Source organism: Mesorhizobium sp. f-mel, from assembly GCF_053850215.1.
Window position 1 is genome coordinate 572,195 of the sequence record NZ_JBSPTO010000001.1, and the last position, 229,307, is coordinate 801,501.

Here is a 229,307-nt window from a genome sequence, read left to right on the forward strand (position 1 = left end):
GTTCCGACTTTTTCCACGCGGAAATCATGCGGCAGCCAGCGCTGGTCGATGATGTCCACCGAACGGCCGTCGTCGCTCAGCCAGATGGTCCGGTAGTGACGGTCGCCGACGTTCAAATTCTGTTCTCCTGTTCGATCAGCGCGGCCAATGTGTTGACCTCGTCGATGCTGTGAATCTGGCGCCGGTTGACGGCGATGTGACGGCCGAATTTCAGTGCCTTCGCCTCACATGTGGCGCGCAGATCCTCGTCGGCAATGGTCTCGAAATCGGCGTTGTGCGCCAGGCCCAGAATACGCCGGTGCACCTCGACGCCGGCAAAGCCCAGCATGTCGGTCCAAATCGAATGCAGCATGTGGTCGAGCGCCTGTTCGGCGCCAAGCCTGTCGCCCTGATCCTCGAACAGGCTCTTCTGGTAGAGCATGCCGGTGCGCTCGGTTCGCCACAGATGCGAAAACTCGGTGCGGAATACCGACCATGTCTCGACCGTCACATCGAGCAAATAGCCGCGCATGGCGTCGCGCTTTTCCTTCTGTTCGTGACCGCGCTGCGAAAAGAACGCCATCCAGAAATTGGCGAGCAGCATGCCGACATCGAAGGCCATCGGCCCGTAGAAGGCGAATTCGGGGTCGATCATCCGCGTTTCTGAGTCGGTGACCATGATCGAGCCGGAATGCAGGTCGCCGTGCAGCAGCGTTTCTGCATTGGCCGCAAAAAGATGCTTCAGCCGCTGCGCCTCGACCTTGAGATCGCGGTCCGCGCGCAATTCTGCGACGATGCCGTCGAGCTGCGGGCTCGTATGCCGGTTCATCTTGGCGTCGAAATAGGGATCGGAGAACACCAGATTCTCGGTGATATCGCAGAGCTCGACATTGTCGGCGAACAGCGCCAGATCCGCCTTGCGATCTTTGGTCACCATGCTGAGGTCGGAGCCGCGAAACAACGTGCGGGCCATGAACAAGCCGATATCCCTGGCGATGTTCGGCAACTGGCGGCCCTCGATCAGCGCCCGCCGCAAGATGATGTGCGGCGACAGATATTCCATGATGATCAGCGCCTGGACTTCGTCGAAATGATAGATCGCCGGCACCGAGCCGGGCGCTCTCGCTTCCTGCCGCGTCAGCGCGTGATACTCGAAGAAGGAGCGCTTCAATGGCAGCGGCCAGCTGTCGCCGACCAGGCGAACATAGGGCAGGGCCTGCTTGACGACGGCAGCACCCGTGGCGCCCTCGACGATGAAGACCAGGTTCAGATTGCCGTCGCCGACCTCGCGGACCTTCCAGCGGGCCGTGTCCTTGCCGATATGCGAACACAGCGCCTCGTTGGCGCCAAGGCGTGCCGCCAATGTCTCGACCGACAGTGCTTCGAACGGCAATTTCCCAGTCATCCTCACCCTCCCGCTGATGTGCTCCCATCATAGTGGAGCCAAGGCGGTTGGTCCAAGCTAGGAAGCTCTCTGGCAATTGTCAATCGTGTTGACAATTGCCGGAGCAGCCCCTAGCGTCATGGTCAGGGAGAAACGAATGGGCAATGATGCCGTGTTCCGCGTGCACGGCCTGAGGAAGTCCTTTGGCCATATCGAGGTGCTTGGCGGCGTCTCGCTCGATTTGCATGCTGGTGAAGTGACCGTGCTGATGGGCGCCAACGGCGCCGGCAAATCCACCCTCGTCAAAATTATCAGCGGCGTCTACGAGCGCGGCGGCGGCACGATGAGCCTTGCCGGCCACGACTTCGCGCCGGAGGATTTCGCGCCAAAAACGCCGGCGGAGGCGATCCGCGCCGGCGTCGTCACCGTTCATCAAAACATCAATGACGGTGTCGTCGCCGATCTCGACGTCGCCACCAATTTGACGCTCGACAGGCTGAGCGGCAGCGGCGCGCCGACCCTGTTCAATCCGGGCCGGGTGCGTCGCGAGGCAAAAGCGGTTGCCGACCGCATGGGGCTGGCCATCGACCTGAAGGCCCGGATCAGCGATCTCTCGCTGGCCGACCGCCAGATGGTGGCGATTGCCCGCGCCATGGCGCATCAGCCGAAGGTCCTGTTCCTCGATGAGCCGACCTCCTCTTTGTCCAGCGCCGAAGCCGACCGGCTGTTCGCGCTGGTCGACAGGCTACGCGAGCAGGGCGTCGCGATCCTCTACATCTCGCACCGCATGTCCGACATCAGGCGGCTTGCTGACCGGATCGTCTCGATGCGAGACGGCGTCATCTCAGGTGTTTTCGACCGCAAGCCGCTCGATTATGAAGGCGCCGTCAACGCCATGCTTGGCCGCAAGATCCACCTCGACCGGATCGTCGCCAGGAATTCGCCCAAGCCTATCCTGACGATCGACGGGTTGCGCATTGCAGAAGGCTCCATGCCGATCTCGCTGACGCTCGGCGACGGCGAAGTCGTTGCCATCACCGGCCTCGTCGGCGTCGGCAAGACCGCGCTCGCCGAGACGCTGTTTGGCGTCCGCAAGCCGCTCACCGGGACCATGACGTTGAACGGAAAACCCTATGCTCCGGGTTCGACAGGCGAGGCGATCGCCGCCGGCGTGTTTCTCGTCGCCAAGGACCGGAGCGAAAACGGGATCGTCGGCGACTTCAACATCCAGGAAAATATCAGCCTGCCGTTCCACAGGCGGATGTCGCGTATGGGCGTTCTCAAGCGCCGCATCGAGCGCGCCACCGCCCGCCAGCAGATTCGGGAACTGGGCATCGTCTGCCGCTCGGAGAAGGACGAAATGTCAGCCCTTTCCGGCGGCAACCAGCAGAAGGTGATGGTCGCCCGCTGGATCTCGCAGGCGGCAAAGCTGTTCATTCTCGACGAGCCGTTTCAGGGCGTCGACATTTCGGCCAGGCGCGACATCGCGGCCAAGCTGCGGGCGAGCGCGAACGGCCGTGCGACGCTGCTGTTCGTCACTGAACTCGACGAGGCGCTGGAGACCGCCGACCGCATCCTGGTGATGTCGGAGCAGACAATCGTTGGCGAACACCGCAACGCCGACATCGATCTCGAGCGCTTGTTGGCCGAAGTGGCGGGCAGGTCGTTGCACAGCGCAGCGTGAGGGCGGGCAGATAATGGGACGTGGAATGGAGAGGGCATGAGTTCGGGTTTGGTAAGGATGGCAGCGGCGCGCGACCATGCCATCCGCTATGGCTTCATCGTTCTGCTGTTCGGGTTGATTGCCTATTTCGCCATCGCCGCCGATGGCTTCGTCTCGCCGCAGAGCGCCGTCTTCATCTTCCAGTCGGTCGCCATCACCGGCGTGCTGGCGCTCGGCGTCACCGCCACCCTGGTCGTCGGCGGCTTCGACCTGTCGATCGGCTCCGTCGCCACCAGCGCCATGATGGCAGCCGCCTATGTCATGGTGGTGCTGGAGCAGAACGCCGTCGTCGCGGTTGTCGCCTGTCTCTTGATCGGTGCCGTTGTCGGCCTCATCAATGGCTGGCTGATCGTCTATATGCGCGTACCGGACCTTCTGGCGACGCTCGGCATGATGTTCCTGCTCGTCGGCCTGCAGCGCATTCCGACCGAGGGCCGCTCGATCGCCACCGGCATGACGATGCCCGATGGCGCGGTCGCCAACGGCACGTTCGGCGCTGGCTTCCTGGCGCTTGGCCGCCACCGCTTCGATTTCTTCATCCCCAACCTCATCCCGGTTTCGGTAGTCGTCTTGCTCGTGCTTGCGGTGCTGATCTGGTTTTTTCTCGAATACACCCGTTTCGGACGCATGATGTATGCGGTCGGCAGCAACGAACGGGCTGCCGAACTCGCCGGCGCGCCTGTCAAGGCATACAAAATCTGGGCCTACGTTATTTCAGGGGTTTTTGCCTCGATCGGCGGCATTTTGCTCGCTGCCCGGCTTGGACGCGGCGACATCGCCTCGGGTAATAATCTCCTGCTCGACGCTGTCGCCGCGGCGCTCATCGGCTATGCGGTCCTCGGGGCCGCCAAGCCGAACGCCTTCGGTACGGCCGTCGGTGCGGTGTTTGTCGGCGTGCTGCTGCAGGGCCTGACGATGATGAACGCGCCCTACTACACGCAGGATTTCATCAAGGGCGTGGTTCTTGTGGTTGCCCTTGTCTTCACCTTCGCCCTTTCCGGCAGGGGCAAGAGGTAGGGTTTCGACAGATAGGATTTCGACCGGCTGAAATTTGAGTTCAACAAGTGGAGGAGACAACATGAAGATCACGAGAAGACTTTTGGGGAAGGCAGCACTCGGGCTTGCCGGCGCCGCGCTGCTGATGCAGGTCCCGGCGATGGCGCAGGACAGGCCGGCGCCGTTCGACAAGCCCGGCGCCGTCAAGATCGCGCTGGTCCGCTATCTCTCGACCGGTGACTTCTTCCAGGCCTATCTGTCCGGTGTCGAAGCACAGGCCAAAGCGCTCGGCGTCGATCTGCGCGTCCTTGACAGCCGTCAGGACGCCGCCCTCCAGGCAGACATGGTCGACCAGGCCATTGCGCTTGGCGTGCAGGGTATCATCATCCAGCACGGCTTGACGGAATCGATGAAGGAAGCCGCCCAGCGCGCGGTCGACGCCGGCATCAAGGTCGTAGCGTTCGACGTCAACGTCGAAAACCCCAAGATCCCGCAGATCGAACAGTCCGACCGCGACCTCGCACGCCTCGCGCTCGAACAGGCGATCAAGGACAATGGCGAGAGCTGGAAGGCCGGCTATGTCTATGTCGCCGGCATCGCGCCGCTCGACCGCCGCAACGAGACCTGGGTTGACTTCAAGAAGAAATATGCGGGGATCAACGAGGCGGCGATGTTCGGCACGCTCGACAATCCGATCGCCAATTCCGTCGCCAACCAGGCCCGCTCGGTGTTGTCGGCCAACCCCGACATCAAGGTGATGTTCGCGCCCTATGATGAATTCGCCAAGGGCGTGAAGATCGCAGTCGACGAGGCGGGGTTCAACAAGGACATCAAGATCTATTCGGCCGATATCTCGACCTCCGACATCGCCGCGATGCGCGAGCCCGACAGCGCCTGGGCGGCAACCGCCGCCACCAATCCGGCCGTCGTCGGCCAGGTTTCGGTGCGCGCGCTGGCGCAGCTTTTGGCCGGCGAAGACCCCGGCCACAACGTCATCGTGCCGCCGACGCTGATCACCCAGAAGGATCTGATCGACAAGGACATCAAGAACATGGAAGACCTTTCGGCCAAGCTGCCGCAGTTCGCCCATGCCGATGTCGCGATGCCGGCCTGGATGCCGAACCCGAACGCCAAGTAGCTTTTAATCGCAGGCAAAAGGAAAGAGCGGCTTGCGGGCCGCTCTTTTGCGTCTGGACTGTTCTTGAGCCTACCGCAGCGCCGCAGCGATGTTGCCGCCGTCGACCGTCGTCACACTGGCGGTGGTCCGCTCGGCCAGCGCCTGATGCAGGAAAGCCTGGGCCACGTCTTCGGCCGTCACTTCCTGACCAAGCAGATTGCCAGCCATATATTCCTTTTCCGAGACGCCGCGCGCCCCCGAACGGCTGGCGATCATGGTGTCGGTAAGCAATCCGGAACGGATGCGATCGGCGTTGACGGCATTCGAGCGGATGCCATGGGCGCCATAGTCGAGGGCATACTGCCTGGACAGGAACAGCGTCGCCGCCTTCGGGATGCCATAGGCGCCGAACTTCGGACCGGGATTGATTGCCTGCTTGGAGGTGTTGAAAAGGAGCACGCCGCCGGTGCCCTGTTCGAGCATGATCCGCACCGCGTTCTGCGCCGCTGACTGGTGGGCGAAGAAATTTAGCTCGAAGCTCTTGCGCAAAGTGGCGTCGTCGAGTTCGCCGATGCGGCCTTCCCAGGCAGCTCCCGCATTCGAGACGAGAATGTCGAGGCCGCCGAAGACGGCCACCGCCTTGTCGAATGCCGCGCGCATGTGCGCCGGATCGGTGATGTCGGCGCCGATGCCGATCGAACTGTTGCCGGCTTTCTTCGCCGCTTCCGCCGCCCTTGACGCATCGAGATCGACGACGACGGCATGGGCGCCGTTGTCGGCGAACAGCTTTGCCGTGGCGGCGCCGATTGCGCCGGCGCCGCCGGTGACCAGCACAACCTGCCCGGTCAGCGGCTTCGGCTTGTTGGAGGCGAGCTTGGCCTGTTCCAGCGACCAGTATTCGAGCGGGAACAGGTCGGCTTTGGACAGCGGGCGGAAATCGCCGACCGCTTCGGCCCCGCGCACCGCCTCGATCCACATTTCACCGACGTCGGAGGCAATCTTCGCATCCTTAAGCGTGCGGCCATGGCCGAACATGCCGAGGCCCGGCACCAGCGTCAGCCGCGGCATCTGGTCGAGCATCGTGCGCTTCACATCATCGAGCGCGTCGTTGGTTTCGAAGTAGGCGCGATAGTCCCCGGCGAATTTCTCGACATGTTGGCGGATGACGGATTTGTAGTCGCCGATCTTGTCTGCGTCGGGCGCCGGCAGCGCCATCGGCCCGGTCTTGATGCGGATCGACAGGTCGGGCGTCGATACGCCGCGCCCGGCATAATCGGCAATCTTTGCCGAATTGATGAAATCGACGATCGCGTCCGAGGTGCGGAAATCGCTGATCATGCGGTCGAAGCGGCCTTCGCCGCGCGCTACCGCCACTGAGCCGCGCAGCATCGGCGCAATGTCCGCAGGCTTGGCCAGCCTGGCCGGCAAGGCGGCTTTTTCGGCAAGCGGCTTGCCGTGGCTGGCGATGAACTCCTCGGCGGCGTTCACATAGTGGATCATCCGGTCGTAGGCCTGTTTGGCATCGTCGCCGAACGTGAAAATGCCATGCTTGTCGAGGATCAGGCCCTCGACCGTCGGGTCGGCGTCAAAGACATCGGCCGCCGCCTTCGCCAGGTCGAAGCCCGGCATGATGTAAGGCACGAACCCCATCTTGTTGCCGAAGACTTTCTTGCTCAGTGCCTCGCTATCATCCTGGTCGACGATGGCCAGAACGGCGGTCGAGTGCGTATGGTCGACGAATTTATGCGGCAGGAAGGCGTGTAGCAGCGTCTCGACCGAGGGGTTTGGCGAAGACGGGTCGATGAGGTTCACCCGCTGCAGGGCGACCATATCCTCGTCGGAGAGTTTCTTGAGCGACCGCGCCTTGAGCAGGGCGCCGAGCTTGACCGCCGGCAGGCCCTGCGGCTCGATGACGCCCATGTCCCAGCCGCTGCCCTTGACGCAGAGCACGTCCCATTCGTCGCCGACGAGGTCGGTGGCCTTTGTCTTGCAGGATGTGTTGCCGCCGCCATGCAGGACAAGCCGCGGTTCGCCGCCCAAAAGCCTGGTCGTATAGACGCGCAGCGCCAGGTCGCGGGCAACGCCCATTGTTGCATAGTCGGCAACCAGCTTCTCCGCGTCGCCGTCATTCCACAGGTTCTTCATGTTCGCTTCGTCCGATTTCTCTTTGTTTGTGAACAGGAACGCCGCGACGCTTTGATGACAATGCGCCCGCGGCGGCGTTTTGCGTATCTAGGCGACCTTTTCCGCCGCCGGTCCGGCATGGTCGAGCAGCCGTCGCGCCATCCGGGCGCCGACCACCAGATGCGTGCACAGCCCACCTGCGATCGCCGCCACCAGCGGCTCGAATTTGCTGTCTTCCTGCACCACCACCAGGCGCTTTTCAATCTTGCGCAGCGATGACAGCTCCGCCGAAATGATCCGCCGGTTGTAGCTGCAGTCGAGCGCTCTTCCTTGCGCGTCGATGATCTGCCCGGCGATGACGCCGGCAGCCCCGGCACGGCGCAGCACCTCCATTTCGCTCGCAGTCAGCGCGCCGCATTTGACGACATGGCTCCCGGCGTCGACGGTGCCGACCGAGTAAAGCGCCAGGTTGCACGCACTGATGCCCGACAACTGCTCGCGGATCACTGGCTCGGCGCGTAGGCCGCGTGCCAGTTCCTCTGTCGTCAGCACCAGCGGTGCGTAGAAATTGAGCCCCTTGGCGTTGAGCCGGCGTGCGATTTCCATGGTGCATTGATCGGGCCGGTAGGAATAGGGGGCTCCCAGATTGCCGCAGAGCTGCACCACCGTGACATCCTGCAGATCGGCATAGGACATGATGTCGGCGATCGTATAGATGGTCCTTCCCCACGCGACGCCGATGCGGTCGCCCTTCTTGATCAGTTCGAGAAAGACGCTGGCCGCCAGCACCGCGATGTCGGTCGACGGATCGGCGACATGGCCGTTTTCCGGCGCGATCCAGACGGCATCGAGCTTCAATGCGTCTTCGAGCTTGCGCGCCATGACATCGTCGGTGAAAAGCTGGGTTGAGGTCGAGATGTTGACGATGCCGGTCTCGCGCGCCTTGCGCAGATACATGGCGACCGAGGCTCGGGAAATCTTGAGCTGGCTGGCCACCTGATCCTGACGCAGGCCATGGGCATAGTAGAGCCAGGCGGCCTTGTGGATAAGCTGTTCTGCCGGTCGGATCGCCATGCCATCTCCTCGCTGACATTATTCATGGCTCTCGACAAAAGTCAAATCGAGCGGGGGTAAACGATACCCTTTCGCGCGCGGAATCTAGATCATCATTGTGCCAAATGCGCTCTATCGTGGCATCGTTGATGGTGACGGGTCGGAGGCCTGTGGTTAGAAAGTTCGAGAAACGATATTGGGGAGGACGGGATGGCCAATCCCTACGAACAGGATCTCGACAGGAATCCAGCCAACCACCAGCCGCTGACGCCGCTCAGCTATCTGGAGCGGGCGGCAAAGACCTTTCCCGACCATGTCGCGATCATCCATGGCAGTCAGCGCACGACCTATCGTGATTTCTGGCGGCGGTCGCTGAAGCTTGCCTCGGCGCTGCAGAGGCGCGGCGTCGGCAAGGGCGACACCGTCACCGTGATGTTGTCCAACACGCCGCCGATGTTGGAAGCGCATTTCGGCGTGCCGATGACCAAGGCAGTACTGCATTCGCTCAACACCCGCCTTGACGCCGCGGTCATCGCCTTCCAGCTCGACCATGCCGAAACCAAGGTGCTTGTCGTCGATCGCGAATTCGCAAATGCCGTCAGCGAGGCGCTGGCGCTGGCTAAGGTAAAACCGCTGGTCATCGACTACGACGATCCCGAATACGCGGCCGACGCCCCATATCCCAAGGGGCAGCGGATCGGCACGTTCGACTACGAGAACTTCGTCGCGGGCGGCGACGAGGATTTCGCCTGGTCGATGCCCGACGACGAATGGGACGCGATCTCGCTCAACTACACGTCCGGTACCACAGGCAATCCGAAGGGCGTCGTCTATCACCATCGCGGTGCGGCACTGATGGCCTACGCCAACACCATCCATGCCGGCATGGGCAAGCATGCGGTGTATCTGTGGACGCTGCCGATGTTCCACTGCAATGGCTGGTGCTTTCCGTGGACGCTGGCCGTGCAGGCCGGCACCCATGTCTGCCTGCGCTGGGTGCGGCCGAAGCCGATTTACGACGCCATCGCCGATTACGGCGTCACTCATCTGTGCGGCGCGCCGGTCGTCATGTCGGTGCTGATCAATGCCAGGGACGAGGACAAGCGGCAATTTCCGCAGACGGTCACCTTCAGCACGGCCGCAGCACCGCCGCCGGAAGCGGTGCTGTCGGGCATGGCCGATGCGGGCTTTGCGGTCATCCACCTCTATGGCCTGACCGAGACCTATGGCCCGGCCGTCGTCAACGAATGGCATGGCGAATGGGATGGGCTGGAGAAGGGTCTCAGGGCGGCGAGGAAGGCCAGGCAAGGCGTGCGCTATGCCGCGCTCGAGGATCTGACGGTGATGGACCCCGAGATAATGGAGGAGACGCCGGCTGACGGCGAGACGATCGGCGAGGTCATGTTCCGCGGCAACATCGTCATGAAGGGCTATCTGAAGAACCGCAAGGCGAGCGACGAGGCCTTCGCCGGCGGCTGGTTCCACTCGGGCGACCTCGGCGTCAGGCATCCCGACGGCTACATCCAGCTCAAGGACCGCTCCAAGGACATCATCATTTCCGGCGGCGAGAACATCTCATCGATCGAGGTCGAGGAGGCGCTTTACAAGCATCCCGCCGTCGCCTCCTGCGGCGTCGTCGCCAGGCCCGATGACAAATGGGGCGAGGTACCGGTCGCCTATGTCGAGCTGAAGCCGGGCAGGACGGCGACCGAAGCCGAGATCATCGATCACTGCCGCGCGCTGCTCGCCCGCTTCAAGGTGCCGAAAGCGGTGATCTTCGCCGAAATCCCGAAGACCTCGACCGGCAAAATCCAGAAGTTCAGGCTGAGGGAGATGGCGAAGGAGGCCTAGCCACGCGGAAACCTCGCGCGAGAAGGTGCCGTCCCTTGCGTTTGGACTTGTCGAACAGTGGAATATGCGGCTCGATTGCGCGCTCTCAAAACATGTCTCGCAGCAGTCGGATCGGCTGAACGAAGCAAAAAGATCACTCAGTGTCGGATCGAGCACCTCCCGATCGTCCTCGATACAGAACCAGTTCGACGGAGAATATCCAGCAGGAGGAGAATTCTAATGGAGAACACGGAGCGTGACGCCGAGGCACATATCCAGGCGCTAATCGAGCGTTGGGCGAACGCCGTGCAGCAGCAGGACCTGGCGACAATCATTGCGGATCACGCGACGGACCTTCTGATGTTCGATGTCCCACCGCCGAACGAACTCAGTGGAATTGAGGCCTACCGGGATAGCTGGGGTCCGTTCTTCGAGCACTTCAAGAGGGCGGCGTTTTCGCGATCGAGCGGCTAGATGTCACGGCGGGCGACCGGGTTGCTTTTGCAACCGCATTGCTGCGGTGCGGCACCAGCGAAGAGCTTGAAAAGGACCCGGCAACCCGCCTCCGGCTTACCGTCGGACTACAGAAGGAAGGTGATCGTTGGATTATCGCTCACGAGCATCACTCGTACCCTTACAAGCCGGACTGAGCAGCGCATCGGGGTGATCGAGCGACCGTGACAGCGGCGGCGATTGGCCAGCCGTCAGGGGCAAGGGATAAAATAATGACCCCAAGCGACAAGATCGAATTTACGATGCGGGTGGTGCAATTGGCGGTTGGAGGAGAAAACTCATGCCGGTTCTCAGAACATCAGAGCCTGAAGGTCAAGACGAGACCCTTCCTCGGTCGTGGGCGCGAAACGCCGCCGCGGTCAGCAAAGCGGGGCGGATCCTCGCCCTGGTCGGGGTCATACTGCCGCTTCTCATGATCGGCGGGATGAAGTTCACGGCTGTTGAGATCGAGGCGTTGAGGCCGCTGATCGGCGGCACGCCTTGGCTCGCCTGGATGTATCCGGTATTCGGTGAAGCTGGTGCCTCTTATGTGCTTGGCGTCGTCGAGATCGCGACCGCGCTTCTGCTGATTGCCTCTCCCTGGTCGACACGCGCCGGTGTGGCCGGTGGGGCATTAGCCGCGCTGATTTTCCTGGTCACCTGTTCGATCATGGTTGCCCTGCCGATCTGGGAGCCTGCGCTCGGCTTTCCCGCGCTCGGTCCCGCCGGTCAGTTCCTGATCAAGGACATTGCGCTGCTCGGCATCGCGCTTGTCATACTGGGCGAAAGCCTGAACAGACTGAACAGATCGGCTACCTAAGCGGATCCAAGTCGAAGGCGAGTGGCAGAATGACGTCATCGGCATAGCCGCGCCAAATGGCGGGCTACTGCAAACTTGTGGGACGGGCACAGGTTCGCCGCGGCCACCGGACTACACATTCGACTAGATCGAAAAAGCCCCGCTCGCCACCACGATGCCGCGTCCGGAAACGCTCACTGAGCCGGCATCTACATCTACCTCAATGATGCTGGTACGTCCGAGAGTAGTGCCTTGCTCGACCTTGATTACGCCGGGCTGTGCAACACTGTGTGCAACGAGATGTGCGGCGAGCGGGCCAGCCGCCGTACCGGTTGCCGGATCCTCGGAAATGCCGACAGTCGGGTTGAAAAAGCGTGCATACGCTGTGGTTCCGGGCTGTAGCGGATCGAGTGAGAAGACGTAGCAGCCTTCCCCGCCGACCTCCTTGAGCAGGTCGAAAAGCTGTTTGGCATCAGGCGAAATCCGGTCGACGGCTTCGCGATCGCGGATCGGCACCAGGAGATGGGCAGCACCAGTCGAGACCACCTGGCAAGGCACAACGTCCGCTATTTCTTCAGCATTAAGTCCGAGTGCCGTGGCAAGAGCGCCAAGGTTTGAGAGCGCCCTGCCGGCCACTGGGGCTTCTTGCCGCATAATGATCTTTTCGAGTTTCCCTTGGCTTTGCCAGATGGCCAATGGGTACACCAAGTCGCCGATCTGTTGGTGAAACCATGTTGGGCCATCGCCCAGCTCGAGCCGCCCCGCCGCAGCGAGCCACCACCAAGCCCCTAGCGTGTTGTGTCCGCCTGCACCGAAAACCTCTACGCCTTTCGGCGTGAAAGAGCGCAATTTCCAATCGGCGTCCGCCCGGGTCGCCGGCAGGACAAAGGTGGTCTCGGACTGGTTGAACTCACGTGCAATGTTCTGCATGAGCTCGAGCGCCAACTCGCCACCGCCGTCCACAACCGCAAGTGAATTGCCCGTCAGCGGCGCCACCGCGAAGACATCGACGAAATGAAATGGAATTGTTCTGCTCATGGTTTCCTCCGGTGACCGCCGCCCGTTTCCGTTATTCGGCTAATGTTTGGAAGGTCGTCAATGTCCCGAATTGCAGAACAATCCTAATGCATGTCGCGCAAAAGTGTGCAGCGGTTTTGCGATAACGACGTGCACAAAACAACGACCTAAAGCGCGTCGCGTGAGGTCGGTCAAATGCGACGCGCTTTAGCGAAGATGCGAGAGCACGTTGAGCAACTTGCCAGTCGGGTCGGCAATGAAGAAACGTCTTACGCCCCACGGTTCGTCGGTCAGATCATAGACCACTCTGCAACCGATCTCGTTTGCGCGAAGATATACCTCGTCGACATTGTCGACCTCGATCGACAGATCGGGTACGGGGGTGCCTGAGCCACCCTCGCTGGCGATGCTGATCTGGGGAATGGTTGTTTCCCGGGACGCCAGCGTGACGAGCCACCCGTGATCCATGACAACATCGAGCCCGAACAGGTCGGTATAGAACTTCCGAACATCCGGAATGCTGTCTGTTGCGATATTCGAGACTATGCGCAGCACGGTCATCCCAACTCTCCTTTCCGCGGCTTGGATGATAACGCATTGCTGCGCGCTACGGAGCACGTCTTGAATGAAATAAGGCGCCCGATCACCTGAGCCTGGCGGGTGGCCCGTGCACGGCCCGCAGCAGGCTTCATTAACGCTGTTCACGCCCAAGTTGTGTCAACAGATGTCACCGGTCGCCCAACGAAGGTAACATCGCTGTTGACATCCGGTCGATTTCGAATTACGAGTGACGAAATTCAAAATTCGTCATTCGTAAGAGTTAACAAAACAAGATGCATGATACCCTCGATACGGCCGACCTGGTCCGGCAGGAGAATGTCGCGCGCATCCTCGATTGCGCAGAGCGACTGTTCCGCCACTACGGCTACGGCAAAACCAATGTCGCCGACATAGCGCGTGAACTCGGCATGTCGACGGCGAACATCTACCGTTTCTTCGCCTCCAAGGTTGAGATCCACCAAGCCGTTTGCGGCCGTATGCTCGCTACCTGCTACCAACTGACCTACGACGCCTGCCATAGTCCCGGAACGGCCAGCGAAAGGCTTCGCCGCTACGTGCAAACGCATTATCAGTGGACCCGCGACACCATGCTCGACCAGGAGAAGGTGCACGAAATGGTGGTCGTTGCCATCGAACGCGATTGGCACGTCATCGAGAAGCATATCGACAGGATCCGCGGCTTGGTGGAGGAGGTGATCCGCGAGGGAATCGCAGCAGGCGAGTTTGCCGACCAGGACCCGGAAGTCGCTTCGCGGTGTTTCGGCGCCGCTATCATCACCCTCTGTCACCCGCAAATGGTCGCCCAGTGCCTTGCCAAGAAGAATCGGGCGATGCCGGACGAGCTTATCGAGTTTGCCATCAGGGCTTTGACGAAATGACCGGCGGCGTCCGCAGGGCGTCCACAATCCATCTCCAGTTCGGGAGTACGCAAGTGCCTTTGTCCAAATCCATCATGAACAGGCTGCCGGCTATTGGACCGGCACTGGTCGTCGTCGCGGCGCTTGGGCTCGCCGGTTGCTCGCAAGAAAAGGTGGAAGTCAAGGACATCGTCCGGCCGGTCAAGGTCGTCGAGATCGCCAAGGCAAACGATACCCGTGAGCTCTCCTACTCCGGATCGGTGCGCGCACGCACCGAGATGAACCTCGGGTTCCGTATCAACGGCAAGATCACCGAGCGCCTGGTCGACATCGGTCAGCGCGTGAAGCCGGGCGACGTTCTGGCCCGCATCGATCCGGCCGACTACGCCCTTTCGGTCAAGAGTGCCGAAGCCAGCCTCGAGGCCGCCGAGCGGCAGGTCGAGACAACGGGCCTTGCCCGCCGTCGTGCCGAACAGCTGTTTGCCAAGACCTTCGCGTCGAAATCGCAGCTCGAACAGGCGACGCTCAGCTATGATCAGGCGGTCGCCACCCGGAATTCCGCGCGCTCATCGCTTGACCAGGCGAAGAACCAGGTCCTCTACACCGACCTCAAGGCGGACAGGAACGGCATCGTCACATCAGTCACCGCCGATGTCGGTCAAGTGGTCGGCTCCGGCACGCCGGTTGTGACCGTTGCCGTCGATGGCGAAAAGGAAGTGCTGATCGCCGTTCCGGAAATGGATATCGCCCAGTTCAAGCCGGGCAAGAACGTAAAGGCAAGCTTCTGGTCCGACGATGCGCTGACGCTCGACGGCAAGGTCCGTGAAGTCGCCGGCAGCGCCGATCAGCAGTCGCGTACCTTTGCCGTTCGCGTCAGCCTGCCCAACGATCCGCGCGTGCTTCTCGGCATGACCGCCAACATCGAGGCTTCGGCGGCCAACAACAGCCCGCAGAGCGTATCGATCCCGTTGAGCGCGCTGGCGCAAAAGGAAGGCCAGCAGATCGTCTGGACCGTGGACCGCAACGGCGAGACCGTCCATGCGCGTCCGATCAAGGTAGCCGAATTCACCGCCGACGGCGTGCATGTTGCCGAAGGATTGAACCCTGGCGACGTCGTCGTTGCGGCGGGCACGCAATTCATGACCGAGAATCTGAAGGTCAAGCTGACCGGCGATGCGGTGCAGCAGTCCGCATCGGCGGGCGACGATAGCGACGCCGCCAAGCGCGTGCGCTGACGGCCAAGAATAAAACGGCTTTTCCTCGCATCGGCGCAAGCCGCGAGGTCATGCGGTTCATGGTTTCCGGGCGGCAGGTGCCCGATTGTCGAGACGTCAGGTCGATGTAGCCCCCCACATCGATCCCCGCGTCCCACCGCGATGAGTGTCTCTCCGCTCGGAAAGCCTCGCCGCCCGGAAGCCAGCATTAGAAGCTCAGTGGGCATGCCATGTGCGTGCGCTGACGATCAGACAAATGGACTGGCGCTATGACCACCGACACCAATGAGAAGCGGCCCTTCAATCTTTCGCGCTGGGCAATCGGGCACCCGAGCATGGCGCGGTTCCTGTTCGGCCTGATCATCGTTGCCGGTGCGCTCGGCCTGATGCGCATGGGCCAGAAGGAAGACCCGGACTTCACCTTCCGCGTCATGGTGGTCCAGGCTGTCTGGCCGGGGGCCTCGATCCAGGAGATGGAGGACCAGGTCGTCAACAAGATCGAGCGCAAGCTGCAGGAAACGCCGCATCTCGATTTCGTCCGTTCCTACACGCGCGCCGGCAGCGCCATCATCACCTTGCAGGTGGAAGGCGACACCAATCCCACGCAGGTCGCGGATGCCTTTTACCAAGTACGCAAGAAGGTCGGCGATATCGCCAATGAGCTGCCTCAAGGGCTGCTTGGGCCCTACTTCAACGATGAGTTCGGCGACACTTTCATCACCCTGCATTCGATCAGCGGCGACGGCTACAGCTATCCCGAGCTGAAGAAACTAGCCATCCAGGCGCGTGACATGCTGCTGACGACGCCCGGCGTCGAGAAGGCCGTGATCATCGGCGACCAGCCGGAAAAACTCTATATCGACGTTTCGTCCAAGGTGCTTGCCGAGCGTGGCCTGACGCTCACCGATCTGCAGAACGCGATCAAGGGCCAGAACAATGTCGATCCGGCAGGCTCGGTCGATACCGGCCAGCGTTCGGTGCGCATCTCGGTCGAAGGCAACGTGACAGAGGCGGCCGACATCCGCGAACTTCGCCTGCGCGCCGGCAACCAGGTGACGCGCCTGGGTGACATCGCAACCGTGACCACAGGCCTCGAAGACCCCTATCAGCGCAAATACCGCTTCAATGGCCACGACAGTGTCCAGGTCGGTGTCGTCATGGCCAAGGGATTCAACGTCACCGATGTCGGCAAGGAGGTCGAGGCGACCTATCACCGCTTCGAAGAGGCGTTGCCTTACGGCGTTTCGGTCGATCAGATCGCCGACCAGCCGGAAGTCGTGCGGGAAGCGGTGAGCGAGTTCATGAAGGCGCTTGGCGAGGCGCTGCTGATCGTGCTTGTCGTCTCGTTCTTGACGATCGGCTGGCGTTCGGGCCTGGTGATCGCGATCACCATTCCGCTCGTTTTGGCCGCCACCTTCGCCATCATGTACGAGATCGGCATCGATCTGCAGCGCATTTCGCTCGGCGCGCTTATCATCGCGCTCGGTCTGCTCGTCGACGACGCGATGATCGTCGTCGAAATGATGGAGCGTAAGCTCGAGGAAGGACTGGTCAAAATCGAGGCGGCGAGCTTCGCCTATACCTCGACGGCCTTCCCGATGCTGAGCGGCACGCTGATCACCACCGCCGGCTTCATCCCGGTCGGCTTCGCGGCCTCGACGGCCGGTGAATACGTACGCACGCTGTTCTACGTCGTCGGCATCGCGCTGGTCGTGTCCTGGTTCGTGGCGGTTTACTTCACGCCGTGGCTCGGTCACATGATCCTCAAGCAGCGAAAACACGCCGGCAACCATCACGATGTCTTCGACACGAGCTTCTACCGCCGGCTTCGCGCCACCGTCGGCTGGTCCGTGCGCCACCGCATCATCGTGCTGGTCATGACGCTGGTGACCTTCGCCACCAGCCTGTGGGCGTTCCAGTTCATCCCGCAGAATTTCTTCCCGCAGTCGTCGCGTCCGGAAATCCTCGTCGACCTCTGGCTGCCGGAAGGCACCAGCATCAAGGAAGTCGAGACGCAGGCCAAGGCGCTCGAAACCAGGATGATGGACGACAAGGACAAGCGCTTCATCGCCACCTATATCGGCGAGGGCGCGCCGCGCTTCTTCCTGCCGCTCGACCAGCAGCTTCGCAATCCGAACTTCGCCCAGCTTCTGGTGATGGCCAATGACGAACCGGCCCGCGAGCGGCTGATCGTCAAGCTGCGCACCATTCTGGCCGAGGATTTCCCGTCGGTCCGCGCCAAGGTTGACCGCCTGTTCCTCGGGCCGCCCACGGGCTGGCCGGTGCAGATGCGCGTCATGGGTCCGGATCGCCAGGAGGTGCGCCGCATCGCCGACGAGGTGAAGGCGAAGTTCCAGGCAAATCCGCTGCTCGGCGCCGTCCACGACGACTGGCTGGAGCCGGTGCCGGAGATGAAGCTGGTGATCGATCAGGATCGCGCCCGTGCTCTCGGCGTCACCTCGCAGCGCATCCGCCAGATGCTGCAGGCGACCATGTCGGGCGCGCCGCTCGATGATTTCCGCGACGGCGAGGAGACCGTTTCGATCGTCGCCCGCGAACCGGAAGCAAGCCGTCACCTGCTGTCGGCGGTCGACTCCGTCTCTGTCCCGACGGACTTCGGTGGCTTCGTGCCCCTGTCGCAGGTTGCCAAGGTCGTACCGGTGCTGGAGCAAGGCGTCGAGTGGCGGCGCGACCGCCTCCCGACCATCAGCGTGCGTGCCACGTTGCCGGATGGCGTGCAGTCGAACGATGTCGTGATGAAGATGTACAGCGAGATGCAAGGCCTGCGCGACGGTCTGGCGCCCGCCTACAACATCGAGATCCAGGGCGGCGCCGAGGATTCGGCCGAAAGCCAGGCCTCCATTGCTGCGAAAGCTCCAATCATGCTGGCCGTCATCGTCGTGCTGCTGATGATCCAATTGCAGCATTTCGGCAAGGCGATGCTGGTGCTGGCGACCGGTCCGCTCGGCATCATCGGTGCTGCGGCGGCACTTTTGATCAGTGGCGCGCCGTTCGGCTTCGTCGCCATCCTCGGCGTGATCGCGCTACTCGGCATCATCATGCGCAACTCGATCATCCTGGTCGACCAGATCGACCAGGATATCGCGGCCGGCATGGAGCGCTCGGAGGCCATCATCGGCTCGGCGGTCCGCCGTTTCCGGCCGATCATGCTGACTGCGCTGACGGCGGTCCTGGCGCTGATCCCGATCTCGCGCGGCGTCTTCTGGGGTCCGCTCGCCTATGCCATGATGGGCGGCATCCTCGTTGCCACGGTGCTCACTATCCTCGTCCTCCCGGCAGGCTATGCCTTGTTCTTCGGCAGGGAGCGCAAGAAGGCCGAGGATGCGGAGCAGGCGGCCGAGCCGGAGCTGGCAGAAAACGACGACAGGCCGCGACTGGCTCTGGCCGCCGAATAGAGCTGTTGGCAGATGTGATGTCCAGGGGTTAAATCCGCCCACCGGCAGAGCTCTGGAGGAGGACGTCATGACCGTAGCTCAGACACCGGTGGCGCTGCGCCAGCCGATCGACGGACGCCACCGTCAGATGTTCGTCGATGGCGCCCGGGTCGACGCCCGCTCGGGCCGCACCATGGAGACCCGCAATCCAGCCACCGGCGCGGTCATTGCCACGGTGCCGCGCGGCGACCGCGATGATATCGAGCTGGCGGTGGCCGCGGCGCGCCGGGCCTTCGACGGGCCGTGGAGCCGGTATAAGCCTTACGAGCGACAGGTGCTGCTCCTCAGGATCGCCGACCTCTTCGAAAAGCACTGGGAGGAGATCAGTCGCTCGGACACGACCGACATGGGCATGCCGATCGTGCGTACCCGTGCCAACCGCAACCGCGTCATCGGTATGCTGCGCTACTACGCCGGCATGGCGACGTCCCTGCATGGCGAGACGATTGAGAACTCGCTGCCGGGCGAAATCGTCTCCTTCACGCGCAAGGAGCCGGTCGGCGTCGTCGGCGCCATTATCCCCTGGAACGCACCGACGGCCGCTTCGATCTGGAAGATCGGGCCAGCGCTTGCCGCGGGCTGCACCGTGGTGCTGAAACCTTCGGAAGAGGCGCCGCTGACGCCGCTTCTGATCGCCGACATCATGAACGAGGCCGGCGTTCCGCCAGGCGTCGTCAACATCGTAACCGGCACCGGTGCGGAGGCAGGTGCCGCTCTTTCCGAGCATATGGGCGTCGACAAGATCGTCTTCACCGGCTCGACGGCAACGGGCCAATCGATCGTCCGCGCCTCGGCCGGCAACCTCAAACGCGTCTCGCTGGAGCTTGGCGGCAAGTCGCCGGTCATCGTCTGCGCCGACGCCGATCTCGACAGGGCGGTGCCGGTCGCGGCGATGTCGGTGTTCGCCAATTCCGGCCAGATCTGCATCGCCGGCTCGCGCCTGTTCGTCGAACGCTCCATCCATGACGAGTTCGTCGAGCGCCTGGCGGTCTATGCCAAGGGCCTCAGGATCGGCGACGGCATCGACCCGGCGACCGAGATCGGCCCGCTCGTCTCCGAAAAGCAGCTGCAACGGGTCGCCTCGTATCTCGAGGCCGGCACGGCGGAGGGCGCGACCGTCGTCACCGGCGGTGAACGCCTTATGGAGGGTGCGCTGGCCGCCGGCAATTTCGTCGCGCCGACGGTTTTTGCCGGTGTCTCGGACGACATGAGGATCGCGCGCGAGGAAATCTTCGGGCCGATCATCTCGGCATTGCCGTTCGATACGCTCGACGAGGCGGTCGAGCGGGCCAACAACACGCCCTACGGTCTTGCCGCAGGGGTGTTCACCCAAAATCTCGCCACCGCCCACCAGCTTTCCAGGAAAATCCGCGCCGGCTCGGTCTGGGTGAACACCTATCACGCCATCGATCCGGCCATGCCTTTCGGCGGCTACAAGATGAGCGGCTACGGCCGCGAGGGCGGTGCCGAGCACCTCGACGAGTATCTCAACACCAAGGGCGTGTTCATCAAGATCGATTGATCTCACGCGGGATATGGCATGAAACGAAAAAACCCGCCTCGGCGGCGGGTTATCGGTGCCAATCGGCATTACAGCTAAAGGGGATCGAACGCGCATCGCGCGCTCAATCTTTGAGGCGGAGGTCAGATGACGAACAGCCAGTTGGCGAGCAGCATCACCACGACGCCGGCGATCAACGTCAGGTAGGGCAGGATGCCCGCCTTTCTGACGGCGAGATCGGATGAGGTCATGCCGAGATCAGTCAGCATGTGGTCGGGGAATTTGCCCTTGTCCTGAATGTAATGCCGGAAGCAGAACACCGGGATGATGAGGCCAGCCGTGATCAGCCCTGCCCACAGTGCCATCGGGTTCCAGATCTTTGCACCGGCGCCCATGAAGATCATGTTGACATAGGCAAAGATGGCACCGAGGCCGAGCAGCCAGCTCGGCGCGCGCCATGGCCGCGCGATGTGGCCGTTGTCGATGCGGTGGATCCAGCCGGCGTTGAGGTTGAGGAAGTTGAAGATGATGTAGCCGCAATTCGACACGGCGAGGATGAAGAAGAAGCTGGTCGCGTCGGCCGAAGCGATGGCCAGCACGGCCAGGTTGAAGATCAGGTCGGTCCACATGGCGCGGGTCGGGGCGCCGTGTTCGTTGACATGGCTGAGATAGCGCGGCAGCCAGCCGTCGACTGAGCCCTGATAGAGCGTACGCGAGGACCCCGCCATCGCCGTCATGATGCACAGCACCAGGGCCAGGATCATCAGCATCACCAGAAGGCTATGGATCAGCTGTCCGCCGCCGACCATGCCGGCCAGTGCGTCGGCAACGCCGGAGCCGTCGACGATCGGGGTCGCCAGCATGCCATTCAAGCCGAGCACGCCCTGGAAGGTGAACGGCACCAGGATGAACAGCAGCATGCATAGCAGGCCGGAATAGAAGATCGCCTTGAAGGTGTCGGTGCCGGGATTCTTGAACTCGGACGTGTAGCAGACGGCAGTCTCGAAACCGTAGGTCGACCAGGCGGCAATGAACATGCCGCCGAGAACGAGCGTCCAGCCGGCAATGTTCCACGCCCCGGGCTCCGGCGCGTAGGCGGCCGCCAGCGGCACCAGCGGCGAAAAATTCGCCCAGTCGATCTGGCCGGTGACGATCGGCACGACGCCGACGATCAGCATCGGAATGATGACGAACACGCCGATATATTTCTGCACGTTTGCCGTGCCCAGGATGCCGCGATGCTGGATGGAGAAGATGATCAGCATCAGCACGGCGCCGATGAAGAAGGTGGCGTTGAAGGTGAAGGAGACCGGACCCAGCGTGTGCCCGTAGAGCGTCCAGTTGCGGATCGCCGGTGTGGCGGCCGCGGTCACCGCCGTGATGGCATCGGCGGCACTCGTTCCGGCGTTAGCCGCGATATAGGCGGCGACTTCCGGCGAGGCGTCGGTAAACAGCGGCACCGGCGCCAGCGCGTTGAGGATATAGGCGGCGGCGATCGAGCAGCCGAGCGACAGCACCGGCGACCAGGCGAACCAGTTGCACCACACCGACAGCGGCGCGATGAACTTGGAATAACGCAGCCAGGCGGTGGCGCCATAGATCGAGGCGCCGCCGGACTTGTTCGGAAACAGGCCGGCGATCTCGGCATAGGTGAAGGATTGCAGGAAGCCCAGGATCATGGACACCGTCCAGATCAGGAAGGCCAGCTTGCCGGTCGTGCCGGCAATGCCGCCGATCGAAAACAGGACAAGGGCGGGAACGCCGCTCGCCACCCAGAAGGCGCCGCGCCAATCGATATTGCGGTGCAGCTGCCCTTCGGCAGGCGGCACCAGGGCAGAGACTATTGTGCTCATATACGTGGATTCCCCATTTTTGATGTTCCCCATCGGCGAAGCCGACACCTCGCGATGCGTCACCGACGCACGCGTTGAAACGAGCTCAGGCGGTTTCCGCTCAGTAGTATTTTTTTCTTGGCAGTGAAGATTGATCCGTCACGCTTTCACGTCAAGCGTTTTGTGAAGCTGTGCACATCGCAGATGCGGAACACGCTCTTACCTTCTCCCCTTGTGGCGAGAAGGTGGCCTCGCGAAGCAAGGTCGGATGAGGGGTGATCCAGCTTGGCACCGACAGCACTCCGTCCAGCACCCCTCTTCCGTCTCGGCGCTGCGCGCCGATCCACCTTCTCCCACCGGGGGGAGAAGGCAAGGGATGCCACCGTCAGGAGCGCGGTCTGCTCTTTTGCGGATCGTAATGGGCGAAGGGCACGACGCGCGCCGGCAGCCGCTTGCTGTGGCCGTCGAGCTTGCCGATCTCGACCTCGGTGCCGATCGCGGCATGGGTGACGTCGAGCCTGGCCAGCGCGATGGTCTTGTTCAGCACCGGCGAACGCATGCTCGAAGTGATTTCGCCGATCTGGGCGCGGCCGACATGGACGCAATCGCCATGTCCAACCGCGACATTGGCGTCGATATCGAGGCCGACCAGCTTTCTCTGCGGGTTTTCCTTGCGCCGGATCAGCGCCTCGCGCCCGATGAAATCGTCGGTCTTGGTCTTCAGCGGCACCGTGAAGCCGATGCCGGCCTCGAACGGATCGGTCTGGTCGGAAAATTCATAGCCGGCAAAGATCAGCCCGGCCTCGATGCGCACCATGTCTAGTGCCTGCAATCCCATCGGCTTCAAGCCACGCGGCTGGCCGGCTTCCCAAATGGCGTCGAACGCCTTTTCGGCGTCGCGCGGGTGGCACCAGATCTCGTAACCGAGTTCGCCGGTGTAGCCGGTGCGCGAGACGACGACCGGAATGCCGTTGCCGCCGCCGATCCGCGCGACGGCGAAACGGAACCATTCGAGCTCCTCGATCGACGGCTGCAGCGGCGAGGTCCAGATGATCTCTTTCAGGATGTCGCGGCTCTTCGGTCCTTGCACGGCGACATTGTGCATCTGGTCGGTGGACGAGCGCACCAGCACGTTGAGGCCGAGTTTTGTCGCGGTGTCGCGCAGCCATTCGCCGGAAAGATCGTCGCCGCCGACCCAGCGGAAATTATCCTTGCCGAGCCTCAGCAGCGTGCCGTCGTCGATCATGCCGCCATGCTCGTAGCACATGGCGGAATAGACCACCTGGCCGACGCCGAGTTTTTTCACGTCGCGGGTCAGCGTGTATTGCAGCAGCGCTTCCGAATCCGGGCCGGTGACCTCGAATTTGCGCAGCGGCGAAAGGTCCATGATCACCGCGTCCTGCCGGCAGGCCCAGTATTCGGCGATCGGCCCCTCCTTGGCGAAGGCGTTGGCCAGCCAATACCCCCTGTACTCGACGAAGTTGCGGGTGTGCCTGGCAAAGCTCGAATGAAATGATGTCTCGCGGGTCATTTTCGGTTCCGAATCGGGCGTCATGCGTCTGGCGATCGCTCGCGAGAATTTGTGCTGGCCGGAATAGGTCCTCACATGGATGTCGGTCAGGTTCCAGCCATTGGCCGGCGTCGTGTCGTCGGGGCAGGCGGATGAGACGCAGACGATGTCGGTCAAGGCGCGCAGCAGCACATAGTCGCCCGGCCGCGACCACGGCTCGTCGGAAACCATGACGCCATGCGCGTCGATCGCCGTGTTGAAGAAGAAGTTGATCGCCATCCAGCCGGCGCGAGGATTTACACCCTTGTCCGACAGCGCACGGTTGAAATTCTCCGAGCAGTTGGGGTGACCGGGATAGCCGATGTCGTCGTAATATTTGGCAGCGCAAGCGAGCGCGAACGCATCGTGCCGACCGCAAGTGTCCTGCACGACCTCGACCAGCGGCTCCATGTCCTGGTCGTAATATTTCGAGTGCAGGCCGGGCATCGGGTAGCTCGAACCCATCAGCGTGCGGGTCGTCGTCACGTCGAGCGGATGGTCGCGTCCCTTGTCGAGCTTGCGCGCCGAAAAGCACTGGAAGTCCGTGCATTGGCGCCCGTCGACATCGATGATCTGCAAATAGTCGCCAGCTTTGACGAAGTAGGATTCGGCGGTCGCCGAATGGACGCGCAAATCGAGCACTGGATCGGCCAGCGGGTCGCCAAGCTGCGACTTCGCCGCCGGGCGAATGGTGGCGCGCCGCACAATGATGCTGAGCGGCGTCGCCGTGTCATGGCCGTCGACCAGCATAGGACCACCCGGGGCGGCGATGAGCATCGAGCCGTCGCGGGCTACGGTAAAACTCTGTTCGGTGCCGGCAGGGGTGGCGCCACCGAAAACGCGAACCGTCTTTGCCTGATCCAGCTGCACCTGGCGTCGCTCCAGCCCCCGGCGCAAGGAAGCGAGGCTGTCGTCGCCATCGGCCAGCAGCGCCTTGATGCCGGCGGCATTGCTGTTCGATTTCTCGCCGAAAATGCCGGCATCGGTCGCGCCGGTCTTGTCCCATGCCAGCAACTCGCAGGCCTGCCCGCCTTCGACATTGCGCACGCTGATCGTGTCGCCGGCCTCGACGTCGATAAGCACCGCGCCATTGCCTTGAACAAAATAGCGCTCCATGCCAGCCGGCAGCGCCATCTGGCCGGGCCGCAGGATCAGGCTCGGCCGGGGCGGTCCGGCGGCGACGGCGGGGTAGGGCGACTGGCTCATCTCAACCCCAGTTTCGAGAAACAAGTTTGCCTGTACGTGAAATTATTTTAGCGGCAAGAATAGGCGGCAAGCCCGGATTTGGCAAGGTGAGGCTTCGTGCCGGCCGCAGACACGCGGATGAAACTTTACGCGAATTCCTCGGAATGCCTGATGTCGACGCCGTATTCGGCGGCCGCGTCGAGCATTGTGTGCCACAAGCTTTCGGCGAAGGTTGCAAACACCAGAAGATTGAACACCGCCTGCCCATCAGGCCCGTCATCGCCACGCCAGAGATTGACGCTGGTATGGTCGATCGACGTCGCGGCAGCGGCGCCGATCGGAAACGCCGTCGGGTGCAGATCGATCGACGACAATTTCGCCAGCATGGTGCGCGCCTTGGCTCCCGAGACGCTGATCCAGGCGCGCGCATGCGACTGGTCCGACAGCGAGGCGGATTGCGAAAACGCCTGGCTCAATGTGTTTATCGTGTACTTACCGCCCTTCGATAAGACGAGGAACTGATCCGGTCCCGACCAGATGAGCATCACGTCCGAAGCGCTGACCGCCTTCGGCACATCCGGAGCCGCCAAGCCGAAACGGGCTGTGGTGGCGCTCGCCAGTTCCGCCCCTTTGCCGCGCCGCGCCATCACCTGGGTCAACTCGAAATTGCGAACTTCAGTGAGGAAAATGCCCGGCGCGACCTCGCGCTCGCCATAAGCGCCCGCAACAAGCGCGCGTTCCAGCGGACTGCGGGGAAGCCACGAAAATTCAGCCACGCTGGCGCCCTCCATCCGGATCGTAAAAGACGGGATTGCACAGCTCGACATCGTAATCCTCGCCGCGGAGCGGGTCATGCGCATGGACGATCTCGCCGATCCGCTCGCGGCCGCGCTCGACAAGCGCCAGCCCAATCCACTGGTCGAGCGTCGGCGAGAAGCAGACCGACGTGACATAGCCCTGGTCGCTGGCGGAACCCGGTATCTCGCCCTTCGGAATGACATGTGCGCCGGAGCGCAGGCGGCGCTTCTTGTCGGTCGGCTTGATGCCAACCACGACCTGCCGATCCGCTGCCGCCAGCGCCTCGCGCCCGGCCATGACGCGGCCGATAAAATCCTTCTTGGTCGACATCATCTTGCCAAGCCCGAGGTCGGCAGCGGTCGTCGTGCCGTTCAGCTCCGGTCCGGCGACATGGCCCTTTTCGATGCGCATGACTCCAAGCGCCTCGGTGCCATAAGGCGTCACGCCGAATTGTTTGCCGACCAGCATCAGATTGCGCACCAGCGCGTCGCCGTAGCGGGCCGGAACGGAAATCTCGAACGCCATCTCGCCGGAGAACGAGATGCGGAACAGCCGTGCCTTGATGCCGCCGCGAAGCGCTACTTCCCGCGCCCCCATGAACGGAAAGCCCTCATTCGACAAATCCTCGGCTGGATCGATCATTTCGCGAACTAGGTCCCGGGTCTTCGGCCCGGCGATCGAGAATTGCGCCCACTGGTCGGAGACGGATGTCAGCTGCACGTCGAGTTGAGGAAACAGCACCTGCCGGCAGAATTCGAGATGCTGCATCACCGGCCCGGCTTTGGCGGTGGTGGTGGTCAGAAAATAATGGTCCTCGGCCAGGCGCGACGTGGTGCCGTCGTCATAGACCATGCCGTCCTCCCGCAGCATCAGCCCGTAGCGCGCTTTTCCCACCGCAAGATTGGAGAAGGTGTTGATGTAGACGCGGTCGAGGAAGGCGCCGGCATCCGGTCCGTGCACGTCGATCTTGCCAAGCGTCGAGACATCGCAGAAGCCGACGCCAGAGCGCACCGCCTTGACCTCGCGGGTGACCGATTCCAGCCAGTCCTTCTCGCCGGCGCGCGGATACCATTGCGCGCGCTTCCACAGGCCGGTGTCGACGAACACCGCGCCCTGTTCTGCTGCCCAGTGATGCGATGGCGTCAGCCTTGTCGCATGGAAGTTCTCATCGCGATGATGGCCGGCAAAGGCGCCGATGGCGACCGGCACATAGGGCGGACGGTAGATCGTCGTGCCGGTCTCGGGAATGGACTTGCCTGATACCGCCGCCAGGATGGCGAGGCCGGCGACGTTCGAGGTCTTGCCCTGGTCGGTGGCCATGCCGAGCGTCGTATAGCGCTTGAGATGCTCGACCGATTCAAAGCCTTCGCGCTGCGCCAGTTCGATGTCCGAAGCGGTGACATCATGCTGGTAGTCGACAAAGGCCTTCCCTTTGCCGGCGACATGCCAGAGCGGAGTCAGCGAAAAAGCCTCGTCGTCGGCGACTGGCGGCGTGCCGGCATTGCCGTCGTGTCCGGCACTGTGTGCCGCTGCCGCACCGGCGGCAAACCCTTGGCTCAGGCATGCGCCGAGGCCGAAGGCGCCGTTGGCAGCACCGGCGGCCACCATGCCCGGAGGGGCGCCGTCCGGCACGAAGGCTGATATGTCGTCCTGCCATTTCGGCCGGCCGCGATGGTATGAGGTCAGCCCGACCGCCGGGTTCCAGCCGCCGGAAACGGCAAGTCCGTCGGCTTCGACTTCCGCGCGTGCGCCGCCGGTCAGCGATATCGAGATTTTCCTGACACCGTCCTTGCCGCCTTCGACACTGGCGACCGAACCGTTCAGCACGGGAAAGCCGGCTTTGGCGGCAAGCGCGCGATGCGCGGCGGACACGTCTGGGCGAGCATCGACGACGGCCGCGATCTGCAATCCGGCACTGAGCGCGGTCTCGACTGTGCGCCAGCCATCCTCATTGTTGGTGAACAGGGCGATCCTCTTCGCAGGGGCCGCCGCGTAGCGCGCGACATAGGTCCGCATCGCCGAAGCCATCATCACGCCGGGCGTGTCATTGCCGGCAAAGACGATCGGCCGTTCGATGGCGCCGGCGGCAACGACACAGCGCTTGGCCACGATCCGCCACAGCCGCTGGCGCACCTGGTGTTCGGGCGGCGAGGGCAGATGATCGTTGACCCGTTCGATCGCGCCATAGGTGCCGCCATCATAGACGCCAAACAGCGTCGTGCGGTTCATGATGCGAACATCGGGCAGCGTGGCGAGTTCGGCCAGGGTGCGGGAAGTCCATTCGGCCGCCGGCATGCCGTCGATCGTGGCGCCGTCGGCAAGCAGGCGGCCGCCAAGCGCAAAATCTTCCTCGCACAGGATGACGCGGGCACCGCTGCGACCGGCGGCAAGTGCTGCCGCCAGCCCGGCCGGGCCGGAGCCGGCGATCAGCACGTCGCAATGCGCCCACGCCTTGTCGTAATGGTCGGGATCGGCGACACCCGCCGCGCGTCCAAGCCCCGCGGCGCGGCGGATCGCCGGCTCGTAGATCGCTTCCCAGAACTTTGCCGGCCACATGAAGGTCTTGTAGTAGAAGCCGGCGACGAAGATCGGCGAGAACAGCTGGTTCACCGCCATCAGGTCGTGGCGCAGCGACGGCCAGCAGTTCTGGCTGGCCGCTTCCAGACCGTCATAAAGTTCTGCCGTGGTCGCCTTGGTGTTCGGCTCGCGCCGCGCGCCCGTGCGCAGCTCGACCAGCGCGTTGGGTTCTTCCGAGCCTGATGTCAGGATGCCGCGCGGCCGGTGGTATTTAAACGAGCGGCCGACCAGCTTGACGCCATTGGCGATCAGCGCCGAGGCAAGCGTGTCGCCCTGGAAGCCGGCAAGGGTTTTGCCGTCGAAGCGAAAGTTCAGCGGCGCCGAGCGGTCGATGAGACCTCCCGATGCGAGACGATGGGATTGGCTGGAGATCACGATTGCCAGCCTTCCGTCGCTTTGACGTTATGCACGAGCGTCGCGCTGAGCTGGCGAAGAATATTCATTTGGCAACCTGCCTTGCGCCTGCGCCCGCCGCCGGCTCGACCGAGGAAATCTCATGTGTCAGCGTGTTGCGGGTGATCTTCAGCCAGGCCCGGCAGCCGCCAGCATGGTACCAATGTTCGCTCATCGCACCGGCAATGTTGTCGCGCAGATAGACATAGTCGAAGACGTCGTCCTCCGGGGCGCCGGCTGCCGGACGCACCGGCTCGGCGTCGCCGAGATAGCTGAACTCGCCGAGTTCGCGTTCGCCGCAGAAGGGACAGACAATACGCATGCTTTTTGGACCGTCCTCAGTGCAGGTTCGGTTGGGCGCCGACGCCCTTTTCATCGATCACAGCACCCCGCCGGAACCGGTCGAGGCGGAACCGCGCCGCTTCTGTGTGCAGTTCGTCGCGGGCCAGAAGATGGGCAAAGACGAGGCCGGAGCCGGGCGTCGCCTTGAAGCCGCCATAGCACCAGCCGGCATTGAGATAGAGCCCGTCCACCGGCGTCTTGTCGATGATCGGCGAGCCGTCCATCGACATGTCCATGATGCCGCCCCATTGGCGCAAGAGGCGCACGCGGCCGATCATCGGCATCAGCGCCATGCCGCCCTCGCAGACGTCTTCCATGACCGGCATGTTGCCGCGGTGGGCATAGGAATTGTAGCCGTCTATGTCGCCGCCGAAGACCAGCCCGCCCTTGTCGGACTGGCTGACATAGAAATGGCCGGCGCCGAAGGTCATGACGTTGGGGATCAGCGGCTTGATCGCCTCGGAGACGAAGGCCTGCAGCACATGGCTTTCGATCGGCAGGCGCAGGCCCGCCATCGCCGCGACACGCGACGAACTGCCGGCGACGGCCATGCCGACCTTGCCGGCGCCGATTGTGCCGCGCGAAGTCTCGACGCCGGTCACTTTGCCGTTGGCGTCGCGCGAAAAACCTGTCACCTCGCAATTCTGGATGATGTCGACGCCGAGCGCGCTCGCCGCATGGGCGTAGCCCCAGACCACCGCGTCGTGGCGCGCCGTGCCGCCGCGCCGCTGCAGCAGGCCGCCTTGCACGGGAAAGCGTGCATTGTCGAAGTTCAGGAACGGCATCATCTTCTTGACCGCCGCCAGGTCGAGCAGCTCGGCATCGATGCCGTTGATGCGCATCGTGTTGCCGCGCCGCGCATAGGCGTCACGCTGCGCATCGGAATGGTAGAGGTTGATGACGCCGCGCTGGCTGACCATCGTATTGTAGTTGAGATCCTGCTCCATGCGCTCCCACAGCTTCATCGACAGTTCGTAGAAGCCGGTGTTGCCGGGCAGCCCGTAATTGGAGCGGATGATGGTGGTGTTGCGGCCGGCATTGCCGGAGCCGATCCAGCCTTTTTCCAGCACGGCGACATTCCTGATGCCGTACTCGCTGGCCAGGAACCACGCCGTCGCCAGGCCGTGGCCGCCACCGCCGATGATCACCACGTCGTAGTGATCCTTCGGGCTGGCGTCGCGCCAGGTGCGCTGCCAGGTCTTGTGGCCGGAAAACGCGGCGCGGGCGAGGGAGAAGATCGAGTATTTCATAAATCTATCCGAGATCGCTCGCGCCACGCAGGACCTTTCTTGGCGCATCGGAATCATCCGAAAACCGCTTCACACTTTTCGGTCCGATGCTCTAGATATCCAGCGTGTGGTCACGCTCCCACTGGGTGAAGTGGGAAGCATAGGAATTCCATTCCTGGTGCTTGAGCTTTAGATAAGCCGACGAGAATTCCTCACCCAGCGCCGCCTTGAGCGATTTGTCATTGTCGAACTCGCGCAAAGCATCGAGCAGGTTGAGCGGCAGCTTCGGCGCGCCCTCCACCGTATGGCCGAACTGGTACATGTCGATGTCGTAGCGCTTGCCCGGATCGGCCTTCGAGCGGATGCCGTCGAGGCCGGCGGCGATGATGACGGCCTGCAGCAGATAAGGGTTTGCCGCGCCGTCGGGCAGGCGCAGCTCGAAACGGCCGGGGCCGGGCACGCGCACCATGTGGGTGCGGTTGTTGCCGGTCCAGGTCACCGAGTTCGGCGCCCAGGTGGCGCCCGAAATGGTGCGCGGCGCGTTGATGCGCTTGTAGGAATTGACCGTCGGGTTGGTGATCGCAGCAAGTGCGGAGGCATGTTTCATGATGCCGCCGAGAAAATTCTTGCCCTTCGCCGACAGGCCGAGCTCCATGGCGTTGTCGGCAAAGACATTGGTCTTGCCGTCCTTGTCCCACACCGAGATATGGGCATGGCAGCCATTGCCGGTCAGGCCGGGGAACGGCTTCGGCATGAAGGTGGCGCGCAGGCCGTGCTTTTCGGCAACGGACTTGACCATGAACTTGAAGAAGGAATGCTTGTCGGCGGTCGCCAGCGCGTCGTCGAAGGCCCAGTTCATCTCGAACTGGCCGTTGGCGTCCTCATGGTCGTTCTGGTAGGGGCCCCAGCCGAGTGCCAGCATGTGGTCGCAGATCTCGGCGATGACATCGTAGCGGCGCATCACCGCCTGCTGGTCGTAGCAGGGCTTTGACGCCGTGTCGTATTCGTCGGAAATCGTCTTGCCGTCCGGCGAGATCAGGAAGAACTCGGCCTCGACGCCGGTCTTGACATGCATACCGTCGCCGGCCGCCTCGTCAATCAGCCGCCTCAGTGTGTTGCGCGGCGCTTGCTCGATCGATTTTTCGTCCATAATGCAATTGGCAGCAATCCAGGCGACTTCCGGCTTCCACGGCAACTGGATGACCGAATCCGGATCCGGCACCGCCAGCATGTCTGGATGCGCCGGCGTCAGGTCGAGCCAGGTGGCAAAGCCGGCAAAGCCGGCACCGTCCTTCTGCATGTCGGCGATGGCTTGCGCCGGCACCAGCTTGGCGCGCTGCCCACCGAACAGGTCGGTGTAGGAAATCATGAAATATTTGACGCCGTTCTCTTTGGCAAAGGCGGCGAGATCGTTCCCCATTGTAGTTCCTCGCTTATGGCATTCTTGGTGGTTTGATATATCTTAGAAGCCGTTCTTCCCCGGTATCCAGTTGGTGCCGGCCAGCGGCACGCCGGCCATGGCGGCGGCTTCGATCGTCAGCGCGACGAGATCCTCGGGCTCCAGATTGTGCAGGCTGTTCTTGCCGCAGGCACGCGCGATCGTCTGCGCCTCCAGCGTCATCACCTTAAGATAATTCGCCAGCCGTCGGCCGGCCGCTATCGGATCGACCCGTTTCATTAGTTCGGGGTCTTGCGTGGTGATGCCGGCCGGGTCGCGCCCCTCATGCCAGTCGTCATAGGCGCCGGCGGTAGTGCCGAGCTCGTTATAGTTCGCCTCCCAGCGCGGATCGTTGTCGCCGAGCGCGACAAGTGCGGCCGTGCCGATCGACACCGCGTCGACGCCGAGCGCCAGCGCCTTGGCGACGTCGGCGCCATTGCGGATGCCGCCGGAGACGATCAGCTGCACCTTGCGGTGCATGCCGAGATCCTGCAGTGCCTGCACCGCCGGCCTGATGCAGGCAAGCGTCGGCTGGCCGACATTCTCGATGAACACTTCCTGGGTGGCGGCGGTGCCGCCCTGCATGCCGTCGATCACGACGACGTCGGCGCCTGACTTAACCGCAAGGGCTGTGTCGTAATAGGGCCGCGCGCCGCCGACCTTGACGTAGATCGGCTTTTCCCAGTCGGTGATTTCGCGCAGTTCCAGGATCTTGATTTCCAGATCGTCAGGCCCGGTCCAGTCGGGATGGCGCGAAGCCGAGCGCTGGTCGATACCCTTCGGCAGCGTGCGCATTTCGGCGACGCGGTCGGAGATCTTTTGGCCAAGCAGCATGCCGCCGCCGCCGGGCTTGGCGCCCTGGCCGACGACGATCTCGATAGCATCCGCCCGCCGCAAATCGCGCGGGTTCATGCCGTAACGCGATGGCAGATACTGGTAGACCAGCGTCTTGGAATGGCCGCGCTCTTCCTCGGTCATGCCGCCGTCGCCGGTGGTCGTCGAGGTGCCCGACAGCGTCGCGCCGCGGCCGAGCGCTTCCTTCGCCGGGCCGGACAGCGACCCGAAACTCATGCCGGCGATGGTAATCGGGATTTTCAGCTCGATCGGCTTTTTCGCATGGCGCGAACCCAGCACCACGCTGGTGTCGCAGCGCTCGCGATAGCCTTCGAGCGGATAGCGCGAGATCGAGGCGCCGAGCACCAGTAGGTCGTCGAAATGCGGAAGCTTGCGCTTGGCGCCGGCGCCGCGGATGTCATAGATGCCGGTCGCCGCCGCGCGGCGGATCTCGGAGAGCGTGTAGTCGTCGAAAGTCGCGGATTTGCGCGGCGTCGTCGGCGGGTTGCGATAGGTCATTGAGCCTCAATACGCGTCGGCGTTGTCGATGTTGAAATTGTAGAGCGTGCGCGCCGAGCCGTAACGCTTGAACTCCGCCGCCTTGACGCCGGTCGCGCCGGCACGGTCGAGAAGGCCCTGCAGGAGTTCCAGATGCTCTGGCCGCATCTCCTTGGCGATGCAGTCGGCGCCGAGGCTTTCGACCTTGCCGCGCACGAACAGCCGCGCCTCGTAGATGGAATCGCCGAGCGCGTCGCCGGCATCGCCCAGCACCACCAGATTGCCGGATTGCGCCATGAAGGCCGACATGTGGCCGATATTGCCGTGGACGACGATGTCGATGCCCTTCATCGAGATGCCGCAGCGCGACGACGCATTGCCTTCGATGACCAGCAGCCCGCCCCTGCCGGTGGCGCCGGCATACTGGCTGGCATCGCCTTTGACCGTTATCGAACCCGACATCATGTTTTCGCCGACGCCGGGTCCCGCCGAGCCATGCACGGTAATGGCGCTGCCGTCGTTCATGCCGCCGCAATAATAGCCGACGCTGCCGCGGACATCGATCGTGATCGGCTGGTCGACGCCGACGGCGACCGAATGGCTGCCTTTCGGGTTCAGCACTTCCCAGGCGGTCTCGTTCGAACCAGGGGTCAGATTGTGTAGCGCCTGGTTGAGCTCGCGCAGCGGCATTTCGGCCAGGTCGAAGACCGTCGACGCCCGACTCTGCTCATGGTCTTGCTCGCGGGTCGCCTTGGAGATGTTGATTGCCGGCATGAGCTCAATGCTCCCAGAAATAGACGGTTGCGGGCTCGGGCTCCCAGACCCTCGCATTGTCGATGCCGGGCAGCTTGGCGAGCGCGCGATATTCCGAGCCGAAGGCGACATACTGGTCGGTCTCGGCCATGACGGCAGGCTTGCAGGCGATCGGATCGCGCACCACGCCGAAGCCGTTCTTGGTGCCGACGACAAAGGTGAAGAAGCCGTCGAGGTCGCTCAGCGTGCCTTCCAGCGCCTCGCCGAGATTCTTGCCATGCGCCATCTGCGAGGAGAGATAGGCGGCCGCGACTTCGGTGTCGTTCTCGGTCTCGAATTTCATGCCTTCGCGGATCAGCTCGCGACGGACATTGTTGTGATTGGACAGCGAGCCGTTGTGCACCAGACACTGGTCGGCGCCGGTCGAGAACGGATGCGCGCCCATCGTCGTCACCGCCGATTCCGTCGCCATACGGGTGTGGCCGATGCCGTGCGTACCGGTCATGCTGCGCACGTCGAAGCGATCGACGACCGCTTCGGGCAAGCCGACCTCCTTGTAGATTTCGACGACATCGCCGGCGCCCATGATGCGGATATCGGGACGCAGCGCCTGGATGGCCTCGCGCACTTCATCGATCTTGTCGGGCGTGGTCCTGACGACCGCATGCGTTGATTTCACTGCGATGTTCACCGGCGTTCCGATCGCCCTGGCGAGTTCGGCGTCAAGGTTGCGGAAATCGTGCTCCGGCTTGCCCGACTGGATGGTGATCTTGGCCTCGTTGCCGGATGGCGCTCCATAGATGGCGATGCCGGCGCTGTCGGGACCGCGATCGCTGAGCGAGATCAGCATCTCCGAAAGCATCGAGCCGAGCCGGGGCTCGAGCGACTTGTCCTTCAAAAACAGTCCGACGATTCCGCACATTTCAGGCTCCCGAGATGAGGTATGATTTAGCTGCTACCAGCTTCATGAGTCGAATTCAACTCGTATGAAAGTTTTTTTCATCTTGGACAAGTCGTCTGGCGCAAATGACGCGCCAGACGACCGCCGGCGACTTAATGGCGGTCGATCGCCTTTCTCGTCTCATCTCCAGTTCGATCCGCAGCCATATCGGCCTCGATTTCAGCACTCTCGTGGCGCGTCTGGAGGACGTGCCATCCGATCCAGAAGACGAGGCCGATGATCACCATCACGACTTCGGAACCCTGAAACGGGTAGATCGCGCCGACGTCCTTGAGGTCCACGGCCCAGCTTTCCATTCCATTGGTAGACATTTGCGGTTCTCCTTGCCCGTTGACTATTTGATCATGGCTTTTTCGGCGGTTCCCACTTCGCGGACCGACGCCTCGAAAGCATGATTGAGGGCGAAGTCGACGCCCTCGAGTTCCACCTTCGCCGGTACGCGCAGGAGGTTCATGCTGTTGAGGATCTTGCAGACCACGAAGGTGGGGACGAAACCGAGCACGAACATCAGCACCGCACCAGCGAAATTGCCGAGCGGGTTGATGTGCGCGAAGCCCTCATAGGGCGAGGACGGCTGTCCCCACAGCATGAAGCCCGCCACCACGACCCCGAGGAATCCGCCATAACCGTGCACGGCGACGGCGCCGACCGCATCGTCGATCTTGAAGCGGCGTTCGACGAAATAGTGCAGGTTGTAGCAGATGGTCGGGACGATCGCGCCGATCAGCAGTGCCTGGATCGGGTGATAGAGGTCATTGCCGGCTGAGGCCGAGATAATGCCGCAAAGCCCCATCGAGAATGTCCAGAAGGGGTCGCCTTTAGAGACGATGTAGCCGGCCAGCATACCGCCCGACAGCGACATCAGGAAGTTGAAGGTGATCGCCGAGAGCGTGGTCGGCGCGAGATAGATGTTGGTCGCCGTCCAGGTCTCGCCGGTGATCTGGCCGGCAATCGTGGCCGGGCTGATCAGCGGAATGTTGCACGCGGCGTAGAAGCCCCAGAAGCCGGTGAAGATCAGGAACAGGCCGATCGTGACCAGCCACACATTGTGAGGTGGGATGTCGCGCGCCGTACCATCGGGCCTGAACTTGCCGATGCGCGGACCCAACACGATGAGAAAGGCGAGCGCCGCTCCGCCCGCGATCGCGTGCACGACGCCCGATGCATAGGCATCATGATAGCCCCAGAGCTTCACCATCCAGCCTTGCGGATGCCAGCCCCACGACGCGTCGAGGATCCACAGGACCGAGCCGACCAGCACCGCGACGATCCAGAACGCACCCGAGCGCGCGCGTTCTATGATCGAACCCGAGACGATCGACGCCGTCGTGATGGAGAACAGCAGGAAGGCGCCCCAGAACACGCCATTGAGGCGATGCCACAGCGCGGCATCGGTAGGGGTGACCCCCGTCTCGCCTGGATTGACACCGGAGAGGTGGGTGCCCATCAGGGGATTCCATGGTTCGGCAAATGGTGCGGTGACAAGTCCGCCGGCGATGCCCGGCCCATTGGGGAAACCGAAATAGATCCACCAGCCGAAGAAATAGAACGTGATCGTGACGAGCGGGATCGCCATCGCGTTCTTCATAAGCGTTTTCAGATGATTTCGCCGGCGCGACACGCCGACCTCGTACATGCAGAACCCGACATGGATCAGGAACATCATGACGATGGTCACCCAGTAATAGAATTCCGTGAAAATGGTCGTTAGAGCGTTGAGATTCCCTTCCATTTCATGTCCCCTCCGTTCAGTGGCGTTCCTTGCCTCTGAGTAAAACTTTTTGCATCTTAGTATTGCGCGCTTTTGGAGTTTTGAGTCAATATGGCGCAGACCGTCGCCGGGCCCTCAGTGCCCTTGAGCGGCGAAACACCGGCAATCGTGTGAGGAGAAGCAAGTCCATGACCGCATCCTGGAGATTTTCGACCTTGGCGGATCGCCATCGTGCGCTCGGTTCGAAGCTCGAAGACTGGAGCGGGATGGGCACCGCCTGGACCTACGACAAGAACGCCGACGAGGAGTATATCGCCATCCGCACCAAGGCCGGGCTGATGGACGTGTCGGGCCTGAAGAAGGTCCACATCACCGGGCCGCATGCCTCGCACCTGATCGACCTCGCCACGACGCGCGACGTGGAGAAGATCTATCCCGGCAAGTCGGCCTATGCCTGCATGCTGAACGAGGCCGGCAAGTTCACCGACGACTGCATTCTCTACCGCACCGGCCCGAATGCCTGGATGGTCGTGCACGGTTCGGGCACCGGCCATGAGGAGTTGCAGCGCGCCGCCATGGGCCGCGATGTATCGCTGCGTTTCGACGACAATCTGCACGACCTTTCGCTGCAGGGGCCGATAGCCGTCGATTATCTGGCAAAGCATGTGCCGGGCATTCGCGACCTCAACTATTTCCACCACATGCAGACCCGGCTGTTCGGTTTTCCGGTGATGATCTCGCGCACCGGCTACACCGGCGAACGCGGCTACGAGATCTTCTGCCGTGGCCAGGATGCCGGCACGATCTGGGACACCATCCTCGACGAGGGCAAGAGCGCCGGCATCATCGCGTGCCGGTTCACCACGCTCGACATGCTGCGCGTCGAGAGCTATCTCTTGTTCTATCCCTACGACAATTCGCAGAAGTATCCGTTCGAGAACGAAGGCCCCGGCGACACACTGTGGGAGCTCGGCCTCGACTTCACAGTCAGCCCCGGCAAGACAGGCTTTCGCGGTGCCGAGGAGCACTACCGCCTCAAGGGCAAGGAGCGGTTCAAGATCTTCGGCGTGCTGCTCGAAGGCAAGGAGCCGGCCGACGAGGGCGCGCCGGTCTATCGCGACGGCAAAAAGGTCGGTGTGGTAACCTGCGCCATGTATTCGCCGCTGGTCAAGAAATCGATGGGCATTGCCCGGCTCGATGTCGACTGCGCCGTCCAGGGCACCAGGCTCGAGATCCGCAACCAGAGCGGCGCCATCAGCGCGACGGCTGAGCCGCTTCCCTTCGATGATCCGAAGAAGACCAAGCGTACGGCGAAAGGCTGAGGCATACTGAGAGAATGGCAGCGAAAAGCATCATCAGCCGGCCGGTCTACGGAACCCTGTCCCCGCAGCCCGGCAAGCACCATCTTTTCGTGGCGGATGCAGAAGGAGCGCTGGCCATAACAGACCTGGCCGCCAAGGCGCCCGATGGTTTCTTTGCCGATGCCCATATCATCTTCATCCCCGGCAATGACAGCAAGCATGTCGCCGCGCTCGAAGCGCTGAAGCCGGCGCAGTTCTACCAGGGGCCTTCCTTCGCCAGCGCCCTCCCGCGGCTGAAGCAGACGCTGGCCAACGCCCATATGGGCCTGCGTCTCTATCTCGCCGGCACCGAGGGGCTGATTGGCCAGGCCATGCAAGCGGCGCTCGAAGCCGGCATCGACCACACCTCCATCCAGACCGAGCACCGCGGCTCGCTGGCGCGCCGCATCCAATGCGTCCATTGCAAGGGCATCACCGAAAACGTGACGACGCAGCCTGCAACGTGTTCGCACTGTGGCCTGCTTCTTCTGGTACGCGATCACTATTCCAGGCGCCTCGCGGCATTCCAGGGCGTCTGCATCAATGCGGAAGACCGCAGCGAAATTCCTCCGATGGAGGAGATCTTTCGATGAGCACCGGCACCACCAAGCTTGACGTCGTGGTGAGCGATGTCGTCCCGGTCAACGAATTGGTCACGCGCTTCCATTTCCGCCGGCGCGACGGGCAGCTTTTGCCGACATTTTCCGGCGGCGCCCATGTTGTGGTGGAGATGCGCGACGGCGAGCGGACGAGGCTCAACCCCTATTCGTTGATGGGCTCGCCGCTCGACACACGCGAATACACGATCTCGGTGCGCCGCGACGACGTCGGCCGCGGCGGCTCGCTGTTCATGCACAGGCATGTCAGGCCCGGCATGGAGATGGTGATCAGCTACCCGGTCAATCTTTTTTCGCTCGATCTGCGCGCCAGGAAGCATCTGATGCTGGCGGGAGGCATCGGCATCACGCCGTTCATGGCGCAGACCGCGCAGCTGGCAGCGGAAGGCGGCAATTTCGAGCTGCATTACACCTGCCGCACCGCCTCGCTCGGCACCTATGCCGATGTGCTCAGAGAGCGCTATGACCGCCGCGTCAGGCTCTATCACGACGACCGCGACGAGCGCATCGAGCTCGACCGGCTGCTGTCGTCACAGCCGCTCGGCACACATCTCTACGTCTGCGGCCCGTCCGGCATGATCGGCTGGGTGCGCGACCGCGCCGCTGCGCTGGGCTGGCCCACGGAAACCGTGCATTTCGAGCATTTTGCCGCCCCGCAGCCCGGCGCCCCCTTCGACGTGACGCTGGCGGTCAGCGGCAAGACGATCCGCGTCGGCGAGCAGCAGAGCCTGCTCGAGGCGATCGAGGCCGCCGGCGTCGATCCGCCCTATCTCTGCCGCGGCGGCGTCTGCGGGCAGTGCGAAACCAACGTCATCGCGCATGACGGCAAATTCATCCACAACGACCATTGGCTGAGCGAGGAAGAGCACCGTTGCGGCAAGAAGATCATGCCCTGCGTCTCGCGCTTCGAGGGCAGGTCGCTGGTGCTGGAAAGATAGGAGGCGAGCTTGGGAATCACCTTTCGCAAGGAAACGTTCCGCGACGACTTCACGTTCAAAAACAGCCCGGAGCACATCAGGCGGTTTCCGTTCCCGTTCCACGAAGACAGCTACATGTATGCGGTCAATATCGAGCCGCATGTTCTGGGGCCGAAAGGCAGCGTGCTCGAAAACCTGATCGACGTCGACGAGCACTATGTCGCCGAGATGCAGGACCGCGCGCTGGTGCTGGCGGAAGACCCGCTGCGCTGCCAGTCGCTGCCGCACATGACGCTGGCTGGCTGGGACCTGCTCGAACTCCTGATGGAACAGCAGGCGCTCGGTTATCCCGAGCATTTCACGCTGACGCGCGACGGCGACCGCTGGCGCTGGATCAATCGCCCGCTCGGCATCGACGACAGCTTCACCTTCGGCGACGTGTCGACTCTGCCTTACGGGCCGATGGAATACATCACGCGGCAATCACAAGGCGATTTCTGCATCCTCGACCAGCGCGACGGCAATCTATGGATGGACGCCGGCATGGTCACCACCCAGGCCGACTGGTCGCTCGATTTCGACATCGGCATGAACTTCTTCGAGTGGCACGCGCCGGTGCCGCTGGCGCATGAGAAGGGCATATTCACCCGGGCGCTGAAATTCCTCACCAACATTCAGCAAGGCAAGCCGGCGCGGCGGCTGAACTGGACGATGACGATCAATCCGCGCCTCGACACCAGTCCGGAAAATTATCACAAATGGGGCCCGGACCGGGCGACGGTGACGCCCGAAAACGTTGGCGACAAGGTCCATCTGCGTGTCGAATTGCAGAGCTTCTGGCGGCTGCCGCGCTCGAACGGCATCGTCTTCCCGATCCGCTGCTACCTGATCAAGATGGATGAACTGGTGACGCAGCCGAAATGGGCGCGGCGCCTGCACCGCGTCATCCGCGACCTTCCCGAGGAACTCGCCAATTACAAAGGCCTGACGCGCTACCGCGCGACGCTGGTCGAATGGCTGTCGAAGCTCGACGACGGCAGCCCGACGAGCCCGGGGTTTGGGCCGGATTAAGTTTCTGCCTGCTATGTTTGTGCCGCCCCTCAAGCCCTGGGTTCCTCGCCCCCGCTAGCGGGGGAGAGGTGGCCGCGAAGCGGCCGGAGAGGGGGCTTCGTAGGGCGCAGTCCCCCTCTCCGTCTCGGCTTCGCCGAGCCACCTCTCCCCCACTTCGTGGGGGCGAGGAACCCACGCTGGAATGGGACCCAGTCCTTCGCAGACGAACTCTATCTAACCGGCACTACTCTGCGGATAGCAGATGATCGAGAGATAGCGCATCGGCAGTTGCGTCAGCTGTTCCGGGCCGTGCGGCGCGTCGGCGTCGAAGAACAGGCTGTCGCCGGGCTTCATCGGATAGAGATTGCTGCCATGCCGGTAGGTAACCTCGCCTTCGAGCATGTAGAGGAACTCCATGCCTTCGTGCTGGAAGGTCGGAAACACATCGGAATCTTCGGTCAGCGTGATCAGATAGGGTTCGACGACGACGCCGCTGGTGTTCGAGCCGACATGGCCGAGAAGATTGTACTGGTGGCCGGCGCGCGTGCCGCGCCGCTCGACATCGAGCCCTTCGCCGGCCTTGACGAAGACGGCGCTGCGCTCTTCCTCGAAACGGCGGAAGAAAGCGGTGACCGGAACACCGAGCGCCCGCGACAGTGCCTGCAAAGTGGTCAGCGACGGCGAAGTGATGCCGTTTTCGATCTTAGACAGCATGCCAAGCGAAATGTCTGTTGCAGCCGCAAGATCGGCGACGGTGATGCCGAGTTTTTTGCGAAACGCCCGCACCTCGCGGCCGATCGCGACCTCCAGGACCTTTTCGCGGGTGTCGCGAACGGCGTGCGGGTCCTGGGTCAGTGGCGTCCGGATCGTTACCACCCCCTTCGGCGCTGGCTTGGCCTTGGCGGCTGCCCCATTCCTGAAATTGGAAGCTTTCTTCGCCATGTCGCCACTCCGGGGGTTCTGTGGATTTATTTCACTCACGGTGAACATATTCGGTGCGGATACAGAGCGCAACTTTGACTGCAACCCACTTTATGTCGAACGGCGTGCTCTCCGGATTTCGGCCGTCGGCGGTTTTGCCGAAAATCCGGTCTGGGGAAACGTGGTTTCAGCACAAGGCCTGTTGACAGCATCGAAGGGGCAATTACTGTCCTGTCAGTGAAATTTGTTTCGTTAGGGAAATGAGACCGGGAGGCTTTGCAATGAAAAGTCGTGTTGCCGTCATTGGAGCCGGACCTTCCGGCATGGCCCAGCTTCGAGCCTTCAAGTCGGCTGCCGACAAGGGCGCGGATATTCCGGAAATCGTCTGCTTCGAAAAGCAGTCCGACTGGGGCGGCCTGTGGAATTACACCTGGCGGACCGGCCTCGACGAGCATGGCGACCCGGTGCATGGCTCGATGTACCGTTACCTCTGGTCGAACGGACCGAAGGAATGCCTCGAATTCGCCGACTATACGTTCGAGGAGCACTTTGGCCGTCCGATCGGCTCCTACCCGCCGCGCGCCGTGCTGTGGGACTACATCAAGGGCCGCGTCGAAAAATCCGGCGTGCGCCAATGGGTGCGATTCAACAGCCCGGTGCGCATGGTGACCTTCTCCGACACGACGAAAAAGTTCACCGTCACCGCGCATGACCGCACCAACGACGTCACCTATTCGGAAGAGTTCGACAACGTCGTCGTCGCCTCGGGGCATTTTTCCGTGCCCAACGTCCCCTATTTCGAGGGTTTCTCGACCTTCAACGGCCGCATCCTGCACAGCCACGATTTCCGCGACGCCATGGAATTCAAGGACAAGGATATCCTGATCATCGGCCGCTCCTATTCGGCGGAGGATATCGGCTCGCAATGCTACAAATACGGCGCCAAATCGATCACCTCCAGCTACCGCTCGAAGCCGATGGGCTTCAAATGGCCGGACAACTGGAAGGAAGTGCCGCTGCTGCAGAAGGTCGTCGGCAAGACCGCGCATTTCAAGGACGGCAGCACCAGGGATGTCGACGCCATAATCCTGTGCACCGGCTACCTCCACTCCTTCCCGTTCCTCACGGAGGATCTGAAGCTCAAGACCGCCAACCGCATGTGGCCGGACGGGCTCTACGAGGGCGTCGTCTGGGAGAAGAACCCGCGGCTGTTCTATATCGGCATGCAGGACCAGTTCTACACCTTCAACATGTTCGACGCGCAGGCCTGGTTCGCCCGCGACGTCATCATGGGCCGCATCATGCTGCCTTCGGCAGAAGTGATGGCGGAACACGGCAGGAAATGGCGGGCGCGTGAGGAAACGCTGGAGGACGCCGAGCAGATGATCTGGTTCCAGGGCGACTACACCAAGGAATTGATGGATCAGACCGACTATCCCGGCTTCGACGTCGAGGCTGTCAATCAGACCTTCATGGAGTGGGAACACCACAAGATGGAAAACATCATGGGCTTCCGCGACAATGCCTATCGCTCGCTGATGACCGGCACGATGGCGCCGCTGCACCATACGCCGTGGCTGCAGGCGATGGACGATTCGATGGAATCTTATCTGGAAGTGAAAGGGGTGGCGGCGGAGTAGCAGCTTCCTCACCGCACCGGCCGCAATCAAATGGCCTCCTTGGGTTATGGAGGTTCCGGAAGATCGGAAAATGAATCAGTTACTTGACGGACAGCTGCCAGCCCAACCCCACTTCACCGAAAAGCAGGGCCAGTATCTCGCCTTATCTGGACCTACGCCATGCTTAACGGTCGCTCGCCGGCCGAACGCGACATGCAGCGCCGTAGGCAACCTGGCCTCGCGCGCAGCATTGAACTGCTCATTGAACCCGACAGCCTGCCCAGGTTGCAACCCATCGAACCCGTCAAATCCGCTGTGCAGAGGCACTAGTTGCTGCGAGCCTCGCGCACGTCTTTCGTCGCCTCAATGATCCGCTCGAGCAGGGCATGGAGATCGTCGCGGTGGCCGCCGCGGCCGGCGGGGCCGTTTTCATCGGATGTCATGACTACGGTCAACGCGCGCCCGGGCACAACATAGACCATCTGCCCGCCATACCCCCACCCGTAGAAGACCGCTTCGCCCGCGATCTGACGGATGAACCAACCATAGCCATAACCGTCACCGGTGAAACGGGAGGCGGTGCGTGGCTGCCAGGAGAGCTTGATCCAATCGGCCGGCACGAGCTGCCGTCCGCCGCGGCTCACCCCGCCGTTGCGGTAGAGCTCGCCAAACGCGAGCAGCGAGCGCGGGCTCATGGCCATCTGGTTGCCGCCGAGATAGATGCCCTGTGGGTCGCGGTCCCAGGCGGCGATGGAAAAGCCCTCCTGCGGCCCCAGCCATTCGCGTGCCAGTTCCAGGGTTGAGCGGCCGGTCCGCCGCGTCAGGATCGCCGAAAGGAGATGGGTCGAGCCGGTGGAATAGAGCATGGTACCGCCCGGATCGTCGTCGAAGGGCATGGCGAGCGCTGCCCGCACCCAGTTATCGCTTGCCACCCAGCGCCCGTAGTTTGGGCCGGAGGTCCGACCCAGCCCTGCCTGCATGGAAAGCAGATGACCGATCGTAACCTGCTGGAGCCGCGGATCCACGTCGGCGGGCAGGTCGGCCTGAAGAAGCGGAGCGATCTTCTGGTCAGTGCCTTGGAGCACGCCCTTGTCGATGGCGATGCCGACGAGCGCGGAGATGATCGACTTGGAGGCCGATTTTATGTTGGCAGCACGTGCCGGAGAGTGGCCGCGATAGCCACGCTCCGCCACCAACGCGCCCTCATGCGCGATCGCAACCGTGCGCAGCGGCGTCAAGCGCTCGGCCTCATCAAAGAGCTTTTCAAGCCGCTCCCCCAAGCCGTCCGCACCGTGAGCAGCGACGGAAAAGATGAGGAGAAAGGCTAAACTCACGGTGGGGCGCTTCAGCATGAAACCAGCCTGGGACGCATTTCTGGCAATACAAAGGTGACGCGGGCTGGCAAAGACGTCTGCCTCGCACAAGATAGTCGGATAGGGCAGGCGTCCGGGGCAAGGCAGCGGCTATTCGAGCATCAGCAGCTCCACGAACCGGAGTTTCTGACCCGTTCCAGTCGTTCTCGCCACATCTGATGAACGACTGCTATGCGCCTAATCTCCGTCATAGAGTCCGCCCAAGCGGCGTCTCGAAAGCGGACAATGCAGAGCACTGGCGAGGTAGCATGTTTGCGTCAATTGCGGTCATCGCAAGCGGGTCGGCACGCTGGACGAAGAAGTCATGGAAAACCGCGGAACGGGTGCAGCTTCCCGAAACGGATATTCATCCAACGTGCCGATCGGCATTAGGATTGGTAGGCCGGGCTATTGGACGGTGTAGCCACCATCGACAGGCAAAGCGTGTCCGACGATGAAGCTCGCCGCGTCGCTGCAAAGCCAGAGGACGGCGTCGGCGATCTCTTCCGCTTTGCCAAGCCTGCCGATGGGAACGACCTGCATCAACGCATCCATTGCTTCCGGTTGGGTCTCGAGCATCCCGGTCACCATCGGCGTTTCGACGATGCCTGGGCAGACCGCGTTGATCCGTATTCCTTTAGCGGCGTATTCGAGCCCGGCGCTCTTGGTCAAACCGACCACACCATGTTTCGAAGCATGATAGATGCCGCGTTCAGCGATGCCGACCAGGCCGCCGAGCGAGGAGTTGTTCACGATTGCTCCGGAACCCTGCTCTCGCATCTGGAGCAGCTCGTACTTCATGCAGTTCCAAACGCCCCGCAAATTTACGCCCATGACGAAGTCGTAGTCCTTCGGGTCCGCGTCGGCGGTCTCGGCGACGGGACTTTGGACACCGGCGTTGTTGAAAGCGGCGTCGAGCCGACCGAATTCGTCAACTGTCTTTTTGACCATGGCAGCAACCTGCTCCAAGTCGGCGACATCACACTGAATCGCGATCGCGCGGTGCCCGGCGGAAGCAAGGGTTTCCGCCGCAGCGCGCACAGCAGCCTCGTTGACGTCGGCTAGTGCGACGGCCGCGCCCGCCTGGGCGAAGGCCGTTGCAGTAGCCAGGCCCATGCCGGAGGCGGCACCAGTGATCAGCGCGACTTTGTCTTCGAAAGAGAAGTTCATGGGTTTCACTCGTTGTTGTGTTGGAGAGCTTGAAGTGTCGTCCACTAGAGCTTGGGCGACAGCTTGATGAGATGATCGTCCGATGGACCTTCACCTCGCGGCGATCGGTTCGTCGTAATCGCGTAGACGACGTCGCCGCTGGAGAGCACGTCCCTAAACCGATCGCCGGACGCATAGATCAGCTTGAGATCGTTCGCTTGCTCGTCGAGAACGTAGATGCCCCGTCCGACCAGCGTGGCCACGAGGAGTTCGTCGCCTCTGAATGTGATGCCCGATGGTGCCCAGGTCTCGCTCCCGGAATGGAGGAGTGCGGTTTCCATTCCCTGCCGTCGTTCGTCGCCCTCGATCAGCGGCCAGCCGAAGTTCAGGCCGGGCATGATGTGATTGATCTCGTCATGGGCGGATTGACCGTGTTCAGCGACGAACATCTCGCCATCCGGGCTCCATGCCAGGCCTTGAGGATTGCGGTGGCCCAAAGAATACACATAGGACCCCTGAAAGGGATTGTTGGCAGGCACCTCGCCTTCCAAGGTCATCCGCAAAACCTTTCCCGCCAGGCTGTCATGGTCTTGTGGCAGGGCACTGTCCTCAATCCATCCGGTAGTGACGTAGAGGTGGCCGTCGGGTCCGATCGCCAGCCGGCCCCCATTATAGAGCCTGTGTCCAGGAAGGCGGTCGAGCAGAGTACGTGTCTCCCGCCACGAGCCCCCGTCGAACACAGCTTCGATGACCTTGTTGTACAGTCCGGCGTCTGTCCGATACGTGTGGTAGAAGTAAGCCTCGCCCGAGGTCTCGAAGTCCGTGGCCAGCGCCATGCCGAGAAGGCCGCCACCGCCCTCGCGAGTTACGCCGAGTGAGGTCTGCAAGGCATATCTACGCACCCGGCCGTTCTGGACGACGACGATGTTGCCTGCGGCCTCGGTCACGAAGACCCTCTCACCGCTAGCTTCGATGTCCCACGGGTAGTCGAGCTCGCCGACGACGGTTTCGACGGACCAATCGTTGGTGGACATGGCGACGACGGAGCGCGGAGGCGAGCGGTCCGTCGCCCAGGCGTAGGAGATGACGGTCCCGTTGAGGACGCAAGCCAATGCGATTGTCGATGACGGAGGTCTCATCATGATAGTCACCGATGTGAAGGGTTGACTGGCCGTTCACGCATTCTGACCGCGCGCCGGATGGAGGTGAAGAAGACGGAGGGCGGGTTCCTGATCTTCAGCAGATCGAAAAGCCGCCGTCTCATAGTCAGCGACTATCTCGTTGCAACACTCGCTACTAGGCAGAGAGGTGTTGGTCGAAGAAGGACTCAAGCTTGTCCCAAGGGATTAGGTCCACCTTGTCATACAGATCAACGTGGCCAGCACCCGCCACGATGAACAGCTTCTTCGGCTCAGCCGCCTTCTCGATCGCCTGCTCACTGAAGAACCGAGAATGCGCGGTTTCGCCTGCGATAAGCAACACGGGCCGCGGCGAGATCATGTCGACACGGTCGAACGGCCGGAAATGCAGGTAGGACGGGTCACCGGAAACATTCATCGCAGTTGTCGCGCGCGGATGAGCGCCACGGGGCGTCCGGTAGTAGTCGAAGAATTCCCGCGTGATCCCATCCGTCTCGGGCGTCAAGGTTTCAGGCAATGCGCCGTATTGCTTCTGTGCGCCCGCGGCCTCGGCCCAGCGTTGTTCGCCGATTTTGGTCAGCATGTCGATCCGGGCATCGGCCTTCATCTCTTCGCCCTTCCACGCCCATTTCGCGCCGCCCATGTCGTACATGCTCACCGTTGCTACCGCCTTCATGCGCGAATCGATCTGTGCAGCGGCAAGTGCGAACCCGCCGCTCGCGCAGACGCCGATGATGCCGATGCGATTCCGATCGACACGCGGGTCAAGACCGAGGAAGTCGACGCCTGCGCTAAAGTCTTCGACAACGGCTTCTGGTGACGAGATGAAGTGAGGCTGGCCACCGCTTTCGCCGTTGTACGAGGCGTCGTGTGCGATGGTGATGAAGCCGCGCTCCGCCATCGTCTGGGCGTAGAGTCCGGCTGTCTGCTCTTTGACACCGCCGTAGGGATGACCGACGATCAGCGCTGGGTAGCGTCGCGAGGCATCGATGTTCTTCGGGACATACATGTCCGCGACGAGATTGATGCCGAGGCGGTTAATGTACGAAACCTTGCGGTGCTGCACACGCTCGCTTTGCGCGAAAGTCTTGTCCCATGTTCCGGCATATTGAGCGAACGCAGGGCTGGCATCGAGCGACATTACGCCTGCCGCGGCAGCACCTGCTCCGGTCAGCTTCAGAAGCTCGCGCCGACAGATGCCGATCGTTTCCTGTCGACCGTTCGATCCAATGGGTCCGTTATCCATAGCCATTCTCCATTGCCCTCTGATTGGTTGCAGGAGGAATATAGGCGGCCAGGACCTGAGTGATTATCGGCTGCGATCTGCTAGCGCTTATGTGCCGTATGCATATATCGGCGACACGGGAAAGCCATCATCCATGTCTTCGAAAGCCGCAAAGGTGGAGCAAGTAGGCTACTTCGTCTGGATAATGCCATCCCATCGCGATCTCGTTTCGCATCAACTCTGATGACTTATTCTTGGTGAGCAATAATCGGTGATGACGTTTCGCAATCGAAGCCGTAGGTCTTGTCGATCCCATCTATAGGAGCGAACGGATGCTGCGCGCGAACGTAAATGACCTGTTGGCTTTCATTGTCGTGGCGCGGGAACGGAGCTTCACGAAAGCCGCCGCGCAGTTGGGCATGTCGCAATCTGGACTCAGCCATACGATACGGGCACTTGAATCTCGTCTGGGGCTTCGACTCCTGACTCGCACCACGCGCAGCGTGTCGCCCACGGCCGAAGGTGAGCGACTGTTGAACGCGATCGCTCCCCGGTTCGAGGAGATCGAAGGCGAGCTCTTTGCAATCACCGAACTGGGAGAGAAGCCCGCCGGTACGATCCGCATCACCGCCGAGGACTACGCGATCGACACGGTTCTCTGGCCCAAACTCGAGAAGGTTCTGCGGCAATATCCCGATATCAAGGTCGAGTTTATCGTCGATTACGGACTGACGGACATCGTCGCCGAACGGTTCGACGCGGGCGTTCGGCTTGGGGAGATCGTGTCACAAGGCATGATCTCGGTGTGTATCAGCCCCTATCAACGGATGATCGTCATTGCCAGCCCAACGTACGTCGACGAGCGAGGAATCCCGACAAAGCCTCAAGAGCTGACGTCGCATCAATGCATCAACCTCCGACTCCCCACACACGGCGGAACCTACGCCTGGGAATTCGAAAAAGACGGGGAGGAATTGAGGGTCCGAGTGGACGGCCAAGTCATCTGCAACGGGATCAGGCAGATTTTGAACGCTGCGATAAGTGGCTACGGTTTCGGCTTCGTGCCTGACGGCTTGGCGAAACCTGATATCGAAGCCGGAAGACTGGTTCAGGTGCTCTCCGATTGGTGTCCGTCGTATCCAGGGTATCACCTCTATTATCCGAGCCGCCGACAGCCGTCCGCGGCCTTCAAGGTGGTCCTCGATGCGCTCAGGCAGAAGTCATAGTGCATCGTAATTGTGACACCGCCGCTGGCGTTCAATCACTGGCAGTCGGCGCTGAGATGGTGACGCGCTGCGGCCACGGTGAAGCCTGGAGTTCAAACGTCCTGAGCGCTCACTCCGAGCGAGACAATTCGGCTTCACGCAGTTTCCCGTCGAGCCGCGCGTGATTGCCAAAGCAAGGAACATCGCTCTCCAGGCGAAGCCAGCCGATATGCAGGGCGTATCGGGGGCGATCATATTCGCCGGCGACTCGGCCACCATCATCTACTCGACCGAATACAACAACGAGGGGTTCGAGAATTTTTCCATCGCCCATGAACTCGGGCATTGGTTCCTTCCGGGACATCCCGAGGAGATCATCAAGAGCGGCGGCGCGCATATGTCGCGCGCCAACTTTACGCAAATACGTCGATTGAACTGGAAGCCGATCATTTCGCGAGCGGCCTTCTTCTGCCGTCAGGCTTCACTCGCAAGCTTCTCTCGAACAACCAGATCGGCCTTGACGGTATTCTCAGGCTGGCCGAAACAGCCCGCTGCTCTGTCACGGCCGCCGCGATCCGCGCCGCTGAATGCAGCGCCTACCCCGTGGCAATTATTGTCAGCAAGGGCGACGAGATCGCCTATGCCTTTACATCGGAGTCCTTCAAGAATCTCGGCAAGCTTGCCTTCTTGCGAAAAGGCGCGCCCCTGCCTCAAAGCGCGACGCGCCGGTTCAATGCGGACGCAACGAAAGTAGTGCGCGCCGAACGCGCCGTTGATGAACCGATCTGGCCACCTGGTTCGACGGGCCCGGCAGGATCGTGCTCGACGAAGAAATCATTGGCCTTGGCAAGTACGGCTACACCTTGACGGTCTTGACCGGCGAACAGCTTCCCGAGGATCCACTCGACGAAGAGGACGAGGATGCCGAGATGGAGAAAAGCTGGACGCCGCGTTTCGCGTACGGCCGCTGAATTGCGCTTTCTCGCCGAGGCGGCGGGAGCGCGACGGAGCAACCGTCTGAGCGCAAGATGTCGCTCGTGGCTTGCCGGACCTCCTCAATTGACGTCCTTGGCGCGTCGGGCCGTGTGGCGTCCGATATCGTGAGCTTCGGCAGTGCCATGAGGGAGGTGGAGTCAGCTATCTGGCTCGTATTTCTGAAACCAGACGGCCCACTCTCGGCGGCCGGACGGGCGCGGCGCTTCAATTCGCGTCCGAAGGCGAGAGCTTGGTGTCAGGCCCATTAAGGTAGTCAGGTCAGCGGTCGTGCAGCCGCCTGATTGGCGTCATGGGAAGGCTTCACGAAGCCGCGTATTCAGCAACGCGCCTCATATCGGCGGTCGATGGTGCCTTTGCCGCTCCTGATAAGCCGACATCCAAGCGACCACGAGGGTGACGGGCGATCAGGCTGGCCGACATGAGGCCTGCTGCCGGTTTCGTGGCCACGCACTTAAGCTAGCATAGCTCGTTCCTCGCCTGGTGCGGCGCAGCGGCAAGGTCGTGAGGAATCCGCCGGGCCATAGGCGGAAGGGCACGTGTCAGTGGAACGCGCCTTGCCCACCTATCTCTCGACCGAACCCCTGGTTGAGCCGACGCGCCTTGGCGAAGGTCCGGAGAGACGCCCACGGCAGCTCCCACCAGCAGACCACCGAGAGGTCTTTGAAGCGAATAACAATGGCGGGAGTGCGGTCTCGCCTGACTCCCGATGCTGGTCACGCCAAAGTCTGGAACAGCACCACGCGTCACTCGGGAACGATGCTCAGTCCTCCTGTCAGGTAAGCGAGGGTAATCGTCCGGCTGGTACTTGAACCGGAGCCGCTGGTCATGGAGCCTGAGATTTCGGCAGTAACGATGGCGTTGCCGCCGACCTTGCTGGCCAACTCTTCCTGAAACTCCTTGGAGCTTCCGAAGGTGATGATCACAGGCACCACATGCGGAGTCACCTTCAAACGCACGATGTCCCCCTGGGCAGGGGCGGCGTAGGACACCGAATTGTGGCACGTGAGTGTCCCCTGCTCATAGTTCACGATGTGCAAGGCATCGGAAGCGAGCTGGACCCCAGAGATGAGATTCTCCTTATTCACGATGGGTATCTTGTAGACAGCGGTGATCGAAATCTGCCCCCCGCCTGTCGTGTGAGCCGAACGCAGGACCAGGCCGCCGTCGGTGAATGGCTGCTCCGTCCAAGTCTCGGGCAGCGCCTTTGCCTGCTCGGCTGTCGGAGCTCCAGTCGTTACCCCAGGGATGTATCCTCCTGAGCCAGGCAGCACTCCGCCCCCTGGGCCGGATGCTCGGACGGTGACGTTCGCGGTCCCTACGGCGGTCGTGGAGACCTGGGCTCGTTGGAAATTCAGATGGAAACCAAGACCGCGTGACGGCGGGGTGGGCGTGGGAAGCTTGGGCTTGGACGGATTGCTCGGCTTGGGCTTCGGGGGCTCCACAGTCGGCACTGTACTTCCTCCTGTACCGGCCGTTGTCTCGGGCGCCACTTGAGATGGCCCCCCGCCGGAAGCGCTGGACGAGCCGCTCGTAGTTCCCGATCCGCCGCTGGGCTGCCCGCCGCTATTGCTTCCGTTGGCCGCCGGTGCCTTCGGCTGGACACCGATCTCCTTCTTGAACAGGTCCTCGATGAGACCCGCCTTCTTGGCCGCACTCAGTTCGTCGGCAGCACGGATTTCGCGAAGGAGATCCTGACGTTTCCCGCTCTTCAGGCCTTCCGAGGCAAGCGAGGTGGCGTTGTCCGACAGCTTTTCCAGCAGGCTGCCGAGTTCTTCGGCCGCCGACATGTCGCGAAAGATGCCCGGCGTGCCAAGGACTTTCATCGCACTTGCGAGGCCGGTTGGATCTGGAAGCGCGCCAGGATTGACGATGTTGACAAGGCTGTTGGGGAACTCCGTGGGAGTGAGTCCGGGGACGGTTGCCGCCCTCGAACCAGTGTCGACCGGCAGGATATCGGGTGCCTGGTGCGGGATGGGCGACTTCTGCCAATCCCAGAACCGGTCGTTATCGATCAACTCCGACGCGTTGCAGTTCCCGAGCTTGGCCTCTGCAAATACACCGCGCGACGGCAGCGTCAGCAACTGCTCGACGAACGTATCGGTGGGGTCTGGAACTGGCTCGTCGCGGAACTCCATCGCCCGATGAACCTGGCCTTCTGCCGCAACAGCGATTGGGAACGCGACCCAGTCCCCGCTGATCTCGACTGCCCGGTTTTCAATGATGTCCAGCACAGGCACGCCATTGAGAGCCAGTGCCTCAAAGCGAGCCGCGCGGGCGTTGGGGTCTTCCAACAGCCAGAGCACCCTCTGGTAGTAGTGGCGATGGGCCTCAAGATGACGCGTCAGAAGATCCACTGTTTGTAGATCTGCGGCATTCACGAATGCCTCGATAACGGGCGCCGGTGGTCCCGGCGGCGGTTTGGCGGTCAAGAACTCGGTTGTTTTCGTGTCGTCCGGGAGGTCTTTCCCATAACCGGCGTCGTAGAGCTGGATACGGTCGCCGACCAGCGTGAAGCCCTCCAGCTTTACGTGATTGATTCGCCAGTCTCCGCCGCCATCAAGACCGATCACGAATCCCCGGAGCTTGTTCCACTGAATGGGCTGCAACGGCTTGAGCCCATATGAATCAACGTCCCCATCCTCGAAATCATCGTATCCGGGATGGCCGAGATGGCGCGGGTTGCTGCTATCGTTAGGTTCAATCTGATGACTCCAGATGCCCGTGCCATCAGTCAGGTAGAAGTCCACGTAGGGGTCGCCGTCGGTTCCTCCTCCGCCGTCCCCTCCAGTGGAGATGGTAATCGTGAAGCGATCGAACCAGACATCTCCCGGCGCGGATGGCTTCGGTGCCTTCTTGGCAGCCTCGAAGGCCGCCCGTCCAGCCATGACTCGCCCCAAAGCGTCGAAACAGCCGATGAGTCGGCTGTCGAGCAGAATCGCCTCCAGCTCTCGCCTGAACGCCAGCAGTTGGCCCTCATCCTTAAAGTTGAAACGGTAGGGCGTATAGTCGATCAAAAGCGCAGGTTGGTTCCGTGCTAGCCTGGTCACCACCCGGTAGTGGCGGAGGACTTCGTAGTACAGGATGGTGAGGGCGTGGCTGTGGTTGTAGTTCGCCACCGTTCGCGTCTGCGCCGAGCTGGACTCGGCCTGCTCCGTCTGGACAACAACTGTCGAGCGAAGCTCGCGAAGTGCGGATGTCGCTTGGTGGAAAGAGTCCGAGATGCGTTGAGCCGTCTCTGCAGTAAGGTCCCGTGAGCCAGAAGACGTCGTGTAGGCACCGCCGAGAGACGCCGCTCCACCGATACCCATGTTGCCCGCTCCGAAGGCTCCGCTTCCAGCAGCGCCTCCCATAACCGAGCCCCCGCGCTGCCATTCTTCGAGCACCGCATGAACGGATTCGGTGAGAGAACGGTCGCGCAGTTGGTCGTGCTGAAGTGTCTCCGACAGAGAAGTCTGCTCGTCCCGCGTCCCCGCGTCGCTCCTCGACCAGTCGAGGACAGCGACCTTGACGATCTCGCCGGGCGCTAGAGGAAGGCTGTAGACGAGCGGTCCCAGCGAGTGTCCGATCTGGAACCACTCCGTGGTGTACTCGAAAATCCGCCCGAGCCGGTAGCGCTCGGTCCAGATCGAGACAGTGATGCTGCGGCCCTCTCGATCCTCACTCTCTTCTCGCGTTTCGTGCGTCATAGACCATTGCGCCCGTGGCACTCGCGCGACCTGCGAGAAACGGAATCGCTGGGTCGAAAGATTGCTCGGAAGAAGCGATTCGCAGCCATCGGCGCCGACGAGCAACGCCCCTGAAAGCGTGAACGAGCCGGGCGACAACCTCCAGTCGAGTATATTGGGGTTCTGCATGGAGGCCATCGGGTGGTTTAGTTCCCGATCGGCAAGCCGGGCGTTGTCGAGCTCGATTCGAAGAGCGATGACGTTAGGCCCAATGTCGCCGTCGCGTAGCGCGTCCACGATCAGAACGGGGTCGGCGAACGGGAACACCCAGAGGTTCCGGAGCCCGATCCGGGTCTCCACGCCAGGCTTCAGGATTTTTGCCGCGCGAAGCGCGCCAATGGTGTCCTGCGTCCTCAGCACATCCAGGTCGAACGAGGCATACCCGACGTGATCCGTGCCGAGTAAGCCCAGTGGTCGGTGGACGACGGGAACCGGAATGGAGTCGGGATCCGGATTCTCCTCAGTCGGCGGCACCGGAGTGGGCACCGCGTCCAGATCACCCAACGAGGCGATCGCGTAGACCGGCATCGACGCGAGTGCCTCACTATTCTCATACCGCCGCGCAAAGACGCTGAGTTGTCGGTATGGCAACTCGAAAGTGTAGTCGTCGCCCTCTAGATCGAGCGGTGACAGGAGTGGGGGCAGTTTGAGCCGCTCAGGTATCCGAACAAGTTGGGCGAAATTCGACAGCCTGGGGTTCAGGAGATCCGACATCGATGCCTCTCGCTTCGGTGAGAGAACGGTAACAACTTACAAGGCGACGCACCTGCCAAGCTGAGTGCGGTCGCCCAAGCAAGATGACTGCTACCTGAGACATTGCTGCCCTTGCAAAGCCGGCTGCTGCCATCCCCGACGGACTCTGAGCAGACGGTCGCTACCTTGGCGAGCTCAAAACCCGATGCTGGTAAAGCATTAATTGAGATTCTGCATAGCTCTTTAAGTATATTCTCGCCCTGCTTCGCGACGCGGCCGCCATCGAGCAAATAGGCTACGACGGTGCCGCGACGATCGATGGCAAATTGATCCAAGCTTACGACCGAGCTGAGCTGCGTGTCAGACACACGGCTCCTTATTACTTGTCGCGCTGACGGGTTCCCTATCAACAACATGCGCTTTTGACGAAGCGTTCGTAGCGCATCTGAATGTGGCGTTGGTCGGGGATGCAGAAGGTGCGGTCGAGCGGATCCACGCGCTTATCCAGAAGCTTCGTTGAGAGATGTTCCTATCGCCGAAGCTTGCAGCGCTTACATCGCCCGATCTGTCCATGGGGAATGAACGTCCGCTTCTTCCCAGGTTTTGCCGAAACCAGACGATCCGCAAGCGGCCCTGATGCAGACATTTTTGCGATCAGCTTGGCAACGACAGCTTCTGTGCAAGCTGCCGTTTCGCGGGGCGCGCGACCCTCTATTTTCCGGCTATCCCAGCCTTGCCCGTGCCTTCGCCGTCCAGGCGTTGAACAGCCGGTCGGCGATGATGCCGATGAAGGCGATGGCCAGGCCGGCGACGATGCCGCGGCCGGAATCGGCCTTGGACAGCGCAATGAACACTTCCTGGCCGAGATCGCGCGTGCCAACCATGGCGCAGATGATGATCATCGCCAGCGCCATCAGGATCGTCTGGTTGACGCCAAGCATGATCTCGGGCAACGCCAGCGGCAGCTGCACGCGCAGGAACGTCTGGCGCTTGGTGCAGCCCGACACCTTTGCCGCCTCGATCAGTGCCGGCGGCACCTGCCGGAGGCCGTAATTGGTGTAGCGAATGGCAGGCACCACGGCGAAGGCGACCGTGGCGATCATCGCCGTCACGTCGCCGACGCGAAACAGCATCACCACTGGAATGATGAAGCAGAACGACGGCAGCACCTGCAGCGTGTCGATGACCGGCGTGACGACCTTCTCGACGCGGTCGCTGCGCGAAGCCATCAGCCCGATCGGGATGCCGATCAGGCAAGCGATGAAGGCCGAGATGCCGCACAGATAGACCGTCGCCATGGTCTTTTCCCACAGGCCGGTCACCGCGCAGAAGATGGTCAGCGCGGCGACCAGGACGGCGAGGCGCAGGCCGCCGAGTTGGTAACCGGCAAGGCCAAGCAGGAACACCGCGCCTAGCCACGGGAAGCCCTCGCAGAAGGCGCGCACCGGGTTCAGCACATTGAGGATCAGCGCCACGCGAAACGCTTCGATCGTGTCGAAGAAGTTGATCGTGATCCAGCTCACCGCTGTCTTCCACATCGGGGCGGTGGTGAAAGTGATCGCTTTCGGCACCGCCGCGAAGGCCGGCACAGACAGGCCAAGCAGCGTCGTGACGGCAAGGACGGCGATGGCCAGCGTCAGATTGGGGCAGCGGCGCCAGAAGCTCGGGCTCACCTCCTGATAAACATGGCCTTGCGCGTGATTGCGCGCGATCGCCTGGCTCAGCCGGTCGAGCGCGATTGCCAGCGCGACGATGGCAAGGCCGGCTTCCATTGCCTCGCCGACCTTCAGCGCGCGCAGCGCCAAAAGCACGTCGTAGCCGAGGCCGCCGGCGCCGATCATCGAAGCGATAATCACCATATTGAGCGCCAGCATGATGACCTGGTTGACGCCGACCATCAGCGCTGGACGCGCCGACGGCAAAAGCACGCGCCACAGTTTCTGGCGCGCCGTGCAGCCGGCCATCTCGCTGAAATCGTCGATCTCGGACGGCACCCGCGACAGTCCCAGCATCGTCGCGCGCACCATTGGCGGCGTCGCGAAAATGGCCGTCGCGATCATCGCCGAAACCGGACTGTTGCCGAACAAAAGAAGCATCGGGATCAGATAGGCGAAGGTTGGGATGGTCTGCATCAGATCGAGGGCAGGAGAGATCAACAGCCTCTCAGCCCATGGCTTGCGCCACGCCCAGATGCCGACGAACAATCCGGTGACGATGCAGAACGGCACGGCGATGGAGATCAGCCCGAGCGTAAGCATTGCGCTGGTCCATTGGCCGAACAGCGCGATGTAGAGGAAACAGCCGCCGACCAGCGCGCCGAGCTTCCAGCCGCCGGCGGCGCGGCCGGCCAGGAATGCAGCAATGCAGACGCCGACCCATGACAGGCGCGGCAGGACGACCATATCCGCGCCACGGCCGATCTTGAAATTCTTGGCAAGCAGATTGAGCGCGAAATCGAGCGGCACGCCGAGCGCCGCGGTGATCGACCGCGTCAGCCAGGAGAAGTTCGACTTTATCAGGTTCATCAGCGCGCTGACCCAGTCGGCGACGGGAACGATAGCGCCGGTCGGATAGTTGACTGCCCAGGGCAGCCTATATTGTAGCAGGAACACGGCAAGCACGGCGGCAAAGGCGCAGGCCCAGACCACCAGCCAGATCTGAATCGGCCGCGATCTCGCCTCGCTGGTGCTTGCCGTCACCGTCATGCGCTAGCCCCGCGACGCTCGATCCCGGCCAGAAGATCGATCACGGCTTGCGGCGTGACCTCGCCAATCGGCTTGCCGGTGCCGTTGACCACCGCGAACGGCTTGCCGGCCGAGACTATGCTTGCCGAAAAACTTGATATCTTGGCATCCGGCGCGACCACGCCGCCATGCTCGGTGCCGTCGCAGGCGCGCATCAGGCGTCGCGCCGAGATCACCTTGGCGCGGTCGACGTCGCGGGTGAATTCGGCGACATAGTCGGTCGCCGGATTGACCACCAGCTCTTCCGGCGTGCCGATCTGGATGACCTCGCCGTCCTTCATGATGGCGATGCGGTCGGCCAGCCGGATGGCCTCGTCGAAATCATGGGTGATGAAGACGATGGTCTTGTGCAGCATGGTCTGCAGCCGCATCAGCTCGTCCTGCATCTCACGGCGGATCAGCGGATCGAGTGCTGAGAACGGCTCGTCGAGAAACCAGATTTCCGGCTTGGTGGCGAGGCTGCGGGCGATGCCGACACGCTGCTGCTGGCCGCCGGAAAGCTCGCGCGGATAGAAATGCTCGCGACCGCGCAAGCCGACAAGCTCGATGACCTCGCGTGCACGTGCTTCGCGCGTCGGCCGGTCCTGTCCTTGGATGCCCAGGGGAAAGGCGATGTTCTCCAGCACGTTCAGATGCGGCAGCAGGGCAAAATTCTGAAACACCATCCCCATGCGGTGACGCCGCAGCTCGATCAGCGCGGCATCGGAAATCTTGAGAAGGTTCTTGCCCTCGAATTCGACCTTGCCATGCGTCGGCTCGACCAGCCGCGACATGCAGCGCACCAGCGTCGATTTGCCGGAGCCGGACAGGCCCATGATGATGAAGATCTCGCCCTGGCGGATCTCGAGGTCGACGGCGCGCACCGCGCCGACCAGCCCGGCCGCGGCGACTTCCGCCATGCTGGCCTTGCCGTCACGCTGGCGGATAAAATTGGCCGCGTTCGCCCCGAACAGCTTCCAGACATTGTAGCAGGCAAGTTTTATCGGGCGGGCATCCTTTGGCGTGCCTGCTGCTTGTAGCAACTGTTCAGTCCTATCGGCCATGCAGTCGTCCTTCTGGAATATGGAATAGAGACCCGGCCATGAATGATCGGGTCTCGCGGTTTCCAGTTGGAACGATCACTCGGCCCAGGCCTTCCAGTCGGCTTCGTGGGCGGCGATCCAGGCAGCGGCGACTTCTTCTGGCGTCTTGCCTTCGAGATCGATCTCGCCGCTCATCTTGTTGAGCTCGTCCGTGTCGACCGTGTAGTTTTTCGCGACCTTGTAGGCGACCGGCCATTTGTCCTTCATGCCGGCCCAGGAATATTTCCAGATCTCGCCATGCGGCTTGCCGCAGTCATATTTCGCTTCAGGGTTTACGCCCCACTTCGGGTCGTTGTAGCACTCCGGCGTATAGTCGGGGAATTCGACCCATTCGCCCTTGTATTTGGCCGGCGCCCAATGTGGCGAATAGACCCACAGCATGATCGGCGCCTTGCGCTGGTAGGCCGAATCCAGCTCGGCGAACATCGCGGCGTCGGTGCCGGCATGGATGACGGTGAAGGGCAGCTTCAGCGCCGCGGCACGCTCGTCGTCAAAACCCTCCCATGTCACCGGGCCACCGAGGTAGCGGCCGTTCGGCGCCGTTTCCGCCGTCGAGAAGGCTTCGGCGCATTTCGGGTCCTTCAGCGCCTCCCAGTTCGGCAGGCCCGGGCATTTCTCCTTCATGTATTCGGGATACCACCATTCTTCCTTGGCCTTGGGCCCGAGCTTACCGAGCCGTTCGGTCTGCCCGGTCGCATCCGAGGCCTTCATGGCTTCGCCGGCAGTCGTGTCCCAGAATTCCAGAGCGACAGCGAGATCGCCATTGGTGAGGCCGGTGGTCAGGCTGGAGAGATAGTCGGCGGTCGGGTACTCGACCGTGTATCCGAGCTTTTCAAGAATGCCGCCGAGGATCTTGGCGTTCAGATTGACGCTGGTCCAGTCGAACAGCGCGATCTTGATCGGATCATTGGATTCTGGCGCCGCAGCCTGGGCCGAAGGCGCGAGTGCACTTGCCGCGGCAAGTGTTAAGGCTCCCATTGATAGTCTCGAAATCATACTCCGCAGTGACATGCCTGTTCTCCTGTCAAGCTCTGGTGGAAGTTATCGTTCGTTCCCTTCTTGCGTCTTTTTTGATTGTGTTGGAAAAGCCGGTCATTGCGCAAGTCCATTGGCACCAAATTGCTGTCGGCGCTAAGTAGGCGCAGACGAATGATGCCCAATTCGATGAAGATGTCGTGCGGGACGGGACCGCGTCATGGCTGCCGTGCTGCCGAAGCAGTGATCCGCGGATCGATCGCCGGTTGTGCGGCGCCCTCAAGCTTGCGAGCCATCAAGGTCCCAGGATGTCGACTGTCGGCAGTAACCGAAGCCATTTTCATGGGATGAAATTATATATACCAACGTTCATGTCGCGCAACGACTAATGCGGCCAGAGCATCGGGCCGAAAAGTGTGAAGCGGTTTTCGGATAATCCGATGCTCAAGCAATTGTGAAATTCGAACGGGCGCACTGTCGTCCGAGTATCCTCACGACATGATCAGGCCGCCATCGACATTGATGGTCTGGCCGGTGATGTAGGCGGCGTCGTTGCTGGCCAGAAAGCTGACCAGCCCGGAAACATCCTCGCCGCTGCCGGCGCGGCCCATCGGGATATTCCTGACCCATTCGGCCATCAGTTCGCCCGGCTTGTAGTCGCCCATCAGTCTGCCCCATGCCGCATCGTTGTAGGCCCACATGTCGGTGTCGATGATGCCGGGGCAGATCGCGTTGACGGTGATCTTCTCCTTCGCCACTTCCTTGGCGAGGCTCTGGGTGATGCCGACGACGCCGAATTTCGAGGCGGCGTAGTGCGGCGTGTAGATGAAGCCCTGGCGAGCCTGGCCGGATGCGGTGTTGATCAGCCTGCCACCGTCGCCATGCTTGCGGATGCGCGCGATCGCCTCCTGGCAGCACAGGAACACGCCCTTGGTGTTGACCGCCATCACCCTGTCCCATTCGTCCTCGGTCATCGCCTCGATCCTGGCGATGGTGATGACGCCGGCATTCTGCACGGAGATGTCGACACGGCCGAACTGCTGCTCGGCCAGATCGTAGAGGGCGGCGACCTCGTCCTTCTTCGTCACGTCCATGCGCAGCGATGCGACCCTGGCGCCTTCCGCCTTCATTCCGGCGGCGACTTCGTCGACGCGCGGGTCGATGGCGCTGACGACGACCGCAGCACCTTCCGCCGCAAAGCGCCTGGCCATCGCCGCACCGATGCCGCCGCTGGCGCCCGTGATGACCGCCGTCTTACCCTGGAATCGCCTCTGCATTTTTTCTCCTACCAGCAGACGAAGCCGCCATCGACGATCAGATCGATGCCGGTGACGAAACTCGAAGCCCGGCTGGCCAGGAACACGGTCGGGCCGACCATCTCCTCCGGCGCCGCCATGCGCCCCATCGGCGTGTCGCGCTCGAAGATCCTGACCTGGTCGGCGACCTCCGGCCGCTTGTTCATCGGCGTCAGCGTGTAGCCGGGGCTGACGACGTTAACGCGCAGGCCGCGATCGGCCCATTCCATGGCGAGGCTCTTAGACATATGGATGACGGCGGCCTTCGACGAATTGTAATGCGCCTGGGTCAGGCCGCGATTGACGATCGAGCCCGACATCGACGCGATGTTGACGATCGAGCCCTTGCGCCGCGTCAGCATTGCCCGCGCTTCGGCCTGGCACGACAAGAACACGCCGCTGACATTGACGTCATAGAGCTTCTGCCATTTCTCCAGCGAAAGCGTCTCGGCCGGCTCGGCCGCGGCGACGCCGGCATTGTTGACGGCGATGGTCAGCGCGCCCAGTTCCGTTTCAGTGCGTTCGATCGCCGTCGCGAGATCTGCCTCTGAAGTCACCGTGCCGGTCAGCACCAGTGCCTTGCGGCCAAGCTCCGAGATCCTGTGCGCCGTCTCGTCCAGCCCGCCTTTCGAGGCATGGCCGAAACAGGCGATATTGGCGCCGGCCTCGGCCAGGCCGATGGCGATTGCTTGCCCGATGCCGCTGCCAGCGCCGGTGACGATGGCAACGTCCCCATGAAGATCGAATAGTTTCATCGAAATGTTTCCTGTTGAGCCGCCGGTGCTGCCTAGGAATGAAGGGGCGCCAGCCTCGGCTGGCGCCCCGCGCGGTCCGGTGCTTGGGAGAATACCACCTGCTGCGCTTTGTTCCGATTCCCCGATCGCCGGTTACGTCCTAGCTTGTGGCGAGCTCCATGACGGCGACGTTGCTTGCTTCGCTGCGATCGAGAATGCCGCGCTGGCGGCCACGGCTCAGCACCAGCACGCGATGCGACAGGCCGAGCACTTCCTCGAGGTCGGAGCTCACCACCACCACCGCCATTCCGGAGCGGGCGAGGTCGGCGATGACATCGTAGATCGCGGCGCGGGCGCCGACATCGATGCCGCGTGTCGGCTCGTCCAGGATGAACACCTTGGGCGGCCGAGAAATCCATTTGGCGATAATTACCTTCTGCTGGTTGCCGCCGGAGAGCTTGCTGATCGCCTGGTTAGGCCGGCCCTTGACGCCGAGCCGGCTTATGCCGGCCTCGGCGAATTTCTGCACCGCCTTCGGAAACACCCAGCCATTCGGCGCGACATGGTCGAAATTGCCGATTGCCAGATTCTCGCCGATGGTCTGGTCGAGCACCACGCCTTGCGCCTTGCGGTCTTCCGGCACCAGCACGACGCCGGCCTTGATCGCCGCCGCCGGGCCATTGAGGTGCACCGGTTTGCCGGCGACGCGCACCGACCCCGACGAAATCGGATCGGCGCCGGCGATCGCCCGCACCAGTTCCGTGCGGCCGGCGCCGATCAGCCCGGCGATGCCAAGGATTTCGCCGGTCCGCACCGAGAAGCTGACATTCTGAAAACTGCGTTCCGGCGAGGACAGGTTCTCGACTTCGAGCAACGTCTCGCTGCCCGGTTCCGAGAGCGGCGGGAACATCCGCTCGACGCTGCGGCCGACCATCTGCTCGACCACGGTGCGCACCGGAATGTCGGCGCGCTCGTGCCGGGCGACGATGCGCCCGTCGCGCATCACCACCACGCGGTCGGCAATCTCAGCGATCTCGTCCAGCCGGTGGCTGATATAGATGAAGGACATGCCTTCCGCCTTGAGCTTGCGGATCTGCTGGAACAACAGTTCCGTTTCTTCGCTGCCAAGCGCTGCTGTCGGTTCGTCGAAGATCAGAAGCTCGGCATTGAGCGTCAGTGCCTTGGCGATCTCGACCTGTTGCTGGGCGGCGATGCGCAGCGTGCGCACCTTGCGATCCGGCGAAACATCGAGGCCGAGGCGCTTCAGTTGGGCCGATGCCCGCGCATTCATAGCCGCGCGGTCGATGCGGCCGCCGCGCATCGGCAGGCGTCCGACATAGACGTTCTCGGCGACCGAAAGATCCGGCAGCAGCTTCAGTTCCTGGTGGATCATGCCGACACCGGCGTCGATGGCCGCGGCGGGAGAGGCGGGGGAATAGGGTTTCCCCCGCCATGTGATGCTGCCGGCATCGGGTTTGGTCGACCCGGCGATGATGTTCGAAACGGTGGACTTGCCCGCGCCATTTTCTCCAAGCAGCGCCACGACTTCTCCCGGCCGCACTTCGAAGCTCGCATCGGCCAGGACCTGGACCGGTCCATAGCTCTTGCAGAGGCCGCTGACGAAGAGCCCCAGATGCGGGGTCTGCGTATGGCTGAGATCCAAGGCCATCGTTCCGTTACCGATTGTCAGGGATGCTTGGCGATGAACTGGTCGACATTGTCCTTGGTGGTCAGCGTCGCGTCCTGCAGCTGTTCTGCGGGAACGGTTTCGCCGGCCACCAGTTTGATCGCCGCGTCGACGGCAAGCCGGCCCATGCCTTGTGTCTGCTGCGTCGCGGTTACGTCGAAGACGCCGCCCTTCAGTGCCTTGAGCGCCGCCACGTCGCCGTCGAAGCCGGCAACCCAGACCTTGTGGCCGGGATTGGCGACCTTGACCGCCTGCGCGGCACCGAGCGCCAGCGCATCGGCCTGGCCGATGACGATCGACACGTCGGGATGCGACTGCAGCAGGTCCTGCGTCAGCTTGAAGCCTTCGTCCTGATGCCAGCCTTCGCTCCACAGCTCGCCGACCACCTTGATGTCGGGATAGCCGCTCAGCGCTTCGCCGCAGCCCTTCGACCGGTCGACCTCGGGCGTCGTGCCTTTCTGGCCATGGATGATGATCAGCTCGCCTTTGCCGCCGGCCTGCTTGGCGATGTAGTCGCAGACCGCCTTGGCCGATGCCACGCTGTTGGTGGCGATGAAGGTGTCGCCGGGTGCGCCCTCGGCATTGCGGTCGACATTGATGACCGGGATACCGGCAGCCTTGGCCGTCTTGGTCGGCACGGTGGCGGCGGTGGCGCCGGCCGGGATGTAGATCAGCGCATCGATGTTCTGCGTGATCAGGTCCTGCACCTGGCTGACCTGGGTCGCCGAATCGCCCTTGGCGTCGACGGTGATGATTTCGATGCCCTTTTCCTTGCCGTAGGCTTCGACGGACTGCTTGATCTGGTTGAAGAAATCGGCCTGCAGATTGGCGACGGCAAGGCCAAGCTTCTTGGCCTCCTTGGCCGACGCCATCTCGGACAGTCCGAGCAGCGGAATGACGGCCGCGGCAGCAAGCAGCAATGAACGTTTGGTCAGCATGTGTTTCCTCCGTTGATGTTCAATCTGTTCTGCCGGCGCATCACGGCGCCCTTGGCCGAACAACTCCCAGTTCGGATCACCGATCCGTTTTCGCCCGGACACCCTGGCGAATTCTTCATTGCGTTCTGCGCCGCCACGTATCCGTGGCCACCGCCAGCGCGATCACCACGCCGATCACCACCTGCTGGATGAAGGGCGACACGCCGAGCAGGTTCAGACCGTTGCGCAGCACGCCGATGATGAGCACGCCGATGGCGGTGCCGCCGATCGAGCCGACGCCGCCCGACAGGCTGGCGCCGCCGATCACCACCGCCGCGATCGTGTCCAGTTCGTAGCCGAAGCCGGAGCTCGGCTGGACGGAATCGAGCCGTGCCGCAAGCACGATGCCGGCAAGCCCGGCCAGCACGCCGCAGATCGCATAGACCCAGTTGGTCAGCGATTTGACCGGTATGCCGGACAGCCTGGCGACTTCGGCGCTGCCGCCGATCGCGTAGAGGCTGCGACCGGTCGCGCGATAGTTGAGGAAGATTGCGAAGATGATCGCCAGAACGATCATCAAGCCGACGGTGACCGACAGGAAGCCAAAATGGCGGATGATCGACAGGCTAGTGAACCAGTCGGGGAAGCCGATGATCTGCGAGCCGTCGGTGATCATGTTGGCGAGACCGCGGGCCACCGACATCATGGCCAGCGTGGCGATGAAGGGCGGCAGCTTGGTGACGGTCACGAGCAGGCCTGAAACCAGCCCGCAAAGTCCAGCAACGACAAGCGCTGTGACGATGCCGGCGGGCATGCCGAGATTGAGATGGTCGGGATGGGCGACGAACCCCATCACCATGGCGGCGAGCGCCAGCACGGAGCCGACGGACAGGTCGATGCCGCCGATCAGGATGACCAGCGTCATGCCGATCGCCATGATGCCGAGCACGGTGACCTGGTCGAGCACGTTGAGGATGTTGCGGACGGTCAGGAACGTGTCGGTGGTCAGCGACAGCGCAAGGCACAGCAGCACCAGCCCGATCAGCGGTCCCATGGTCCCGGCGAACAGCGCCGAAAGCTTCGCGCCCGCCGCGGCCTGCGCACCTGGGCCGGCCTTTAACTCGCTTGCACCGTTGCTCAGAGCCATTTTGTCTCCTCCATCAGCGATCCGGCGATGCGTCGTCGGCTCACTCTTGCTCACCAGGCACCTCCCTGTGAACAATTTATCTTTGATATACAATTTTGTTCAGCTAAACTGTTCGTCGGAAAATTGTCAAGGCCCGCCGCATCATTCCGCGCCGGTTTGCGCCGCCAGCCGGTTTGCCTTACGAAAGGGCATGAAATGCCGCGTTTCAGGTCCGCTCTCATCCTGCGACTTCGTTTCGGCTGCTTGAGCAGGCCGCGACGGCCAAGACAAAGTAAATGTTCACCATTTTGGCTTTCATCTCGCGTTGTAGACGACATCCTGTCGATGTCATAAATCTTGAATCCTGGGCACGAGAACGATTTCGTGGCGCTTGGTGGGATACGCCACTTGAATGGCATTTAAGGATTCGGACGACCGCGGGAGGGCAAAAAGATGGCGATGACGGAGAATGACAAGGCCTCGCGCTTCCCGGATGCCGAGCTTAAGGCACGTGCCGCTTGGCACTATTATGTCGAGGGGCTGACGCAAGAGAGGATTTCGGAGATCCTCGGGATCGGTCGCATCAAGGTGCATCGCATCCTGTCCGCCGCGCGTGAGGAGGGCGTCGTCCAGTTCCGAATCCGCGACAGCGTGGTCGAATGCTTGGTGCTGGAAGAGGCTCTGAAGCAGCGTTTCGGACTGAGCCAGGCGGTTGTGGTGCCGTCGGCCGCCGACCGAACCAACACGCCGCTGATGATCGGCCACGCCGCGGGCGCCTATCTGGCCGACAATGTGAATGCCGGCGATGTCATCGCACTTGGCTGGGGGAGGACGCTGAAATTCGCCATCAACGAATTGCCGCGGCGGCCGATCGCCAGGACGACGGTGGTTTCCATGCTGGGCGGCCTCACCCATGCCCAGCCGCTCAACCCGACCGAGAGCGCCTGGGAATTCGCCGAAAAGATCGGTGCGGAGTGCTTTCTGCTGCCGGTACCGGTCTATGCCGACAGGCCGGAGCAGCGCGAAGCCTTCATGAGCCAGCGCAGCGTTCAGGACGTTGTCTTCCGCGCGCGCCGGGCAAACATCGCCGTGCTCAGCGTCGGATCATTTTCCAACGACAGCCCGATCGCCAATTACGGCTTCATCAAGCCCAGCGAACTCGAGGAATTGCAGGAGGCCGGCGCAGTTGGTGATATTTTATGCCATTTCATCGACGCCGAGGGCCGGCTCGTCGACCATGAGGTCAACCGCCGGGTCTGCGCCTATCCGCTGCAGGACCTGTCGGACATCCCGGCCATCATCCTGGTCTCGGGAGGGCAGGAAAAAATTGCCATCATGCGGGCGGCGCTCGCCAACACCAAAATATCGGTTTTGATCACCGACGAGGATGCGGCCAAGGGCCTGCTCAACCGATAACCCGCAATTCTCACACTCGATGTGGCCTGCGCCGGTTGAAGAAGCCGGCAGGGTAGGAGCCGCGCGCAGAGCGATGCGGTCCCATCGGGCAAGCGCGGCGACACAGCCTGCCGGCTTCTTCAACCGGCCCTTCGGGTTGCCTTTCGGCGGGCACCTACGGTGTCGGGCGGCTCAACCGTATGTCTCTATACGCTTTCCGCCGCCCGACACCGTATCTGCCGCGCCGAAAGAGCAACGCAGGCTACATGGAGTGTGAGAATTGCGGGTTAACCTCGCTTAGCGCGTCGAGGCGGGCATGGATGTCGCGCGTCGCCCGATAAAGGTCGCGGTAGATCGCCTTGCGCGCGCGATAACCGGAGATCAGCCCGTCGACCGGCTCGACATGCCTGGTTGGCGGCGCGGCCATCGCCTCAGCCGCGGTCTCCGGCGAGGGAAACCATCCGATGGCGGAGGCCGCCAGCATGGCGGCGCCGAGCGCTGCGGCTTCGTTGACCGGCGAGACGGAGAGCGGCCGCTCGAGCACGCTTGCCATGATCCGCATCAGCAGGGCGCAGTTGGTGCCGCCGCCGGCAGCTATCACAGCCGCCGGTTTGCCGCCGGCTTGAGTTTCCATTGCTTCGCTGGCGATGGCCTGCTCGAAGGCGATGCCTTCCAGAACCGCTCGAAAAAGGTGCTTCGGCTCATGGTCCAGCGACAGACCGACAATGGCGCCTCTCGCCGCGCCGTCCCAGTAGGGGCTCATGACACCGGCCCAATAGGGCATGACAAGCAGGCCCTCGCTGCCGGCGGAAACGTCGACCGCCGCCTTCTCCAGCGCTGCGGCCGACGGCGAGCCGGTCGTGCGAACGATCCAGTCGACCAGTTGCATGCCCGAGCGCAGCACGGTCTCCAACATGAAGCCCGAACCGGTCGGCGAGACCAGCGTTCGAAACGCGTTCGACGTCGTGATCTTACCGGAATAACAGCCGCTGACGATGCCCGAGCCAAGCGAGAGATAGCTTTTGCCTTCGGCGTGAACGCCCATGCCGAGGCCCATCGCCTGGCCGTCGCCGGCGCCGGCGACAACAGGCGTGCCGGCCTTCAGGCCGGTCAGCCGTGCCGCACTTTCGACAAGTCCGCCGCAGATTGCGCCCGGCGCGACCAGTTCCGGCAACTGGTCCGGCCGGAGTCCTGCGGCGGTAACGAGCTCAGGGTGCCAAGTGCCATTCCTGACGTCGAGCAGCCCGAGCGGATCCGCACTTGCCGTGCTGGTGACCAGATGTGCGGTCAGCCGGTGGACGAAGAAGCCATGCACGTCGACGAGTGCGGCTGCGTCGTCGAGCGTTTGCGGCTGGTGTTCGGCCAGCCAGGCGATCGCATAGAGCGCGGGCGTCGGGTCTGGCGGCTTGCCGCTCCAGTCGCGGATCGTCTCGCGGCCGAGCTCAGCCGAAAGCCTGATAACTTGCGGGCGCGCGCGCTCGTCCAGCCACAGGATCGCCGGAATAAGCGGCTTGCCGGCGTGATCGATCAGGGTGAAGGTCTCGCGCTGGTGGGCGATGGAGATCGCCGCCACTCGCGAAGCGCCCACCGCCTCAGTGACCTGCTTCAATGCACCGAGCAGCGCGGTCCACCAATGTTCGGCATCCTGCTCGAAATGGCCGGGCTTGGGATTTGAAAGCGGATAGGCTTCGCGCGCCTGGAACAGTTCCTCGCCATCGCGCGTGAAAGCGATCGCCTTCACGGCCGTCGTCGAGGCGTCGATCCCGATTACGACATCGTCCATCAGGTGGAAATCCAGCGGATTCAGGCGGCGTTTGTAACGAACCGTCCGTCCGACTGGTCGAGACGACGGCGGATCTGGGTTATCACCATCGAATCGTCGGGTACACAGTTTTCGTAGGTGAGGAAATCGCCTGTCTTGACCGGCTTGACCACCTTGGCCCGCTCGGCGAGGCCGAGCGGCAGGGCGCCGCGGGCGCGCGCGTCCTCCCAGGTCATGGCGAAGCCGCGATAGTCGTTCTCGCCGATCATGCCGAGCGACTGGCCAAGGCCAAGGTCGCTCTTGGCAACCGCCACCGCCTCGGCGACCGGATGGTCGAGCGGCTCCATGTCGGCGCGCTTGTAGACCACGGCGCGCGCCGCCGACAGCGGCACTTCCAGGCTGGTCAAATGATAGGGGCGGAAGATCGTGAAATAGGGGCCCTTGCCGACCTTGAGGTCGATCATGCGCTCCAGCACGCGCGGATGCCGGGTCTCGATGATGCAGAACACGCCGGGCGCCACGCCCTTGCCGATCGAATAGTCGACCACTCCCTTGCGATGCAGCACGCCGCCATCCTCGCGCGGGCAAAGCACGCTGGCGAGCTCCTCCAGCGTCGCGGTCGGGCCGTGCATGCCGGGCACGTCGGGCACCAGGCCAGTGGCATTGGCGATCGCCACCATCTCGATCGCCGTCTTCGAGCCGTCGACGAATTCGACCAGCATGCGCGCATTCATGTTGCGCTCGGCCGCCTCCTTCTCGTAATCGGCCGGCATGGCGTCGATCTTCAGCGGATTGTTCTTGCCCTTGCCGGCGGCGATGATGTTGAAGCCGAGGCTCTTGGCAAAGCCGATGATCTCCAGCGTGCAGGCCGGCTCGTCGCCGGCCGCACCCGTATAGACGACGCCCGCCTTGCGCGCCTCCTCCTTGAGAAAGCGGCCGATGGTGATGTCGGCTTCGACGTTGAGCATCACGATATGCTTGCCGTTCTTCATCACTTCGAGCGCGAACAGCGTGCCGATGTTGGGATTGCCTGTCGCGTCGATGATGACGTCGATACGGCCGGCGGAAGCCAGCGCATGCAAATCTTCGGTCACCGCGATCTTGCCGGCCTCGATGGCGCGGTCGATATCAGCTGCATTGCCGGCGTGGACGATGTCCGAGCGGTCGTGGCCGGCGAGCAGCGCTGCATCGATCGCCGCCTGCGGCCTGACCTCGGAAATGGCGCCGATCCGCATGCCCGGCATCAACGCCACCTGGACGACGATGTCGGTGCCCATCTGCCCGGCGCCGGCAAGCCCGATGGTGATCGGCCCCTGCTTTTCAGCGCGTTGCAAAAGTTCCGCTGCAAATTGCGGATGGGCCATGTCGCTTCCTCCAGCTCTTGCCGCGCCGCGGCCTCCAAGTCATTTTGAACATTCCTATTTCTAAATGAAAAATATTTCAACCTGCAATTCGGCAGCCTTCTTTCCAAAATTGTGTGATTCGATTGTGCGCCCTTGGCATGCTGCTTGGCTGCGCGGTCAGCTAGGGAGCAGAAGGCGGTGATCTCTAGGGATGCAGACCGCGATGACCGAGACATCGCTTCTCGCAAGCGAGCAAGTGCGGCGATAAGCTGCTTCATGGCGGCTCAGCTGCCGGTGCGTCTATCGCTAACGACGAAGCGCGCGACAGGTAACGCCAACCGGCATGCCCGATCGGCGCATTCCAGTATCTTAGCTGCCGACCTCGAAGAAGGGCGCGCCAAGCAGGTCGGGAACGACGTCGATGCCGAGGCCCGGCCCGTCCGGAATGCCCATGCGGCTTCCCGAGACCGGCGGCATGTTCGATGCGGTGCGCACCGTCACCCATTCGTGGAAGGCAATGGCGTGCAGCCGGCGCTCCTCCGGCGTCGACAGCGACAGATGCGCCATGGCTGATGTGTCGATCTCGGCGCCGCCGGTGTCTTCGACGGTGATCATGAAGCCGAGATCGACGGCAAGGTCGCGGATCTGGCGCGTCTTGGTCACGCCGCCGAGCCGCGAGATCTTCAGCGTCAGCCCGTCGGCCGCGCCCTTGCGGTGGATGTCGAGCATGTCGTGCAGCGAGGCGACGGATTCGTCCAGCACCATCGGCTTGTCGAGCGAGCGGCGCACCGACATGCATTCATCGATCGTGGTGCAGGGCTGCTCGAACGTGTAGTCGATGGCACGCGTCGCGTCAGTGAACTGGCGCGCCTGATAGGGCGTCCAGCCGGCATTGGCGTCGCAGAAGATGACGGTGCCCTTCGGCACCGAAGCGGCGACCGCGGTGACGCGCTCGATGTCGTCATGGACGTTGCCGCCGACCTTGACCTGCAGCCGGTGAAACCCGTCCTTGACGATGCGCTTGGCAAGTGCGGCCATCGCATCGACCGTGCCATGGGTAACGACCTTGTATAGTTCTGCCGTCTCGCTCTCGCGCCCGCCGAGCAGCGTTACCAGCGGTATGTCGGCGGCGCGTGCCGCGAGATCCGAGCATGCCATGTCGAGCGCCGACTTGATGTAGGGATGGCCCTTGAACACCGTGTCCATCAGCCTGCCGATACTGGCCAAGGCTCGGGGATCGTGGCCGAGCAGATGCGGCGCGATTTCGATGACGCCGGCGCGAGTGCCGGCCGCGAATGCCGGCGAGTAGAAATTGCCGAGCGGCGCCATCTCGCCCCAGCCGGTCAGCCCGCTGTCGGCGGTGATGGCGACGATCACCGCGTCGAACGCGTCGGCGACACGACCCTTGGACATACGATAGGGCCCGTCCACGAAGGGCTGCACGACATGGTAGGCCTTGATGGTTTTGATCTGCAATTTCTCTGTCCGTTGTCTGTGATGTCCTGACGAAGCCGAAATTGGCGGCTTCTGTCGGCTCAGCTGCCGTCCGGCCGGTTGCGCGTCGGGCCAGCGCGATCGGCCTTGGCGCCCTTGGAGTCGCGCTGTTCGAGGCTGCGCGCATAGGCGAGCAGTTCTTCGAAGTCGAGGCCGATATGCTCGCGGGCGTGGCTTTGTGCGGCGCGCATGTCGGCGCCTTTCAGCAACCGCACATAGGTCTCGTGGATGTCTTCGTCAGGCACCAGCTCTTTGCGCGCCCGCTGATGCAGGGCGAAATACATCTGCAGCCGGCTGGTCAGTCGCTGCCAGGTCTCGAGCAGAACCGAATTGTCGGCCCATTCGTGGATCAGGCCGTGCAATTGCAGCGCCGTTTCGATCTGCCTTGTGGTGTCGCGGTCGCGCGTCGCCTGCTTCACCGCCTCGTGGCGCCGGTCAAGCTCGTCGAAAAACCGCTGGTCACGAAGCGGCCAAGTCAGTTCGATGGCGAACTCATCCAGAACCTTGTTGAGCGAATAGGCGTCGTCGATGTCCTTGGCGGTCACATCAATGACGAAGGTTCCGGCGTAAGGAATGCTGGTCAGGATGCCTTCCTGGACCAGCTCACGCATCGCTTCGCGCAGCGGTGCGCGGCTCACCCGCATCTGCTCGGCAATCCTGAGTTCGTTGAGTTTCTGCCCGGGTTCCAGCTGGCCGGTCAGGATTGCACGCCGAAGCAACGCCACGATCTCGGCGCGTCTTGTCGTGTCCGCGATCGGAGCAAAATCCAGCTTCCCCATCCTCAACTCCACAAGGTGCCGGAAGCAGAGAAGCAGATTGTCGACAATCCAACAAGAGGTATCTATGGATTTCCCGGTTTCGGGCAGATTTCGGTCCGGCTCTCCGATCCCTATTGCGCGTTCATGCCCGCGGCCGATCGCGCCGATGTCGCCGGCTTGTCGAACTGCTTCAGCAAAACGGCGCCCTCGGCAAAGCCGGGGGCGCCGCTGGACCGGGCCTGATGGGGGGTATCAGGTGGCCGGTTTCTCTGGCAGCGGCGAGACAGGCATTCCAGGGCCGATCTTCTGCAGATTGCCTGTTATCACCTGGTCGCCTTCCGATACGCCGCTCGAGATGGCCACCAGATCGCCATTGGTCGGCCCGAGCGAAACGATGCGCTGGTCGACAGTGTTGTCCTTGCCGACGACGTAGAGGTATTTGCCGAGCTGGCTCGATCCCAACGCCGTCTGCGGCACCATCAGTGCATCGGGCTGCTGCTTGATGTGCAGCCTGACGCGAACATATTGGCCCGGCAGCAGTGTGAACTTGGCATTGCCGATCGTCGCCCGTGCGGTGATGGTGCCGGTCGAACGATCGACCGTGTTGTCGATGAAGGTGAGCTGACCTCTCTGGCGCGGCTCCGTATCGCCGGGAAGCAGGACGTCGACATCGACGGGCCCCGCCGCGCGGGCTTCCTCGATCTGCACCAGATCCGTTTCACTCGGATTGAAGGTGACATAGATCGGGTCGAGTTGCACCAGCGTGTTGAGCACAGTGCCGGCGACGCTGACCAGGGTTCCGACCGAGGCCTGGTTGCGGCCGACGCGCCCGGCGAACGGCGCCTTGATTTCGGAATAGCTCAGATTGAGCTCGGCGGTCCGCACAGCCGCCTGGTTCACGGCGAGCGAGGCCTGGGCCTCGCGCAAGCTGCTGGTGCGCTGGTCGAACGCATCCTTGGCGATGTATCCGCTCTTGGCGAGCTCGGTGCCGCGACCAAGGTTGGAACGCGCATAGTCGAGCGTTGCTTCGTCGCGCTGGACCTGAGCCTTCGCCTGGTCGAGGGCGGCCTGGAAATCCTCGGGAGCGATCTTGTAGAGAAGGTCGCCCTTCTTGACATCGCTGCCGTCGGGCGCGACCTGCTCCTGCAGATAACCCGGTACGCGCGCCTGCAGCGTGATGCTGCGGATCGGCTCTGTGCGGGCGGCATAGTCGAGATAGATCGGGATCGTCTTCTTGACGACGCTCACCACCGGCACCGGCATGACAAACGCCGCGGGTTCGGGCGTTGCCGCTCCTGCCGTACCGGCGTTGAGCCCGAAATTGCCCATGTCGAGCAAGTGAACGCTGGCCACCGAGATCGCCCCAACGGCAACGGCCGCTCCCAATGCAATTTTCCATTTACGCATGATCAATTCTCCAATCCTATTCGGCCGCTTCGGCCAATCGCTCGAAAGCGGGTTCGGCAGTTGGTTCAGTCGGTTCGGCAACGGGTTCGCTCTTGCTGCCGCGCTCGCGCAGCTGCTCGATCACCGCATAGAAGACCGGCACGAACACCAGCGACAGGATCGTCGCTGCGACCATGCCGCCAAAGACGGTGGTGCCGATCGACTGGCGGCTCGCTGCACCAGCACCTGTGGAGAACATCAGCGGCAGCACGCCGAGGATGAACGCGAAGGCGGTCATCAGGATGGGCCGCAGCCGCAGGCGCGCCGCTTCCATTGCGGCGTCGACGATGCTGAGACCTTCCTCGCGCCGGCGCCGGGCAAACTCCACGATCAGAATGGCGTTCTTCGCCGCCAGCCCGATCAGCATGACGAAGCCGATCTGCGAATAGACGTCGATCTGCATGCCGCGCATCAACAAGGCGACAAAGGCACCGAACAGGGCAAGCGGCACCGCGAGCAGAACCATGAAGGGCATGGCCCAGCTCTCATATTGGGCGGCGAGGATCAGGAAGACGAAGACCATGGCGAGACCGAAGACAATCGAGGCGATCGATCCGGCCTTGAGCTCCTGATAGGTAATCCCTGTCCATTCGTAGCCGAAATCCTTCGGCAGTGCCGTGGCAGCGGCCCGTTCCATCGCGGCGACCGCCTGGCCCGAGGAGAAGCCGGGTGCGGCACCGCCGTTGATCAGGGCCGACGCATTGTTGTTGTAATGCGGGACGGTTTCCGGGCCGACGATAGGCACCAGCTTGCCGAGCGTGCTCAACGGCACCATGCCGCCGGATGCATTGCGCACATAGAGCCGCGAAATATCGGCAGCACCCGCACGCGCATCCTTGTCAGCCTGGATCGTCACCCGGAAGGTGCGGCCGAACAGGTTGAAGTCGTTCACATAAAGCGAGCCCAGATAGATCTGCAGCGTGTTGAACACGTCAGGCAGGCTGAGGCCGAGCAGTTTCGCCTTGTTGCGGTCGAGGTCGTAGTTGAACTGCGGCGTCGAGGTCGAGAACGACGAGAACAATTGCTGCGGGTTGAGCTCGGGCTGTTTGCGCGCTTCGGCGAGCACGGCTTGCGTCGCGTCGTTGAGCGCAGCGCTGCCGCGACCGGTCAGGTCCTCCACCTGGAATTCAAAACCGCCGGTCGTGCCGATGCCAGGGATCGAAGGCGGATCGAAGCTCAGCGCGAAGGCCTCCGGAATTTCCATAAGCTTCGAGCGCACGTCGGCGACGAGCTTCGAGGCGCTCTGGTCAGGGCCGCGTTCGTCCCATGGCTTGAGAATGGCGAATTCCACCGCCGAGTTCGACTGGGCGGCACTGGTGAGGAAGTTCAAGCCGCTGATCGAGCCGACGATATCGACGCCGGGCGTGTTCTGCAGGACATCGCGTACCTTCCGGGCCACCGCGTCAGTGCGCTCCAGCGACGCCCCATCCGGCAACTGGATGACCACGAAGAAATAGCCCTGGTCCTCGACCGGAAGGAAGGTCGAGGGCAGGCGCTGCCAGACGAAGTAGGTCGCGACAAGCCCGGCCGCGAACAGCCCGAGCATGATCCAGCGCAGGCGGATGAGGATGCGCACACCATGGGCATAGGCATGCGACAGCCGTTCGAAGCCCGCATTGAACCAGCGGAACGGCGCGAACTGCGTCGCCGGGCGGTGGCGCAGGAAGGCGGCGCTGAGCGCCGGGGTGAGCGTCAGCGAGACGAAGGCTGAGATGCCGAAGGAGATCGCCACCGTCAGCGCAAACTGGTTGTAGAGCCGGCCGGAAACGCCGGGTATGAAGGCGACCGGCACGAACACGGCCATCAGCACGGCGGTCGTGGCGATGATCGGGCCGGTGACCTCGGCCATCGCCGCGCGCGTGGCAGCGACCGGTTTGAGGCCGGCCTCCAGCTGGCGCTCGACATTCTCGACAACGACGATCGCGTCATCGACGACGAGACCGATCGCCAGCACCATGCCGAGCAGGCTGAGCATGTTCAGCGAGAAGCCGAACATGTACATGACGATGAGCGTGGCCACCAGCGACACCGGAATCGCAATCGTCGGGATGATCGTGGTGCGCCAGCTCTGCAGGAAGATGAACACCACCGCGACAACCAGGACCAGCGCCTCGCCGAGCGTGACCAGCACGTCGTGCATCGACGCCGAAACGAAACGTGTCGTATCGTAGTGCATGGCGTAGCTGACGCCCTTCGGGAAACGGGCCGACAGTTCCTGCATCTTGTCCTTGACGCGCTGCTGCAGATCGAGCGCGTTCGAACCCGGCATCTGGTAGACCGCAAGCACCACGGTCGGATCCTCGCCGAAGAACGCCGACGACGAATATTGCAGGGCGCCGAGTTCGATGCGCGCGACGTCGCGCAACCGAACCAACGAACCGTTCGCGGCATCGGCGCGCACGACGATATCGCCGAATTCCTTGGGATCGCTCAGTCGGCCGACTGCATTGACCTGCATTTCGAAAGCAGTACCCGCCGGCGCAGGCGACTGCCCGATCTTGCCGGCCGCAACCTGGACATTCTGCTCGGCGATGGCGTTTTGGACATCGACGGCTGTGATGCCGAGATTGGCGAGCTTGTCGGGATCGAGCCATACGCGCATCGAATAGCGCCGCTCGCCGAAGATCTGCACGTCGCCGACGCCCGGCAGGCGCTTAAGCGGGTCGACCACTTGCAGGTAGGCGAGGTTGCTGAGCGCGACCGGGTCGACGGAGCCGTCGGGCGAGGTGAGGTTGACGATCAGGACGAAATTCGGATTCTGCTTTTTGATCGTCACGCCGCCCTGGTTGACGATGGCCGGCAGCGAGGAGGCCGCCTGCGACACGCGGTTCTGGACGTCGACGGCTGCGGTGCTCAGGGAGTAGCCGACCTCGAAGGTGATGGTGATCGTCGACGAGCCGTCATTGGAACTCGATGACGACATATAGGTCATGCCTTGAACGCCGTTGATCTGCTGTTCGAGCGGCGTCGTGACGGTGTCGGCCACGACTTGCGCACTGGCGCCCGGGTAGTTGGCGCTGACCACGACCTGAGGCGGCGTGATGTCGGGAAATTGCGAGACAGGCAGCAGGAAATAGCAGATCGCCCCGGCGAGCACCATGATGATGGCGATCGACGATGCGAAGATCGGTCGGTGGATGAAGAAGTTTACCATGACACGTACGCCTCGCCCGATGCTCTCGCCTGGCCGAAGGCCTTGGCCACTCTAGACAGCCGTCGGCTGCGGCTTTGCCCCGGGTCTTCCAGGAAACGAGGCGGCGCCTTGCGGCTGCGGCCTTGCCTATCCGCAAGGGTACGCAGCATTGTCTCGAAAGAGCGCGGGTCGACACGGTCGGCCTTCATCAGCATCCGGATCATCGGATCCTCCACAACTTCGTCGATCGTCAAATCTTTGCGCTGCGACATCGTAGCGGCTCCTGGCTTGCGATCTGCGGTGGACGCCGCAGATCGGGTGTTCTTCCTGTTCGCGGCCAAAGTCGCCTGGGGCGCAGTTGATGCCTGGGCCGATTCGGCGGAGGCTGTTCACAGGCGCCTGCGAGATTGACACGAGGCAATGGGGGTGTTACCAGTAAGTAACATCTAGAAGTTACAGACCGGTAACACCCTAGTCAAGAGGTGTACCGAGGGATTTTTCGGAAACCCCGGAACCAAGGAGGTTTTGATGGAAGACGGCACTGCGGAACGCATCCGCCCCCGGGATCGCATCCTCGAGACGGCACGGGATATGTTCCACAAGCATGGCATCAAGGGCGTGGGTGTCGACGCGATCACTGAGGCCGCCGGTACTAACAAGATGACGCTCTACCGTCATTTTGAGTCCAAGGACGATCTGGTCATCGAGTGCCTGCGGGCGACCGCATGCAGCGCCAACGCGATGTGGCAAAAGTTCGAGGCCGAGCATCCGGGCGACAAGCTTGCGCAACTGCACGCCTGGGTTCGGATGGCGGCCGATTGCCTGATGGTGGACGGCCGCGGTTGCGACATGGCGAACGCCGCCATCGAGTTGAGCGAGACCGACCATCCGGCCCGTCGGGTGATCAAGGAACTCAAGCAGGCCCAGCGCGACCGTTTGGTCGGCCTGTGTCGGGATGCCGGGATCGGCCAGGCAGAGCTTCTCGCCGATACGTTGTCGCTGCTGCTTGAAGGCGCCCGTGTCAGCCTTCAAAGCGTCGGAGCCGAAGGCCCCAGCGCGCAATTTGTCCGCATGGCGGAAGGCCTGATCGCGTCTTTCCGGGGCGCTGCGGCCAGATAGTCTCGCAAGCGGCGAAACGATCGGTAGCGTGTTCATTGCGAGCCGCGCCGCCGAATGCTCTTTTGTCCGTTCGGACGAGCCGTCATCGCGCTTCTCCTTTGCCGGTCTGTCGCCGGACCATTCCCGGCGCTACCTGTTGCTTGTTGGTGAGGCAGGATAGAACCGATAGCGAATTGGTGAGAGTGACAAGTGTGACGGGATTCCGACGGATCCGCTGATCGCGGCTGCAACACCCTTGCTGGCGAATATGCCGGCGGCATCAACCCTGGTGACGGCTCCCGAACAAGCCGGTGACCATCGCCCGTATTGGTCGTTCGACGCCGATCAACGTTTCCGGTGATCTTCGTGACCTCAGCCTTTGCCCAACATCCGGAGCCGGAACAAAAAAGCCCGCTGCCGGGAGGAGGTGGCAGCGGGCTTGATTTCGAATACGGCACGGGAGGAGGTGTACCGCACTCAGCGTCGGCATCGCATCTGGGAGGAGTAGATGGCCGACACCTGCGAAACTAGGGGTTGCCCAATGATTCGGCAACAACGAAAGATGCATAGCACATGTGCAGATTTGCGGTATCAACCGAATTTTAGCCATTCGGGCAACTGACGGTGGCCGTTGCGCGGCATCACTGGACCGGAACGTTTTCCTTGAAGATCAGGCGCGGCTCGATGAATTTTCGCGTCAGATAGGGCGCCGAGGAAGCGATCGATCCGAGCAGGCGAATGACCGATTGCTCGGCGATCAGTCGTGCATTCTGGTCGATGACGACATCGAGCAGATCGTCGACGAGATAGCCGCGTGTCGCCCTCGTCAGGTCGTGGCAAATGAACACCGGCTTCCTTTGCGGCTTGGCTTCCAGCAGCGCTTTCGCCACGCCCGAACGCCCGGCGCCGACGCAATAGATGCCGAGCAGTTCCGGCTCGTTGTGCAGCGCCTTCATCGTCGCGGTGTAGCTGATATCAGGCTCGTCGTTGATCTCGACGGCGCTGGTCACGGTCAAATTGGGGAACTCCTCGCTGAGCACGGAGCGAAAGCCCATTTCACGTTCCTCATGCCCGCGATAGGAGCGTGAGCCGACGACCATCGCCAGATGGCCCGTGCGCCCGCCGACGAAACGTCCCATCAGAAGCGCTGCGGTGCGCCCGGCCACACGGTTGTCGATGCCGACATAGGCCGATCGCGGTGCGCCCGGAACGTCCGACACCAGCGTGACGAGGCGGATGCCGGCCTCGACGATCTCGCGCAGGATATTGCGCGTTCTCGGATGATCGATCGCGATGACGCCGGCGCCGTTTGCCTTGAGCGAGAGGTTTTCGACCGCCGCCTGCAACGCGTTCGGCGAGATGCCTGCGAGCTTGTGGATCCGGCAGGAGGCGACAAGCGGCAGGCGTGCCGCATAATCCTCGATATGATTTGCCAGATCCATCATGAAGGCATTGGTGCCGATCGGCAGGAAGAACTCGAGATGCGCCGGCCGCGAGGGCAGCGTGACCTGATCCACGACCGGCAAATAGCCAAGCTGCTTGGCCGCCTCCATCACGCGCTGCCGGTTGGCCGCGCTGGCGCCTGGCCGGTTGTTCAGCACCCGGTCGACCGTCGCGGTCGACAGCCCGCAGCTTCTGGCGATGTCCGCAACGGTGGCTTTCATTGTCGCAGTCATAGGAGCCGATGCGATCCTGTGCCAGAGATACGGCCAACCCGGCTTCCAGCTGGCCACTCAGCCCTGCGGTTGCTTCCCCTGCACGATGGCGTCGTGGATCTCCTTGTCAGACATGCCGGTGATGATCCGTTCGACTTCCGCGACGTTGGTGTTCTTCGGATCGATATCGTCGGCAACCACCTTGCCGCGGCGCATCACGACGATGCGGTCGACCACCTGGAAGACATGGTGGATGTTATGGGCGATGAAGATGCAGGAATGCCCCGAATCGCGGGCGCTGCGCACGAAGCTCAGCACACCTTGCGTCTCGGCGACGCCGAGATTGTTGGTCGGCTCGTCGAGGATGATCAAGTCGCTGTCGAAATGCATGGCGCGCGCGATCGCCACGGCCTGCCGCTCACCCCCGGAGAGCGAGCCGATCGGCGTGGTCGGCGGGATGTTCTTCGAGATGCCGACCTGCTTGAGCAGGTCGCGGGCGACCACGTTCATTGCTTCCTGGTCCATGCGGTTGAGGAAACGCGGCGGCTTGATCGGCTCGCGCCCGAGAAACAGATTGCGCGCGATCGACAATTGCGTGACCAGTGCCGAGTCCTGGTAGATCGTCTCGATACCGTGGGCGATGGCGTCGCTGGTGCTGCGGAAGTCCACCTTCTTTCCGCGGATGAAGATGTCGCCGCTGGTCAGCGGAACCGCACCCGACAGCACCTTGATCAGCGTCGACTTGCCGGCGCCATTGTCGCCGAGCAGACCGACGATCTCCCTTTCATTGACATGGAAATTGGCGTCTACCAGCGCCTGCACACGCCCGTAGGACTTGCGGATGTTTTCCATGCGGACAAGCGGTTCGGCCATGGTTCAAGTCCCCGCCTGATGCCGGCGTTCCAGCCATGAGTGGAGCGCCATCATGCCGAGGATGATCGCGCCGATGAAGATGTTGTAGGCAAGCCCTGGCACGCCGATCAGCACGATGCCGTTGCGCATCACGCGCAGGATCAGGATGCCGAGCACGGTACCGATAATGGTGCCGCGTCCGCCGGTCAGCGCCGTGCCGCCGATCACCACCATGGCGATGACTTCGAGCTCGTAGCCGGTGCCGCTGTTCGGGTTGGCCGCCGAGGTGCGCAGCGAGCTGATGACGCCGGCAAGCGAGGCCATGATCGACGACAGGATGAACAGGCCGATCTTGACGCCGCTGACATTGACGCCGCGCGCCCTTGCCGCATTGGGGTTGCCGCCAGCCGCCTGGATCCAGTTGCCGGTCCGGCTCTGCGTCAGCACGTAGCCGAGTGCGATCGCTGCTGCAATGAACCAGAACAGCGACATGTAGATGCGGAACGGCCCGATGAAGAAATCGCCGACCAGCGCCTCGGCAAGCCAGCTGCCTTCGGCGCTCCAGGTACGTTGCGGAAATCCGCTGGTGACGAACAGAGCGGTGCCGCGCACGACCAGCAGCATGCCGAGCGTCACCAGGAAGGACGGAATCTTGAGTTGCGTTACGAACCAGCCATTGACCAGCCCGATGAAGGCGGCAACCAGCAGGGCCACGACGAAGCCAGCTTCCAGCGAGGTGAGGCCGCTGTTGAAGAGCGTCCACATCAAGACGGGCGAGAAGCCGAACAGCGATCCGACCGAGAGGTCGAATTCGCCCGAAGTCATCAACAGCGTCATCGCCAGCGCAATCAGGCCAAGCTCGACCGTGAAGGCCAATATGTTGCTGATGTTCTGCGGCGACAGGAAGTCTTGGTTGAACCCCCAGAACACGGCGAGCTCGACGACGAGCAGCACGAAGGGCCCGAATTCCGGCCTGGCGATCGAGCGTTGGATGATGGAACTGTTTTCCACGTTGGACCCGCGACATGGTTGGGATTGGCCAAGCCCGGCACCGCGTAAGGCGGTTCGAGGCTCGGCGGAATGATGGGGATGACCGCGGCAGGCGTGCCGCGACCATCCCGATCGCGGTTTTATTTTCCGGACAGGATGTCGTCGTAGACCTGCGCGGTGTCCTTTTCGTAGAGTGCGCCGGTGATCACGTCGAAGCCGGGCGGAATGCCGCTGGCGGCCATATTGGCGATCGAAAGCGCCACATAGCTGGTCGCCTGCGGATCCTGCCATTGTGCGGCATTGACGTAGCCGGTCAGCACCTCCTGGGTAGTGTCGAGCGAGTTGCCCCAGCCGACGACCGGGATTTCGCCCGGCTTGATGCCGGCCTGATCGAACACCCGCTTTATCGAGCCGGTCACCAGATCGCCGAGGCCGATGATCGCCTTGACCTTGGTCCTGTTAGCGGTGAGGTAGTCGACCATACGGTTGATCGCTTCGGCCTGGTCGAGCGTGGCTTCGGTGATTTCATAGGTGATGCCGAGCGGCTCGAACACGCTCTTGATGCCTTCTTCTTCCTGAACGCCATAGGTGGCGCCCGGGATTTCCACCGGCATCCAGACAAAATCGCCCTTTTTCACCAGACCCTTGTCGACCAGATACCGCGCCCAGTTCCTGCCGAAGGTGACGTTGTCGCCGCCAACATAGGCGTTGAAGTCCGCCTTCGGATCGGGCGTGTTGAAGTTGATGATCGGGATGTTTGCCGCCCGTGCTTCCCTAGCGAGCTCGATAAGGCTGCCCGGGTCGGGGCTGGTGGTGGTGATGCCGTCGGCCTTTGCAGCGATGGCCGCGCGAACCGCCTCCTGCTGGGACGACACGTCGCCATTGTGGAACGAGGTGTTGACGGTGTTGCCGGTGTCCGTCGCCCATTGCTTGGCGCCGGCGAGGAAGTAGGTCCAGACCGGATCGGCCGGGCCGCCATGCGAAATCCAGTAGAAGGTCTTGGCCTGTGCCGCCGCCGGAATGGCCAGCGCCACGATCAAGCCGAATACAAATACTCGTAGCCTTGTCAGCATTTGATTTCCTCCCATTTGAAAACTTCCTCCACCTCCGACGACGATCACGGCAAACCCTGATCGTATTTTTGCCAGCGCCGACCTGGATGCATCAGAGCATCCGCTTTTTCGACATATGGCAAGCCTCCATTTGCCAGTGGTAGTCGGCGCGCGACAAGGCGCCATCAGCGGTCCCATCAGATTGCATCAGTTTAGCTGATATTTTCCGAGCGAGGCCCCTCAATTCGAGCGCCGAGAAATCTAACGTCGCAGGCTGGGCGGGAACCTAGATGAGGTTGGCGCTGGCGAGATCGCGCATCAGATGGCTGGCGCCGTAACTCCAGTGGGGACAGTCGGGCGACAGCCGCACCCGGTTGATCAGGGCGCCGAATTTCTCCGACGAGATGGTGACGATGTCGCCGACCTGGTGCGTGAAGCCCTTGCCCTTTTCGCCGCGATCCTTCGACGGCACGAACATGGTGCCGAGATAAAGCGCCAGCCCGTCCGGGTATTGGTGATGCGGACCCATGGCGGCGGCGACCAGCTCTTCCGGCGAGCGGCTGATCTCGGCCATCGAACTGGCGCCCTCCAGCGAGAAACCGTCTTCGCCCTCGACCTTTAGACGCACGATGGCCTGCTTCACGTCATCGATGGAAAATGTCGCGTCGAACAAGCGGATGAACGGGCCGAGCGCGGCCGAGGCGTTGTTGTCCTTGGCCTTGCCGAGCAACAACGCCGAGCGCCCTTCGACGTCGCGCAGATTGACGTCGTTGCCGAGCGTCGCGCCGACGATCTTGCCGCTGCTGGCGGCGATCATGGCGATCTCCGGCTCCGGATTGTTCCAGGTGGAAACCGGATGCAGGCCGACATCGGCGCCGAAGCCGACCGACGCCATCGGCTGGCATTTGGTGAAGATTTCGGCATCAGGGCCGATGCCTACTTCCAGATATTGCGACCAGGCGCCTCGCTGGATGAGCTTTGCCTTGATCTCCATCGCCTCCGGCGAACCGGGCTTGAGCTTCGACAGATCGTGACCGATCAGCCCGGCAATGTCGGCGCGAATGGCGTCGGCTTTTTCCGCTGAGCCGCGCGCCTGCTCCTCGATGACCCGTTCGAGCAGGCTGACGACGAAGGTGACGCCCGACGCCTTGACCGCCTGCAGGTCGACCGGAGAAAGCAGGTACGGTTTTTGCGAATCGCGCGCGGCCTGGAAACTGTTGGCGGCGATCGCATCAAGTGATCCGATCGGTTCGCCTCTGGCCGCCTGGACGTACCCTGCCGGGTCTGGCATCTCGCAGACGTCGCGCACGGTTGGTGCCATGCTCAACGTGATGTCGAACACCGTGCCGTCGCGCACCGTGACCACCAGCGGATGGGACCTATCGCTTGTCCGGGCGCGGCCGATGAAGAGGCCCTCGTTGGGCAGGAGAGTGGTGTTCGTCATGGCTACGGTCCTCTGCTGTCTGGTTCTGCTGCGACGGTCGTCGCTGCCGGACCAATGGTTCACAAAGAGCCTGGCCAGCGGCGGCGGCACTTTCAACAAATTCCGGCCAAAGGTCTATCCCGTCCTCAAGGCGAGTTTTGTCAATCTGTCCGGGCGATCTCCGCGCTGCTTGACGGTGATTGCCTTTGGCGTGTCCCGATTGCGAAGCGGAAACGAGCTTTCAAAATTATGAAATGGTGACTAGGATTTTCACAACGAACTGCACTCCAGGTGATCCTTGCCCGCACCGTTTTCCGATCCGATCTGGCAGAAGCCGCAATCGGCCGCCGCACCCCAGGCGCTTGTCAGCGGTAAACCCGTCGATGTCGTCATCATCGGCGGTGGCATCATGGGCTTGTCGACTGCGTTGCATGCAGCCCGGTTCGGCTTTGCCGTGCAGGTGCTGGAAGCCGGCGAGATCGGCCAAGGCGCATCGGGCCTGAATGGCGGCCAGGTGATCCCCGGCCTGAAATATGATCCGGAATGGCTGCTGGAGCATTTTGGCCCCGAACGCGGCGAGATCCTCGTCAATTTTGCCGCCTCGACGGCGGACGCCGTCTTCGAATTGATCCGCGACGAGAAACTGGCGGTGCCGTTCGTTCGCAACGGCTGGATCCAGGCAGCGCACACCGAGACGGCGCTGAAGGCGGCGGCGAACAGGGACCGGCAGTGGCGGAACCGCGGCGCCGATGTCCGGCTTCTGAGCCAGACCGAGATCGCCGCGTTGACCGGCGCGCAGGGCTATCTCGGCGGCTGGGTCGACCGCCGCGCCGGCGTCATCGATCCGCTTGCCTACACGTCGGAACTGGCACGAATCGCCTCGGCCGCGGGCGTGAAGATCGCCGAGCACCAGAAGGTGGTGCGCCTCGATAAGAACGCCGGGCTTTGGCGTATCTCGACGGAGGGCGGCGCCGAATTGCAGGCGAAGGCGGTCATTCTGGCGACGAACGCCTATACCGGCGATCTGCTCCCCGGTCTCGCCGAGACGATCGTTCCGCTGCACTCCTTCCAGATCGCGACAGCGCCGCTGCCGGCCGATCTGGCGGCCGGGATTCTGCCGGAGGGGCAGGCGGTATCGGATTCGCGCCGCATCCTCGTTTATTACCGCAAGAGTGCCGACGGGCGGCTGGTGCTTGGCGGGCGCGGCCGGATGGCGCAGCCGACCAGCGAAGGTGACTGGGCGCATCTCGAGCGCGCGCTGCTCCGGCTCTATCCCGCGCTGTCCGGCGTCGGCATCGAAAAGCGCTGGTTTGGCCGGGTGGCGATGACGCCGGATCACCTCCCGCATATTCACGAGCCCGAGCAGGGCCTGATGGCCGTGGTCGGCTGCCAAGGCCGTGGCGTCGGCCTGATGACTGCGCTTGGCGAGCGCATTGCCGGCTATCTGGCGAGCGGCGACGCCAGGCAATTGCCGTTCCCGGTCTCGCCGATCCGGCCGATACCGTTCCACGTCTTTCGGCAAGTCGGCGTCGCCGCGACGATCGCTTGGTATCGTACGCTGGATGCATTCGAGCGCTGATTTCATACCGGCCTAGGAATCAGCTTGACAGTTTCATGATTATGAAAAACCTTTAGGGGATTTCAAATTCCGATGGGCATGCGATGTCGACCATCGTTGCAAGGCAGCCACTGCCGGAGTCCCGGTCCTCGACGGGTTTCCGGTTGGCCATGCTGCTGCCGGGCGGGCTGGTCACCTTCTTCCTGATCCTGTTTGCGCTTGGTCTCGTACTTTTCCTCGCCTTTCGCGGCAATGACGGTTCGCTGCTGGGCGCCGGTTTCACCTTTGCGAATTTCATCACGGTGGCGTCCGATCCGCTGTACTGGACGGTAACGCTGCGCTCGCTGGCCATTGCCGGCCTGGTGACGCTGGCCACGGTCGTCACCGCCTATCCCGTCGCCTACTACCTCGCCTTCCATGCCGGGCGGCGGCGCGGGCTGCTGCTGTTTCTGGTGACGCTGCCATTCTGGACCAGCTATCTCCTGCGCGTCTTCGCCTGGAAGATCGTGCTGGCCTATAATGGCGTGCTGAACTCGGCGCTCGTCGAAAGCGGCATCTGGTCCGAACCGACACTGGCGTTTCTCAACACGCCCGCCGCCGTCGTCGTCACGCTGGCTCACGCCTATGCGCCGTTCGCTATCCTGCCCATCTATGTGGCGCTGGACACGATCCCGAAATCGCTGCTCGAAGCCGCTTCCGATCTCGGCGCCAGACCGTTCACCAGCTTCCGGCGCGTCGTGCTGCCGAACTCGATGCCGGGGGTGCTGGCGGCTGCTCTCGTCGTCTTCGTGCCGACGGTCGGCGACTATGTCACTCCGGCGCTGGTCGGCGGCCCTGCCAGCACCATGATCGGTTCGCTGATCCAGGCCCAGTTCGGCAAGGCCAATGACTGGCCGTTCGGCGCCGCACTCGCCGTCGCCGTCATGCTGGTCATCCTTGCCGTGGTGCTGGTGGTGCGTTCCGCCGACCGCAGATTTGGCAGCCGGACATGAACACGGCGCGTATCGATGCAAAGCAGGGCGGCGGTTGGCTGGGCGCCTATGTCCTTGCCTATCTGGTGTTCCTGTACTTGCCGATACTGCTGATCCCGCTGTTTTCCTTCAACAATTCGATCCAGGCGGCGTTTCCGCTGCAAGGCTTCACGTTCGAATGGTACGCGACGCTGTTCGGCAATTCGGCGCTGTCCGGCGCGCTTGGGAACAGCCTCGTCATCGGTGCAACTGCCGCCACCGGCGCGACGCTCTGCGGCATCACAGTGTCCTATATGGACCTCTACGGCCGCTCGCCGCTTGCCGCCACGATCAGCGCCATCGCGCGGCTACCGATCCTGATCCCCGGCGTGATCGTCGGCATCTCGCTGCTGATCCTGGTCAACCTCATTGGCTTCGGGCCGTCACGCACTGCCATCGTGCTCGGCCACATATTGGTGGCGCTGCCGACGACGGTGGTGATCATGAAAAGCCGCTTCGCTGCTATCCCGAAGACGATCCGCGAGGCCGCGCTCGATCTCGGCGCTTCCGATTGGACGACATTCAGACGGGTCATGCTGCCGCTCAGCCTGCCCGCCATTGTGTCAGCGTTCATGCTGGCCTTCCTGACCTCCTTCGACGAGTTCATCGTCGCCTTCTTCCTCGCCGGCACCGAGCCGACGCTGCCGCTTTACATCTGGAGCCAGCTGCGATTCCCGAAGTCGCTGCCGACCGTCATGGCGCTGGGCACGGCCATTCTGGCCGTGTCATTCGTCATCGCGGCAATTGCCGAAATCCTGCGCCATCGCGGGCTCGCCGCCGCCCAACGGCCGGTGCCCGCCGAGCTGTCCAAACCAGAAGAAACCGAAAGAGGAGAACTGCAATGGCATTCGACCTGAAATCGATAAATCGCAAGACAGTCCAAGCCGGATTGGCAGCCTTCGCGTTGGCGCTTTCGTCGACCGTCGTGCTTGCGGCCGACAAGTTGCAATATTTCACCTGGTCGGGCTACGAACTGCCCGAGTTCAACAAGAGCTTCCTCGCCGCACACCCCGATGGCGTCGAGGCCTCGATGTTCGGCGACGACGATGACGCCTTCACCAAGGTCAAGGCCGGTTTCCGCCCTGATGTCGCGCATCCCTGCTACGACAAGGTGGCGCGCTGGAACAAGGAAGGCCTGCTGCAGCCGATCGACACCAAGCGCATCAAGAACTGGGATTCGATCTTTCCGGTCTTCAAGAACCTGCCCGACCTGCAGGCCGGCGACGGCAAGGTCTGGATGGTGCCGTGGGACTGGGGCAACACCTCGATCCTCTACCGCACTGATCTGGTGAAGAACCCGGAACCGAGCTGGAACCTTTTGTGGGACAAGCAGTACGCCGGGCGCATGGCGACGATCGACGCCGTCCACGACACGCCGGTGGTGGCGGCGCTTCTCGCCGGCGTCAATCCGTTCGACATGACGCCAGAGCAGATGGACAAGGTCGCGGAAAAATTGCGCGAGCAGCGCCCGCTGCTCTCGAACTACACCACCGACATGACCTCGGTCGAACAGGCGCTGGCCAGTGGCCAGCTTGTCGCCGCCATGACCTGGAACGCGTCGGCCACCTCGCTGAAGAAGCAGGGCGTGCCTGTCGAGTTCATGAAGCCTAGGGAAGGCATGCTGACCTGGGCATGCGGCTTCGTCATGCTCAAGGTCGCCAAGAATGTCGACCTCGCCTATGACTTCATCAACAGCCGGCTGGAGACGGATTCGGGAAAATACCTGATCCAGGCCTATGGTTACGGCAGCTCCAACAGCTCGGCCTTCGCCGCGGTGCCGAAGGAGGAACTGGAAAAGTTGCAGCTGCCATCCGATCCGGAAGTGATGCTGAAGACCACCGTCTTCACCGGGCCGATGAAGCAGAATGACGAACTCGCCAAGATGTTCGAGAAGGTCAAGGCAGGCGGCTGAGTTCGCTCTTCCTTCTCCCCTTGTGGGAGAAGGTGGATCGGCGCGTAGCGTCGAGACGGTTGAGGGGTGCTCGACGGAATGCGGGGTTTGCCAAGCTGGAACACCCCTCATCCGACCGAGCTTCGCTCGGCCACCTTCTCCCACAAGCGGGAGAAGGGAAAGGCAAACGAGGAAGTATGCATGGACATGCTGAACGAAGCGGCTGAAAAGCCGAAAGACGACGCCGACGTGCGGGTCGGCCGGCGCGTGCGGGCGCTTAGGCTGGAACGCAATCTTTCGCTGGCCGAGCTTGCCGCCAAGGCCGGCGTTTCGATCGGGGCGCTCAGCCAGATCGAGCGTGGCCTGTCCTCGCTTCGCGTCAAAGTGATCTGGCCGCTTGCCGCCGCTCTCGATATCGAGCCGTCGGCGCTGATCGCCGACGGCAACGGTGCCGGCAACGATCTCTATTGCGTGCGGGCCAACAGCCGTCGGCAGATCCCGGTGAAATCTGAAGGCATCGCCAAGGCGCTGCTGTCGCCGCCGGCCGCCACGCTCACCGGCATGCTGGTGACGGTGGAAGCCGGTGGTGGCACCGTCGAAGCCTACGCGCATCCCGGCCACGAATTCGGTTTCGTCCTGTCGGGCGAAGTCGAACTCGTGGTCGATTCAACCACCTATGGGCTGAAGACGGGCGACAGCTTCGCCTTCAAGAGCACCTTATTGCATGCCTTCCGCAATCCGGGCGCCGAGCGCTGCCAGATTCTCTGGGTCAACACGACCAAGCCGTCCGAGTTTCGCGATGGCGCCTGAACCTCTCGTCCGGCTGGATGCGGTCTCGAAGATTTTCCCCGGCGGCATCGTCGGTCTCGACGCCGTCGATCTCGACATTGCCCGCGGCGAGTTCCTGACCTTGCTCGGGCCCTCCGGCTGCGGCAAAACCACCAGCCTGCGGGTGATCGCCGGTTTCGAAAGCCCATCGAGCGGACGGGTGTTGCTCGAAGGCCGTGACATCACTTCGCTGCGGCCGTTCGACCGGCCGGTCAACACCGTGTTTCAGGACTATGCCCTGTTTCCGCACATGGACGTCGCCGAAAATGTCGGCTTTGGCCTGTCGCTGCGCAAGCTTTCTGGGGCTGAACAGGCAAAGCGCGTCGGCGAAGCGCTCGACATGGTCGGCCTTGCTGAGAAGCTCGGTGCCCGCGTGTTCGAATTGTCGGGCGGCCAGCGCCAGCGCGTCGCGCTCGCCCGTGCGATTGTCTGCGAACCGCGTGTGCTGTTGCTCGACGAGCCGCTGTCGGCGCTCGACGCGCATCTGCGCGAACAGATGCAGGTCGAATTGAAGCGGCTGCAGTCGCGGCTCGGCACCACTTTCGTCATGGTCACCCACGACCAGACCGAGGCCCTGTCGATCTCCGACCGCATCGTCGTCATGAACAAGGGCCGCATCGAGCAGATCGCACCGCCCGCCACGCTCTACGACAGGCCCGCCACAAAATTCGTCGCCAGTTTTATCGGCACGATGAATCTTCTGCAGTCGCGCTTTGTCGGCCGTGACGGCGATCGATTGCGTTTCAGCGCCGGCGCCCTACCGCTCGAAGCCACGTCGGAAACCGGCGAAGCGCCCGGAGAAGGCGCGGTGCGAACCATCGGTGTGCGTCCGGAGGATCTTTTAGCGACGACCGAAGCAGCGACCGGCACCGCGCCGGTGCGGGTGAGCAGCATCGTCTTTCACGGCCGCACCCTGCGCCTGCACGCCGAATTGTCGCAGGGGATACCAGTGGTGATCGATGCGCCACGCCGGGCGGAAGGTTTTCAATTCAGCGTCGGCGATGTGGCGCATATCAGCCTGCGCCGCGGCGCTAACTGCCCTATGCTGCCCGGCTGATCTGATCCCCATCCTTCCAAAAAACCGGAGCACCACCCATGAGCAATCACCTGAACTTCTTCATCGACGGAAAATGGGTCGCGCCCCTAGTGCCGGCAACGCTGGACGTGATCGATCCATCCACCGAGGAGGCCTATACGAAAATCTCCGTCGGTGGGAAGCCGGATGTGGATCGCGCTGTGGCAGCGGCGAAGGCGGCCTTTCCGGCCTTCTCGCAGACCAGCAAGGCCGAGCGCCTGAAGCTGCTGAAGCGCATCCTGGAAGTCTACAACGAGCGCTACGAGGACATCGCGCAGGCTGTCAGCCAGGAGATGGGCGCGCCGATCACCTGGGCGCGCGAGGCGCAGGCCTGGGCGGGCAGGGCGCATATGGAGTCCACCATCAAGGCGCTGGAGGATTACGAATTCAGCGAGAAGCGCGGCACCACCATGGTGGTCAAGGAGCCGATCGGCGTCTGCGCGCTGATCACGCCGTGGAACTGGCCTCTCAACCAGATCGTCTGCAAGGTGGCGCCGGCGATCGCCGCCGGCTGCACGGTCGTGCTAAAGCCTTCCGAGATCGCGCCGATCAGCGGCGTCATCTTTTCGGAAGTGATGGAAGCGGCCGGCACGCCGAAGGGCGTCTACAACATGGTCAACGGCACCGGTCCGGATGTCGGACAGGTCATGGCCGGCCATCCCGACGTCGACATGGTCTCGTTCACCGGTTCGACCCGGGCCGGCATCATCGTCGCCAAAACAGCGGCCGAGACGGTCAAGCGCGTCGCGCAGGAGCTCGGCGGCAAGTCGGCCAACATCGTGCTGCCCGATGCCGATTTCGAGAAGGCCGTGCGCAAGGGCGTCAACGCCTGTTTCGGCAATAGCGGCCAATCCTGCGATGCGCCGACGCGCATGCTGGTGCCGGCCGGCCGCCACGACGAGGCGCTTGCGATCGCCAAGAAAACAGCCGAGGCGCACAAGGTCGGCGATCCGCGCTCGGAAGAAACCAAGCTCGGGCCGGTGGTCAGCAACATCCAGTTCGACAAGATCCAGCGGCTGATCGAGGCCGGCATCGCCGAGGGTGCGACACTGGTCACCGGAGGTCCGGGCCGGCCGGAGCACCTCAATCGCGGCTACTATGTCAGGCCGACCGTCTTCGGCCACGTCACACCAGGCATGACAATCGAGCGGGAAGAAATCTTCGGGCCGGTGCTTTCGGTCATGTCCTACGATGACGATGACGACGCGGTGAAGATCGCCAACGACACCGTCTATGGCCTCGCCGCCTATGTGCAGTCAGGGGATATCGACCACGCACGCAAGATCGCCGGCCGCTTGCGCGCCGGGCAGGTCTCGATCAACTATCCGGAGTGGGACACATTCGCGCCCTTCGGCGGCTACAAGCAGTCAGGTAATGGCCGCGAATATGCCGACTGGGCGATCCATGACTTCCTCGAGATCAAGGGCATCATCGGCTACGGCGCCTAGCGCATGACTGCGAACAGCGCCGCGTGTCCAAGAAGGACGCGCGCGTAGCGTGGGCAAAGCCAAGCTATTCGGCGGCTTCGCGGACGGGGATCAAACGCCGCTCGACCTGTTGGAGATGCAGCCGCATCGCCGCGGCCGCGCCGCCGAGGTCGCGCTCGGCTATCGCTTCGACGATCCGTTCATGGTCCGCGAAGCTGTGATGGTCTGCCGGAGGGCGGGCGCCTTCTGAACGAAGACGTCCCCACACCACGGTTCGGCGCACGGCGTTCAGGACATCGAACAGGCCGAGCAGCACATTGTTGCGGCTCGCCTGCGCAATCTGCCGGTGGAGCAGATTGTCGATGTTCTCGTATTGCCGCCATGTGACGGCTTCCCGCGTCTGCACCAGCGATTGTCGCATCGAGGCGATATCGGAAAGCGTGGCGTGCAGCGCCGCTTCGCGCGCAATCTCGGGCTCGATGATGAGGCGCGCGCGCATCACGTCGGCCGGATTCGTGCGCCCGGCGATTTCCGAAATCCCGATCGTCTCCTCGACCGGTCCACTGCCGACGAAGGTGCCCCTGCCGACGTGACGCCAGATGCGGCCGTCCTTCTCGAGCACCGCCAGCGCCTTGCGCAGATCGCCGCGCGATACGCCGAGGCTCTCCGACAGTTCCCGCTCGGCAGGCAGCCGTGTCTCGCCGGCATGGTCCATCTGGGCAAGATAGGCCTGAAGCTGAACCAGGGCGGCGTGGCCGCCATTACCGGGATCGTCCATCAATTTAACCAATTCGCATATGATTTCCCTTTGCCGGTGTTAAAACGATTAGCGGAAACCGTCAACTGCCGAGTTTTCTGGGCCCGCGCATCTGCCATCGCGCAGTTTCTCCTTGACCAATCCGCTACACAGCCTTAACCAATTAAGGTAATGGTTACAAAACGGGAGGAATGACAATGGCCAGCATGACCGGACGTACCGTCCTTGCCACCGCTTTCGCTGCGGTTCTGGCATTTGCATCGCACCTGTCGGCCGCAAATGCGGGCGACATGCGCATCGCATTCGGCGACCTTCCCGGTATAGAATCCATCCAGACGCTCGCCGCGATAGAGCGCGCCAAGGAACGCGGCGTGAATGTCGAGCTCATTGTTCTCAATGACGAGGATCTGGCTGCCCAGGCGATTGTCGGCGGCCAGGCCGATGTCGGTATCGGCGCGCCCTATACTTTGATCCAGAAGGTTGGCGTGCCGATCCGCATCTTTGCGCAGATATCGACGCTGCGCTTCTTTCCTGTCGTCAACAGCGAATTTTACAAGGAATGGAAGGATTTGGACGGGCAGGAAGTCGCCGTTCAGGCGCGCGGCTCCGGCACAGAGGCGGTCATGCTCCTGATGGCGAAAAACCACGGCATCAAGCTCGGCAACATCAGCTATGTCCCGGGTTCCGAGGTTCGCCGCAATGCGCTGCTGCAGGGGACCATCAAGGCGTCGATCGTCGATGCCGCCAACAGGCGCGCGCTTGAGGCCGAAGCCCCCGGCAAGTTCATCGTCCTGCCGGTCGAGGATCTCGGCGCCTCGGACGAAGCGCTTTTCGCGACCGCAGACTATCTGAAGAACAACGCCGCCGACGTCGACATCCTGGTCGAGGAACTGATGAAGACCGCGCGTGAAATAACTGAGAATCCAACCGTGGCGGTCGAGCTCCGCAACAAGTACAAACTGCTGCCGGATCTCGGCGCGGAGGCTGATAGCGAAATCACCGAATACTACAAGGAAACCGCGGAAGCCGGCAGCCTTGCGCTGAATGGCGGCGGAGCGGATGCGGCCAGAGACGACTTTGCCTTCTTCAGCCTTGCCGGCCAGATCGAAGGCGATCCCGCGAGCCTCAAGGTCGAGGACTTCTGGGATGTCTCCGCAATCGACCGCGCCGTCGCCAAGCTCGGCAAGAAATAGGCGGCCTGCCGGATGGCCGTAAGCATTAGAACCGACGGCGAGGCTGCCGACCTCGCTTCTCCATCGGCTCGAAGCGCAACGGGCGCATCGTGGGACCAGCCGATCCTGCTCAGGCTGGTGTCGATCGCTCTGTTCGCGGGAATTTGGGAAGTGGCCGGGCGTATTCCCGTCAGCTTCGCCTTTCCGACTTTTTCCGACACCATCGTCGCATTTTTCGGATTGCTCGCCGACGGCAGCTTGGCAACTGCTTATCTTTCAACACTGCAGCCGCTGTTGCTCGGCGTTGTCCTGTCGGCGTTCCTGGGTGTCGGCCTCGGCACGATCTGTGGCCTGTGGCGCACCGGCGAATGGCTGGTGATCCCTGTGTTCATCGTGCTTCAGGCAGCACCTGTCGCCGCCTTCATTCCAATGGTCACCTTCGTCTACGGAATAGGCATGACCGCCAAAACGCTCGCCGTCATGATCCTGGCGCTGCCGGTCATCGTGCTCAATACCTACAAGGCCGTGCGCAACGTCAACGAGTCGCTGCTGGTCATGTGCCGATCATTCCTGGGCACACGTTGGCAGACCGTCGCCAAGATCATTCTTCCGGACGCCAGTCCAGTGATTTTTGCCGGTTTGCGCCTCGGCGTCGCTGCCGGGTTCGTCGGCGTGGTGCTCGCCGAGCTGCTGATCACCCCGACCGGCATCGGCGACCTCATAACCTTCCACCGCTCGCGCGCAGACTACGCCGAGATGTACGCAACAATTGCCTCGATCATTGCGCTTTCCACCCTGACGCTCGTCCTACTGCAGTGGGTGGAAGTCCGTGTTTTCAGGCCGGAGAGTAGAGGTGCTTAAGATGGGCGCGACCGCATTGCGAAATGGACCGTCGCCGGTTCCCGCACCGATCGATTCAATCGTGGAGGTGAGAGGAATTTCCAAGACCTACGGCAATGTCGAGGCGCTGCGCGGCATCGACCTCGACTTTCCCAGGGGCAAGCTGACCAGCCTTCTCGGACCCAGCGGTTGCGGAAAGACGACCCTGTTGAAGATCATAGCGGGGCTGATACGGGCCGATGGCGGCACTGTCGGGATCAACGGCAAGCGCGTCAGCGCGCCAGGCCCCGAACGCGCTTTCGTGTTCCAGGACTTTGCGCTGATGCCTTGGGCGACCGTGATGCGCAATGTAGCCTTCGGACTTGAATTGCGCGGCACCAACAAGGCCGAGCGTGAGGAGATCGCCCGCCGCTATATAGCTGAGGTGGGTCTCGCCGGCTTCGAGGACAAATACCCGCACGAGTTGTCGGGCGGCATGCGCCAACGCGTCGGCCTGGCGCGGGCCTTGTCGGTCGATGCCGACGTCCTGCTCCTCGATGAACCGTTTTCGGCGGTCGACGAGCAGAACCGGCGGAAGTTCCAGGAAGATCTGATCCGACTGCGCACCAGCCAGAACAAGACCTTCATCTTCGTCACGCACTCGATCGAGGAGGCAGTCTACATCTCCGACCGCATCGTCTTGCTGTCACCGAGACCCGGCCGGGTGTCGCAGATCATTGAACCGGAAATCGATCGCTCCGGCGACCCCGAGCGCATTCATCGCGACAGGCACTATCTCGATACGGTCGAGGAGATATGGCAGGGGCTGAAGCAGTATGTGGAGTGACCGGTCATGACCCTGTTTGGCTACCGAGTACCAATGATGGCGTCCCTGCTCGTCTGGTGCGTCGTATGGGAAATCGTCGGCCGGCTGGACCTTGTCTTTCTGCTGCCACCGTTTAGCGACGTGCTGGCTGCAGCGGTCGGTTTGGTGCAGACCCCGTCCTGGCAGAGCGCGACGGTCACGACCCTTCGCGCCTTCGCCATGGGCATGGCGCTGTCGATCGTAATCGGCGTGCCTCTGGGCATCCTGATGGGACGTGTCAAGATCGCCGACGACCTGCTCGGCATGTGGGTCAATATCTTTTCAAGCGCACCGCTCTCGGCGATCGTCCCGGTGCTGATGATCCTGTTCGGCTTCGGCGAGCAGACGATCGTTGCGGCGGTGTTCCTGTTTGCGATCTGGATCATCGTACTCGACACGCGCGCCGGGGTCCGCCACATCTCGCCGTCGCTGATCGAGATGGCGCGTTCCTATGGCGCCTCGCGTCCGGCCCTTTATACCAAGATCATCCTGTGGGCGGCGCTTCCGGAGATCCTTGCCGGCATCCGCCTCGGCCTCATCCGCGGCGTCAAGGGCGTCGTCATCGGCCAGTTGCTCGTCGCCATCGTCGGCTACGGCGCGCTGTTCGAGACCTTCTCGCGAAATTTCCGCATGGCCGAATTCTGGGCCCTGACCATCATCCTTTTTGCCTTCGCCCTGCTGATTGCCGAACTGATCGAAAGGGCCGAAGCCAAAGTCGAATACTATGCAGGAGCAAGACAGTGAACATGCACGGCACGACCTCAAGCTACGTCATCGAACCGAACGCAATCCCCAGCATCCCGGTGGCGGGAACTGACAAGATGTTTCCGGTGCACCGGGTCTATTGCGTCGGACGGAACTATGCCGCGCACGCAGTCGAGATGGGACACGACCCCAACAAGGAGCCGCCATTCTTCTTCCAGAAGAATCCCGACAACCTCGATACGACAGGAGAATTTCCGTATCCTCCGGCCTCCAACGATGTCCATCACGAGATCGAAATGGTCGTGGCGCTGAAGAGCGGCGGCACGGACATCGCGGCCGAAAAGGCTCTGGACTGCGTGTTCGGTTATGGCGTAGGTCTCGACATGACCCGGCGCGACCTGCAAGGTAAGGCGAAGGACATGGGCCGTCCATGGGAGGTCGGCAAGGCCTTCGAGGCATCGGCGCCATGCACGCCATTGGTTCCGGCAAGTTCGATCGGTCATCCAACCCAGGGAGCGATTTGGCTGGACGTCAATGGCGAGCGAAAACAAACCGGCGATCTCAACCAGATGATTTGGAAAGTTCCGGAAATGATCAGCTATCTCTCGGGTCTCTTCACGCTGATGCCGGGGGACATCATTCTTTCCGGCACGCCGGCGGGCGTCGGGGCAGTTGTTCGCGGTGATGTTCTTCGCGGTCATATCGATGGCGTCGGCGACCTAGAGGTTCGCGTTGTCTGAAGCGGCGTCGCTCATTGAACGGCTTGCTGTCGGAGCGGACGATGCGCCGGCGATTTCGGCACCCGACAGGATCACGCTCACCCATGGCGGACTGCGCCGCCTGATCTCTGAAACGGCAGCGCAACTGCACGCGCTGGGCCTGGGCCGCGGCGATCGGGTGGCCATCGTGCTGGCGAACGGGCCGGAGATGGCGACGGCCTTTGTCGCGGTGGCCGCGGCGGCGTCCACGGCGCCGCTCAACCCGGCCTACCGGGCCGACGAGCTTGACTTCTACTTGACCGACATTGGCGCCAAGGCGATCCTAGTTGCCGAGGACGAAAGCGGCCCGGCGATTGCCGTTGCCGAGCGCCTGGGCATAGCGGTGCTCAGGCTCGCAGCACTGCGTGACGCGCCTGCCGGAAGCTTCAAGATCGAGGGCCAACCGATCGGCCCGCCGGCTACGCCCGAATTGGCTGAGGACGGCGACATCGCGCTGTTGCTGCACACTTCAGGCACCACGTCACGACCCAAGCTGGTGCCGCTCAGCCATGCCAATCTTGCCGCCTCGGCCGCCCATATCGGCGCGACGCTCGGCCTGACATCAGGCGATCGCTGCCTCAACATCATGCCGCTGTTCCACATCCATGGTCTGATCGCGGCGGTGCTGTCCTCGCTCGCCGCCGGCGGCAGCGTCTTCTGCACGCCGGGCTTCAACGCGCTGCGCTTCTTCCATTGGCTAAGCGAGGCGCGGCCGAGCTGGTACACGGCCGTGCCGACCATGCATCAGGCGATCCTGCCTCGGGCGGCACGCAATGCCGATGCACTGGCAGCGGCGCCTCTTCGCTTCATCCGCTCGTCCTCGGCATCGCTGCCGCCGCAAGTGATGGCCGAGCTTGAGGCGACCTTCGGCTGTCCGGTGATCGAATCCTACGGCATGACCGAGGCCGCCCACCAGATGGCCTCGAACCGGTTGCCGCCAGGCCTGCGCAAGCCGGGCAGCGTCGGCGCCGCCGCCGGACCGGAGGTGGCGGTGATGGCGCTGGACGGGCAATTGCTGAAGCCCGGTGAGACCGGCGAGATCGTCATTCGCGGGCCTAATGTCACCGCGGGCTACGAGAAGAATCCGGACGCCAATGCCACTGCCTTCGCGCATGGCTGGTTTCATACCGGCGACCAGGGTGTGCTCGACGGCGACGGCTATCTGCGCGTCACCGGCCGGCTCAAGGAGATCATCAACCGCGGCGGCGAGAAGATCTCGCCGCTCGAGGTCGATGACGTGCTGATGGACCATCCGGCGGTGGCGCAGGTCGTCACTTTCGCCACACCACACGACAAGCTCGGGGAGGAGGTCGCGGCTGCGATCGTGCTGCGCGAGGGCATGGCCGCTACCGAAGGCGATATCCGCAGCTTCGCCGCGATGCGGCTTGCCGACTTCAAGGTGCCGCGCATTGTCCTGATCCTGGACGAAATCCCGAAGGGCGCGACGGGCAAGCTGCAGCGCATCGGTCTCGCGACCAAACTGGGTCTTGTCAAACCCGGGCTTGCCAAACCCGGGCTTGGATGATGATGCGGATCACGATTTTTGGTGCCGGCGCGATCGGCGGCTATCTCGCGGCCAAACTTGCCATGGCCGGCCGGGTCGATCTGTCGATCATGGCGCGCGGCGCTCATCTCGATGCGATCAAGACGGCCGGACTTCGCCTGATCGAAGACGGTCTTGAATCCGTCGCCTCTGTCAGGGCCGCCGCGCAAGCGCAGGAGCTAGGCGTCCAGGACTATGTCGTACTGGCGCTCAAGGCCCATTCTCTCGCGCCGGCGCTCGACCAGATCGCGCCGCTGCTGGGCGAGGGGACGGCTGTCGTCACCATGCAGAATGGCGTGCCGTGGTGGTACTTCCACAAGATCGGCGGTTCGCTCGAAGGCACGCGGTTGCAAGCAGTGGATCCCGGTGGAGTGATCTGGGATCGGCTTGGGCCGGATCGCGTCATCGGCTCGGTCGTGTATCCCGCGGCTGAGGTGGATGCGCCCGGCCTGGTCCGCCATATCGAGGGAAGACGCTTTTCGCTCGGCGAGCCCTCGGGCGAGAAGAGCGAACGTGTCACGCGGCTTGCTGCGGAGATGGTTGCGGCAGGGCTGCAGGTGCCGGTTCGCGACGACATCCGAAGTGAGATCTGGGTGAAGCTCTGGGGCAATCTCTCCTTCAACCCCATTTCCGCGCTGACCGGCAGCACGCTTGCGGCAATCGCTGCCGACGAGGCAACCCGCACGCTTGCCCGCACCATGATGTTGGAGGCGCAGGCGATCGGCGAAAGTCTCGGCGTGCGTTTCCCGATAAATGTCGACCGCCGTATCAAGGGGGCCGGCGATGTCGGCGAGCACAAGACCTCGATGCTGCAGGATCTGGAGCGCGGCCGACCAATGGAGATCGATGCGCTGGTGACGGCGGTTCAGGAACTCGGCCGGTTGACTGGCCAGCCAACGCCCACCATCGACAACGTGCTGGCGCTGGTGCGCCGCCTCGCCATCGAGCGCGGCTGCTATCTGACGTAAGCTAGGGCAGGCGGGTTCACGTCGAAAAAACCCATCTGCAGGCGTAGGACGCTGGCAGCTGAACGGCTATGACGATTCCGTGGCCGCCATGTGAGCGCGAAACAACGCCGCTTCAGAGCCTCTTAACGTAATCCGCAAGCTGGTCGGCCACGGTGCCCCAGCCATCGAAAAAGCCCATCTCGTCATGGTTCTTGCGTGTGGCTTCATCGCGGTGGATGGCGGTCGCGATGTAGCGTGTCGCCTTGCCTTCCGGGTGCAATGATATGACCGCTGTGATGAACGGGTCCCCTGACGGCCGATAGCCGGGCAGCAACGCATCGGTCCACACCAGCCGCTCGTTAGGCACGATGTCGAGGTAGCAGCAATGCCGGTCGTTGACCTCCTTGCCATCAGGCGACTGCATGCGGGTCCGGAACAGGCCGCCGGGCCTGAGGTCGATCTCGCAATCGGTGACGATCCACGGCTTCGGTGTGAACCACTGCCGAACATGCTCGGGCGTCGTCCAGGCTGTCCACAAAAGCTCGCGCGGCGCTTCGATGACGCGTTCGAGGACGAGATCGAGTTTCGGGTCGGGTTTGAAAAGCGGGGTCGAACTCATTTGTCTTTCTCCTTGAGTGTCATCACGTAGGCATCGAACTGGTCGAGGCGGCGTTCCCACAGTGCGCGCTGCTCGGCCAGCCAATTTTCCGCGACCTTCAGCGGCTCCGGCGCGAGCCGGTAAGTCCTGACGCGGCCGGCCTTTTCGGAACGCACCAGCCCGCAGCCTTCCAGAACCCTGAGATGTTCGATGAAGGAGGGCAGAGCCATCTCGAACGGCTGGGCGAGCTCACTGACCGATGCCGGGCTTCGGTTCAGCCGCTCGACCACGCGCCGCCGCGTCGGATCGGCCAGCGCTCGGAAAATGCCGTCGATCGGCGGGACGCTAGGACTCGAGGTCTGTGGGCTTGTTGCGACGGTCATGTCTTCCTCGCGCCACTGCGCATGGCCAAAGATGGTTCGGAAAACACTTAGGAAAATTCCTTAGTATAGGCAAGCCCAAAAGTTCTGAGGATGCCTGCGGGGTCTCTGACAAAATCTGAAGGGTGGTTTAGGGTGCCGCCAGATTCGACGAACGATCAGTCCGAGGGGCCAAAATTTTGACCATCACGATGTACGGCATCACCAATTGCGATACGATCAAGAAGGCCCGTGTCTGGCTGGAAAGCCACGATGTCGCCTACCGCTTTCATGACTACAGGGTCGAAGGACTGGACGCGGACCGGCTGAACGGCTGGTCCCGCAAAGTCGGCTGGGAAATCCTGCTTAACAAGGCGAGCACGACGTTTCGCGAACTGTCGGACAACGACAAGCTGAGCCTCGACGAGAAGAAGGCCAAGGCGCTGATGTTGGCCAACCCGACGATGATCAAGCGGCCGGTCCTCGAACTTGGCGATCGCATCCTCGTCGGCTTCAAGCCTGATGTTTACCAGCAGGCGGTGGGCGGGTTGAAGTAGCGGGACGGGACGCTTTTCGCGCTCCAGTTCGAGAGCCTGCTTGCCGCGCCGGTCTCAATTCCGCCAGGCGAATTGGGTCGCGGGGAAGACCTTGGCCTGCCTGGCCGACAGCGCGTCCCATGCTTCGCGGCTGCGTGGGTCCGGCTCGATTGTCTCGGCGATGCTCGTCATGGCGTCCGCGGCCTCAGCAAAACTCTCGAACCATCCGATGCCGACCGCAGCGCTAATGGCTGCGCCGAGGGAGGAGGCTTCAGCGTTGTGACCCTTATGGATCGAGATCCCGGTCGCGTCCGCGATCATTTTTGTCCAAAGTTTGCTGTTGGCGCCGCCGCCGATCGCCACCATTTGCGCCGGCGAAAGACCATGGCTGCGCATCTCTTCGAGAGCCCTGGCGGTTTGCAGCGTCATCGCCTCTAGCCCCGCACGATAAAAATGACCGAGCGTGTGCGAGGGGTGCATGCCGATGAAGCTCGCGCGTGCGCTCGGATCCCAATGCGGGTCCATGCAACCGACCAGGGTGGTGCCGGCGAGAAGTCCGTCCGAGCCGATCGGGACGGCCGCCGCTTCCCTTTCCAGGCGGTCGAAGATCGCCGGATCGGAGCGTCCGCCGGCAAACATGTCTACGAACCAGTTGACGAAATAGACACCCGCCCGCTGCACTGCCTCGAGGAAATAGCCATCGCCTGTCGGCGAGGTCATGGTGCGCCAGAAGGCGCCGACCACCGGTTCCCGCGACCAGATTCCCGCGATGATCGCAGTTCCGAGATTGAGATAGACGACGCCGTCGCGCATGGCATTGACGCCGAGCCCGGCGCATTGCCCATCGCCGCCGGCGGCAATCACCGGCGTTCCTTCGGCTAGCCCTGTTGCGGCGGCGGCCGCGGCATGGACGGTCCCGAGCCGCGTGCCGGACCGCACCGCGTTGGGAAGTTGCGACGGCTTGATGCCGAGATGATCGAGGATCGGCTGCGACCATGCCTTGCGCGAGATGTCGAAGAGACCGAACGGATCGGCACTCGTCCAGCTCGCACTCGGCGTTCCCGTCAGTTTCAGCGTCAGATAACCGTGCACGTCGAGGATTTTATTCGCATGGTCCAACCGTTTCGGTTCGTTCTCGCGCAGCCACTTCAGGCGGTAGACCACCGGCGTCACATCGATCGGCTTGCCGGTGATCGCTTGCAGCCGCTCACGGCCGATTTCCGCCGCGAAACGGTCGACCAGCCCGGCGGCGCGTTCGTCGAGCCAAAGGCTCGCGGGTCCGATCGGCTCGCCGGCGCCGTCGATGAGGGCAACGGTCTCGCGCTGGTTGGAGATCGCGATACCGGCGATGCGTTTCGCATCGACCGCGCCGACAAGCTGTCGCAGCGCCACTGTTGCGGCCCGCCACCAGTCGGTGACCTCCTGCTCGACATAGTCCGGCCTCGGCTTCATCAGATCGAGCGGCGCGCGGCCTTCCGCCACGGCTCGTCCGTCCCGGCTCCAGGCAATCGCCTTGCAGGATTGCGTGGAACTGTCGAGGCCGACGACAAGGGGTCCGTCGCTGCTGCCCATGATTGTCCTCCCGAGACGATGAGTTCCACCGAGTGCTGGTTAGTCGAGTGCCGGTTATTCCAAGAGAATGTTCGCGGTGGCCATGTCGGTGACAAAATGTGTCGCATATCCGCCGCCGAGCCCAGCCCTGATCGCCCCCATCTTGCGGGCGCCGCCGGCGGCGCAGATACGGACGGGCACCGCTTTCAGTTCATCGAGCGTGATGCCGACGGTGCGTCCGTCGAGCGGAGTTGCGAAAGGGGCGCCTCGAGCGTCGATGAACCGCCCGATGATGACCCCGAGCGCTCCCCGCTCGATCATACCTGCAAGTGCGTCGGCATCCGATATCCCGGCTCGGGCATAGGTGCTCTCCGGCCCTATATCGCCGATCCCGAAGATGACCTTGCCGGCGGCACGGATCATACGGAACTGGTTGACGAGCATCGGCTCCTGCATGAGTTCGTCGTGCAGTTCGTCGGTGGAAACGATCGCCGGGGCAAGCAGGTTGATGCAGCGGGCTCCGAGCCGATTGGCCATCAGCGAGGTGCAGAATTCCGGCGAGAAATCGCTGGTGCCGATCGAGCTTCCCGAGAGCTGGACGACGGTGAGGTTCCGGTCATGCCGTAATCGTGGAATCGAGCGGGCGGCAGCGAGCACCGTTTTTCCCCAGGCGACGCCGATCGTGTCACCCGGATCGACCATGGATGCGAGCAACCGTCCTGCCGCTTCGCCGATGCGGCGGTCGGCATCGTTTGGATCGAGGTCGGGGATAACCGCCGCGCCGCGAAGGCCGTATTTTTCCATGAGGCGCCGCGAGGTCAACGTGCGGGCAAAAGCGTCGTGATCGACCTGCACGGCGACAAGTCCGCTTTCGCGTGCCTCCTGCAGATAGTTTACCACGCTCGCCCTGGAGACATTCATGACCTTCGCCACATCGCTCTGGTTGAGCTGGTCGACATAGTAGAGCCAGGCAGCCCACGCCACCGCGCTGTCGAATTCGGGCGGCAGTGCCGAGAGCCCAGATGTTCGGACCACGTCGATGTCGGCGTTGGCATTCATGTCCCTTTTTCCGCAGGTTTGCAGAACGAAGTCAAGCGTTGCGGCCAGATGCTTGACAAAAGACAGTGATAGGTGACTATTGTTCGATGGCGTAGCGCGCCTGTGTCTGGACTAGAGAGTTGCCCCCACAAGAGGACGCCATGACGAATCCGGCAGCCGGATCCTGGACGACTTTAATCGACGACATTTTGGACGGGAACTGGACCAGCCCGGAGACCGGGAAAAAGGCCGTGGTGCCTTATGATCGGATCGTCATCGAAGAAAGCCTCGACGGGCGGGCGGCCGATCTCGTTTCGGAGCTCGGTCTGGGTGAGCGGTTCACCGTCGTCGCGGATGCCGCGACCTATGATGCGCTTGGCGAACGCGTTGCGCGCGAACTGAAGACGCTCGGCCCTGTCGATGTCCTGATATTGGACCACCCGCATGCCGACATGGCCAACGTCGAAAGCCTGGCCGTCAAACTCGCGGATGCGGATGCCGTGGTCGCGGTCGGTTCCGGCACGATCAACGATCTCTGCAAGTTCGTCACCGGAAGGAACGAACGGCGCTATTGCGTGTTCGGGACGGCCGGTTCGATGAACGGCTACACATCGACGACCGCGTCCATCACACTTGAAAGCGGCCTGAAGGTATCGCTCCCTTCCCACGCGCCATCAGGCTTTTTCGTCGACCTTGGCGTCTCCGCTGCCGCCCCGACCTATCTGTCAGCGGCGGGGTTCGGTGACTGCCTTTGCCGCTCGGTCGCCCAGATCGACTGGTGGATGTCGCACCGTCTGCTTGGCACTGCCTACCATCAGGTCCCGTTTCTCATCCAGGAAAAGGATGAGGCGGCGCTCAACGAGCGTGCGGCAAAGCTTGCCGAACACGACATCGAGGCCAATGGCTATCTCTATCGCGTGCTGACGCTCTGCGGCCTCGGAATTTCCTTCACCGGCGTCTCCAATCACGGTTCCATGGGCGAGCATCAGATATCGCACTACATAGACTGCTTCGCCGGCGAGCGTCACCCCGGTACGCTCCACGGCACCCAGGTCGGCGTCGCTTCGCTCACCATGGCGCGATTGCAGCAAGCAATGCTTGCTAGCGACAAGCCGCCGGTAGTGAAGGCGACGAAGATCGATCCTGACGACATGGTCCGCCGCATGAGCCCGGCTGTCGCCGCACAATGTCTCGACGAACTGAAGAAGAAGGCCTTCGACGAGAATGCCGCCGCCGCATTCAACGAGCGGCTGCAGGAGCTCTGGCCGACACTCAGGCAGGAGCTCAAGCAATTCATGGTGCCTGTCGACGAGATGCAGCGCCTGTTGAAATCCACCGGCGGGCCGATCTCAGCCGCCGAATTGGGCACGCCACCCGATTTCTACCGCGAAGCCGTCGTTCATTGCCGGGAGATGCGCAATCGCTTCTCGTTCCTCGACATTGCTGCGGATGCAGGAATGCTGGAGGATTTTGCGCGTGGGGAAGCTTGACGGGATGCGCGACCTCGCCGAATTCGGACCCGAAGCTGCGTCGCGCATTCGCGGCGTCTTCTGCGATATCGACGACACCTTGACGACCGAGGGTCGTCTTCCAGCCGACGCCTACCGTGCGCTCGAAAGTCTGCACGAGGCGGGCCTTGTCGTTGCTCCCATTACCGGGAGACCGGCAGGCTGGTGCGACATGATTGCCCGGTTCTGGCCGGTGACCGGCGTGGTCGGCGAAAATGGCGCTTTTTACTTCGCTTATGATCAGGCAACGCGAAAGATGATCCGGGTTTTCGCCGCGAGCGCTGAGGAACGCCGGGAAAACAGGCGCAGACTCACGGAACTGGAAAAGCGTATTGTCCAGGAAGTGCCGGGTTCGGCCGTATCCGCCGACCAGCAATATCGCGAAGCCGATCTGGCCATCGACTTTTGCGAAGATGTTCCAGCTCTGCCGATCTCCGACGCCATGCACATCAAGCAGATTTTCGAGCAAGCCGGCGCTGTCGCCAAGATTTCGTCGATCCATGTGAATGGCTGGTTTGGCCAATACGACAAGCTGTCGATGACGCGCCGCTTTGCGAGCGAGAGGCTGGGAACCGATCTCGATGCCGAAAGGCAGGCCTACGCGTTCGTCGGAGACAGTCCGAACGACGCTCCGATGTTCGGTTTTTTTCCGAGCTCGTTCGGGGTCGCGAATGTCATGGACTTCCAGGGACAAATCGACGCCGAACCCGCTTTCGTCGCCAGGTCGCGGGGTGGACGCGGCTTCGTCGAGGTTGCCGATATGATCCTGGCAAACCGGAGGTCGGGGGTGGTCTGATCGGCCGGCGCGAAATGTGCCGCCCGCAAACGATGCAAAGGATGCTGCAGGCGATGGAACCGAACCAGGGACGGCTTAGGAAAGATTCGATGCCATTCTGCTTTCAGAGGAAAGCGAGCGCGATGCACCAGGCAACATCGCACAGCACCTTTGGTTGCTACCGCAATCCCGGCCGGTGGATGTCAGAGCGAACTCCCCGTCTCCTGGTCGGTGATGAGGCCGGTGAAGAATCCCTTTTCCAGGAGCTTGGCCATGATGCCGACCTTATTCTTTCCGCCGGAAACAAGGATGCGTTTGGGAATATTCATTGTGTCGAGAGGGTAAACCCCGACAATGCGTTCATTGACGGGATGGTCGATGAGCTCGGCGTTCCGGTCGAAGAAATAGCCGAGAAAGTTCCCGATCGGTTTCATTCTGAGGATATCGTCGAATTCCTCGTCGGTCATATAACCGACGCTCCGAAGCGTCGAGCTGGTTGTGCCGCCGACGCTCATCAGCGCAAGGTCGGCGTTCAGTGCCTTCTGGATAACCTCGCGCGCGCTCGGTTGCTGCAGGATCGTCTCGCGGCTGTCGCGGCTGTCGCAGATGATGGGTCCGGGGAGATAATAGGATTCGGCTTGGGTGCGCTGGGCAAAGACGGCGGCGGCGTCGTATTTGTCGATCGACGACCGGCGCGACAGAGAGCCGAGAAGCGGTACGACGGTAACGTTCCTGAGGGCCACCGGTTCGATGTTGGAGGCGAGCCATCTCATGGTTCGGCCCCACGCCATGGCGACCGTCATGTCGTCCCTGAGCAGCGTCTCGACGGTCTGCGCGGCATAGATGCCGATCACTTCGGAGAGCCCGAGCTCCGACCCGGTATCGTTCGGTGTGACGCTGCATATGTCGAGCCGGTACTTCCGCCTGAGCTGTTCTTCCATTTCGAGCGCCTGGGACGTCCCGGCGTTGATACGGATCGAGACGATGCCGCGCTCCTTCGCCTCGGCCAGCAACCTGTGGATCTTGGTGCGGTTGATCTGCAGCCGCTCGGCGATGGCCTGCTGCGTTTCGCCCAACACGAAATACTGATGGGCTACCCGTGCCAGGAGACCGATCGACGTCATGAGGGTCCTCCGATGCTGGTGGCGCACCCATCCGAATGCCGCTGTAGCCGGCCAACAAGTGCTTGCCACAGACAGGACGACAATATAGCATTTGAACAAATGCACAAGATATGAACATTTGTGCATCGCAAAACGAAGCGGTTCGGGAGGAACGCGTGCGGGTTGCCCAAGCCAGACGTTTCGTCGTTTCGGATCACCCGCTGCCCTGGCTGCTGCCGCTGGTGGCGATCCTGCTTGTCTTCACGGTCTACCCCCTGGTCTACAACATCTGGCTGAGCTTCCATGAGTTCGTCCCGCGCCGACGGGCGCTCGAATTCGTCGGAACGGAAAACTGGGTGCAGCTCTGGAACGACACGCGGTTCTGGCAGTCGCTCGTCATCACCTTCACCTATTTCGCCATCGCACTGGTCTTTGAACTGGTGCTCGGCATGGCGATCGCGCTGCTCCTCGACAGCGACGGCTTCGGTTTCGGATTCTTGCGAGGCGTCCTGACAATGACGCTTGTCATCCCGCCGGCCATCGTCGGCATGATGTATCTGCTGATGGAGGACCCGCAGTTCGGGGTGATCAGCTACCTCCTGCAGTCGATCGGCCTGCTCAATCCGAACAACCCTATCCTCGCCACGGCGTCGACCGCGCTAGCCGGCGTTCTCGTCGCGGAAATCTGGCAGTGGACGCCGTTCATGGTCCTCATCTTCCTTGCCGGTCTCAGGGCGCTGCCGCCGGAGCCTTACGAGGCCGCGATGATCGACGGCGCGTCGTCGTTCCAGATTTTCCGGCGCATCACCCTGCCGATGATGTCGAAGGTGATCGCAATCGCCGTGCTGGTCCGCGGCATCGATCTCTTCCGCGTCTTCGATTATGTCTTCGTCATGACGTCCGGCGGTCCGGGAGCGTCGACCTACTCGCTGTCCCTCTATGCATGGCAGCAGACGTTCAGCTTCGTAAAATGGGGCTATGGAGCCACGCTCAGTCTCGTCACCCTGGTGATCATCCTCGTCATTGCCAATCTCTTCATCCGTATCGCCAAGGTGAGATGGTAAAATGAACGGCTCCTTCTCAACGCGCATGTTTCGCACCATCGCCGCCTGGGTTGTGGTCGCAGTCTTCTTCTTTCCGATCTACTACTGGACGTCGGTGGCGTTCAAACACGGCAATGACATCTTCAACCGGCCGCCGAAACTGATCGCCTTCACGCCGACCTTCGACAATTTCCAGAAGGTGTTCGGGATTTCGCTGGGCAGCGGCGGCATCACCGTGACGCCGGGCGGCGGCAACTTCTACATGGCGCCCCGCGTCTGGGATTCGATCGTGATCGCGACGCTGTCGACCGTGCTCGCCGTTGCCATCGCCACGCTTGCCGCCTATGCCCTATCGCGAATGAACTTCCGCGGCCGGCACAGTTTTGTCGGATGGGTGTTGTCGACGCGCATGATGCCACCCGTCGCGGTCGCGGTTCCGATGTTCTTCATCTACAAGAATTTCGGTCTCATCGACACCTATACCGGCATGGTGCTGATCCACGCGCTGATGAACCTGCCGCTCGCCGTCCTACTGATGAAGAGCTTCTTCGACGACATTCCCTCGGAGATCGACGAGAGCGCCATTGTCGATGGCGCCAGCCGCTTCATGATCTTCCGGCGGATCGTGCTGCCGATGGCCAAGGGCGGCATCGCCGCCACGGCGGTCCTCTGCTTCATCTTCAGCTGGACCGAATTCCTGTTTGCGCTGACCCTGACCACCACGTCTGTCAAGACCGTGCCTGTCGTCTCGTCGACCTTCGTCACCTCGATCGGCACCGCTTGGGGCAACATGGCCGCGCTTGGCGCCGCATCCATCATTCCCGCTTTCATCTTCATTCTATTGGTTCAAAAGCACCTCGTGCGCGGTCTCACGATGGGATCGTTGAAACAATAGATGGGAGGCTCGAATTCGCAGCCTTGTGAAAATCGCGAATTAAACCGGAGGAGTAGACAATGAAAGACAGCATCAGAAAGGCGCATCTTGCCTCTGTCACCGATCGCTTCGTTCGCGGACAGATGGACCGGCGCTCGTTTCTTCGCGCAGCAAGCATTCTCGGCCTCGGCGCCGGCGCGCTCGGCATGGGCCTGGGACGACGTCCGTTCTACGGCATCAGCCAAGCATCGGCTCAGGAACAGGAACTGAAGCCCAGCGCCGAAATCACCAAGTGGCTCTCGGATGTCGGCAAGCCCTTTGCCGGAACGACCCTTCGTCTCGCCACCGAATCGACGCCGCCGTCGAATGCCATCGCCACGCAGCTCAAGCAGTATTTCGAGGAGGCTACCGGCATCAAGGTCGAGATCGAAGTTCTGCCGCTCGAGCAGGTGCTGCAGAAGCTGACGCTCGACGTGGCGTCGAGCCTCGGCACTTACGACCTCTACTATATCGACCAGAGCTGGGCGGCGAGCTTCAGCCAGGACGTCTTCGATCCGCGCGAGCAGCTCAAGAACGCTGATCTCGCAATGCCGAACTACAACATCGACGACTTCCTGAAGCCGCTCGTCGACGGTATCGCCATGTACGAGGACCGCATGGTCGGCGTGCCCTATGACATCCCGATCTTCATCATGCAGTACCGCAAGGACGTCTGGGACGAGCTCAAGCTGCCGCCTCCGGCCACGCTGGACGATTTGCTGAAGGCGTCTGCGGCGATCACCGACGCCAAGGGCCCGAACATGTACGGCACCAGCGGCCAGATGAAATCGGGCCATTACAGCCTCGAATGCGATTGGACGGCGTGGCTTTGGGGCCATGGCGGTTCGATTTTCGGCCCCGACGGCAAATTCACAGGCAATGACGAAGCTGGCTTGGCCGCCATGGCCTACTGGGACAAGCTCAAGGCGACGATGCCGCCCGGCGTCGACGGCTGGACATGGGATGGCGAGGGCCAGTCGGTCGGCCAGGGCGTCGCCGCCTCGATGCTGTCTTGGGGCGAATTCTTCCCGTTCTTCGACGATCCCAAGGCTTCCAAGGTCTCCGGTCTGATGGAAGCGATGGTTCCACCGAAACCTGCCGCCACGCTACGCACGGTCGAACAGACCGGATTCGGCGAAATTCCAGGCGTTGGTCACCAGGGCGGTTCTTCGCTCGCGGTGTCGAAATACTCGAAGAGCCCAGACGCTGCCTGGATTTTCATGCAGTGGGCGACCTCAGCCGATACCCAGGCGCTGATAACCGTTCTTGGCGGCGGTACGGGGCCAACGCGCACCAGCGTCTATGATGATCCGCGCGTGCTGGCCAATGCGCGTGTCGGCGCCGGCACGACCCGCCATTTGCCGGTCGTGCGCGACACCATCGCCAACTACATGGGATCCGAGCCCGACCTGCCGGCGTGGGCAGAACTCTCGAGCGATATGATCCCGGTTGCGCTGGGCAAATACTTCGCCGGCCAGTCGGGCTCGGCCAAGGAGTCGCTCGACGCCCTGAAAACCCAGGTCGACGATCTCGTCGCCAAGGGCTGAGTGTTCCGGGGTGGCGGCCTTGGGCCGCCACCCCGGGTATCGACAATTCCCATGAGGAAAAACAATGGCTGGAAAACAGCTCGTAGCAGTGACAGGAGCCAGTTCTGGTATCGGCGAAGCGGTCGCCAAGGTGTTTTCGCGCGCCGGCCATCCTGTTCTCATGATGGCCCGCCGTCTGGAGCGCATGGAGGCGCTGAACCTGCCTGACAGTATGGCCCGGCAGGTTGATGTCCGGGACCGCGCCGCAATTGCGGCCGCCGTGAAGGAGGCGGAAGCCGAATACGGACCGGTCGACATGCTCTTTGCCAATGCCGGGATCGCGCGTCTTGCCGATATAGGCCGCCAGCCGCCCGAGGAATGGGACGAGATGATCGACATCAACACGAAGGGCGTGCTGAATTCGGTCCACGCTGTGATGGCGGGCATGATGGCGCGCCGTCATGGAACGCTGTTCATGATGAGTTCGATCGCTGGCCGGAAGGTCTATCCGGATCATACGGTTTACTGCGGGACGAAATTCTTCGTTCACGCCGTGTCGGAGTCGCTGCGCGACTATCTTTCCGACTATGACGTCCGCGTGGTCGTGCTTTCGCCCGGGGTGATCGAAACCGAAGTTCTGAGCGGCGTCCTCGATCCGCAGACGCTCGCCAACTACAAGGCCAACAAGCTCAAGATCGGTGGCGGGATCGGGCCCGAGCACGTGGCTGACCTCATGCTGCACACCTACCAGATGCCGCAGAACGCCCTCGTGCAGGAAATCGTCATCACGCCGACAAGGCAGAAATACTGACGACCCGAATCCGGGCTTCTGGAGAGAGCGAATGGCTACCGTAGAATATAGGAACATCGCCAAGAATTTCGGGCATGTCGAGGTGATGAAGGACGTCTCCTTCGGCATTGCCGACCGCGAATTCGTCGTGCTTCTTGGGCCCTCGGGCTGCGGAAAGACCACGCTCCTGCGCATGACAGCAGGGCTCGAGAGCGTGACCAACGGCGATCTGTTGATCGGCGACAGGCGGGTCAATGACGTTCACCCGCGCGATCGCGATATCGCGATGGTGTTCCAGAACTACGCGCTTTATCCGACAATGAAGGTGTTCGACAATATCGGCTTCAGTCTCGAAGTGGCGAAAGTGCCAAAGGCGGAGATCAGGAAGAAGGTCGAATGGGCGGCGGAAATCCTGAATCTCACGCCCTACCTCGGGCGCTATCCCAAGGAACTGTCGGGTGGCCAGCGCCAGCGCGTCGCCATGGGCCGCGCCATGGTGCGGAATGCCGCCGTCTTCCTTTTCGACGAACCGCTCTCCAATCTCGACGCGAAGCTGCGCACGCATATGCGCGTGGAAATCCGCCAACTCCACAATCGTCTCGGCACGACCACGATCTACGTCACCCATGACCAGATCGAGGCGATGACGATGGCTGACAAGATCGTGCTGATGCACGCCGGCAGGATCATGCAGATCGGCACGCCCGACGAGGTCTATGAGCGCCCGAACTCGAAATATGCCGCTGATTTCATCGGCTCGCCGTCGATGAATTTCATCGCTGGCGCTGTCGAGACCGCGGGCGGCAGTCCTCGCTTCGTCGCCGAAGGCGTGTCGATCGGCCTCTCACCGGAGATCAAGGCGAAGCCAGGCCAAAAGGTCATCATGGGCGTCCGGCCGCACGATCTCGGCATTTCGGATGCGGGTGAGATCAAGGGCGAGGTCGTGCTGTCCGAAACGACCGGCGCGGATGTTCAGATCCATTTGCGCGTGGCGGGATATGACGCTGTCGCCGTGGTGCCGCGTGACGAGCGCCGCAACGCCGGCGCCGCGATCAATCTTTCGGTACTGCCGGGCAAGGTGCACCTCTTCGATGCGGCCACGGAACTGCGTGTCGCCTGAGGAGATCAGCGATAAGGCGTCGATGTGACCCGGCAGCGTGCGCGCTGCCTCAGCCCTTTAGGCGGAGATAGTCAGCCAAGGCCACTGCGTTGTTATGCATATCGTCCTGGGCGCCGTAGAGCAGCGTCACCCGGCCATTGTCGAGGAGGGCGCGCAATTGGCCGACCGCGTCGCTGTTCCTGTCGAGCTCGCCGCGATATCGCTGCTGGAATTCCATCCAGCGCGTCGGCTCGTGGCCGAACCATTTGCGCAATTCATCGCTTGGCGCGACGGTCTTCAGCCATAGCGTCAGCGCGGCGTCTTCTTTGCGGACGCCGCGCGGCCATACGCGGTCTATGAGCACCCGCTGGCCGTCGCCAGGCGAGGGCGGCTCGTAGATGCGCTTGACCTTGATATCGAGTTTCATTGCCAACTCCGGGGTTGATCGCCATGACGGTTTGTTGGCGGCTCCTTACGCCCACTCGCCCTTACGCATAACCGGCACGCGGCTGCCGTCCTTGCCGACGCCGTCGATGTCGATCCTGTCCGAACCGATCATCCAGTCGATATGGATGAAGCTCTTGTTGCCGCCACGCGTCCTGATCTCCTCCTGGCTAAGCGAGGCGCCATCGACGAAGCACTTCGAATAGCACTGGCCGAGCGCGATGTGGCAGGCGGCGTTCTCGTCGAACAGCGTGTTGAAGAACAGCAGGCCGCTCGCCGAGATCGGCGAGGAATGCGGCACCAGCGCGACCTCGCCGAGCCGGCGCGCACCCTCGTCGGTGTCGAGCACCTTCTTCAGCACGTCCTCGCCCTTCGAAGCCTTTGCCTCGACGATCCTGCCTTCCTCGAAGCGCACCGAGATCTCGTCGATCAGCGTGCCTTGGTAAGACAACGGCTTGGTCGAGGAGACATGCCCCTCGACGCGCCTGGCATGCGGCGTGGTGAAGACCTCCTCGGTCGGGATGTTTGGGTTGCAGGTGATACCGTTCCTGGCGGTCGAAGCGCCGCCCATCCATTCATGGCCGTCCGCCAGCCCGACGGTGAGATCAGTTCCCGGCCCGGTAAAATGCAGCGCTTGGAAATTATGGCCGTTCAGCCATTCGGTGCGGCTGCGAAGAGCCGCATTGTGCGCCGTCCAGTTGCCGATCGGATCCTCCACATCCACCCGCGAGGCGGCAAAGATCGCGTCGGCGAGTTTTGCCACGGCGACGTCGTCGGTATCGCCCGGAAACACCTGCTTGGCCCAGGCGAGGTCGGGATAGGCGACGATGTTCCAGTTGATGTCGAAGCCGGTGATCTTTTCCAACGCCGGCTGATAGGCGATGGAATTCGCCTTGTTGGCACGCGCTACTTTGGTCGGATCCTGTGCCGACAGCAGCGAGGGGTCCTCGCCGCGCACGGCAAGCCGCGCCGCATTGTTGGCGAAGGCCTTCGCCATCCCCTCATAGAGCCACCCGGCGGCGTGGTCGAAACCGGCATCGGCCCCGTAGCGGAAGCGCGCCAGCGTCATCTCGTCGTCATTGAAAATGGGCGTCACCAGGCCGGCGCCGGCTCTGTAGGCATGCTCGACGATCCGTCGCGTCAAAGGCAGCGCTGCGATCGACGATGTCAGTACCAGATCCTGCCCCGGCTGCAATTGCAGTCCAACCTTGATGGCGACTTCGGCCAGCCTATCGAGCTTCACCGGGTCGATCGTTGCGGAAACGCCGCGCGAATGTGTGGTCATGATCCTGCCTGTCGCGATGTGGGGTCTGGTTCCTACATAGATCGCTGCCCCTGAGCTTTCCACCGCGATTGCACGGGGCAGGTTCAGTTAGCGCTGGTGTGCGACCCGAATTGCGCCATCGTTGCCGCTGTTTCCTCGCGGATCCAGATCTTGAAATCCCTGACCTTGCGGCTTTCGGTCTTGGCGGCGGAGGTCACCAGCCAGTAGCCCAGCCCGCTTTTGGCGCGGACTCCGAAGGGCGCGACAAGGCGGCCGTCGGCAAGCGCGTCGGCGGCCAGCAATTGCCAGCCGAGCATGACGCCGTGACCGGCGATCGCCGATTCCAAGCAAAGCATCGGGTCGGTGAAGCGCGCGCCTTTGAGGAAGGTGACCGGCTTTACCCCGGCGGCCTCAAACCAGCTTTCCCAAGTGATCATCGACCTTTCGTCGGTGAACGCGCACGTCAAGGCGAGGTCTTCGATCGATTTCAGTTTGTTGGCGATCACCGGGGCGCAGACCGGGAAGACCTCCTGCGCCAGCAGGAGTTCCGCGCGCCCGCCCGGCCATTTGCCGTCGCCAAGGCGGATGGCGATGTCGATATCGGAGCGGTCGAGATCGGCGATCCGCACTGAGGCGTCGATGCGCAAAAGCACGTCCGGATGCCGGGCGAAGTGGCGTGACAGTCTTTGTAACAGCCACTTCGACGCAAAGGCCGGCGCCACCGAAACCACCAGCGTGCATTGCGATGCCTTGTCGGCGAGCGCTATCGCCTGGGCGAGTTCGCGAAACCCTGCCCCGAGCCGGGCGGCGAAGACGGCGCCGAATTCGGTTAGCACGAGACCACTTGCCGTTCGCTCGAACAGCGCCTGGCCGAGTTGCTCTTCCGTCCGCTTGACCTGCTGGCTGACGGCACTGGCGGACACGTTGAGTTCGCTCGCCGCAGCCGAAAGCGATCCCAGACGGGCGACGGTTTCCACGGCGCGCAGGCCGTTGAGGTGGACGCGGTTCAGCATGGCCATACAGTTTTTCTAAACCGACACGATTGAAATCTCAATTGAAAACATACGGCGGAAGGGCAGATTTTAAGGAAATAGCCAGACCTATCGAGGAAAATCCGATGAAGATTTTATCATTGTTCAGGGGCTTTTTCGTTGCCGGCGCGCGGCAAAGCCGGTCGCATGAAAGTGAGACCACCCGATGGGCGACCGATCCGCTGTCGCATCCTGTGCTCGACACCATGTCGGAGCGCGAACTCGCTGACGTGCCGTTCAGGCTGACGGCCCGGCGCACTGCCTACGAGACGGGCATCACAGGTCGCCTGCGGCTAATGAAACAGATTTAGCGGTCCGGCCCTCTGCGGCGGACACTTGCCAACAGCCGTTGCGAGCCGTCCTGGCCCAACACAAGCGGATTGTTTGACAGGCTCGTGCACCTATTGTGCACTGCAATGAAAGCCGCCTTGCCATCCCCTTTGCGTCTCGCCTTCGCCGGCATGATTGCCCTGGCCGTTGCCATGGGCATCGGACGCTTCGTCTACACGCCGATCCTGCCCGGCATGATGGAGCAACTAGGCCTGTCGCCGGCGGATGCCGGCTGGATCGCATCCGCCAACTATCTCGGCTATCTCATTGGTGCACTTGCGGCCGTCGGCGGCTGGGTGCACGGTCGTGAGCGCCTGCTGATGCTGGCTGGTCTTGCCGCCACCGCAGTCCTCACCGGGCTGATGGGTCTGGCCGAAACGATGGCGGCTTTTCTCGTCATCCGGTTTCTTGCCGGTCTGGCTAGCGCTTTTGTCTTGGTGTTCATGTCCAGCATCGTTTTCGGCCATCTGGCCGCGGCCGGCCGAAACGACCTGCAGGCGCTGCATTTCGGCGGCGTCGGTCTCGGCATAGCGGCGTCCTCGGCGCTGATGGCAATCCTCGTCACCGCACAAGCCGGTTGGCCGGCGGGCTGGTTCTGGTCCGCCGTGATCTCAGCCGGCGCTTTTGCCCTCGTGGCACTGCTGGTCGGCAGCACTGCGACCGCCAACGGCGCCGATGGTCGCGAACCGGCGCTGCCGAAGGATCGGTCGCTGGTGAAGATCATTGTCGCCTATGGGCTGTTCGGCTTCGGCTATATCGTGACGGCGACCTTTCTGGTCGCCATCGTCCGGCAGGGCGGCGGAAGCCGCGTCTTCGAAGCCATGGTCTGGATGGTCACCGGCCTTGCCGGGATACCCTCGGTCTGGCTTTGGCAGAAGATCGCCGGAAAGCTCGGGCTCTACCAGGCTTATGCCTTCGGGTGCCTCGTCGAGGTGGTCGGCGTCACCGCGAGCGTCGCCGTCGGCGGACACATTGGGCCGCTGCTCGGCGGGTTTCTGCTTGGCGGGACCTTCATCGCCATCACCGCGCTCGGCCTGCAGACCGGAAGGCAGTTGGCCCCGCAAGCGCCACGCCGGGTCCTAGCGTTGATGACGGCCTCGTTCGGCCTCGGTCAGATCATCGGTCCGATCGTTGCCGGGCTGCTTGCGCAAGCCTCGGGCGACTTCTTCCTCGCATCGATCATGGCCGCCGCCGTCCTGCTTGTCTCAGGCGCGATCACCTGGTCGGCTGCGCCAAAATCGCCATGATTGTGGTCTTGCTCGGGGCCGGGCACCGCGCACCGGCCATTTTCATTCCGATCGATGTGTGACCTTATGCCCGCTGAACAGCAACGCCGCTGATTTGCGCATCGACCGAGGATTTCCCCACCGTGTTCGTATCCTTCTTCCCGCAGCCGAAGCTGTTCTTCATTTCGGCCGTCGCATGGAGCCTTCTGCTCGTCATCCTGTGGTTCTTGGGCGGCGAACACCTTGGCACGATGCTTGGCATGCCGCCGGTCGATCCGCAGGCGCCTATCATAAGCCCATTGAGATTCCTGGTGCCGTCATTCCTCTGGTTTTACGGGTACTTTTTCGCGGGTATCGCCTTATTTTATCTTTTCTGGGCGGTGTATGCCCCACATCCTTGGCAAAACTGGTCGATCCTTGGCTCCGGCCTGGTCATTTTCGTCACCAATTTCATTGTGCAGATAAGCGTGGCGCTAAATGATTGGCGTGGCATGTTTTACGACATGGTGCAGAAGGCGCTTACCACGCCTGGATCCGTTACGCCGGCCGAGCTTTACTACGGAGTGTGGCAGTTCCTGTCTTTGGCTCTGGTTTATATGAGCATTGCCGTTCTGAATGTTTTCTTCGTCAGGCATTATGTCTTCCGCTGGCGCACGGCGATGAACGATTACTTTACCGCTTATTGGCCGAGGCTGCGCCATATCGAAGGGGCGTCGCAGCGCGTTCAGGACGACACGATGCGGTTCTCCGGCACGATGCAGGGGCTGGGTGTTAACTTCATCGATTCGGTTATGACCCTAATCGCGTTCCTACCCTTGCTGGCATCTCTTTCCGTTCACGTTCAAACTCTCCCCATAGTTGGAGCAATCCCTTATCCGCTGGTCATCGCGGCGATCGCTTGGTCGCTGTTCGGCACCAGCTTGCTAGCCGTGGTCGGCATCAAGCTACCCGGGCTGGAATTTCGTAATCAGCGTGTTGAAGCCGCTCTGCGCAAGGAGCTTGTCCTTGGTGAGGACGATACGGCACGAGCTCAGCCACCAACGCTGGCTGAGCTTTTCAGAAATGTTCGGAAGAACTACTTCACGTTATACGCTCATTATGTCTACTTCGACATGGTTCGCTATCTATATCTCCAAGTTGACAACGTTTTTGCTACCCTCATTCTTGTTCCGACCTTAGCTATTGGTAAGATAACCTTTGGGATTTTTCAGCAAATTGTCACCGCGTTTTCCCAAGTCGCCAGTTCGTTCCAATATCTCGTGAATTCCTGGCCGACCATCGTCGAGCTGATATCCATCTACAAGCGCCTGCGCGCGTTCGAGGCGACGCTTGAAGGGGCGCCGCTACCGGAAATCGACCAGGACTATTTGGAGCGAGAGCGAGCCGGCTTGCGCCCTGAAGATCAGCCGGTAAGTTGAGGAGTAGCGGGCGGCGAGCGCTTCCGGTTCAGCCGCCCACCGACACCCGCTTTTCGCTGTCACGTCGCCGTGAAATAAAGTCGCGATAGCTGATGCACTCGACATCGGGCTTTGTGCAGACCTCGCCGGCGAAGCGCTCCAGCGCATTCCAGTAGGCGCCGTCATTCATCAGCGTGAAGTGGAAGCCGAGTTCCAGCGGAATGCGTTTTCCCTGGTATTGGGCGTCGAAGGCGGCGTGAAAGGCGTCATAGGTCCGTTTGGCGAATTCGTCGGCCTTGCTCGGCCGCTCGAAGCCGCCGGAATGCCTGACATAGAGATTGTAATCCATCGCGATCACCCGCCTTGTGTCGGGACCTTCCGGAATTTGCGGCAGCGAAAAGCGCGTGATGCCGCTCACGGTACGCGGTCGGGCGGGGCCGCGCGCCACACCGCTCGCGTCGAACAGATAGCCCGCCTTTGGCAGCGCCTCGTAGAGCGCCTTGTTCGCCGACAGATAAGGCGCGCGAAAGCCGACCGCCTTACGCGCGATCTTGCGCCAGCCTGCGGGTTCTGGCGCAATGCCGTTGATCGAATAGGCGTTTTCGAGAATGCGCTTGAACGAACCGAACTCGCTCAGCCAGTCGGCCTTGCTCCAGTCCTTGCCGTCGAAATGGCCGCAAGCGTGGCTGCCGATGTCATGACCTTCCGAGACGGCGAGGTCTATCTGCTCGAGCCGGTCAGCGACTTCCTGTTTCGAGGCGGCGAAGCCGATATTGGATTTGCCTGATGTCTTGCCGGGCGCCGTGTATTCCTTGCGCGTCTCCGGCGAGAGCAAGAAGACGCAGGACACGAAATAGGTGAAATGGGCGCCGGTGCGTGCGGCCAGCGCGCGGCTACGCTTCCATTGCGAAATATCGCGGGCGCTGTCGAACGAGATGATGACGGCCTGCTTCGGCTTTACCGGCGCTGGCGGATCGGCGACAGCAGCGTCCGCCGCAGCAAGCGACACGATCGAGAACGCAACAACGCGGGACAAACGAGGCATCGATCTCTGATCTGGATTGTGAGGAGGGTTCGAGCACCAGCTATCGGCGAAATGTGGCGCGGGTGCGGTCGCCCTTTTCAGTCGTCCTTTACATCGCCTGTCCGGCGACTAGCCGATTTTCCGGTCGAACCCCTTCCATGCCGACAAAATTTCGCTAAAACGCGGGGCTCATGTACCCCCTTCAGGGGCAGGAATGGTTTTGATCCATGTCGGACGACAGTTTTATCCGCGAAGTCAACGAAGAGATGCGTCGCGATCAGGCGCATGCACTATGGGACCGTTTTGGCCCTGCCTTGCTTGCGCTCGCGATACTGGTGGTGGTTGGCACCGCCGCCTTTGTCGGCTATCGCTATTGGGACGAGACCCGCGCCAATCGCTCGGGCGACGCCTTCTCGCAGGCGCTGAAGCTTGCCAATGAGGGCAAGAGCGACGAAGCGCTGGCAGCCCTCGCTGAGCTGGAGAAGGATGGCTACGGCGCCTATCCGTTGCTCGCCCGCATGCGCGCGGCAACTGTCAAGGCGGATAAGGGCGATGCCGCCGCCGCCGTCAAGGACTTCGACGAGGTCGCCGCCGACACGGACATCCCCGCCGGCCTTCGCGACATGGCGCGCCTCAGGGCAGCATTGCTGCTCGTCGACCACGGTTCGTTCGCCGATGTCTCGAGCCGCGTCGAAGCGCTCACAGCCGATACCAACCCGCTGCGCCACACGGCGCGCGAAGCGCTCGGCCTTGCCGCCTGGAAGGAAGGCAAGGCGACGGACGCACTGAAACTGTTCGACCAGATCGCCTCGGATGACAGCGCCCCGCGCAACGCGCGCGAGCGGGCGACGTTGATGTCCGAGCTGATCCGTGGGTCGGGCGGCGTGTCGTAATGCATGTCACCCAAAAGTGTGTAGCGGTTTTGGGACGACGACATGCATGGCAGATGTAGGGGCGCATGACGTTCAAAGTCGCCATCATCGGCCGGCCTAACGTCGGCAAATCGACCCTTTTCAATCGGCTGGTGGGAAGGAAGCTGGCGCTTGTCGACGACACGCCAGGCGTCACCCGTGACCGTCGCGTCCATGCCGCCAAGCTCTACGATCTGCATTTCGACGTCATCGATACTGCCGGCTTCGAGGATGCTGCTGCTTCGACGCTGCCGGGCCGCATGCGCGCCCAGACCGAGATCGCCATCCGCGAAGCCGACCTGATCTTTTTCACGATCGATGCCAAGTCCGGGCTGATGCCTGACGACAAGACCTTCGCCGAAATCGTTCGCAAGTCCGGCAAGCCGGTTGTCGTCGTCGCCAACAAGGCCGAGGCGCGCGGCGCCCAGGGCGGCATGCTGGAGGCGTGGGAACTCGGCCTTGGCGAGCCGATCCCGGTCTCGGCCGAACACGGCCAGGGCCTGCCCGATTTGCGCGATGCGGTGATCGCCGCACTGGGCGAGGCGCGCGCCTTCGGCGAAGAAGAAGAGGTTGCGGACGAGGAGACCGCTGCTAGCGAGGTGCTGATCGGCGAGGACATCACCGATCCGGATGCCGAGCCGAGCTATGACGAAACCAAGCCGATGCGCATCGCCGTCGTCGGTCGCCCGAATGCCGGCAAGTCGACGCTGATTAACGCATTGATTGGCGAGGAGCGGCTCTTGACCGGGCCGGAAGCCGGCATCACCCGCGATTCCATCTCCGTCGACTGGGACTGGCATGGCCGCCGCCTCAAACTGTTCGACACCGCCGGCATGCGCCGCAAGGCCAGGATCCACGAAAAGCTGGAAGTGATGTCGGTGCAGGACGGCTTGCGCGCCATCCGCTTTGCCGAGATCGTCATCATCGTGCTCGACGCCACCATTCCCTTCGAGAAGCAGGATCTGCAGATCGCCGACCTGATCATCCGCGAGGGCCGCGCACCGGTGATCGCCTTCAACAAATGGGATATGATCGACCATCCCCAGGAACTCCTGGCGGAACTGCGCGAGAAGACCGAGCGGCTGTTGCCGCAGGCGCGCGGCATGCAGGCGGTGCCGGTCTCGGCCGAGACCGGGCGCGGCCTCGACAAGCTGATGGATGCCGTCATCAGAACGCACAGAGTGTGGAACAGCCGCGTCTCGACCGGCAAGCTCAACCGCTGGCTGGAAGGCATCCTGGCGCATCATCCGCCACCCGCCGTGGCAGGCCGCCGGCTGAAGATCAAATATGTCACCCAGGCCAAGACGCGCCCGCCGGGCTTCGTCGTGTCCTGCTCACGGCCGGACGCGATGCCGCAATCCTATGTCCGCTATCTCTCGAACAGTCTGCGCGAAGCCTTCGACATGCCAGGCGTGCCGATCCGCATCGCCTTGCGCACCTCGGAAAATCCGTTCGCCACCAAGGCGAAAAAACGCCGCTGAGCGCTGCGTCTTCTGGGCGCCAGCATCAGGCTACGCTTCGCAGGCGGCTCGCAGCGGCGCTTTAATGGGCGGTGTAGGCTCCGTCCACCAGATGGTAGCTCCCAGTGATAAAGCTGGCCTGATCGGACAAGAGGAAGCACACAAGAGCCGCTACCTCTTCCGGTTTGCCGCGTCTGCCCATCGGTTGAAGGGCTGCCATGCGCCGCGTGGCTAATGCCTCCACTTGCTCCGATAGAAGGGGCGTTTCGATCCAGCCGGGGCCGACGACATTGATGCGGATGCCCATCCTCGCATATTCAATCGCCGCAACCTTGGTGAGTCCAACGACCCCGTGTTTCGCTGCCGTGTATGCAGACGCAGTCGGCAAGCCGACGGAACCGAGAATCGAGGACATGTTCACGATGGCGCCTCCGCCTCGATCCAGCATGGCGGCGATTTCGTACTTCATGCTGTAGAAAACGCCATTTAGATTGACGTTTATCAGCTGGTGCCAGTTGTCGAGCGGATAGTCTGCCGTCGCTTTTCGAACGCCGTCGATGCCTGCATTGTTTACCGCCATATCCAGTCCGCCGCATTTCTGGACAGTGAACTCGATCAGCTTTTCGACGGCAGCCGCATCCGTGACATCGACCGCAAAGTCGTGGGCCCTGCCTCCTTGCAAGCTTATTTCGGCGGCTCTGCAGCGCGCGGCCTCGGCATCAAGGTCGGCGACAACAACCTCGGCTCCTTCTTGCGCGAGTTGCCGTGAAACAGCCGCTCCTATTCCGGAGCCTGCGCCGGTCACAATCGCGACTTTACCATGGAAGTCAGGCTTCATCGTCTCTGTCCTATGCCCATTGTGACATAACCGAACAGAGGCAGACGATTATCGCAAGAAGTTTCGATCCAATTCGCTTGTCAATCCTGTGAATTCATTTTGCCACCACACAGCGAGACTTGGCCCGCAGGCCTTGGAATGGTAGAGACGAGGGGGGCGGTAGATCGACCAGTTTCCTAGCAGGTAGAAATGGAAGAACACCACATTGCGCGCCGGGGGCTCGTGCTGGGTACTCTGGCTCTGATCGTCTCCGGATGTACGTCGACGTTTCGACAGGTGACGGAGCCGATTTCATCCGCGTTCGGACCAAGAAGTGGCCTCAGTCCTCGATTCCGACGGCAGCATGTGCGGTACGACGGAAACGAGCCGCCTGGAACGATCGTCGTCGATACTTCGCAACGTTTTCTCTATGCCGTCGAGACCGACGGGTGGGCGACGCGCTACGGCGTCGGCGTCGGCGAGCAGGGACTTTCGTTCAAGGGTACAGCGACCGTCGCCCGCAAGGCGGACTGGCCGTCGTGGACACCCACCACCAACATGATGAGGCGCAAGCCGCGCTTGGTGAAGTATGCAGGGGGGGTCCCTGGCGGACCAAACAACCCGCTTGGTGCGCGTGCCCTTTATCTCTATCGCAACGGGCGCGACACGCACTTCCGGATACATGGTACAAACGAGCCATGGACGATAGGCACAGCGGTATCGAACGGTTGCATCCGTTTGCTCAATGACGACATCATTGACCTCTACGACCGTACTCCTTTGGGCACGACGGTGGTGGTTGTTTGATGGTGGGCGGGCCTCATCTCCGTTGGATGGTGCGCTCTGCCGGCACGTCACCGCAAAGCTGTCGCCTGCAACCGGACGCCGACTGTGTCATTTCTGCACTAGGCGTTGGTGTAGATCGCAGCTAACTTGGCGGGGCTGCATATAATTTTTTATTTGTGGCGATTCTATTGGCTGTTCCGCCCCCGGGGAAAGGATTGCTTGATGAACAGAATGTTGATTGTAATGGTTGCCACCCTCGCCGTTACCAGCCTGAGCGGCTGCGCGAACGTGATCGGTAAAGGAAAGGGGAAGGCTCCTCCGCCGGAACCCGCTGCCGTAGAAGAGCCCGTGATTAAATAAGCACCGGCTTTCGGAGATTTGGGGAAGGGCCGCCAGGCCCTTCCCCATCGATATGCAGAGGCCAAGGCCGGAGTCGCAGCCTACCTGCGGTTGGCTGGCATAGGCTGGCACTAGATCTGCGGTCCTCGGAGTTATGGATGAGATGACGCTTGTGAGTGGCCGTTCAACAATTGTGGCCCTGCTCGCGCTTGTCGCCGCGTCATGTCAGTCGCAGGACAACAAGCCCCAGCCGACTTTTGTGTCCAATGATCGGGCACTTACAACCGCGGCGATGCCGGCGCGCGCGGCCCAACGGCATTTCATCGAGTTCCGATCCCGATACGCCCTTACCTACGGCCATTCCTACGTGATTTTTGGACGATTGAACCAGGCGGGACGGATGGTCAACCCCGAAGTCGCGGGGCTCGCTCCGAAGTCCGATGATCCCAATGTCTATGTTCTCGGCCATTTGGCGCCCGTGCCAGCCTCGACCGGGTGGACGGACGGCGACCTGGAAGATGCCTACCGGTCGGCAAGCTGGCGCGTTTTACTTACCGAAGCCGAATACAGGAAAGTCGTCGCGAGCATACGAAAGTTGCAGGCCAGTTCTCCGCTTTGGCACGCCTCGCTCTACAACTGCAACGCATTCGTAGCGGACATCGCCAGATCCATGGGGTATAAGACCCCCGGTACCTGGCTGCGGCCGCAACAATTCATAACCAAGCTTCGGGAGATGAACGGGGGTTGAAATGCGACTGGCAAAACCGCTTTCGCGTCTCATTGCCCGGTTAAGTCCGAAAGGAACGCGCTCTGAATGTCTATCGGTCGACAATTCGGACGGTGACATCGTTGCGACGGCTTGCCGTGGTCCCAGATCAAGAAAAGGCTCCGGTGACCTGAAGTGAGCATTGCTGTAGCCTCACTTGGCGAGATCATATGGGTGATCGGCATCGTTGCTTGGTACGTGATCCGGTATCCCTTCGAGCGCCGGGCAAGGCGCGTTCGAATTGTAGCTGGCGGCCGCTCAAGTTCCGACACTGTCGGGCTTGCATCGGCTCTCCTTGGCCTCGCGATTCTGCCTGGCTTCTATGTCGCCACCGGCATCCCCGCGGCTGCTGACCATCCGGCCAGCGCGTGGTCCGTGGCGCTCGGAACCATCATCTTCTGCTCTGCGCTGTGGATTTTTCGTCTATCCCACAAGGAACTTGGCCGTAACTGGTCGATTACGCTCGAGATTCGCGAACGGCATGAACTGGTCAGCGCCGGGCCATATGCCTTGGTCCGTCACCCGATGTACACCTCGTTCCTGCTTATGGGGCTCGGCCAGGCCTTTCTGCTGCCGAACTGGGTTGCGGGCATATCCGGTTTGATCGGTTTCGCAGTGCTTTTCCTGCTGAGAGTGGATAAGGAAGAGCGTATGATGCTGGAGAATTTCGGCTCGCAATACCGTGCCTATATGGAAAAGACCAAGCGAATAGTCCCTTATCTTTACTAGAGGTCTTTTGATGCGAGGCCGAGCCCTCAAGCTTTCGGCGCCCCGGCGCCTTGTTGGCGATCTGATGAGGTTTTCGATCGGCGTGCCACGGGTCGCGGTGCAGCGTCAGATGAACCTCGGCCCACTCGTAAGGGCTAGAATGGCGCAGCAGACCAGGCCCTCATGGACCGCGATCTTCCTGAAGGGATATGCGCTTCTCGCCCTGGAGATGCCGGAGCTGCGGCGCGCCTATGTCAAGTTGCCCTGGCCGCAGCTTTACGAGTATCCGGCAAGCGTAGCCTCGATTGCCCACGAGCGCGAATATGATGGCGAGCCGGCCGTTCTGCTGAGCCGCGTCAAGTGCCCGGAGCGCTACTCTATCACGCAACTTGAGGAATCCATCCACGCGGCTCGATCACGGCCGATCCTCGAGGTTCCGGAGTTCCGGCGTGCCTTGCGGATGGCAGGTGCGCCCGCGCCAGTCCGGTGGCTGCTTATGTGGCTAGGGTTGAACATCGGCCGGCAAAGGGCAAATTACTTCGGTACCTTCCAACTGTCCGTCTATTCTGGTCTCGGTGCGGAATCACTCAACCCGCTGACACCATTGACCACGCTTCTAAACTACGGTCCGATCGAAAAAGACGGATCGGTGACTGTCCGCATCCACTACGATCACCGGGTCATGGATGGAGCGAACGTCGCACGAGCACTGGAGAGATTCGAAAAGATTCTGAACGGCACTGTCGCCAATGAAGTGATGCTGCTCGGTCAAAGTGTTGCTGCTCCTGCAAGACAGAGGAACGCGACATGATTTCGCACAATGAATTCCGGCCAGCCGTCGTCGTGATTGGCGGCTCGGGTGGAATTGGCCGGGCAATTGCGAGCGTCGCTGCACGGGAGCGCGGTGCGGTTGTGCTGGTTGCCCGCTCGCCCGAGGGTTTGGCCGCCGCGGCGGCTGAGGTTCGGGAGGGGGGTGGCGAGGCATTCACGCTCGAGTTGGATCTCGTGGCAGGCGATGCGCCAACGCGCCTAGAGGACTTTCTGTCCGCACACGGCCTGGTCTGTGATGTCCTGGTCAACAGCGCCGGCTATGGCCTGCGGGGCGCGGCGACGGCCCTGCCTATTGATGGTCAACTCGGCATCATCGATCTCAACATACATTCCCTCACAGAACTGACCCTCCATTTTCTGCCGGGAATGGTGGCGCGCCGACGGGGTGGGGTGCTCAATCTCAGTTCTGTCGCCGGGTTCATTCCCGGGCCTTATATGGCTCTGTACTTCGCTAGCAAAGGTTTCGTGCGCTTCTTCTCAGAGGCGCTTCATCAGGAGTTGCGCCGAACCGGCGTGACGGTCACATGCGTGGCACCGGGCCCGGTGTCGACGGAGTTTCTCGCAAGGTCAGGCGCCTATCAGACGGTGCTCTTCAACATCTTGCCCAAGGTGGATCCGGAGTATGTGGCCGAGCGTGCCTGGCGAGGGTTCAAATCCGGCCGTCGCCTCGTCGTACCGGGAATCTCGGCCAAGTTGGCCGCCCTTGCGGCGGCGCTCCTGCCTTCCGCAGCGATGCTGCCCCTGGTTGGCCGGCTGCAACGCGGCGGCAATGATCCATGTCCTTGCGGTTCAGATATGAAGTTCAAGAAATGCTGCGGTACCCGCCAGATCCAGCTACGCCGCGGGCCTCGAGGAATTATCCCCTGACCATCCTGGCGCATCATCCGCCGCCCGCAGTGGCGGGGCGCCGGCTGAACATCAAAATATGTCACGCAGGCCAAGACTCGCCCGCCAGGCTTCGTCGTGTCCTGCTCACGGCCGGACGCGATGCCGCAATCTTATGTCCGCTATCTCTCGAACAGCCTGCGCGAAGCCTTCGACATGCCAGGTGTGCCGATCCGCATCGCCTTGCGCACCTCGGAAAATCCGTTCGCCGGTAAGGCGAAAAAACGCCGCTGAGCGCTGTCTCGTCCTCAAGCCACGTTCTTCAGCTTTCATGCCTCGCATTTTCGGGCTTGTCGTCATCTCGTCGTGACCGGCGTCTGGCTGGCTGCAGCTTATTGCGCGCTGATCGCCTGGCCGATCTTTCTTCGGCCCGAACATGGCCGCAAAAGCGCCTGCCTTCAGATCGACAGGGGGATCGACAGGGAAAACACGATCCAACCTGTTAACGCCCCATCAAGGTTAATGCATCATTGTGCCTCTCCAGTGGGGTCAGTTGCGTTTCTGGAGAGTCCCGTGCATCGACGTGTTCTGAAGCGGCTTGTCGCTGTCGCCGGTGAGAAAAAACGTTCCTTTCTGTCTCCACTGGTCATTGGACTTGGCATCTGGGTCGGCTTTCCCAATGTCATTGCCTATCAGGACATGACGAGCCTGATTTCGGGCCTCAAGGCGCCAAATGCCCGCTGGAACGCCTATGTCGAGAAATCCGTCGCCGGCTCGGTCCATGCCGCCGAAATGCCTTTCCTCGATTCCGACACCACCGGCTCGATCTCCGGTTCCGGCGTGCGGTTGCCCGGCGTCGGCGCCGTGTCGTTTCGCGGCAAGAGCAGCGTGGTCAGCACGACGCCCGACGAGGACCGCATCATGCGCGCCGACAAGAAGGGCCGCATCATCATCGTCTCGCCGGTCGCGCCGCCGAAGAACTTCAACGCCGGCTCGATTTTCGAGCGCACCTCCTCGCTGCTTCGCCCGAGCATGGACAGCGGCCTGAAGATGGCTTTCGCCAAGCCCGAGATCAAAGGCAAGGAAATCCAGATTGCCGCCGCGTTTCATAGGCGCGTCGACAAGAAGCCGGATCCTGGGGTGCCGGCCATGCTGGCCGCACTGGTCAACAACGACCGCGCCGACGTCCTGGCGACCGCCTACGCAGCGGCCGCGCCCGACTATGCGCAGGCTTCGCCCTTCGAGGCCTTGCTTAAGGACGAGAAGCCGAACGATGGCCGTTTCATTCCGCCGGTGGCCAAGGGCGATCATTCGTGGATGCAAACTCCGCTGCCGGCGAGCGTCTTCTCCAAGCCGGAACAGACTTGCCTCGCCAACGGCATCTATTTCGAGGCGCGCGGTGAATCCGTGCGCGGCCAAGCCGCCGTCGCCCAGGTCATCCTCAATCGCGTTCGCAATCCGGCCTATCCGAACTCGATCTGCGGCGTCGTCTATCAGAACGACAAATGGTTCAACCGTTGCCAGTTTTCCTTCGCTTGCGACGGCAGGAAGAAGCGCATCCAGAGCCCCTCCCACTACAAGACCGCCCAGGATATCGCCATGGCGGTCACTGCCGGCAAGATCTTCATCCCGGAAGTCGGATCGTCGACCCATTACTACGCCAACTACGTCAACCCGGGTTGGGCGCGAACGATGAAAAAAATGACCAAGATCGGCCTGCATATCTTTTACCGCACCTATGGCGGCGGCTGGAGCTGAGCGCTCCGGCAAGGCCCTGGGTGCGGCCGATCGAAGACCCGTTGCCGGAGGGATTCGGTCGCGGCACGCCAACGACGGTAGCGGGCACGATGTCGCACCCTGGCAAGCGATTGATTTAAATAGGGAAAATACTTAAGGCCGAAGTCCCGCCCGTGGCTTGACGGGCGCGGACCCTCTAACTATGTTGCCGGCGACTTAAGAGCGGACGGACGGTGACGATCTGACCGGGCAAGGGGGTTGCGATGGCCGACAAGAACGGGCCAGACGGAACCGGAGAAACCGGCCGCGGCAAACAGCGTCAAGCCGACAACCGCGACGACGATCTTGAGCGCCGCCGGCGTAACCTTGAAGCATCGCTTGCGACAAGGCGGCCGGGCCGGCTCGAGGGGAAAGACGACGCGAAAGCGGGCAGTGCGGCCGGATATGGCCAGGCGCTCAAGCTATCCAGCGAGTTCATCGCCGGGATAGTGGTTGGCGCTGGTCTCGGCTGGATCATCGACCGTGTGGCGGGGACCTCGCCATGGGGTCTGATCGTTTTTTTGCTGCTGGGTTTTGGCGCCGGCGTTCTCAATGTCCTGCGCTCCGCGGGACTTATGGCGGAATTCGGACAGGGCGACAAAACCCGCGATCCGAAAGAATGAACTTGAGGCGCCGCTTGCCGGCGCAGTGAACAGGACACTAAAGCCGCGTGCGGCTTTGATGGGGATTTAAAGTGGCTGCTGACAAGGTCGATCCGATCCACCAGTTCCATATCAACAAGCTGATTCCGATCGAGATCGGCGGCTACGACCTGTCCTTCACCAATTCAGCGCTCTTCATGGTCGCGACCGTCGCCGTCGCATCGGCGTTCCTCTATCTCACCACCTCGAGCCGCAGCCTCGTCCCCACCCGTCTTCAGTCGGTCTCGGAAATGGCCTACGAATTCGTCGGCAACATGCTGAGGGACGCGGCCGGAACGCAAGGCATGAAGTTTTTCCCCTTGGTGTTTTCGCTGTTCATGTTCGTGCTCGTTGCCAATCTGCTCGGTCTTTTTCCGTATTTCTTCACCGTCACCAGCCACATCATCGTCACTTTCGGCCTTGCCGCGCTGGTGATCGGAACCGTCGTCGTCTACGGCTTCATGAAGCACGGCCTCGGTTTCCTGAAACTGTTCGTCCCTCATGGCGTGCCGGTTTATCTGCTGCCGCTGGTGGTGCTGATCGAGGTGATTTCCTTCGTCTCGCGCCCGGTCAGCCTCTCGGTTCGTCTGTTTGCCAATATGCTGGCCGGCCACATTACGCTGAAGGTGTTCTCGGGCTTCGTGGTGAGCTTGAGCGCGCTTGGCACGCTCGGCATTGCCGGATCGGTCCTGCCGCTGGCGATGGCCGTGGCGCTGACGGCGCTGGAATTGCTGGTCGCCTTCCTGCAGGCCTACGTCTTTGCCGTGCTGACCTGCATGTATCTGAACGACGCCCTGCATCCCGGGCACTGACCCAGGCTGGCCAAGAGTTTCCGGCATTGCTGCCGGATGGAATTGCAACGGAATTTTAGATCCAAAGGAGTTGAACAAATGGAAGCAGAAGCAGCAAAGTTCATCGGCGCCGGCATCGCATGCCTCGGCATGGGTGGCGCCGGTATTGGCCTCGGCAACATCTTCGGCAGCTATCTGGCGGGCGCGCTGCGTAACCCGTCGGCCGCCGATGGCCAGTTCGGCCGCCTGATCTTCGGCTTCGCCGTGACTGAAGCGCTGGGCATCTTCTCCCTTCTCATCGCGCTTCTGGCCCTGTTCGGCTGAGCCCCTGTTCGGCTAAGATTGGGAATTGGACGGGCCGGCCGCAATCGGCGGCAGGCCTGATATCAGGGGATAGTCCATGTTCGTGACATCTGCCTTTGCGCAAGAGTCCGCGCCCGCCGTCGAAGGCGGCCATACCGGCACGGAAGGCGATACGCATTCCGGGACCGGCGTGCCTGCCGAGGCCCACGGCGTGTTCCCGCCATTCGATCCGGCGACATTCCCGTCGCAGCTTCTGTGGCTGGCGATCACCTTCGGGCTGTTCTACCTCTTTCTGAAGAAGGTGGTGATGCCGCGTGTCGGCGGCATCATCGATGTCCGCAACGATCGCATCACCCAAGATCTCGATCATGCCGCCAGGCTGAAGGGCGAGGCCGATGCCGCCGTTGCCGCTTATGAGCAGGAGCTGGCGGAGGCCAAGACCAAGGCCAATGCGATCGGCCAGCAGGCCAACGATTCCGCCAAGGCGGAAGCCGAAGCCGCCCGCAAGAAGGTCGAGGCAGCGCTTGACCAGAAGCTTGGCGAAGCCGAGGCTCGCATTTCGTCCATCAAGGCCAATGCCATGAAGGAAGTCGGCACGATCGCCGAGGACACTGCTTCGGCCATCGTCGAGGCGCTTGTCGGGGGCAAGGCCAGCAAGGCCGAGATCGCGGCAGCCGTCAAATCCGTGGCCCGGTGAGGAGCGCATCATGGACGCCACATCACTCGCGACGCTTTGGGCCACCGTTGCCCTCGGCATTTTCCTGGCCATTGCCGTCTACATCAAGGTGCCGAGGCTGATCGCCAAGGCGCTCGACGCCCGCGCCGACAAGATCAGCAACGAGCTTGAAGAAGCGCGCCGGCTGCGCGAGGAGGCCCAGCAATTGCTCGGTCAATACCAGCGCAAGCGCAAGGAAGCCGAGCAGGAGGCCGCCGACATCGTCGCCGCCGCCAAGCGCGAGGCCGACATGCTGGCTGCCGAGGCGCACAAGAAGACCGAGGACTATGTCGCCCGGCGCACCGCGCTTGCCGAACAGAAGATCGGTCAGGCCGAGCGCGAGGCGATCAGCGAGGTGCGCGCCAGCGCCGTCGATATCGCCGTCGAAGCCGCCCGCACGCTGCTCGCCGGCAAGATTGACGCAAAGGCCGGCGCCGACCTGTTCAAGGCCTCGCTTCAGGACGTGAAGTCCAAGCTGAATTAAGCGACTTCATCCAGAAGTCATCGAAAGCCGCCCGGGAAACCTGGCGGCTTTTTTGTTATGGCGAGGATAATCTCCCCCTCGAGGGGAGATGGCCGTCAGGCCAGAGGGGGTAGCCGCGCGTGAAGCGCCAACCTTTTTTCGTCTTACATGCGTAGCGCCAGCCGAGGCGACCCCCTCTGTCGCCTTCGGCGACATCTCCCCCTCAAGGGACCCTCAAGGGGGAGATTACGCGCTCAGCTGCATCGCCGCGAGGATCGACCGAATCGCTCAATCCAGGCCGGAAAGGCTCTCTTCATCGAGCACTTCGGTTCCGCCAAGCCGGAACGGTGCAAAGGACGCGCGGTGCAGCCGCGCCACCGGTCCATGCATCTCGATTGCGGTGCGGTGGCGGACCGTGGCGTAGCCCATATGCAGTTCGAACCCGTAATGCGCGTGATGGCTGCCGCAGCCGCACATCATGCGGTCGCGCATCACCTTAGCGACGATCGAGGCGGCGGCGATCGACTGCGAGCGTTGATCGCCCTTGATCAGCGCTCTTCCTTCGCATGGCAGTCCGGGCGGCACGTCTCGGCCGTCGGCCAGGGCCAGCTTTGGCTGCACCGAGAGCCCGACCAGAGCGCGGCGCATCGCCTCGAGGCTGGCCTTGAGAATATTGCTGCCATCGATGCCTTCCGCGCTGACCGAGGCCATCGACACGCCAAGAGCGGAGCCGAGGATTTTCAGGAACAGCGCCTCGCGCTGCAGATGGCTGAGGCGCTTGGAATCGTCGAGACCATCGGGAATGTTGGCGGGATCGAGTACCACCGCTGCCGCGACGACTGGCCCGGCGAGCGGGCCGCGGCCGGCCTCGTCCATTCCCGCCACCGGCCACAGGCCTTCGGCCATCGCCTTCGTCTCGAAGGAGAAATCGGGTCTCTCGACGATTTCGAAGAGAAGCGGAGAATCAGAACGCGCGCGAGCCATGTTGCGGCGAGGTTCGCATCGGCTCCGATTCTCCGCAAGCCCCTCCGGGTCGGTGAGGCACCGGACCCGGAGGGCACCGTCTGCAAGCCCGGGGACAGGACAGGCCGGACGGGATTTTTCCATGTGCCGCCGGCAGCTGCGGCACACGATGGCTTCAAAGCAGCATCAGTTGCTCGGTTGCCTTGGCCGCAGCGACGAACTGGTCGGTCCTGAGCGACCGCCGCTCGGCATTGAGGCCAAGCCGTTTGGCGGCGATCTCGAAGCGCCGGCCGATCTGCCAGGCATACGGGCCAGAGCCTTTCATGCGCTTGCCCCATTCCGAATCGTAATCCTTGCCGTCGCGCATCGAGCGGATCAGCGACATCACGTGACGGTAGCGGTCGGGATAATGGCGCAGAAGCCAATCCTTGAAGATCGGCGCGACCTCCAGCGGTAGCCGCAGCAGGACGTAGCCCGCCTCACGCGCGCCCGCCGCGTAGGCCGAATCGAGGATGCGCTCCATCTCCTGGTCTGTCAGGCCAGGGACGATCGGTGCGACCATGACAGAGGCCGGAATGCCGGCATCCGAAAGCTGCCTGATCGCCTCCAGCCGCTTGCTTGGCGTCGAGGCGCGGGGTTCCATGGTGCGCGCCAGCATGCGGTCGAGCGTCGTCACCGACAGCGCCACCTTGGCCAGTCCGCGCTCGGCCATGCGCGACAGGATGTCGATGTCGCGCGTCACCAGCGCGGATTTGGTGACGATGCCGACCGGGTGGCCGCGCGCCTCCAGCACTTCGAGGATCTCGCGCATGATCCGGTACTGCTTCTCGATGGGCTGGTAGGGATCGGTGTTGGTGCCGATGGCGATGGTGCGCGGCTGGTAGCCGTCCTTCGACAGTTCCTTGTCGAGCATGCGCGCCGCATCCGGCTTGGCGAACAGCTTCGATTCGAAATCCAGCCCCGGCGACAGGCCCATGAAGGCATGCGTAGGCCTGGCAAAACAGTAGACGCAGCCATGTTCGCAGCCACGATAGGGGTTGATCGAGCGGTCGAAGGAAATATCGGGTGATTCGTTGCGGGTGATGATGGTGCGCGGCTTCTCGACCTGCACCTCCGTCTTGAACGGCGGCAACTCCTCCAGCGAATTCCAGCCGTCGTCGAAGACATGCCGGCTGACCGGCTCGAACCGCCCGGACGGATTGATGCCCGCGGAACGGCCGCGATTGCGCTCCGGACGGACGCGCATCCCGCTCTGTTCGATCATCGCATTGGCCATCTCGGCTCTTCCTGCTCCGAAGGCTGCAATGTCGGCACGCACGATCTGTTCCATTTTCGCCCTCTCCCAGGGACTGTCGGCTGGCTGTCGAATCGCTCTGTTCATGAAATTATTCCTATTTCGTTCACTAGAACAAATCAAGAACAATTTTATGATGCGACGCAAAAACTGGCGCTGCGCCCGGCTTTCCGCTATTCGGCTAACGATGCTCAGCGTTCTCATCCAGACCCTGAATGACGAGGAAAGACTTGCCCGCACGCTCGCCTCGCTGATCGGCGGCGCGGTCGAGGGCGTGGTGCGCGATGTCATCGTCTGCGACACCGGCTCGACCGACCAGACGCACCGCGTTGCCGAACATGCCGGTTGCCTTTATGTGGCGAGCGGTGGCATTGCTGCCGGCATCAGGCAGGCCAAGGGCGACTGGCTGCTGCTGCTGGAGCCGGGCGCACGGCTGGCGGAGGGCTGGATCGACGAGGTCGTCGCCCACACCGCCAGGCAAACCATGCCGGCGCGGTTCTCGCGGGCGCGCGGCAGCCGCGTGCCGTTCCTGTCGCGGGTGTTTTCCGGAAACCGGGCACTGGCCGAAGGGCTTGTCATCAGCAAGCGTCAGGCCGCGGCCATGTCGAAAAACGCCCGCAGCGCCGAGGCCATCGCGCGCGGCCTCGCGACCAAGAGGCTCGACGCCGAGATCTGGGTGGCGCCGGTGAAGTGAAGGGCGTCCCTCTCCCGGTAAGCGGGCGAGGGAAGAGCGCGTCCTCCGCTGGGATCAGGCGGAGCGCAAGCCGTGGGCGGAAAGGCGGCTTGGTGGAAGCCGTATTGGCGCGACACTCCTGCGAGGAATGCATATGCTTGTCGTCCTGCGGGAAACTCGCGATACTCGGCGACGTCTAGGGGAGATTGCAGATGAATGTATCTCAATTCGTTCGTATCGCCTTACTCGGAGCCGCTTGGTCAGTGCCGGCGATCGCGGTGGCGCAGGAATCGTCCCTTTGGGCGGTTTATGAGAACACGCTCAAATCGGCCAAGTACATCGATCTGACCCATGCCTTCGAGCCGGTGCAGCCCGTATGGCCAGGCTTCGCAAATGCCAAGTTCAAACCGGCTGTCGCCGGCAAGGATATCGAGGGCTACGTCAAGGCCGGCGAAGAGTTCACCTACGACAAGCATGGGTTCGTCGCGAGCGCCTACGAGTTGACGACGGACCAGTATGGCACGCAGCTCGATCCGCCCTCCCACTGGAACCCACTCGGTGCAACGATCAGCGACCTGCCGGCCACTTATGCCGTGCGGCCGCTCGTCGTAATCGACATCAGCGGCAAGGTGCAGACTGACGAAGGCTATCACCTCCAGGTCGCTGACATCGAAGAATGGGAAAAGGAGCACGGCCGCATACCGGAGGGTTCGGTCGTCTTCGTGCGTTCGGATTGGCACAAGAAATGGTCCGATGCCGCCCGCTTCAACCAGAAGCCGTTTCCAGGCGTCAGCTTGGACGCGCTGAAGTTCCTGCATCTGGAGCGGAGGATTCTGTTTCATGGTCATGAGCCGCTCGACACCGACACCACGCCCAATCTCGAAGGCGAACATTGGCTGCTTCACAACGATTTCACGCAGGCAGAAGGCGTTGCAAATCTCGACAAGGTGCCAGAGGCCGGGGCGTTGGTCACAATCGGCTTTGCCAAGCCGCTCGGCGGGTCAGGCGGATATGCGCGTTATATCGCTATTGCACCCGCCGACTGGACGGAGGGCGTTTCGGTCACCGAAGCGCCTGGTGTGCCGCTTTCCCGGCAAACCGCACCGCTCAAGCGCGACGAGAACGGCGTCTTCCGTCCGATGCCCTGATCACTGGCGATGTCAGTCGGGAGGCCGGGCCATGGCGCGTTCCATTCCGCGCGATTTGTCGCGCAAGTCGGGACAAAAGGCCCGGACTACCAACCCCTCCGGCGCTCGCGAAAACGTGACTGTCCCGACGATAGCCATCACAATTGCTAGCGTTATCGTAGCATGAGCGCCGATCCTGCCACGGGAGGCAGTCATGCTCCGCTTATCTGCTGCCGTTCTGCTGACCCTGGCTTTCTGGCCGTTCGCCGCGTCGGCCCAGGAAGAGCCGCCGCCATCGAGATGCGTTGCGATCGCCGAAGCGCTGCCGTCGGCCACCTATGCCAGCTTCACAGCGCCAAAGGCGCAGACGCCTCTGCTGGCCGAGGCTTTCGTCGACGGCGACGTTACGATCACCTATGCCGGCCATTCGACCTACATCATCGAGACGCCCGCCGGCGTCAGGATCGCCACCGACTTTTCCGGCGTCTATGGCGCTGACCCGCTGCCGCGCGTGGTGACCATGAACAAGGCCCACCGCACCCATTATTCGGACCATCCGGATCCCGCCATCGAATATGTGCTGCGCGGTTGGAATCCGGACGGCGGTCCGGCGCGCCACGCCGTTGTCGTGGACGATGTCTACATCCGCAACGTGCCCACGGATATCCGCAATGGCGGCGATCTCGGCAAGGACGGCAATTCCATATTCATTTTCGAAGTGGCGGGACTCTGCATCGGCCATCTCGGCCATCTGCACCACCGGCTGGAGGATGCGCATTACGGCGCCATCGGCCGGCTCGATATCCTTATGGTGCCTATCGACGGCGGCATGACGCTGTCGCTTGACCGGATGACCGAAATCACCGCGCGGCTCTATTCCTCGATGATCCTGCCGATGCATCGCCATGCCACCGCGATCAGCGAATTCACAGGCAGGATGGGCGACGATTTCGCGGTGGAATTCCTCTCCGGCCGGTCGCTGACGGTCTCGCTGAAGACCCTGCCCGACCGGCCGACGATCATCATTCTCGACGGGGTTTGATCGCTTCGTCGCGATCTTCTCCGCCGCGCGCGGCCTCCGTTCCACCTCGCTCGAAACACTCGCTGTCGCGAAATCAACGAGCCTTAACGCTCTGTCAAGCTTGCCGGAAAGTTTGCGACAGCTCCTTTCATTGTGCATTGCACAAAAACTGACCGGGGGTTATCATTCCTTTGATACGGGCGGATCGGTTATGGGTAACGCCGGAGCGGTGAGTGGCCGACGCTTCGTCGACGCTGCCCTCATAGCTGAGGATCCTGATGGCCCTTTCAAGCCCTGACAAATCCGGTGCTGCAAGCCTCGAGTCGATCGCTCGAAACGGCAGCCTGCTGCGCCGCATTGCCGTGCGGATTCCAACCTATCTGTCGGATTTTCGCGAGAATCCGGCATGGCTGCCGATGTTCATGCTGGCGCGAACCATGCCGGGGCGGCGGTTGCATTGGCGTGGCGCAAAACCGGTTCGACCGGCACAAAAAGCTGAGGAGACGATGTTTACCGGCGTCGATCGTGATGCCGTGGTCGGCGCGCTCCGCTCGGACGGCCTCTTTTCCGGGCTTGCCCTGCCGTCGTCGGTCCACCAGGAGATCGCCAGCTTTGCGCAGCGCACGCCTTGCTTCGGCAATTTCGACCGACGGCTGGAGTTCCTGCCGGCCGAGCACGCCGACGCCGAGAAGCACTTCGGCCGTCCCTTGCTCAGCGGCCACTTTTTCGAGCGGGTTCTCGACTGCAATGCTGCGCTTACCGTGCAGCGCGATCCGCTGCTTCTCGACATCGCCGCCCATTACCTCGGCAGCCAGGCGAAGCTGATCACCACGCGCGTCTGGTGGTGCTTTCCGACGAGCTCTGTCTCCGACGCCGAGAAGAACCTGGCGTCGCTTGGCAAATACCACTTCGATCTCGACGATTGGCGGATGCTGAAATTCTTCTTCTATCTCAATCCGGTCGATGCCGAGACTGGTCCGCATGTCTATGTCCGCGGCAGCCACAACCGCCGCGCCCTCAAGCACCAATTGACGCTCCTCGTCGGCCATCCCGCGGAAGAGGTTCTGAACGTCTACGGCGCGCAGAGCCCGATTACGCTGACCGGCGAGGCAGGTTTGGGCTTTGTCGAGGATCCCTTCGGCTTCCACATGGGCACAGTGCCGACGCGCAAGCCGCGGCTGATGATGGAAGTCGGCTTCGGCGTTTCGCCGCCCTCGCGCCGGCGGTTCCACGGCGAGCCGGTTATTCGCTGATTTTGGCCCCGAAACAGCCTTGGGAGCTTGGCTTAACTTGTCTTGGTCCCGCCGCGCCGCAGATGTTCGTCCAAGCGCGGCATGATCTCGACGAAGTTGCAGGGCATGTGCCGGTAGTCGAGCTGCGGCTTCAAAATGCCGTCCCAGGCGTCCTTGCAGGCGCCGGGCGAACCCGGCAGCACGAAAACGAAGGTCGCGTTGACGACGCCGCCGGTCGCCCGACTCTGGATCGTCGAAGTGCCGATCTTGTCGTAGGAAATGCGGTGGAACACTTCGGAAAAGCCGTCCATGCGCTTTTCGAAGATCGGCTCCAGCGCCTCCGGCGTCACATCGCGACCGGTAAAGCCGGTGCCGCCGGTGGTGATGACGACATCGATCGCTTCGTCCCTCGACCAGCCCAGAACCTTATCTCGAATTTTCTCGCGGTCGTCGGTGACGATGTCGCGGGCGGCGAGTAAATGGCCGGTTTCCACGATGCGGTCGGCCAGCGTCTGGCCGGATTTGTCGTCGGCGAGGCTGCGCGTATCGGAAACGGTCAGCACCGCGATGCGCACGGGAATGAAGGAACGGCTCTCGTCAATCCTGGCCATGCGTGTCAGCCTCAGATGTCATGGTTCGCGTCGCGGCGACGAACCAGTCGGGATGGCGGCTGCGGATATCGACGGCCGCGCGCTTGGCGACATTGCCAGTCTCAAACAGTCCGAAGCAGGTCGCGCCGGAACCCGACATCCGGGTGAACCCCGCTCCAGCCTTGTTGAGCACCGAAAGCGCCTTGCCGATGGCGGGTTGGATTGCCCGCGCCGCGGGCTCTAGATCGTTGCGCGTAATCTCCAGCCAGTTGCGGATGCTGTGGAAGTCGAGGTCGCGCGGCAGCGGCGGCAGGCCCTCATTGTGGCGATCAGAAAGGGCATTGAACACCTCGGCCGTGGAGACGGCGGTGCCCGGATTGACGAGGACCAGCCCGAGTGCCGGAAAGCCCGGCACGGTCGACAACTCTTCGCCAATGCCGAGCGCGATCAGCGGCTTTGCCGCAAGGCACATGGGAACGTCGGCGCCCAGCGAGAGGCCGATCCGCGCCAGTTCGGCGTCGTCGAGATCCAGCCTCCATATCTCAGCGAGCCCGCGCAACACCGTTGCGGCGTCGCTCGATCCGCCGCCGACGCCGGATGCGACCGGCAGGTTCTTTTCGAGCCTGATGGCGACCGGCGGCGTTTGCGCCGGACCGGCCTGCTTTCGCAGCGCGTCGCGCGCTTTGACGGCTAGGTTGCTGTCGTCGAGCGGGACCGCGGAGACGTATCGGCCCGACGCGGAAAACCCGTCGCTGTCGGCAAGTTCGATCTCGATCCTGTCGCCGAAGCGCGTGAACACCGCCAGGCTCTCGATCATGTGATAGCCGTCGGCGCGCCTGCCGGTGACGTGCAGCGCGAGATTTATCTTGGCGTGCGCATGCCACGCCCGGACAGTGATGCCGGAATCCACGGGGTCGGTCGCGAGGGGGATGATGTCAGTCCTTGGCCAGCCGGTATTCGCCGGTCTTCGGGTCCTTAACCAACGTGCCCATTGTGCCGTTGGTAGCCTGCTTTTCGGTGCGCCGTATCTTGGCCGTCACGCGCTCGGCTTCCCTGACGAAGGAGCGATAGCCGAAATAGGCGAGCAGGCCGACTGTGATGAAGAAAATGATCTGTAGCATGTCAAACTCCTCCCTCACAAGGCCGACTGCGGCGGCCGGTCGGGTCGGCCAAGCTTTCAAGCTAAACGCTTTTACCGGCTTTTCAAAGCCCGAAGCGCGCCCATAATGCGCGCTCTTCCGCCGCATCGATCACGCTGCTTGCGGCAGCGGCGGCGATCTCGGGCGCCGAAAAACCCGCTCTGCTCGAGCCGAACCAGCCGAACCGGCCGAACAGGCCGCGCGGCGCCGTGATCAGTTTGAGCTGGGTCTTTGGCCCGAAACGGGTCTTCAGCACGCTGCGCATATCGCCGAGCGCATCGACAAGGCCGAGCTCCAGCCCCTTTTTACCGGTCCAGAACAGGCCGGTGAACAGGTCCGGGTCGTCCTTGAGCTTAGGGCCGCGCCGGTCCTTGACGAGATCGATGAAGGTCTCGTGGACATCGAGCTGCAGCGCCTTCAGCCGTTCGATATCTTCCTTCTTCTCGGGCTTGAACGGATCGAGCACCGCCTTGTTCTGGCCGGCAGTATGGACGCGGCGCTCCACGCCGATCTTCTTCAACAGCTCCGGAAAGCCGAACGAGGCCGACACCACGCCGATCGAACCGACGATGGAGGACGGATCGGCAAAGATCTCGTCGCCGGCGATCGCTATCATGTAGCCGCCCGAAGCCGCCACGTCCTCGACGAAGACCAGAACCTTTTTGTTCTTCTCGGTCGCCAGATCGCGGATGCGTCTGAAGATCAGCCGCGACTGCACTGGCGAGCCGCCTGGCGAATTGATCGAAATGGCGACCACGGGCGCATCGAAGGAAAACGCCTTCTCGATAGGGCCGGCAGTGGACGCGAGCGACAGGCTCGGCCGGAACTGGCCGCCGCCGGGCATGATCGTACCGTGCAGCCGGATAACAGGAATAACGACGATGTCGGAGCGCCAGGATTTCGGCAGCAGGCGGTTTAGGAAGCGTTTCACGGGGTCTCCGGTCAATTGGCTTGAAGGCATGTAGGGATTCGCCGGCCAACGGCAATGCCCGCGCCGCTTGCTGGTAGAAAAGGCTCAGTCGCCGAACAGCGAAGCCAGCCCGTTATTGATCATCTCGGTCCGCTCGGTTGGTCCGTCGCCCGATTGCGCATGCAGCATCAGCGGCGGGCGGATCGACAGTTTTCCGCGTGAGCCGAGTATTGCCCTGACGACGATGCGGATCGCCGCTGCTTCGGGGCGAGGGTGGACGGCCAGCATCTCGGCGTCGCCGAAGCGGCCTGATATCGCATCGAGGATGGCGCCGAGCTGATCGGGCCTGGCAATCACGGCAAGACCGCCGCGCGGCCTGACCACGGCAGCCGCACTTCGGATCCAGCTGTCGAACAGCCGATCCTCCATGACATGCGCCGCCTTCCTGAGCGGGTCGGGCGTGGCGCGATCCTCGGCGGCGTTGAAGGGCGGGTTCATGATGATGAAATCGAAGGAGTTGTCGGCAAGCCCAGTGGCTGTTCGCGCTTGGCCCGACAGCGCAACGTCGGCGGCGAGCACCGAGGCGCGGTCGTTGAGATGCGCATTGCCGGGATGGGCAAGCGTCGTTGCGGCGAAGGCTGCCATTTCCGGAGACCGTTCGATGAGCACGGCCTCGGCATCAGGACAGCGCGACAGCACGGCCAGGCCTGCGGCGCCAGCGCCCGCGCCGAAATCGGCAAGGCGCCCGGCGAAGGAGGACGGCACGGCAGCGGCCAGCATCATGGCGTCCATGCCGGCGCGATGGCCGGCTTGTTTCGGCTGCACCAGCCAGAACCGCCCGCGATGGAAGGCATCGACCGTATGGGCCGGCGTGTCCTTGACAAGGGTGGCGCGCGCCGCGGACATTATGTCTGGCGGATCTCGTTGGCGATGCCAGCATCCGTCAGGATGCGCCGCGCCGCATCGGCCTGGTCGGCGTCGACCAGGATGCGCCTGGGCAGGATGCCGATCGAACCGTCGAGCACGCTCATGTTCTGGTCGGCGACGAAACAGCCGATGCCGGCATCGCGCATCAGCGATTCGACAAAGGAAATGATCACGGCATCGTTGGTGCGGATAAGCTCTATCATCGGGCGAAACTCGCAGGTTGCAGCGTTTATGTAAATGCGGGTGGCTCCGGACGCCAGCCTCGACCGCGCCAATTCGCCTCTTGCCGTGCCCGTGGGTACCGCCCTAGAGTCTGCCGCGGAATCGGGGTGCCGTCGTGCGCGTGACTTCTGGACGGGAGTGTTTGTGGTGGGTGTCGTTCTCAACATCGAAAACGGGAAGCGCGAAGCCGCCTCCATAAAGGATCTCATCGACCTGACGTCCACCGATATGGGGCGTGTCAACAAATTGATCCTGTCGAAGGCCGGTTCCGACGTCGAGATGATCCCGGAGATTGCCAACCACCTGATCTCTTCCGGTGGCAAGCGGCTGAGGCCGATGCTGACGCTCGCCTCGGCCCAGATGTTCGGCTATTCCGGCGAGGGCCACGTCAAGCTCGCTACATCAGTCGAGTTCATGCACACCGCCACGCTCCTCCACGACGATGTCGTCGACGAGAGCGGCATGCGGCGCGGCAAGAAAACCGCCCGTATGATCTGGGGCAACCAGGCGAGCGTGCTGGTCGGCGATTTCCTGCTTGGCCAGGCTTTCCGCATGATGGTCGATGTCGGTTCGCTGGAAGCGCTCGACATCCTGTCCAGCGCCGCCTCGATCATTGCTGAGGGCGAGGTGATGCAGCTCGCCGCCGCCAAGAACCTCGAAACCACGGAGGATGAGCATTTCGCGGTGATCAAGGCCAAGACCGCGGCCCTGTTCTCGGCCGCCGCCGAGGTCGGTCCGGTCATCGCCCAGGCGACGCGCAACGATCGCGCGGCGCTGCGCTCCTATGGCATGAATCTCGGCCTTGCCTTCCAGCTGATCGACGATGCGCTGGATTATGGCGGCACCAGCAAGGATCTGGGCAAGAATGTCGGCGACGACTTTCGCGAAGGCAAGGTGACGCTGCCGGTGATCCTCGCCTACCGGCGCGGCACCAAGGCCGAACGCACCTTCTGGAAGCGCGCCATCGAGGACAATGTCACCGACGACACCGGGCTGGAAAAGGCGATCGGATTGATGACCCGCCACGGCGCGATCGCCGACACCATCGGGCGCGCCGGCCATTTCGGCGAGATCGCCCGCGATGCGCTGGCGCCGCTCGAGGCGACGCCGCAGAAATCGGCGCTGATCGACGTCATCGATTTCTGCATCAGCCGGGTGAACTGAGAGGCATCGCCGATATTTGGCCGGCACGGCGTCCGCACGTCATTTTGGTTTCCCCGGAAGGACCATTGCAGCGAGCAGGCTGAAAACGATGCCTGCCGCAGCGAGCCAGAAGGCGACCTGGATGCCGTCGGCGACAGCGATCTTCAAGGCATCACCTGTCAATCCGCCGACATTGCGGTCGGCAATCGCGATCAACACCGCCATGCCGATCGCATTGCCGACATTGAGCATGGTGGAGGCCATCCCCGACGCGACACCTTGCTCGTCATGGGAAACACCCGAAGCGGCGGCGATCCACATGGCGGTCCAGACGATGCCTTGTCCGACGCCGGAGATGATCAGGCCGGGCACGAGGGATAAATAGCTGCTGTCGGCGTTTGCACCTGATACCATCAAGGCCGTCCCGATCGCGCCGACGATCATGCCGCCGACCAGCGTGGCACGAGTCGAAAACCGCGTTGCCAGACGTTCGCCGACCTGCGTGCCGGCCGCGATTGCGACCGATGGCACCAGGAACGCCAGGCCGGTCTGCAAGGCGGTAAAGCCATGTACGTTCTGTAAAAGCACGGTGAGGAAGTAGGGCAGGGCACCAAAAGTCCCCATGTAGAGGAAGGTGATCGTCATGCCGGCGACAAGGCTGCGGTTGTGGAACAGGCGCAGCGGCATTAGTGGGTCGGCGCTTCTCGCCTCTATCACCGCGAAGGCGGTCAGGAAAATCACCGCCAGCAAGGCGCTGGCGATGATCGCGGTCGACCCCCAGCCATATTCAGGCCCCTGAACCAACGTGAAAACAAGCAGGGTCGCGCCGGTGGTGACGGTCAGCGCGCCCGGCAGATCGAAGCTGCGGTGTTCGTGCCGCTTGCTGTCACGCGGAATGATGGCGAAAGCCGCAACGATGGCGACCCCGGCCAAGAGCACGTTGACGTAGAAGACGGAGGGCCAGCCGAAGGCGCTGGTGAGAAGCCCTCCCGCCAGCGAGCCGAGCGTCAGGCCGCTTGCTCCGGCGCCGCCCCAGACCGCGAGCGCCCGGTTGCGTTCGGGCCCCTCGGCAAACAGGCGATTGATCAGCGAGAGCGTTGCCGGGAACAGGAATGCGGCGCCGATGCCTTGCACCGCACGGGCCGCGATGATGACTTCCGGCGACCAGGCGAGGCCGCCGACCAAGGACGAAAGCGCATAGAGCCAGAGCGCGAAGATGAAAACGCGGCGCTGGCCGATCAGGTCGGCGGCCCGGCCGCCGAACAGCAGAAAGCCGCCGGTGAATACGGTGTAGGCGCTGACCACCCACTGCAGGGTCTGGCCCGAAAAGCCCAACCCTGCGCCGATTTCCGGCAAAGCCACGAAGACGATGTTGAGGTCGAGTGCGATGATGAGCTGCGCGAAGGCGAGCAATCCCAGCGTGGCGCCGCGCCTCGCGCCGATCCCTCCTGTTGCCGCGGCGCCGAACGGCGCGCCGTGATCGAGTGAACTCATGTCAATCTCCATATCGATTCTTTATCGATCGACAAAGAATGGAGTTTGCAATCCGAAGTCAAGCGGATTATTTGTTGATTGATAAAAAATGGAGGCCGCAATGGCGGGAAGGCCAAGGGAGTTCGATCGGGACCAGGCGCTGGAGAAGGCCCGCGACGCCTTCTGGACGCGCGGCTATGAGGGCACCTCGATGGCCGATCTCGTGTCGGTGCTTGGTTTGGCTTCGCCGCGCATCTATGCTGCGTTCGGCTCGAAGGAGAGCCTGTTTCGGGAGGCGGTGGCGCTTTACGAAGCCAATGAAGGCGGCTTCGCCACTCGGGCGCTGGCCGAGGAACCGACTGCTCGACAGGTCATCGAGCGGATGCTGCGAGAAGCGGTCGAGACCTACACCAGGCCGGGGCGGCCGCAGGGCTGCATGGTGGTGTCGGCCGCGACCAACTGCGCCGTTGAAAACGAGAATGTGCTTTACTGGCTGGCGGAGCATCGCCTGGCCCGCACCGCATCGATTGTCGAGCGACTGAAGCAGGGCGTCCGCGACGGAGAGCTGCAGCCGGGTACGGATGCGGAAACATTGGGCGATTACTACGCAACGCTGATGCACGGACTTTCTGTGCAGGCGCGCGACGGCGTGCCGAAAGAGCGGCTGCACGCTCTGGTCACCGTCGCGATGCAGGTGCTGGACGCAAGACTTTCGGGGAAACCGTGAATTTCACGCATCGTGGATGGGCCGGCTGTGCAGCGCGTTCAAGCGGATATGGGGATACCTGTATACAGAAATCCGGCCTGCCGCAGAAATCTTCAACGAAGCGCGCTGGACGGTCGCAGTTGGCGCTCCTAGCGTGGTTTTTGATCGCATGACCCGATTGTGAATTCGGCCGGGTTGAAGCATGACCCCAAAAAGGCCATGCTTTGCCTGGAAAAGATCGAGTCTACGGCGATCCCGCTGACGCGGGCATGGCTTTGACTGAAAGGGATACGATGCGGCAAGGATGTGCGCGCTGGCTGACAGGGCTGGCAATTGTGACGGGTATGGCGATCTCCGGTTTGCCTGCCTATGCCAAAGAGACCACCGAGCCAGTCAATATCACGTCGTTCTCGGGCGCCTATCTTGCCGCGCGGGTCGCCGAAGGCGACAATGATCTCGACAGCGCCATCGCCTACTACAAGCAGGCGCTCGCCTTCGCTCCCGGTGATACCTCGTTGCAGCAAAGCCTGATGCTGTCGCTGATCGCGCAAGGGCGCTTCGAAGAATCGCTGGTCTATGCCGACAAGCTCAAGACGGTTCCCGACGTCGAGCGGTTCTCGCGCCTGGCGCTGGCCGTCGGTTCCTTTCACAAAAAGGATTTCACCAAGGCCGAGTTCTGGCTCAAGCTTTCGCTCGAATCCGACCTCGACCGGCTGATCTCCGGCGTTATGACCGGCTGGGCCAAGCAGGGCGCCGGCGACCCCAGCGAGGCCATGTCCTCCATCGACAGGCTGCAGGGTCCGGACTGGTTCGGCCTCTTCAAATCCTTCCATCGCGCGCTGATCGCCGATGCGTCGGGCCTGCCCGAAAAGGCGGACGCGATCTACGCCGCCACCTTGCAGGACACCGCGACCGGTAGCGCCGCGCCCGAAACCTGGATGCGGAATGCGCAGGCCTATGCCTCCTTCCTTGCCCGCAAGGGCGACAAGGACAAGGCGCTGTCCGTGCTCGATCAGGCCGAGGCATTTGCACCCGGCAAGGTCGAGATATCAGCGCTTCGCGACAGGATCACCAAGGGCGAGAAGGTCGAACCCTTCGTTGCCGGCCCGTCCGACGGCGCCTCGGAAATACTGCTCGATCTCGCCACCGCGCTCAATCGCGGTGGCGGCGAGCCGTTCGTCCGCCTCTATCTGCAATATGCCCTGGCACTGCGGCCCGACAGCGACGCGGCCCTTGTCCAACTTGCCGCCGTTTCCGAGCAGTTGAAGGACGGCGAGGGCGCCATCGCCTTCTATCGCCGCATCCCGGCCAGTTCGCCGCTGAAGCCGCTTTCGGAACTGCAGCTCGGCCTCAACCTTGCCGATCTCGACCGCTATGACGAAGCCATCGCCCATCTGAAGGCCCTCGTCGAAGCGCATCCCGACGACATGCGCGCCTATCAGGCGCTCGGTGGCGTCTATGCCTCGAAGGAGGATTTCCGCTCCGCAGCCGGTCTCTATGACAAGGCGGTAGCGATGCTGAAGACCCCGACCCGCGCCGACTGGAACATTTTCTACCAGCGCGGCATCGCCTATGAGCGGCTGAAGGAGTGGACGAAGGCCGAGCCGAATTTCCGCAAGGCGCTGGAATTGTTCCCCGACCAGCCGCAGGTTCTGAACTATCTCGGCTATTCCTGGGTGGACATGAACATCAACCTCGAGGAAGGCCTTCAGATGATCCAGAAGGCCGTCGACCTCAGGCCGAGCGACGGCTACATCGTCGATTCGCTGGGCTGGGCCTATTTCCGCCTGGGCAGGTTTGAAGACGCTGTGCGCGAAATGGAGCGTGCCGTGTCGCTGAAGCCGGAAGATCCGGTGCTGAACGATCACCTCGGCGATGCCTATTGGCGCGTCGGCCGCAGGCTGGAAGCCACCTTCCAGTGGAACCAGGCCCGCGACCTGAAGCCGGATCCCGACGTGCTCGCCGCGTTACAGCAGAAACTGCTGAAGGGCCTGCCGCCGATCGAATCCAACACGGCGCAGGAAACTCCGAAGGTCAAGCCCGAACCGGCGCCCGCGCCGAAGGGTTGACCCTTCGCCTTGACGCTTGGCAGGCGGCGCTCTAGAGCCTGATCCCGAAAAGTTGCAGACTTTTCCGACAAGATCATGCGGTCTCATCCAACAGGTGCCGCATCCCGCCGCTCCGTCGAGGCCGCCGTGACCGTTGATATCCCAGCCCATATGCATCCCAGCCGCTCGTTCCAGGGGCTGATCCTGACCTTGCATAACTACTGGGCCGACTATGGCTGCGTCGTTCTCCAGCCCTATGACATGGAAGTCGGCGCCGGCACGTTCCACCCGGCGACGACACTGCGCGCGCTCGGGCCAAAGCGCTGGAACGCGGCCTATGTGCAGCCTTCGCGCCGGCCCAAGGACGGGCGCTACGGCGAGAACCCGAACCGGCTGCAGCACTATTACCAATACCAGGTCATCCTGAAGCCGAACCCGCCTAATCTGCAGGAGCTTTATCTCGGCTCGCTGGCGGCGATCGGCGTCGATCCGCTTCTGCATGACATCCGCTTCGTCGAGGACGACTGGGAAAGCCCGACGCTCGGCGCCTGGGGGCTGGGCTGGGAGTGCTGGTGCGACGGCATGGAAGTGTCACAGTTCACCTATTTCCAACAGGTCTGCGGCATCGAATGCGCGCCGGTGGCGGGCGAGCTTACCTACGGGCTGGAGCGGCTGGCCATGTATGTACAGGGCGTCAACAATGTCTACGACCTCAACTTCAACGGCCGCGACGGCGCCGACAAGGTGACCTATGGCGACGTCTTCCTGCAGGCCGAGCAGGAATATTCGCGGCACAATTTCGAATTCGCCAACACCGCGATGCTGCTTCGGCATTTCGAGGACGCCGAAGCCGAGTGCAAGGCGTTGCTCGAAGCCGGTGCGCCTTTCTCCCCCCTCAAGGGGGAGGGGAACCACCGGATGGTATTCCCCGCCTACGACCAGTGCATCAAGGCCAGCCACGTCTTCAACCTGCTCGACGCGCGCGGCGTGATTTCCGTCACCGAGCGGCAGAGCTACATCTTGCGGGTGCGCAATCTGGCGAAAGCCTGCGGCGAGGCGTTTTTGCTGACGCAGGCAGGTGGGCTGGCGGCTTAGCTCCAGAGACAATTTGCGATTTCGACTGAAGCGCTGATTGGCAGTACGCCTTGGCCGCTGGAACCAGCCATCGTCCGCAGCGCCTGTCTAACGCCAGGCATCGTGAACGTGCCATGAGCCTGCGCCGCGAAACAGGCGCTGAGCGCGAGGATCTGCAGGAATGTCGATGCCGTCTTCATGGTCGTTCAGCCAATAGTCCTCTGCCTGAGCGTTGGTCGCTTCAGCGCTGCGTTCGGTTCATGGAAATCTGTGATCCAAGGACGGATAGCCCCGCTTCGACCCGACAGGCAGCGGAATATTTTTGGAAATCGTCGGTAAACATGCCGATTGCATGGGGAAGGGTGACAGCAGCCAGCCGAGTTGCTATGCCCTCTTTACCTCCCCCTCGATGGGGGAGGTCGCCGCGAAGCGGCGGGTGGGGGTGCCGGGGCGATTTGCCAATGCCGAAGCTTGACCGGTTCAAGCTGCAGTCTGCGCAACGGCTTCGGGCGGCAATGACCGATGAGGAACGCATCTTGTGGCGGCATCTCTGGCGAATCCCCGTGGAAGGCACGCAGTTCCGTAAACAAGCATCCGTCGGGATTTACTTTCCGGACTTCATGTCCCGTCGGCTGAAATTGATCATCGAGGTCGACGGTGCCCACCACAGCTTTGATGACCAGCAGCGCCATGATGAGGTTCGAACGAAGTGGTTCGAAACCCAGGGCTATCGCGTGATCCGCTTCTGGAACCATGAAGTGAAAAACGAACTGGATTCCGTGCTTGATACGATCTATGCGGCGGTGGAAGAACGGAAATTACACCTTCGCCCCGAGAGTTAACGCAGAGGGCGCTGGTGACCGAGACGCCGCCACCCCACCCCGGCGCTGACGCGCCGACCCTCCCCATCAAGGGAGGGTGAGGAGCTAATTTATGCCCGACCTGCTTTTAGAACTCCGTTCGGAAGAGATTCCCGCGCGCATGCAGCGCAAGGCGGCGGGCGACCTGAAGAAGATGATGACGGTCGGTTTGGTCGAGGCCGGGCTGACCTATGAGGCGGCGCGCGAATATTGGACGCCGCGGCGGCTCGCGCTCGACATTCGCGGCGTGACCGCGCGCTCGAAGGACATCAGCGAGGAGATCAAGGGGCCCTCGACCAAGGCTCCCGAACAAGCGGTCCAGGGTTTTCTGCGCAAGGCCGGTCTCTCCTCGATCGCCGAGGCGCATATCCATGCCGATCCGAAGAAGGGGGACTTCTATGTCGCCCATATTGCGAAGCAGGGCCGGGCGGCGGAAGAAATCATCGCCGAGTTGGTTCCAGGCGTCATCCGCGATTTTCCATGGCCGAAATCGATGCGCTGGGGGCCGGCCTCGGCGAAACCCGGATCGTTGCGCTGGGTGCGGCCGCTGCAATCCATCCTCTGCACCTTCGGCCCTGAGACCGAGGAGCCGGTGGTCGTCGATTTCGAGATCGACGGCATCCGCTCGGGCAACGTAACCTACGGCCATCGTTTTCACGCCCCGGGCGCGATCACCGTGCGCCGCTTCGACGACTATGCCGCCAAGCTGGAGGCGGCGAAGGTCGTGCTCGACGCCGACCGGCGAAAGGAGATCATCCTTTCCGACGCCAGGAATCTCGCTTTCGCCAACAGGCTCGACCTTGTCGAGGACGAGGGGCTGCTCGAGGAAGTGTCAGGCTTGGTCGAGTGGCCTGTGGTGCTGATGGGCGACTTCGAGCAAGACTTTCTCGCCATTCCGGCCGAGGTGATCCGGCTGACCATCCGCGCCAACCAGAAGTGTTTCGTCACGCGGCCGCAGGGCGTCGGTGAAGAGCTTTCCAACCGCTTCATCCTGACCGCCAATATCGAGGCCAAGGATCGCGGCAAGGAGATCGCCTACGGCAACGGCAAGGTGGTGCGCGCGCGGCTGTCCGACGCGCTCTATTTCTGGAAGACCGACCAGGGCGACCTGCCTGATCTCGACCAGTTGCAGGCATCGGCGGAAAAGTTCGGGCTCGATCTCAAAAAGCCGCTCGACCAGCGCATGGCCCGCCTCGACCATCTCGGCGTCACCTTCCATGCCAAACTCGGCACCCAAGGTGAGCGGGTGGAGCGGATTGCACGGCTTGCTGACGAGTTGGCGCCGATCGTAGCGAGTTCAATCTCCCCCCTTGAGGGGGAGATGGCCGGCAGGCCAGAGGGGGTCGCCCCGCGTGAAGCGCCGGCATCCTCTGTCCGCGATAGAGCGTTGCGTCAGGGCGTACCGACCCCCTCTGTCGCCTTCGGCGACATCTCCCCCTCAAGGGGGGAGATTCCCGCACTCGCACGGCGCGCCGCGGTGTTGGCCAAGGCCGATCTCACCACCGAGGTGGTCGGCGAATTCCCCGAATTGCAGGGCGCTATGGGCCGCAAATACGCGCTGCTGCAAGGCGAGCATCCCTCGGTCGCCACCGCAATTGAGGAACACTACAAGCCGCAAGGTCCATCCGACCGCGTGCCGACAGATCCAGTGTCGGTGGCCGTCGCGCTCGCCGACAAGCTCGATACGCTCGTCGGGTTCTGGGCGATTGACGAAAAGCCGACGGGGTCGAAGGATCCCTATGCGCTGAGAAGAGCGGCGCTGGGCGTGGTGAGGATTTTGGTTGAGAATCGTGTCCGGCTTGCGCTGGCATCTCTCTTCGACCGCGCTTACCAGATGGCGAACTATCTCGCGTCCGGACGGCCCTTTAGCGCCGATCTCCTCGCCTTCTTCCACGACCGCTTGAAGGTCTACCTCCGTGACCAAGGCGCGCGGTATGATCTGATCGATGCGGTGTTGTCAGCGGGCTCGCGCCCAATCTCCCCCCTAGAGGGGGAGATGTCGGCGAAGCCGACAGAGGGGGGCGCTGTCCCGCCAACCTCTCATCCTGTCGCGCCCCCCTCTGCCCTGCCGGGCATCTCCCCCTCAAGGGGGGAGATTGGCCAATCGCCGAACGACGACCTCCTGCAAATCGTCCGCCGCGTCCAAGCACTTGGCTCCTTCCTCGACACCGAGGACGGCAGGAACCTGCTTGCCGGCACCAAGCGTGCGGCCAACATTCTGGCCGCCGAGGAAAAGAAGAAAACGACGGTTGCCGAACGTGCTGAGCCGGCTCTGTTCCGGGAAGGGGCCGAGAAAGCGCTGTTTGCCGCGGTAAATCAGGCCGAGAAGGAAGCCGGCGAAGCAATTCAAAACCAAGACTTTTCCGCCGCCATGCTGGCGCTCAGCGCGTTGCGTGAACCGGTTGATTCATTCTTTGAAAGCGTTCTCGTGAATGATGAGGACCAAGCCGTGCGTGCCAATCGTCTGGCACTGTTGGCACGCGTCCGGGCAGCGACCGACCAGGTTGCGGATTTCTCGAAAATCGCCGGCTGAGCGCGAGCGTTGTCATAGCCTCGAACGGCTATCTGGCCTGCTCGATCTCGGGAATGAGCGTCGGTTGCGGCGTTGCCGGCTCAGGCGGGCTGTTCGTTGCCGTTATCTTTTTGTCGGATTTGGTGGCCGCCCCAGGTGCGGCAGCGGTTGTCGCGGCAGGTGCGGCGCTCGGGGCCGGCTTTGCGAAGGCATCGCCGACGATGCCGCCGCGAATGATCATCGGGCTTTGCATGAAATCATGCTTGGGCTTGGGCTGGCTCGGGATCGCAGCAACTTTTTCATAGGTGACATCAGGCACTGGTTCGCCGAGCGCCACGATCGATGGCGTCGAGGAGCTCCCAGCCACCTTCACCGGTTCAGGCGCGCCGAGCTTGACGACGGACGGCGTCGAGGATGGTGCACCGAGAACAACGAAGGACGAAGCGTGTGCTCCGCCCGCCGCCAGAGTGAGACCAAGCGCTCCCAGGATACGCACCCAGACCATGATAGATCCCCTGCCCAACAAGCAGTCAACATACCGTCCGGGAATTGATGCAGGCTTGCGAGGAAAGCTAGCATTTTAGCGATTTGGTAATTCGCTAACGCCCGGACTTGCCCCGTAAACGTCACCGTATTACGCACCCACATCTGTGAGGTCCCACATATGTGAGGTCCTGCTTCTGTAAGGTGATGAGAGTGGCTGAGATACTTGCCGCCGGCGAGGCGATGGAGCGGGCGCTGGCGCTGCTCGAAGGCGGTGATGTCGTCGCCATTCCGACGGAAACCGTCTACGGGCTGGCCGCCGACGCCACCAATGGCGTCGGCGTGGCGCGCATCTTCGAGGTCAAGGGCCGGCCGCGCTTCAACCCGCTGATCGCCCATGTTGCCGATCTGGCGATGGCCGAGCACATCGCGCTGTTCGATTCCCTCTCGAAAAGACTGGCGCAGACATTCTGGCCGGGACCGCTGACGATGGTGCTGCCGCAGCGGCCCGGCAACGGCATTCATCCGCTGGTCACCGCCGGGCTGGATACGATCGCGCTGCGCATGCCGAAAGGCTTTGGCGGCGAACTGATCGCCAGGCTCGGACGCCCGCTCGCAGCGCCCAGCGCCAATTCCTCAGGCAAGATCAGCGCCACGACAGCCAAGGCAGTGGCGGCGGATCTCGGTGCAAAAATCAAGCTGGTGGTCGATGGCGGCGCAACGTCCGTCGGGCTCGAATCGACGATCGTCAAGATCGAGGGCGGAAAGCTGCGGCTGCTGCGACCGGGAGGCATTGCCGCCGAGGAAATTGAAGCGGTCGCCGGCACGACGCTGTCGCGCGGTGCGACGGGTATCGAGGCGCCGGGCATGCTCGCTTCGCATTACGCGCCGGGTGCTGCGGTGCGGGTCAACGCCGCAAAAGTCGCAAAGGGCGAAGCCTTGCTGGCGTTCGGCCCCCGCCGTGCCGAAGGCTGGCAAGGTGCCGCCGCTTTGCGCAACCTGTCGGAGACCGGCGACCTGCGCGAAGCCGCGGCCAACCTCTTTGCCCACATGCAGGATCTCGATCGCAGCGGCGCCAAGACAATCGCCGTCGAGCCAATTCCGTTCGACGGGCTGGGCGAGGCGATCAACGACCGGCTTTCGCGCGCTGCCGCCCCTCGTGACAAGATCGATTGGGCACCATAGTTTCCACCTATGAACGACATATCCCGGGATATCGACCTCGCCCTCATCGACCGCTTTGCGGCAATCGTCGGCGACAAATACGCGCTTCGGGACCAGCAGGATATCGCGCCTTATCTCATAGAAAGGCGCGGCCTTTGGCATGGCCGAACGGCGCTGGTGCTGAGGCCGGGCAGCGTCGACGAGGTTAGCCGCATCATGCGGCTGGCGACCGAGACGGGAACGCCGGTCGTGCCGCAAAGCGGCAACACCGGGCTGGTCGGCGCGCAGGTGCCGGATATGTCCGGCCGCGAGATCGTGCTGTCGCTGTCGCGGCTGAGCCGCATCCGTGAGATCGACCTCCTCTCCAACACCGTCACCGTCGAGGCCGGTGTCATCCTGCAGACGCTGCAGGAAGCGGCCGACGCCGCCGACCGGCTGTTTCCGCTGTCGCTTGCCGCGCAGGGCTCCTGCCAGATCGGCGGCAATCTCTCTTCCAATGCCGGTGGCACCGGCGTGCTTGCCTATGGCAATGCGCGTGAGCTCTGCCTCGGCGTCGAAGTGGTGCTGCCGACCGGCGAGGTGTTCGACGATCTGCGCAAGCTGAAGAAGGACAACACCGGCTACGATCTGAAGAACCTGTTTGTCGGCGCTGAAGGCACGCTCGGCGTCATCACCGCCGCCGTGCTCAAGCTTTTCCCCAAGCCCAAGGGGCGCGAGGTGGCCTTTGCCGGCCTGTCCTCGCCGGAGGCGGCACTGTCCCTGTTCAGCCTGGCGATGGATCGCGCCGGCGCTGCACTCACCGCTTTCGAACTGATCGGCCAGAGACCCTACGATTTTACGCTTCTGCACGCGCCAGGCGTCGTGCGGCCGCTGTCCGGGGATTGGCCGTGGTATGTGCTGATGCAGATCTCGTCGGGGCGCTCGGCGGAGGATGCGAGGGCCCTGATCGAGGAGGTGCTCTCAGCCGGCCTCGAGCAGGGGATCGTCGGCGATGCAGTGATTGCGGCGAGCATCGCGCAGGGCGATGCCTTCTGGAATTTCCGCGAGGTGCTGCCCGAGGCGCAGAAGCCCGAAGGCGCCTCGATCAAGCACGACATCTCTGTGCCGGTGGCGGCCATCCCGCAATTCATCGAAAAGGCGGCCGGCGCCGTTCAATCGGTCAGCCCCGGTGCGCGCGAGGTGTGTTTCGGCCATATGGGCGACGGCAATCTCCACTACAATATCTCCCGGCCGGTCGGCGGCGATGACGAAGCGTTTCTCGGGCTCTATCACGCCATGAACAAGGCCGTGCACGATGTCGTGCGCAGCTTTCACGGCTCGATCTCGGCCGAGCACGGCATTGGCCAGCTGAAGCGGGATGAATTGATTGCGACAGCGCCGCCGATGGCGATCGATTTGATGCGCAGGGTGAAGGCGGCCTTCGACCCGGCCGGCATCATGAATCCCGGTAAGGTTATCTGATCCTTTCGACGTCTTGTGATTGGTTCCATTCCGATAACCATCCCCTCGAGATCAGCAAAATTTAACCGACTTTCTTAAGCGCTGCGATAAGAAGCTCGCGCTAATGTTTCTCCACAACGAGGCTGGAAAAACCGGCCCGGAGAACCGGAAGACCGGCTCTCAGGAGAGACAGGAAAGGCACAATATGAACACTGGACTGAAGCCAGTCTGGGCCGGGCGCAACATGCGCCTCGACCCATTCCGCCTGCCGCAGGTGGTGAGCTACGCCACGCGCGACGATTATGGCGACGTTACCTTCACCATCGACCACCGTGGCGCCGTCATTCGCCGCATGCTGGAGATGAGCGGCGTGCCGGCGTTCATCGCTCTGCCCGCCAACGCGTTTCGTGGCGTGGCCGCCCGCGCGATGGAGGATCCGGATGGCAATGTCACGGTGACGCTGGAGCTTCTGCACAATGATCCGATGCTGTCGGTGCCGCTGCTAGTGGCCGACGATCTCGAGGATGTCGCCGCCGACTGGCGTGCCTGGGCCGATGCCTATCGTCTGCCGATGCTTCTGATCGAATCAGACGGCATCGCCCGCACGCTGGAGGAATCGCTTGGCGCCGCCATCAAGACATTGCCGGCGCAGAGCCGCCGCAAGGGTCGGGTTTCGACCACGCGTCGTCCGCGCTTCCTCGCCCGTCGCAGGGCCGGCGATCTCGGCCTCAGGCTGGTGATTGGCGGCCAGGAGATCATTTCGCGCGGATAGCTACACCAGCGGCTTCAACGCCACCCACAGCGCGCCGCCGATCAGGCCAAGGAAGATCAGCCAGCCGACCTGGTTGTTCGATCTGAACAAGAGCATGCACTGGTCCGGATCGTCGATGTCCAGCACTGCGATTTGCCGCGCCATATGCGCTCCGGCGGCGATCAGTCCGGCCAGCGCCGGCACGGGCGCCTGCGCCGACGCGAAGGCGATGGCGAAGCAGACCAGCGCCCCGCCATAAAGCCCGACGAGCCAGGTCTTGGTGTTGTCGCCGAACAGGCGTGCGGTCGAGCGCACGCCGACGATGGCGTCGTCCTCCTTGTCCTGATGCGCATAGATCGTATCATAGCCGATCACCCACAGGATCGAGCCGATATAGAGCATGACGGGCGGGCCGTCGAGATCGCCGAACTCGACCGCCCATCCCATCAGCGCACCCCAGGAAAAAGCAAGGCCGAGAACCAGTTGCGGCCAGTTGGTGTACCGCTTCATGAATGGGTAGATGGCGACTACGGCGAGCGAGCAGATGCCGAGCAGGATGGCAAAGCCGTTGAACTGCAGAAGCACAGCGAGTCCAATCAGTGCCTGGATAACGAGAAACGCCCAGGCCTGCCGGCGCGTGACCTTTCCCGCCGGCAGCGGCCGTGAGCGCGTACGTTCCACCTGCTTGTCGATGTCCTGGTCGACCAGATCGTTATAGGTGCAGCCGGCGCCGCGCATGGCGATGGCGCCAATCAGGAACAGCAGCAGGTACAAAGGTGTCGGCAGCAGCGAGAGCAGCGTATCGGTAGGGCGTGAATAGGCACTCGCGGCAAGGGCTGCCGACCACCAGCACGGCCACAGCAGCAACTGCCAGCCGATCGGCCGGTCCCACCGGGCAAGCTGCGCATAGGGCCACAGCCAGCGCGGCAGAATGCGGTAGACCCAGTGGCCGCTCGGCGCATCGGCGACGCGGCCCTGGGCAGCTTTCGATTGGATGGGTTCCATAGTGCTGGAGTGGCAGCAGTGGCGAACGCCGTCAAGCATCAAGCAGGCCGACCCATTCTCGTTCCCGTGTGGAATTGCTTCAAACTCTCCCAAATGTCTTGACCCATCGTCCGGGGCGCAATAGCGCAGTCCTGATCGTGGAATGGCAAGGGATCTGTGCATGCGTGTTTTGTTGATCGGCTCCGGCGGCCGCGAGCATGCGCTGGCCTGGAAGATCGCGGCCTCGCCGCTGCTGACGAAGCTTTACGCGGCCCCCGGCAACCCGGGCATCGGCCACGAAGCCGAACTGGTGACGTTAGACATTGCCGATCATGCGGCGGTGGCCCGGTTCTGCACGGAGAAAAACATCGACCTCGTCGTGGTCGGGCCGGAAGGGCCGCTGGTTGCCGGCATTGCCGACGACCTCCGCGCCGCGAACATTCGCGTCTTCGGCCCATCCCGGGCGGCGGCGCGGCTGGAAGGTTCGAAAGGCTTCACCAAGGACCTCTGTGCGAAATACGATATCCCGACCGCCGCCTATGGCCGCTTCGGCGACTTGGCGTCGGCCAGGGCCTATGTCGAAAAGATGGGCGCGCCGATCGTCATCAAGGCCGATGGCCTCGCCGCCGGCAAGGGCGTCACCGTCGCCATGACGTCGGCCGAGGCGCTGGCCGCACTCGATGCCTGTTTCGACGGGTCCTTCGGACAGGCCGGCGCCGAGGTGGTGGTCGAGGAGTTTCTCACCGGCGAGGAGGCGAGTTTCTTTTGCCTGTGCGACGGCGCCACCGCGTTGCCGTTCGGCACCGCACAGGATCACAAGCGCCTCAGTGACGGCGACATCGGCCCGAACACCGGCGGTATGGGGGCTTATTCGCCGGCTCCGGTGATGACGCCGGAGATCATCGACCGGACCATGCGCGAGATCGTCGAGCCGACCATGCGCGGCATGGCCGAACTTGGCGCACCGTTTTCCGGCGTGCTGTTTGCCGGGCTGATGATATCAGGCGAGGGGCCGAAGCTGATCGAATACAACACCCGTTTCGGCGACCCGGAATGCCAGGTGCTGATGATGCGGCTGAAGGACGATCTCCTGGTCCTGCTCAACGCTTCTGCCGACGGCCAGCTTGCACATACCTCCGTGCGCTGGCGCGACGAGGCGGCGCTCACCGTGGTGATGGCGGCAAGGGGTTACCCCGGCACGCCGGAAAAGGGCTCGGTCATCCGCGGCCTCGAAGAGGCCGCTGGCGATGGCGTCGAGATCTTTCACGCCGGCACCGCCATCAACAGCGGCGCGCTGATCGCCAATGGCGGCCGTGTGCTCGACGTCACGGCTGTCGGCGGCACGGTCGGAGAGGCGCAGAGACGAGCCTATGCCACACTCGACCAGATCGATTGGCCGCAAGGTTTTTGCCGCCGCGACATCGGCTGGCAGGCCGTCGCGCGCGAGCAGGCGCGCTGACGCCGAACGGCTTTCAGCTTTTAGCGCTGGCCATGGTCGAACTCGGTTGATGCGGTGCTGACCGGATCGCCGGCGGCGGGCGTAGCCTCAACCGCTGATGCCGAGTGCTTTTCGTTCCGCGTCCAGGCCACATATTCGGCAATCCCGCGCGGAAGGCGCAGCAACGTCTTCACAGCAGGCATTTGAAAGCTGCTGCGGAACTTGGCCCAGCGGGCGCTGAACATGGCGGTGATTTCGGTGAAGGTCGATGGTGCCACCACGGTGGCGTAGGTGACGGCATTGCCCGCAAGGCCGGCCTCGCGCGAGAGAGGCACCGGTATCGAGGCAAGGTAGTCCGGCTGCACGTCGATCAGGCCGCCGAAGGGCCATTGCGCGCGCAATGCGGCGGCATCCATCGGTGCGACATTGACGTCGATATCGTTCGGCGTGCCGGGCACCCGGTAAGGACAGCGGAACCGGCCGCAATTGGCTTTTGCCGAGAACTGCCAGAGTGCGTAGCCTTGCCAGTTGCCCATCGGAAAATGCACGCCGATGTCCGGCTTGTAGCGCGCATACCAGAGCGGCAGCCGCGACAGGAGCCGGTATTTGTACTTGTTGTCGGCGATGTGCCTGGCGGTCTTGCCGTTGGTGTAGAGCACCGGAAAGCGGCCCAGCCGCCGGTGCACATGGCGGATGAATTCCTCTGCATCCTCGAGCGACATCCATTTCGTGGGGTCGTCGTCCTCGATGTCGAGGGCGAGCAGGTCATCCGGACCAGGTTTCGCGAAGTTGATGAAATTATTGGCCTGTCCCACGGGATTGCCGGGGCGGGCGAGATGGTAAGCGCCCCATTTCAGGCCGAGCGCCTTGGCCACCACCTTGCGCGTCTGGAACAGTTCCTGTGCCACCGCATGGCGCTTCCACAGCGCCTTGCAGAGCCGCGTCTCGGTCTCGTCGCCGAAACAGAAATAGGCTGGCGGCATCCCGTCGGACGCCTTGTTGATGAAACCGACGATCCGCTTGTCGGTCGCAAGTTCAGCCCAATCGATGGAATTGTATTCGTAGGCGTCGATCACCAGCGCCCGGTCGGCCTTCCACGGCTCGGAGAAGTCCGAGGCTTGTGCCGGCCCGAACGCCATTATCATCGCGGTCGCGACGAGGAGTCCTAGGCGGCGGAGAGGGTGCGCCGGCGGCTTCAAACAGCAGATCCTTGCTGGCCAAAGCCTGATCCTGAACCGCCATGGTTAAGGAAATGCTTTCGGCGGTCCGTGGCGAATGCCGCAATTCGGCCGGTTATGGTTTTGCTTGCCATCAACGAGGGGAGAACGGCTGGATCTGGAACAGGTCGGGCGCCGGCGCCTGCGGCAGCGTTCCCTCAGCCTCGTGTTTGCGATGATGGGCCAGCGAGCATTTCGGCGAACACAGAATGCCGCGATCCGACCAATAGGCGGAGCCGACCTCGATCTTGCCCCGATGGTACCAAAAACCTGCCGCTCGATAGGGCAGGCCGCATTCGATGCAGCGATAGGTGTCAGGTCTGGCGAGCACGCGCGGTCCGATCCAGTATTATTGGTCTGTCGCCGGTCGGCTTGTCCGGCCTTTTGCCGATTTTAGCCTGAACAGCTCCAAATGCAAAATCCGCGTGACAAAATTTGACGTTTACGTAAAAAGAAGGCGGGAGCGGCGACCCAAAAGCGAATGGTTTTGTGTCCGCACGGATCATAAGTTTCCCTGCCGGACAGAGGAGGAGCGAGCGGCATGTATCGGGCACCGGTCGAGGAGATCGCCTTCACGCTGATGTATGTGGCCGGCCTGAAGCCGGCGCTCGCCGCCGGCTCCTTTGGCGAGCTTGGCGAAGACCTCGTCGACGCCATTCTGGCGGAAGCCGGCCGCTTCGCCACAGAGGAGATCGCGCCGCTCTACAAGATCGGCGATGAACTAGGCGCGGTGCTGAGCGGCGCTGCCGTCACCATGCCGCCCGGCTGGAAGGCGCTCTACCGCCGCTGGATCGACGGCGGCTGGAACGCGCTGTCGGCACCGGAGGAATTCGGCGGCCAGGCGCTGCCGACCATGCTGGGCGTCGCTGCGCTCGAAATGTGGAACTCCGCCGCCATGGCCTTCGGCATCGGCCCGACGCTGACCATGGGCGCGGTCGAAGCGCTCGACAAGCACGCCTCACCGGCGCTGAAGGCCAAATACTTGAAAAAGCTCGTCTCCGGCCAATGGATGGGCACGATGAACCTGACCGAGCCGCAGGCGGGCTCGGACCTGAATGCGTTGCGCGCCCGCGCCGAGCCGGCCGGCGACGGCACCTACCGCATCTTCGGGCAAAAAATCTTCATCACCTATGGCGAGCACGATTTCACCGACAACATCGTCCACCTGGTGCTGGCGCGGCTGCCGGATGCGCCGGCCGGCACACGTGGCCTTTCGTTGTTCCTGGTGCCGAAATTCCTTGTCGGCGAGGAAGGCGCCCTGGGCGCACGCAACGATGTCTTCTGCTCCGGGCTGGAGCACAAATTGGGCATCCACGCCTCGCCGACCTGCACCATGATCTATGGCGACGGTTTCGAGGGGACCACCCCCGGCGCGATCGGCTGGCTGATCGGCGAGGAAAACAAGGGCCTCGCCTGCATGTTCACCATGATGAACAATGCGCGGCTTGCCGTCGGCATGCAGGGCGTGGCGGTCGCCGAAACGGCCACGCAGAAGGCGCTCGCCTATGCCAATGACCGCCGGCAAGGTAAGGCCGCGAGCTATGATGGCAACGGCATGGCGCCGATCGTCCATCACCCGGACGTGCAGCGCAACCTCCTGACCATGAAGGCGCTGACCCAGATTGCACGCGCCATCAGCTATTCCTGCGCGCATGCCATTGACTACGCGCGCGTATCCTTCGGCGATGAAGCCATCCATTGGCAGGAACGTGCCAATCTGTTGACGCCATTGGCCAAGGCCTTTTCCACTGATGTCGGTGTCGAGGTCGCCTCGCTCGGGCTGCAGGTTCATGGCGGCATGGGATACATCGAGGAGACGGGTGCGGCAGCACTTTATCGCGACGCGCGCATCGCGCCGATCTACGAAGGCACCAACGGCATCCAGGCGATCGACCTAGTGGCGCGTAAGCTGCCGTTTGGCGGTGGCGAGCATGTGCATGGTTACATCGCCGAACTAAAAGCGGTCGCCAATGAAGTGCGGACCTCAAATCCCAGGAGTTTTGGCCGCACCGCCGATGCTCTCGACCAGGCGCTCGACGACCTCGGCCAGGCGACGCGTTTCCTGCAAGGGCTGCTTGCCGACGGGCGCTCGGACGAGGCGCTGGCCGGTGCTACGCCGTATCTGCGGCTGATCTCGCTTGCGGCGGGCGGCGCCTATCTGGCACGCGGCGCGCTTGCCGACCAAAGCCGCGCCGCCCTTTGCCGTTTCTTCGCCGAAAACCTGCTTGGCGAGGCGGGCGCGCTGAAGGAGCGCGTCATCGGCGGCGCCGAAAGCCTTGCCGCTGCGGGCAAGACACTGATTTCTGCCTGACATCCACAAGGTTGCCGTTTCACGAAAAGGCTGACGTTCACAAAGGATCACCCGTGACAGACCACATCCTCGTCGAGCGCCAGGGCGCCATCCAGATCATCCGCATGAACCGTCCGGACAAGAAGAACGCGCTGACGCGCGCCATGTATGCGAAAATGTCGGCGGCGCTTGCCGAGGGCGACGCCGATCCGGCGATCCGCGTCCATGTCTTCTTCGGTGTTTCAGGCGCCTTCTCGTCCGGCAACGACCTTGCCGATTTTATGGTCGTCGCCACCGGCGGCGAGGGCGGCACCGAGGTCTGGGATTTCCTGATGGCACTGGCCAGGACGGAAAAGCCCATGGTTTCCGGCGTCGATGGCATCGCGGTCGGCATCGGCACCACGCTCAACCTGCATTGCGACCTGACCTTCGCCACGCCGCGCACACTATTCCGCACGCCCTTCGTCGATCTCGGCTTGGTCCCCGAGGCGGGGTCGAGCCTGCTTGCGCCGCAGATTCTCGGCCGGCAAGGCGCCTTCGCGCTGCTTGGCCTCGGTGAAGGTTTTTCTGCCGAGCGGGCGAAAGCTGCCGGACTGATCTACGCGGTGGTCGAGGATAACGAGCTCGAAGCCTCCGTCCTGGCAGCGGCCAGTCAAATCGCGGCCAAGCCGCCGCAAGCGCTGAAGATCGCGCGTGACCTGATGCGCGGCTCGCGTGAAGACCTTGTTGCCCGTATTGGCCAGGAAAGCGAGCATTTCCGCGAGCGGCTCAAGTCCGACGAGGCCCGCGCGGCCTTGATGGCCTTCATGACCAGGAAGAAATAACCTAGCGTTCTGCGATCAAAACTCTTCAATCCGATAATGGGCATTTTCATCCCGATCGTTTCCCGAAGTTGATGGCCTGAATGTTAGGGATAAAGCCTCGTCTTGTCCCAGCCGCCCTCCGCGTTGCGGGAAAAGACGAGGCGGTCGTGCAGCCGGAAAGGCCGATCGTGCCAGAACTCGATCGTCTGCGGCACGATACGGAAGCCCGACCAGTGTTTCGGCCGTGGGATCTCGCCGATCGCGTGGCGCGCCGTGTATTCGGCAACGGCTTTTTCCAGTGCGAAGCGGCTCTCCAGCGGCCGCGATTGTTTCGAGGCCCAAGCGCCGATGCGGCTGCCGCGCGGACGCGTCGCGTAATAGGCGTCCGCTTCCGCCTCGGTAACGATCTCCACCGGCCCGCGTGCGCGCACCTGCCGCCGCAGCGATTTCCAGTGAAAGCACATCGCCGCCTTCATGCTGCCAAGAATCTCGCGGCCTTTGGCGCTCTCGAAATTCGTATAGAAGACAAATCCGCTTTCATCGAACCCCTTGAGCAGCACCATCCGCACATTCGGCATGCCCTCGGCATCGACGGTCGCCAGCGCCACGCCGTTGGGATCGTTGATCTCACTTTTCGTCGCGTCGTCGAGCCATGCGGCAAACAGGCGGAATGGCTCGGCAGCCTCGGTAAAGTCACCGCTTATTAACTCAGTTTCGCTCATAGTTTTTCCAAATTCTATTGCCGGCCGGGGAGATTGCCGATTGTCGCGCATCGCGCAACCTTTTGACAGCAGGCAATGGAGCCTTATTGCTTCGGCCAGCGCCCAGGCTGCGGTCAAGGTCGCGATCGTGCTGGTCGCCTTGCCGCTTGCGGCCTGCGGTGCCGGCGGCTTCAGTTTGGAGCAGGCGGAGATCGACCGTACGATCCTGACCAGCAGCACGCCTGCTGCTGCCTCGCCGATCGATCAGGATCGCGCCTCGGACCAGGCGACGATCCGCAACGCGGTGTCTTCCGCCGATATCCAGGAACTTGGCGGGCAGGCCGTTCCCTGGGCGAATTCCGATACCGGTTCGCGCGGCTCGATCACCGAACTGGCGGAGTCCAGAGACAACGGCCAGCTTTGCCGCCGCTTCACCGCGTCGCGCGAAAGCTTCGACGGCGTAGCCCTGTTCAAGGGCGAGGTGTGCCTGGCCGGCGCCGGCGCCTGGCGGATGCAGGACTTCAAAGCGCTCTGATTTTCCACCATCGTATGACCGCGCGCCACTGGAATTTCTTCCTATGCGAGCGCATATAGATGGCAATCGTGGACTCACTCCTTCTCCAGGGCAGGAAGCATGCGCGACCCCTATGAGGTGCTGGGCGTTGCCAAGAACGCATCGGCCAAGGACATAAAATCGGCATACCGCAAACTCGCCAAGGAGTATCATCCGGACCAGAATCCGGATCCCAAGGCGAAGGAGCGGTTTGCCGCAGCCAACCAGGCTTACGAAATCGTCGGCGACGAGAAGAACCGTGCGGCTTTCGATCGCGGCGAGATTGACGCCGAGGGCAAGCCGCGCTTTCAAGGTTTCGAGGGTGCCGCCGGCGGCGCCGATCCGTTCGCCGGTTTTCGCCGGCAGCAAGGGCCGGGCGGCTCACGTTTCGAGTTTCGCTCAAGCCGTCCGGGCGGCGATCCGTTCGACGGCAACAGCGACATCTTCAGCCAGATATTCGGCGAGACCTTCTCTCGCGGTGCCAGCATGGGCGCCGGCCGGCAGGCGCCGTCCGGCGCCGACCTGAACGTGACGCTCGACATCACCATCGAGGAAGCGGCGACTGCGGAGAAGGTAACGGCGATGTTCCCCGACGGACGCAAGGTCGCCGTCAAGCTGCCAGCCTATGTCGAGGACGGCCAGACCATCCGGCTGAAAGGCCAGGGCGAGCAAGGGCCGGGGCAGCCGGGCGACGCGCTGGTCAAGATCCGCTTCCGGCGGCACCCGCGCTATCGTGTCGAAGGCCGCGACCTCCACGCCGACCTGCCGGTTGCACTGGCGGATGCCGTGCTGGGAGCCAAGGTGGCGGTCGAAACGCCGACCGGCAAGGTTGCGGTCAATGTTCCCGCCTGGTCGAGCTCGGACAAGGTCCTGCGGCTGAAGGGCAGGGGCCTGCCGGAAAAAGTTGGCGGACACGGTGATCTCTACGCGCATGTGCGGCTGATGCTTCCCGAAGGGGGCGACAGCGATCTCGAAGCGCTGATGCGCAACCGGAAACGCTAGCGCATGACCCCCTAAAATCGATGCGCAAGGTTAGGTGCTACAGCGTCCTTTGTGCGTCCAAAGGGACCCGCGGCGCTGTGGGGCGATGCTTTTGTCCCCTGAACTGTCCGTGTTGAGCGCTTGAAGGGGCTCTGTGCCTGTGCGATAGCCACTCCACAAAGCAGAAGATATTGCGGAGAGCGCTCACATGGCGGGTGGACAAGGCATTATGGCCGGCAAGCGCGGGCTTGTCCTTGGCGTCGCGAACAATCGGTCGATCGCCTATGGCATAGCCAAGGCTTGCGTCGACCACGGCGCCGAGATTGCGCTGACCTATCAGGGTGAGGCGTTCAAGAAGCGCGTCGAGCCGCTGGCGGCGGAACTCAACGCCCATGTCGCCGGCCATTGCGATGTGACCGATCCCGCAACGCTGGATGCGGTGTTCGACGACATTGCCAAGCATTGGGGCAAGCTCGATTTCCTCGTCCACGCCATCGCCTTTTCCGACAAGGACGAACTGACAGGCCGCTATGTCGAGACGACGCGCGACAATTTCCTGCGCACCATGGACATTTCGGTGTATTCCTTCACCACCATCGCCAAGCGCGCCGAGGCGCTGATGAGCGAGGGCGGCTCGCTGCTGACGCTGACCTATTATGGCGCGGAAAAGGTGATGCCGCACTACAACGTAATGGGCGTCGCCAAGGCGGCGCTCGAAGCCAGCGTGCGCTATCTGGCCGTCGACCTTGGCGCCAGGAAGATCCGCGTCAACGCCATCTCGGCCGGGCCGATCAAGACGCTCGCGGCCTCCGGCATCGGCGATTTCCGCTACATCCTGAAGTGGAACGAATACAATTCGCCGCTGAAGCAGACGGTCACTCAGGAGGAAGTCGGCGATTCAGCCGTCTATTTCCTGTCCAACCTTTCACGCGGCGTCACCGGCGAGATCCACCATGTCGATTCCGGTTACCATGTCGTAGGCATGAAGGCCGTCGACGCACCCGACATTTCGACCGTCAAGGACTAGTTCCTTCCACGAACACCAATCCTGCCTGTCTGCTCCCGATCTCTTCCGGAAGATCTGATGTATCCGCTCGTCTACATCGCACGCCACGGCCAGACGAAGTGGAACGCCGAGTCGCGGTTGCAGGGGCAGGCCGACACCGATCTCAATGCGCTCGGCCGCGAGCAGGCTAGCCGCAACGGGCGCCGGCTGGCCGAATTTGTCCATAACCCCCAGGATTTCGACTTTGTCGCCAGCCCGCTGCGGCGCACGCGCGAGACCATGGAGCGCCTGCGCGCGGCGATGAAGCTCGATCCGCATGCCTATCGTACCGATCCTCGCCTTGTCGAAATGAGTTTCGGCGACTGGCAGGGTTTCACCTTTCCCGAACTCGAGGCCCGGCATTTGGGCTCAGCCAGGGAGAGGCGCTTCGATAAATGGAATTTCCTGCCGCCCGGCGAGGGCGCCGAAAGCTATCAAATGCTGCTCGAGCGGATAAAGCCGTGGTTCGACGCGCTGGACCGCCAGACGGTCTGCGTGACCCATGGCGGCGTCGTGCGCGCCCTGTTCCGCATGGTGCTGGGAATGCCCGAGAAAGAAGCCGCAACCCTGAATGTGCCGCAGGATCGCTTGCTCAGGCTAGAGGGACGACGCCTGGAGTGGCTCTAAGGGTCGAAACCCACTCACTCTGAACGATCGTGTTGAGCCCCTCTCGCCGTCGCTTCACACCGGCCGGCAAAGCCGTCCGACATGCTGACATTGAGGACACCTGCCGATCTTGAGGCCGTGGCGACGATCATCGCGGCCCCCGATCCGGTCGAGGGCTGCGAACAAGCTCTGGCTAGATGGAGCTCCGGCATGAGTCAGGCCAAGATCTAGCCGGAACTCTTCACCGGCCATTTCGACGATGGAGCCGCCCATTGCCGAGCAGGCGTGGTGCGCTGCCCGACAGAGTGTGTCGTGAACGAAGGCCTGAAGTCGGCTGAATGAGTTTCGACCAAGACCGTGATCCCGAACCGAGGGTTCGGACAAGATGGTAGGTCACACGACCTTCATCCCGGCTTTCGGGACAGGTCAGCCGGAAAGACGCTATTCGGTTGAATCCGGCAATTGCATGTCGGTGATGACGTTCTCGCCGTTTGTCTCGTCGTAGGCGATCACGATATCCATGCCGGGTTTCAGCGCTTCGAGATCGGTTTCGGCGTTCAGCTTGTAGGATTTGCCGTCGTCGAGTGTCAGCGTCAACGTGTCCTTATCGATCTCTTTGATCAGGCCTTCGGTTTGGCCGGCGAAGGCGGCGGTGGAAATCAGCAACATGGCGGCAACGGCGCCGAGTAGGATACGCATCATCGTCCTCTTATCATTGCGCCGGCACGGTGGCGGCGGGTGTTCAACAGACGGATCGAAGGAAGCAGAAACCAACCGAATGTGTCAAAACTAAATCCGCCAGATCACAGTTTGACCGCTGCCGAAAACGCCAATAGAACGCAGGCTACAGCGCCGCGCGTCCCGTTGGACGCGCGCAGGACGCTGTAGCACTTTGATTGTGCGCATGACCCCGAAAATCGCTCCGATTTTCGCGGTCATGCGCTAAGCCGGCTCCGATGCCGGCAGGGCTGGTTTTCATGTCTCACAATACGTTTGGCCACCTTTTCCGCGTCACCACCTGGGGCGAAAGCCATGGCGCAGCGCTCGGCTGCGTGGTCGACGGCTGTCCGCCCGGCATCCGCTTCACGCGCGCTGAGATCCAGGCCGAGCTCGACAAGCGCCGCCCGGGTCAATCGCGTTTTGTGACGCAGCGTCGCGAACCCGACGAGGTCAAGATCCTGTCCGGCTTCATTTTGGAAGACGACGGCGAGACCATGATCACCACCGGCACGCCGGTGTCGATGCTGATCGAGAATGTCGACCAGCGCTCCAAGGACTATGGCGAGATCGCCCGCCAGTATCGGCCTGGTCATGCCGATTACACCTATGATGCCAAATACGGCCTGCGCGACTATCGCGGTGGCGGCCGGTCTTCGGCCCGTGAGACGGCGGCGCGGGTGGCGGCCGGAGCCTTGGCCCGCAAGGTTGTGCCCGGCATGATCGTGCGCGGCGCGCTGGTGTCGATGGGAGAGAAATCGATCGACCGCGCCAACTGGAACTGGAATTTCGTTGGCGACACCGAAAATCCGTTCTTCACACCCGACCCGGCATCGGTCGCCGTCTTCACCGCGTATCTTGACGGCGTCCGCAAGGCGGGCTCCTCGGTCGGCGCGGTGATCGAGATCGTCGCCGACGGCGTTCCGGCAGGCCTCGGCGCGCCGATCTACGCCAAGCTCGACCAGGACATTGCCTCGGGCCTGATGTCGATCAATGCCGTCAAGGGTGTCGAAATCGGCAACGGCTTCGAGGCCGCCCGCATTACCGGCGAAGAGAATGCCGACGAGATTCGCGTGGGCAATGACGGCAAGCCGGTCTTCCTCTCCAATAATGCGGGCGGCATCCTCGGCGGCATCTCGACCGGCCAGGCGATCGTCGCGCGCTTTGCCGTCAAGCCGACCTCGTCGATCCTGACCCCGCGAAAGTCAATCGACAAGGACGGCAACGACGTCGAGATCATGACCAAGGGCCGGCACGATCCGTGTGTCGGTATCCGCGCGGTACCGATCGGCGAGGCGATGGTTGCCTGCGCGATTGCCGATCACTATCTGCGTCATCGAGGACAAACGGGAAGGCAGTAGGGGAGTAAGGCAGTAGGGGAGTAAGGCAGTAGGGAGTATGTTATGTAGCTCCCGCGACAGAAATTTTCCTTTTCCCTACTCCCTTACTGCCCTATTCCCCTACTCCCCTGCGAGTGAAACGAGCACTTATGCCTTACGACCAGAAGAAGATCGTAGAAGCCCTGCGTGCGTTCGAACGCGGCGAAATCGTCGTCGTCATGGACGATGACGGGCGCGAGAACGAGGGTGACCTGATCGTCGCCGCCGTCCATTGCACGCCGGAGAAGATGGCGTTCATCGTCCGCAACACCTCCGGCATCGTCTGCACGCCGATGCCGCGCGAGGAAGCCAAGCGCCTGAATCTTTCGCCGATGGTCGCCGACAATGACTCGGCCCACACCACCGCCTTCACCGTCAGCGTCGATTTCAAGCACGGCACGACGACGGGCATTTCGGCCGACGACCGCACATTGACCGTGCGCAATCTTGCCAATGGCAATGTCGGCGCGTCTGATTTCGTCCGCCCCGGCCACATCTTTCCGCTGATTGCGCGCGAAGGCGGCGTGCTGATGCGTTCGGGCCATACCGAAGCCGCGGTCGATTTGTGCAAGCTGGCCGGCCTGCCGCCGGTCGGCGTGATTTCCGAGCTGGTCAATGATGACGGCACCGTGATGCGTGGCCCCCAGGTGCAGGCCTTCGCCGAAAAGAACGGTTTGAAGCAGATTTCGGTCGCCGACCTCATTGCCTACCGCCAGCGCAAGGAAACGCTGGTCGAGCGTGTTGCCTGTTCTGCCATCGACACGCCTGGCGGCAACGCGCAGGTCTTTACCTACACGCTGCCGTGGGATTCTATGCACCATGTGGCGATCGTCTTCGGCGACATCCGCGACGGCGAGGAAGTGCCGGTGCGGCTGCATTCCGAGGACGTTGTGACGGACGTCTTCGGTACCAGCCACAGGCTGGACGGCATCATGAAATCGATGGGCGAGCGCCGGCGCGGCGTCATTGTCTATCTGCGCGAAGGCTCCGTCGGCGTCGCCCATCAGGAGCGCAACCGGCCAGCTGTCGGCGACCGCGAGGACCATGAAGAGGCGCGCCGGCGCGAAAGCGAATGGCGCGAGATCGGTCTTGGCGCGCAAATCCTCAAAGACCTAGGCATTTCGTCGATCAACCTGATTGCCTCGCGCGAACGCCACTATGTCGGCCTCGAAGGTTTTGGCATCCACATCGCCAACACCGAAATTCTTTAGCCTGGCCTAGCGGCGCTCGCATGCGTCCGGCCCTGCTCAGGACCGGACGCATAGGAGCCTATTCGGCAGGAACCGCGGCTGCGTCGCATGCGGAGGTGTCGCAATCCGCCGTGGCAAGGCTGCGCATGCCGAGCAGCACGATGACCAGTGCGATTGCGCCAGCCGCCACCGACACCAGGAACCCGCTCTGTGCGCCGAAGGCGTCCACCACCCATCCGGCGGCGAAGGAGCCGAGCGCCATGCCGATGCCTATGCCGGTCATGACCCAGGTGACGCCCTCGGTCAGCATCGCCTCCGGCACGCGCCGCTCGATCAGGCCGAATGCCGTGATGAAGGTCGGCGAGATCGCCACACCGCTAACGAAGACGGCCAGCGCCAGAAGAGGCACCGTGTCGGCGACGAGCAGCGGCAGCGTGGTGAGCGCGATGATGGCGATCGCGATGGCAAGCTGAATTTGCAGCGGTGTTTTCAGGTTCAGGGCGCCGATGATGATGCCGACGACGAACGATCCGAGGGCGTAGACGCCGATGACGAGGCTGGCGGCGCCCGGCTGGCCGAGCTCTTTGGTGATTGCCACGGTGCTCACCTCCGTGGTTGCGAAGGTCGCGCCAATGAAGATCAGGGCCAAGGTGATGATTTGGACCGGCCGCAGGCGGATTGCCGAGCCGCGCGAGCCCTGGTCGACCGGTCGCACTCGCGGCTCGGTCGAGCGCTGCAGGATGAATGCTGTCGAGCCGAAGGCGAGGAACAACGTGCTCGCCAACATTCCCGCTTCCGGGAAAAGGGCCACGCTCAGGCCCACCGATAGCGATGCCCCGGCGATGTAGACCAGCTCGTCGGCCGCCGACTCGAAGGCGAACGCGGTGTTCATCTCAGGGCGATCCCGGAAGAGCTCTGTCCAGCGCGCGCGCACCATTGCGGGGATGCTGGGCATTGCGGCGGCCAGCAGCGCTGACACGAACAGTGTCCATATCGGCCAGTCCTGATTGGCCGCCGCTACCAGCACCACGAAAGCGAGCACGGAAATCACAGTGGTGGGCACCACAATCCGCGCCTGGCCGAGGCGGTCCACCAGCCGCGATATCTGCGGCGCGACGAAAGCATTGGCCAGCGCATATGTCGCTGAGACGGCGCCGGCCAGCCAGTACTCGCCGTGCGTCTGCGACAGCATCGCGACGATCCCGATCGGAGCCATGGCCATCGGCATCCGGGCAACGAAGCCGGCTGCGGCGAAGCCCTTGGCTCCCCTTGCCTTGAAGATTTCGCGATAGGGATTGGGCATGAGAACACTCCTGGATTCTTGAGGTCGAGCCACTTATATACGTGGCGTATGCAAATCAGATAATGACATACGACGCGTATGTCAATTAATATACGAGACGTATGTGAAGGAATGAGCGAATGGGGCACAGACCACGCAAGGAAATGATCGCCGAGACCCGCGCCAAATTGGTCGCGGCGGCGCGCCATGCCTTTGGCACTGTCGGCTATGCCGAAGCGTCGATGGACGACTTCACCGCATCGGCCGGGCTGACGCGTGGTGCGCTTTATCATCACTTCGGCGACAAGAAGGGCCTTCTCCAAGCGGTCATCGCCGAGATCGACGCGGAAATGTTGGCCCGGCTGAAGATCGTTTCGGCCAGGGCGGACACTCTCTGGCAGGGCTTTGTCGACGAATGCACCGCGTATATCGAGATGGCGCTGGAGCCTGAGATCCAGCGTATTGTCCTTCGCGATGGACCGGCGGTGCTCGGCGATCCTTCGCAATGGCCGAGCCAGAATGAGTGCATCCGCTCGATGAGCGAGAACCTTCAAAAGCTGAGGGACGAGGGAACCATCGTTGCTGTTGATCCCGAAGCCGCAGCAAGGTTGATCAGCGGCGCCTCGCTACATGCCGCGCAGTGGATCGCAAATTCGGAGGATCCCGAAGCGACGTCGAAAAAGGCGGTGCAGGCATTCAACGTGCTTTTGGAGGGGCTGCTCAAGCAAAGCCGCAGGATTGGCCGTTCGCAAGCACCGGCTGAGATTGATAAATCGCTGGCCTGAGTCTGTTTCAAGACCTTCGAAGCCAAGGCGCGCGGCAATGGCTCGCGCTGGACCCAACCAGCACCCCAACATCTAAACCCTGTTGAACGTCTTGCTTTGGTGGCGCCAGAACATGGTCAAAGCCGCCGGGCGCGCCTATATCGGGGGCATGGTCACAAGGCTTTATACCCACCCGGTCTTTCTCGAACACATAACGCCGCCCGGTCATCCGGAGCGGCCGGACCGCCTGCGCGCCATCGAACGCGCGCTCGACGACGAGGCCTTTGCGGCCCTTGATCGTGCCGAGGCGCCGGAAGGCGACGAGGCCACCATCCTCTACGCACATCCGCAGGAATTCGTCGAGCGGGTCCGCGCTACGATACCGGACACCGGTATCGCTCGCGTCGACGCCGACACCACCGCCAGCCCGAAAAGCTGGCAGGCGGCTGTGACGGCGATCGGTGCCGCCAACGCGGCCGTCGACGATGTTTTTCGGGGCAACGCCACCAATGTCTTCGTCGCCGCCCGGCCGCCCGGCCATCATGCCGAAAAGACGACGTCCATGGGCTTCTGCCTGTTCAACACCGCGGCGATCGCGGCGCGCCACGCGCAAAGGCAGCACCAGGCCGAGCGCGTCGCCATCGTCGACTGGGACGTCCACCACGGCAATGGCACACAGGATATTTTCTGGGACGATCCGTCGGTGCTCTACTGCTCGACGCACCAGATGCCGCTTTACCCAGGGACCGGGGCCGTGAGCGAAACCGGCGCCGGCAACATCGTCAACGCGCCGCTGGCGCCGCAAACCGGCAGCGAGGTTTTCCGCGACGCTTTCCTGTCGCGCATCTTGCCGGCGCTCGACAGTTTCGCGCCCGACCTCATCATAATTTCCGCCGGCTTCGATGCGCACCACCGCGATCCGCTGGCCGAGATCAACCTGACCGAGGGCGATTTCGACTGGGCAACCGGCCAGTTGATGCAGCGCGCCGGTCGCCACAGCGACAACCGGCTCGTCAGCCTGCTCGAGGGCGGCTACGATCTGCAGGGATTGGCATTTTCGGTCGCCGCCCATGTCGGACGACTGATGAAAGGATAGACGATGGCTGGTGAGACCAACGAAGACGTTAAGGCAATGAGCTTCGAGCAGGCGCTCGACGCGCTGGAGAAAATCGTCGATGATCTGGAGCGCGGTGACGTGCCGCTCGACCAGTCGATCCGCATCTATGAGCGCGGCGAGGCACTGAAGGTCCATTGCGATCGGCTGCTCAAGGCGGCCGAGGACAAGGTCGAAAAGATCAGGCTTTCGCGCGACGGTAAGCCGGTGGGGACAGAGCCGCTGGACGCGGAGTAAAGCGCGGTCTCGAACGACAATTTCGCCTCGCGGCTTTTGGATATGATCATGATTGAGGATAAAATTCATCCCGTTTGAAAACGGCTCCAGGACGAGAGGAGATCGCGAACGATGTGCAGAAACATCAAGACCCTGTTCAATTTCGATCCGCCGGCAACCAATGACGAGGTCCGCGATGCCGCACTCCAGTTTGTCCGCAAGCTGAGCGGAACGACGCGGCCGTCGAAACAGAACCAGCATGCGTTCGACCACGCCGTCGAGGCCATAGCCGCGTCGGCGCGCGAATTGCTAGACAGCCTCGAGACGACACAGCATCCGCGCAATCGCGAAGAGGTGGCGGCCAAGGCGAAAGCCAAGTCTGCACTCCGCTTCGCCTGAGGAAGACCGCATGAGCTTCTTCCCCGGAAACGACCCTCTGCCCGGTGACGCCTTCGCCAGCGACCAGATCGAACTGATGGTCATTCCGAACGCCAAGGATATTGGCGGCTTTCAGGTTCACCGTGCCTTGCCAACCGCCAGGCGCCGGCTGGTAGGCCCCTTCATCTTCTTCGATCGCATGGGCCCGGCGATTTTGCGGGCCGGCCAGGCGCTCGATGTCCGTCCGCATCCGCATATCGGCCTGTCGACGGTCACTTACCTGTTTGACGGCAAGGTCAGGCATCGCGATTCGCTCGGCACCGAAATGGTAATCCAGCCCGGTGACGTGAATTTGATGACCGCCGGCCGCGGTATCGTCCATTCCGAGCGTACGCCACAGGAGCTGCGCGGCGCACCGATGTCGGTGTCCGGCCTGCAGACATGGCTGGCGCTGCCCGACGACAAGGAGGAGGTCGATCCAATCTTCGAGAATACGGCGGCCATGCGTCTGCCCGAGATCGACGCCGAAGGCGTCAGCGGGCGCGTCGTCATCGGTGCGTTTTCCGGGCTGCGGTCTCCGGTCGCGACTGCTTCGGACACGCTCTATGCTGACCTCAGCCTGGCGCCCGGCGCCAGCGTGAAAATCCCTGCCGATGCCGAGGAGCGTGCCATCTATACGTTGGAAGGCGAGGTTTCGATCTCCGGCGACCGCTTTCCGGCAGAGCGGCTGCTGGTGTTCCGGCCCGGCGACGAGATCGTCGTGTCCTCGGAAGGTGGAGCGCATTTCATGCTGTTCGGCGGCGCCTCGCTCGGCTCCAAGCGCTACATCTGGTGGAATTTCGTGTCATCGTCGAAGGAACGCATCGAACAGGCGAAAGAAGAGTGGAAGACAGGCCGCTTCGATATCGTTCCTGGAGATGAAGAAGAGTTCATTCCGCTGCCGGACAATTAGAGCGCCGCGCGTCCTTTTGGACGCGTAAAGGAAACCCTAACACTTTGAATCTACGCCGCGTCACTCGCACGCATTTACATTCGCCGGCCAGCGGCCTATTTCGCACGTGGATAAAAGCAGGCCCTAGCACCAGTGAACGCAAAGCTCCATACGCCACTTCTCGACAAGGTCCGCATCCCGGCCGACCTCAGGACGCTTGACGCAGGTGATCTGCCGCAGTTGGCGTCGGAGCTTCGCACCGAGTTGATCGACGCCGTGTCCCACACCGGCGGACATCTCGGTGCTGGCCTTGGCGTGGTCGAACTGACGGTCGCATTGCATTATGTCTTCAACACGCCAGACGACCGGCTGATCTGGGACGTCGGCCACCAGGCCTATCCGCACAAGATCCTGACCGGCCGCCGCGACCGTATCCGCACGCTGCGGCAAGAAGGCGGCCTGTCCGGTTTCACCCAGCGCGCCGAGAGCGAATACGATCCGTTCGGCGCCGCCCACTCCTCGACCTCTATTTCCGCCGGCCTCGGCATGGCAATGGCACGCGATCTCTCCGGTGGCCGCAACAATGTCATTGCCGTTATCGGCGACGGCGCCATGTCGGCCGGCATGGCCTATGAGGCGATGAACAATGCCGGCGCGCTCGATGCCCGCCTGATTGTCATCCTCAACGACAACGACATGTCGATCGCTCCGCCGACCGGCGCGATGAGCGCCTATCTGGCCCGCCTGGCGTCGGGCAAGGCCTATCTGGGCTTGCGCGATTTCGGCAAGAAGCTGACTTCCTATCTCGGCGAGCGCGCCGATCGCGCCATCAAGCGGGCGGTCGAGCATGCGCGCGGCTACGTCACCGGCGGCACACTGTTCGAGGAAATGGGTTTCTATCACATCGGCCCGATCGACGGTCACAATCTCGAGCACCTGATCCCGGTGCTGAAGAACGTCCGCGACAATGCCGACGGTCCGGTGCTGATCCACGTCGTGACCCAGAAGGGCAAGGGCTACGGACCGGCCGAGGCGGCCGCCGACAAATATCACGGCGTCAACAAATTCGACGTCATCACCGGCGCGCAGGCCAAGGCGCCGGCCAACGCGCCGAGCTACACGAAGGTCTTTGCCGAAAGCCTGATCCAGGAAGGCCGCGAAGATGATCGCATCGTCGCCATCACCGCCGCCATGCCGAACGGCACCGGCCTCGACCTCTTCGGCGAGGCGTTCCCGTCGAGGACCTTCGATGTCGGCATCGCCGAGCAACACGCGGTGACTTTTGCCGCCGGCCTTGCCACGGAAGGCTTCAAACCTTTCGCAGCGATCTATTCGACCTTCCTGCAGCGCGCCTACGACCAGGTCGTCCACGACGTGGCGATCCAGAAACTGCCGGTGCGCTTTCCGATCGATCGCGCCGGCTTCGTCGGGGCCGACGGGGCGACCCATTGCGGCGCCTTCGACACGACTTTCTTGGCGACGCTGCCCGGTTTTGTCGTCATGGCCGCAGCGGATGAGGCGGAACTGCGCCACATGGTGCGCACGGCGGCAAGCTACGATGAAGGCCCGATCGCCTTCCGCTACCCGCGCGGCAACGGCGTCGGCGTCGACTTGCCGGAGCGTGGCTCGGTTCTCGAAATCGGCAAGGGCCGTATCGTCAGGGAGGGCACCAAGGTTGCGCTGCTTTCCTTCGGCACGCGGCTGCAGGATTGCCTGGCTGCGGCCGAGGAGCTCGGCGCGGCAGGGCTTTCCACGACGGTCGCCGATGCTCGTTTCGCCAAGCCGCTCGACAAGGACCTGATCCGGCGGCTGGCGCGCTCGCATGAGGTGCTGGTAACAGTGGAAGAGGGCGCGGTCGGCGGCTTCGCCAGCCATGTGCTGCAATTCCTGGCCCATGAAGGGCTGCTGGAAAACGGCCTGAAGGTACGCCCGATTGTGTTGCCCGACACTTTTGTCGATCACGCCAAGCCCGAAAAGATGTACGCCGACGCCGGGCTTGATGCCGCCGGTATCGTGCGCACCGTCTTCGTGGCGCTGGGACACACCGCGAGCGCGCAAAGCGCCTGAATCAAAGTCTCAACGGCTTGAATAAGCTTCCCGACGGGCAGTCGTAACTGACTGTTTGTGTTGTCATTTGGCATTCGCCTACGGTGTCTCTGGTCTCGCGGCCAATCTTCTCAGAAGCAGAGTGAAATCCTGATGCTTGCTACCGTGTGTGAAGGGCAGAAATGGGTGGTTTCGTGCCGTTCGATTGTCGACTGGAAATGAGCAACCAGCGCCAGAAACGGACATTAGCGAAAGCGATTCCAGGGCAGCTTTGGAAGAGCGGACATTCGACAACCTCATCAATTCATCAGCTTCGGCTCCGGGAATACCCACGGGCGATCTAAAATTTGCGTGCGCACGTGATAGAAGGGGACCCAGTAACTCCAGCCTGGTGTAATTGAAATACAGTTGGCAATCTTTCCGTCGCAGCCAACGAACTGGATATCGACCGATCCATCCGCCCCGGGCGAGGCCCAAGTCCGCGCGGGAGCAAGCGAGAGGACACGAGTCCGACCGTGCGCTGCCGGAGGTCCTCGTTAGCTCGGGAATGCCTGTTGTGCTATCGTCCTAAAGTCTCTCGGGCCGCCGAGGGTCTCGCATGATCTTCCGTTCGAGGGAGAGAGCATCTGTGACGGAATTTGAAACGAAACTGCAGTCGGCCCCCAAGCTTGCCGCGAAAGGCAGGGTCTCGCGTCGTGACTTTGTTCAGCTGGCGCTCGCCGCCGGCCTTACCGCCACGGCCGCCAATGCGATGTTCGTGAAGGCGGTGCGCGCCGAGCCCAAGAAGGGCGGCACCTTGAAGATCGGCATCGGCGATGCCGCCGCCACCGATTCACTGGATCCGGGTAGTACCAACGTCAACCAGTTCACCGGCACCGCGCTATTCGGAACCTTGTCGAATAGCCTGACCGAGATCGATTCCAAGGGCAACGTGGTCCCCGACCTCGCCGAGAGCTTTGAGCCGTCAGACGGCGCCAAGAAGTGGGTGTTCAAACTGAGGAAAGGCGCCACCTTTCACAATGGCAAGACGGTTACCGCCGACGATGTCGTGGCCTCTGTCAGGCATCATAACGTCGAGGGCACGAAATCGGTGATGAAATCGCTCTTGGCTTCGGTCAAGAATGTCGTCGCAGACGGTGCCGCGACGGTGGTGTTCGAACTCGACGGCGGCAATGCCGACTTCCCCTACATCATGTCGGACATCCCGGTAATGCCGGCGAAAGAGGGCGGCGTCGACTGGGAGTCGGGCATCCGCACCGGCCCCTACATGCTCGAGAAATTCGAGCCCGGCGTCATCGCCACCTTCAACAAGAACCCGAGCTACTTCAAATCCGACAAGGGCTGGTTCGACCATGTTGAATGCCTGGCGATCTATGATGTAACGGCGCGCACCAACGCGCTCTACACCGGCGAGGTCCACTACATGGATCGCTGCGATCTGAAGACGCTCGACATTCTGAAGCAGAACCCCGATCTCGTGATCTTGGAGACGACGGGCTACGGCCACTATGTCTATGTCATGAACGTCCAGAAAGCGCCCTTCGACAGTCCCGATGTGCGCAATGCGATCAAATACTCGCTCAATCGCGACGAGATCGTGCAGAAGGTGTTTCTCGGCCACGGCGCCGTCGGCAACGACAATCCGATCGCGCCAACCGTCAAGTTCGCGATCGATCCGCAGCCGAAGCACGTCTACGACCCCGACATGGTCAAGAGCCTCCTCAAGAAGGCGGGGGCCGAGAACACCCAGTTCGACCTGTCGGTCGCGGATGCCGCGTTCACGGGTGCGACCGACTCGGCTCTCCTGTGGCAGGAGCATGCCCGGGCGGCCGGGCTCAACCTGAATGTGATCAGGGAGCCCAACGACGGCTATTGGGACAATGTCTGGCTCAAGAAGCCGTTCTTCGCCTCTTACTGGGCCGGCCGGCCGACGTGCGACTGGATGTTCACCACCGCCTATGCGGCGGAAGCGGTGTGGAACGAAACGTTCTGGAAAAATCCGCGCTTTAATGAGCTGCTCGTCGCCGCCCGCTCGGAGACCGACGATACCAAGCGTGCCGGCATTTATGCCGAAATGCAGCAATTGCTGCATGACGACGGCGGGCTGGTGAACCTGGTCTTCAACTCCTATGTCGATGCCCACACCAAGGCTCTCGCCCATGGCGAGGTGGCGTCGAACTGGCCGATGGACGGGCAGAAGATCGCGGAACGCTGGTGGTTCGCCTAGACTAAGACTAGCACTACTTTGGCAGATTTTTGGGCCCGTGTACTCATAAATTGGGATGGCGGACTGGACGCGTTTGATGTCCCCTTGTCCCCCACCAGCGGCTCCGGAGCGGACATCGCAGCAGGTCCGAGTTGGGCCACAAGCGGAAATCGCTAGCGCGCGTCCAGTGTCCATCAATTGCCTCTGATCTTGGACAACGCGTCCTTTGCGTAAATGCCAACCAGAGCTTCATTCTGGAGTGCCACGAGCGCCGGAATCGCAGTTCGTGCCGAAGGCCCGATCTTTCCCAGCGCCTCGATGGCCTCCCGGCGGAGGTATTCAACCTTGAGCGCTTCAACCAGAGCCGGAACGGCTTGTGCTGCCGCTGCGCCAAACCAGCCCAGTCGCTTTGCTGCATATTGCTGGGAAAAGGGATTGCCGGTCTCAAGCTCTGCTTCCAGGCTCGTAACGGTGACGTCCAGCGGCAGCGCAGCGACACGGACACCGTCATTCAGGCGCTCCCGGACGCTTGCGTGTTCATAATCCCATTTGAACGAGAGGTGTAAGGTGTCGGGAAGGTTTTCGAGCCCTTTCTGGTCTAAACCCGGTCGGAACTTCAGTAGCATTTGTCTCGCTTCTTCCCGGCGACCGAGCTGCGCCAGCACGGAACTGAAAGGTAGAAAGAGCGCAGTTGCGTCTGGGTTTCGCCTGACGCCTTCTCCGAACACCTCAGCCGCTTGTTTCAGATCGCCCGTTGCAAAAAGCGCCAATCCACGCGCGAGAACGTAGTGGCTTGGATAGTTCGGGTTGAGCCGCATGGCGGTCGCGACGAAATTCAGCGCCTCTGCAGGTTCGCCTGAGATCGTCAGCGCCCAAGCCGTTGCGATGTGTGCCTCGGGGTCGTTGGGATCCAAAGCAATCGCTCGACCGGCATTCCTGCGTGCATCTTCGGCCAGACCTTGATAGACGTCCCGCAATGCCTCGACCGTATAAGACAGTGACGTTGGATATTTGTTGGCCAGCTCTACATAATCGTGAGCTCCCCACCAGAAATATGGTTCGTCCCTTCCGAGTTCTTTACCCCAGAGTGACTCAACGACGCGGAAGTAGGCCAGCGCCAGGGCGGCATAAGCGCGCCCATATTCGGGATCAAATTCGGTTGCTTTTTTCAAGGAAGTAATGGCGGCAGCTGTGTCCTTTGCGTTGTAACGGAGATAAAGGCTCCAGCCCTCTTCGAAAGCTTCCTTGGCTGCAATGTTGTCCGGCTTGGCGCGGGCAATTTCCGTTTTTTCGGTGGTGGTGAGATTGACCTTCAACGCTTCGACGATCTTTGCGACAAAAACGTCCTGGACCGCAAAAATATCGGCGACGTTTCCATCGAACCTGTCCGCCCACACATGCCCGCCGGAGAGGGTATCGATGAGCTGGGCGTTGACTCGCACCTGCTCGCCGGCGCGCCGTACGCTCCCCTCGAGAACGTAGCGCACGCCAAGTTCCTCGGCGACCTGGCTGATTTTCACCGGCTTGCCGCGGTAAGCGAATGTCGAGTTTCGCGCGATTACGAAGAGGCCGGAAACCTTGGAAAGGTCGGTAATCAAGTCATCGGTCATGCCATCAGTAAAGGTCTCTTGCCCCGCCTCGTTGGACATATTGGTGAACGGCAACACGGCGATGGATGGCTTGTCAGGCAGCGGGAGCACCATTCTTGCCTTCGAGGCCACCTCGACCCGCGGACCTGAACCGTCGCCGAGCACGTTCCAAAGCGCTACACCTCCGGCGATCAGGATCAGCGCCGTCGCCGCGACTGTCAGCCGGCGCCTTTCGATATGACGTTTGCGTTTTGCTGGAACTGCTCCGGACGCGGCGCGTGTCCGCGGGCTCACCCGATACAGGCGAACAGGTTTTTCGATGTTCTTGAGTTGTTGTTCACCCAAAAACTCGAACTCAAAATCCAGCTTTCTCTCGACCTGATCGAATGCCGTTCCAGAAATCAGGACGCCCCCGGGTTCGGCCAATCCTTCCAGTCTCCCCGCGACATTCACGCCGTCGCCATAGATGTCCTGCCCTTCGACAATCACATCGCCAAGGTTTACGCCAATGCGGAATTCGAGCTGTTTTTCCTTCGGCAGTTCGGCGTTGCACTCCGCCATCGTCCGCTGGATTTCGACGGCGCAACCGACCGCGTCGACCACGCTGGAGAATTCTATCAGCGCGCCGTCGCCCATGAGCTTCACGATGCGCCCCTTATGAGCGGCGATCTTCGGATCGATCAGGTTCTCGCGGGTACTCTTCAGGCGCGCGAGGGTATCCGCCTCATCGGCTTCCATAAGGCGGCTGTAGCCAACGATGTCAGCGGCAAGTATCGCCGCAAGCCTGCGCTCCATGGTAGTGTCCGGCGCTGGGCAACTGTTTCCACGATAAAAGAGTATCGCTTCGGAGCCTAGTCCTGCTCTGGTCGGCTTTGGGTCAGGAACGCTGGTTGGGGTGAGCGTCGGCCATCGGGCAGCGAAATGGGCTGATGAAGGTCAGCTCAGAGTCATGGGCGTGAATTCGGCCGGTCGCGAACGAACCACCGCCAAGGGGTCATCTTCTGCCCTTCCGCACCGGTACTGAGTGTCAGATTTTTCCACTAGAACCACATATCGCGCACGCAGCGACCATCGCGCGGCAGGTCCTCGAACGTATGGAGACCATCGAAATGGTCGATTGGGAGGTCGGCGACGGCGTCAGGCGGCGCAAGCCTCACATTGACGGCGATCCGAGTGCGACCGTCGGCACTGGATCGCAAACCACGCCAGGCCAGAACGCAGGCGCATGTCGGACAGAACAGAATCTCGAGCGACGGGGTATCTTTTCCGGCGCGCGTATAAGACCTTGTCGATCCCGCAACGTGAATGCGTTCGTCGACATAATCGTAAGCCCACAGTGCGCCATAGCGGCGGCACAGCGTGCAATTGCAGGCTGTGATCGAGCCGGGATCGCCCTCCAACGTCCAGTGGGCCGCGCCACAATGGCAGGTTCCGGTCAGCATCCGTCCTCCTTCACGTTCTGGCAGCAAAACGGTATATCGTTCCCAACATTGTGCCGGACCTGGTGCGATATTCAACAAGTTGTGGCGCGGCCTGCTTTCCCCCAAGATGTTCGTTGTTCTTCCCAATATCCTTGCCTTCGTGACGGGCTTTCGCCATGAAGGCCGATGAACTCCCCTTTGCCAGCCAGCCCACGCCAGCGGCTCGACGAACTTCTCGTCGCGCGCGGCCTGTTTCCCAGCCGCTCTCGCGCCCGCGACGCGATCGAGCGCGGTACGGTGACGGCCGATGGCGTCATCGCCCGCAAGCCCGGCCAGACCGTCCTGGCTGATTGCCTCATAGCCGTCGATGATCCGGCGCTGGGTTACGTGTCGCGTGCTGCGCTGAAGCTGATCGCCGGGCTCGATCATTTCGGTCTCGATCCCGCCGGCAGCGAAGCGCTGGACGTCGGCGCCTCGACCGGAGGCTTCACTCAGGTCTTGCTTGAACGCGGCGCGGCACATGTCACGGCGATCGATGTCGGGCATGGCCAGATACATCCGGATATCGCTGGCGATCCGCGTGTGACGGTGATCGAGGGATTGAACGCCCGTGATCTTTCCGCCGCCGATCTTGCCGATCGCATTCCGGATTTTATCGTCTCCGATGTCAGCTTCATCTCGTTGAAACTGGCGCTGCCGCCGGCGCTCGCCATCGCCACGAGCGGCACCAGAGCAATATTTCTGGTCAAGCCGCAATTCGAGGCGGGCCGCGAGGCGATCGGCAAGGGTGGCTTGCTGAAAGACCCATATGATGCCGCGCGGGTTGCCGGCCTGCTGCAGGATTGGCTCGACGGCGTCCCGGGCTGGCGCTCGCTGGGACTGCATCTGTCGCCGATCGAAGGCGGCGACGGCAACCGCGAGTTCCTGCTCGCCGGGATCAAGGATGCCGAAGTCGAGAACAGGGGGATCGGAGGCCGATGAACGCGCGCTTCACGATCGCAAGACTGGGATCCCAGGCCGACGGCGTCGCCGAGACTGAAACCGGCGAGCTTTTCATTCCGTTCACGCTGCCCGGTGAAACCGTCACCGCCGCGCGCGAAAAGGACCGTGCCACGCTGATGTCGGTGCTGGAGGCTTCTCCGCTTCGCATCGATCCCGCCTGCCGACATTTCACCGAATGCGGCGGCTGCGCCATCCAGCATCTTGAGGCCGAAGCTTATCATAAGTGGAAGCGCGACAAGGTTGCGCATGCGCTCAACAGCAAGGGAATCGCCTGCGACATTGACGCGCTGGTCCCGTGCGCGCCGCAGACGCGTCGGCGCGTCGTGTTCACCGCCCGACGGAGCGAGGCCGGCATGCGGCTCGGCTTTGTTCGCGCGCTGTCGTCCGAAATCATTTCCATCGAGGAATGCCCGATCTCGCTACCCGAGATCGTCGCAAAGCTCGACCGTCTGAAAGCACTCGCCGAATTGGTTTGCGCAACGACGAAATCGTTCCGCATGACGGTCACGGCGACCGGTTCCGGCCTCGATGTCGCGGTTCACGAGTCCGGCAAGCTTGGTGAGAACCAACGCCGCATCGCCTCCAACTTCGTCATCGCTCAGGGAATGGCCAGGCTTTCGATCGATGGCGAGACCATCATCGAGCCCAAAAAGCCTGTTGTCATGTTCGGCAACGTCGCTGTCGAGGTGCCGCCGGGCGCTTTCCTGCAGGCCACCGACGCGGCCGAGCAGGCGATGGCCGACATCGTCGGCCGGCATTTGGTGCCCGCCAAAAAGGTCGCCGATCTCTTCGCCGGCTGCGGCAGCTTTGCGCTACGTCTCGCCGCAAAGTCGGAAGTCCATGCGGTGGAGGGCGATGCGGCAGCCCTTTCGGCGCTCGACCGGGCGTTCCGTTTCGCCAGCGGTCTGAAACGAGTGATCAGTGAACGCCGCGACCTGTTCCGGCGGCCGCTTACATTCAAGGAGCTGAATGCCTTCGATGGCGTCGTCTTCGATCCACCCCGCGCCGGCGCCGAGGACCAGTCGAAGCAGATTGCCCGTTCCGACGTGCCGCTTGTCGCCGCGGTTTCCTGCAATCCGGTGACGCTGGCGCGCGACCTGCGCATCCTTATCGACGGCGGCTATGCGCTGAAAAGAGTGACGCCGATCGATCAGTTCCTGTGGTCGCCGCATGTCGAAGCCGTTGCGCTTTTGGAGAAGCCGAAACGACGGCGGTAGCAGGTTTGCATTTGTTTGAGCTTGATTTGCGCGTAAAATGAGCACATTTTTATCACATGCTGTTCAAAACGTGCTAGGATGATACCATGAATGCCGCAGCTCTCGAAATTCGAGCATCGCGCTTTGGCGAGGAACGGACGCCATTTCTTTCGGCAAGACGGGTGGCTGAATTGCTGGGCGTCAATCTGACCGAACTGGCGGGCCTGATCGGCGTCGCGCGCAACACGCTTGCCGCCAAGACCGGCGCGCGCAAGGTCGATGCTGCATTGAGTCCGATTGTCCGTATCCTGGCGATGGCAGGCGAGATGGCCGGCGATGAACAGCGTGCGGCGATCTGGTTCAAGCATCAGCCGATCCCCGGCTGGGCGGGAAAGACCGCCTACGATCTCGTTCGAGAGGGCAAGACGGACAACGTGCTTGCCTATCTGGAGGCAGTCCGCTCCGGCATCTATGCCTGACAGCAGGCTGAGCCTATGGCGTGCCTTCGTGCCGCGTTGGGCGCATCTCCCACTTTCCGGCGAAGGAGCGGCCCGCTTTGGCGGGCGCTGGAATCCGGTGGGCACCCCGACCATCTATGCTGCGCGGGAATTATCCACCGCTTGGGCGGAGTACAACCAGGGCTTTGTCCAGCATCCGGCGGTGATTGCGCAGCTCGAACTTTCAGGCGCGCGGCTGGCCGACCTGACGGACGCTGATGTGCTGACCAAGCTCGGCGTGACGCCAGACATTCACCGATGCGAATGGCGCGACATCATGGATCAAGGCCTGGTGCCTGAGACGCACACGCTGAGAGATCGCCTGATTGCCGATGGGCAGCACGGCGTGATCTACCCGTCCTTCATGTCGCCGGGGGGCACATGCGTCGCCCTCTGGCGATGGAACGAGAACAACGCACCGCGTCTGAAGGTCATCGATCCCGACCATCGTTTGCCGAAAACCCCGGCTTCGTGGCTGTAGGGCAGTTCGAAACTGGCCGGCAGACGGCTATGCTTCTTGCACGCCGCTCTGGCGGTTCCCGCCACCCTTACAGTCACTTGCCAAGGATCGCGGGCGGCAGCGGCTGAGAGGGACCGGTTTTCGCGACCACAATAGCTGGCGCGGCCGATCTATCAAACCCGTGTGCCGCCGACCGTCATCTGGTTCATCCTGAGATGCGGCTGGCCGACGCCGACCGGCACGCCCTGGCCGGCCTTGCCGCACATGCCGATGCCGGTGTCGAGCTTCATGTCGTTGCCGATCATCGAAACCCGATGCATGGCATCCGGCCCGTTGCCGATCAGCATGGCGCCCTTGATCGGCTGCGTTACCTTACCATTCTCGATCATGTAGGCCTCGGTGCAGCCGAACACGAACTTGCCCGAGGTGATGTCGACCTGGCCGCCGCCGAAGGAGACGGCATAGATGCCGTTCTTGACCGACGCGATGATTTCGTCCGGCTGCATATCGCCTGAGGTCATGTAGGTGTTGGTCATGCGCGGCATCGGCTGGTGCGCATAGCCTTCGCGCCGTCCGTTGCCGGTGGCCTCCATGCCCATCAGCCGGGCGTTCTGGCGGTCCTGCATATAGCCGACAAGCTTGCCGTCGTCGATCAGCACGTTGCGGGCCGACGGCGTGCCTTCGTCATCGACGGTCAGCGACCCACGCCGTTCGGCCATGGTGCCGTCGTCGACGACGGTGACACCCTTCGCGGCCACCTGCTGGCCCATCAGTCCGGCGAAGGCCGATGTCTTCTTGCGGTTGAAGTCGCCTTCCAGCCCGTGGCCGACGGCTTCGTGCAGCATGACGCCCGGCCAGCCGCTCGACAGCACGATGTCGAAGGTGCCGGCGGGCGCCGGGACCGCTTCGAGGTTGACCAGCGCCTGCCGCAGCGCCTCCTTGGCCGCGTGCTTCCAGCTCTCCTCGACCAGGAATTCGCCAAATGCCTTGCGTCCGCCCATGCCGTAGGAGCCGCTCTCCTGGCGGTCGCCGTTGCCGACCACCACCGACACGTTGATCCTGACCAGCGGGCGGATGTCGCGCACCATCTGGCCGTCGGCACGCACGATCTCGACATGCTGCCAGGAGGCGGCGAGCGAAGCCGTCACCTGTCGCACGCGCGGATCCTCGGCTCGCAGCCACGCATCGATTTCCTGAAGCAGCTTGGCCTTGGCCTCGAAGGAGGGCGAGGGGATCGGGTTCTCGTCGCCATAGAGATGGCGGTTGGTGCGGGCGGGTGCCGCGGCAAGCGTGCCGGAATAGCCGCCCTTCACCGTCGAGACGGCGTCGGCCGCGCGCAGCAGCGATGCTTCGGAAAGATCGCTGGAATGTGCGTAGCCGCTCGCTTCCCCGGCGACAGCACGCAACCCAAAACCCTGGTCGGTATTGAAATTGGCGGTCTTCAGCCGCCCATTGTCGAACATCAGCGCTTCGCTTTCGCTGTATTCGAGGAACAGCTCGCCGTCGTCGGCGCCGTTGATGGTCTCGGCGACGATCTGTTTGATGCGATCGTCGGAAATGTCGAATTGGCCGATCAGGCTGTTCATGGCAGGTCCGTCCGTGGAAAGAGGTTGTCCTCACGATGTAGGCGCGAACGTGCGCCCAGACAATCGACGATGACCATTGTCTCGCCAAAGGCCAGTCACAATCGCTTTCTCGGATCTTGGTTCTGACCGGTTCTCAAGGCAGGGCGGCGAACCCGTCGGCGAAACCCTTGAGCTCGACCGGGATGCCGATGCCTTCCTCCGGCGTCTGGAAGACAATGAAGGTGGCTGACGTTCCGGTCTTCAGCGTGTCGAGCAGCGGCTTTTCGAGAATGACCTCGGCGTAGCAGCCGTCCTGGAAGCAGCGCACGAAATAGGCCCGGCCGATGTCCTTGCCATCGACATTGAGGCCGAGCCCGTTGGGCAGCAGCACGCCGAGCGGCGCCAGCACGCGCAGGATTTCAGCCTTGTTGTCGGCGGTGCGCAGCACGACGACGGAAAGCCCCATCTCTGGACGGTCCTCGGCGACGACGTTCTGCATCATCACGCATTGTTCCGATGTGGCGCCGGCCGGCGTGTCGCAGATGATCGACCACGCGCCATGCGTCGAGCGCACCTTGCCGCTTGGCTGTGCAGCATTGGCCTGGCTGGACAGGCCGACGCCAGACAGGCCAACGCTAGACAGGCCAACGCTAGACACCGCGGCGAGAAAGATGACGTTCGCCAAGGTTCTCGAAAGCCCAAGTCTCGAAAGCCCAAGTTCCCAAAGCCAAGAGTTCATGACGGCTCCAATGCGAATCACGGCACTTTAAGCCGCGCCAAGGGCAAGTAAAGGATGAGACCACTGCCGGCCTGCCTCGACCAAGGCAATTGTGCGCTTTTCCGTGCCAAATTCGCCCGAATTGCGACAGCCCGGCGCATTTTGCCAGGACAGTCCGCCGCTCGGGCGTCCGCGATCCGCCACCGCCGCGGCCGCCGCCAAAATGCGCAGCCGCGCTTGCGCGCAAAAATGCCGCACGGTTTCCTCCGCTCCTTTCTTGCGGAGGCAAATAGAGTATGGTTTGAACCAGCCTCGGGACTGTCCGGGATTCCCGTCCCGGCGTTGTTCGATATTCTTGCGGTCCGATCGCGAGGAACTGGGAGATAATGACGGCAATGAGAAAATTCCTAGCAGGCGCCAAACTCCTAGCGAGCGCTTGGGCTGCCGCCACATTGTTCACCGGCGCATCCGCCCATGCGGCCCAGCCTGCGCCGTGGGAAATGACCTTCCAGCCCGCCGCCACCGACATGATGCGGCAGATCGCCTGGTTCGAGCACTACACGCTATGGTTCATCGTGCCGATCACCCTCTTCGTGCTCGCTCTTATCGCCTATTGCATCTTGAAATTCCGTGCCAGCGTCAACTCGATCCCGTCGCGCACCAGCCATAACACGCTGATCGAGGTGATCTGGACGGTTGGGCCGGTCGTCGTGCTGCTCTGTCTCGCCATCCCTTCGTTTCAGCTCCTGACCGCGCAGTACACACCGCCGGAAGAAGCCAAGCTGACCATTAAAGCGACCGGCAACCAGTGGAACTGGGACTACGAATACCAGACCGAAAACACGCTTTCCTTCAACTCCGCGATCCTGGCGGATTCTGACCGCGCGGCGGCTGGCAAGGAGGATCGCGGCGTTTATCCGCGCCTGCTCGCCGTCGACAACGAGATGGTGGTGCCGGTCAACACCATGACCCGGGTGCTGGTGACGGCGGCGGACGTGATCCATGCCTTTGCCATGCCATCCTTCGGCATCAAGACCGACGCGGTTCCGGGTCGCATCAACGAGGTCTGGTTCAAGGCGGAAAAGGAAGGCCTCTATTACGGCCAGTGTTCGGAGCTCTGCGGCAAGGACCACGCCTTCATGCCGATCGCGATCCGCGTCGTCTCCGACGCCCAGTACAAGACCTGGCTGGCGGCAGCCGGCACCGACCTTCCCGGCGCCAACAAGGCGCTGATGGCCGAGGTCGACAGCAAAGACAAGGTAGCGGCCGCCGGCAACTGATGCCGGGACCAGAAAAGATCAGGGAACGGAGCCGAACATGGCAGACGCTGCAGCTCACGACGATCACGACCATAAGCCGTATCATGGCTGGGTCCGGTGGGTGTATTCGACCAACCACAAGGATATCGGTACGCTCTATCTGATCTTCGCGATCATGGCGGGCTGCGTTGGCGGTGCCCTTTCGGTCGTCATGCGCATGGAACTGCAGGAGCCGGGAATCCAGATTTTCACCGGCCTGGCGCAGATGGTCTACGGCTTGAATGCCGACGCCGCGCTCGATGGCGGCAAGAGCATGTACAATGCCTTCACCACTGCGCATGCGCTGATCATGATCTTCTTCATGGTCATGCCGGCGCTGATCGGCGGTTTCGCCAACTGGATGGTGCCGATCATGATCGGTGCGCCCGACATGGCTTTCCCGCGCATGAACAACGTCTCGTTCTGGCTGCTGCCACCGGCTTTCATCCTGCTGATCATCTCGGCCTTCGTGCCGAGCGCGCCTGGCGCCTACGGCGTCGGCGGCGGCTGGACGATCTATCCGCCGCTATCGACGTCGGGCCAGCCGGGACCGGCGATGGACCTTGCGATCCTGTCGCTGCACATCGCCGGCGCGTCGTCGATCCTCGGCGCCATCAATTTCATCACCACCATTTTCAACATGCGCGCGCCTGGCATGACGCTGCACAAGATGCCGCTGTTCGCCTGGTCGGTGCTGATCACCGCTTTCCTGCTGCTGTTGTCGCTTCCGGTTCTGGCCGGCGGCATCACCATGCTTTTGACCGATCGCAACTTCGGCACCACGTTCTTCGCGCCGGATGGCGGCGGCGACCCGATCCTGTTCCAGCACCTGTTCTGGTTCTTCGGGCATCCGGAAGTCTACATCCTGATCCTGCCGGGCTTCGGCATCGTCAGCCACATCGTCTCGACTTTCTCGAAGAAGCCCATCTTCGGCTATCTCGGCATGGCCTATGCCATGGTCGCGATCGGTGCGGTCGGCTTCATCGTCTGGGCGCATCACATGTACACGACCGGCCTGTCGCTCGACACGCAGCGCTATTTCGTCTTCGCCACCATGGTTATCGCGGTGCCGACCGGGGTGAAGATATTCTCGTGGATCGCCACCATGTGGGGCGGGTCGATTTCGCTCAAAACCCCGATGCTATGGGCGATTGGCTTCATCTTCCTGTTCACTGTCGGCGGCGTTACCGGCGTCCAGCTTGCCAATGCCGGTCTCGACCGCCCGCTGCATGACACCTACTACGTGGTCGCGCATTTCCATTATGTGCTGTCGCTGGGCGCGGTCTTTGCCATCTTCGCCGGCTGGTACTACTGGTTCCCGAAGATGACCGGCTACATGTATTCGCCTGTCATCGCCAACACCCACTTCTGGATCACCTTCGTCGGCGTCAACCTCGTCTTCTTCCCGCAGCATTTCCTCGGCCTGTCCGGCATGCCGCGCCGCTACATCGACTATCCGGATGCGTTTGCCGGCTGGAACATGGTGTCGTCCTACGGCTCGTATATTTCCGCCGTCGGCGTGGTCATCTTCCTCTACGGCGTGTTCGAGGCGTTCCAGAAGAAGCGGGTAGCTGGCGCCAATCCATGGGGCGAGGGTGCAACGACGCTCGAATGGCAGCTGCCTTCGCCGCCGCCCTTCCACCAGTGGGAACAGCTGCCGAAGATCAAATAGGCGGCTGCCTGGGCGAATACGGAACCGCCGGTCCGCCCGGCGGTTTTGGCCAACGGAATGATGGACTTTAAGTACGCATGGCCCTTGTCGACGACACATTGACTGACGAACCGGGCTTTCGCATGTCGGAAGCAACGGCGGGCGATTTCTTCGCCCTGTTGAAGCCGCGTGTCATGTCGCTGGTGGTGTTCACCGCCTTTGTCGGTTTGGTCGCGGCCCCCGTGACCATCAACCCGCTTCTGGCGGTGATCGCCATCCTGGCTATTGCCATTGGTGCTGGCGCGTCCGGCGCGCTCAACATGTGGTATGACGCCGATATCGATGCGGTGATGACCAGGACCGCCGGCCGTCCTGTGCCGGCCGGCCGCATCCGGCCCGGCGAGGCGTTGAGTTTCGGCCTGGTGCTGTCGGTGCTGTCGGTGATGACGCTCGGCGTGCTTGTCAACTGGCTGTCGGCGACGCTGCTGGCCTTCACCATCTTCTTCTATGCGGTCGTCTACACGATGTGGCTGAAGCGCTGGACGCCGCAGAACATTGTCATCGGCGGTGCTGCCGGCGCCATTCCGCCGGTGATCGGCTGGGCCGCGGTGACCGGAACGGTCAGCCTGGAAAGCGTCGTCCTGTTCCTGATCATCTTCCTGTGGACGCCGCCGCATTTCTGGGCGCTCGCTCTCTTCAAGTCCGAGGACTATGCCAGGGCCGGCATCCCGATGATGCCGAATGTCGCCGGCCAGGCTTCGACCCGACGCCAGATCTTTGCCTACGCGCTGATCCTCGCGCCGGTTGGCGTGCTGCCATGGGCGCTCGGTTTCACCACGCCCGCCTATGGGGTCTTTGCGGTGCTGCTCGGTGCCGGCTTTGTCTGGTATGCGTGGAAGGTGCTGCAGATGGCGGACGACGACCATGTGATGAAGCCGGCCAAGGCATTGTTCGGCTACTCACTGCTCTACCTCTTCGCCATCTTCGCCATCTACCTTGCCGACTGCGTTGTCGCGCGCGCCATGGGCGGAGCATGACCATGGCCGATAAGAAACTTGAACTCGTCACGCTGACCGAGCGCCAGCAGAAGGCCCGGCGCAACCGTTCAGTAGCCATCGGCCTGGCGCTGGCGGTGCTTGTCGTCATCTTCTATATCGCGACCGTCGTGAAGTTCGGTCACAACCTCACCGGAACGATGTGAGGCTCAAGATGAACCGCAAAACAGTGCCCCATCCTCAAAAGAGGAACACCAACCGCATCGTCGCCGGCGTCTGCATCGCCTTTTTCGGCGGCATGATCGGCATGGCCTATGCTGCGGTGCCGCTCTACGAGATGTTCTGCCAGGCGACCGGTTACGGCGGCACCGTGAAACGCGCAACACAGCAATATGCCGACCGCGTGCTCGATCGCGATATCACCATCCGCTTCGACGCCAACACAGTCGGCGTGCCATGGCAGTTTGAGCCAGTCGACCGCTCGATCACCATCAAGATAGGCGAGACGGCGCAGGCGCATTATAGCGCGACCAACAAGTTCGTCCGGGCGACTACCGGCCGCGCGACCTTCAACGTGCAGCCGGAACTGGCGGGATCTTACTTCAACAAGGTCGAGTGTTTCTGCTTTACCGACACGACGTTGAAGCCTGGCGAGACGCTGGACATGCCGGTCGTGTTCTATGTAGATCCCGACATCGTCAATGCGCCGGAACTGAAGGACCTGAAGACGATTACCCTGTCCTACACGATGTTCCCGGTCGAGAAGAACGAGAAGAACAAACCGGTCGCGTCGTCGGCGCCGGCCGAAGGCACAAGCAACAAAGTTTCACATACCGAACGAAGCCTCGGGGGTTGATATGGCAGACGCGCACGCAAAACCACAACATGACTACCATCTCGTCGACCCGAGCCCGTGGCCGTTCCTTGGCTCGGTCGGCGCGCTGGTCACCGCGATCGGCGGCGTCTGTTACATGCAGTATCTCAAGGGCGGCGATTTCCCGATCTTCGGCTTCAATATCGCCAATCCGTGGCTGTTCTTCATCGGCCTTTTGATCGTTATCTACACGATGTACGCCTGGTGGTCGGATACCATCAAGGAAGCGCATGAAGGCCACCACACGCGTGTCGTGTCGCTGCATCTGCGCTACGGCATGATCATGTTCATCGCTTCCGAGGTGATGTTCTTCGTCGCCTGGTTCTGGGCTTTCTTCGACGCCAGCCTGTTTCCAGGCGAGGCACAGCAATACGCCCGCGCCGCCTTCACCGGCGGTGTCTGGCCGCCGAAGGGCCTCGAGGTTCTCGACCCCTTCCACCTGCCGCTCTACAACACCGTCATCTTGCTTTTGTCGGGCACTACGGTGACCTGGGCGCACCACGCGCTCATTCATGGCGACCGCAAGGGGCTGATCAACGGCCTGGTGCTGACCGTCGGTCTCGGCATGCTGTTCACCATGGTGCAGGCTTACGAGTACATTCACGCCCCGTTCGGCTTCAGGGATTCGATCTACGGCGCCACTTTCTTCATGGCGACCGGCTTCCACGGCTTCCATGTCATCATCGGCACGATCTTCCTGCTGGTCTGCCTGGTCCGTGCGATGAAGGGCGATTTCACGCCCAAGCAGCATTTCGGCTTCGAGGCGGCCGCCTGGTACTGGCACTTCGTCGACGTGGTCTGGTTGTTCCTGTTCGCGTCGATCTATGTCTGGGCCTCGAGCGGCGCGGTCATTGAAGGCCACTGACATCTTCTTGAGGAAATCGACGAGGCGGCTGCGGCGACGTGGCCGCCTTATCTTTTGGGGCGAAGGGCACTAAGGTATCGCAATGAGCGACGACAAGGCGATCTGGCCACCAATCGATCCGATTTCGGCTGGCCTGCACGGCCGCTGCCCGCGTTGTGGCAAGGGACCGCTGTTTTCCGGCTTCCTCACGGTCGGCAAACGCTGCGCCAATTGCGGCCTCGACTATTCCTACGCCGATGCCGGCGACGGGCCGGCGGTGTTCGTCATCCTGATCATCGGCTTCATCGTCGTCGGGCTGGCGCTGTGGATGGAGGTGACGCTGAACCCGCCGCTCTGGCTGCATCTCATGGTGTGGATACCGCTAACGCTGGTGCTTTGCCTGGGCGCGCTCAGGCTGATCAAGGGTGTGCTCTTGACGCTGCAATACCGCAACAAGGCGGCGGAGGGCAGGCTGGACCTCGGCGAATGAGCACGACATCCGGTTCAGTGGCAGGCCTTTCGCGACCAAAGACGGCATTGCTGCTTGGCCTAGGCCTCGTGCTGTTCTTCATTTTGCTTGGGCTAGGCACCTGGCAGGTGCAGCGCCTCTACTGGAAAGAGAGTCTTATTCAGACTATCGACCAGCGCACGCACTTTGCGCCTGTGCCTTTGGCCGAGGTCGAAAAGCGGTTCACCTCCACCGGCGACGTCGACTACACGCCTGTGACGGTATCAGGCACTTTCCTGCATCAAGGCGAGCGACATTTCTTCGCGACCTGGGAAGGCCAGTCGGGTTTCGATGTCTTCACGCCCTTGCAACTGGAGGACGGCCGCGTTGTTCTGATCAATCGCGGCTTCGTACCGTACGATCTCAAGGACGCGACCAAGCGCCCGCAAAGCCAGGGTGCGGGCCAGGTGACGGTGACGGGGCTCGCCCGCAATCCGCTGCCGGCAAAGCCCTCGATGATGCTTCCCGACAATGATCCGCAGAAGAACATCTTCTACTGGAAGGATCGCGACGCCATGGCGGCCAGCGCCGGTCTGCCGGCCGGCGCGGGGCTGGTGCCGTTCTTCATCGACGCGGACGCCACGCCGAACCCGGGTGGGCTGCCGGTCGGCGGCGTTACCATCATCGACCTGCCGAACAGCCATTTGCAATATGCCGTAACCTGGTACGGCCTTGCCGCTGCCCTTGCCGGCGTCCTCATCTTCATGCTTCGCCGCCCGGCGAAAGACGCATCGGCCCGAAAATCGGAATCGATTTCGGAAAGCACGATGCGTAGATAAAAAGTGTTAGAGCGTACTTTGTGCGTCCAAATGGACGCACGTCGCTCTAATGATCGGCACCGGCGCCCTTGACAGGGCACGGGTGCGCACCTCATTTCGCGCCTTGAGTTCAAGACTTGAGTTCATGCTACGACCAACCGGCCGGTAATCATGCTTCACACGACCACAAAGCCACCGCTGACGATAAGGCTCTGCCAGCCGCGGGGCTTCTGCGCCGGCGTCGACCGCGCCATCCAGATCGTCGTGCTGGCACTGAAGAAATACGGTGCGCCAGTCTACGTCCGCCACGAGATCGTCCACAATCGCTACGTCGTCGAGGGGCTGCAAAGCCTCGGTGCGGTGTTCATCGAGGAGCTCTCCGAGATACCGGCGGAGCATCGCCAGAGCCCGGTCGTCTTTTCGGCGCATGGCGTGCCGAAGTCGGTACCGGCGGACGCCCAGGCCCGCAACCTCTTCTATCTCGACGCCACCTGCCCGTTGGTGTCGAAGGTCCACAAGCAGGCGATGCGCCACCAGCGGCTCGGCCGCCATGTGCTTCTGATCGGCCATGCCGGCCACCCGGAAGTGATCGGCACGATGGGACAATTGCCGGACGGCGCCGTCACCTTGATCGAGACCGAAGCCGACGCGGCGAATTTGGTGCCCGTAGACGCGCAGGCGCTCGGTTTCGTCACCCAGACGACGCTGTCGGTCGAGGACACCGCCGGCATCATTCGGGTGCTTAAGGATCGTTTTCCCGATTTGCATGCGGCGGCAGCGGAATCGATCTGCTACGCCACCACCAACCGCCAGGAAGCGGTCAAGGAGACCGCCGCGGGCTCCGATCTCTTCCTGATCGTCGGCGCCCCCAACTCCTCCAATTCGCGGCGTCTCGTCGAAGTGGCCGAGCGCGCCGGCGCCTCGATGTCGCTTCTCGTGCAGCGCGCCTCCGAAATTCCGTGGACTGATATTGCCGGCATCTCGACGCTCGGTGTGTCGGCAGGCGCGTCGGCGCCGGAAATCATCGTCGACGAGATCATCGATGCATTCCAGCAGCGCTTCAACGTGACGATCGAGCTGGCGGTGACGGCGACAGAGACCGAGGATTTTCCGGTGATGCGGGTCCTGCGCGATGTCGAACTGACGGCGGCCGACATGGCCTTCGTCAACGGAGCCGCGTGAAGAGCCCATGGCGGTCTACACCGACGTCAACGAAGGCGAGCTCGGCGCGTTCCTGGAGGCCTATCCGGTCGGCGATCTCCTGTCCTACAAGGGCATCGCCGAAGGCACCGAGAACTCGAATTTCCTGCTGCACGCGACCAGCGGCTCCTACATCCTGACGCTCTACGAAAAGCGCGTCGACAAGGCCGACCTGCCGTTCTTCCTCGGCCTGATGGGCCATCTCGCCAGGAAGGGCATTTCTTGCCCGCTTCCGGTGACGGCGCATGATGGCAACGTCATCGGAACGCTTGCCGGCCGGCCGGCGGTCATCATCACTTTCCTCGAAGGCCTTTCGCTGCGGCGGCCGACATCAGCGCATTGCGGCGAGGTCGGCAAGGCGCTGGCGGCACTGCATCTTGCCGGCGCCGACTTTCCGATGACCCGTCCGAATGCCCTTGCAATCGATGGCTGGCGCAAGCTGTGGAGCGCCGCTCGCCTTCGCGCCGACGAGGTCGAGCCGGGACTGGCGGCCGAGGTCGATGCCGACTTCGCCGATTTCGAGCGGAACTGGCCCAAAGACCTGCCGGAGGGCATCATCCATGCCGATCTTTTCCCGGACAATGTCTTCTTCCTCGGCGAAAAACTGTCCGGGCTGATCGACTTCTATTTCGCCTGCAACGATCTCTACGCCTACGATGTCGCTACCTGCCTCAATGCCTGGTGCTTCGAGAAGGATTTTTCCTTCAACCTGACCAAGGGCACGGCGCTACTTGCCGGCTACCAAAGCGTGCGGCCCTTGAGCGGCGAGGAGAGAGCTGCGCTGCCTATCCTGGCACGCGGCTCGGCGCTGCGCTTCATGCTGACCCGGCTTTACGACTGGCTGACCGTTGCCAATGGCGGGCTGGTCGTGAAACGCGATCCGACCGAATATATCAGGCGGATGCGTTTTCACCGGGCGATCAGATCTCCTTCCGAATATGGGCTGACATGACCAAGCGCGTTGAAATCTTCACCGATGGTGCCTGTTCGGGCAATCCGGGGCCTGGCGGCTGGGGGGCGGTCCTGCGCTTCAACGCCGTCACGAAAGAACTGTCGGGCGGCGAGGCTGCGACCACCAACAACCGCATGGAACTTTTGGCCGCCATCTCGGCGCTCAATGCGCTGAAAGAACCTTGTGCCGTCGATCTTTATACCGACAGCAACTATGTCAAGGACGGCATTTTCAGCTGGATCGACGGCTGGAAGCGCAACGGCTGGAAGACCGCTGCCAGGCAACCGGTGAAGAATGCCGAGCTGTGGCAGGCACTCGACGAGGCGCGCAACCGCCATCAGGTCGTCTGGCACTGGGTCAAGGGCCACGCCGGCCATCCGGAGAACGAACGTGCCGACGAGCTGGCGCGGCTCGGCATGGCGCCGTTCAAGAACAAGACGGCCAGGCCCGCGCCCGTTTCATCTAGGGAAAGCACCCAAGCCAAGCAGCCGGCTGGCAAGAAAGTGCGCCGCTCGACCCAGAGCTACTAACCAGTCTGGTCCGCCTCAACGGATCAGCAGCGCCGTGCCGAAAAGTCCGAGCGCGAACATAGTATGCGACACGAGGTTGAGGGCGCGGATCTGCATCGGGTTGGGGCGCTTTGATGCGGCCCAGCCGGCGCCCATGCCGGGCGCCAGCAGGAACCAGCCGGCGCCCACGGTGACGATGCCGAGGATGAAGGCCGGCAGGAAGGTCGGCGCGGCCAGCCACGCCGCTCCCGCCAAAACGGCCAGAATGATGCCGTAGACGATGCCGACAAAGTAGTGGAAGGCCCAGCCCAGCGCCGATTCATGCGCGTATGGTGCTGCCTCGCCGATATCGTCGTGGAATACCTTGCCGTCTCTGAGATGCCAGACCCAGCGGCCAACCAGTCCCCAGTTCGGCCGCGGCTGAGCAAATACCATGTTCAGGAAAATCGCCCAGAGGTCCATGAGCGCCGTGGCGCCGATGCCGATCGCCACAGCGCGCCAGAAGTGGTCAAACATCATTGAGGTCCCCCAAAAGCAAGCATCCCTAATGCATGTCGCCCAAAAGTGCGCGCCGGTTTTGGGATAACGACATGCATAAAAACAAAGAGTTAAAGCGCGTCGGATTGGCCCCGGACGGCCGGCCTCTCGGCCAGAGGCGCAGGCGTTTCATCTGTTCGGCCGATGCGCAGGTTCGCTGCGCGGGCGAAGATTGAAAAATCAGCAGCCATGATCGAGTGCCGGGCCGGCGATGGCCCTGCGAACTTCGGATGAAGGACTGACTCTATTTTGTTGCGGGTAGACTCATATCCGATCGCGGCAAGGGTTGCTTTTCTGGCCACGTTGGCCGGCGTTCTCCTGTTCGCCCTCTTTGCCGGAATGGCTGTTGTCGGATTTGGGCGTGACCTTCAGGTTTCATCACGGAAAGCTCATTCACGCCGCCGCGTTCGCCGTTTTGGCGGCCCTCGGTAGACTCGGCTCGACGGAATACAATGCAACGCTGATTGTTCTCCTCGCTTTTTCGGGCCTGGCGATTGAGGTTCTTCAAGGCGCACAACTGATAGGGCGCGGTCGGGATCTAATCGACTGGGTTGCCGACTGGGCCGGCATCGCGTGCAGGCTGACACTCGCAGGCTGGACACAGAGGCTCGCTGGCGGACGGCCATAATGGCGGGCGCCGTTTGGGGGAGGTTGCCCGACAGGCGCGGTCAGTCTCTCCGGGCTCACCATTAATTGTGGCTGCTGCCACTAATCTTGCCAAGGCAGCAGCCTAGATCGGCAAGCCTGCCGATGAACTCTGATCCAGCGCGGATCGGGCTCGTCTGAACGCCGCCTATAAAGACGCCTTTAGACGGCGGCATCATCCAGATAGATGTCAGGGAAGCGTCCCGCTGCGTGTATGATGTTGGCGGTTTGGAGGGAAGAAACGTGCAACGATCGGGCGCCTGTCCCATCTGCCGGACCAATGCCGGTCCGGTGGTGATGCGCGAAGGCGAGTATAGCGGACGGCAGTGCGCGTGCGGGGTCATTTATATCGATCCACTGCCGGCCCATCCGGTGGACGCGACGGTCGATCATCACCACCGCATCTATTATTCCGCGCCGGCGCGTGCGCGGGTCAGTTGGGTGAAGGCATTCACGAGGCGTGGACGGCTGCTTGAGATAGGCTGCGGTGGCGGCGAGTTCACCGCGGCGGCGATCCGGGCCGGTTTCACGGTTGAGGCAGTGGAGCCGTCCGACGAATGCGCCGGGCGCGTCGAACGCGCCCTGGGCATCACGGTCGAGCGGGCGCTGATCGAGGACAGCCGTCTGCCCAAGGGGCGCTACGACACCAGCTTCCATGCCGATCTGCTGAGCCACTTCCCCGATCCGGTCGCGGCGTTGAGGACGATCGCGGCGAAGGTGGCGCCGGGCGGCACGGTCTGCTTCGAGGTCGGGCTGTTTTCCAATCTGTCGCCCTTCTGGCAGCGGCTTGCCGGGCGGCCGAACATGCCGACGCATATGTGGTTCTTCGATGCGCCGGCGATCGAGCGGTTGCTGGACGCAGCCGGGCTGAAGCTGATCGCGATGCGGCGCTATCCGGTCGGGCTGTCGACCGCGCTCAGTACGGTGCTGGGCAGCCGGCGCGTCGCAGCGGCACCGGACAGCCACGCCCCTCTCGCGCAGGGCTGGGCGGCCGCGCCTTACTACCGGCTGCACATGTTCCTGCGCTACGGGATAGGCCGGTGGCTCCCGATGGGCGGCCCGCAGACCGCGTTCGTCGCCGCACGGCACAAGACCGACAGCGCGTGATGCGCAAGCTACGCCGCATCATCGTCGTCGTCACCGCGCTGCCGCGCTGGATTTCCGATTTCAACCATGTCAGCACGGCGTTGGCCGAGGCGGGACACGCCGTGGAAGTGTGGTCGCCGGACGACAACGGACTTGCTACCGCCGGCTGGGATTCAAGGCCGGCGATCGATGCCGCACGGGACGCGCTGGCGCCAGGCGTCGCGACGCGGACCATGCCGTTTTCGCGCAATCGGGGGCGGCCGAGCCTCTTGCGGCTGGCGCGCGCCAGCTTGATGGCGGCGCGCGCGGCGCTGTTCAGCCCGGGCAGTGTGTTCATCCTGTGGTCGGCGCTATCGATCATGCTCGCCGGGCCGTGGGTCCGGCTCAGCAACCGGCATGCCACCTATCTGGTCACCGGACTGGGCGCGTGCTTCTCAGTGTCGCAGCGCGACAGCCTGACGACGCGGCTGATCTGTATTGTCTATCGCTTCGTCTTCGCTAGCCGGCGCGCGATCGTCATCGTCCACAATCACGAGGACAAGGCCGAACTGATCAGGCGCACCGGCGTCGCATCGGAGCGCGTGATCGTCACCGGCGGCTGCGGCGTCATGCCGGAGGATTTCCCCTATAAGCAAGCGCGCGCGGTCGGCGCACGGCCGACGATACTCGTTCCCGGGCGGCTGTTGCGCGACAAGGGCGTGCTGGACGCGGCCGCCGCGTCGGGCATCCTGTCCGAACGGGGCGTGGCGCACCGCATGGTGTTCACCTCGAACCCGATGAGCGGCCGCGCCGACGCGCTGACGGAAGCGGAACTGGCGCGGGCGCGATCCTATCCCGATGTGGCGTTCATCGGGTACCAGCCGAGCATCACCGCCCTGTATGCCGGGGCGGACATCGCCTGCATCCCATCCTGGTATCGCGAGGGATTGCAGACCGCCTTGCTCGAATCCGCGTCCTCGGGGTGCCCGATCGTCGCGTGCGACAATGTCGGGGTACGCGATTTCCTGCGACCCGAAATCGAAGGACTGGTCGTGCCGCCGCACGCGCCGGCACCGCTGGCCGATGCGCTGGAGCGGATGATCCGCGAACCCGGCCTTGCCGAGCGGCTGCGGACCGCTGCTCATGCCCGATTCCTGTCCGGCTTCACGCGGCAGCACATGGTGGAGACGACGCTGGCAGCGATGCGCCGCACTGGCGTCGAGACGCCGCTATGAGCGATCACGCATGGACCGGTCTGATCATGGCCGGCGGGCAGGGCGAGCGCATGGCGCGCTCCGGCATAGTCGGACGCAAGCCGCTGGTCGAGGTCGGCGGGGTCAGCCTGCTCGAGCGCAACATCTGGATGATGGCGCGCGGTGGATGCCGGCGCATCTTCGTCGCGCTGACCCGCGCCGATGCAGCACGTGAGGCGGACAGGTTCGCTGATTTCGCCGCGCGCGCCGCCGGCATCGGCGTGGCGGTCGCGCCGTTGATCGAGGAGGTACCGCTGGGCAATTTCGGCGCCGCGACGATGCTTTCGAACGACGCCGGCGATGTGATGGTGGTGTATGCCGACAATCTCACCACGCTCGATCTGGCGGCGCTGGCCGCCGCGCACCGTGCGTCCGGCGCGGCGATGACGCTGGCGGCGCATGACGAGCCGTTCCACATGCCCTATGGCGCGCTTGAGGTGGACGCGGAAGAGCCTGATCTGCTTACCGCCTATCGCGAGAAGCCGGTCTATCCGATCCTGGTCGGCAGCGGGCTGGCGGTGGTGACCGCTGCCGCTTTGAGCAGCCTGCCGCAGGGCACGCCGCTCGGCCTGGTCGATGCCGCCAATCGGTTGATGGCCGGTGGCGCGGCGGTGCGGCTTTATCGCCATCAGGCTTCATGGATCGACGTCAACGACGCCGCCAAGCTGGCCGCCGCCGAAGCTTTGCTCTTGAGAGATGCCGCTTTCGAAGCGTGGTGGCCGGGGGAGGTGGCGCGCGAAATCCGGGTCGCGGGCGGCAATGTAGGTTATGTTTGCGACGCGATGACGGAAGCCGGGGTGCTGCGGGTCCATGTCGGCGCGGCGGGTACGCTCAGTGGCGATGAGTTGCCGGGGCCGGTGCGCCGCCGCCTCGCCGCACGGGGGCAGGGGGCGTGATCGGTATCACCGGTGCAAACGGCTTTATCGGCCGGGCGGTGCTGCGCCGGATCGGCGCGGATGCGTGCGTGGCGCATGCCGGCCCGATCGATGGGGAAGCGGGGGCGATCGACATTTGTGACCAGCCGGCGCTGGAAGCACTGTTCGCCGGCGTTGACACGGTCGTTCATCTTGCCGGGCCCAGTGCCGTCGCGGCGTCGTTCGACGCGCCGGCGGCATTCGCCCGCGTACATGTGCTGGGCACGGCGACGTTGCTCGCCGCCGCCGAGCGGATTGGCGTGCGGCGCCTCGTCCATGTGTCGTCGGCCGAGGTCTATGGTCGCCCGGACACCGCGCGCGTATCGGAGAACGCGCCGCTCTTGCCGCTCTCGCCTTATGGCGCGGCAAAGGCGGCGGCAGAGCAACTCGTCTCGGGTGCGGTGCGGCGAGGGGCGCTGGAGTCGGCAATCATTGTTCGGCCCTTCTCGGTCTACGGCCCGGGGATGCGCGCGAACGGGCTGGTCGGCCGGCTGGCGGCACAGGCGCGCCTGCGACAGCCGATGCGCGTCTTCTCGGCCGATACGGTGCGCGATTACCTGCATGTCGACGATCTGGCGCGGGGATTGCTGATGGCCGCCGCGCGCGACGAACCTGGCCTCCTGACGCTCAACATGGCCTCCGGCACCGGGACCGACGTCGCCGCGCTCGCCGCCGCCTTCGCGAGGATCGGCGGCGGGCCTGACGCGCTGATCGTCGAGGGGCAGGGCGACCGATCGCGCGGGCTCGACATCGCGCATCTCGTCGCCGACGTGTCGCTGGCGCGCGAGACGCTTGGCTGGCGGGCGGAGGTTGCGCTGGTCGATGGCGTGCGCGATTGCCTGGGTGGGATGGCGTGACGCAGACGATACTGGTCACTGGCGCGCAAGGGTTCATCGGACGCTATCTGGTGCGCGCTTTGTGCGATCGTGGCGATTGCCGGGTGGTCGGCGTCGGACGTTCGCCGGGCAATGCGACACGCTTCACGCACTACATCCATCCCGGCGGTGCCGAGCGCGCCGCGCCGCTGCCAGATGCTCTGGTGTCCGACGGGCCGAATTATGCTTATGTCGCCACCGACCTGTCGGATGCGGCGGCAGCGGTGCGGTTGATCGCGGAAACTGCGCCGGACATCGTCTTCCATCTTGCCGGATCGTTGCGCGACGAACCGTTCGAACGGCTGGTTACCAACAACATCGTCGCCACGCGCCATCTCTGCGATGCGCTGGCGGCGCACGGCGCAGTGCTGGTGCTGGGATCCTCGGGCTCAATCTATGGCGAACTCGGCGGTGGGGGCCTGCCGTTGGTTGAAATTGGCGCGACCGAGCCGATCGACCTATACGCCGCAACCAAGCGCACCAGCGAGGACATCGTGCGGATCGCAACGCGCGCGGGAAGGATCGACGGACGCGTGGCGCGCATCTTCAACGTCGTCGGTCCGGGCCAGGAGGAGCGCCATGTCGCCGGCCGCATCGCCAGCCAACTCACTGAGCTAAGGGCGGGCCGCCGTAATGGCATCACCCTCGGTCCGCTGACCGCATGGCGCGACTTCATCGACGTGCGCGACGTGGCCGATGCGCTGGTCGCGATCGGCTTCGCCGGGGCCGGCGATGTTTTCTACAACGTGGCGTCAGGGCGCGAGACGCAGATCGCCACCGTCTACGATCTGCTCGTCGCCGCGGCTGGGATTGCCGATCCATCACTGACGTCATTGCCGGGGCGGGCAGTGGATATCGCGCGGCAGGTGGTCGATGTCAGCCGGCTGCGCGGGCTCGGCTGGCAGCCCCGTGTCGATCTTCCGCAGAGCCTCGGCGACGTGATGCATTATTATCTCGAACTGGAGACCAAAGCGTGACGGTGGACGCGTTCTTCGGGTATGGGGCCTACTGCGAACGCTGCGCCGTGTTGTGTGCCTTGAACGCCGCGCGAAGGCTTAGTGCCTCTGGGTTGGTGCTGCCCAGCTTGGTGTCCCCGTTCTGCGATCCCCACGCGTATGCAAAGTCAAACACGGGATCGGGAGCGTAGGTGGCCCAGCGCACGAACATCTGGTTTGCCTGGTCCGGTGTCGGCAGTTTATAGACGTCTCTGAACCCGCCGGTATGGGTCGACCAAGCGCCGCCGCCAAAGGCTTGGAAGACAGGCACGATCTTATTGAGCGGGATACCAGCGGCAACGGCCGCCTCGACCGTCCTGTCGATGAAGTCCAAATCGAAAACCTTGCCGCGCACCGGATACGGATTGAGGCCGAAGAAATCGATCCCGGTGTTGGCGGGATTGAAGGTGTTCATGAAGTGGGGGGCTTCAAAAGACCCCATGTCCATCAGCGTGACGAACGTCACGGCCCCGGGCACATTGGCCTTGATCCAGTCGACCTCTGCCTTAAGGGCTGCCGAGCTGACTGCCGGGGAGTGGTACTTGCCAGTGATGTCCGGCTCATCACAGAGCCGAAAGCCGAACAGCTTCGGGTTGCCGATGAACGGTTTGACCTTGGCGATGAAACGCGGCGTAACGCCGCTGGTCTCATCAAGCCAGATCAGCCCCTTCATCCCGGGAGGGAGCGCATTGAGTTGCTCGACATATTGTACGTCAGCGAGGTTAAAACCTGCCTTGGCAATATCTGCGCCGGAGCCGCCAGAGGTGTAATGCAGGGTTATGCCATTCTCCTCTGCCGACAGTTTCGGTTGGCCAATCAATAGAATGAGCAGGGCTGATACGAACAGGATGCTCATCCCGGCAATCATTGAGCCGCCGAAAGAAATCAAAGAACTAAGACGTTTGAGCTGTGGTCGTGACCTTGTTGGCGTGGCGCCATGTTTCGGCTCGATGTTCTGCGCCGCAACGGCCGGCTCGGCGACGATCAGCGTGGCGAAGCACGCTGCGATAAGCCTGTAGGCATTCGCAATGGCAGATTTCATTATACAGTCCCCCTCTATCGATCCATTGAAGCAGAGATGTGCCTTTGGTCCTGGGACACCGCTTTCACCTTTGCAGCCAACACCATCGGGGCAATCCAGGTCGCCCGACAACATCGACTTCCTAATGAGTATCTTCAGTCGGGCGAGGTCGCGACTAATGCGAGGTCCAGAATCTTCGCTGTAATCGCCCTCGAGTGTGAAGGATGTAGGCCTCGGTTGGCGCGCGAAGGCAACAAACGTAAGCGCTAGCTCGGCTACACCGTCGCCCAGCGGCACATTCCCTTCGACCGACACCCCCAAAGCATCCTTAAGGTGGACGTCCAGCGAGGCGACGTCAGCAAGCCGCGCCCAAATGGAGGCTGCAGAATGCCCGTATATAGCAGGATTTCCCGTGTCAAACTGTACGCAGACGCCTGGCTGGCCAACTGCTTGAAGAATTTGGAGTGTTCTTTCGGAGTCAAGCCCGCTTTCATATGCCAAAGTAATCCCCACGGCTTGGGCGGGGCCAAGTGCGAAACGCAGCACTTCAGCTGTTTTAGCTACGTCCTCGGGCGTCCGAACGAGGCTCTGGCGAAAGCCCGGAATGATGATCCTAGGTACCCGCAGACGGTCTGCCACTCTAATCGCGTGCAAGATAATTCGCCGGACCTCCAACGCTTCCTCGCTACCCTTTGGCGCAGTCAGGCCAAGATCGTTGAGCCGATTTACTGCAAGGGCGGTGATCGGAAGCGCGAAACGGCGTGACGTTGTGTCGAACGCCGCCAGTACTCCGATATCTGTGAGATCGGGACCGCGGTTAGGCCCACCCAAGTCGACGTGAACGTGATCGAGACCCGCGGCGCCGGCGGTTTCAAAGCCGGTCAGACCCCGGTCCCCTACCTTCCACAGCGCGATCCCGATTTGTGGTCGATAGATACTTTGCTCGACAGTCAAATGCGCGTTGCTCGTCAACGAACGTTCCTTCAAGTTCGCCACCTCCGTAAGTCGATCCCAAGCTTGGTCCAAGATCTAAGCGGCGGATAGCCGACGGCGTCGCGTAATGTACGGACAGCTTCCTCCGGATCTGTCACGATCGTAAGAAGCGGCCGATAGATATCGGGGCGAGCGCTGAGGTCGAGCATTGCCCGGGTCAGCATCGCGTTGGAAGAACCGCGGTGCCCCGTGATCGAGATCCGCTTGTGGCCGATAGTTGTTTGGCACTGCTCGGCAACCGGCCAACCGACACGTCCGCCGGTATTTCGCGCGCGGACTTCGCTGAGATTGACCCCGGGCAGACGCGGGTCTCGACCCTCAGATGGGAGACCTCCGAAGAGATGGAGGATGCCACCGTCGCACAAAGCGTTGAGTCCGATACTGAGTGCGGCCGCTACATCCTGCCGCGAGGAACATAGGATCACAGTGTCGAATTTCCCGTACTCAATAGCGGCCTTCTCTTTCGTTCCTATGACTACTACGTCCCGAACCGACGCGCAGGCAGTTCTGAGCGCAAGACGAAGCAGTTGGCCGATCGTACCTCGTCCCACCACCAATACACGGGTCGATTCGGCGACCCGCTCGAGAATGCCTCCGCACGTTAGGACGGATGCGAGCGGCTCAGCGAGAATAGCGAGATCGGCAGCCAGTTCTGCGGGCGACGAAACGACCAACGACCGCAACCGAGCAGGCACGAGGAAGCGCTGCTGCATCATCCCATCGAGAGTATGGCCGAGTTCAGCGGTGCCCCAGTCTGGCGTTGGATTCACAGCAATCGTCGTACCTAGCCAGCGCTGGTCCGCTTTCGCAGCCACTTCTTCGACAACAGCGACGCCCTCATGGCCAAGGATCCGGGCTGGATCGTCACGCACGCCGCGCAGAATCTGGAGATCAGTCCCGCAGACACCGACAATGAGGGTCCGGCACACAAGGTCGCCCGGTAGCACCACGGGTGCCCCGACCTGCTCCAGTCTTGGGGAGCCCATGCCCGGCGGCCGTACCAGAGCGAGGTGCGACTTCGATCCGGTCAAGCCGATCCGATCACTGGAAAACATGGATGCTTCGTCCCTCATCCGCCATTTCGGCGAGATGGCCAGCGCCGATGAGTCCAGACAGATCCCCCGTCGCGAAAATATGGAGCCGGCGGGCAAAATAGGACGGATCGCTTTCAGTGATCTGGAATAATCCGTGATCCCGGAATTGCCGATCAAGGCTGGCCGAATAGGCAGGTTCGAGGGCATCCACGACACCGCCAGTGAGAACAATTGAATCAAGTAGTGGATCGTGCGTTAGGAGCGCCGCGAAAATAAGTGCTAGCGGTCGCGTGATCGTAGCGAGGACTTCTAAGGCGAGGGCATCAGCAGCCGCCACTCCACGCGAGAACTCCGCGAGTATGGCATCGTCGTCCCCGTCGCGTGCTGCGGCCATCGTCGAGACTGCTAGCGCGTCCGGCGAACGAGACGGCAACTCGCGCAGCAATTTCAACACGCCTCGTCCGGACGAATAGGCGTTCAGATGGCCGGATCCCCCGCAGTCGCAGGTATACTTGAGACGTGTGCCCTGGAAGAAAGCTTCTGCTTTGATATGGCCAATTTCGCCCTGGATCCCGTGTAAGGGATCGACCGGCACGCCGCCACGCGCGAAGTCGTAGAGCCTCGACCCGATTCCGGTGCTCACGGTAACGAACAAGATACGCGAGTGCTTTCCCGGATCGCAGGTCTGTATGTAGGATGCCAGTCCAGCGGTCACGTCGTTCGCAATCGTCCAGCGTGTGTCCAACTGGCGGCGTATCAACGCGCCCTGGAGTTCGAAGGGTCCCGACTTCGGACCCCAAAGTGGGCCAGATTGCAGCACACGACCATTACGAGCGTTCACAGGTGCTCCAAGTGAGATGCCGGCATGCCTTACCGCGGTTCCGCTCTCCAACTGGAGGCGCTTTGTCTCGGCCACCAAATAGTCAGCCAACGCCTCCTGAAGTTCGACGGGACTGTGGTGGGCCGTATTAAGGTAGTTGATCGCACGTCGTCGCGTCACTGGACCAAGCCTTCCATTTGTCCACAGGGCCGAACGAAAATGCGTGCCGCCTATATCAAAGACAGCAATTTTCTTATTGATCATTGGTGGCCCCGCACGGTGGGCGGATTGCTGGCAACATCACGCCAAAACCGGAAAATTCGCGTAGCTGCAGTGCGGACTTTGTCGGAAGTCGTAATTCGATCGGCTTCGAGCGCTGCACCAATCGTGTGCGGTGTAGGATCGGCAAGCGCAGCGAGGCACAATCGTTCGTGATGCTCGAACGCCGCGAGCCAGTCGCGGAATAGACCGTTCGCTGGTGCGGGTTCAAGAATATCGATGCGATCACCGAGGATGCGGGCGCGCCTCTCGTGAACGAGAGATCCATTCACCGCGACATTTATGGTGGCATCGTAGCCCTGCGCTCCGACGCGAGCGGCGACGAGCGGTACGACAGCTTGCGCATACCAAGGCATATCGCGCTCTGCTATTCGCGCCGGCCATCGTGTAGGATCAGCGATAAGATCCTCGGCAATCGCATCCCGGAGAGATATTAGCGCGGCCGCCCTACCCTTGTCGTGCGGAGACCGGCCGTCGAAAACAGCGAAGTATTTCGTGGGAATTGCGCCAAGGCGAAGAATATCGTCCCGGTACTTCTGCGTTGCGGTATCTGGGGCCAATCGGAGGACACGCTGCAGGAGATCCTCCCCGTCACTGGTCTTGGCGATGGGGATGAAGCCTCTGTGATTGAGGCCCTCGTAGCTCCAGTAAAGTTCGGTCGGATCGATGCGTAGCGCCCTTGCGAAAGCCTGGAGTGTGGCGAGGGGGAGCTCGCAGATGCCGACTGCAGTCAAGCCGCGGCGGAGCATCATGGCCGTCGTCAGGCTCAGCGGGTTAATCATGTTCACGATGAAGGCACCGGGACAGATTGCCTTCATGCGGGTCGCGAGATCGTCTACCGGGCGCATTTGACGGAAGGCAGATAGCAGGCCGCAGGGCCCCAATGTTTCGTCAGCGAAGCATCCCAGCTCGCGTGCGAAAAGTTCGTCATCGGCCCTCGCCTCAAGCCCGCCGAAGCGCGTCTGGACAATCACAATCTCGGCATCGACCAGGGCCGCATCGAGGTCCGTCGTGGATATGACCGAGGTTCCGAATGCCCTCAGCCGGTGCCGGGCATAATCTGCAACCGCATCGAGGTTTTGCACGTTGCGCCCTTGGAGGACTAACACCCATTCCCCCAGCCGATGGCTCAACGCCTTGCTCCCCTCAATCGCATCGACCAGCGCCACCGTGAAGGGCGAACTACCGCCGAGGACGCAGACCCGCGTCATCAGGACGTCCAGAACGAGCCGATAATCGCAGTGACGTAGGCGATCTCCTCCTCGGGCACGCACGGCCGAATCGGCAGCGTTGGTGGGTCGCCGGCAAGTGCCTCAGCGACCGGGAACCGCCCAGCTTCAAGTCCGGGGTCGACGAAGGCGGGCTGGAGATGAATAGGCGTCGGGTACCGGACAGTGGCCTCACTGCGGTGGGAAATAAGATAGGGCAGGGGCGCATCGCGTTGAGGCGTGCGAATCTCGCTCGGTGAGCCGGAAACGAGCCCGATCATGTCCGCCACGAGCGCGCAGACGCCTGTATCGCTCGACATCGAGGGGTGATTGGCGAAATCACGGCTGCCCTCCTCCCTTGCACAATTTGTCGCGCTACCGCAGCAGAAGAATTTCTCGAAATCGGCGGCCGCAAGCTCGCAACGTTAGGCCGGAACATCGCCTGGCGGCACCGGCTCAACTGAAACTTCCGGCCCAATGCCGTCAGTCCGGCCGCAAGATCCTCGTAACCGCGCGCCATCGCGGACGCGTCGAGAATGGTACTTCGATCCTCGTCAACCAAACCGCTCAGCAGGAGCGTGTCCCTCGACAGAGAGTTCCCTCCCATAGTGAGCCGAACCGCTGTAGGAGATACCTTCCTGCAGGTCCCGAGCGCGCAGATAGGTCAAAACCTCGCGTATCAGTCCTGGTGGACACTGATCTTCCTGCTTGAGGAAGCGATAGCGGCCAAGGTCGATCGGCACCACCATGTTAATATTGCCGCCTCGATGCTTGGCGGCGGCCCGGAACGATCTCGAGACCAAGTCTTCGTTCAGATGCTCGTGCCAGACCGGCAAGCCAACCGATACCAGCAGATCCACTATGCGCAGGGCCGTTTCCTTCCTGAGCCAACCGAGGTGCCAACCGACAACGCTGGAAAAAGCGAGGTCGATCGAGACGGCAAAGCCGTGGTGGAGCTCGTAATGGGTCGAAGCTTCAAGCGGGTGGGCGATCGTGTGACCCAGATCTACCGCCCTCTCGTAGGATGCAACCTCGAAGGGATTCTTCGAAAGCTCTTCCAGCATGGCGGCGATGGCCCGTTGGATGGGCTCGCGAGCCAACGAGTTGCCGTTGAGGATCCAGGACTGCAGCATACCTCCTCGAGCCTCTTCGATCATCCGGAAGAGCTCTATGTCGGAAGTACAGGCGACCTTGATCATCTCGGCCAGCCCCTGCCTGACCGTATCGACGCCCAGGGTCTTGAGCAATGGCGGGATCACGGCGACAGCATCCGCCGGGTGGAAACAACCTAGATAGTTCTTGGCATCTCCGAAATTGACGCCCCCCTTTAGGCCGATTCCGGCATCGACCTGCCCAACCAAGGTAGTGGGGATGCGAAGGTGAGACAAACTCCGGCGTAGCATCGAGGCCGCCAGCGTAACGATATCTGAGCAGACACCACCCCCGATCGCCACCAGCGCACCCCGACGATCGATCTCGGCATCGGACGCTGCGCGGCAAACGGTCAACACGGATTTCATAGTCTTTGTCCGCTCGGTGCAGTTCAACACCAGCCAGGACGGCTTCAAACCGACGCATGCGAAGGCTGCGCGGATCTCGTCGCCATAGAGCCTCTCGACAGTAGGGGTGGTGACCACCAGCACAGTCCGATTGCGGGTGTGGGCTTCGACCCACTCGCAGAAATCCGCCGAGTGGAGACCCTCAAACATAGCGACATTGAAAATGTGGTCACGGGAAGACCGGAGGGAAAGCTGCTCTTGGGTGGGTATCCACATGATTGAGCCCGATGTTCGGGCAGAACACCCCCCGGCATGCTTGAGAGCATCCCAGCAAAAGTCGTTCCGCATTCTCTACCATATACTGTGTATAAAATTATTCGGCTTCATCTGTTCGGCCGATGCGCCGGTTCATTGTAAGTGAACCTTACAACTGGCAAATACGGCCGGGGTTTGAGCTTCTCAATGAAAGACTGATAAACTTAGCCGCATAAAGGACGACATAGCATTACAGCGAGGACCGCTTTTCTCGCCACGCTGATTGTCGTTCTCCTGCTAACCCTTTCGCTCTGGTGGCTTTTGCAGATGTTTGGCATCGCCACGACCCTTGGTTACGACAAATTCATCGTGCCGCTGTGTTTGCCGCACTGGTGGTCATCGGATATTTTGCTTGGCCGGACCACAGGGCAAAGCTGATTGTGCTCCTCGTTCTCACCGCCGTCGCCATCCAAGTTCAAGGCTTGAAAATGATTGGGCGCTATCGGGATGCTGGGACTGTGTTGCTGGCTGTGTCGGCATGGCGTGTGGGTTGCAAATCGCGAACTGGAGCGAGAGCGGAAACCTAAAGCTGTCCGAGAATATAAGCCGCCCCGGACTCATCGACACCAGGCTTTGTCTCGACATTGAGCGCGGTGACCTTGCCGTCGTCGACGATCATCGAAAACCGCTTCGAGCGCAGCCCCATGCCGCCGCCGGAAAGATCGGCGTCAAGGCCGATCGACCTGACGAAATCGCCATTGCCATCGGCAAGATAGAGGATCTTGCCTTCACCGCCGCTGAAGCGGGCCCAGGCGCCCATCACGTGAACATCATTGACCGCGACGACGGCGATGGTGTCGACGCCGCGCGCCAGGATGGCGTCGTAATTGTCCAGATAGCCCGGCAGATGATTGTTGGAGCAGGTCGGCGTGAAAGCGCCGGGAACGGCGAACATCACCACCTTCTTTCCCGAGAAGATCTCGGCCGTCGTGATCGCTTTTGCGCCGTCGGCAGTCATCGTCTTGAAGGTCGCTTGGGGCAGCTTGTCGCCAACGGCAATCATCATCGAGGTCCTCACTTGAGAGATGGAAGGGAAGTGTCCTTGCGATAGCGAATTCAGCCGTTCCCCGCAACCGTCGGGGAGGCTGGGGCAAGGATGTTCGCCCTGAACATCCTTTGCTCGGGATCAAGGAAACGGCAGCAGGCCTTCGACGGCGCCGGCCGCGGTTGTCAGCGTGTAGTAAAGTCCGCCATCCGTCGGTGTCGTCGTCGGCCTGTCGAGGATCGGCACGGCAAACACCAGCTTGCCATCCTTTTCGCTGCGGGCCGGCACGCCGAACATGTAATCCCGCTCACCGGCGACGAAGAAATCCGCCGCTTCGGGACTGCCCGGAAAGCTCGCCTCGACAATCAGTGTCTCGCGGTCGCCCGGCAGGATATTGACGCCGAAATCGGGTCTTGCGGGCGCAGGCAGCGTTGCAAGGGCCGCCTTCACCAAAGCGGCGTCTTCGGCATTGTCCGGATCGGAGCCCGGATCGATGGTCAGCTTCGTCTGCAGCGGGATGCAGATCGTCTCGCAAATGCCGAGAAAGATATCGGCATCGATGACGGCCGGCTCGTTCGGCGCCGACAGCGTGAATGTCACCGGCAGCGAAACCGGATGGTCGTAGCCGGCCCATTTGCCGTAGCCGTCGTCGTGGCGCTGGGGCGGCGGAAACGAAAACGTCGCGTTGGCAATGTTGGTGCTGGCCGAGATATCGATTTGCGGCGGCACGCCCGCGTCGCCCGGATCGCGCCAGTAGGTTTTCCAGCCAGGCTTGAGCGCAATATCGAGGACGCCATGGATGCGCCCGGCTTCGTCGGGCTTGCCGCTGGTCACAAGCCGCACTCTTCCGCCTTCGCTATTGTACCAGGTCGACGAGGAGGCTGCGGCAGGGAGGCCGGTTCCACATCCAACAGCGGCGCTGAGCAGCAGGACTTTCAAGCTTTGCATGGCGCTGATTTGACCGTCCGTTCATGGCTGCGCAATGACTTCATGGCGTCGCTGTAATCATATTTGCGTGACCTCGGGCACAGCTTTTGCGTGACCTCGGGCACAGCTTTGCCTGACCTTAGCTGCACATCCGCGACCAAATCGCGCGCGGCGCATCTTTTCGGCGCTTCAGAAACGCGTTACGCTCCTCTCATGGACTTGTTGCGCCACAAGAAGATGGCTGCGGGACGCGGCTTTCTCGACGACCAGTTCCTGATTGCCATGCCCGGCATGAAGGACGACCGCTTTACGCGCTCCGTCATCTACATTTGCGCGCACAGCGACGAAGGCGCGATGGGCCTGGTCATCAACCAGACGCAGCAGATGCTGTTTCCGGATCTGCTCGTGCAGCTCGGCATCATGAACGAACAGGAGGCGATCCGCTTGCCCGCGCAGGCCCGCGACTTCGTCGTGCGCAACGGCGGACCGGTGGACCGCAGCCGCGGCTTCGTCCTGCATTCGGGCGACTACCGAGTGGAATCGTCGCTCGCCGTCTCCGACGACATTTGCCTGACCGCGACCGTCGACATATTGCGCGCCATTTCGTCGGGCCGTGGGCCCCGGCACGCGCTGATGGCACTCGGCTATTCGGGCTGGGGCGCAGGTCAGCTGGAGAGCGAAATCGCCGAGAACGGTTGGCTGACCTGCCCGGCAAATGCGGAGCTTCTGTTCGATACCGACATCGAGCGCAAATACGACCGGATTCTCGCCTCGATCGGTATCGACCTCGCGCATCTCAGCCTGGCGGCCGGCCACGCCTAGTGGTGAAAACCCGATACCTGGCTGGCTATCGCTGCATTGCCGACGCCAGCCGTTTGCCCAAATCGTAGGCGAGATTCTCGATACCGGCTGTCCAGGACAGGTCAGCCTCTTTCACGCGGCTTTCGACATCGCTGTATTTGCCGATGCGGGCTTCTAAGAAGGAGCGCAGGCGCTGGTGGAACTGGCCAACGGTGAGCTGTTTTCCCTCGGCCCTGAACATCGCGGTATTGAAGCGCGCCGCCTTGGGGAAGATTTTGCTGGCCGTGGCATTGGGCGTCTCGTCGGCGTTCGACAGGAGCTGTGCTGCGCCGTTGGTGCCAAGGAAATGGGGGAGGTAAAGATCCCTTTCGTCCATGGCCTTCTTGAGACGGGCTTCGATGCGTTCCTTGGCCGCGAGAAGGTTCTTGGCCGCAAGTGCTGCCGACAGATAGGGATCGCGCCTGAATTCAAGAATGCGCTGTTCATCGGCCTTGTCGTCGACGAAATGGTGTTCGCGCTTGCCCTCTAAGCGGATCCGGATCAGTTCCGCTTCGTCGCCCAGACCGAACTCTGCGCCGTATTTCTTCACCGCCTCGAGCCATGTCTGGTCGAGGAACTGCATAAGACCAAGTGCCGACCCTTTAGGCGGGCGATTGTTGAGGTCGAAGGAGGACTCCTTCTCGGCGATCGCGAAAAGGGTGTCGGCAGGAAATTGGGTGTCCTTGGCGGCACGCAGAATCTCGCTGGCAATGTACTGCGACACCTTGTATTCGCCGAACTCGTGCACCGACATCCCGATGACGATCTGTTCCGCGCCTTCGGAAAGGATGGCCACGGTACCCTTCAATGCGTCGGCCAGTATGCCTTCTCCCTTGCGTCGGGAGGTCAACGTGGTGCCCGGATCGATGATGTCGAACTCGGGCGCGGCCGAGGGGAAACTCAGAGCGGAGGACGGAACAGCAGTGGCAACCGCGGCTTCGCTCACTCCGTTGACCAAGACTCCCGAATAGACCGGCCATGGCATGGCCGCCACTGTCGCCGCCAAGCCAAGCCCCGCGATCCTTTTCGACAAAGGCCGTCCGCCCGAAAGGATGACGTCTGCGCAAGCAAAGAATTCACGTGTTCTTTGGAGTGACGCCAGGTCCCCCTCCGTTCCATGTCTAGCCGCCCAGATACTTTGGGGCAGATCTATTTCCAACGTTGAGCCGTCAACGTCGAAAAAGACAAGAAGAACGGTCAGTGCTTGCTCTAGCTAATCATGGATCGTGGCGGTACAATGGCCGCAATGCGGCGAGGACAGTTCGTAATGTACAATAAGATGATTTTATCGAGCGTTGCGTAGGCGATGCGTTGCTTGTGAAGAGAGATCTTTTAGCCTTTGGCCGTCGCCAGATTGGCGACGATATATCCGGCTTCACCGAGCCGCTCTCTTGCAACGCGCGCCACTATTCCTGTTCCACAGGCGATATCGAGTAGACGATCGCCCGAAGACAATTCCAGCTCGTCAAGAGCCATCTCGGCCCATGGACGGAAGAGAGGGCCGACCAGCCACCGCTCGTACATCTGCGGGAAACTTGCCTGGTTCATTGCGTAACTGGGCAAGGTCATGATTGTCCTCCCTCAAATTTCCATCCGGCCATTGTGAGCCTTCTCCCGCGCTCCTTCGGCGAGTGCGATTCCAACGAAGCAAGAAAGTTGCAGTCGTTTCGGAGAAAAAGAATGCCAATATTTCATCGCGCCGATGCAAGGCTGTCATCCGGAAAGGGCGATCCATGGAGATACACGAAATCCGCTACTTCCGGGTAGCGTCGCTGTGCGTGACCCAGCCGGCGCTGACCCGCGCTATCCAGAAGCTCGAGGCCGAGCTTGGAGGGCATCTCTTCCACCGTGAGCATAGCCATGTCCATCTCACCGACTTTGCGCGTCTCATGCAGCCACATCGCCCAAATGCGCAGCGATTGAGTGTCGGTAGTCCTGGGTCGGGTCGGTATCGGTCCGAGGACCACCAGGGCGGCAGAACGCATCTAAAATCAGCTTCAGCAACAAACGCCTAGCCTGGCCAATCGAAGCTCTGGGCAGCTCGGACCATTGCCGCCGTCGCCGGGCTATAGGGCCGGCCCGGAACGCTAGCCAGGGACACGGTGCGTGCCACCGCGGGTTCGATCAGCGGACGCTGCAGAAGTTCAGGCGATGTCACCGAATATTCAGGCATGAAGGCGAAGCCGATCCGCGCCAGCACCATTGATTGGATCCAATCCTCGCGCTCGGAACGAAAGCGGGCATAAAGGCTGACGTTTCTTTCCCGGCATACACCCATCACCAGGTCCCGCATTTCGCAGGACAGACGGTCGACATAGGGTTCTTGAGAGAGATCGACCAACTTGATTGCATTGAGGCTCGCAAGCCGGTGATCCGGCGCGAATACGACGACGTAGCGCTCACTGTAGAGATCATGGACGCGGAAAGCCGCTCCCAGTCCCTCCAGCGGATTGAGGACGGCCAGATCGAGATCGCCTTGCTCAAGCCTGTTTTTCAGTTCCTGAACGCTCGCCTCGCTGACTTCCAGCTCGACACCATGATAGTCGCGCTGGAACTTTGCCAGGAACCGGGCGAGCTTCACATGGCCGATGGTCGACATGACGCCGAGGCGGATCGGCACCTGGTTGAGCAGCCTGAAATTGTCGGCAAGCGTCCTGGTTGCGTGGGCCTCCTGCATGATCTGCTGAAGATGCGGCAGAATGGAGCGCCCGAACTCACTCAGGAGGACGCGCTTTCCCTCGCGGTGGAACAAGGGCGCGCCAAGCTCATCCTCGAGCGTCTTGACCGCTTTGGTGAGCGCCGGCTGAGACACATTGCAATCGGTGGCTGCCTTGGTGAAATTCAGCATCTTCGCGGCAGCAAGCACGTAGCGGACCTGGAACATCTCCATGGCGAGCCCTCCCGAGGCGGTTCAACGAAACGACATTGTAGCCCTTTCATCGATAACTGTCGGCTATCGATCGATAGAAAAAATGTCGTTCTCTTTCGCCCGCCGCTGCATTCAACTCCTGTGGTCACTGTTCATAGGAGGAGATCTGGAAATGACTGTCTACATGGTGGAACGCGACCTCAAGGGCATCAGCATGGAAGCTCTGGGAGATGCGCAGAAGGCGGCGATCAGCCAGGCCGCCGAGATGACGTCCAAGGGCACCGACATCAGCTATCTGCGCTCGACCTTCGCACCGGAGGACGGGCGCTGCATGTGCCTGTTTGATGCTGTCTCCGATGCCGACGTGAAGCGTCTAAACGACGATGCAGGCCTGCCCTACCACAGAATCGTGCCGGCGCTCGATCTTACGCCATAAGGCCAGCACGACCGGGCTCGTGATGACCATCCGGGCCCGGTGTTCTTGCGGATCATGCGCAGCGCGCCAGGCTGATCATTTGGAACGACGGAAAGACCAAGACGTTCGTGCATACTGCATCCGCTAGCCACTGGTTCGACACTTGTTGTTCCCAGGAGTCGGAGGCGTACCATGTTTGGCAATTCGGGCATCATCCCTCTGCCTCACCCACTTGAGCGTCGTGTGGATACTCTTGCGCAGTCGTTCATGCGCCAGCGGCTCGGATCTCAGATGGACTTCTCGACCCCGGAAGGCGAGCCGGCGCTGTTACCGCCCACCTCGATATCCTGGCGTATTTTCAAGAACCCTGTTGCGCTCTTCATCGGCGGGGTTACTGCGGTGCTGCTCGAATTGGCGGAGCCGCGGGTTCGCGACGCCATTTGGCAGCACAGCACATTCCGCTCGCACGCGCTCCGACGATTACAGCGTACGGGCCTCGCTGCCTTGGTTACGGTCTACGGCCCTCGAACCAAGGCTAAGGCCATGATTGAAGGTGTGGTCAGGACGCATGGGCGCGTTTCAGGTCGAACCAGCGAAGGTGAGCCATACCACGCCACCGACCCGGAGTTGCTGGACTGGGTGCAAGCTACGGCCGGGTTTGGTTTCATGGAGGCGTATCACGTCTATGTGCATCGTCTGCATTTTTTCGAACGGGACGCGATGTTTGCTGAGGCTCGCCCCGTCGCACTTCTCTATGGTGCGGCCGGCTCGCCCACGTCACAGGCCGAGCTTTACGCGCTGTTCGACGCGATGAGGCAAAGACTCGTCGCGTCGCCGATCGTCTTGGAATTCCTGGAGATCATGGAAGACGTTCCCGCCTTGCCGGGAGTGGCTCAACCGCTTCAGCGGCCATTTCTGAAGGCGGCCGTCGAGATCCTACCGCGCTGGGTGCGCAAGCGCTTGGCACTCGGCGACCGCTGGACCCTGACGCCGTGGGAGCGTGCTTTTGTGAAGACTACGGCGGCAATCTGCGAGAGCATCGTGCTTCCTTCATCCCCGGCCGTTCAATCGTGCCGTCGCCTCGGCCTTTCCGAGAGCTATCTCTATCGCCGCCGTTGATTCAGGCTTGCCAACATTGATGGGGCCGCGCCACGGGTAGGAGACTAAAATTTTCAATACTGAGTGACCAGGACGGTTTGCTTGCGACCTCCGAGCGCCGGGAAGCGGACCCCCCGGCATCTCGCCCAAAGGTGCGCAGCGGTCTTGGGACAACCGATATGCACAAAATCAAGCCTGAGCCAGCGGATACTGTTCCTTCAGCGTCTTCAGCACCTGATCGCCGGGCATCGGCGCGCCGAACATGAAGCTCTGCACATATTCGCAGCCCATCTGGCGCAGTTCGAGCGCATCGCTTTCATCCGAAATGCCCTCGGCCACGACCGAAAGGCCGAGTTCATGCGCCATGTTGACCATGGATTTGAGCAGCACCGCGCGCTTCGGTGTCGCGTCGTCGACAAAGCTCTTGTCGATTTTGATCGTGTCGAAGGGAAAGCGCGTCAGATAGGCCAGCGAGGAATAGCCGGTGCCGAAATCGTCCAGCGACAGGCCGATGCCAAGCTTCTTCAGCTTGTTCAGCACATGAGCTGTCTGCTCGGGATTGTCCATCACCAGCGATTCGGTGAGTTCGAGCCGGAAGCAGCGCGGCTTCAGGTTGGCCCGCGCGATCACCGAGCGGACGTCGCTGACCAGATCGCGGCGGATGAGCTGACGGCTGGACAGGTTGACCGAAACCGACAGCGGCGCGTCGCCGATCTGCTTTTGCCATCCCGCCAGATCTTCGGCGGCCTGTTGCATAGCGAACAGGCCAAGCTGCACGATCAGGCCGCAGCTCTCGGCGACCGGGATGAAATCGCCCGGCGGGATCATGCCGCGGCGCGGATGCTCCCAGCGCAAAAGCGCCTCGAAGCCGGCAACACTGCCGTCTTCCAGCCGCACGATGGGCTGGTAGGCGAGTGTGAATTCGCGCCGTTCAATGGCGCGGCGCAGGTCGGACTCGAACTGCAGTCGGTCGGTGCCGACGGTCCGGAAGGCGGGGCGGAACGGCTCGATCCTGTCGCCGCCAAAACGTTTGGCCTGGTGCATGGCAAGCTCGGCGTCCTTGACCATGTCCTCGGCCGAACTCTGCGCCGAGGTCCAGGTGACCAGCCCGATCGAGGCGGTCAGCACGATCTCACGCTTGGCAAAGGTGATGGGATTGTTGATCGCATGCTTGATGGCGTCGGCAACGGCTGCGATGCGGGCCGGGTCCTGTTCGGAAAGCAGCATCAGCGCGAACTGGTCGCCGGCAAAACGCGACAGCGAATCCTTCGGCTTGAGCAACCGGTGCAGCCGGCGCGCAACGGTCAGCAGGATGGTATCGCCGGCCGAGATGCCGAGCCCGTCATTGACCTGCTTGAACCGGTCGATGTCGATGACGAAGACGGTCGGACGCACTTTCTCTTCCGTGCGCGCGATCGAAATGATCGCCTCCAGCCGATTCATCAGCAATTCCCGGTTCGGCAGGCCAGTCAGATTGTCATGCACGGCATCGTGCAGCAGCCTCTCCTCGGACTTTTTCTGCTCCGTCACGTCGACCATGGTGCCGACGCAGCGGATGACCTCGCCGTCCGATCCGATCACCGGCCGTGCGCGCAGCGAAAACCAGTGATAGTGCCCGTCGGCGCCGCGCAGGCGGAAATTCTGCGACACCCGGCCGCGCCGGTGTTCGAGCACCACGTCGAGCGTGGTACGGAACGTGTCGCGGTCGTCGGCATGAAGTACCGGCAGCCAGTTGCGAGCAGCTCCGCCCAGGCTGTCGGGCGCAAGTCCAAGCTGGATGCTGACATCCGGCCTGGTGACGACGCGGTCGCGCATCACGTCCCAGTCCCACACCGTGTCGCCCGATCCGGCGACGGCCAGCGCCTGCCGTTCGAGATCGGAGAACAGGCCCTGATGCAGTGCGCCGCCGGCAAAGGCGTGCTGCATGACGGTGAAGCCGATCAGCAGGATGATGAGGATCAGCCCGCCGCCCAGTGCCGGCTGGGCGATGTCGTTGTCGAGCATGCCGGTGATCGCCATCCACGACCCGCATAGCCACAACAGGACCATGACCCAACTGGGCACCAGCATGATGGCACGGTCGTAGCCGCGTATGCCGAGGAAGATGATCAGGCCGAGGCCGGTCAGCGCGGTGGCGGCGAAGGACAGCCTGGCGATGCCGGCGGCGACCGCCGGATCGACGATCGCAACGCCAGCGATCAGCAGCAGCCCCAGAATCCAGACCAGCGCGCCGTAACTGAAATGGCCGTGCCATCGGTTGAGGTTGAGATAGGCGAACAGGAACACCACGAAGGTCGCTGCAAGCGCCACCTCCGTTCCGGCTCGCCACATCTGTTCGTTGCCGGGCGATATTTCCAGGACCTTGTTGAGAAAGCCGAAATCGATGCAGATATAGGCGAGCACCGCCCAGGCGAGTGCTGCGGTTGCCGGGAACATCGAGGTCCCCTTGACCACGAAAAGGATGGTCAGGAACAGCGCCAGAAGGCCGGCGATGCCGATGACGATGCCGCGAAACAGCGTGTAGGAATTGACCGAGTCCTTGTAGGATTCCGGATCCCATAGATATACCTGCGGCAGTTTGGGCGAGGCAAGTTCGGCAATAAAGGTGATCACCGTTCCGGGGTTCAGCGTCACCCGGAACACATCGGCGTCGGGGCTGCTCTGGCGGTCAAGCGCGAAGCCCTCGCTGGGCGTGATCGCGGCAATGCGGGTCGAGCCGAGATCCGGCCAGAAGATGCCGGAATTCACCAGCCGGAAATGCGGTGCGACAATCAGCCTGTCGAGCTGCTGGTCGGTGGTGTTGGCAAGTGCGAACACCGCCCAGTCGCCGGTCGAGCGCGCATCATTGGCCTCGACCTCGATGCGCCGCACGATGCCGTCCGGGCCTGGAGCGGTCGACACCTGAAAGTTCTCGCCCTGGTTGCGGTAGATTTCGACGGCGCCCGAAAGGTCGAGCGCCACGTCGTCGCGGGCGATCTTGATCGGCTCGACGGCGAAGGCCGAGGACGCCGCGCAGAGCACGACGATTGCCGTCAGCACAAAGGCGAACAACGACCCGATTCGCAGGAAATTCGTCAAAATTAGTCCTTCGTTCCCGCGCCCGGCGGATCGTCTTCGATCCGGGCGTAGAGGTAGTGGTCCTGCCAGATGCCATTGATCCTGAGATAGGATCGCAGAAGTCCTTCGCGCCGGAATCCGGCTTTTTCAAGCACGCGGATCGACCGGGCATTGTCGGGAATACAGGCAGCTTCGATCCGGTGCAACCTCAGCGTATCGAAGGCGAAGCGCGTCACGATCTTGACCGCGTCGGTCATCAGACCACGGCCGCTGTAGCGCTCGCCGATCCAGTAGCCGATATGGCCGCTTTGCGCGACACCGTGGCGGATGTTGCCGAGGGTGATTCCTCCGACAAGCTTGCCGCTGCCTTTCTCGAAGATGAAGAAGGCTATGGCCGTTCCCTGCGCATAGTCTTCGCGATAGCGGCTGAGGCGATGCCGCCAGGCCGTGCGGTCGAGCTCGTCGGGGTTCCACCGCGGCTCCCACGGCTCCAGGAAGGCGCGGCTTTCCCCGCGCAGCACCGACCATTCGCGGTAGTCGTTGGTCAGCGGCACGCGCAGCGTGACCCGGTCACCCTTCAGTGCCGGCAGGTCACGGCGAAAGAAAGGGAGCGCGAACATGACGCTTTGATGGACTTTAGCCGGCGAGCTTTCGGGCCGTGGTCTGCGTGCCCGAAAGCGATTCGAGGACCGCCTCATAGGGAGCGAGCGTACCCACCGGTCCGACGGCAGTCAGCGTCGGCTTGGTCGAAAACAGCCGTGACGACAGGTCCGTCAGCCGCTCGACCGTCAGCGCCGACAGCCGTTCCATCAGCTCTTCCTTCGCGATCGGCCGGCCGAACAGCAGCATTTGCCGGGCGATCTGCGAGGCGCGGCTGGCCGGGCTTTCGGCGGACATGATCAGGCCTGCACGGTACTGGGCACGTGCCCGGTCGAGTTCCTCCTGCAGGATGTTCTCGCCGACCTTCTGCAACTCGTCGATGACCACCGGCACCAGCTCGGCGATGTCGCTCTGCCCGGTCGCGGCATGGACGCCGAATATGCCGGTATCGGAAAAACCCCAGTGGAAGGCATAAACCGAATAGCACAGCCCGCGCTTTTCGCGGACCTCCTGGAAAAGACGCGACGACATGCCGCCGCCAAGGATCATCGACAGGACCTGCGAGGCGTAGAAATCGCGTACATGATAGGCGCGGCCCTCGAACCCCAGCACGATCTGCGCGTCCATCAGGTCGCGGTCCTCGCGAAAATCGCCGCCGACATATTGCGCAAATTGTGGCATCGAGTTGTCGGACTTGCTGCGGAAACCGCCAAGGTGCTTCTCGACCTCCCGCACGAAATTGTCGTGCTTGATGTCGCCGGCGGCGACGACCACCATGCGCTCGGCGCCATATTGCCGTTCGATGAATTTGTGCAATTGCTTCGAGGTGAAGGATTTGACGGTTTCCGGCGTGCCAAGGATGGAGCGGCCGATTGTCTGGTGGCGGAAGGCCGTTTCGGTGAAGCGGTCGAAGACGATGTCGTCGGGCGTATCGTGAGCGGCGCCGATCTCCTGCAGGATCACATGCTGCTCGCGCTCCAGCTCCTGTGGGTCGAACTCGGATTCCTGCAAGATGTCGGAGAGGATATCGACGGCCAGGGGCACGTCGTCGCTCAGCACCCTGGCATAATAGGAGGTGGTCTCGACACTGGTAGCGGCATTGATCTCGCCGCCGACATCCTCGATTTCCGAGGCGATCTCGAAGGCGCTTCGCCTTCTGGTTCCCTTGAACGCCATATGTTCAAGCAAGTGGGCCATTCCGTGCTCTTCGCTACGCTCGTTGCGGGCGCCTGATTTGACCCAGGCACCAAGAGCGACGGATTCGAGGCTTGGAAGGGTTTCGGTGGCGACTGTCAGGCCGTTCGACAGACGGCTTACCTCAACACCCATATAGCTGATACTCCCTAACTTGCCGCCCGCGTGTGGCGGCTAACATAATCTTCCACCATTTTCAGGTCGGATGGAAGTACCGTGTATTTTTCCTCTGATGTCATCAACCCGCCTAGCCATGCGGGCAGGGTCGGCGACACGCCGCTGGCGGCTTCGACGGCGGCCGGGAACTTTGCCGGATGGGCGGTGCCCAGCACCACCATCGGCACGGCATTGGTGGCCTTCGCAGCCGCAACATGCATGGCTGCGGCCGTATGCGGGTCGAGCAGATAGTCGCTGGCTGCGAGCGTCGAGCGGATCGTAGCGGCGACTTCGTCCATGGTCGAACGGCCGGCATCGAATTCGGAGCGGATCCTGGCGATCTCGCCCGCTTCGATGGTGAAGGCGCCGGACTGCTTGAGGCCGCTCATGTAGCGCCGCACGGTCGAGGCGTCGCGGCCGGCCGCCTCGAACAGCAAGCGCTCGAAATTCGAAGAAACCTGGATGTCCATAGACGGCGACGTGGTCGAAAAGACGCCTTTCGTGCGATATTCGCCGCTCGACAGCGTGCGCGCCAGAATGTCGTTATCGTTGGTCGCGATGATCAGCCGCTCGATCGGCAGCCCCATCTTCTTGGCGGCGTAGCCGGCGAAGATGTCGCCGAAATTGCCGGTTGGTACGGTGTAGGAAACCGGCCGGTCGGGCGCGCCGAGCGACATCGCCGATGAGAAATAATAGACGATCTGGGCCATGATGCGGGCCCAGTTGATGGAATTGACGCCGGACAGCGATACCCGGTCGCGAAAAGCGTGATCGTTGAACATGTCCTTCACCAGCCCCTGGCAATCGTCGAAATTGCCTTCGACCGCGATTGCATGGACATTTGCGGCAGAGGACGTCGTCATCTGCCGCTGCTGCACCGGCGAGACCCGGCCGTGCGGGAAAAGAACGAAGATGTCGGTGCTGTTGCGCCCGGCGAAGGCATCGATGGCGGCGCCGCCGGTGTCGCCGGATGTGGCGCCGACAATGGTGGCGCGCTGGTCGCGTTCGGCAAGCACATGGTCCATCAGACGGGCGAGAAGCTGCATAGCCACGTCCTTGAAGGCAAGCGTCGGGCCATGGAAGAGTTCCAGAACGAACATGTTCGAGCCGGTCTGCACCAGCGGGCAGACCGCCTCGTGACGGAAGGCCGCATAGGCTTCGCGCACCAGGCGTTCGAACACCGGCATCGCGATCTCGCCGCCGACAAACGGCGACAGCACGCGGATGGCGAGGTCGGGATAGGCAAGGCCGCGCATGGCGCGGATCTCTGCCGCCGAAAACTGCGGCCAGGTATCAGGCACATAAAGACCGCCATCGCGCGCCAAGCCCGCCAGCACCGCGTCGGAAAATCCAAGCACGGGCGCTTCCCCGCGGGTACTCACATATTGCATCGTCATGTTCCATTGCTGCCGGGCGGTTTCGTCCGCGGCAAAGTGGTTAATTTCCGGACTTGTTCAGTCGCATTTTTGCCGCGCGGTTGATATACGTCACCCGCTTTGCGAGAGGGAAGTGCAGTTCATGGCGTTTCATACATTCAACGGTCGTTTTGTCGCGGGTCTGGCGCTCACTGGCTTTATGCTTACCGCCGCCGGCTGCCAATCAGGCGGCAATGGCATCCTGGGCTTCGGAAAGACGGACACAACACCGCCACCACCGCCGGACCCCAAGGTTCTCGCCAGCCAATTGCAGGCCTATTGTCCGAAAGTGACGCTGCGCGACGGCACCGCCTTCTTCAACACCTATGCCAAGGGCAGCCAAAAGCCCAAGAAAAAAGCCGCCGCTCAGGACGCCGAAGCTGCCGCGCTTGACGCGAGCAGCGACCAGCAGGACGATTCCGCGAAGATCATCTATCAGGCCTCGATCACCGATGTGACCCGCGACTGCAACCGTGCCAACGGCTCGCTGACGATGAAGATAGCCGTCGCCGGCAAGGTCGTTCCGGGACCGATGTTCAGCCCGGGTACCATCACCATGCCGATCCGTATCGCTGTGATGCATGGCACCGAGGTCCTTTACTCGCAGCTTCACCAACATCAGGTCCAGGTTACCAATCCCTCGAGTGCCACCCAGTTCGTCTTCACCGATTCGAACGTTGTCGTTCCCGAGCCCACCGCGCGGGACTATCAGGCGTTCGCCGGCTATGACGAAGGTCCGCCGAAGAAGACCGACAAAAGGATTGCCGTGGCCGAATAGCGGCGGCCTTGGAGCCGCCTACGGTCGGAGGCGCATGCGTCACGCATCCGCCGACCATTCCGACAGGGCGGCGATCACGCTTTTCAGCTCCGCCCAGCGGCGGATGACCGTTTCGGCGCCGGCCTCGGTCAGCGCGTCGGCATGTCCGGGATAGCTGTGCGCCGCTCCGGTGAAGCCGATCACACGCATGCCGGCTGTCCTGGCGCCGGTCACACCGTGCACGGAATCCTCGATGACGAAGGTGTTCGCTGGGTCGGCCTTGAGTTTTTCCGCGGCAAAGAGAAACACGTCGGGCGCCGGCTTGGATTTTCCGCTCGGCGTTTCCAGCGAGGAAAAAATGTGCCCAGTGAAAAACGGCAGCAGACGCACCTTCTCCAACATGAATTCGATCCGCTCGGTGCGCGAATTCGAGCAGATGCAGCGCGGTGCTGTCACCGCGGCGACTGCCTCGTGCACCCCGTCGACGGCGCGCACGTCGGCGCGCAGCCGGCGGTCAACCAGCTCTTCGGCACGATCGATCAGCGAGGCCTGGAACGGGATGCGAGACTTCTCTTCGACACGCATCATGATGTCCTTGAAGGTCAGCCCGGCATAGGTTTCAGAAAGCTCCTCGGCCGATATCTCGTAACCGGCCGACGTCAAAAGCTCGGCTTCGATGCGGGCGGCAATGATTTCGGAATCGACGAGCACGCCGTCGCAATCGAAGATGACAAGGTCTGGCTGAGGCATAGCGATCCGGAAAGCGGGAGGGAGGGGCTGAGACGGTTCAGGCGGCGCGGCATACACCAACAGACCGGTCTTCGCAAATTACCTGGGCTCCGGACCCTCGGCCTTCATCGAATATTTACGCTGATCGGTAACCATAACAGGGAGTAAACAGTAACGCGTGCTTTGGGTGTCACAATGTCTGCCGTGCGTCTTCTCGACGAGCTTTCCCATGCTCCCCAGCAATCCGAATGGCTGGATACGATCCTGAAGGGCGATTGCGTCGCCGCGCTCGACCGGCTGCCCGAAAAATCCATCGACGTGATCTTTGCCGATCCGCCCTACAATCTGCAGCTCGACGGCGATCTGCATCGTCCCGACCAGTCCAGGGTCGATGCCGTCGACGACGACTGGGACCAGTTCGCGAGTTTTGAGGTCTACGACGCCTTCACTCGCGCCTGGCTGCTGGCGGCGCGCCGCGTGCTGAAACCCAACGGCACCATCTGGGTCATCGGCTCCTACCACAACATTTTCAGGGTCGGCGCCAAGATGCAGGATCTGGGGTACTGGATCCTCAACGATGTCGTGTGGCGTAAGACCAATCCGATGCCGAATTTCCGTGGCCGCCGCTTTCAGAACGCCCATGAGACGATGATCTGGGCCTCGCGTGACCAAAAGGGCAAGGGCTACACCTTCAACTACGAAGCGCTGAAGGCGTCGAATGACGACATCCAGATGCGTTCCGACTGGCTGTTTCCGATCTGCACCGGCGGCGAGCGCCTGAAGAATGAAAATGGCGACAAGCTGCATCCGACCCAGAAGCCCGAGGCGCTGCTCGCCCGCATCATGATGGCCTCGACGAAGCCCGGCGATATCGTGCTCGATCCTTTCTTCGGCTCCGGCACCACCGGCGCCGTGGCCAAGCGCCTCGGCCGCCATTTCGTCGGCATCGAGCGTGAGCAGGCCTATATCGACGCCGCCAACGAGCGCATCGATGCAGTCCGGCCGCTGGACCGCGCTGATCTCACCGTGCTCACCGGCAAGCGCGCCGAGCCGCGCGTTGCTTTCGTCAGCCTCATCGACACCGGGCTGATGCTGCCGGGTGCCACACTCTATGACGCCAAGAAGCGCTGGGCGGCCAGGGTGCGCGCCGACGGCACGGTGGCGGTCGGCGACAGCGCCGGATCGATCCACAAGATCGGCGCGGAAGTTCAGGGGCTGGATGCCTGCAACGGCTGGACCTTCTGGCATTATGAGCGCAGCGGCGGCCTGACCCCGATCGACGAGCTTCGCCGTATCGCCCGCCTCGGCATGGAGCGGGCAGGGGCCTGACGAACGGATCGTATGTGTCTGCCATGTTAAAGCGGATTATCAATCGGCCTGTCGAAGTGATTCAAATCACACTCTGACCCCCAGCCCTCTGAGGTCCGCCTCGAGCGTCTTTGCGTCAGTGAACAGCACCGACTGCCAGCCGGCCGCCTTGGCACCGTCGACATTTTTCGGGCTGTCGTCGATGAACAGCGTGGCCGCGGGCTCGAGGCCGAACGTGGTCACATGATGGTCGTAAATGCCGCGATCCGGCTTGATCATGCCGATCTCGCCCGAAATGGTCACACCGCGCGGACGGTTGAGAAAGTCGAAACGCTGCCGGGCTTCAGCCAGCGTGTCGGCGGCGAAATTGGTCAGCATGGTGACGTCGTGGCCGCTGTCGATCAGCTTCTCCATGATCTGGACGCTGTCGTCATAAGCGTGCGGCACCATCTCGTGCCAGAGGCGGCGGAAGTTGCGGATGTTTTCGGCGTGGTCCGGGTGTTCGGCGATCAGCAGCGCCTCGGCCTCTTCCCAGGTCCGGCCGCGGTCCTGCTCGATGTTCCAGTCATGCGTGCAGACATTGTCGAAGAACCATTTCCGCTCGTCGGCGTCGGGGATCAATCGGCTGAAGGGCAAGTTCGGATCGTAGTGGATCAGCACTTTGCCGATGTCGAAAACGATGTGGCGGATTTCGGTCATTCTAGTCCTCGTTCAATGCAATTCATGTGGGGTGATGTAGGCGATTCAATGTGCGCGCTGCTTCTTCGTCGCGCCCGGTATCGCCGCTTCGATTACCTTTTTCATGACGGTGGGCAGCGCTTCGCCGGAAATTTCGTGGGCCAGCGACCAGAAATGACCCGCCGGGGCGGCGCCATCGGTCATCGCTTTGAAGACGTCGAGTTCGAGCGCAAAATGGGTGAAGACATGGCCAATCCGCCCGGTTGGCCGCCAGTTGCCGGGGAAGGGCGCTGCCGCGTCCGTGGTGGCGCCGTCGATCCGCGCGGTCCAGCCGGTCGTCGGTACTTCGGTCATGCCGCCGAGCAGGCCTTTATCCGCACGTTTGCGCAAAAGAATGGCGCCATCGTCACGTACGGCAACGAAGGCAGCCCCGCGCCGCAACGGTTTCTCGCCCTTCGGCAGGCGGACAGGAAAGCGCTCGGGATCGCTTGAAACAGTGGCGCTGCAATCCTCTCGCAGCGGGCACAGCATGCAACGCGGCCGGCGCGGCGTGCAGATCGTCGCGCCCAAATCCATCATCGCCTGGGCGAAATCGCCCGGTCTGGTCGCTGGAACCATTCGCTCGACATAGGCGCGTATGTCTCCCTTGGCTTCGCTCAGCGGCGTGGCAATCGAGAACAGCCGGGAAACGACCCGCTCGACATTGCCGTCGACGACCGCGGCCGGCTGGTCGTAGGCGATCGCCGCGATCGCCGCCGCCGTGTAGGCGCCGATGCCGGGCAGCTCTCTCAAGGCAGTCTGCGTGTCCGGAAACCTGCCGCCTTGCCGTGCGACGAGATCGGCGCAGGCCTTGAGATTGCGCGCGCGGGAATAATAGCCGAGCCCGGCCCAGGCTTTCATGACATCTTCGGCCTGTGCCGCAGCCAACGCCTCAACATCAGGCCATTTCTGGACAAAGGCCCGGAAATAGGATTTTACCGCTTCGACCGTGGTCTGCTGCAGCATGACTTCGGAAAGCCAGACGCGGTATGGATGGGGCCGTATGCCGCTTGCCAACTCGCGCGGCGCAACGCGCCACGGCAAGTCGCGGTGATACGCGTCGTACCAGGCGAGCAGGCGGGACGCGATCGCGCCGCTGTCTCCAGACGCGGCTCTGCCGCTGTCTCCAGACGCGGCTCTGCCGCTGTCTCCAGACGCGGCTCTGCCGCTGTCTCCGGATGCGGTCTTGCGGGTCTGGTCGTGCAGTGCCATTGATCGAGGACTGGCCTAACCGATGCGTGGTGAAGGTCGTGACTGGAGAACGCACATGGCAGGGAAAAGGCCCTTCGGCAATCCCGTTCCGGTGAGTGATCTCGCAACCCAGATTCTCGATCCGGTGTTGCGGAAGCGGGCCGGCATGTCGATCGGGCTCGTCCAGTCCTGGGAGGAAATTGCCGGGCCGCGGCTCGCCAGCCGTTCGCGCCCTGAAAAGATCCAGTGGCCGCGCCGCATGCATGAAGATGATCCGTTCGAGCCGGCGGTTCTGGTCATCGCCTGCGAAGGCATGGCCGCGCTCCATCTGCAGCACGAGACCGGCGAGATCATTAACAGGGTCAACGCCTTCCTCGGCTTCAACGCTATCGGCCGGATCAGAATCGTACAAAAGCCGGTGACGGCGGACAAAGGGCGGCCTAAACCAAGCTTTCGGCCGCTGACCGCGGCCGAGAAGGTAAAGTTGTCAGGCACTGTCGGAATGATCGAGGATGACGGACTGCGCGCTTCGCTGGAGCGGCTCGGCGCCACCATTCTCGGTCAAAAGAAGACTTGAATTTTATGCATGTCGTCCGCCCAAAACCGCTGCGCACTTTTGGGCGACAAGCATTGATCTCGCGCTTTCGTGATCGCGTACACAAGGTTTGGCGATTGGAATGGGGACGGGGATGCCTTAATTCGCGCCAACTCTCGCCTTTTCTAGCCTTTGCATTGCAAAATCCTACCATTGTCAGGTGATTCGTATGACCCGTCTTTTGTCCCGCAGAAACCTCTTGTCGTCGCTGGCCGCCATTCCGGCGGTGGCACTGCTCGCCGCCTGCAGCGACTCGGGCGAGAAAGCCGTGCCGCAGGATGCAAAGCCTGCGGCTCCCGCCGATGCGATGAAGCCGGCCGATCCGGCGAAGCCGGCCACTGCAGCCGCGGTCAAGGCGCCTGAGGCCCAGGGCACGGTGGACATGGCGGCTCTGCTGAAACCCGGCACACTGCCCGACGAGCAACTGGGCAAGGACGACGCGAAGGTCACCATTGTCGAATATGCCTCGATGACCTGCCCGCACTGTGCGCATTTCCACGAAACCACCCTGCCGGAGCTGAAGACGAAATATATCGACACCGGCAAGGCCCGCCTTATCCTGCGCGAATTTCCGTTCGACCCCAGCGCCGAGGCCGGTTTCATGCTGGCGCGCTGCTCCAAGGACAATTATTTCCCGATGGTGGACGTTCTGTTCAGGCAGCAGGCGAACTGGGCAGGTGTTGCCAATACCAAGGACGCCCTGCTGCAAATCTCCAAGATGGCCGGTTTTACACAGGAGTCGTTCGAGGCCTGCTTGACGGACCAGAAACTTCTGGACGATGTGAGATCGGTCCAAAAGCGCGGCGCCGATGAATTCAAGGTCGACTCGACGCCGACCTTCTTTATCAACGGGAAGACCTACAAGGGGGCGCTGTCGATTGAGGAAATCTCGGCCATTATCGACCCTCTGCTCTGACGTTTCAGCGGCGCCGAAGCGGCTGCGCTTAGGCGTGCGTGGCTTTTTGTCGTGCCGCGCGCCTGGCGCCCTGTCGCAAAACCGCCGAACAGTTTTGCGGAACCCGCTTATTGGGCGGCGCGAATGAAGTTTTCGCGCCTTCGCCTGCTCGGTTTCAAGTCCTTCGTCGAACCCGGCGAGTTCGTCATCGAACGCGGCCTGACCGGCATCGTCGGGCCGAACGGCTGCGGCAAGTCGAACCTTGTCGAGGCGCTGCGCTGGGTGATGGGCGAAAGCTCGTACAAGAACATGCGTGCGTCCGGCATGGACGACGTCATCTTTTCCGGTTCGGGAACGCGTCCTGCCCGCAACACCGCCGAAGTCACGCTTTTCCTCGACAACAGCGACCGTAGCGCGCCTTCCGCCTTCAACGACGCAGACGAACTGCAGGTTTCACGCCGCATCGAGCGCGAGGCGGGTTCGCTTTACCGCATCAATGGGAAGGAAGCCCGCGCCAAGGACGTGCAGCTGCTTTTCGCCGACCAGTCGACCGGCGCGCGCTCGCCCTCGATGGTCGGGCAAGGCCGCATCGGCGAGCTGATCCAGGCAAAGCCGCAGGCGCGCCGCGCGCTGCTAGAAGAGGCGGCCGGAATTTCGGGTCTGCACACACGCCGCCACGAGGCGGAACTGCGTCTGAAGGCGGCCGAACAGAATCTGGAACGGCTGGACGACGTCGTCGGCGAGCTGGAAAGCCAGATCGAAAGCCTGAAGCGCCAGGCCCGCCAGGCCTCGCGCTTCAAGAACCTGTCGGCCGACATCCGCAAGGCCGAGGCGACGCTGCTGCATCTACGCTGGACGTTGGCCAAAACACAAGAAGGCGAGGCGCGCTCGGCGCTGGCGATTGCCACGGCACTGGTCGGCGACCGCGCCGCCGCCCAGATGGCTGCCGCCAGGGAGCAAGGGATCGGCGCGCATCGGTTGCCGGAACTGCGCGATGCGGAAGCCGCCGCCGCTGCCGCCTTCCAGCGCCTGTCGATCGCCAAGACGCAGATCGAAGAGGAAGCGGGCCGCATCCGCGCCCGCCAAGCAGAACTCGACCGCCGGCTCCAGCAGCTCGACGGCGACATCGTCCGCGAGGAGCGGATGGTCCGCGACAATGCGGATATTCTTGAGCGCCTCGCCGCCGAAGAAGTCGTGCTCAACACTGAGAACGCCGGCGCCGCCGACCGTGAGGCCAGCACCCGCGCGGCGGTCGAACAGGCGGCGTCGACGCTTGCCGCGAGTGAAGCTAAACTCGCCGGGCTGACGGCCGAACGGGCGGAG

General features: G+C 62.4%; 212 protein-coding genes and 1 pseudogene (2 of these 213 running past the window's edge). 118 read left to right on the forward strand and 95 right to left on the reverse strand.

The window, feature by feature from the left end:
• A protein-coding gene (mtnA, locus tag ACWUKX_RS02655) for an S-methyl-5-thioribose-1-phosphate isomerase (RefSeq protein WP_095518180.1) crosses the window boundary here: on the reverse strand, positions 1–116 show its start. It extends 976 nt beyond the left edge of the window; the window shows 116 of its 1,092 coding nt (coding positions 1–116); its start codon is at positions 114–116; its stop codon lies beyond the left edge, outside the window.
• Positions 113–1,384: an S-methyl-5-thioribose kinase gene (gene mtnK / locus ACWUKX_RS02660; RefSeq protein ID WP_065008348.1), complete on the reverse strand. Its 1,272-nt coding sequence runs from the start codon at positions 1,382–1,384 to the stop codon at positions 113–115. The genes mtnA and mtnK overlap by 4 nt, the downstream gene beginning before the upstream one ends.
• Before the next feature lie 136 nt (positions 1,385–1,520).
• Between mtnK and ACWUKX_RS02665 the strand changes: the two genes are divergently transcribed.
• The 3 genes from ACWUKX_RS02665 (at position 1,521) to ACWUKX_RS02675 (ending at position 5,220) form a co-directional block, all read left to right on the forward strand.
• On the forward strand, positions 1,521–3,047 hold the full coding sequence (locus ACWUKX_RS02665; protein WP_456003566.1) for a sugar ABC transporter ATP-binding protein: 1,527 nt from the start codon (positions 1,521–1,523) through the stop codon (positions 3,045–3,047).
• A gap of 36 nt (positions 3,048–3,083) precedes the next feature.
• Positions 3,084–4,103: an ABC transporter permease gene (locus ACWUKX_RS02670; RefSeq protein WP_029355307.1), complete on the forward strand. Its 1,020-nt coding sequence runs from the start codon at positions 3,084–3,086 to the stop codon at positions 4,101–4,103.
• 61 nt (positions 4,104–4,164) lie between these two features.
• Positions 4,165–5,220, forward strand: a complete 1,056-nt coding sequence (locus tag ACWUKX_RS02675) for a substrate-binding domain-containing protein (RefSeq protein WP_065008346.1) — start codon at positions 4,165–4,167, stop codon at positions 5,218–5,220.
• 69 nt (positions 5,221–5,289) lie between these two features.
• Here ACWUKX_RS02675 and ACWUKX_RS02680 read toward each other — a convergent pair whose 3' ends face one another.
• Together ACWUKX_RS02680 and ACWUKX_RS02685 are read right to left on the reverse strand one after the other, a co-directional pair.
• A complete protein-coding gene (locus tag ACWUKX_RS02680) occupies positions 5,290–7,344 on the reverse strand; it encodes a bifunctional aldolase/short-chain dehydrogenase (protein WP_456003570.1) in 2,055 nt (684 codons plus the stop codon).
• An 87-nt stretch (positions 7,345–7,431) separates the two neighbouring features.
• Entirely contained in the window at positions 7,432–8,397 is a 966-nt protein-coding gene (locus tag ACWUKX_RS02685) for a sugar-binding transcriptional regulator (protein ID WP_456003572.1), read from the reverse strand.
• 189 nt (positions 8,398–8,586) lie between these two features.
• On the opposite strand from ACWUKX_RS02685, the gene ACWUKX_RS02690 reads away from it, so the two are divergent.
• The 4 genes from ACWUKX_RS02690 to ACWUKX_RS02705 all read left to right on the forward strand — a co-directional run bounded on the left by ACWUKX_RS02690 (position 8,587) and on the right by ACWUKX_RS02705 (position 11,518).
• On the forward strand, positions 8,587–10,227 hold the full coding sequence (locus ACWUKX_RS02690) for an acyl-CoA synthetase (protein WP_456003575.1): 1,641 nt from the start codon (positions 8,587–8,589) through the stop codon (positions 10,225–10,227).
• 219 nt (positions 10,228–10,446) lie between these two features.
• Positions 10,447–10,680 carry a YybH family protein gene (locus ACWUKX_RS02695; protein ID WP_456003577.1) on the forward strand — a complete coding sequence of 78 codons (234 nt, stop codon included), beginning with the start codon at positions 10,447–10,449 and terminating at the stop codon, positions 10,678–10,680.
• Positions 10,668–10,856 (forward strand): nuclear transport factor 2 family protein, encoded by a 189-nt coding sequence (locus ACWUKX_RS02700; protein WP_456004075.1) that lies wholly within the window; start codon positions 10,668–10,670, stop codon positions 10,854–10,856. The genes ACWUKX_RS02695 and ACWUKX_RS02700 overlap by 13 nt, the downstream gene beginning before the upstream one ends.
• Positions 10,857–10,999: 143 nt before the next feature.
• Positions 11,000–11,518, forward strand: coding sequence for a YkgB family protein (locus ACWUKX_RS02705; protein ID WP_456003579.1), 519 nt, complete (start codon positions 11,000–11,002; stop codon positions 11,516–11,518).
• Between the two features lie 123 nt (positions 11,519–11,641).
• Here ACWUKX_RS02705 and ACWUKX_RS02710 read toward each other — a convergent pair whose 3' ends face one another.
• Together ACWUKX_RS02710 and ACWUKX_RS02715 are read right to left on the reverse strand one after the other, a co-directional pair.
• Entirely contained in the window at positions 11,642–12,535 is an 894-nt protein-coding gene (locus ACWUKX_RS02710) for a PhzF family phenazine biosynthesis protein (RefSeq protein ID WP_456003581.1), read from the reverse strand.
• Positions 12,536–12,721: 186 nt separating this feature from the next.
• On the reverse strand, positions 12,722–13,075 hold the full coding sequence (locus tag ACWUKX_RS02715) for a VOC family protein (RefSeq protein WP_287092117.1): 354 nt from the start codon (positions 13,073–13,075) through the stop codon (positions 12,722–12,724).
• A 272-nt stretch (positions 13,076–13,347) separates the two neighbouring features.
• On the opposite strand from ACWUKX_RS02715, the gene ACWUKX_RS02720 reads away from it, so the two are divergent.
• The 4 genes from ACWUKX_RS02720 (at position 13,348) to ACWUKX_RS02735 (ending at position 20,123) form a co-directional block, all read left to right on the forward strand.
• The gene (locus ACWUKX_RS02720; RefSeq protein ID WP_456003583.1) at positions 13,348–13,953 is read left to right on the forward strand and encodes a TetR family transcriptional regulator; all 606 of its coding nucleotides are present in this window, start codon (positions 13,348–13,350) and stop codon (positions 13,951–13,953) included.
• Positions 13,954–14,027: 74 nt separating this feature from the next.
• The gene (locus ACWUKX_RS02725) at positions 14,028–15,167 is read left to right on the forward strand and encodes an efflux RND transporter periplasmic adaptor subunit (protein ID WP_456004077.1); all 1,140 of its coding nucleotides are present in this window, start codon (positions 14,028–14,030) and stop codon (positions 15,165–15,167) included.
• Positions 15,168–15,415: 248 nt separating this feature from the next.
• Positions 15,416–18,562, forward strand: a complete 3,147-nt coding sequence (locus tag ACWUKX_RS02730; protein ID WP_456003586.1) for an efflux RND transporter permease subunit — start codon at positions 15,416–15,418, stop codon at positions 18,560–18,562.
• Positions 18,563–18,629: 67 nt separating this feature from the next.
• Positions 18,630–20,123, forward strand: coding sequence for an aldehyde dehydrogenase family protein (locus ACWUKX_RS02735; RefSeq protein WP_456003588.1), 1,494 nt, complete (start codon positions 18,630–18,632; stop codon positions 20,121–20,123).
• A gap of 122 nt (positions 20,124–20,245) precedes the next feature.
• On the opposite strand, the gene ACWUKX_RS02740 is transcribed toward ACWUKX_RS02735, so the two are convergent.
• The 12 genes from ACWUKX_RS02740 to ACWUKX_RS02795 form a co-directional block, all read right to left on the reverse strand.
• The gene (locus ACWUKX_RS02740; RefSeq protein WP_456003590.1) at positions 20,246–21,955 is read right to left on the reverse strand and encodes an APC family permease; all 1,710 of its coding nucleotides are present in this window, start codon (positions 21,953–21,955) and stop codon (positions 20,246–20,248) included.
• A 364-nt stretch (positions 21,956–22,319) separates the two neighbouring features.
• On the reverse strand, positions 22,320–24,689 hold the full coding sequence (locus ACWUKX_RS02745) for a DUF1989 domain-containing protein (protein ID WP_456003593.1): 2,370 nt from the start codon (positions 24,687–24,689) through the stop codon (positions 22,320–22,322).
• Positions 24,690–24,814: 125 nt separating this feature from the next.
• On the reverse strand, positions 24,815–25,444 hold the full coding sequence (locus tag ACWUKX_RS02750; RefSeq protein WP_456003596.1) for a sarcosine oxidase subunit gamma: 630 nt from the start codon (positions 25,442–25,444) through the stop codon (positions 24,815–24,817).
• The gene (locus ACWUKX_RS02755) at positions 25,437–28,415 is read right to left on the reverse strand and encodes a sarcosine oxidase subunit alpha (protein WP_456004080.1); all 2,979 of its coding nucleotides are present in this window, start codon (positions 28,413–28,415) and stop codon (positions 25,437–25,439) included. Before ACWUKX_RS02755 ends, ACWUKX_RS02750 begins: the two co-directional genes overlap by 8 nt.
• 67 nt (positions 28,416–28,482) lie before the next feature.
• Positions 28,483–28,758: a sarcosine oxidase subunit delta gene (locus ACWUKX_RS02760; protein WP_456003599.1), complete on the reverse strand. Its 276-nt coding sequence runs from the start codon at positions 28,756–28,758 to the stop codon at positions 28,483–28,485.
• A 16-nt stretch (positions 28,759–28,774) separates the two neighbouring features.
• Positions 28,775–30,028 (reverse strand): sarcosine oxidase subunit beta family protein, encoded by a 1,254-nt coding sequence (locus ACWUKX_RS02765; RefSeq protein ID WP_456003602.1) that lies wholly within the window; start codon positions 30,026–30,028, stop codon positions 28,775–28,777.
• A gap of 91 nt (positions 30,029–30,119) precedes the next feature.
• Positions 30,120–31,427 (reverse strand): type III glutamate--ammonia ligase, encoded by a 1,308-nt coding sequence (gene glnT, locus ACWUKX_RS02770; RefSeq protein WP_456003605.1) that lies wholly within the window; start codon positions 31,425–31,427, stop codon positions 30,120–30,122.
• A 42-nt stretch (positions 31,428–31,469) separates the two neighbouring features.
• Positions 31,470–32,798: an FMN-binding glutamate synthase family protein gene (locus tag ACWUKX_RS02775; RefSeq protein WP_456003608.1), complete on the reverse strand. Its 1,329-nt coding sequence runs from the start codon at positions 32,796–32,798 to the stop codon at positions 31,470–31,472.
• Positions 32,799–32,804: 6 nt separating this feature from the next.
• Complete coding sequence (locus tag ACWUKX_RS02780; RefSeq protein WP_456003612.1) at positions 32,805–33,551, reverse strand: GltB/FmdC/FwdC-like GXGXG domain-containing protein; 747 nt, start codon at positions 33,549–33,551, stop codon at positions 32,805–32,807.
• Positions 33,552–33,555: 4 nt separating this feature from the next.
• Entirely contained in the window at positions 33,556–34,452 is an 897-nt protein-coding gene (locus ACWUKX_RS02785; protein WP_456003615.1) for a class II glutamine amidotransferase, read from the reverse strand.
• 131 nt (positions 34,453–34,583) lie between these two features.
• The gene (locus ACWUKX_RS02790; RefSeq protein WP_029355351.1) at positions 34,584–34,802 is read right to left on the reverse strand and encodes a hypothetical protein; all 219 of its coding nucleotides are present in this window, start codon (positions 34,800–34,802) and stop codon (positions 34,584–34,586) included.
• Between the two features lie 23 nt (positions 34,803–34,825).
• Positions 34,826–36,223: an ammonium transporter gene (locus ACWUKX_RS02795; RefSeq protein ID WP_456003618.1), complete on the reverse strand. Its 1,398-nt coding sequence runs from the start codon at positions 36,221–36,223 to the stop codon at positions 34,826–34,828.
• A 167-nt stretch (positions 36,224–36,390) separates the two neighbouring features.
• On the opposite strand from ACWUKX_RS02795, the gene ACWUKX_RS02800 reads away from it, so the two are divergent.
• Genes ACWUKX_RS02800 through ACWUKX_RS02815 form a run of 4 tightly spaced genes read left to right on the forward strand, consistent with a single transcriptional unit; the run spans position 36,391 to position 40,147 of the window.
• On the forward strand, positions 36,391–37,524 hold the full coding sequence (locus ACWUKX_RS02800; RefSeq protein ID WP_065008329.1) for an aminomethyltransferase family protein: 1,134 nt from the start codon (positions 36,391–36,393) through the stop codon (positions 37,522–37,524).
• Between the two features lie 14 nt (positions 37,525–37,538).
• Complete coding sequence (locus ACWUKX_RS02805) at positions 37,539–38,135, forward strand: dimethylamine monooxygenase subunit DmmA family protein (RefSeq protein WP_456003621.1); 597 nt, start codon at positions 37,539–37,541, stop codon at positions 38,133–38,135.
• Positions 38,132–39,097, forward strand: a complete 966-nt coding sequence (locus tag ACWUKX_RS02810) for a PDR/VanB family oxidoreductase (RefSeq protein ID WP_287097359.1) — start codon at positions 38,132–38,134, stop codon at positions 39,095–39,097. The genes ACWUKX_RS02805 and ACWUKX_RS02810 overlap by 4 nt, the downstream gene beginning before the upstream one ends.
• A gap of 9 nt (positions 39,098–39,106) precedes the next feature.
• Entirely contained in the window at positions 39,107–40,147 is a 1,041-nt protein-coding gene (locus ACWUKX_RS02815; protein WP_456003623.1) for a heme-dependent oxidative N-demethylase family protein, read from the forward strand.
• Positions 40,148–40,360: 213 nt separating this feature from the next.
• On the opposite strand, the gene ACWUKX_RS02820 is transcribed toward ACWUKX_RS02815, so the two are convergent.
• Positions 40,361–41,068: a helix-turn-helix domain-containing protein gene (locus tag ACWUKX_RS02820; protein WP_456003626.1), complete on the reverse strand. Its 708-nt coding sequence runs from the start codon at positions 41,066–41,068 to the stop codon at positions 40,361–40,363.
• Between the two features lie 260 nt (positions 41,069–41,328).
• On the opposite strand from ACWUKX_RS02820, the gene ACWUKX_RS02825 reads away from it, so the two are divergent.
• The gene (locus ACWUKX_RS02825; protein WP_456003629.1) at positions 41,329–42,687 is read left to right on the forward strand and encodes an NAD(P)-binding domain-containing protein; all 1,359 of its coding nucleotides are present in this window, start codon (positions 41,329–41,331) and stop codon (positions 42,685–42,687) included.
• 305 nt (positions 42,688–42,992) lie between these two features.
• Here the strand turns inward: ACWUKX_RS02825 and ACWUKX_RS02830 are convergent, their stop codons facing one another.
• From ACWUKX_RS02830 to ACWUKX_RS02845, 4 genes are all read right to left on the reverse strand, one after another.
• Positions 42,993–44,018 (reverse strand): serine hydrolase domain-containing protein, encoded by a 1,026-nt coding sequence (locus ACWUKX_RS02830; protein WP_456003632.1) that lies wholly within the window; start codon positions 44,016–44,018, stop codon positions 42,993–42,995.
• Positions 44,019–44,426: 408 nt separating this feature from the next.
• Complete coding sequence (locus ACWUKX_RS02835; RefSeq protein WP_456003635.1) at positions 44,427–45,188, reverse strand: glucose 1-dehydrogenase; 762 nt, start codon at positions 45,186–45,188, stop codon at positions 44,427–44,429.
• A 44-nt stretch (positions 45,189–45,232) separates the two neighbouring features.
• The gene (locus ACWUKX_RS02840) at positions 45,233–46,306 is read right to left on the reverse strand and encodes a PQQ-dependent sugar dehydrogenase (protein ID WP_456004083.1); all 1,074 of its coding nucleotides are present in this window, start codon (positions 46,304–46,306) and stop codon (positions 45,233–45,235) included.
• Positions 46,307–46,463: 157 nt separating this feature from the next.
• On the reverse strand, positions 46,464–47,552 hold the full coding sequence (locus ACWUKX_RS02845) for an alpha/beta hydrolase (protein WP_456003638.1): 1,089 nt from the start codon (positions 47,550–47,552) through the stop codon (positions 46,464–46,466).
• Between the two features lie 311 nt (positions 47,553–47,863).
• Here ACWUKX_RS02845 and ACWUKX_RS02850 point away from each other — a divergent pair, with 311 nt between their 5' ends.
• The gene (locus ACWUKX_RS02850; protein WP_456003641.1) at positions 47,864–48,757 is read left to right on the forward strand and encodes a LysR family transcriptional regulator; all 894 of its coding nucleotides are present in this window, start codon (positions 47,864–47,866) and stop codon (positions 48,755–48,757) included.
• A 109-nt stretch (positions 48,758–48,866) separates the two neighbouring features.
• Here the strand turns inward: ACWUKX_RS02850 and ACWUKX_RS02855 are convergent, their stop codons facing one another.
• Entirely contained in the window at positions 48,867–49,082 is a 216-nt protein-coding gene (locus ACWUKX_RS02855; RefSeq protein ID WP_456003644.1) for a hypothetical protein, read from the reverse strand.
• Here ACWUKX_RS02855 and ACWUKX_RS02860 point away from each other — a divergent pair.
• Positions 49,082–49,603 carry an ImmA/IrrE family metallo-endopeptidase gene (locus tag ACWUKX_RS02860; protein WP_456003647.1) on the forward strand — a complete coding sequence of 174 codons (522 nt, stop codon included), beginning with the start codon at positions 49,082–49,084 and terminating at the stop codon, positions 49,601–49,603. The genes ACWUKX_RS02855 and ACWUKX_RS02860 overlap by 1 nt on opposite strands.
• 872 nt (positions 49,604–50,475) lie before the next feature.
• Here ACWUKX_RS02860 and ACWUKX_RS02865 read toward each other — a convergent pair.
• From ACWUKX_RS02865 to ACWUKX_RS02905, 9 genes are all read right to left on the reverse strand, one after another.
• Positions 50,476–54,171, reverse strand: a complete 3,696-nt coding sequence (locus ACWUKX_RS02865; protein ID WP_456003650.1) for a hypothetical protein — start codon at positions 54,169–54,171, stop codon at positions 50,476–50,478.
• A gap of 701 nt (positions 54,172–54,872) precedes the next feature.
• A complete protein-coding gene (locus tag ACWUKX_RS02870; protein ID WP_456003652.1) occupies positions 54,873–56,855 on the reverse strand; it encodes an ABC transporter permease in 1,983 nt (660 codons plus the stop codon).
• Complete coding sequence (locus tag ACWUKX_RS02875; protein WP_456003654.1) at positions 56,852–57,937, reverse strand: quaternary amine ABC transporter ATP-binding protein; 1,086 nt, start codon at positions 57,935–57,937, stop codon at positions 56,852–56,854. Before ACWUKX_RS02875 ends, ACWUKX_RS02870 begins: the two co-directional genes overlap by 4 nt.
• A gap of 75 nt (positions 57,938–58,012) precedes the next feature.
• Positions 58,013–58,987 carry an ABC transporter substrate-binding protein gene (locus ACWUKX_RS02880; RefSeq protein WP_456003656.1) on the reverse strand — a complete coding sequence of 325 codons (975 nt, stop codon included), beginning with the start codon at positions 58,985–58,987 and terminating at the stop codon, positions 58,013–58,015.
• 455 nt (positions 58,988–59,442) lie between these two features.
• A complete protein-coding gene (locus ACWUKX_RS02885; RefSeq protein ID WP_456003659.1) occupies positions 59,443–60,228 on the reverse strand; it encodes an SDR family oxidoreductase in 786 nt (261 codons plus the stop codon).
• A gap of 8 nt (positions 60,229–60,236) precedes the next feature.
• Positions 60,237–61,001: an SDR family oxidoreductase gene (locus ACWUKX_RS02890; protein ID WP_455849517.1), complete on the reverse strand. Its 765-nt coding sequence runs from the start codon at positions 60,999–61,001 to the stop codon at positions 60,237–60,239.
• A 139-nt stretch (positions 61,002–61,140) separates the two neighbouring features.
• Entirely contained in the window at positions 61,141–62,643 is a 1,503-nt protein-coding gene (locus ACWUKX_RS02895) for a sugar ABC transporter ATP-binding protein (protein ID WP_456003661.1), read from the reverse strand.
• Positions 62,644–62,666: 23 nt separating this feature from the next.
• Positions 62,667–63,605: a sugar ABC transporter substrate-binding protein gene (locus ACWUKX_RS02900; RefSeq protein ID WP_029355391.1), complete on the reverse strand. Its 939-nt coding sequence runs from the start codon at positions 63,603–63,605 to the stop codon at positions 62,667–62,669.
• Positions 63,606–63,720: 115 nt separating this feature from the next.
• Positions 63,721–64,731, reverse strand: coding sequence for an ABC transporter permease (locus ACWUKX_RS02905; protein WP_095518214.1), 1,011 nt, complete (start codon positions 64,729–64,731; stop codon positions 63,721–63,723).
• A 432-nt stretch (positions 64,732–65,163) separates the two neighbouring features.
• Between ACWUKX_RS02905 and ACWUKX_RS02910 the strand changes: the two genes are divergently transcribed.
• On the forward strand, positions 65,164–66,126 hold the full coding sequence (locus ACWUKX_RS02910; protein WP_456003664.1) for a sugar-binding transcriptional regulator: 963 nt from the start codon (positions 65,164–65,166) through the stop codon (positions 66,124–66,126).
• A 241-nt stretch (positions 66,127–66,367) separates the two neighbouring features.
• On the opposite strand, the gene ACWUKX_RS02915 is transcribed toward ACWUKX_RS02910, so the two are convergent.
• The 7 genes from ACWUKX_RS02915 to ACWUKX_RS02945 form a co-directional block, all read right to left on the reverse strand.
• On the reverse strand, positions 66,368–67,888 hold the full coding sequence (locus ACWUKX_RS02915; protein ID WP_456003666.1) for a xylulokinase: 1,521 nt from the start codon (positions 67,886–67,888) through the stop codon (positions 66,368–66,370).
• A 20-nt stretch (positions 67,889–67,908) separates the two neighbouring features.
• Positions 67,909–69,231, reverse strand: a complete 1,323-nt coding sequence (locus ACWUKX_RS02920) for an NAD(P)H-dependent oxidoreductase (protein ID WP_456003669.1) — start codon at positions 69,229–69,231, stop codon at positions 67,909–67,911.
• A gap of 348 nt (positions 69,232–69,579) precedes the next feature.
• Positions 69,580–70,686, reverse strand: coding sequence for a mandelate racemase/muconate lactonizing enzyme family protein (locus ACWUKX_RS02925; protein WP_456003671.1), 1,107 nt, complete (start codon positions 70,684–70,686; stop codon positions 69,580–69,582).
• Positions 70,687–70,745: 59 nt separating this feature from the next.
• On the reverse strand, positions 70,746–71,483 hold the full coding sequence (locus ACWUKX_RS02930; RefSeq protein ID WP_456003674.1) for a GntR family transcriptional regulator: 738 nt from the start codon (positions 71,481–71,483) through the stop codon (positions 70,746–70,748).
• Between the two features lie 231 nt (positions 71,484–71,714).
• Complete coding sequence (locus ACWUKX_RS02935; protein WP_455849508.1) at positions 71,715–72,869, reverse strand: efflux RND transporter periplasmic adaptor subunit; 1,155 nt, start codon at positions 72,867–72,869, stop codon at positions 71,715–71,717.
• Positions 72,870–72,885: 16 nt separating this feature from the next.
• Positions 72,886–76,062: an efflux RND transporter permease subunit gene (locus ACWUKX_RS02940; RefSeq protein ID WP_455849507.1), complete on the reverse strand. Its 3,177-nt coding sequence runs from the start codon at positions 76,060–76,062 to the stop codon at positions 72,886–72,888.
• Positions 76,056–76,313 carry a hypothetical protein gene (locus tag ACWUKX_RS02945; protein ID WP_456003676.1) on the reverse strand — a complete coding sequence of 86 codons (258 nt, stop codon included), beginning with the start codon at positions 76,311–76,313 and terminating at the stop codon, positions 76,056–76,058. Before ACWUKX_RS02945 ends, ACWUKX_RS02940 begins: the two co-directional genes overlap by 7 nt.
• A gap of 256 nt (positions 76,314–76,569) precedes the next feature.
• Between ACWUKX_RS02945 and ACWUKX_RS02950 the strand changes: the two genes are divergently transcribed.
• Positions 76,570–77,160 carry a TetR/AcrR family transcriptional regulator gene (locus ACWUKX_RS02950; protein ID WP_065010087.1) on the forward strand — a complete coding sequence of 197 codons (591 nt, stop codon included), beginning with the start codon at positions 76,570–76,572 and terminating at the stop codon, positions 77,158–77,160.
• A 620-nt stretch (positions 77,161–77,780) separates the two neighbouring features.
• On the opposite strand, the gene ACWUKX_RS02955 is transcribed toward ACWUKX_RS02950, so the two are convergent.
• From ACWUKX_RS02955 to ACWUKX_RS02975, 5 genes are all read right to left on the reverse strand, one after another.
• Entirely contained in the window at positions 77,781–78,803 is a 1,023-nt protein-coding gene (locus ACWUKX_RS02955) for a LacI family DNA-binding transcriptional regulator (RefSeq protein ID WP_029355410.1), read from the reverse strand.
• A gap of 69 nt (positions 78,804–78,872) precedes the next feature.
• A complete protein-coding gene (locus ACWUKX_RS02960; RefSeq protein WP_029355412.1) occupies positions 78,873–79,667 on the reverse strand; it encodes an ATP-binding cassette domain-containing protein in 795 nt (264 codons plus the stop codon).
• A gap of 3 nt (positions 79,668–79,670) precedes the next feature.
• Complete coding sequence (locus ACWUKX_RS02965) at positions 79,671–80,657, reverse strand: ABC transporter permease (RefSeq protein WP_029355414.1); 987 nt, start codon at positions 80,655–80,657, stop codon at positions 79,671–79,673.
• 119 nt (positions 80,658–80,776) lie between these two features.
• Positions 80,777–81,709 carry a substrate-binding domain-containing protein gene (locus ACWUKX_RS02970; RefSeq protein ID WP_456003680.1) on the reverse strand — a complete coding sequence of 311 codons (933 nt, stop codon included), beginning with the start codon at positions 81,707–81,709 and terminating at the stop codon, positions 80,777–80,779.
• 265 nt (positions 81,710–81,974) lie between these two features.
• Positions 81,975–83,132: a fumarylacetoacetate hydrolase family protein gene (locus ACWUKX_RS02975; RefSeq protein WP_456003682.1), complete on the reverse strand. Its 1,158-nt coding sequence runs from the start codon at positions 83,130–83,132 to the stop codon at positions 81,975–81,977.
• A gap of 277 nt (positions 83,133–83,409) precedes the next feature.
• Here ACWUKX_RS02975 and ACWUKX_RS02980 point away from each other — a divergent pair, with 277 nt between their 5' ends.
• The 7 genes from ACWUKX_RS02980 (at position 83,410) to ACWUKX_RS03010 (ending at position 90,921) form a co-directional block, all read left to right on the forward strand.
• Positions 83,410–84,690, forward strand: coding sequence for an NAD(P)/FAD-dependent oxidoreductase (locus ACWUKX_RS02980; protein ID WP_456003685.1), 1,281 nt, complete (start codon positions 83,410–83,412; stop codon positions 84,688–84,690).
• Between the two features lie 83 nt (positions 84,691–84,773).
• Positions 84,774–85,661 carry an ABC transporter permease gene (locus ACWUKX_RS02985; RefSeq protein ID WP_456003688.1) on the forward strand — a complete coding sequence of 296 codons (888 nt, stop codon included), beginning with the start codon at positions 84,774–84,776 and terminating at the stop codon, positions 85,659–85,661.
• The gene (locus ACWUKX_RS02990) at positions 85,658–86,536 is read left to right on the forward strand and encodes an ABC transporter permease (RefSeq protein ID WP_456003691.1); all 879 of its coding nucleotides are present in this window, start codon (positions 85,658–85,660) and stop codon (positions 86,534–86,536) included. The genes ACWUKX_RS02985 and ACWUKX_RS02990 overlap by 4 nt, the downstream gene beginning before the upstream one ends.
• Entirely contained in the window at positions 86,521–87,591 is a 1,071-nt protein-coding gene (locus tag ACWUKX_RS02995) for an ABC transporter substrate-binding protein (RefSeq protein ID WP_456003693.1), read from the forward strand. The genes ACWUKX_RS02990 and ACWUKX_RS02995 overlap by 16 nt, the downstream gene beginning before the upstream one ends.
• A gap of 180 nt (positions 87,592–87,771) precedes the next feature.
• The gene (locus ACWUKX_RS03000) at positions 87,772–88,380 is read left to right on the forward strand and encodes a cupin domain-containing protein (RefSeq protein ID WP_456003695.1); all 609 of its coding nucleotides are present in this window, start codon (positions 87,772–87,774) and stop codon (positions 88,378–88,380) included.
• Positions 88,370–89,455, forward strand: a complete 1,086-nt coding sequence (locus tag ACWUKX_RS03005) for an ABC transporter ATP-binding protein (protein WP_127210336.1) — start codon at positions 88,370–88,372, stop codon at positions 89,453–89,455. The genes ACWUKX_RS03000 and ACWUKX_RS03005 overlap by 11 nt, the downstream gene beginning before the upstream one ends.
• A 38-nt stretch (positions 89,456–89,493) precedes the next feature.
• Positions 89,494–90,921: an aldehyde dehydrogenase family protein gene (locus ACWUKX_RS03010; protein ID WP_456003698.1), complete on the forward strand. Its 1,428-nt coding sequence runs from the start codon at positions 89,494–89,496 to the stop codon at positions 90,919–90,921.
• A 64-nt stretch (positions 90,922–90,985) separates the two neighbouring features.
• On the opposite strand, the gene ACWUKX_RS03015 is transcribed toward ACWUKX_RS03010, so the two are convergent.
• Positions 90,986–91,678 carry a FadR/GntR family transcriptional regulator gene (locus ACWUKX_RS03015; protein ID WP_065010097.1) on the reverse strand — a complete coding sequence of 231 codons (693 nt, stop codon included), beginning with the start codon at positions 91,676–91,678 and terminating at the stop codon, positions 90,986–90,988.
• Positions 91,679–91,854: 176 nt separating this feature from the next.
• On the opposite strand from ACWUKX_RS03015, the gene ACWUKX_RS03020 reads away from it, so the two are divergent.
• The 7 genes from ACWUKX_RS03020 to ACWUKX_RS03050 are packed head-to-tail and all read left to right on the forward strand — an operon-like array spanning position 91,855 to position 98,487.
• A complete protein-coding gene (locus tag ACWUKX_RS03020; RefSeq protein ID WP_287336448.1) occupies positions 91,855–92,850 on the forward strand; it encodes an ABC transporter substrate-binding protein in 996 nt (331 codons plus the stop codon).
• Positions 92,851–92,862: 12 nt separating this feature from the next.
• Entirely contained in the window at positions 92,863–93,690 is an 828-nt protein-coding gene (locus tag ACWUKX_RS03025) for an ABC transporter permease (RefSeq protein ID WP_456003701.1), read from the forward strand.
• 1 nt (position 93,691) lies between these two features.
• A complete protein-coding gene (locus ACWUKX_RS03030) occupies positions 93,692–94,495 on the forward strand; it encodes an ABC transporter ATP-binding protein (RefSeq protein WP_456004085.1) in 804 nt (267 codons plus the stop codon).
• 6 nt (positions 94,496–94,501) lie between these two features.
• Positions 94,502–95,257, forward strand: coding sequence for an ABC transporter permease (locus ACWUKX_RS03035; RefSeq protein WP_065010101.1), 756 nt, complete (start codon positions 94,502–94,504; stop codon positions 95,255–95,257).
• Between the two features lie 2 nt (positions 95,258–95,259).
• Entirely contained in the window at positions 95,260–95,958 is a 699-nt protein-coding gene (locus tag ACWUKX_RS03040) for a fumarylacetoacetate hydrolase family protein (RefSeq protein ID WP_095518234.1), read from the forward strand.
• Entirely contained in the window at positions 95,951–97,501 is a 1,551-nt protein-coding gene (locus tag ACWUKX_RS03045) for an acyl--CoA ligase (RefSeq protein ID WP_456003704.1), read from the forward strand. Before ACWUKX_RS03040 ends, ACWUKX_RS03045 begins: the two co-directional genes overlap by 8 nt.
• A 2-nt stretch (positions 97,502–97,503) precedes the next feature.
• Entirely contained in the window at positions 97,504–98,487 is a 984-nt protein-coding gene (locus ACWUKX_RS03050) for a 2-dehydropantoate 2-reductase (RefSeq protein WP_456004087.1), read from the forward strand.
• Positions 98,488–98,599: 112 nt separating this feature from the next.
• Here the strand turns inward: ACWUKX_RS03050 and ACWUKX_RS03055 are convergent, their stop codons facing one another.
• On the reverse strand, positions 98,600–99,085 hold the full coding sequence (locus ACWUKX_RS03055; protein ID WP_456003707.1) for an SRPBCC family protein: 486 nt from the start codon (positions 99,083–99,085) through the stop codon (positions 98,600–98,602).
• Entirely contained in the window at positions 99,082–99,447 is a 366-nt protein-coding gene (locus ACWUKX_RS03060) for an ArsR/SmtB family transcription factor (RefSeq protein ID WP_095518237.1), read from the reverse strand. Before ACWUKX_RS03060 ends, ACWUKX_RS03055 begins: the two co-directional genes overlap by 4 nt.
• A 176-nt stretch (positions 99,448–99,623) precedes the next feature.
• On the opposite strand from ACWUKX_RS03060, the gene ACWUKX_RS03065 reads away from it, so the two are divergent.
• The gene (locus ACWUKX_RS03065; RefSeq protein ID WP_456003710.1) at positions 99,624–99,980 is read left to right on the forward strand and encodes an ArsC family reductase; all 357 of its coding nucleotides are present in this window, start codon (positions 99,624–99,626) and stop codon (positions 99,978–99,980) included.
• Between the two features lie 54 nt (positions 99,981–100,034).
• On the opposite strand, the gene ACWUKX_RS03070 is transcribed toward ACWUKX_RS03065, so the two are convergent.
• Entirely contained in the window at positions 100,035–101,531 is a 1,497-nt protein-coding gene (locus tag ACWUKX_RS03070) for a xylulokinase (RefSeq protein WP_456003713.1), read from the reverse strand.
• Positions 101,532–101,585: 54 nt separating this feature from the next.
• Positions 101,586–102,569 (reverse strand): sugar-binding transcriptional regulator, encoded by a 984-nt coding sequence (locus ACWUKX_RS03075; protein WP_456003716.1) that lies wholly within the window; start codon positions 102,567–102,569, stop codon positions 101,586–101,588.
• A gap of 140 nt (positions 102,570–102,709) precedes the next feature.
• Here ACWUKX_RS03075 and ACWUKX_RS03080 point away from each other — a divergent pair, with 140 nt between their 5' ends.
• Entirely contained in the window at positions 102,710–104,038 is a 1,329-nt protein-coding gene (locus tag ACWUKX_RS03080) for a sn-glycerol-1-phosphate dehydrogenase (protein WP_456003719.1), read from the forward strand.
• 4 nt (positions 104,039–104,042) lie between these two features.
• Entirely contained in the window at positions 104,043–104,852 is an 810-nt protein-coding gene (locus ACWUKX_RS03085) for an HAD-IIB family hydrolase (protein WP_456004090.1), read from the forward strand.
• A gap of 182 nt (positions 104,853–105,034) precedes the next feature.
• Here the strand turns inward: ACWUKX_RS03085 and ACWUKX_RS03090 are convergent, their stop codons facing one another.
• Positions 105,035–105,955 carry a sugar-binding transcriptional regulator gene (locus ACWUKX_RS03090; RefSeq protein WP_029355466.1) on the reverse strand — a complete coding sequence of 307 codons (921 nt, stop codon included), beginning with the start codon at positions 105,953–105,955 and terminating at the stop codon, positions 105,035–105,037.
• A 155-nt stretch (positions 105,956–106,110) separates the two neighbouring features.
• On the opposite strand from ACWUKX_RS03090, the gene ACWUKX_RS03095 reads away from it, so the two are divergent.
• From ACWUKX_RS03095 to ACWUKX_RS03115, 5 genes are all read left to right on the forward strand, one after another.
• The gene (locus tag ACWUKX_RS03095; RefSeq protein WP_456003722.1) at positions 106,111–106,998 is read left to right on the forward strand and encodes a carbohydrate ABC transporter permease; all 888 of its coding nucleotides are present in this window, start codon (positions 106,111–106,113) and stop codon (positions 106,996–106,998) included.
• Between the two features lies 1 nt (position 106,999).
• Complete coding sequence (locus tag ACWUKX_RS03100; RefSeq protein WP_456003725.1) at positions 107,000–107,872, forward strand: carbohydrate ABC transporter permease; 873 nt, start codon at positions 107,000–107,002, stop codon at positions 107,870–107,872.
• A gap of 59 nt (positions 107,873–107,931) precedes the next feature.
• The gene (locus tag ACWUKX_RS03105; protein ID WP_029355472.1) at positions 107,932–109,437 is read left to right on the forward strand and encodes an ABC transporter substrate-binding protein; all 1,506 of its coding nucleotides are present in this window, start codon (positions 107,932–107,934) and stop codon (positions 109,435–109,437) included.
• Positions 109,438–109,501: 64 nt separating this feature from the next.
• Positions 109,502–110,227 carry an SDR family oxidoreductase gene (locus tag ACWUKX_RS03110; protein WP_065010114.1) on the forward strand — a complete coding sequence of 242 codons (726 nt, stop codon included), beginning with the start codon at positions 109,502–109,504 and terminating at the stop codon, positions 110,225–110,227.
• A gap of 31 nt (positions 110,228–110,258) precedes the next feature.
• Entirely contained in the window at positions 110,259–111,326 is a 1,068-nt protein-coding gene (locus tag ACWUKX_RS03115; RefSeq protein ID WP_456003729.1) for an ABC transporter ATP-binding protein, read from the forward strand.
• Positions 111,327–111,375: 49 nt separating this feature from the next.
• On the opposite strand, the gene ACWUKX_RS03120 is transcribed toward ACWUKX_RS03115, so the two are convergent.
• The 3 genes from ACWUKX_RS03120 to ACWUKX_RS03130 form a co-directional block, all read right to left on the reverse strand.
• Complete coding sequence (locus ACWUKX_RS03120; protein WP_127209595.1) at positions 111,376–111,732, reverse strand: DUF488 domain-containing protein; 357 nt, start codon at positions 111,730–111,732, stop codon at positions 111,376–111,378.
• Between the two features lie 45 nt (positions 111,733–111,777).
• Positions 111,778–113,034 carry an aminopeptidase gene (locus tag ACWUKX_RS03125; RefSeq protein ID WP_456003732.1) on the reverse strand — a complete coding sequence of 419 codons (1,257 nt, stop codon included), beginning with the start codon at positions 113,032–113,034 and terminating at the stop codon, positions 111,778–111,780.
• An 83-nt stretch (positions 113,035–113,117) separates the two neighbouring features.
• Positions 113,118–114,032, reverse strand: a complete 915-nt coding sequence (locus ACWUKX_RS03130; protein WP_456003735.1) for a LysR substrate-binding domain-containing protein — start codon at positions 114,030–114,032, stop codon at positions 113,118–113,120.
• A gap of 98 nt (positions 114,033–114,130) precedes the next feature.
• Here ACWUKX_RS03130 and ACWUKX_RS03135 point away from each other — a divergent pair, with 98 nt between their 5' ends.
• The 3 genes from ACWUKX_RS03135 to sbmA all read left to right on the forward strand — a co-directional run bounded on the left by ACWUKX_RS03135 (position 114,131) and on the right by sbmA (position 117,018).
• A complete protein-coding gene (locus ACWUKX_RS03135) occupies positions 114,131–114,355 on the forward strand; it encodes a hypothetical protein (RefSeq protein WP_456003738.1) in 225 nt (74 codons plus the stop codon).
• A 150-nt stretch (positions 114,356–114,505) separates the two neighbouring features.
• Positions 114,506–115,621 carry a YbfB/YjiJ family MFS transporter gene (locus ACWUKX_RS03140; protein WP_456004092.1) on the forward strand — a complete coding sequence of 372 codons (1,116 nt, stop codon included), beginning with the start codon at positions 114,506–114,508 and terminating at the stop codon, positions 115,619–115,621.
• Positions 115,622–115,743: 122 nt separating this feature from the next.
• On the forward strand, positions 115,744–117,018 hold the full coding sequence (gene sbmA, locus ACWUKX_RS03145) for a peptide antibiotic transporter SbmA (RefSeq protein WP_456003741.1): 1,275 nt from the start codon (positions 115,744–115,746) through the stop codon (positions 117,016–117,018).
• 28 nt (positions 117,019–117,046) lie between these two features.
• On the opposite strand, the gene ACWUKX_RS03150 is transcribed toward sbmA, so the two are convergent.
• Positions 117,047–118,042 (reverse strand): polysaccharide deacetylase family protein, encoded by a 996-nt coding sequence (locus ACWUKX_RS03150; RefSeq protein WP_456003743.1) that lies wholly within the window; start codon positions 118,040–118,042, stop codon positions 117,047–117,049.
• Between the two features lie 206 nt (positions 118,043–118,248).
• On the opposite strand from ACWUKX_RS03150, the gene ACWUKX_RS03155 reads away from it, so the two are divergent.
• Both ACWUKX_RS03155 and der read left to right on the forward strand, forming a co-directional pair.
• Positions 118,249–118,914 carry a tetratricopeptide repeat protein gene (locus ACWUKX_RS03155; protein ID WP_455839072.1) on the forward strand — a complete coding sequence of 222 codons (666 nt, stop codon included), beginning with the start codon at positions 118,249–118,251 and terminating at the stop codon, positions 118,912–118,914.
• Between the two features lie 65 nt (positions 118,915–118,979).
• Positions 118,980–120,413 (forward strand): ribosome biogenesis GTPase Der, encoded by a 1,434-nt coding sequence (der, locus tag ACWUKX_RS03160; RefSeq protein WP_456003746.1) that lies wholly within the window; start codon positions 118,980–118,982, stop codon positions 120,411–120,413.
• Between the two features lie 61 nt (positions 120,414–120,474).
• Here der and ACWUKX_RS03165 read toward each other — a convergent pair whose 3' ends face one another.
• The gene (locus ACWUKX_RS03165; protein ID WP_456003749.1) at positions 120,475–121,230 is read right to left on the reverse strand and encodes an SDR family NAD(P)-dependent oxidoreductase; all 756 of its coding nucleotides are present in this window, start codon (positions 121,228–121,230) and stop codon (positions 120,475–120,477) included.
• Between the two features lie 189 nt (positions 121,231–121,419).
• Here ACWUKX_RS03165 and ACWUKX_RS03170 point away from each other — a divergent pair, with 189 nt between their 5' ends.
• The 13 genes and pseudogenes from ACWUKX_RS03170 to ACWUKX_RS03230 all read left to right on the forward strand — a co-directional run bounded on the left by ACWUKX_RS03170 (position 121,420) and on the right by ACWUKX_RS03230 (position 130,174).
• A complete protein-coding gene (locus ACWUKX_RS03170) occupies positions 121,420–122,016 on the forward strand; it encodes a L,D-transpeptidase (RefSeq protein ID WP_456003752.1) in 597 nt (198 codons plus the stop codon).
• Positions 122,017–122,217: 201 nt separating this feature from the next.
• A complete protein-coding gene (locus ACWUKX_RS03175; RefSeq protein ID WP_084831507.1) occupies positions 122,218–122,355 on the forward strand; it encodes an ABC transporter in 138 nt (45 codons plus the stop codon).
• A 142-nt stretch (positions 122,356–122,497) separates the two neighbouring features.
• Positions 122,498–123,082, forward strand: coding sequence for a hypothetical protein (locus ACWUKX_RS03180; RefSeq protein WP_456004095.1), 585 nt, complete (start codon positions 122,498–122,500; stop codon positions 123,080–123,082).
• A 159-nt stretch (positions 123,083–123,241) separates the two neighbouring features.
• On the forward strand, positions 123,242–123,829 hold the full coding sequence (locus ACWUKX_RS03185) for a protein-S-isoprenylcysteine O-methyltransferase (protein WP_456004097.1): 588 nt from the start codon (positions 123,242–123,244) through the stop codon (positions 123,827–123,829).
• Positions 123,830–123,839: 10 nt separating this feature from the next.
• The gene (locus tag ACWUKX_RS03190; protein WP_456003755.1) at positions 123,840–124,619 is read left to right on the forward strand and encodes a hypothetical protein; all 780 of its coding nucleotides are present in this window, start codon (positions 123,840–123,842) and stop codon (positions 124,617–124,619) included.
• On the forward strand, positions 124,616–125,506 hold the full coding sequence (locus ACWUKX_RS03195) for an SDR family NAD(P)-dependent oxidoreductase (protein ID WP_456003758.1): 891 nt from the start codon (positions 124,616–124,618) through the stop codon (positions 125,504–125,506). Before ACWUKX_RS03190 ends, ACWUKX_RS03195 begins: the two co-directional genes overlap by 4 nt.
• Positions 125,507–125,508: 2 nt before the next feature.
• Positions 125,509–125,758, forward strand: a pseudogene (locus ACWUKX_RS03200) (ribosome biogenesis GTPase Der); the annotation flags it as partial.
• A gap of 279 nt (positions 125,759–126,037) precedes the next feature.
• Entirely contained in the window at positions 126,038–127,222 is a 1,185-nt protein-coding gene (locus ACWUKX_RS03205) for a cell wall hydrolase (protein ID WP_456003761.1), read from the forward strand.
• A 242-nt stretch (positions 127,223–127,464) separates the two neighbouring features.
• Positions 127,465–127,863 carry an AtpZ/AtpI family protein gene (locus tag ACWUKX_RS03210; protein WP_456003764.1) on the forward strand — a complete coding sequence of 133 codons (399 nt, stop codon included), beginning with the start codon at positions 127,465–127,467 and terminating at the stop codon, positions 127,861–127,863.
• Positions 127,864–127,934: 71 nt separating this feature from the next.
• On the forward strand, positions 127,935–128,693 hold the full coding sequence (locus tag ACWUKX_RS03215) for a F0F1 ATP synthase subunit A (protein ID WP_127314361.1): 759 nt from the start codon (positions 127,935–127,937) through the stop codon (positions 128,691–128,693).
• 78 nt (positions 128,694–128,771) lie between these two features.
• The gene (locus tag ACWUKX_RS03220; protein ID WP_023799397.1) at positions 128,772–128,996 is read left to right on the forward strand and encodes a F0F1 ATP synthase subunit C; all 225 of its coding nucleotides are present in this window, start codon (positions 128,772–128,774) and stop codon (positions 128,994–128,996) included.
• 76 nt (positions 128,997–129,072) lie between these two features.
• The gene (locus ACWUKX_RS03225; RefSeq protein ID WP_456003767.1) at positions 129,073–129,672 is read left to right on the forward strand and encodes a F0F1 ATP synthase subunit B; all 600 of its coding nucleotides are present in this window, start codon (positions 129,073–129,075) and stop codon (positions 129,670–129,672) included.
• A gap of 10 nt (positions 129,673–129,682) precedes the next feature.
• A complete protein-coding gene (locus tag ACWUKX_RS03230) occupies positions 129,683–130,174 on the forward strand; it encodes a F0F1 ATP synthase subunit B (protein WP_456003771.1) in 492 nt (163 codons plus the stop codon).
• A gap of 267 nt (positions 130,175–130,441) precedes the next feature.
• On the opposite strand, the gene ACWUKX_RS03235 is transcribed toward ACWUKX_RS03230, so the two are convergent.
• Both ACWUKX_RS03235 and ACWUKX_RS03240 read right to left on the reverse strand, forming a co-directional pair.
• Entirely contained in the window at positions 130,442–131,137 is a 696-nt protein-coding gene (locus tag ACWUKX_RS03235; protein WP_029355520.1) for a ribonuclease HII, read from the reverse strand.
• Between the two features lie 154 nt (positions 131,138–131,291).
• Positions 131,292–132,446, reverse strand: coding sequence for a PA0069 family radical SAM protein (locus ACWUKX_RS03240; protein WP_029355521.1), 1,155 nt, complete (start codon positions 132,444–132,446; stop codon positions 131,292–131,294).
• A 151-nt stretch (positions 132,447–132,597) separates the two neighbouring features.
• Between ACWUKX_RS03240 and ACWUKX_RS03245 the strand changes: the two genes are divergently transcribed.
• The 4 genes from ACWUKX_RS03245 (at position 132,598) to ACWUKX_RS03260 (ending at position 136,484) form a co-directional block, all read left to right on the forward strand.
• Complete coding sequence (locus ACWUKX_RS03245; RefSeq protein ID WP_065006297.1) at positions 132,598–133,104, forward strand: glycosyltransferase; 507 nt, start codon at positions 132,598–132,600, stop codon at positions 133,102–133,104.
• Between the two features lie 191 nt (positions 133,105–133,295).
• Positions 133,296–134,231: a cyclase family protein gene (locus ACWUKX_RS03250; protein WP_456003775.1), complete on the forward strand. Its 936-nt coding sequence runs from the start codon at positions 133,296–133,298 to the stop codon at positions 134,229–134,231.
• Between the two features lie 193 nt (positions 134,232–134,424).
• Entirely contained in the window at positions 134,425–135,252 is an 828-nt protein-coding gene (locus tag ACWUKX_RS03255; protein WP_456003778.1) for an MBL fold metallo-hydrolase, read from the forward strand.
• Positions 135,253–135,509: 257 nt separating this feature from the next.
• A complete protein-coding gene (locus ACWUKX_RS03260; RefSeq protein ID WP_456003781.1) occupies positions 135,510–136,484 on the forward strand; it encodes a hypothetical protein in 975 nt (324 codons plus the stop codon).
• A 32-nt stretch (positions 136,485–136,516) separates the two neighbouring features.
• Here the strand turns inward: ACWUKX_RS03260 and moaB are convergent, their stop codons facing one another.
• The 6 genes from moaB to ACWUKX_RS03290 form a co-directional block, all read right to left on the reverse strand.
• Positions 136,517–137,074, reverse strand: coding sequence for a molybdenum cofactor biosynthesis protein B (moaB, locus tag ACWUKX_RS03265; RefSeq protein WP_127210651.1), 558 nt, complete (start codon positions 137,072–137,074; stop codon positions 136,517–136,519).
• Positions 137,061–137,963, reverse strand: a complete 903-nt coding sequence (locus ACWUKX_RS03270; RefSeq protein WP_029355532.1) for a 4-(cytidine 5'-diphospho)-2-C-methyl-D-erythritol kinase — start codon at positions 137,961–137,963, stop codon at positions 137,061–137,063. Before ACWUKX_RS03270 ends, moaB begins: the two co-directional genes overlap by 14 nt.
• A 25-nt stretch (positions 137,964–137,988) precedes the next feature.
• Positions 137,989–138,174, reverse strand: coding sequence for a membrane protein (locus ACWUKX_RS03275; protein ID WP_029355534.1), 186 nt, complete (start codon positions 138,172–138,174; stop codon positions 137,989–137,991).
• A gap of 82 nt (positions 138,175–138,256) precedes the next feature.
• Complete coding sequence (locus ACWUKX_RS03280; RefSeq protein ID WP_065006299.1) at positions 138,257–139,123, reverse strand: S49 family peptidase; 867 nt, start codon at positions 139,121–139,123, stop codon at positions 138,257–138,259.
• Positions 139,124–139,207: 84 nt separating this feature from the next.
• Positions 139,208–140,008 (reverse strand): tRNA1(Val) (adenine(37)-N6)-methyltransferase, encoded by an 801-nt coding sequence (locus ACWUKX_RS03285; protein WP_456003784.1) that lies wholly within the window; start codon positions 140,006–140,008, stop codon positions 139,208–139,210.
• Positions 140,008–140,232, reverse strand: coding sequence for a putative signal transducing protein (locus tag ACWUKX_RS03290; protein WP_029355541.1), 225 nt, complete (start codon positions 140,230–140,232; stop codon positions 140,008–140,010). The genes ACWUKX_RS03285 and ACWUKX_RS03290 overlap by 1 nt, the downstream gene beginning before the upstream one ends.
• Positions 140,233–140,398: 166 nt before the next feature.
• On the opposite strand from ACWUKX_RS03290, the gene ACWUKX_RS03295 reads away from it, so the two are divergent.
• Positions 140,399–141,415, forward strand: coding sequence for a polyprenyl synthetase family protein (locus ACWUKX_RS03295; protein WP_456003787.1), 1,017 nt, complete (start codon positions 140,399–140,401; stop codon positions 141,413–141,415).
• Positions 141,416–141,454: 39 nt separating this feature from the next.
• Here the strand turns inward: ACWUKX_RS03295 and ACWUKX_RS03300 are convergent, their stop codons facing one another.
• Positions 141,455–142,888, reverse strand: coding sequence for an MFS transporter (locus ACWUKX_RS03300; protein ID WP_456003790.1), 1,434 nt, complete (start codon positions 142,886–142,888; stop codon positions 141,455–141,457).
• Positions 142,889–142,988: 100 nt separating this feature from the next.
• On the opposite strand from ACWUKX_RS03300, the gene ACWUKX_RS03305 reads away from it, so the two are divergent.
• The 5 genes from ACWUKX_RS03305 (at position 142,989) to glyS (ending at position 150,088) form a co-directional block, all read left to right on the forward strand.
• Entirely contained in the window at positions 142,989–143,594 is a 606-nt protein-coding gene (locus ACWUKX_RS03305) for a TetR/AcrR family transcriptional regulator (protein ID WP_456003793.1), read from the forward strand.
• Between the two features lie 272 nt (positions 143,595–143,866).
• Positions 143,867–145,642 carry a tetratricopeptide repeat protein gene (locus ACWUKX_RS03310; protein WP_456004100.1) on the forward strand — a complete coding sequence of 592 codons (1,776 nt, stop codon included), beginning with the start codon at positions 143,867–143,869 and terminating at the stop codon, positions 145,640–145,642.
• A gap of 126 nt (positions 145,643–145,768) precedes the next feature.
• On the forward strand, positions 145,769–146,716 hold the full coding sequence (locus tag ACWUKX_RS03315; protein WP_456003796.1) for a glycine--tRNA ligase subunit alpha: 948 nt from the start codon (positions 145,769–145,771) through the stop codon (positions 146,714–146,716).
• A gap of 440 nt (positions 146,717–147,156) precedes the next feature.
• Positions 147,157–147,537 (forward strand): endonuclease domain-containing protein, encoded by a 381-nt coding sequence (locus ACWUKX_RS03320; protein WP_456003798.1) that lies wholly within the window; start codon positions 147,157–147,159, stop codon positions 147,535–147,537.
• Positions 147,538–147,628: 91 nt separating this feature from the next.
• Positions 147,629–150,088 carry a glycine--tRNA ligase subunit beta gene (gene glyS / locus ACWUKX_RS03325; protein WP_456003801.1) on the forward strand — a complete coding sequence of 820 codons (2,460 nt, stop codon included), beginning with the start codon at positions 147,629–147,631 and terminating at the stop codon, positions 150,086–150,088.
• Positions 150,089–150,116: 28 nt separating this feature from the next.
• Here the strand turns inward: glyS and ACWUKX_RS03330 are convergent, their stop codons facing one another.
• Positions 150,117–150,572, reverse strand: a complete 456-nt coding sequence (locus tag ACWUKX_RS03330; RefSeq protein ID WP_456003804.1) for a hypothetical protein — start codon at positions 150,570–150,572, stop codon at positions 150,117–150,119.
• A gap of 191 nt (positions 150,573–150,763) precedes the next feature.
• Here ACWUKX_RS03330 and ACWUKX_RS03335 point away from each other — a divergent pair, with 191 nt between their 5' ends.
• The 3 genes from ACWUKX_RS03335 to ACWUKX_RS03345 all read left to right on the forward strand — a co-directional run bounded on the left by ACWUKX_RS03335 (position 150,764) and on the right by ACWUKX_RS03345 (position 153,926).
• Positions 150,764–151,735, forward strand: a complete 972-nt coding sequence (locus ACWUKX_RS03335; protein WP_165778380.1) for an L-threonylcarbamoyladenylate synthase — start codon at positions 150,764–150,766, stop codon at positions 151,733–151,735.
• A 9-nt stretch (positions 151,736–151,744) separates the two neighbouring features.
• Positions 151,745–153,175, forward strand: coding sequence for an FAD-binding oxidoreductase (locus tag ACWUKX_RS03340; protein ID WP_456003807.1), 1,431 nt, complete (start codon positions 151,745–151,747; stop codon positions 153,173–153,175).
• Between the two features lie 184 nt (positions 153,176–153,359).
• Positions 153,360–153,926 carry a DUF6101 family protein gene (locus ACWUKX_RS03345; protein ID WP_455839092.1) on the forward strand — a complete coding sequence of 189 codons (567 nt, stop codon included), beginning with the start codon at positions 153,360–153,362 and terminating at the stop codon, positions 153,924–153,926.
• Here the strand turns inward: ACWUKX_RS03345 and ubiA are convergent, their stop codons facing one another.
• Positions 153,927–154,910 (reverse strand): 4-hydroxybenzoate octaprenyltransferase, encoded by a 984-nt coding sequence (ubiA, locus tag ACWUKX_RS03350; RefSeq protein ID WP_456003809.1) that lies wholly within the window; start codon positions 154,908–154,910, stop codon positions 153,927–153,929.
• Between the two features lie 160 nt (positions 154,911–155,070).
• Here ubiA and purD point away from each other — a divergent pair, with 160 nt between their 5' ends.
• Positions 155,071–156,348 carry a phosphoribosylamine--glycine ligase gene (purD, locus tag ACWUKX_RS03355; RefSeq protein ID WP_456003811.1) on the forward strand — a complete coding sequence of 426 codons (1,278 nt, stop codon included), beginning with the start codon at positions 155,071–155,073 and terminating at the stop codon, positions 156,346–156,348.
• A gap of 20 nt (positions 156,349–156,368) precedes the next feature.
• Here purD and ACWUKX_RS03360 read toward each other — a convergent pair whose 3' ends face one another.
• Positions 156,369–157,466, reverse strand: coding sequence for a glycoside hydrolase family 25 protein (locus ACWUKX_RS03360; RefSeq protein WP_456004103.1), 1,098 nt, complete (start codon positions 157,464–157,466; stop codon positions 156,369–156,371).
• A 172-nt stretch (positions 157,467–157,638) separates the two neighbouring features.
• The gene (locus ACWUKX_RS03365; RefSeq protein WP_456003813.1) at positions 157,639–157,875 is read right to left on the reverse strand and encodes a hypothetical protein; all 237 of its coding nucleotides are present in this window, start codon (positions 157,873–157,875) and stop codon (positions 157,639–157,641) included.
• 210 nt (positions 157,876–158,085) lie between these two features.
• On the opposite strand from ACWUKX_RS03365, the gene ACWUKX_RS03370 reads away from it, so the two are divergent.
• Together ACWUKX_RS03370 and ACWUKX_RS03375 are read left to right on the forward strand one after the other, a co-directional pair.
• Complete coding sequence (locus ACWUKX_RS03370; protein WP_456003815.1) at positions 158,086–159,855, forward strand: acyl-CoA dehydrogenase; 1,770 nt, start codon at positions 158,086–158,088, stop codon at positions 159,853–159,855.
• Positions 159,856–159,908: 53 nt separating this feature from the next.
• A complete protein-coding gene (locus ACWUKX_RS03375) occupies positions 159,909–160,658 on the forward strand; it encodes a crotonase/enoyl-CoA hydratase family protein (RefSeq protein ID WP_029355565.1) in 750 nt (249 codons plus the stop codon).
• A gap of 83 nt (positions 160,659–160,741) precedes the next feature.
• On the opposite strand, the gene pdxH is transcribed toward ACWUKX_RS03375, so the two are convergent.
• Positions 160,742–161,359 carry a pyridoxamine 5'-phosphate oxidase gene (gene pdxH, locus ACWUKX_RS03380; protein WP_456003818.1) on the reverse strand — a complete coding sequence of 206 codons (618 nt, stop codon included), beginning with the start codon at positions 161,357–161,359 and terminating at the stop codon, positions 160,742–160,744.
• A gap of 40 nt (positions 161,360–161,399) precedes the next feature.
• Here pdxH and ACWUKX_RS03385 point away from each other — a divergent pair, with 40 nt between their 5' ends.
• From ACWUKX_RS03385 to ACWUKX_RS03400, 4 genes are all read left to right on the forward strand, one after another.
• Positions 161,400–161,873, forward strand: a complete 474-nt coding sequence (locus tag ACWUKX_RS03385) for an RT0821/Lpp0805 family surface protein (RefSeq protein ID WP_029355570.1) — start codon at positions 161,400–161,402, stop codon at positions 161,871–161,873.
• A 99-nt stretch (positions 161,874–161,972) separates the two neighbouring features.
• Positions 161,973–162,893 carry a DnaJ C-terminal domain-containing protein gene (locus ACWUKX_RS03390; protein ID WP_456003820.1) on the forward strand — a complete coding sequence of 307 codons (921 nt, stop codon included), beginning with the start codon at positions 161,973–161,975 and terminating at the stop codon, positions 162,891–162,893.
• A 187-nt stretch (positions 162,894–163,080) separates the two neighbouring features.
• The gene (gene fabI, locus ACWUKX_RS03395) at positions 163,081–163,899 is read left to right on the forward strand and encodes an enoyl-ACP reductase FabI (RefSeq protein ID WP_065006207.1); all 819 of its coding nucleotides are present in this window, start codon (positions 163,081–163,083) and stop codon (positions 163,897–163,899) included.
• A 57-nt stretch (positions 163,900–163,956) separates the two neighbouring features.
• A complete protein-coding gene (locus ACWUKX_RS03400) occupies positions 163,957–164,544 on the forward strand; it encodes a histidine phosphatase family protein (RefSeq protein ID WP_456003822.1) in 588 nt (195 codons plus the stop codon).
• Between the two features lie 420 nt (positions 164,545–164,964).
• On the opposite strand, the gene ACWUKX_RS03405 is transcribed toward ACWUKX_RS03400, so the two are convergent.
• On the reverse strand, positions 164,965–165,222 hold the full coding sequence (locus tag ACWUKX_RS03405; RefSeq protein ID WP_029355578.1) for a DUF1344 domain-containing protein: 258 nt from the start codon (positions 165,220–165,222) through the stop codon (positions 164,965–164,967).
• A 278-nt stretch (positions 165,223–165,500) separates the two neighbouring features.
• On the opposite strand from ACWUKX_RS03405, the gene aroC reads away from it, so the two are divergent.
• Together aroC and ribB are read left to right on the forward strand one after the other, a co-directional pair.
• Positions 165,501–166,601, forward strand: coding sequence for a chorismate synthase (aroC, locus tag ACWUKX_RS03410; RefSeq protein WP_456003824.1), 1,101 nt, complete (start codon positions 165,501–165,503; stop codon positions 166,599–166,601).
• A gap of 128 nt (positions 166,602–166,729) precedes the next feature.
• Positions 166,730–167,830 (forward strand): 3,4-dihydroxy-2-butanone-4-phosphate synthase, encoded by a 1,101-nt coding sequence (gene ribB, locus ACWUKX_RS03415; protein ID WP_456003826.1) that lies wholly within the window; start codon positions 166,730–166,732, stop codon positions 167,828–167,830.
• Positions 167,831–167,888: 58 nt separating this feature from the next.
• On the opposite strand, the gene ACWUKX_RS03420 is transcribed toward ribB, so the two are convergent.
• Positions 167,889–169,112 (reverse strand): MFS transporter, encoded by a 1,224-nt coding sequence (locus ACWUKX_RS03420; RefSeq protein ID WP_095518287.1) that lies wholly within the window; start codon positions 169,110–169,112, stop codon positions 167,889–167,891.
• 119 nt (positions 169,113–169,231) lie between these two features.
• Between ACWUKX_RS03420 and ACWUKX_RS03425 the strand changes: the two genes are divergently transcribed.
• The 7 genes from ACWUKX_RS03425 (at position 169,232) to ACWUKX_RS03455 (ending at position 176,767) form a co-directional block, all read left to right on the forward strand.
• A complete protein-coding gene (locus ACWUKX_RS03425) occupies positions 169,232–169,876 on the forward strand; it encodes a TetR/AcrR family transcriptional regulator (RefSeq protein ID WP_456003829.1) in 645 nt (214 codons plus the stop codon).
• A gap of 148 nt (positions 169,877–170,024) precedes the next feature.
• Positions 170,025–170,951: a histone deacetylase family protein gene (locus tag ACWUKX_RS03430; protein WP_029355589.1), complete on the forward strand. Its 927-nt coding sequence runs from the start codon at positions 170,025–170,027 to the stop codon at positions 170,949–170,951.
• Positions 170,952–170,954: 3 nt separating this feature from the next.
• Entirely contained in the window at positions 170,955–171,206 is a 252-nt protein-coding gene (locus ACWUKX_RS03435) for an exodeoxyribonuclease VII small subunit (protein ID WP_029355594.1), read from the forward strand.
• A 111-nt stretch (positions 171,207–171,317) separates the two neighbouring features.
• On the forward strand, positions 171,318–171,584 hold the full coding sequence (locus ACWUKX_RS03440) for a DUF2277 domain-containing protein (RefSeq protein ID WP_023716908.1): 267 nt from the start codon (positions 171,318–171,320) through the stop codon (positions 171,582–171,584).
• Positions 171,585–171,594: 10 nt separating this feature from the next.
• Positions 171,595–172,515 carry a pirin family protein gene (locus tag ACWUKX_RS03445; RefSeq protein ID WP_456003832.1) on the forward strand — a complete coding sequence of 307 codons (921 nt, stop codon included), beginning with the start codon at positions 171,595–171,597 and terminating at the stop codon, positions 172,513–172,515.
• 132 nt (positions 172,516–172,647) lie between these two features.
• Complete coding sequence (gene dxs / locus ACWUKX_RS03450) at positions 172,648–174,561, forward strand: 1-deoxy-D-xylulose-5-phosphate synthase (protein WP_456003835.1); 1,914 nt, start codon at positions 172,648–172,650, stop codon at positions 174,559–174,561.
• 607 nt (positions 174,562–175,168) lie between these two features.
• On the forward strand, positions 175,169–176,767 hold the full coding sequence (locus ACWUKX_RS03455; RefSeq protein WP_456003837.1) for an ABC transporter substrate-binding protein: 1,599 nt from the start codon (positions 175,169–175,171) through the stop codon (positions 176,765–176,767).
• A 173-nt stretch (positions 176,768–176,940) separates the two neighbouring features.
• Here the strand turns inward: ACWUKX_RS03455 and ACWUKX_RS03460 are convergent, their stop codons facing one another.
• Together ACWUKX_RS03460 and ACWUKX_RS03465 are read right to left on the reverse strand one after the other, a co-directional pair.
• Positions 176,941–179,130, reverse strand: coding sequence for an adenylate/guanylate cyclase domain-containing protein (locus ACWUKX_RS03460; RefSeq protein WP_456003839.1), 2,190 nt, complete (start codon positions 179,128–179,130; stop codon positions 176,941–176,943).
• A gap of 245 nt (positions 179,131–179,375) precedes the next feature.
• A complete protein-coding gene (locus ACWUKX_RS03465; RefSeq protein ID WP_456003842.1) occupies positions 179,376–179,777 on the reverse strand; it encodes a GFA family protein in 402 nt (133 codons plus the stop codon).
• Between the two features lie 165 nt (positions 179,778–179,942).
• Here ACWUKX_RS03465 and ACWUKX_RS03470 point away from each other — a divergent pair, with 165 nt between their 5' ends.
• From ACWUKX_RS03470 to ACWUKX_RS03485, 4 genes are all read left to right on the forward strand, one after another.
• Complete coding sequence (locus ACWUKX_RS03470) at positions 179,943–180,737, forward strand: TlyA family RNA methyltransferase (protein ID WP_456003845.1); 795 nt, start codon at positions 179,943–179,945, stop codon at positions 180,735–180,737.
• A complete protein-coding gene (locus tag ACWUKX_RS03475) occupies positions 180,734–181,975 on the forward strand; it encodes a class I SAM-dependent RNA methyltransferase (protein ID WP_456003848.1) in 1,242 nt (413 codons plus the stop codon). The genes ACWUKX_RS03470 and ACWUKX_RS03475 overlap by 4 nt, the downstream gene beginning before the upstream one ends.
• 86 nt (positions 181,976–182,061) lie before the next feature.
• The gene (locus ACWUKX_RS03480; RefSeq protein ID WP_456003851.1) at positions 182,062–182,433 is read left to right on the forward strand and encodes an antitoxin Xre/MbcA/ParS toxin-binding domain-containing protein; all 372 of its coding nucleotides are present in this window, start codon (positions 182,062–182,064) and stop codon (positions 182,431–182,433) included.
• Positions 182,426–182,932, forward strand: coding sequence for an RES family NAD+ phosphorylase (locus ACWUKX_RS03485; protein WP_127212544.1), 507 nt, complete (start codon positions 182,426–182,428; stop codon positions 182,930–182,932). Before ACWUKX_RS03480 ends, ACWUKX_RS03485 begins: the two co-directional genes overlap by 8 nt.
• A 152-nt stretch (positions 182,933–183,084) precedes the next feature.
• On the opposite strand, the gene tldD is transcribed toward ACWUKX_RS03485, so the two are convergent.
• A complete protein-coding gene (gene tldD / locus ACWUKX_RS03490; RefSeq protein ID WP_287368807.1) occupies positions 183,085–184,497 on the reverse strand; it encodes a metalloprotease TldD in 1,413 nt (470 codons plus the stop codon).
• A gap of 133 nt (positions 184,498–184,630) precedes the next feature.
• Positions 184,631–185,215, reverse strand: coding sequence for an invasion associated locus B family protein (locus ACWUKX_RS03495; protein ID WP_456003854.1), 585 nt, complete (start codon positions 185,213–185,215; stop codon positions 184,631–184,633).
• Positions 185,216–185,589: 374 nt separating this feature from the next.
• Between ACWUKX_RS03495 and coxB the strand changes: the two genes are divergently transcribed.
• The 11 genes from coxB (at position 185,590) to rnhA (ending at position 194,804) form a co-directional block, all read left to right on the forward strand.
• Positions 185,590–186,474 (forward strand): cytochrome c oxidase subunit II, encoded by an 885-nt coding sequence (coxB, locus tag ACWUKX_RS03500; RefSeq protein ID WP_029355617.1) that lies wholly within the window; start codon positions 185,590–185,592, stop codon positions 186,472–186,474.
• Between the two features lie 37 nt (positions 186,475–186,511).
• Positions 186,512–188,164 carry a cytochrome c oxidase subunit I gene (gene ctaD, locus ACWUKX_RS03505; protein ID WP_456003857.1) on the forward strand — a complete coding sequence of 551 codons (1,653 nt, stop codon included), beginning with the start codon at positions 186,512–186,514 and terminating at the stop codon, positions 188,162–188,164.
• Between the two features lie 77 nt (positions 188,165–188,241).
• Positions 188,242–189,180 carry a heme o synthase gene (locus tag ACWUKX_RS03510; protein ID WP_456003860.1) on the forward strand — a complete coding sequence of 313 codons (939 nt, stop codon included), beginning with the start codon at positions 188,242–188,244 and terminating at the stop codon, positions 189,178–189,180.
• A gap of 2 nt (positions 189,181–189,182) precedes the next feature.
• A complete protein-coding gene (locus ACWUKX_RS03515; RefSeq protein ID WP_077381685.1) occupies positions 189,183–189,344 on the forward strand; it encodes a hypothetical protein in 162 nt (53 codons plus the stop codon).
• 8 nt (positions 189,345–189,352) lie between these two features.
• Entirely contained in the window at positions 189,353–189,994 is a 642-nt protein-coding gene (locus ACWUKX_RS03520) for a cytochrome c oxidase assembly protein (RefSeq protein WP_456003863.1), read from the forward strand.
• 1 nt (position 189,995) lies between these two features.
• Positions 189,996–190,877 carry a cytochrome c oxidase subunit 3 gene (locus ACWUKX_RS03525; protein ID WP_029355624.1) on the forward strand — a complete coding sequence of 294 codons (882 nt, stop codon included), beginning with the start codon at positions 189,996–189,998 and terminating at the stop codon, positions 190,875–190,877.
• Between the two features lie 82 nt (positions 190,878–190,959).
• Positions 190,960–191,346, forward strand: a complete 387-nt coding sequence (locus ACWUKX_RS03530) for a DUF983 domain-containing protein (RefSeq protein ID WP_456003866.1) — start codon at positions 190,960–190,962, stop codon at positions 191,344–191,346.
• Positions 191,343–192,143 (forward strand): SURF1 family protein, encoded by an 801-nt coding sequence (locus ACWUKX_RS03535; RefSeq protein ID WP_456003869.1) that lies wholly within the window; start codon positions 191,343–191,345, stop codon positions 192,141–192,143. The genes ACWUKX_RS03530 and ACWUKX_RS03535 overlap by 4 nt, the downstream gene beginning before the upstream one ends.
• A gap of 150 nt (positions 192,144–192,293) precedes the next feature.
• Positions 192,294–193,304: a 4-hydroxy-3-methylbut-2-enyl diphosphate reductase gene (ispH, locus tag ACWUKX_RS03540; RefSeq protein WP_456003873.1), complete on the forward strand. Its 1,011-nt coding sequence runs from the start codon at positions 192,294–192,296 to the stop codon at positions 193,302–193,304.
• Positions 193,305–193,311: 7 nt separating this feature from the next.
• Complete coding sequence (locus ACWUKX_RS03545) at positions 193,312–194,274, forward strand: homoserine kinase (RefSeq protein WP_456003876.1); 963 nt, start codon at positions 193,312–193,314, stop codon at positions 194,272–194,274.
• Positions 194,271–194,804 carry a ribonuclease HI gene (rnhA, locus tag ACWUKX_RS03550; protein WP_456003879.1) on the forward strand — a complete coding sequence of 178 codons (534 nt, stop codon included), beginning with the start codon at positions 194,271–194,273 and terminating at the stop codon, positions 194,802–194,804. Before ACWUKX_RS03545 ends, rnhA begins: the two co-directional genes overlap by 4 nt.
• A gap of 15 nt (positions 194,805–194,819) precedes the next feature.
• Here rnhA and ACWUKX_RS03555 read toward each other — a convergent pair whose 3' ends face one another.
• Positions 194,820–195,299: a DUF2938 domain-containing protein gene (locus ACWUKX_RS03555; RefSeq protein ID WP_456004105.1), complete on the reverse strand. Its 480-nt coding sequence runs from the start codon at positions 195,297–195,299 to the stop codon at positions 194,820–194,822.
• A gap of 909 nt (positions 195,300–196,208) precedes the next feature.
• On the opposite strand from ACWUKX_RS03555, the gene ACWUKX_RS03560 reads away from it, so the two are divergent.
• From ACWUKX_RS03560 to ACWUKX_RS03580, 5 genes are read left to right on the forward strand one after another with little or no spacing between them, the layout of a single operon-like run.
• Positions 196,209–197,072: a class I SAM-dependent methyltransferase gene (locus ACWUKX_RS03560; RefSeq protein ID WP_456003882.1), complete on the forward strand. Its 864-nt coding sequence runs from the start codon at positions 196,209–196,211 to the stop codon at positions 197,070–197,072.
• Complete coding sequence (locus ACWUKX_RS03565; RefSeq protein WP_456003885.1) at positions 197,072–198,265, forward strand: glycosyltransferase; 1,194 nt, start codon at positions 197,072–197,074, stop codon at positions 198,263–198,265. Before ACWUKX_RS03560 ends, ACWUKX_RS03565 begins: the two co-directional genes overlap by 1 nt.
• The gene (locus tag ACWUKX_RS03570; RefSeq protein ID WP_456003889.1) at positions 198,262–199,179 is read left to right on the forward strand and encodes a sugar phosphate nucleotidyltransferase; all 918 of its coding nucleotides are present in this window, start codon (positions 198,262–198,264) and stop codon (positions 199,177–199,179) included. The genes ACWUKX_RS03565 and ACWUKX_RS03570 overlap by 4 nt, the downstream gene beginning before the upstream one ends.
• Positions 199,176–200,054, forward strand: a complete 879-nt coding sequence (locus tag ACWUKX_RS03575; protein WP_456003892.1) for an NAD-dependent epimerase/dehydratase family protein — start codon at positions 199,176–199,178, stop codon at positions 200,052–200,054. Before ACWUKX_RS03570 ends, ACWUKX_RS03575 begins: the two co-directional genes overlap by 4 nt.
• Positions 200,051–201,049 carry an NAD-dependent epimerase/dehydratase family protein gene (locus ACWUKX_RS03580; protein ID WP_456003895.1) on the forward strand — a complete coding sequence of 333 codons (999 nt, stop codon included), beginning with the start codon at positions 200,051–200,053 and terminating at the stop codon, positions 201,047–201,049. Before ACWUKX_RS03575 ends, ACWUKX_RS03580 begins: the two co-directional genes overlap by 4 nt.
• 28 nt (positions 201,050–201,077) lie before the next feature.
• On the opposite strand, the gene ACWUKX_RS03585 is transcribed toward ACWUKX_RS03580, so the two are convergent.
• The 8 genes from ACWUKX_RS03585 to ACWUKX_RS03620 form a co-directional block, all read right to left on the reverse strand.
• Complete coding sequence (locus ACWUKX_RS03585) at positions 201,078–203,075, reverse strand: sugar phosphate isomerase/epimerase family protein (RefSeq protein WP_456003898.1); 1,998 nt, start codon at positions 203,073–203,075, stop codon at positions 201,078–201,080.
• On the reverse strand, positions 203,072–204,136 hold the full coding sequence (locus ACWUKX_RS03590; protein WP_456003901.1) for an alcohol dehydrogenase catalytic domain-containing protein: 1,065 nt from the start codon (positions 204,134–204,136) through the stop codon (positions 203,072–203,074). The genes ACWUKX_RS03585 and ACWUKX_RS03590 overlap by 4 nt, the downstream gene beginning before the upstream one ends.
• Positions 204,123–205,199, reverse strand: coding sequence for an ROK family protein (locus ACWUKX_RS03595; protein ID WP_456003904.1), 1,077 nt, complete (start codon positions 205,197–205,199; stop codon positions 204,123–204,125). Before ACWUKX_RS03595 ends, ACWUKX_RS03590 begins: the two co-directional genes overlap by 14 nt.
• Positions 205,196–206,425, reverse strand: a complete 1,230-nt coding sequence (locus tag ACWUKX_RS03600) for a family 4 glycosyl hydrolase (protein ID WP_456003907.1) — start codon at positions 206,423–206,425, stop codon at positions 205,196–205,198. The genes ACWUKX_RS03595 and ACWUKX_RS03600 overlap by 4 nt, the downstream gene beginning before the upstream one ends.
• On the reverse strand, positions 206,425–206,742 hold the full coding sequence (locus ACWUKX_RS03605) for a DegT/DnrJ/EryC1/StrS family aminotransferase (protein ID WP_456003909.1): 318 nt from the start codon (positions 206,740–206,742) through the stop codon (positions 206,425–206,427). The genes ACWUKX_RS03600 and ACWUKX_RS03605 overlap by 1 nt, the downstream gene beginning before the upstream one ends.
• A gap of 234 nt (positions 206,743–206,976) precedes the next feature.
• Complete coding sequence (locus tag ACWUKX_RS03610) at positions 206,977–208,197, reverse strand: sedoheptulose 7-phosphate cyclase (protein WP_456003911.1); 1,221 nt, start codon at positions 208,195–208,197, stop codon at positions 206,977–206,979.
• 562 nt (positions 208,198–208,759) lie between these two features.
• A complete protein-coding gene (locus tag ACWUKX_RS03615) occupies positions 208,760–209,242 on the reverse strand; it encodes a redoxin family protein (protein ID WP_456003913.1) in 483 nt (160 codons plus the stop codon).
• Between the two features lie 120 nt (positions 209,243–209,362).
• Positions 209,363–210,169: a protein-disulfide reductase DsbD domain-containing protein gene (locus ACWUKX_RS03620; RefSeq protein ID WP_287350495.1), complete on the reverse strand. Its 807-nt coding sequence runs from the start codon at positions 210,167–210,169 to the stop codon at positions 209,363–209,365.
• Between the two features lie 192 nt (positions 210,170–210,361).
• On the opposite strand from ACWUKX_RS03620, the gene ACWUKX_RS03625 reads away from it, so the two are divergent.
• A complete protein-coding gene (locus ACWUKX_RS03625) occupies positions 210,362–210,970 on the forward strand; it encodes a YqgE/AlgH family protein (protein WP_023799312.1) in 609 nt (202 codons plus the stop codon).
• Between the two features lie 25 nt (positions 210,971–210,995).
• Here ACWUKX_RS03625 and ACWUKX_RS03630 read toward each other — a convergent pair whose 3' ends face one another.
• Both ACWUKX_RS03630 and ACWUKX_RS03635 read right to left on the reverse strand, forming a co-directional pair.
• Positions 210,996–212,021, reverse strand: a complete 1,026-nt coding sequence (locus tag ACWUKX_RS03630) for a transglycosylase SLT domain-containing protein (protein ID WP_456003915.1) — start codon at positions 212,019–212,021, stop codon at positions 210,996–210,998.
• Positions 212,022–212,320: 299 nt separating this feature from the next.
• On the reverse strand, positions 212,321–212,557 hold the full coding sequence (locus ACWUKX_RS03635) for a hypothetical protein (protein ID WP_456003917.1): 237 nt from the start codon (positions 212,555–212,557) through the stop codon (positions 212,321–212,323).
• Between the two features lie 164 nt (positions 212,558–212,721).
• Here ACWUKX_RS03635 and ACWUKX_RS03640 point away from each other — a divergent pair, with 164 nt between their 5' ends.
• Complete coding sequence (locus ACWUKX_RS03640; protein ID WP_456003919.1) at positions 212,722–213,003, forward strand: LysR family transcriptional regulator; 282 nt, start codon at positions 212,722–212,724, stop codon at positions 213,001–213,003.
• Here the strand turns inward: ACWUKX_RS03640 and ACWUKX_RS03645 are convergent.
• The gene (locus tag ACWUKX_RS03645; RefSeq protein ID WP_036267457.1) at positions 213,000–213,878 is read right to left on the reverse strand and encodes a LysR family transcriptional regulator; all 879 of its coding nucleotides are present in this window, start codon (positions 213,876–213,878) and stop codon (positions 213,000–213,002) included. The genes ACWUKX_RS03640 and ACWUKX_RS03645 overlap by 4 nt on opposite strands.
• On the opposite strand from ACWUKX_RS03645, the gene ACWUKX_RS03650 reads away from it, so the two are divergent.
• Together ACWUKX_RS03650 and ACWUKX_RS03655 are read left to right on the forward strand one after the other, a co-directional pair.
• On the forward strand, positions 213,877–214,293 hold the full coding sequence (locus tag ACWUKX_RS03650) for a DUF4242 domain-containing protein (protein WP_456003921.1): 417 nt from the start codon (positions 213,877–213,879) through the stop codon (positions 214,291–214,293). The two genes, ACWUKX_RS03645 and ACWUKX_RS03650, sit on opposite strands and share 2 nt — an antisense overlap.
• Before the next feature lie 171 nt (positions 214,294–214,464).
• Positions 214,465–215,391: an oxygenase MpaB family protein gene (locus ACWUKX_RS03655; protein ID WP_456003923.1), complete on the forward strand. Its 927-nt coding sequence runs from the start codon at positions 214,465–214,467 to the stop codon at positions 215,389–215,391.
• Between the two features lie 168 nt (positions 215,392–215,559).
• Here ACWUKX_RS03655 and ACWUKX_RS03660 read toward each other — a convergent pair whose 3' ends face one another.
• From ACWUKX_RS03660 to thrC, 4 genes are read right to left on the reverse strand one after another with little or no spacing between them, the layout of a single operon-like run.
• Positions 215,560–218,448, reverse strand: coding sequence for an EAL domain-containing protein (locus ACWUKX_RS03660; RefSeq protein ID WP_456003925.1), 2,889 nt, complete (start codon positions 218,446–218,448; stop codon positions 215,560–215,562).
• Between the two features lie 2 nt (positions 218,449–218,450).
• Positions 218,451–219,047 (reverse strand): GNAT family N-acetyltransferase, encoded by a 597-nt coding sequence (locus tag ACWUKX_RS03665; RefSeq protein ID WP_456003927.1) that lies wholly within the window; start codon positions 219,045–219,047, stop codon positions 218,451–218,453.
• Between the two features lie 16 nt (positions 219,048–219,063).
• On the reverse strand, positions 219,064–220,356 hold the full coding sequence (locus ACWUKX_RS03670; protein WP_456003929.1) for a M16 family metallopeptidase: 1,293 nt from the start codon (positions 220,354–220,356) through the stop codon (positions 219,064–219,066).
• Positions 220,357–220,370: 14 nt separating this feature from the next.
• Positions 220,371–221,768, reverse strand: coding sequence for a threonine synthase (gene thrC, locus ACWUKX_RS03675; protein WP_456003931.1), 1,398 nt, complete (start codon positions 221,766–221,768; stop codon positions 220,371–220,373).
• A gap of 127 nt (positions 221,769–221,895) precedes the next feature.
• Between thrC and ACWUKX_RS03680 the strand changes: the two genes are divergently transcribed.
• Entirely contained in the window at positions 221,896–222,570 is a 675-nt protein-coding gene (locus tag ACWUKX_RS03680) for a hypothetical protein (RefSeq protein ID WP_456003933.1), read from the forward strand.
• Positions 222,571–222,609: 39 nt separating this feature from the next.
• On the opposite strand, the gene ACWUKX_RS03685 is transcribed toward ACWUKX_RS03680, so the two are convergent.
• A complete protein-coding gene (locus ACWUKX_RS03685; RefSeq protein ID WP_029355665.1) occupies positions 222,610–223,299 on the reverse strand; it encodes an HAD family hydrolase in 690 nt (229 codons plus the stop codon).
• Between the two features lie 174 nt (positions 223,300–223,473).
• Here ACWUKX_RS03685 and ACWUKX_RS03690 point away from each other — a divergent pair, with 174 nt between their 5' ends.
• Positions 223,474–224,607, forward strand: a complete 1,134-nt coding sequence (locus tag ACWUKX_RS03690; protein ID WP_029355667.1) for a site-specific DNA-methyltransferase — start codon at positions 223,474–223,476, stop codon at positions 224,605–224,607.
• A gap of 66 nt (positions 224,608–224,673) precedes the next feature.
• On the opposite strand, the gene ACWUKX_RS03695 is transcribed toward ACWUKX_RS03690, so the two are convergent.
• Positions 224,674–225,285: an HAD family hydrolase gene (locus ACWUKX_RS03695; RefSeq protein WP_456003935.1), complete on the reverse strand. Its 612-nt coding sequence runs from the start codon at positions 225,283–225,285 to the stop codon at positions 224,674–224,676.
• Positions 225,286–225,330: 45 nt separating this feature from the next.
• Positions 225,331–226,515, reverse strand: coding sequence for an A/G-specific adenine glycosylase (mutY, locus tag ACWUKX_RS03700; RefSeq protein ID WP_456003937.1), 1,185 nt, complete (start codon positions 226,513–226,515; stop codon positions 225,331–225,333).
• A gap of 55 nt (positions 226,516–226,570) precedes the next feature.
• Here mutY and ACWUKX_RS03705 point away from each other — a divergent pair, with 55 nt between their 5' ends.
• The 3 genes from ACWUKX_RS03705 to smc form a co-directional block, all read left to right on the forward strand.
• Positions 226,571–227,071 (forward strand): DUF721 domain-containing protein, encoded by a 501-nt coding sequence (locus tag ACWUKX_RS03705; protein WP_029355672.1) that lies wholly within the window; start codon positions 226,571–226,573, stop codon positions 227,069–227,071.
• 187 nt (positions 227,072–227,258) lie between these two features.
• Positions 227,259–228,005, forward strand: a complete 747-nt coding sequence (locus ACWUKX_RS03710; RefSeq protein WP_456003939.1) for a DsbA family protein — start codon at positions 227,259–227,261, stop codon at positions 228,003–228,005.
• A 123-nt stretch (positions 228,006–228,128) separates the two neighbouring features.
• A protein-coding gene (gene smc, locus ACWUKX_RS03715) for a chromosome segregation protein SMC (protein WP_456003941.1) crosses the window boundary here: on the forward strand, positions 228,129–229,307 show its 5' end (the start). 2,280 nt of this gene lie beyond the right edge of the window; the window shows 1,179 of its 3,459 coding nt (coding positions 1–1,179); it begins with the start codon at positions 228,129–228,131; the stop codon falls past the right edge of the window.

Coding starts and splice junctions, on each gene's coding strand:
- mtnK (WP_065008348.1), bottom strand. CDS start 1,384: ATGACTGGGAAATTGCCGTTCGAAGCACTGTCGGTCGAGACATTGGCG.
- ACWUKX_RS02665 (WP_456003566.1), top strand. CDS start 1,521: ATGGGCAATGATGCCGTGTTCCGCGTGCACGGCCTGAGGAAGTCCTTT.
- ACWUKX_RS02670 (WP_029355307.1), top strand. CDS start 3,084: ATGAGTTCGGGTTTGGTAAGGATGGCAGCGGCGCGCGACCATGCCATC.
- ACWUKX_RS02675 (WP_065008346.1), top strand. CDS start 4,165: ATGAAGATCACGAGAAGACTTTTGGGGAAGGCAGCACTCGGGCTTGCC.
- ACWUKX_RS02680 (WP_456003570.1), bottom strand. CDS start 7,344: ATGAAGAACCTGTGGAATGACGGCGACGCGGAGAAGCTGGTTGCCGAC.
- ACWUKX_RS02685 (WP_456003572.1), bottom strand. CDS start 8,397: ATGGCGATCCGACCGGCAGAACAGCTTATCCACAAGGCCGCCTGGCTC.
- ACWUKX_RS02690 (WP_456003575.1), top strand. CDS start 8,587: ATGGCCAATCCCTACGAACAGGATCTCGACAGGAATCCAGCCAACCAC.
- ACWUKX_RS02695 (WP_456003577.1), top strand. CDS start 10,447: ATGGAGAACACGGAGCGTGACGCCGAGGCACATATCCAGGCGCTAATC.
- ACWUKX_RS02705 (WP_456003579.1), top strand. CDS start 11,000: ATGCCGGTTCTCAGAACATCAGAGCCTGAAGGTCAAGACGAGACCCTT.
- ACWUKX_RS02710 (WP_456003581.1), bottom strand. CDS start 12,535: ATGAGCAGAACAATTCCATTTCATTTCGTCGATGTCTTCGCGGTGGCG.
- ACWUKX_RS02715 (WP_287092117.1), bottom strand. CDS start 13,075: ATGACCGTGCTGCGCATAGTCTCGAATATCGCAACAGACAGCATTCCG.
- ACWUKX_RS02720 (WP_456003583.1), top strand. CDS start 13,348: ATGCATGATACCCTCGATACGGCCGACCTGGTCCGGCAGGAGAATGTC.
- ACWUKX_RS02725 (WP_456004077.1), top strand. CDS start 14,028: ATGAACAGGCTGCCGGCTATTGGACCGGCACTGGTCGTCGTCGCGGCG.
- ACWUKX_RS02730 (WP_456003586.1), top strand. CDS start 15,416: ATGACCACCGACACCAATGAGAAGCGGCCCTTCAATCTTTCGCGCTGG.
- ACWUKX_RS02735 (WP_456003588.1), top strand. CDS start 18,630: ATGACCGTAGCTCAGACACCGGTGGCGCTGCGCCAGCCGATCGACGGA.
- ACWUKX_RS02740 (WP_456003590.1), bottom strand. CDS start 21,955: ATGAGCACAATAGTCTCTGCCCTGGTGCCGCCTGCCGAAGGGCAGCTG.
- ACWUKX_RS02745 (WP_456003593.1), bottom strand. CDS start 24,689: ATGAGCCAGTCGCCCTACCCCGCCGTCGCCGCCGGACCGCCCCGGCCG.
- ACWUKX_RS02760 (WP_456003599.1), bottom strand. CDS start 28,758: ATGCGTATTGTCTGTCCCTTCTGCGGCGAACGCGAACTCGGCGAGTTC.
- ACWUKX_RS02765 (WP_456003602.1), bottom strand. CDS start 30,028: ATGAAATACTCGATCTTCTCCCTCGCCCGCGCCGCGTTTTCCGGCCAC.
- glnT (WP_456003605.1), bottom strand. CDS start 31,427: ATGGGGAACGATCTCGCCGCCTTTGCCAAAGAGAACGGCGTCAAATAT.
- ACWUKX_RS02775 (WP_456003608.1), bottom strand. CDS start 32,798: ATGACCTATCGCAACCCGCCGACGACGCCGCGCAAATCCGCGACTTTC.
- ACWUKX_RS02780 (WP_456003612.1), bottom strand. CDS start 33,551: ATGCCGGCAATCAACATCTCCAAGGCGACCCGCGAGCAAGACCATGAG.
- ACWUKX_RS02785 (WP_456003615.1), bottom strand. CDS start 34,452: ATGTGCGGAATCGTCGGACTGTTTTTGAAGGACAAGTCGCTCGAGCCC.
- ACWUKX_RS02790 (WP_029355351.1), bottom strand. CDS start 34,802: ATGTCTACCAATGGAATGGAAAGCTGGGCCGTGGACCTCAAGGACGTC.
- ACWUKX_RS02795 (WP_456003618.1), bottom strand. CDS start 36,223: ATGGAAGGGAATCTCAACGCTCTAACGACCATTTTCACGGAATTCTAT.
- ACWUKX_RS02800 (WP_065008329.1), top strand. CDS start 36,391: ATGACCGCATCCTGGAGATTTTCGACCTTGGCGGATCGCCATCGTGCG.
- ACWUKX_RS02805 (WP_456003621.1), top strand. CDS start 37,539: ATGGCAGCGAAAAGCATCATCAGCCGGCCGGTCTACGGAACCCTGTCC.
- ACWUKX_RS02810 (WP_287097359.1), top strand. CDS start 38,132: ATGAGCACCGGCACCACCAAGCTTGACGTCGTGGTGAGCGATGTCGTC.
- ACWUKX_RS02820 (WP_456003626.1), bottom strand. CDS start 41,068: ATGGCGAAGAAAGCTTCCAATTTCAGGAATGGGGCAGCCGCCAAGGCC.
- ACWUKX_RS02825 (WP_456003629.1), top strand. CDS start 41,329: ATGAAAAGTCGTGTTGCCGTCATTGGAGCCGGACCTTCCGGCATGGCC.
- ACWUKX_RS02830 (WP_456003632.1), bottom strand. CDS start 44,018: ATGCTGAAGCGCCCCACCGTGAGTTTAGCCTTTCTCCTCATCTTTTCC.
- ACWUKX_RS02835 (WP_456003635.1), bottom strand. CDS start 45,188: ATGAACTTCTCTTTCGAAGACAAAGTCGCGCTGATCACTGGTGCCGCC.
- ACWUKX_RS02840 (WP_456004083.1), bottom strand. CDS start 46,306: ATGAGACCTCCGTCATCGACAATCGCATTGGCTTGCGTCCTCAACGGG.
- ACWUKX_RS02845 (WP_456003638.1), bottom strand. CDS start 47,552: ATGGATAACGGACCCATTGGATCGAACGGTCGACAGGAAACGATCGGC.
- ACWUKX_RS02850 (WP_456003641.1), top strand. CDS start 47,864: ATGCTGCGCGCGAACGTAAATGACCTGTTGGCTTTCATTGTCGTGGCG.
- ACWUKX_RS02855 (WP_456003644.1), bottom strand. CDS start 49,082: ATGCCCGAGTTCATGGGCGATGGAAAAATTCTCGAACCCCTCGTTGTT.
- ACWUKX_RS02865 (WP_456003650.1), bottom strand. CDS start 54,171: ATGTCGGATCTCCTGAACCCCAGGCTGTCGAATTTCGCCCAACTTGTT.
- ACWUKX_RS02870 (WP_456003652.1), bottom strand. CDS start 56,855: ATGACGGTGACGGCAAGCACCAGCGAGGCGAGATCGCGGCCGATTCAG.
- ACWUKX_RS02875 (WP_456003654.1), bottom strand. CDS start 57,937: ATGGCCGATAGGACTGAACAGTTGCTACAAGCAGCAGGCACGCCAAAG.
- ACWUKX_RS02880 (WP_456003656.1), bottom strand. CDS start 58,987: ATGTCACTGCGGAGTATGATTTCGAGACTATCAATGGGAGCCTTAACA.
- ACWUKX_RS02885 (WP_456003659.1), bottom strand. CDS start 60,228: ATGCAGAGGCGATTCCAGGGTAAGACGGCGGTCATCACGGGCGCCAGC.
- ACWUKX_RS02890 (WP_455849517.1), bottom strand. CDS start 61,001: ATGAAACTATTCGATCTTCATGGGGACGTTGCCATCGTCACCGGCGCT.
- ACWUKX_RS02900 (WP_029355391.1), bottom strand. CDS start 63,605: ATGCTGACCAAACGTTCATTGCTGCTTGCTGCCGCGGCCGTCATTCCG.
- ACWUKX_RS02905 (WP_095518214.1), bottom strand. CDS start 64,731: ATGGCTCTGAGCAACGGTGCAAGCGAGTTAAAGGCCGGCCCAGGTGCG.
- ACWUKX_RS02910 (WP_456003664.1), top strand. CDS start 65,164: ATGGCGATGACGGAGAATGACAAGGCCTCGCGCTTCCCGGATGCCGAG.
- ACWUKX_RS02915 (WP_456003666.1), bottom strand. CDS start 67,888: ATGGACGATGTCGTAATCGGGATCGACGCCTCGACGACGGCCGTGAAG.
- ACWUKX_RS02920 (WP_456003669.1), bottom strand. CDS start 69,231: ATGGCCCATCCGCAATTTGCAGCGGAACTTTTGCAACGCGCTGAAAAG.
- ACWUKX_RS02930 (WP_456003674.1), bottom strand. CDS start 71,483: ATGGGGAAGCTGGATTTTGCTCCGATCGCGGACACGACAAGACGCGCC.
- ACWUKX_RS02935 (WP_455849508.1), bottom strand. CDS start 72,869: ATGCGTAAATGGAAAATTGCATTGGGAGCGGCCGTTGCCGTTGGGGCG.
- ACWUKX_RS02940 (WP_455849507.1), bottom strand. CDS start 76,062: ATGGTAAACTTCTTCATCCACCGACCGATCTTCGCATCGTCGATCGCC.
- ACWUKX_RS02945 (WP_456003676.1), bottom strand. CDS start 76,313: ATGTCGCAGCGCAAAGATTTGACGATCGACGAAGTTGTGGAGGATCCG.
- ACWUKX_RS02950 (WP_065010087.1), top strand. CDS start 76,570: ATGGAAGACGGCACTGCGGAACGCATCCGCCCCCGGGATCGCATCCTC.
- ACWUKX_RS02955 (WP_029355410.1), bottom strand. CDS start 78,803: ATGAAAGCCACCGTTGCGGACATCGCCAGAAGCTGCGGGCTGTCGACC.
- ACWUKX_RS02960 (WP_029355412.1), bottom strand. CDS start 79,667: ATGGCCGAACCGCTTGTCCGCATGGAAAACATCCGCAAGTCCTACGGG.
- ACWUKX_RS02970 (WP_456003680.1), bottom strand. CDS start 81,709: ATGCTGACAAGGCTACGAGTATTTGTATTCGGCTTGATCGTGGCGCTG.
- ACWUKX_RS02975 (WP_456003682.1), bottom strand. CDS start 83,132: ATGACGAACACCACTCTCCTGCCCAACGAGGGCCTCTTCATCGGCCGC.
- ACWUKX_RS02985 (WP_456003688.1), top strand. CDS start 84,774: ATGTCGACCATCGTTGCAAGGCAGCCACTGCCGGAGTCCCGGTCCTCG.
- ACWUKX_RS02990 (WP_456003691.1), top strand. CDS start 85,658: ATGAACACGGCGCGTATCGATGCAAAGCAGGGCGGCGGTTGGCTGGGC.
- ACWUKX_RS02995 (WP_456003693.1), top strand. CDS start 86,521: ATGGCATTCGACCTGAAATCGATAAATCGCAAGACAGTCCAAGCCGGA.
- ACWUKX_RS03000 (WP_456003695.1), top strand. CDS start 87,772: ATGGACATGCTGAACGAAGCGGCTGAAAAGCCGAAAGACGACGCCGAC.
- ACWUKX_RS03005 (WP_127210336.1), top strand. CDS start 88,370: ATGGCGCCTGAACCTCTCGTCCGGCTGGATGCGGTCTCGAAGATTTTC.
- ACWUKX_RS03010 (WP_456003698.1), top strand. CDS start 89,494: ATGAGCAATCACCTGAACTTCTTCATCGACGGAAAATGGGTCGCGCCC.
- ACWUKX_RS03015 (WP_065010097.1), bottom strand. CDS start 91,678: ATGGACGATCCCGGTAATGGCGGCCACGCCGCCCTGGTTCAGCTTCAG.
- ACWUKX_RS03020 (WP_287336448.1), top strand. CDS start 91,855: ATGGCCAGCATGACCGGACGTACCGTCCTTGCCACCGCTTTCGCTGCG.
- ACWUKX_RS03025 (WP_456003701.1), top strand. CDS start 92,863: ATGGCCGTAAGCATTAGAACCGACGGCGAGGCTGCCGACCTCGCTTCT.
- ACWUKX_RS03030 (WP_456004085.1), top strand. CDS start 93,692: ATGGGCGCGACCGCATTGCGAAATGGACCGTCGCCGGTTCCCGCACCG.
- ACWUKX_RS03035 (WP_065010101.1), top strand. CDS start 94,502: ATGACCCTGTTTGGCTACCGAGTACCAATGATGGCGTCCCTGCTCGTC.
- ACWUKX_RS03040 (WP_095518234.1), top strand. CDS start 95,260: ATGCACGGCACGACCTCAAGCTACGTCATCGAACCGAACGCAATCCCC.
- ACWUKX_RS03050 (WP_456004087.1), top strand. CDS start 97,504: ATGCGGATCACGATTTTTGGTGCCGGCGCGATCGGCGGCTATCTCGCG.
- ACWUKX_RS03055 (WP_456003707.1), bottom strand. CDS start 99,085: ATGAGTTCGACCCCGCTTTTCAAACCCGACCCGAAACTCGATCTCGTC.
- ACWUKX_RS03060 (WP_095518237.1), bottom strand. CDS start 99,447: ATGACCGTCGCAACAAGCCCACAGACCTCGAGTCCTAGCGTCCCGCCG.
- ACWUKX_RS03070 (WP_456003713.1), bottom strand. CDS start 101,531: ATGGGCAGCAGCGACGGACCCCTTGTCGTCGGCCTCGACAGTTCCACG.
- ACWUKX_RS03075 (WP_456003716.1), bottom strand. CDS start 102,569: ATGAATGCCAACGCCGACATCGACGTGGTCCGAACATCTGGGCTCTCG.
- ACWUKX_RS03080 (WP_456003719.1), top strand. CDS start 102,710: ATGACGAATCCGGCAGCCGGATCCTGGACGACTTTAATCGACGACATT.
- ACWUKX_RS03085 (WP_456004090.1), top strand. CDS start 104,043: ATGCGCGACCTCGCCGAATTCGGACCCGAAGCTGCGTCGCGCATTCGC.
- ACWUKX_RS03090 (WP_029355466.1), bottom strand. CDS start 105,955: ATGACGTCGATCGGTCTCCTGGCACGGGTAGCCCATCAGTATTTCGTG.
- ACWUKX_RS03100 (WP_456003725.1), top strand. CDS start 107,000: ATGAACGGCTCCTTCTCAACGCGCATGTTTCGCACCATCGCCGCCTGG.
- ACWUKX_RS03105 (WP_029355472.1), top strand. CDS start 107,932: ATGAAAGACAGCATCAGAAAGGCGCATCTTGCCTCTGTCACCGATCGC.
- ACWUKX_RS03110 (WP_065010114.1), top strand. CDS start 109,502: ATGGCTGGAAAACAGCTCGTAGCAGTGACAGGAGCCAGTTCTGGTATC.
- ACWUKX_RS03115 (WP_456003729.1), top strand. CDS start 110,259: ATGGCTACCGTAGAATATAGGAACATCGCCAAGAATTTCGGGCATGTC.
- ACWUKX_RS03120 (WP_127209595.1), bottom strand. CDS start 111,732: ATGAAACTCGATATCAAGGTCAAGCGCATCTACGAGCCGCCCTCGCCT.
- ACWUKX_RS03125 (WP_456003732.1), bottom strand. CDS start 113,034: ATGACCACACATTCGCGCGGCGTTTCCGCAACGATCGACCCGGTGAAG.
- ACWUKX_RS03130 (WP_456003735.1), bottom strand. CDS start 114,032: ATGGCCATGCTGAACCGCGTCCACCTCAACGGCCTGCGCGCCGTGGAA.
- ACWUKX_RS03135 (WP_456003738.1), top strand. CDS start 114,131: ATGAAGATTTTATCATTGTTCAGGGGCTTTTTCGTTGCCGGCGCGCGG.
- ACWUKX_RS03140 (WP_456004092.1), top strand. CDS start 114,506: ATGATTGCCCTGGCCGTTGCCATGGGCATCGGACGCTTCGTCTACACG.
- ACWUKX_RS03150 (WP_456003743.1), bottom strand. CDS start 118,042: ATGCCTCGTTTGTCCCGCGTTGTTGCGTTCTCGATCGTGTCGCTTGCT.
- ACWUKX_RS03155 (WP_455839072.1), top strand. CDS start 118,249: ATGTCGGACGACAGTTTTATCCGCGAAGTCAACGAAGAGATGCGTCGC.
- der (WP_456003746.1), top strand. CDS start 118,980: ATGACGTTCAAAGTCGCCATCATCGGCCGGCCTAACGTCGGCAAATCG.
- ACWUKX_RS03165 (WP_456003749.1), bottom strand. CDS start 121,230: ATGAAGCCTGACTTCCATGGTAAAGTCGCGATTGTGACCGGCGCAGGC.
- ACWUKX_RS03170 (WP_456003752.1), top strand. CDS start 121,420: ATGGAAGAACACCACATTGCGCGCCGGGGGCTCGTGCTGGGTACTCTG.
- ACWUKX_RS03175 (WP_084831507.1), top strand. CDS start 122,218: ATGAACAGAATGTTGATTGTAATGGTTGCCACCCTCGCCGTTACCAGC.
- ACWUKX_RS03180 (WP_456004095.1), top strand. CDS start 122,498: ATGACGCTTGTGAGTGGCCGTTCAACAATTGTGGCCCTGCTCGCGCTT.
- ACWUKX_RS03190 (WP_456003755.1), top strand. CDS start 123,840: ATGCGAGGCCGAGCCCTCAAGCTTTCGGCGCCCCGGCGCCTTGTTGGC.
- ACWUKX_RS03195 (WP_456003758.1), top strand. CDS start 124,616: ATGATTTCGCACAATGAATTCCGGCCAGCCGTCGTCGTGATTGGCGGC.
- ACWUKX_RS03210 (WP_456003764.1), top strand. CDS start 127,465: ATGGCCGACAAGAACGGGCCAGACGGAACCGGAGAAACCGGCCGCGGC.
- ACWUKX_RS03220 (WP_023799397.1), top strand. CDS start 128,772: ATGGAAGCAGAAGCAGCAAAGTTCATCGGCGCCGGCATCGCATGCCTC.
- ACWUKX_RS03225 (WP_456003767.1), top strand. CDS start 129,073: ATGTTCGTGACATCTGCCTTTGCGCAAGAGTCCGCGCCCGCCGTCGAA.
- ACWUKX_RS03230 (WP_456003771.1), top strand. CDS start 129,683: ATGGACGCCACATCACTCGCGACGCTTTGGGCCACCGTTGCCCTCGGC.
- ACWUKX_RS03235 (WP_029355520.1), bottom strand. CDS start 131,137: ATGGCTCGCGCGCGTTCTGATTCTCCGCTTCTCTTCGAAATCGTCGAG.
- ACWUKX_RS03240 (WP_029355521.1), bottom strand. CDS start 132,446: ATGGAACAGATCGTGCGTGCCGACATTGCAGCCTTCGGAGCAGGAAGA.
- ACWUKX_RS03245 (WP_065006297.1), top strand. CDS start 132,598: ATGCTCAGCGTTCTCATCCAGACCCTGAATGACGAGGAAAGACTTGCC.
- ACWUKX_RS03250 (WP_456003775.1), top strand. CDS start 133,296: ATGAATGTATCTCAATTCGTTCGTATCGCCTTACTCGGAGCCGCTTGG.
- ACWUKX_RS03255 (WP_456003778.1), top strand. CDS start 134,425: ATGCTCCGCTTATCTGCTGCCGTTCTGCTGACCCTGGCTTTCTGGCCG.
- ACWUKX_RS03260 (WP_456003781.1), top strand. CDS start 135,510: ATGGCCCTTTCAAGCCCTGACAAATCCGGTGCTGCAAGCCTCGAGTCG.
- moaB (WP_127210651.1), bottom strand. CDS start 137,074: ATGGCCAGGATTGACGAGAGCCGTTCCTTCATTCCCGTGCGCATCGCG.
- ACWUKX_RS03275 (WP_029355534.1), bottom strand. CDS start 138,174: ATGCTACAGATCATTTTCTTCATCACAGTCGGCCTGCTCGCCTATTTC.
- ACWUKX_RS03285 (WP_456003784.1), bottom strand. CDS start 140,008: ATGTCCGCGGCGCGCGCCACCCTTGTCAAGGACACGCCGGCCCATACG.
- ACWUKX_RS03290 (WP_029355541.1), bottom strand. CDS start 140,232: ATGATAGAGCTTATCCGCACCAACGATGCCGTGATCATTTCCTTTGTC.
- ACWUKX_RS03300 (WP_456003790.1), bottom strand. CDS start 142,888: ATGAGTTCACTCGATCACGGCGCGCCGTTCGGCGCCGCGGCAACAGGA.
- ACWUKX_RS03305 (WP_456003793.1), top strand. CDS start 142,989: ATGGCGGGAAGGCCAAGGGAGTTCGATCGGGACCAGGCGCTGGAGAAG.
- ACWUKX_RS03310 (WP_456004100.1), top strand. CDS start 143,867: ATGCGGCAAGGATGTGCGCGCTGGCTGACAGGGCTGGCAATTGTGACG.
- ACWUKX_RS03320 (WP_456003798.1), top strand. CDS start 147,157: ATGCCGAAGCTTGACCGGTTCAAGCTGCAGTCTGCGCAACGGCTTCGG.
- glyS (WP_456003801.1), top strand. CDS start 147,629: ATGCCCGACCTGCTTTTAGAACTCCGTTCGGAAGAGATTCCCGCGCGC.
- ACWUKX_RS03330 (WP_456003804.1), bottom strand. CDS start 150,572: ATGGTCTGGGTGCGTATCCTGGGAGCGCTTGGTCTCACTCTGGCGGCG.
- ACWUKX_RS03340 (WP_456003807.1), top strand. CDS start 151,745: ATGAACGACATATCCCGGGATATCGACCTCGCCCTCATCGACCGCTTT.
- ACWUKX_RS03345 (WP_455839092.1), top strand. CDS start 153,360: ATGAACACTGGACTGAAGCCAGTCTGGGCCGGGCGCAACATGCGCCTC.
- ubiA (WP_456003809.1), bottom strand. CDS start 154,910: ATGGAACCCATCCAATCGAAAGCTGCCCAGGGCCGCGTCGCCGATGCG.
- purD (WP_456003811.1), top strand. CDS start 155,071: ATGCGTGTTTTGTTGATCGGCTCCGGCGGCCGCGAGCATGCGCTGGCC.
- ACWUKX_RS03360 (WP_456004103.1), bottom strand. CDS start 157,466: ATGGCGTTCGGGCCGGCACAAGCCTCGGACTTCTCCGAGCCGTGGAAG.
- ACWUKX_RS03370 (WP_456003815.1), top strand. CDS start 158,086: ATGTATCGGGCACCGGTCGAGGAGATCGCCTTCACGCTGATGTATGTG.
- pdxH (WP_456003818.1), bottom strand. CDS start 161,359: ATGAGCGAAACTGAGTTAATAAGCGGTGACTTTACCGAGGCTGCCGAG.
- ACWUKX_RS03390 (WP_456003820.1), top strand. CDS start 161,973: ATGCGCGACCCCTATGAGGTGCTGGGCGTTGCCAAGAACGCATCGGCC.
- fabI (WP_065006207.1), top strand. CDS start 163,081: ATGGCGGGTGGACAAGGCATTATGGCCGGCAAGCGCGGGCTTGTCCTT.
- ACWUKX_RS03400 (WP_456003822.1), top strand. CDS start 163,957: ATGTATCCGCTCGTCTACATCGCACGCCACGGCCAGACGAAGTGGAAC.
- ACWUKX_RS03405 (WP_029355578.1), bottom strand. CDS start 165,222: ATGCGTATCCTACTCGGCGCCGTTGCCGCCATGTTGCTGATTTCCACC.
- aroC (WP_456003824.1), top strand. CDS start 165,501: ATGTCTCACAATACGTTTGGCCACCTTTTCCGCGTCACCACCTGGGGC.
- ribB (WP_456003826.1), top strand. CDS start 166,730: ATGCCTTACGACCAGAAGAAGATCGTAGAAGCCCTGCGTGCGTTCGAA.
- ACWUKX_RS03420 (WP_095518287.1), bottom strand. CDS start 169,112: ATGCCCAATCCCTATCGCGAAATCTTCAAGGCAAGGGGAGCCAAGGGC.
- ACWUKX_RS03425 (WP_456003829.1), top strand. CDS start 169,232: ATGGGGCACAGACCACGCAAGGAAATGATCGCCGAGACCCGCGCCAAA.
- ACWUKX_RS03430 (WP_029355589.1), top strand. CDS start 170,025: ATGGTCACAAGGCTTTATACCCACCCGGTCTTTCTCGAACACATAACG.
- ACWUKX_RS03435 (WP_029355594.1), top strand. CDS start 170,955: ATGGCTGGTGAGACCAACGAAGACGTTAAGGCAATGAGCTTCGAGCAG.
- ACWUKX_RS03440 (WP_023716908.1), top strand. CDS start 171,318: ATGTGCAGAAACATCAAGACCCTGTTCAATTTCGATCCGCCGGCAACC.
- ACWUKX_RS03445 (WP_456003832.1), top strand. CDS start 171,595: ATGAGCTTCTTCCCCGGAAACGACCCTCTGCCCGGTGACGCCTTCGCC.
- ACWUKX_RS03460 (WP_456003839.1), bottom strand. CDS start 179,130: ATGGAGCGCAGGCTTGCGGCGATACTTGCCGCTGACATCGTTGGCTAC.
- ACWUKX_RS03465 (WP_456003842.1), bottom strand. CDS start 179,777: ATGCTGACCGGAACCTGCCATTGTGGCGCGGCCCACTGGACGTTGGAG.
- ACWUKX_RS03470 (WP_456003845.1), top strand. CDS start 179,943: ATGAACTCCCCTTTGCCAGCCAGCCCACGCCAGCGGCTCGACGAACTT.
- ACWUKX_RS03475 (WP_456003848.1), top strand. CDS start 180,734: ATGAACGCGCGCTTCACGATCGCAAGACTGGGATCCCAGGCCGACGGC.
- ACWUKX_RS03480 (WP_456003851.1), top strand. CDS start 182,062: ATGAATGCCGCAGCTCTCGAAATTCGAGCATCGCGCTTTGGCGAGGAA.
- ACWUKX_RS03485 (WP_127212544.1), top strand. CDS start 182,426: ATGCCTGACAGCAGGCTGAGCCTATGGCGTGCCTTCGTGCCGCGTTGG.
- tldD (WP_287368807.1), bottom strand. CDS start 184,497: ATGAACAGCCTGATCGGCCAATTCGACATTTCCGACGATCGCATCAAA.
- ACWUKX_RS03495 (WP_456003854.1), bottom strand. CDS start 185,215: ATGAACTCTTGGCTTTGGGAACTTGGGCTTTCGAGACTTGGGCTTTCG.
- coxB (WP_029355617.1), top strand. CDS start 185,590: ATGAGAAAATTCCTAGCAGGCGCCAAACTCCTAGCGAGCGCTTGGGCT.
- ctaD (WP_456003857.1), top strand. CDS start 186,512: ATGGCAGACGCTGCAGCTCACGACGATCACGACCATAAGCCGTATCAT.
- ACWUKX_RS03510 (WP_456003860.1), top strand. CDS start 188,242: ATGGCCCTTGTCGACGACACATTGACTGACGAACCGGGCTTTCGCATG.
- ACWUKX_RS03515 (WP_077381685.1), top strand. CDS start 189,183: ATGGCCGATAAGAAACTTGAACTCGTCACGCTGACCGAGCGCCAGCAG.
- ACWUKX_RS03520 (WP_456003863.1), top strand. CDS start 189,353: ATGAACCGCAAAACAGTGCCCCATCCTCAAAAGAGGAACACCAACCGC.
- ACWUKX_RS03525 (WP_029355624.1), top strand. CDS start 189,996: ATGGCAGACGCGCACGCAAAACCACAACATGACTACCATCTCGTCGAC.
- ACWUKX_RS03530 (WP_456003866.1), top strand. CDS start 190,960: ATGAGCGACGACAAGGCGATCTGGCCACCAATCGATCCGATTTCGGCT.
- ACWUKX_RS03535 (WP_456003869.1), top strand. CDS start 191,343: ATGAGCACGACATCCGGTTCAGTGGCAGGCCTTTCGCGACCAAAGACG.
- ispH (WP_456003873.1), top strand. CDS start 192,294: ATGCTTCACACGACCACAAAGCCACCGCTGACGATAAGGCTCTGCCAG.
- ACWUKX_RS03545 (WP_456003876.1), top strand. CDS start 193,312: ATGGCGGTCTACACCGACGTCAACGAAGGCGAGCTCGGCGCGTTCCTG.
- rnhA (WP_456003879.1), top strand. CDS start 194,271: ATGACCAAGCGCGTTGAAATCTTCACCGATGGTGCCTGTTCGGGCAAT.
- ACWUKX_RS03555 (WP_456004105.1), bottom strand. CDS start 195,299: ATGTTTGACCACTTCTGGCGCGCTGTGGCGATCGGCATCGGCGCCACG.
- ACWUKX_RS03565 (WP_456003885.1), top strand. CDS start 197,072: ATGCGCAAGCTACGCCGCATCATCGTCGTCGTCACCGCGCTGCCGCGC.
- ACWUKX_RS03570 (WP_456003889.1), top strand. CDS start 198,262: ATGAGCGATCACGCATGGACCGGTCTGATCATGGCCGGCGGGCAGGGC.
- ACWUKX_RS03590 (WP_456003901.1), bottom strand. CDS start 204,136: ATGTTTTCCAGTGATCGGATCGGCTTGACCGGATCGAAGTCGCACCTC.
- ACWUKX_RS03595 (WP_456003904.1), bottom strand. CDS start 205,199: ATGATCAATAAGAAAATTGCTGTCTTTGATATAGGCGGCACGCATTTT.
- ACWUKX_RS03600 (WP_456003907.1), bottom strand. CDS start 206,425: ATGACGCGGGTCTGCGTCCTCGGCGGTAGTTCGCCCTTCACGGTGGCG.
- ACWUKX_RS03605 (WP_456003909.1), bottom strand. CDS start 206,742: ATGTCGAGCGATACAGGCGTCTGCGCGCTCGTGGCGGACATGATCGGG.
- ACWUKX_RS03610 (WP_456003911.1), bottom strand. CDS start 208,197: ATGTGGATACCCACCCAAGAGCAGCTTTCCCTCCGGTCTTCCCGTGAC.
- ACWUKX_RS03615 (WP_456003913.1), bottom strand. CDS start 209,242: ATGATGATTGCCGTTGGCGACAAGCTGCCCCAAGCGACCTTCAAGACG.
- ACWUKX_RS03620 (WP_287350495.1), bottom strand. CDS start 210,169: ATGCAAAGCTTGAAAGTCCTGCTGCTCAGCGCCGCTGTTGGATGTGGA.
- ACWUKX_RS03625 (WP_023799312.1), top strand. CDS start 210,362: ATGGACTTGTTGCGCCACAAGAAGATGGCTGCGGGACGCGGCTTTCTC.
- ACWUKX_RS03635 (WP_456003917.1), bottom strand. CDS start 212,557: ATGACCTTGCCCAGTTACGCAATGAACCAGGCAAGTTTCCCGCAGATG.
- ACWUKX_RS03640 (WP_456003919.1), top strand. CDS start 212,722: ATGGAGATACACGAAATCCGCTACTTCCGGGTAGCGTCGCTGTGCGTG.
- ACWUKX_RS03650 (WP_456003921.1), top strand. CDS start 213,877: ATGGCGAGCCCTCCCGAGGCGGTTCAACGAAACGACATTGTAGCCCTT.
- ACWUKX_RS03645 (WP_036267457.1), bottom strand. CDS start 213,878: ATGGAGATGTTCCAGGTCCGCTACGTGCTTGCTGCCGCGAAGATGCTG.
- ACWUKX_RS03655 (WP_456003923.1), top strand. CDS start 214,465: ATGTTTGGCAATTCGGGCATCATCCCTCTGCCTCACCCACTTGAGCGT.
- ACWUKX_RS03665 (WP_456003927.1), bottom strand. CDS start 219,047: ATGTTCGCGCTCCCTTTCTTTCGCCGTGACCTGCCGGCACTGAAGGGT.
- ACWUKX_RS03670 (WP_456003929.1), bottom strand. CDS start 220,356: ATGGGTGTTGAGGTAAGCCGTCTGTCGAACGGCCTGACAGTCGCCACC.
- thrC (WP_456003931.1), bottom strand. CDS start 221,768: ATGCAATATGTGAGTACCCGCGGGGAAGCGCCCGTGCTTGGATTTTCC.
- ACWUKX_RS03680 (WP_456003933.1), top strand. CDS start 221,896: ATGGCGTTTCATACATTCAACGGTCGTTTTGTCGCGGGTCTGGCGCTC.
- ACWUKX_RS03685 (WP_029355665.1), bottom strand. CDS start 223,299: ATGCCTCAGCCAGACCTTGTCATCTTCGATTGCGACGGCGTGCTCGTC.
- ACWUKX_RS03690 (WP_029355667.1), top strand. CDS start 223,474: ATGTCTGCCGTGCGTCTTCTCGACGAGCTTTCCCATGCTCCCCAGCAA.
- ACWUKX_RS03695 (WP_456003935.1), bottom strand. CDS start 225,285: ATGACCGAAATCCGCCACATCGTTTTCGACATCGGCAAAGTGCTGATC.
- mutY (WP_456003937.1), bottom strand. CDS start 226,515: ATGGCACTGCACGACCAGACCCGCAAGACCGCATCCGGAGACAGCGGC.
- ACWUKX_RS03705 (WP_029355672.1), top strand. CDS start 226,571: ATGGCAGGGAAAAGGCCCTTCGGCAATCCCGTTCCGGTGAGTGATCTC.
- ACWUKX_RS03710 (WP_456003939.1), top strand. CDS start 227,259: ATGACCCGTCTTTTGTCCCGCAGAAACCTCTTGTCGTCGCTGGCCGCC.